This is a genomic window from Citrobacter sp. S39 (assembly GCF_009495675.1).
GTDB classification, from domain to species: Bacteria; Pseudomonadota; Gammaproteobacteria; order Enterobacterales; family Enterobacteriaceae; genus Citrobacter; species Citrobacter freundii.
Genome location: NZ_CP045555.1, coordinates 2,239,849 through 2,470,534, shown reverse-complemented (window position 1 = coordinate 2,470,534; position 230,686 = coordinate 2,239,849). Strand labels below are relative to the sequence as shown.

203 protein-coding genes, 7 tRNA genes and 2 other RNA genes (2 of these 212 running past the window's edge) are annotated in these 230,686 nt (G+C 53.2%); 73 read left to right on the top strand and 139 right to left on the bottom strand.

The window, feature by feature from the left end; genetic code table 11:
• The 3 genes from fadJ to GFB57_RS11645 form a co-directional block, all read right to left on the bottom strand.
• On the bottom strand, nucleotides 1-461 hold the 5' end (the start) of the coding sequence (gene fadJ, locus GFB57_RS11655) for a fatty acid oxidation complex subunit alpha FadJ (RefSeq protein ID WP_003028181.1). 1,687 nt of this gene lie to the left of the window's left edge; only the first 461 of its 2,148 coding nucleotides appear in the window; its start codon is at nucleotides 459-461; its stop codon lies off the left edge, out of view.
• Complete coding sequence (fadI, locus tag GFB57_RS11650) at nucleotides 461-1,771, bottom strand: acetyl-CoA C-acyltransferase FadI (RefSeq protein ID WP_003028183.1); 1,311 nt, start codon at nucleotides 1,769-1,771, stop codon at nucleotides 461-463. Before fadI ends, fadJ begins: the two co-directional genes overlap by 1 nt.
• Nucleotides 1,772-1,949: 178 nt before the next feature.
• On the bottom strand, nucleotides 1,950-2,234 hold the full coding sequence (locus tag GFB57_RS11645) for a YfcZ/YiiS family protein (RefSeq protein ID WP_003028186.1): 285 nt from the start codon (nucleotides 2,232-2,234) through the stop codon (nucleotides 1,950-1,952).
• Nucleotides 2,235-2,605: 371 nt separating this feature from the next.
• Between GFB57_RS11645 and fadL the strand changes: the two genes are divergently transcribed.
• Nucleotides 2,606-3,886, top strand: coding sequence for a long-chain fatty acid transporter FadL (gene fadL / locus GFB57_RS11640; RefSeq protein WP_003028188.1), 1,281 nt, complete (start codon nucleotides 2,606-2,608; stop codon nucleotides 3,884-3,886).
• 59 nt (nucleotides 3,887-3,945) lie between these two features.
• On the opposite strand, the gene mlaA is transcribed toward fadL, so the two are convergent.
• On the bottom strand, nucleotides 3,946-4,701 hold the full coding sequence (mlaA, locus tag GFB57_RS11635; protein WP_003028190.1) for a phospholipid-binding lipoprotein MlaA: 756 nt from the start codon (nucleotides 4,699-4,701) through the stop codon (nucleotides 3,946-3,948).
• 288 nt (nucleotides 4,702-4,989) lie between these two features.
• Between mlaA and GFB57_RS11630 the strand changes: the two genes are divergently transcribed.
• Together GFB57_RS11630 and GFB57_RS11625 are read left to right on the top strand one after the other, a co-directional pair.
• The gene (locus GFB57_RS11630) at nucleotides 4,990-5,931 is read left to right on the top strand and encodes a formate/nitrite transporter family protein (protein ID WP_003028193.1); all 942 of its coding nucleotides are present in this window, start codon (nucleotides 4,990-4,992) and stop codon (nucleotides 5,929-5,931) included.
• A 75-nt stretch (nucleotides 5,932-6,006) separates the two neighbouring features.
• Nucleotides 6,007-6,078 (top strand) — tRNA-Arg (locus GFB57_RS11625).
• 51 nt (nucleotides 6,079-6,129) lie between these two features.
• Here the strand turns inward: GFB57_RS11625 and GFB57_RS11620 are convergent.
• Entirely contained in the window at nucleotides 6,130-6,759 is a 630-nt protein-coding gene (locus GFB57_RS11620) for a DNA-binding protein (RefSeq protein ID WP_003028217.1), read from the bottom strand.
• Between the two features lie 174 nt (nucleotides 6,760-6,933).
• Nucleotides 6,934-8,832 (bottom strand): methyl-accepting chemotaxis protein, encoded by a 1,899-nt coding sequence (locus GFB57_RS11615; RefSeq protein ID WP_003028218.1) that lies wholly within the window; start codon nucleotides 8,830-8,832, stop codon nucleotides 6,934-6,936.
• 373 nt (nucleotides 8,833-9,205) lie between these two features.
• On the opposite strand from GFB57_RS11615, the gene GFB57_RS11610 reads away from it, so the two are divergent.
• On the top strand, nucleotides 9,206-9,745 hold the full coding sequence (locus GFB57_RS11610) for a DUF2058 domain-containing protein (RefSeq protein ID WP_003028220.1): 540 nt from the start codon (nucleotides 9,206-9,208) through the stop codon (nucleotides 9,743-9,745).
• Nucleotides 9,746-9,850: 105 nt separating this feature from the next.
• On the opposite strand, the gene pgtA is transcribed toward GFB57_RS11610, so the two are convergent.
• From pgtA to pgtC, 3 genes are read right to left on the bottom strand one after another with little or no spacing between them, the layout of a single operon-like run.
• Nucleotides 9,851-11,098 carry a two-component system response regulator PgtA gene (pgtA, locus tag GFB57_RS11605; RefSeq protein ID WP_003028223.1) on the bottom strand — a complete coding sequence of 416 codons (1,248 nt, stop codon included), beginning with the start codon at nucleotides 11,096-11,098 and terminating at the stop codon, nucleotides 9,851-9,853.
• Complete coding sequence (gene pgtB / locus GFB57_RS11600; protein ID WP_171847614.1) at nucleotides 11,088-13,082, bottom strand: two-component system sensor histidine kinase PgtB; 1,995 nt, start codon at nucleotides 13,080-13,082, stop codon at nucleotides 11,088-11,090. The genes pgtA and pgtB overlap by 11 nt, the downstream gene beginning before the upstream one ends.
• 11 nt (nucleotides 13,083-13,093) lie before the next feature.
• The gene (gene pgtC, locus GFB57_RS11595) at nucleotides 13,094-14,293 is read right to left on the bottom strand and encodes a phosphoglycerate transport regulator PgtC (RefSeq protein WP_103414868.1); all 1,200 of its coding nucleotides are present in this window, start codon (nucleotides 14,291-14,293) and stop codon (nucleotides 13,094-13,096) included.
• Between the two features lie 415 nt (nucleotides 14,294-14,708).
• Between pgtC and pgtP the strand changes: the two genes are divergently transcribed.
• Nucleotides 14,709-16,100 (top strand): phosphoglycerate transporter PgtP, encoded by a 1,392-nt coding sequence (pgtP, locus tag GFB57_RS11590; protein WP_003028229.1) that lies wholly within the window; start codon nucleotides 14,709-14,711, stop codon nucleotides 16,098-16,100.
• 106 nt (nucleotides 16,101-16,206) lie between these two features.
• Here the strand turns inward: pgtP and GFB57_RS11585 are convergent, their stop codons facing one another.
• Complete coding sequence (locus tag GFB57_RS11585) at nucleotides 16,207-16,449, bottom strand: YfdY family protein (RefSeq protein ID WP_003028231.1); 243 nt, start codon at nucleotides 16,447-16,449, stop codon at nucleotides 16,207-16,209.
• A 440-nt stretch (nucleotides 16,450-16,889) separates the two neighbouring features.
• Between GFB57_RS11585 and lpxP the strand changes: the two genes are divergently transcribed.
• The gene (lpxP, locus tag GFB57_RS11580) at nucleotides 16,890-17,810 is read left to right on the top strand and encodes a kdo(2)-lipid IV(A) palmitoleoyltransferase (RefSeq protein WP_003028232.1); all 921 of its coding nucleotides are present in this window, start codon (nucleotides 16,890-16,892) and stop codon (nucleotides 17,808-17,810) included.
• A gap of 41 nt (nucleotides 17,811-17,851) precedes the next feature.
• On the opposite strand, the gene GFB57_RS11575 is transcribed toward lpxP, so the two are convergent.
• Complete coding sequence (locus tag GFB57_RS11575; protein WP_003028235.1) at nucleotides 17,852-18,469, bottom strand: lysozyme inhibitor LprI family protein; 618 nt, start codon at nucleotides 18,467-18,469, stop codon at nucleotides 17,852-17,854.
• Nucleotides 18,470-18,812: 343 nt separating this feature from the next.
• Between GFB57_RS11575 and ypdK the strand changes: the two genes are divergently transcribed.
• On the top strand, nucleotides 18,813-18,884 hold the full coding sequence (ypdK, locus tag GFB57_RS11570) for a membrane protein YpdK (RefSeq protein ID WP_010723117.1): 72 nt from the start codon (nucleotides 18,813-18,815) through the stop codon (nucleotides 18,882-18,884).
• A gap of 65 nt (nucleotides 18,885-18,949) precedes the next feature.
• On the opposite strand, the gene alaC is transcribed toward ypdK, so the two are convergent.
• Nucleotides 18,950-20,188 carry an alanine transaminase gene (alaC, locus tag GFB57_RS11565; protein WP_003028236.1) on the bottom strand — a complete coding sequence of 413 codons (1,239 nt, stop codon included), beginning with the start codon at nucleotides 20,186-20,188 and terminating at the stop codon, nucleotides 18,950-18,952.
• 387 nt (nucleotides 20,189-20,575) lie between these two features.
• On the opposite strand from alaC, the gene GFB57_RS11560 reads away from it, so the two are divergent.
• From GFB57_RS11560 to GFB57_RS11550, 3 genes are read left to right on the top strand one after another with little or no spacing between them, the layout of a single operon-like run.
• Nucleotides 20,576-22,273, top strand: coding sequence for a sensor histidine kinase (locus tag GFB57_RS11560; protein WP_003028239.1), 1,698 nt, complete (start codon nucleotides 20,576-20,578; stop codon nucleotides 22,271-22,273).
• Between the two features lie 14 nt (nucleotides 22,274-22,287).
• Nucleotides 22,288-23,022, top strand: coding sequence for a two-component system response regulator YpdB (gene ypdB, locus GFB57_RS11555; RefSeq protein WP_003028240.1), 735 nt, complete (start codon nucleotides 22,288-22,290; stop codon nucleotides 23,020-23,022).
• 15 nt (nucleotides 23,023-23,037) lie between these two features.
• Nucleotides 23,038-23,901 (top strand): AraC family transcriptional regulator, encoded by an 864-nt coding sequence (locus GFB57_RS11550; RefSeq protein WP_003028243.1) that lies wholly within the window; start codon nucleotides 23,038-23,040, stop codon nucleotides 23,899-23,901.
• Nucleotides 23,902-23,938: 37 nt separating this feature from the next.
• On the opposite strand, the gene GFB57_RS11545 is transcribed toward GFB57_RS11550, so the two are convergent.
• A complete protein-coding gene (locus tag GFB57_RS11545) occupies nucleotides 23,939-24,322 on the bottom strand; it encodes a cupin domain-containing protein (RefSeq protein WP_003028244.1) in 384 nt (127 codons plus the stop codon).
• Between the two features lie 154 nt (nucleotides 24,323-24,476).
• On the opposite strand from GFB57_RS11545, the gene GFB57_RS11540 reads away from it, so the two are divergent.
• Nucleotides 24,477-24,656 carry a hypothetical protein gene (locus GFB57_RS11540; RefSeq protein WP_071524306.1) on the top strand — a complete coding sequence of 60 codons (180 nt, stop codon included), beginning with the start codon at nucleotides 24,477-24,479 and terminating at the stop codon, nucleotides 24,654-24,656.
• A gap of 43 nt (nucleotides 24,657-24,699) precedes the next feature.
• Here the strand turns inward: GFB57_RS11540 and ptsP are convergent, their stop codons facing one another.
• From ptsP to glk, 6 genes are all read right to left on the bottom strand, one after another.
• The gene (ptsP, locus tag GFB57_RS11535) at nucleotides 24,700-27,195 is read right to left on the bottom strand and encodes a phosphoenolpyruvate--protein phosphotransferase (protein WP_003028246.1); all 2,496 of its coding nucleotides are present in this window, start codon (nucleotides 27,193-27,195) and stop codon (nucleotides 24,700-24,702) included.
• Nucleotides 27,196-27,218: 23 nt separating this feature from the next.
• Complete coding sequence (gene ypdE, locus GFB57_RS11530; RefSeq protein ID WP_003028248.1) at nucleotides 27,219-28,259, bottom strand: aminopeptidase; 1,041 nt, start codon at nucleotides 28,257-28,259, stop codon at nucleotides 27,219-27,221.
• Nucleotides 28,259-29,344, bottom strand: coding sequence for an aminopeptidase (gene ypdF, locus GFB57_RS11525; RefSeq protein WP_003028250.1), 1,086 nt, complete (start codon nucleotides 29,342-29,344; stop codon nucleotides 28,259-28,261). Before ypdF ends, ypdE begins: the two co-directional genes overlap by 1 nt.
• Nucleotides 29,345-29,361: 17 nt before the next feature.
• Nucleotides 29,362-30,609, bottom strand: a complete 1,248-nt coding sequence (locus GFB57_RS11520) for a PTS fructose transporter subunit IIC (RefSeq protein ID WP_003028252.1) — start codon at nucleotides 30,607-30,609, stop codon at nucleotides 29,362-29,364.
• 20 nt (nucleotides 30,610-30,629) lie between these two features.
• Entirely contained in the window at nucleotides 30,630-30,956 is a 327-nt protein-coding gene (locus tag GFB57_RS11515) for a fructose PTS transporter subunit IIB (protein WP_003028254.1), read from the bottom strand.
• A 191-nt stretch (nucleotides 30,957-31,147) separates the two neighbouring features.
• Complete coding sequence (gene glk / locus GFB57_RS11510; RefSeq protein WP_003028256.1) at nucleotides 31,148-32,113, bottom strand: glucokinase; 966 nt, start codon at nucleotides 32,111-32,113, stop codon at nucleotides 31,148-31,150.
• A gap of 204 nt (nucleotides 32,114-32,317) precedes the next feature.
• On the opposite strand from glk, the gene GFB57_RS11505 reads away from it, so the two are divergent.
• Nucleotides 32,318-33,553 (top strand): ion channel protein, encoded by a 1,236-nt coding sequence (locus GFB57_RS11505; protein ID WP_003028258.1) that lies wholly within the window; start codon nucleotides 32,318-32,320, stop codon nucleotides 33,551-33,553.
• Here the strand turns inward: GFB57_RS11505 and GFB57_RS11500 are convergent, their stop codons facing one another.
• Nucleotides 33,554-35,206 carry a thiamine pyrophosphate-binding protein gene (locus GFB57_RS11500; protein ID WP_003028261.1) on the bottom strand — a complete coding sequence of 551 codons (1,653 nt, stop codon included), beginning with the start codon at nucleotides 35,204-35,206 and terminating at the stop codon, nucleotides 33,554-33,556. It lies immediately after the preceding gene.
• A 181-nt stretch (nucleotides 35,207-35,387) separates the two neighbouring features.
• Between GFB57_RS11500 and mgrA the strand changes: the two genes are divergently transcribed.
• Together mgrA and ypeC are read left to right on the top strand one after the other, a co-directional pair.
• Nucleotides 35,388-36,377 carry an L-glyceraldehyde 3-phosphate reductase gene (mgrA, locus tag GFB57_RS11495; protein WP_003028263.1) on the top strand — a complete coding sequence of 330 codons (990 nt, stop codon included), beginning with the start codon at nucleotides 35,388-35,390 and terminating at the stop codon, nucleotides 36,375-36,377.
• Nucleotides 36,378-36,514: 137 nt separating this feature from the next.
• The gene (ypeC, locus tag GFB57_RS11490) at nucleotides 36,515-36,841 is read left to right on the top strand and encodes a DUF2502 domain-containing protein YpeC (RefSeq protein WP_003028268.1); all 327 of its coding nucleotides are present in this window, start codon (nucleotides 36,515-36,517) and stop codon (nucleotides 36,839-36,841) included.
• 32 nt (nucleotides 36,842-36,873) lie between these two features.
• Here the strand turns inward: ypeC and GFB57_RS11485 are convergent, their stop codons facing one another.
• Nucleotides 36,874-38,112 carry an Nramp family divalent metal transporter gene (locus tag GFB57_RS11485; protein WP_003028272.1) on the bottom strand — a complete coding sequence of 413 codons (1,239 nt, stop codon included), beginning with the start codon at nucleotides 38,110-38,112 and terminating at the stop codon, nucleotides 36,874-36,876.
• A 343-nt stretch (nucleotides 38,113-38,455) separates the two neighbouring features.
• Here GFB57_RS11485 and nupC point away from each other — a divergent pair, with 343 nt between their 5' ends.
• On the top strand, nucleotides 38,456-39,658 hold the full coding sequence (gene nupC / locus GFB57_RS11480) for a nucleoside permease NupC (RefSeq protein ID WP_003028275.1): 1,203 nt from the start codon (nucleotides 38,456-38,458) through the stop codon (nucleotides 39,656-39,658).
• 144 nt (nucleotides 39,659-39,802) lie between these two features.
• Here nupC and GFB57_RS11475 read toward each other — a convergent pair.
• Both GFB57_RS11475 and GFB57_RS11470 read right to left on the bottom strand, forming a co-directional pair.
• Nucleotides 39,803-39,878 (bottom strand) — tRNA-Ala (locus GFB57_RS11475).
• A gap of 42 nt (nucleotides 39,879-39,920) precedes the next feature.
• A tRNA-Ala gene (locus tag GFB57_RS11470) sits at nucleotides 39,921-39,996 on the bottom strand.
• Nucleotides 39,997-40,217: 221 nt separating this feature from the next.
• On the opposite strand from GFB57_RS11470, the gene GFB57_RS11465 reads away from it, so the two are divergent.
• Together GFB57_RS11465 and GFB57_RS11460 are read left to right on the top strand one after the other, a co-directional pair.
• Entirely contained in the window at nucleotides 40,218-40,580 is a 363-nt protein-coding gene (locus GFB57_RS11465; RefSeq protein ID WP_003028277.1) for a YfeC-like transcriptional regulator, read from the top strand.
• Between the two features lies 1 nt (nucleotide 40,581).
• Complete coding sequence (locus GFB57_RS11460; RefSeq protein ID WP_003028279.1) at nucleotides 40,582-40,974, top strand: YfeC-like transcriptional regulator; 393 nt, start codon at nucleotides 40,582-40,584, stop codon at nucleotides 40,972-40,974.
• A gap of 56 nt (nucleotides 40,975-41,030) precedes the next feature.
• Here the strand turns inward: GFB57_RS11460 and gltX are convergent, their stop codons facing one another.
• Nucleotides 41,031-42,446, bottom strand: coding sequence for a glutamate--tRNA ligase (gene gltX, locus GFB57_RS11455; protein WP_003028281.1), 1,416 nt, complete (start codon nucleotides 42,444-42,446; stop codon nucleotides 41,031-41,033).
• 258 nt (nucleotides 42,447-42,704) lie between these two features.
• Between gltX and GFB57_RS11450 the strand changes: the two genes are divergently transcribed.
• The 6 genes from GFB57_RS11450 (at nucleotide 42,705) to GFB57_RS11425 (ending at nucleotide 43,417) form a co-directional block, all read left to right on the top strand.
• Nucleotides 42,705-42,780, top strand: a tRNA-Val gene (locus tag GFB57_RS11450).
• Nucleotides 42,781-42,826: 46 nt separating this feature from the next.
• Nucleotides 42,827-42,902, top strand: a tRNA-Val gene (locus GFB57_RS11445).
• Nucleotides 42,903-42,949: 47 nt separating this feature from the next.
• A tRNA-Val gene (locus GFB57_RS11440) sits at nucleotides 42,950-43,025 on the top strand.
• A 4-nt stretch (nucleotides 43,026-43,029) separates the two neighbouring features.
• A tRNA-Lys gene (locus GFB57_RS11435) sits at nucleotides 43,030-43,105 on the top strand.
• 29 nt (nucleotides 43,106-43,134) lie between these two features.
• Nucleotides 43,135-43,261: non-coding RNA, RtT sRNA (locus tag GFB57_RS11430), on the top strand.
• A gap of 29 nt (nucleotides 43,262-43,290) precedes the next feature.
• Nucleotides 43,291-43,417, top strand: a non-coding RNA gene (locus GFB57_RS11425) — RtT sRNA.
• A 136-nt stretch (nucleotides 43,418-43,553) separates the two neighbouring features.
• On the opposite strand, the gene GFB57_RS11420 is transcribed toward GFB57_RS11425, so the two are convergent.
• The 3 genes from GFB57_RS11420 to xapA all read right to left on the bottom strand — a co-directional run bounded on the left by GFB57_RS11420 (nucleotide 43,554) and on the right by xapA (nucleotide 46,683).
• Nucleotides 43,554-44,438: a LysR family transcriptional regulator gene (locus GFB57_RS11420; RefSeq protein ID WP_003038118.1), complete on the bottom strand. Its 885-nt coding sequence runs from the start codon at nucleotides 44,436-44,438 to the stop codon at nucleotides 43,554-43,556.
• A 98-nt stretch (nucleotides 44,439-44,536) separates the two neighbouring features.
• Nucleotides 44,537-45,793, bottom strand: coding sequence for a nucleoside permease (locus tag GFB57_RS11415; RefSeq protein ID WP_003038115.1), 1,257 nt, complete (start codon nucleotides 45,791-45,793; stop codon nucleotides 44,537-44,539).
• A 56-nt stretch (nucleotides 45,794-45,849) separates the two neighbouring features.
• Nucleotides 45,850-46,683 (bottom strand): xanthosine phosphorylase, encoded by an 834-nt coding sequence (gene xapA / locus GFB57_RS11410; RefSeq protein ID WP_003038112.1) that lies wholly within the window; start codon nucleotides 46,681-46,683, stop codon nucleotides 45,850-45,852.
• A 291-nt stretch (nucleotides 46,684-46,974) separates the two neighbouring features.
• Between xapA and GFB57_RS11405 the strand changes: the two genes are divergently transcribed.
• A complete protein-coding gene (locus GFB57_RS11405) occupies nucleotides 46,975-47,316 on the top strand; it encodes a FlxA-like family protein (RefSeq protein WP_003038109.1) in 342 nt (113 codons plus the stop codon).
• Here the strand turns inward: GFB57_RS11405 and GFB57_RS11400 are convergent.
• Complete coding sequence (locus GFB57_RS11400; RefSeq protein ID WP_003038106.1) at nucleotides 47,307-48,233, bottom strand: LysR family transcriptional regulator; 927 nt, start codon at nucleotides 48,231-48,233, stop codon at nucleotides 47,307-47,309. The two genes, GFB57_RS11405 and GFB57_RS11400, sit on opposite strands and share 10 nt — an antisense overlap.
• Nucleotides 48,234-48,322: 89 nt before the next feature.
• On the opposite strand from GFB57_RS11400, the gene GFB57_RS11395 reads away from it, so the two are divergent.
• A complete protein-coding gene (locus tag GFB57_RS11395) occupies nucleotides 48,323-49,321 on the top strand; it encodes a bile acid:sodium symporter family protein (protein ID WP_003038103.1) in 999 nt (332 codons plus the stop codon).
• Here the strand turns inward: GFB57_RS11395 and GFB57_RS11390 are convergent.
• The 3 genes from GFB57_RS11390 to zipA form a co-directional block, all read right to left on the bottom strand.
• A complete protein-coding gene (locus tag GFB57_RS11390; RefSeq protein ID WP_003038102.1) occupies nucleotides 49,318-49,536 on the bottom strand; it encodes a DUF3820 family protein in 219 nt (72 codons plus the stop codon). The two genes, GFB57_RS11395 and GFB57_RS11390, sit on opposite strands and share 4 nt — an antisense overlap.
• A gap of 1 nt (nucleotide 49,537) precedes the next feature.
• The gene (gene ligA, locus GFB57_RS11385) at nucleotides 49,538-51,553 is read right to left on the bottom strand and encodes an NAD-dependent DNA ligase LigA (protein ID WP_003038099.1); all 2,016 of its coding nucleotides are present in this window, start codon (nucleotides 51,551-51,553) and stop codon (nucleotides 49,538-49,540) included.
• 71 nt (nucleotides 51,554-51,624) lie between these two features.
• Nucleotides 51,625-52,632 carry a cell division protein ZipA gene (zipA, locus tag GFB57_RS11380; protein ID WP_003038097.1) on the bottom strand — a complete coding sequence of 336 codons (1,008 nt, stop codon included), beginning with the start codon at nucleotides 52,630-52,632 and terminating at the stop codon, nucleotides 51,625-51,627.
• A 230-nt stretch (nucleotides 52,633-52,862) separates the two neighbouring features.
• Here zipA and cysZ point away from each other — a divergent pair, with 230 nt between their 5' ends.
• From cysZ to crr, 5 genes are all read left to right on the top strand, one after another.
• Nucleotides 52,863-53,624 carry a sulfate transporter CysZ gene (gene cysZ / locus GFB57_RS11375; protein WP_003038094.1) on the top strand — a complete coding sequence of 254 codons (762 nt, stop codon included), beginning with the start codon at nucleotides 52,863-52,865 and terminating at the stop codon, nucleotides 53,622-53,624.
• Between the two features lie 163 nt (nucleotides 53,625-53,787).
• Entirely contained in the window at nucleotides 53,788-54,759 is a 972-nt protein-coding gene (cysK, locus tag GFB57_RS11370; RefSeq protein ID WP_003038091.1) for a cysteine synthase A, read from the top strand.
• A 383-nt stretch (nucleotides 54,760-55,142) separates the two neighbouring features.
• Nucleotides 55,143-55,400, top strand: coding sequence for a phosphocarrier protein Hpr (gene ptsH, locus GFB57_RS11365; RefSeq protein ID WP_003038086.1), 258 nt, complete (start codon nucleotides 55,143-55,145; stop codon nucleotides 55,398-55,400).
• 45 nt (nucleotides 55,401-55,445) lie between these two features.
• Nucleotides 55,446-57,173 (top strand): phosphoenolpyruvate-protein phosphotransferase PtsI, encoded by a 1,728-nt coding sequence (gene ptsI / locus GFB57_RS11360; RefSeq protein ID WP_003038080.1) that lies wholly within the window; start codon nucleotides 55,446-55,448, stop codon nucleotides 57,171-57,173.
• A 40-nt stretch (nucleotides 57,174-57,213) separates the two neighbouring features.
• On the top strand, nucleotides 57,214-57,723 hold the full coding sequence (crr, locus tag GFB57_RS11355) for a PTS glucose transporter subunit IIA (protein ID WP_000522253.1): 510 nt from the start codon (nucleotides 57,214-57,216) through the stop codon (nucleotides 57,721-57,723).
• A 61-nt stretch (nucleotides 57,724-57,784) separates the two neighbouring features.
• Here the strand turns inward: crr and GFB57_RS11350 are convergent, their stop codons facing one another.
• Nucleotides 57,785-58,024: a hypothetical protein gene (locus GFB57_RS11350; RefSeq protein ID WP_003038077.1), complete on the bottom strand. Its 240-nt coding sequence runs from the start codon at nucleotides 58,022-58,024 to the stop codon at nucleotides 57,785-57,787.
• Nucleotides 58,021-58,887: a pyridoxine/pyridoxal/pyridoxamine kinase gene (pdxK, locus tag GFB57_RS11345; protein ID WP_003838557.1), complete on the bottom strand. Its 867-nt coding sequence runs from the start codon at nucleotides 58,885-58,887 to the stop codon at nucleotides 58,021-58,023. Before pdxK ends, GFB57_RS11350 begins: the two co-directional genes overlap by 4 nt.
• A gap of 82 nt (nucleotides 58,888-58,969) precedes the next feature.
• On the opposite strand from pdxK, the gene ptsJ reads away from it, so the two are divergent.
• Together ptsJ and GFB57_RS11335 are read left to right on the top strand one after the other, a co-directional pair.
• Nucleotides 58,970-60,262, top strand: a complete 1,293-nt coding sequence (ptsJ, locus tag GFB57_RS11340; RefSeq protein WP_003038074.1) for a transcriptional regulator PtsJ — start codon at nucleotides 58,970-58,972, stop codon at nucleotides 60,260-60,262.
• A gap of 13 nt (nucleotides 60,263-60,275) precedes the next feature.
• Nucleotides 60,276-60,992, top strand: coding sequence for a GMP synthase (locus tag GFB57_RS11335; protein ID WP_003038070.1), 717 nt, complete (start codon nucleotides 60,276-60,278; stop codon nucleotides 60,990-60,992).
• Nucleotides 60,993-61,083: 91 nt separating this feature from the next.
• Here GFB57_RS11335 and cysM read toward each other — a convergent pair whose 3' ends face one another.
• The 10 genes from cysM to GFB57_RS11285 all read right to left on the bottom strand — a co-directional run bounded on the left by cysM (nucleotide 61,084) and on the right by GFB57_RS11285 (nucleotide 69,486).
• Nucleotides 61,084-61,995, bottom strand: a complete 912-nt coding sequence (gene cysM, locus GFB57_RS11330) for a cysteine synthase CysM (protein WP_003038068.1) — start codon at nucleotides 61,993-61,995, stop codon at nucleotides 61,084-61,086.
• Nucleotides 61,996-62,062: 67 nt separating this feature from the next.
• Nucleotides 62,063-63,160, bottom strand: coding sequence for a sulfate/thiosulfate ABC transporter ATP-binding protein CysA (gene cysA / locus GFB57_RS11325; protein ID WP_003038066.1), 1,098 nt, complete (start codon nucleotides 63,158-63,160; stop codon nucleotides 62,063-62,065).
• Nucleotides 63,150-64,025, bottom strand: a complete 876-nt coding sequence (gene cysW, locus GFB57_RS11320) for a sulfate/thiosulfate ABC transporter permease CysW (protein WP_003038064.1) — start codon at nucleotides 64,023-64,025, stop codon at nucleotides 63,150-63,152. The genes cysA and cysW overlap by 11 nt, the downstream gene beginning before the upstream one ends.
• Nucleotides 64,025-64,858 (bottom strand): sulfate/thiosulfate ABC transporter permease CysT, encoded by an 834-nt coding sequence (cysT, locus tag GFB57_RS11315; RefSeq protein WP_003038061.1) that lies wholly within the window; start codon nucleotides 64,856-64,858, stop codon nucleotides 64,025-64,027. The genes cysW and cysT overlap by 1 nt, the downstream gene beginning before the upstream one ends.
• On the bottom strand, nucleotides 64,859-65,875 hold the full coding sequence (cysP, locus tag GFB57_RS11310; RefSeq protein WP_003038059.1) for a thiosulfate/sulfate ABC transporter substrate-binding protein CysP: 1,017 nt from the start codon (nucleotides 65,873-65,875) through the stop codon (nucleotides 64,859-64,861).
• A 157-nt stretch (nucleotides 65,876-66,032) separates the two neighbouring features.
• Entirely contained in the window at nucleotides 66,033-66,824 is a 792-nt protein-coding gene (gene ucpA, locus GFB57_RS11305) for an SDR family oxidoreductase UcpA (protein ID WP_003038057.1), read from the bottom strand.
• Nucleotides 66,825-66,996: 172 nt separating this feature from the next.
• The gene (gene yfeX, locus GFB57_RS11300; protein ID WP_003038055.1) at nucleotides 66,997-67,896 is read right to left on the bottom strand and encodes a porphyrinogen peroxidase; all 900 of its coding nucleotides are present in this window, start codon (nucleotides 67,894-67,896) and stop codon (nucleotides 66,997-66,999) included.
• Between the two features lie 93 nt (nucleotides 67,897-67,989).
• Nucleotides 67,990-68,565: an RpoE-regulated lipoprotein gene (locus GFB57_RS11295; RefSeq protein ID WP_003038053.1), complete on the bottom strand. Its 576-nt coding sequence runs from the start codon at nucleotides 68,563-68,565 to the stop codon at nucleotides 67,990-67,992.
• Between the two features lie 59 nt (nucleotides 68,566-68,624).
• Nucleotides 68,625-69,074 carry a DUF2919 domain-containing protein gene (locus tag GFB57_RS11290; RefSeq protein ID WP_003038050.1) on the bottom strand — a complete coding sequence of 150 codons (450 nt, stop codon included), beginning with the start codon at nucleotides 69,072-69,074 and terminating at the stop codon, nucleotides 68,625-68,627.
• The gene (locus GFB57_RS11285; RefSeq protein WP_003038048.1) at nucleotides 69,061-69,486 is read right to left on the bottom strand and encodes a GNAT family acetyltransferase; all 426 of its coding nucleotides are present in this window, start codon (nucleotides 69,484-69,486) and stop codon (nucleotides 69,061-69,063) included. The genes GFB57_RS11290 and GFB57_RS11285 overlap by 14 nt, the downstream gene beginning before the upstream one ends.
• Before the next feature lie 212 nt (nucleotides 69,487-69,698).
• Here GFB57_RS11285 and amiA point away from each other — a divergent pair, with 212 nt between their 5' ends.
• Nucleotides 69,699-70,568 (top strand): N-acetylmuramoyl-L-alanine amidase AmiA, encoded by an 870-nt coding sequence (gene amiA, locus GFB57_RS11280; protein ID WP_003038046.1) that lies wholly within the window; start codon nucleotides 69,699-69,701, stop codon nucleotides 70,566-70,568.
• A 2-nt stretch (nucleotides 70,569-70,570) separates the two neighbouring features.
• The gene (hemF, locus tag GFB57_RS11275; RefSeq protein ID WP_003038044.1) at nucleotides 70,571-71,470 is read left to right on the top strand and encodes an oxygen-dependent coproporphyrinogen oxidase; all 900 of its coding nucleotides are present in this window, start codon (nucleotides 70,571-70,573) and stop codon (nucleotides 71,468-71,470) included.
• Between the two features lie 129 nt (nucleotides 71,471-71,599).
• Here hemF and eutR read toward each other — a convergent pair whose 3' ends face one another.
• The 18 genes from eutR to maeB all read right to left on the bottom strand — a co-directional run bounded on the left by eutR (nucleotide 71,600) and on the right by maeB (nucleotide 88,930).
• The gene (eutR, locus tag GFB57_RS11270; RefSeq protein ID WP_003038041.1) at nucleotides 71,600-72,652 is read right to left on the bottom strand and encodes an HTH-type transcriptional regulator EutR; all 1,053 of its coding nucleotides are present in this window, start codon (nucleotides 72,650-72,652) and stop codon (nucleotides 71,600-71,602) included.
• A gap of 48 nt (nucleotides 72,653-72,700) precedes the next feature.
• Nucleotides 72,701-73,261, bottom strand: a complete 561-nt coding sequence (locus GFB57_RS11265; RefSeq protein ID WP_003038039.1) for an ethanolamine utilization microcompartment protein EutK — start codon at nucleotides 73,259-73,261, stop codon at nucleotides 72,701-72,703.
• 11 nt (nucleotides 73,262-73,272) lie between these two features.
• Nucleotides 73,273-73,932, bottom strand: coding sequence for an ethanolamine utilization microcompartment protein EutL (eutL, locus tag GFB57_RS11260; RefSeq protein WP_003038036.1), 660 nt, complete (start codon nucleotides 73,930-73,932; stop codon nucleotides 73,273-73,275).
• 9 nt (nucleotides 73,933-73,941) lie between these two features.
• Nucleotides 73,942-74,832, bottom strand: a complete 891-nt coding sequence (gene eutC / locus GFB57_RS11255) for an ethanolamine ammonia-lyase subunit EutC (protein ID WP_003038033.1) — start codon at nucleotides 74,830-74,832, stop codon at nucleotides 73,942-73,944.
• A gap of 20 nt (nucleotides 74,833-74,852) precedes the next feature.
• Nucleotides 74,853-76,214: an ethanolamine ammonia-lyase subunit alpha gene (gene eutB, locus GFB57_RS11250; protein WP_003038029.1), complete on the bottom strand. Its 1,362-nt coding sequence runs from the start codon at nucleotides 76,212-76,214 to the stop codon at nucleotides 74,853-74,855.
• Nucleotides 76,215-76,225: 11 nt separating this feature from the next.
• Nucleotides 76,226-77,629, bottom strand: coding sequence for an ethanolamine ammonia-lyase reactivating factor EutA (gene eutA, locus GFB57_RS11245; protein ID WP_003038026.1), 1,404 nt, complete (start codon nucleotides 77,627-77,629; stop codon nucleotides 76,226-76,228).
• Nucleotides 77,626-78,858, bottom strand: a complete 1,233-nt coding sequence (eutH, locus tag GFB57_RS11240) for an ethanolamine utilization protein EutH (RefSeq protein WP_003038023.1) — start codon at nucleotides 78,856-78,858, stop codon at nucleotides 77,626-77,628. Before eutH ends, eutA begins: the two co-directional genes overlap by 4 nt.
• A gap of 119 nt (nucleotides 78,859-78,977) precedes the next feature.
• The gene (eutG, locus tag GFB57_RS11235; RefSeq protein WP_003038020.1) at nucleotides 78,978-80,165 is read right to left on the bottom strand and encodes an ethanolamine utilization ethanol dehydrogenase EutG; all 1,188 of its coding nucleotides are present in this window, start codon (nucleotides 80,163-80,165) and stop codon (nucleotides 78,978-78,980) included.
• A complete protein-coding gene (eutJ, locus tag GFB57_RS11230) occupies nucleotides 80,155-80,994 on the bottom strand; it encodes an ethanolamine utilization protein EutJ (RefSeq protein WP_008319796.1) in 840 nt (279 codons plus the stop codon). The genes eutG and eutJ overlap by 11 nt, the downstream gene beginning before the upstream one ends.
• A gap of 12 nt (nucleotides 80,995-81,006) precedes the next feature.
• Nucleotides 81,007-82,410 (bottom strand): aldehyde dehydrogenase family protein, encoded by a 1,404-nt coding sequence (locus GFB57_RS11225; RefSeq protein WP_003038014.1) that lies wholly within the window; start codon nucleotides 82,408-82,410, stop codon nucleotides 81,007-81,009.
• An 11-nt stretch (nucleotides 82,411-82,421) separates the two neighbouring features.
• Nucleotides 82,422-82,709: an ethanolamine utilization microcompartment protein EutN gene (gene eutN / locus GFB57_RS11220; protein WP_003038011.1), complete on the bottom strand. Its 288-nt coding sequence runs from the start codon at nucleotides 82,707-82,709 to the stop codon at nucleotides 82,422-82,424.
• A gap of 114 nt (nucleotides 82,710-82,823) precedes the next feature.
• Nucleotides 82,824-83,117, bottom strand: a complete 294-nt coding sequence (eutM, locus tag GFB57_RS11215; protein WP_003835054.1) for an ethanolamine utilization microcompartment protein EutM — start codon at nucleotides 83,115-83,117, stop codon at nucleotides 82,824-82,826.
• 37 nt (nucleotides 83,118-83,154) lie between these two features.
• A complete protein-coding gene (pta, locus tag GFB57_RS11210) occupies nucleotides 83,155-84,171 on the bottom strand; it encodes a phosphate acetyltransferase (protein ID WP_003038006.1) in 1,017 nt (338 codons plus the stop codon).
• Nucleotides 84,168-84,971, bottom strand: a complete 804-nt coding sequence (gene eutT / locus GFB57_RS11205; protein ID WP_003038004.1) for an ethanolamine utilization cob(I)yrinic acid a,c-diamide adenosyltransferase EutT — start codon at nucleotides 84,969-84,971, stop codon at nucleotides 84,168-84,170. The genes pta and eutT overlap by 4 nt, the downstream gene beginning before the upstream one ends.
• A gap of 9 nt (nucleotides 84,972-84,980) precedes the next feature.
• Entirely contained in the window at nucleotides 84,981-85,685 is a 705-nt protein-coding gene (gene eutQ, locus GFB57_RS11200; protein WP_003038001.1) for an ethanolamine utilization acetate kinase EutQ, read from the bottom strand.
• Nucleotides 85,663-86,142, bottom strand: coding sequence for an ethanolamine utilization acetate kinase EutP (gene eutP / locus GFB57_RS11195; RefSeq protein ID WP_003037998.1), 480 nt, complete (start codon nucleotides 86,140-86,142; stop codon nucleotides 85,663-85,665). The genes eutQ and eutP overlap by 23 nt, the downstream gene beginning before the upstream one ends.
• A gap of 12 nt (nucleotides 86,143-86,154) precedes the next feature.
• Nucleotides 86,155-86,490: an ethanolamine utilization microcompartment protein EutS gene (gene eutS / locus GFB57_RS11190; protein ID WP_003037995.1), complete on the bottom strand. Its 336-nt coding sequence runs from the start codon at nucleotides 86,488-86,490 to the stop codon at nucleotides 86,155-86,157.
• Between the two features lie 160 nt (nucleotides 86,491-86,650).
• Entirely contained in the window at nucleotides 86,651-88,930 is a 2,280-nt protein-coding gene (gene maeB / locus GFB57_RS11185) for an NADP-dependent oxaloacetate-decarboxylating malate dehydrogenase (protein ID WP_003838520.1), read from the bottom strand.
• Between the two features lie 280 nt (nucleotides 88,931-89,210).
• On the opposite strand from maeB, the gene tkt reads away from it, so the two are divergent.
• Nucleotides 89,211-91,205, top strand: coding sequence for a transketolase (gene tkt, locus GFB57_RS11180; protein WP_003037988.1), 1,995 nt, complete (start codon nucleotides 89,211-89,213; stop codon nucleotides 91,203-91,205).
• On the opposite strand, the gene GFB57_RS11175 is transcribed toward tkt, so the two are convergent.
• From GFB57_RS11175 to aegA, 3 genes are all read right to left on the bottom strand, one after another.
• A complete protein-coding gene (locus GFB57_RS11175; protein ID WP_003037987.1) occupies nucleotides 91,195-92,238 on the bottom strand; it encodes a DUF1176 domain-containing protein in 1,044 nt (347 codons plus the stop codon). The genes tkt and GFB57_RS11175 overlap by 11 nt on opposite strands.
• A 123-nt stretch (nucleotides 92,239-92,361) precedes the next feature.
• Nucleotides 92,362-92,937, bottom strand: coding sequence for a GDP-mannose pyrophosphatase NudK (gene nudK, locus GFB57_RS11170; protein ID WP_003037985.1), 576 nt, complete (start codon nucleotides 92,935-92,937; stop codon nucleotides 92,362-92,364).
• Nucleotides 92,938-93,093: 156 nt separating this feature from the next.
• Nucleotides 93,094-95,073, bottom strand: coding sequence for a formate-dependent uric acid utilization protein AegA (gene aegA / locus GFB57_RS11165; RefSeq protein ID WP_003037984.1), 1,980 nt, complete (start codon nucleotides 95,071-95,073; stop codon nucleotides 93,094-93,096).
• Between the two features lie 260 nt (nucleotides 95,074-95,333).
• Here aegA and narQ point away from each other — a divergent pair, with 260 nt between their 5' ends.
• Together narQ and acrD are read left to right on the top strand one after the other, a co-directional pair.
• Nucleotides 95,334-97,031, top strand: a complete 1,698-nt coding sequence (gene narQ / locus GFB57_RS11160) for a nitrate/nitrite two-component system sensor histidine kinase NarQ (protein WP_003037982.1) — start codon at nucleotides 95,334-95,336, stop codon at nucleotides 97,029-97,031.
• A 184-nt stretch (nucleotides 97,032-97,215) separates the two neighbouring features.
• Nucleotides 97,216-100,329 carry a multidrug efflux RND transporter permease AcrD gene (gene acrD, locus GFB57_RS11155; protein WP_003037980.1) on the top strand — a complete coding sequence of 1,038 codons (3,114 nt, stop codon included), beginning with the start codon at nucleotides 97,216-97,218 and terminating at the stop codon, nucleotides 100,327-100,329.
• 75 nt (nucleotides 100,330-100,404) lie between these two features.
• Here acrD and ypfM read toward each other — a convergent pair whose 3' ends face one another.
• Nucleotides 100,405-100,464 carry a protein YpfM gene (gene ypfM / locus GFB57_RS11150; protein ID WP_001386977.1) on the bottom strand — a complete coding sequence of 20 codons (60 nt, stop codon included), beginning with the start codon at nucleotides 100,462-100,464 and terminating at the stop codon, nucleotides 100,405-100,407.
• Between the two features lie 388 nt (nucleotides 100,465-100,852).
• On the opposite strand from ypfM, the gene GFB57_RS11145 reads away from it, so the two are divergent.
• Genes GFB57_RS11145 through GFB57_RS11135 form a run of 3 tightly spaced genes read left to right on the top strand, consistent with a single transcriptional unit; the run spans nucleotide 100,853 to nucleotide 102,568 of the window.
• Entirely contained in the window at nucleotides 100,853-101,209 is a 357-nt protein-coding gene (locus tag GFB57_RS11145) for an ArsC family reductase (protein WP_003037978.1), read from the top strand.
• Between the two features lie 3 nt (nucleotides 101,210-101,212).
• The gene (gene dapE, locus GFB57_RS11140; protein WP_003037976.1) at nucleotides 101,213-102,340 is read left to right on the top strand and encodes a succinyl-diaminopimelate desuccinylase; all 1,128 of its coding nucleotides are present in this window, start codon (nucleotides 101,213-101,215) and stop codon (nucleotides 102,338-102,340) included.
• Nucleotides 102,341-102,367: 27 nt separating this feature from the next.
• The gene (locus tag GFB57_RS11135; RefSeq protein ID WP_003037974.1) at nucleotides 102,368-102,568 is read left to right on the top strand and encodes a membrane protein; all 201 of its coding nucleotides are present in this window, start codon (nucleotides 102,368-102,370) and stop codon (nucleotides 102,566-102,568) included.
• Between the two features lie 103 nt (nucleotides 102,569-102,671).
• Here the strand turns inward: GFB57_RS11135 and ypfH are convergent, their stop codons facing one another.
• The 6 genes from ypfH to dapA all read right to left on the bottom strand — a co-directional run bounded on the left by ypfH (nucleotide 102,672) and on the right by dapA (nucleotide 109,224).
• Entirely contained in the window at nucleotides 102,672-103,370 is a 699-nt protein-coding gene (gene ypfH, locus GFB57_RS11130; protein WP_003037972.1) for an esterase, read from the bottom strand.
• A 73-nt stretch (nucleotides 103,371-103,443) separates the two neighbouring features.
• A complete protein-coding gene (locus GFB57_RS11125) occupies nucleotides 103,444-105,459 on the bottom strand; it encodes a GNAT family N-acetyltransferase (RefSeq protein ID WP_003037970.1) in 2,016 nt (671 codons plus the stop codon).
• A gap of 15 nt (nucleotides 105,460-105,474) precedes the next feature.
• On the bottom strand, nucleotides 105,475-106,341 hold the full coding sequence (locus GFB57_RS11120; protein WP_003037967.1) for a neutral zinc metallopeptidase: 867 nt from the start codon (nucleotides 106,339-106,341) through the stop codon (nucleotides 105,475-105,477).
• A 128-nt stretch (nucleotides 106,342-106,469) separates the two neighbouring features.
• Nucleotides 106,470-107,183, bottom strand: a complete 714-nt coding sequence (gene purC, locus GFB57_RS11115) for a phosphoribosylaminoimidazolesuccinocarboxamide synthase (RefSeq protein WP_003037964.1) — start codon at nucleotides 107,181-107,183, stop codon at nucleotides 106,470-106,472.
• A 111-nt stretch (nucleotides 107,184-107,294) separates the two neighbouring features.
• Complete coding sequence (gene bamC, locus GFB57_RS11110) at nucleotides 107,295-108,329, bottom strand: outer membrane protein assembly factor BamC (protein WP_003037961.1); 1,035 nt, start codon at nucleotides 108,327-108,329, stop codon at nucleotides 107,295-107,297.
• Nucleotides 108,330-108,345: 16 nt separating this feature from the next.
• A complete protein-coding gene (dapA, locus tag GFB57_RS11105) occupies nucleotides 108,346-109,224 on the bottom strand; it encodes a 4-hydroxy-tetrahydrodipicolinate synthase (RefSeq protein WP_003037957.1) in 879 nt (292 codons plus the stop codon).
• Nucleotides 109,225-109,369: 145 nt separating this feature from the next.
• On the opposite strand from dapA, the gene GFB57_RS11100 reads away from it, so the two are divergent.
• Nucleotides 109,370-109,942: a glycine cleavage system transcriptional repressor gene (locus GFB57_RS11100; RefSeq protein WP_003037954.1), complete on the top strand. Its 573-nt coding sequence runs from the start codon at nucleotides 109,370-109,372 to the stop codon at nucleotides 109,940-109,942.
• Nucleotides 109,942-110,412 carry a thioredoxin-dependent thiol peroxidase gene (gene bcp, locus GFB57_RS11095; RefSeq protein ID WP_003037951.1) on the top strand — a complete coding sequence of 157 codons (471 nt, stop codon included), beginning with the start codon at nucleotides 109,942-109,944 and terminating at the stop codon, nucleotides 110,410-110,412. The genes GFB57_RS11100 and bcp overlap by 1 nt, the downstream gene beginning before the upstream one ends.
• Nucleotides 110,413-110,565: 153 nt before the next feature.
• On the opposite strand, the gene iadA is transcribed toward bcp, so the two are convergent.
• The 4 genes from iadA to GFB57_RS11075 form a co-directional block, all read right to left on the bottom strand.
• Nucleotides 110,566-111,729: a beta-aspartyl-peptidase gene (iadA, locus tag GFB57_RS11090; protein WP_003037949.1), complete on the bottom strand. Its 1,164-nt coding sequence runs from the start codon at nucleotides 111,727-111,729 to the stop codon at nucleotides 110,566-110,568.
• 11 nt (nucleotides 111,730-111,740) lie between these two features.
• Entirely contained in the window at nucleotides 111,741-112,202 is a 462-nt protein-coding gene (locus tag GFB57_RS11085; protein WP_003037948.1) for a YjiG family protein, read from the bottom strand.
• Nucleotide 112,203: 1 nt separating this feature from the next.
• Entirely contained in the window at nucleotides 112,204-112,863 is a 660-nt protein-coding gene (locus GFB57_RS11080) for a nucleoside recognition domain-containing protein (RefSeq protein ID WP_003037944.1), read from the bottom strand.
• 166 nt (nucleotides 112,864-113,029) lie between these two features.
• A complete protein-coding gene (locus tag GFB57_RS11075; RefSeq protein WP_003037941.1) occupies nucleotides 113,030-114,094 on the bottom strand; it encodes an AI-2E family transporter in 1,065 nt (354 codons plus the stop codon).
• Nucleotides 114,095-114,320: 226 nt separating this feature from the next.
• Here GFB57_RS11075 and bepA point away from each other — a divergent pair, with 226 nt between their 5' ends.
• A complete protein-coding gene (gene bepA, locus GFB57_RS11070) occupies nucleotides 114,321-115,784 on the top strand; it encodes a beta-barrel assembly-enhancing protease (protein WP_003037939.1) in 1,464 nt (487 codons plus the stop codon).
• Between the two features lie 12 nt (nucleotides 115,785-115,796).
• Nucleotides 115,797-116,156, top strand: coding sequence for an arsenate reductase (glutaredoxin) (gene arsC / locus GFB57_RS11065; protein WP_003037937.1), 360 nt, complete (start codon nucleotides 115,797-115,799; stop codon nucleotides 116,154-116,156).
• 33 nt (nucleotides 116,157-116,189) lie between these two features.
• Here the strand turns inward: arsC and GFB57_RS11060 are convergent, their stop codons facing one another.
• From GFB57_RS11060 to GFB57_RS11045, 4 genes are all read right to left on the bottom strand, one after another.
• The gene (locus GFB57_RS11060) at nucleotides 116,190-116,891 is read right to left on the bottom strand and encodes a DnaA inactivator Hda (protein ID WP_211924219.1); all 702 of its coding nucleotides are present in this window, start codon (nucleotides 116,889-116,891) and stop codon (nucleotides 116,190-116,192) included.
• 95 nt (nucleotides 116,892-116,986) lie between these two features.
• On the bottom strand, nucleotides 116,987-118,276 hold the full coding sequence (gene uraA, locus GFB57_RS11055; protein WP_003037932.1) for a uracil permease: 1,290 nt from the start codon (nucleotides 118,274-118,276) through the stop codon (nucleotides 116,987-116,989).
• Nucleotides 118,277-118,372: 96 nt separating this feature from the next.
• Entirely contained in the window at nucleotides 118,373-118,999 is a 627-nt protein-coding gene (gene upp, locus GFB57_RS11050) for a uracil phosphoribosyltransferase (protein ID WP_003037929.1), read from the bottom strand.
• Nucleotides 119,000-119,182: 183 nt separating this feature from the next.
• A complete protein-coding gene (locus GFB57_RS11045) occupies nucleotides 119,183-120,613 on the bottom strand; it encodes a 6-phospho-beta-glucosidase (RefSeq protein ID WP_003037925.1) in 1,431 nt (476 codons plus the stop codon).
• A gap of 295 nt (nucleotides 120,614-120,908) precedes the next feature.
• On the opposite strand from GFB57_RS11045, the gene purM reads away from it, so the two are divergent.
• The 4 genes from purM to ppx all read left to right on the top strand — a co-directional run bounded on the left by purM (nucleotide 120,909) and on the right by ppx (nucleotide 126,411).
• Nucleotides 120,909-121,946: a phosphoribosylformylglycinamidine cyclo-ligase gene (gene purM, locus GFB57_RS11040; protein WP_003037922.1), complete on the top strand. Its 1,038-nt coding sequence runs from the start codon at nucleotides 120,909-120,911 to the stop codon at nucleotides 121,944-121,946.
• Nucleotides 121,943-122,584: a phosphoribosylglycinamide formyltransferase gene (gene purN / locus GFB57_RS11035; protein WP_003037920.1), complete on the top strand. Its 642-nt coding sequence runs from the start codon at nucleotides 121,943-121,945 to the stop codon at nucleotides 122,582-122,584. The genes purM and purN overlap by 4 nt, the downstream gene beginning before the upstream one ends.
• 214 nt (nucleotides 122,585-122,798) lie before the next feature.
• Nucleotides 122,799-124,865, top strand: a complete 2,067-nt coding sequence (gene ppk1, locus GFB57_RS11030) for a polyphosphate kinase 1 (protein WP_003037917.1) — start codon at nucleotides 122,799-122,801, stop codon at nucleotides 124,863-124,865.
• A 4-nt stretch (nucleotides 124,866-124,869) separates the two neighbouring features.
• The gene (gene ppx, locus GFB57_RS11025) at nucleotides 124,870-126,411 is read left to right on the top strand and encodes an exopolyphosphatase (RefSeq protein WP_003037914.1); all 1,542 of its coding nucleotides are present in this window, start codon (nucleotides 124,870-124,872) and stop codon (nucleotides 126,409-126,411) included.
• On the opposite strand, the gene GFB57_RS11020 is transcribed toward ppx, so the two are convergent.
• A complete protein-coding gene (locus GFB57_RS11020) occupies nucleotides 126,391-128,661 on the bottom strand; it encodes a sensor domain-containing phosphodiesterase (RefSeq protein WP_008319753.1) in 2,271 nt (756 codons plus the stop codon). The two genes, ppx and GFB57_RS11020, sit on opposite strands and share 21 nt — an antisense overlap.
• Before the next feature lie 350 nt (nucleotides 128,662-129,011).
• Between GFB57_RS11020 and GFB57_RS11015 the strand changes: the two genes are divergently transcribed.
• Complete coding sequence (locus tag GFB57_RS11015) at nucleotides 129,012-129,215, top strand: YfgG family protein (protein ID WP_071524479.1); 204 nt, start codon at nucleotides 129,012-129,014, stop codon at nucleotides 129,213-129,215.
• Nucleotides 129,216-129,579: 364 nt separating this feature from the next.
• On the top strand, nucleotides 129,580-130,458 hold the full coding sequence (gene mscS, locus GFB57_RS11010) for a small-conductance mechanosensitive channel MscS (RefSeq protein WP_003037905.1): 879 nt from the start codon (nucleotides 129,580-129,582) through the stop codon (nucleotides 130,456-130,458).
• Nucleotides 130,459-130,555: 97 nt separating this feature from the next.
• Here mscS and guaA read toward each other — a convergent pair whose 3' ends face one another.
• Together guaA and guaB are read right to left on the bottom strand one after the other, a co-directional pair.
• On the bottom strand, nucleotides 130,556-132,133 hold the full coding sequence (gene guaA / locus GFB57_RS11005) for a glutamine-hydrolyzing GMP synthase (protein WP_003037760.1): 1,578 nt from the start codon (nucleotides 132,131-132,133) through the stop codon (nucleotides 130,556-130,558).
• A 63-nt stretch (nucleotides 132,134-132,196) separates the two neighbouring features.
• Nucleotides 132,197-133,663: an IMP dehydrogenase gene (gene guaB, locus GFB57_RS11000; protein ID WP_003037756.1), complete on the bottom strand. Its 1,467-nt coding sequence runs from the start codon at nucleotides 133,661-133,663 to the stop codon at nucleotides 132,197-132,199.
• 160 nt (nucleotides 133,664-133,823) lie between these two features.
• On the opposite strand from guaB, the gene xseA reads away from it, so the two are divergent.
• The gene (gene xseA, locus GFB57_RS10995) at nucleotides 133,824-135,197 is read left to right on the top strand and encodes an exodeoxyribonuclease VII large subunit (RefSeq protein ID WP_003037753.1); all 1,374 of its coding nucleotides are present in this window, start codon (nucleotides 133,824-133,826) and stop codon (nucleotides 135,195-135,197) included.
• Between the two features lie 23 nt (nucleotides 135,198-135,220).
• On the opposite strand, the gene GFB57_RS10990 is transcribed toward xseA, so the two are convergent.
• From GFB57_RS10990 to GFB57_RS10915, 16 genes are all read right to left on the bottom strand, one after another.
• Nucleotides 135,221-141,640, bottom strand: a complete 6,420-nt coding sequence (locus GFB57_RS10990) for a DUF823 domain-containing adhesin (protein ID WP_003037751.1) — start codon at nucleotides 141,638-141,640, stop codon at nucleotides 135,221-135,223.
• Between the two features lie 133 nt (nucleotides 141,641-141,773).
• Complete coding sequence (locus GFB57_RS10985; protein ID WP_290366971.1) at nucleotides 141,774-142,730, bottom strand: SinI family autotransporter-associated protein; 957 nt, start codon at nucleotides 142,728-142,730, stop codon at nucleotides 141,774-141,776.
• A 58-nt stretch (nucleotides 142,731-142,788) separates the two neighbouring features.
• Nucleotides 142,789-144,987, bottom strand: a complete 2,199-nt coding sequence (sinH, locus tag GFB57_RS10980) for an intimin-like inverse autotransporter SinH (RefSeq protein WP_003037745.1) — start codon at nucleotides 144,985-144,987, stop codon at nucleotides 142,789-142,791.
• Between the two features lie 200 nt (nucleotides 144,988-145,187).
• Nucleotides 145,188-145,406: a zinc ribbon domain-containing protein gene (locus tag GFB57_RS10975; RefSeq protein WP_003037742.1), complete on the bottom strand. Its 219-nt coding sequence runs from the start codon at nucleotides 145,404-145,406 to the stop codon at nucleotides 145,188-145,190.
• A 53-nt stretch (nucleotides 145,407-145,459) separates the two neighbouring features.
• Nucleotides 145,460-146,494 carry a Gfo/Idh/MocA family oxidoreductase gene (locus tag GFB57_RS10970; protein WP_003037740.1) on the bottom strand — a complete coding sequence of 345 codons (1,035 nt, stop codon included), beginning with the start codon at nucleotides 146,492-146,494 and terminating at the stop codon, nucleotides 145,460-145,462.
• A gap of 63 nt (nucleotides 146,495-146,557) precedes the next feature.
• Nucleotides 146,558-148,099 (bottom strand): peptide MFS transporter, encoded by a 1,542-nt coding sequence (locus GFB57_RS10965; protein ID WP_003037736.1) that lies wholly within the window; start codon nucleotides 148,097-148,099, stop codon nucleotides 146,558-146,560.
• 300 nt (nucleotides 148,100-148,399) lie between these two features.
• Nucleotides 148,400-149,872, bottom strand: a complete 1,473-nt coding sequence (gene der, locus GFB57_RS10960; RefSeq protein ID WP_003037733.1) for a ribosome biogenesis GTPase Der — start codon at nucleotides 149,870-149,872, stop codon at nucleotides 148,400-148,402.
• A gap of 117 nt (nucleotides 149,873-149,989) precedes the next feature.
• Complete coding sequence (bamB, locus tag GFB57_RS10955) at nucleotides 149,990-151,168, bottom strand: outer membrane protein assembly factor BamB (protein WP_003037730.1); 1,179 nt, start codon at nucleotides 151,166-151,168, stop codon at nucleotides 149,990-149,992.
• Between the two features lie 10 nt (nucleotides 151,169-151,178).
• Nucleotides 151,179-151,799: a YfgM family protein gene (locus GFB57_RS10950; protein WP_003037727.1), complete on the bottom strand. Its 621-nt coding sequence runs from the start codon at nucleotides 151,797-151,799 to the stop codon at nucleotides 151,179-151,181.
• 13 nt (nucleotides 151,800-151,812) lie between these two features.
• Nucleotides 151,813-153,087, bottom strand: coding sequence for a histidine--tRNA ligase (hisS, locus tag GFB57_RS10945; protein WP_003835173.1), 1,275 nt, complete (start codon nucleotides 153,085-153,087; stop codon nucleotides 151,813-151,815).
• Between the two features lie 110 nt (nucleotides 153,088-153,197).
• Nucleotides 153,198-154,316 (bottom strand): flavodoxin-dependent (E)-4-hydroxy-3-methylbut-2-enyl-diphosphate synthase, encoded by a 1,119-nt coding sequence (gene ispG, locus GFB57_RS10940; protein ID WP_003037720.1) that lies wholly within the window; start codon nucleotides 154,314-154,316, stop codon nucleotides 153,198-153,200.
• Nucleotides 154,317-154,342: 26 nt separating this feature from the next.
• Entirely contained in the window at nucleotides 154,343-155,335 is a 993-nt protein-coding gene (rodZ, locus tag GFB57_RS10935; RefSeq protein ID WP_008319729.1) for a cytoskeleton protein RodZ, read from the bottom strand.
• A gap of 284 nt (nucleotides 155,336-155,619) precedes the next feature.
• Nucleotides 155,620-156,786 carry a bifunctional tRNA (adenosine(37)-C2)-methyltransferase TrmG/ribosomal RNA large subunit methyltransferase RlmN gene (locus tag GFB57_RS10930; RefSeq protein WP_003037713.1) on the bottom strand — a complete coding sequence of 389 codons (1,167 nt, stop codon included), beginning with the start codon at nucleotides 156,784-156,786 and terminating at the stop codon, nucleotides 155,620-155,622.
• A 290-nt stretch (nucleotides 156,787-157,076) separates the two neighbouring features.
• Entirely contained in the window at nucleotides 157,077-157,508 is a 432-nt protein-coding gene (ndk, locus tag GFB57_RS10925; RefSeq protein ID WP_003037710.1) for a nucleoside-diphosphate kinase, read from the bottom strand.
• A gap of 148 nt (nucleotides 157,509-157,656) precedes the next feature.
• Nucleotides 157,657-159,969 (bottom strand): peptidoglycan glycosyltransferase PbpC, encoded by a 2,313-nt coding sequence (gene pbpC, locus GFB57_RS10920; RefSeq protein ID WP_003037707.1) that lies wholly within the window; start codon nucleotides 159,967-159,969, stop codon nucleotides 157,657-157,659.
• Nucleotides 159,970-164,904, bottom strand: coding sequence for an alpha-2-macroglobulin (locus GFB57_RS10915; protein WP_003037704.1), 4,935 nt, complete (start codon nucleotides 164,902-164,904; stop codon nucleotides 159,970-159,972).
• Nucleotides 164,905-165,110: 206 nt separating this feature from the next.
• On the opposite strand from GFB57_RS10915, the gene sseA reads away from it, so the two are divergent.
• Nucleotides 165,111-165,962: a 3-mercaptopyruvate sulfurtransferase gene (gene sseA / locus GFB57_RS10910; protein ID WP_003037701.1), complete on the top strand. Its 852-nt coding sequence runs from the start codon at nucleotides 165,111-165,113 to the stop codon at nucleotides 165,960-165,962.
• Between the two features lie 339 nt (nucleotides 165,963-166,301).
• Complete coding sequence (timP, locus tag GFB57_RS10905) at nucleotides 166,302-166,430, top strand: small toxic inner membrane protein TimP (RefSeq protein ID WP_306419305.1); 129 nt, start codon at nucleotides 166,302-166,304, stop codon at nucleotides 166,428-166,430.
• Between the two features lie 36 nt (nucleotides 166,431-166,466).
• Here timP and sseB read toward each other — a convergent pair whose 3' ends face one another.
• The 11 genes from sseB to trmJ form a co-directional block, all read right to left on the bottom strand.
• Complete coding sequence (gene sseB / locus GFB57_RS10900) at nucleotides 166,467-167,243, bottom strand: enhanced serine sensitivity protein SseB (protein ID WP_003037698.1); 777 nt, start codon at nucleotides 167,241-167,243, stop codon at nucleotides 166,467-166,469.
• A gap of 109 nt (nucleotides 167,244-167,352) precedes the next feature.
• A complete protein-coding gene (gene pepB / locus GFB57_RS10895) occupies nucleotides 167,353-168,636 on the bottom strand; it encodes an aminopeptidase PepB (protein WP_003037696.1) in 1,284 nt (427 codons plus the stop codon).
• 61 nt (nucleotides 168,637-168,697) lie between these two features.
• Nucleotides 168,698-168,898 carry a Fe-S cluster assembly protein IscX gene (gene iscX, locus GFB57_RS10890; RefSeq protein ID WP_003037694.1) on the bottom strand — a complete coding sequence of 67 codons (201 nt, stop codon included), beginning with the start codon at nucleotides 168,896-168,898 and terminating at the stop codon, nucleotides 168,698-168,700.
• Between the two features lie 11 nt (nucleotides 168,899-168,909).
• Nucleotides 168,910-169,245: an ISC system 2Fe-2S type ferredoxin gene (gene fdx, locus GFB57_RS10885; RefSeq protein WP_003037690.1), complete on the bottom strand. Its 336-nt coding sequence runs from the start codon at nucleotides 169,243-169,245 to the stop codon at nucleotides 168,910-168,912.
• 1 nt (nucleotide 169,246) lies between these two features.
• A complete protein-coding gene (hscA, locus tag GFB57_RS10880; RefSeq protein WP_003037687.1) occupies nucleotides 169,247-171,097 on the bottom strand; it encodes a Fe-S protein assembly chaperone HscA in 1,851 nt (616 codons plus the stop codon).
• A gap of 15 nt (nucleotides 171,098-171,112) precedes the next feature.
• Complete coding sequence (hscB, locus tag GFB57_RS10875; protein ID WP_003037683.1) at nucleotides 171,113-171,628, bottom strand: co-chaperone HscB; 516 nt, start codon at nucleotides 171,626-171,628, stop codon at nucleotides 171,113-171,115.
• Nucleotides 171,629-171,736: 108 nt separating this feature from the next.
• Complete coding sequence (iscA, locus tag GFB57_RS10870; protein WP_003037681.1) at nucleotides 171,737-172,060, bottom strand: iron-sulfur cluster assembly protein IscA; 324 nt, start codon at nucleotides 172,058-172,060, stop codon at nucleotides 171,737-171,739.
• A gap of 20 nt (nucleotides 172,061-172,080) precedes the next feature.
• Nucleotides 172,081-172,467, bottom strand: coding sequence for a Fe-S cluster assembly scaffold IscU (iscU, locus tag GFB57_RS10865; protein WP_002913991.1), 387 nt, complete (start codon nucleotides 172,465-172,467; stop codon nucleotides 172,081-172,083).
• Nucleotides 172,468-172,492: 25 nt separating this feature from the next.
• Nucleotides 172,493-173,707, bottom strand: a complete 1,215-nt coding sequence (gene iscS, locus GFB57_RS10860) for a cysteine desulfurase (RefSeq protein WP_003037677.1) — start codon at nucleotides 173,705-173,707, stop codon at nucleotides 172,493-172,495.
• A 112-nt stretch (nucleotides 173,708-173,819) separates the two neighbouring features.
• Nucleotides 173,820-174,311 (bottom strand): Fe-S cluster assembly transcriptional regulator IscR, encoded by a 492-nt coding sequence (gene iscR, locus GFB57_RS10855; RefSeq protein ID WP_003037674.1) that lies wholly within the window; start codon nucleotides 174,309-174,311, stop codon nucleotides 173,820-173,822.
• Nucleotides 174,312-174,484: 173 nt separating this feature from the next.
• Nucleotides 174,485-175,216, bottom strand: coding sequence for a tRNA (cytosine(32)/uridine(32)-2'-O)-methyltransferase TrmJ (gene trmJ / locus GFB57_RS10850; RefSeq protein WP_003037672.1), 732 nt, complete (start codon nucleotides 175,214-175,216; stop codon nucleotides 174,485-174,487).
• A 118-nt stretch (nucleotides 175,217-175,334) separates the two neighbouring features.
• Here trmJ and suhB point away from each other — a divergent pair, with 118 nt between their 5' ends.
• Nucleotides 175,335-176,138: an inositol-1-monophosphatase gene (suhB, locus tag GFB57_RS10845; protein ID WP_003037670.1), complete on the top strand. Its 804-nt coding sequence runs from the start codon at nucleotides 175,335-175,337 to the stop codon at nucleotides 176,136-176,138.
• 72 nt (nucleotides 176,139-176,210) lie between these two features.
• Here suhB and GFB57_RS10840 read toward each other — a convergent pair whose 3' ends face one another.
• Nucleotides 176,211-177,191, bottom strand: coding sequence for a nickel/cobalt transporter (locus GFB57_RS10840; protein ID WP_003037668.1), 981 nt, complete (start codon nucleotides 177,189-177,191; stop codon nucleotides 176,211-176,213).
• The gene (locus GFB57_RS10835; protein ID WP_003037667.1) at nucleotides 177,182-177,820 is read right to left on the bottom strand and encodes a DUF1007 family protein; all 639 of its coding nucleotides are present in this window, start codon (nucleotides 177,818-177,820) and stop codon (nucleotides 177,182-177,184) included. The genes GFB57_RS10840 and GFB57_RS10835 overlap by 10 nt, the downstream gene beginning before the upstream one ends.
• A gap of 420 nt (nucleotides 177,821-178,240) precedes the next feature.
• Between GFB57_RS10835 and GFB57_RS10830 the strand changes: the two genes are divergently transcribed.
• The 7 genes from GFB57_RS10830 (at nucleotide 178,241) to csiE (ending at nucleotide 186,626) form a co-directional block, all read left to right on the top strand.
• Nucleotides 178,241-179,224 (top strand): autoinducer 2 ABC transporter substrate-binding protein, encoded by a 984-nt coding sequence (locus tag GFB57_RS10830; RefSeq protein ID WP_003037665.1) that lies wholly within the window; start codon nucleotides 178,241-178,243, stop codon nucleotides 179,222-179,224.
• Between the two features lie 104 nt (nucleotides 179,225-179,328).
• Nucleotides 179,329-180,837 carry a sugar ABC transporter ATP-binding protein gene (locus GFB57_RS10825; protein ID WP_003037663.1) on the top strand — a complete coding sequence of 503 codons (1,509 nt, stop codon included), beginning with the start codon at nucleotides 179,329-179,331 and terminating at the stop codon, nucleotides 180,835-180,837.
• A complete protein-coding gene (locus GFB57_RS10820) occupies nucleotides 180,830-181,819 on the top strand; it encodes an ABC transporter permease (protein WP_003037661.1) in 990 nt (329 codons plus the stop codon). The genes GFB57_RS10825 and GFB57_RS10820 overlap by 8 nt, the downstream gene beginning before the upstream one ends.
• A 1-nt stretch (nucleotide 181,820) precedes the next feature.
• Entirely contained in the window at nucleotides 181,821-182,774 is a 954-nt protein-coding gene (locus GFB57_RS10815; RefSeq protein ID WP_003037658.1) for an ABC transporter permease, read from the top strand.
• A gap of 17 nt (nucleotides 182,775-182,791) precedes the next feature.
• The gene (locus GFB57_RS10810) at nucleotides 182,792-184,429 is read left to right on the top strand and encodes an FGGY-family carbohydrate kinase (RefSeq protein ID WP_003037655.1); all 1,638 of its coding nucleotides are present in this window, start codon (nucleotides 182,792-182,794) and stop codon (nucleotides 184,427-184,429) included.
• A complete protein-coding gene (locus GFB57_RS10805; RefSeq protein WP_003037653.1) occupies nucleotides 184,426-185,025 on the top strand; it encodes an SIS domain-containing protein in 600 nt (199 codons plus the stop codon). Before GFB57_RS10810 ends, GFB57_RS10805 begins: the two co-directional genes overlap by 4 nt.
• Nucleotides 185,026-185,348: 323 nt before the next feature.
• Nucleotides 185,349-186,626, top strand: coding sequence for a stationary phase inducible protein CsiE (gene csiE, locus GFB57_RS10800; protein ID WP_003037652.1), 1,278 nt, complete (start codon nucleotides 185,349-185,351; stop codon nucleotides 186,624-186,626).
• Here the strand turns inward: csiE and GFB57_RS10795 are convergent.
• From GFB57_RS10795 to GFB57_RS10780, 4 genes are all read right to left on the bottom strand, one after another.
• Nucleotides 186,621-187,769 (bottom strand): 3-phenylpropionate MFS transporter, encoded by a 1,149-nt coding sequence (locus GFB57_RS10795; protein WP_003037650.1) that lies wholly within the window; start codon nucleotides 187,767-187,769, stop codon nucleotides 186,621-186,623. The genes csiE and GFB57_RS10795 overlap by 6 nt on opposite strands.
• Before the next feature lie 88 nt (nucleotides 187,770-187,857).
• Complete coding sequence (locus tag GFB57_RS10790; protein WP_003037649.1) at nucleotides 187,858-188,700, bottom strand: aldose 1-epimerase; 843 nt, start codon at nucleotides 188,698-188,700, stop codon at nucleotides 187,858-187,860.
• A complete protein-coding gene (locus GFB57_RS10785) occupies nucleotides 188,700-190,139 on the bottom strand; it encodes a sugar porter family MFS transporter (RefSeq protein ID WP_003037646.1) in 1,440 nt (479 codons plus the stop codon). The genes GFB57_RS10790 and GFB57_RS10785 overlap by 1 nt, the downstream gene beginning before the upstream one ends.
• Before the next feature lie 73 nt (nucleotides 190,140-190,212).
• The gene (locus GFB57_RS10780; protein WP_048231538.1) at nucleotides 190,213-193,479 is read right to left on the bottom strand and encodes a DUF5107 domain-containing protein; all 3,267 of its coding nucleotides are present in this window, start codon (nucleotides 193,477-193,479) and stop codon (nucleotides 190,213-190,215) included.
• 114 nt (nucleotides 193,480-193,593) lie between these two features.
• Here GFB57_RS10780 and GFB57_RS10775 point away from each other — a divergent pair, with 114 nt between their 5' ends.
• Nucleotides 193,594-194,787: an ROK family transcriptional regulator gene (locus tag GFB57_RS10775; RefSeq protein WP_003037640.1), complete on the top strand. Its 1,194-nt coding sequence runs from the start codon at nucleotides 193,594-193,596 to the stop codon at nucleotides 194,785-194,787.
• A gap of 3 nt (nucleotides 194,788-194,790) precedes the next feature.
• Here GFB57_RS10775 and hcaR read toward each other — a convergent pair whose 3' ends face one another.
• A complete protein-coding gene (hcaR, locus tag GFB57_RS10770; protein ID WP_003037638.1) occupies nucleotides 194,791-195,684 on the bottom strand; it encodes a DNA-binding transcriptional regulator HcaR in 894 nt (297 codons plus the stop codon).
• Nucleotides 195,685-195,819: 135 nt separating this feature from the next.
• Between hcaR and hcaE the strand changes: the two genes are divergently transcribed.
• The 5 genes from hcaE to hcaD are packed head-to-tail and all read left to right on the top strand — an operon-like array spanning nucleotide 195,820 to nucleotide 200,037.
• Entirely contained in the window at nucleotides 195,820-197,181 is a 1,362-nt protein-coding gene (hcaE, locus tag GFB57_RS10765; protein ID WP_003037637.1) for a 3-phenylpropionate/cinnamic acid dioxygenase subunit alpha, read from the top strand.
• Nucleotides 197,178-197,696, top strand: a complete 519-nt coding sequence (gene hcaF, locus GFB57_RS10760) for a 3-phenylpropionate/cinnamic acid dioxygenase subunit beta (RefSeq protein ID WP_003037635.1) — start codon at nucleotides 197,178-197,180, stop codon at nucleotides 197,694-197,696. Before hcaE ends, hcaF begins: the two co-directional genes overlap by 4 nt.
• Nucleotides 197,696-198,016: a 3-phenylpropionate/cinnamic acid dioxygenase ferredoxin subunit gene (gene hcaC, locus GFB57_RS10755; protein ID WP_003037633.1), complete on the top strand. Its 321-nt coding sequence runs from the start codon at nucleotides 197,696-197,698 to the stop codon at nucleotides 198,014-198,016. The genes hcaF and hcaC overlap by 1 nt, the downstream gene beginning before the upstream one ends.
• Nucleotides 198,013-198,825 carry a 3-phenylpropionate-dihydrodiol/cinnamic acid-dihydrodiol dehydrogenase gene (gene hcaB / locus GFB57_RS10750; protein WP_003037631.1) on the top strand — a complete coding sequence of 271 codons (813 nt, stop codon included), beginning with the start codon at nucleotides 198,013-198,015 and terminating at the stop codon, nucleotides 198,823-198,825. The genes hcaC and hcaB overlap by 4 nt, the downstream gene beginning before the upstream one ends.
• Before the next feature lie 9 nt (nucleotides 198,826-198,834).
• Nucleotides 198,835-200,037, top strand: coding sequence for a phenylpropionate dioxygenase ferredoxin reductase subunit (gene hcaD, locus GFB57_RS10745; protein WP_003037629.1), 1,203 nt, complete (start codon nucleotides 198,835-198,837; stop codon nucleotides 200,035-200,037).
• Between the two features lie 92 nt (nucleotides 200,038-200,129).
• On the opposite strand, the gene glyA is transcribed toward hcaD, so the two are convergent.
• Nucleotides 200,130-201,383, bottom strand: coding sequence for a serine hydroxymethyltransferase (gene glyA, locus GFB57_RS10740; RefSeq protein ID WP_003037627.1), 1,254 nt, complete (start codon nucleotides 201,381-201,383; stop codon nucleotides 200,130-200,132).
• A 326-nt stretch (nucleotides 201,384-201,709) separates the two neighbouring features.
• Here glyA and hmpA point away from each other — a divergent pair, with 326 nt between their 5' ends.
• Nucleotides 201,710-202,900: an NO-inducible flavohemoprotein gene (gene hmpA / locus GFB57_RS10735; RefSeq protein WP_003037624.1), complete on the top strand. Its 1,191-nt coding sequence runs from the start codon at nucleotides 201,710-201,712 to the stop codon at nucleotides 202,898-202,900.
• Nucleotides 202,901-203,001: 101 nt separating this feature from the next.
• On the opposite strand, the gene glnB is transcribed toward hmpA, so the two are convergent.
• From glnB to purL, 5 genes are all read right to left on the bottom strand, one after another.
• Entirely contained in the window at nucleotides 203,002-203,340 is a 339-nt protein-coding gene (gene glnB, locus GFB57_RS10730) for a nitrogen regulatory protein P-II (protein WP_002914032.1), read from the bottom strand.
• A 60-nt stretch (nucleotides 203,341-203,400) separates the two neighbouring features.
• Nucleotides 203,401-204,735: a two-component system response regulator GlrR gene (glrR, locus tag GFB57_RS10725; RefSeq protein ID WP_304411975.1), complete on the bottom strand. Its 1,335-nt coding sequence runs from the start codon at nucleotides 204,733-204,735 to the stop codon at nucleotides 203,401-203,403.
• Nucleotides 204,735-205,478: a two-component system QseEF-associated lipoprotein QseG gene (qseG, locus tag GFB57_RS10720; RefSeq protein ID WP_003037617.1), complete on the bottom strand. Its 744-nt coding sequence runs from the start codon at nucleotides 205,476-205,478 to the stop codon at nucleotides 204,735-204,737. The genes glrR and qseG overlap by 1 nt, the downstream gene beginning before the upstream one ends.
• Before the next feature lie 22 nt (nucleotides 205,479-205,500).
• The gene (gene qseE, locus GFB57_RS10715; RefSeq protein WP_003037614.1) at nucleotides 205,501-206,931 is read right to left on the bottom strand and encodes a two component system sensor histidine kinase QseE/GlrK; all 1,431 of its coding nucleotides are present in this window, start codon (nucleotides 206,929-206,931) and stop codon (nucleotides 205,501-205,503) included.
• A gap of 636 nt (nucleotides 206,932-207,567) precedes the next feature.
• Nucleotides 207,568-211,455, bottom strand: a complete 3,888-nt coding sequence (gene purL / locus GFB57_RS10710) for a phosphoribosylformylglycinamidine synthase (protein WP_008319631.1) — start codon at nucleotides 211,453-211,455, stop codon at nucleotides 207,568-207,570.
• Nucleotides 211,456-211,711: 256 nt separating this feature from the next.
• Here purL and mltF point away from each other — a divergent pair, with 256 nt between their 5' ends.
• Complete coding sequence (mltF, locus tag GFB57_RS10705) at nucleotides 211,712-213,262, top strand: membrane-bound lytic murein transglycosylase MltF (protein ID WP_003037607.1); 1,551 nt, start codon at nucleotides 211,712-211,714, stop codon at nucleotides 213,260-213,262.
• 12 nt (nucleotides 213,263-213,274) lie between these two features.
• Here the strand turns inward: mltF and tadA are convergent, their stop codons facing one another.
• Genes tadA through murQ form a run of 4 tightly spaced genes read right to left on the bottom strand, consistent with a single transcriptional unit; the run spans nucleotide 213,275 to nucleotide 216,735 of the window.
• Nucleotides 213,275-213,811: a tRNA adenosine(34) deaminase TadA gene (gene tadA, locus GFB57_RS10700; protein ID WP_071524296.1), complete on the bottom strand. Its 537-nt coding sequence runs from the start codon at nucleotides 213,809-213,811 to the stop codon at nucleotides 213,275-213,277.
• 17 nt (nucleotides 213,812-213,828) lie between these two features.
• On the bottom strand, nucleotides 213,829-214,464 hold the full coding sequence (gene yfhb / locus GFB57_RS10695) for a phosphatidylglycerophosphatase C (RefSeq protein ID WP_003037603.1): 636 nt from the start codon (nucleotides 214,462-214,464) through the stop codon (nucleotides 213,829-213,831).
• A 3-nt stretch (nucleotides 214,465-214,467) separates the two neighbouring features.
• Nucleotides 214,468-215,832 carry a PTS transporter subunit EIIC gene (locus GFB57_RS10690; RefSeq protein WP_003037599.1) on the bottom strand — a complete coding sequence of 455 codons (1,365 nt, stop codon included), beginning with the start codon at nucleotides 215,830-215,832 and terminating at the stop codon, nucleotides 214,468-214,470.
• A gap of 9 nt (nucleotides 215,833-215,841) precedes the next feature.
• Nucleotides 215,842-216,735 (bottom strand): N-acetylmuramic acid 6-phosphate etherase, encoded by an 894-nt coding sequence (gene murQ, locus GFB57_RS10685; protein WP_003037596.1) that lies wholly within the window; start codon nucleotides 216,733-216,735, stop codon nucleotides 215,842-215,844.
• Between the two features lie 117 nt (nucleotides 216,736-216,852).
• Here murQ and GFB57_RS10680 point away from each other — a divergent pair, with 117 nt between their 5' ends.
• Together GFB57_RS10680 and GFB57_RS10675 are read left to right on the top strand one after the other, a co-directional pair.
• Complete coding sequence (locus GFB57_RS10680) at nucleotides 216,853-217,701, top strand: MurR/RpiR family transcriptional regulator (RefSeq protein ID WP_003037593.1); 849 nt, start codon at nucleotides 216,853-216,855, stop codon at nucleotides 217,699-217,701.
• A gap of 55 nt (nucleotides 217,702-217,756) precedes the next feature.
• On the top strand, nucleotides 217,757-218,017 hold the full coding sequence (locus GFB57_RS10675; RefSeq protein WP_003037590.1) for a YfhL family 4Fe-4S dicluster ferredoxin: 261 nt from the start codon (nucleotides 217,757-217,759) through the stop codon (nucleotides 218,015-218,017).
• Nucleotides 218,018-218,046: 29 nt separating this feature from the next.
• Here the strand turns inward: GFB57_RS10675 and acpS are convergent, their stop codons facing one another.
• From acpS to rseD, 12 genes are all read right to left on the bottom strand, one after another.
• Complete coding sequence (gene acpS, locus GFB57_RS10670; RefSeq protein WP_003037588.1) at nucleotides 218,047-218,427, bottom strand: holo-ACP synthase; 381 nt, start codon at nucleotides 218,425-218,427, stop codon at nucleotides 218,047-218,049.
• On the bottom strand, nucleotides 218,427-219,158 hold the full coding sequence (pdxJ, locus tag GFB57_RS10665; protein ID WP_003037585.1) for a pyridoxine 5'-phosphate synthase: 732 nt from the start codon (nucleotides 219,156-219,158) through the stop codon (nucleotides 218,427-218,429). The genes acpS and pdxJ overlap by 1 nt, the downstream gene beginning before the upstream one ends.
• A gap of 11 nt (nucleotides 219,159-219,169) precedes the next feature.
• Nucleotides 219,170-219,898 carry a DNA repair protein RecO gene (gene recO, locus GFB57_RS10660; RefSeq protein WP_003037583.1) on the bottom strand — a complete coding sequence of 243 codons (729 nt, stop codon included), beginning with the start codon at nucleotides 219,896-219,898 and terminating at the stop codon, nucleotides 219,170-219,172.
• A gap of 27 nt (nucleotides 219,899-219,925) precedes the next feature.
• Nucleotides 219,926-220,831 (bottom strand): GTPase Era, encoded by a 906-nt coding sequence (gene era / locus GFB57_RS10655; RefSeq protein ID WP_003037581.1) that lies wholly within the window; start codon nucleotides 220,829-220,831, stop codon nucleotides 219,926-219,928.
• Nucleotides 220,828-221,508: a ribonuclease III gene (gene rnc, locus GFB57_RS10650; RefSeq protein ID WP_003037579.1), complete on the bottom strand. Its 681-nt coding sequence runs from the start codon at nucleotides 221,506-221,508 to the stop codon at nucleotides 220,828-220,830. The genes era and rnc overlap by 4 nt, the downstream gene beginning before the upstream one ends.
• 268 nt (nucleotides 221,509-221,776) lie before the next feature.
• Nucleotides 221,777-222,751: a signal peptidase I gene (gene lepB / locus GFB57_RS10645; RefSeq protein ID WP_003037578.1), complete on the bottom strand. Its 975-nt coding sequence runs from the start codon at nucleotides 222,749-222,751 to the stop codon at nucleotides 221,777-221,779.
• A 15-nt stretch (nucleotides 222,752-222,766) separates the two neighbouring features.
• The gene (lepA, locus tag GFB57_RS10640) at nucleotides 222,767-224,566 is read right to left on the bottom strand and encodes a translation elongation factor 4 (RefSeq protein WP_003037577.1); all 1,800 of its coding nucleotides are present in this window, start codon (nucleotides 224,564-224,566) and stop codon (nucleotides 222,767-222,769) included.
• Nucleotides 224,567-224,836: 270 nt separating this feature from the next.
• Entirely contained in the window at nucleotides 224,837-225,301 is a 465-nt protein-coding gene (rseC, locus tag GFB57_RS10635; protein WP_003037576.1) for a SoxR-reducing system protein RseC, read from the bottom strand.
• A complete protein-coding gene (rseB, locus tag GFB57_RS10630; protein WP_003037575.1) occupies nucleotides 225,298-226,254 on the bottom strand; it encodes a sigma-E factor regulatory protein RseB in 957 nt (318 codons plus the stop codon). The genes rseC and rseB overlap by 4 nt, the downstream gene beginning before the upstream one ends.
• A complete protein-coding gene (gene rseA / locus GFB57_RS10625; RefSeq protein WP_003037574.1) occupies nucleotides 226,254-226,904 on the bottom strand; it encodes an anti-sigma-E factor RseA in 651 nt (216 codons plus the stop codon). Before rseA ends, rseB begins: the two co-directional genes overlap by 1 nt.
• 31 nt (nucleotides 226,905-226,935) lie before the next feature.
• Nucleotides 226,936-227,511: an RNA polymerase sigma factor RpoE gene (gene rpoE / locus GFB57_RS10620; protein WP_003037573.1), complete on the bottom strand. Its 576-nt coding sequence runs from the start codon at nucleotides 227,509-227,511 to the stop codon at nucleotides 226,936-226,938.
• The gene (rseD, locus tag GFB57_RS10615) at nucleotides 227,508-227,630 is read right to left on the bottom strand and encodes a rpoE leader peptide RseD (RefSeq protein WP_223306697.1); all 123 of its coding nucleotides are present in this window, start codon (nucleotides 227,628-227,630) and stop codon (nucleotides 227,508-227,510) included. The genes rpoE and rseD overlap by 4 nt, the downstream gene beginning before the upstream one ends.
• A gap of 305 nt (nucleotides 227,631-227,935) precedes the next feature.
• On the opposite strand from rseD, the gene nadB reads away from it, so the two are divergent.
• A complete protein-coding gene (gene nadB, locus GFB57_RS10610; RefSeq protein WP_003037572.1) occupies nucleotides 227,936-229,558 on the top strand; it encodes an L-aspartate oxidase in 1,623 nt (540 codons plus the stop codon).
• Here the strand turns inward: nadB and trmN are convergent.
• On the bottom strand, nucleotides 229,543-230,280 hold the full coding sequence (gene trmN, locus GFB57_RS10605) for a tRNA(1)(Val) (adenine(37)-N(6))-methyltransferase TrmN (RefSeq protein ID WP_003037571.1): 738 nt from the start codon (nucleotides 230,278-230,280) through the stop codon (nucleotides 229,543-229,545). The genes nadB and trmN overlap by 16 nt on opposite strands.
• Before the next feature lie 130 nt (nucleotides 230,281-230,410).
• Between trmN and srmB the strand changes: the two genes are divergently transcribed.
• Nucleotides 230,411-230,686 carry the 5' end (the start) of an ATP-dependent RNA helicase SrmB gene (gene srmB, locus GFB57_RS10600; protein ID WP_003037569.1) on the top strand. It continues 1,053 nt past the right edge of the window, so only the first 276 of its 1,329 coding nucleotides appear in the window; it begins with the start codon at nucleotides 230,411-230,413; its stop codon lies beyond the right edge, outside the window.

The window sequence follows — 230,686 nt, the reverse complement described above, 5'->3', positions numbered from 1 at the left end:
CGCTGCGTACCACCGGAGCCGGGCAACAAGCCAAGTTGTACTTCAGGTAAACCCAGTACGGTTTTAGCATCATCGGTACAAATACGGTTGTGGCACGCCAGCGCCATCTCCAGGCCACCGCCGAGGCATGCACCATGAATCGCGGCGATAACCGGGATCGGTAAAGCATTAATTTCAGCCATCATCTGCTGCCCCTGACGGGCCAGAGTTTCGGCTTCCTGCGCGCTGCGACAGCTACCAATCATGTTGATATCCGCCCCGGCAATGAAGTTATCGGGTTTAGCCGAAATAAACACCACACCACGCAATGCTTTGTTATCGCGGATTTGTTTCAGAATGGCCCGCACCTGAGAAGCAAACTCTGCTTTCAGGGTGTTCATTTTCTCTCCGGGCACATCAATGGTGACAACAGCAACGTTATCCAGACGTACGTTTAGTGTAAAAGCCGATGTCATTTCCATTATTCCGCCTCCAGAACCATTGCCGCACCCAGACCACCAGCTGCACAGGCTGTCACTAAACCAAAACCGCCGCCACGACGACGCAGCTCATGTAGGGTTTGAGTGATCATGCGCGCACCGGTGGCAGCAAAGGGGTGTCCATAGGCAATCGATCCGCCCAGCACGTTAAATTTACTGTCATCAACCTCGCCAGTGGCATGCCCCCTGCCCAGCACGTCGCGGGCAAAACGTTCGCTACCCAACAGCTGAAGATTCGCCAGCGTTTGCGCGGCAAAGGCTTCATGCATATCGATCAGGGTTAAATCTGCCATCGTCAGACCGGCTCTCTCCAGGGCAAGCGGTGTTGACCACGCCGGTCCCAGCAGCATGTCCTGCCAGACATCGATGGCGGTAAAAGCAAAACTACGCAAGTACCCCAGCGGCACCAGCCCCAACTCTTTCGCACGCGACTCTGTCATCATGATCACGGCGGCTGCGCCGTCCGTTAGCGGGGTACTGTTTGCCGCGGTGACGGTGCCGTGCTTGCGGTCAAACGCCGGACGTAGTTTGGCGTAATCGGCCAGCGTAGAGTTACCGCGAATGTTGTTATCTTCTGAAAAAGGATCTTTAAACGGTGGCGCGTAGGTAGTCATTACCTCATCTGCCAGCTTTCCTTCAGCCCATGCCTGAGCGGCACGCTGATGAGAGCGGTGCGCCAGAGCATCCTGCTGCTCTCGGGTAATACCATAGGTTTTGGCCATTTGCTCAGCCGTATCCCCCATACGCAAACCGGTGGAATACTCGGCGACGGCTGGCGGCACAGGCATCAGGTCACGTAAGCGCAATCGGGAAAAGAGTTTAAGACGTTGACCGGTTGTCCGGGCCTTATTGACATCCACCAGCACCCGCGCCAGCTTTTTACTAACGCCAATAGGCAAGACTGACGAGGAGTCCGCACCACCCGCAATTCCAGCACGAATAGACCCCGCCATCAGGCTTTCCGCGACATTCGCCACCGCCTGGAAACTGGTCGCGCAGGCCCTGCTCACGCTGTATGCATCGGTATGTACATTCATGCCGGTTCCCAGCACAATTTCACGAGCAATATTTGGTGCTTCAGGCATTTGCACCACCTGACCAAAAACCAGTTGCTCGATCACATCGGCAGGAATTTCGCTGCGCGCCAGCAGCTCACCGACGACCATTTTTCCTAAATCAACGGCGGGAATGCCATGAAACGCGGTAGCCTGACGAGCAAATGGCGTACGCAATCCACTTACAATGGCAATACGGTCGCCCTGGCGGGTAACCAGCGGTAAAGCCTGACTCATAACACTCCCCTGTAAAAAAATAAAATAAGTGGTCTGACCTGATCATAGTCTTAACCAATTTTTTACATTTAGCCAAGCGGGGAGAAAAGAAAGTGGGAGCTAAGACACAGTGAATAATCACTGACAGTTACGAAAAAGCCCTTGCTATCTGATAGCAAGGGCTTTTGCAGAGGGGGGATTAACGCAGGCCCAGCTGGAAAATCAGCGTTTCAGCTTCACAGGCAAAAACAAAGTCGATATCCAGACGCACACCTTCTGACACTTCAGTAAAGGTCGAAGTGATTTGGCAAGGCTCAGATTCCACGCCACGTGCCTTTTCAGTCAGAGCGGCCAGTGTTTCTTCTGCCTCTGCGCGATTCGCGAACACACGGCTGTAGGACGCGGTGCAATCGGAGTTGTCCATGATGGTGCCAACATCCATACAGCAGCAAACCGGGGTTTCATCAGCACTGCATTTACTCATTGTAGATTTCCTCTGTATTCGCACCTGAGGTGCCAGATAAACGATAGGGATATTTTACGCTCCCATTATTCGCCTCTCCAGTCGTTAATTGTACGAAATGCGATAAGTGACCGAAATCACACTTAAAAATGATCTAAAACAAAAATCGCCCAAACAGGTGAGTGCGCACCTCCGCAATTTTGCCAGCTGGATCGCGTTTCTCTGATCAAATTTGAAAATATTTATAAACATACTTGCAACATTCCAGCTGGTCCGACCTATACTCACGCCACTGGTCTGATTTCTAAGTCGTACCTCAGACCCTACACTTCGCGCTCCTGTTACGGTATGTAACATTGTTTGTATAAAAATAAATCTATGAGGTTATGGTCATGAGCCAGAAAACCCTGTTTACAAAGTCTGCTCTCGCAGTCGCAGTGGCAATTATCTCCACACAGGCCTGGTCTGCAGGCTTTCAGTTAAACGAATTTTCTTCCTCTGGCCTTGGCCGGGCATATTCGGGTGAAGGCGCAATTGCAGATGATGCAGGAAACGCCAGTCGTAACCCGGCACTGATTATGATGTTCGATCGCCCTACTTTCTCAGCAGGTGCGGTGTATATCGATCCAGACGTTAATATTTCCGGTAAATCGCCATACACCGGACGCAGCACTGATGCGGACAACATCGCGCCTACGGCGTGGGTTCCCAATGCTCACTTCGTGATGCCTATCAACGAACAGTTTGGTTGGGGTGCTTCCGTTACCTCAAACTATGGTCTGGCTACCGAATTTAACGACAGCTACATCGTTGGTGAATACGGCGGTAAGACCGACCTTAAAACGGTCAACCTTAACCTGAGCGGTGCCTACCGTCTGAATGATAGCTGGAGCTTCGGTCTCGGTTTTAACGCCGTTTATGCTGATGCAAAAATTGAACGTTATTCTGGTGAGCAAACGGCTGCATTACCGAAGGTCAGCAACAAAATTGCCAGCCTGAAAGGGGACGAATGGGGCTACGGCTGGAACGCCGGGATTTTGTACGAACTGGATAAAAATAACCGTTATGGTTTAACGTACCGTTCTGAAGTTAAAATTGATTTTGATGGCGATTATAAGAGTGGCATCCGTACCCAGGCGAACGCCATACCTGGCGCTGGCACTACATTCCCATGGGGAACGACCAATGCCACCGTCCCGGGTTCTCTGACGCTTAACCTGCCTGAAATGTGGGAATTGTCAGGTTATAACCGTATTGCACCACAGTGGGCTATCCACTACAGCATGGCCTATACCAGCTGGAGTCAGTTCCAGGAGCTGAAAGCAACAGGTTCCAATGGACAGACACTGTTCTATAAAGAAGAAGGCTTCAAAGATTCTTACCGCATTGCATTGGGTACGACTTACTATATGGATAAAAGCTGGACGTTCCGTACCGGTATTGCTTATGACGATAGCCCGGTTCCAGCAAGCAAGCGTTCCATCTCGATTCCGGATCAGGATCGCCTGTGGTTGAGTGCAGGTACAACTTATGCGTTCAATGACGATGCCTCTATCGACGTCGGTGTGTCTTACATGCACGGACAAAAAGTAACAGTGCAAGAAGGCAACTATACTTTCGACTCTGAAGGTAAAGCCTGGCTGTTTGGTACAAACTTCAACTACGCATTCTGATTTTCTTCAGACGTAAAAAAGGTGAGCTTTTTAGCTCACCTTTTTATTTGCCCAATTCCTTACTCAGAATCGATCTCTTTTAAATCGTCCTGAATGTCTTTCGCGTTCGGGTTTTCTTCTGGTTTGAGTTTCCCACCGTTCGCAATAAAGTCATGACGCTGGAAGTAAGCTTCACGCACCATAATGTAAGGATCGGAAGACTGACGCAGCAGACCGTCAGAGTCGAGCAATTGCGCGCGAGTTTCAATCCCTTCAACCGTCCATTTGCCTATCGACAACGGCCAGGTCAGCCAGGACAGTACCGGATACAGGGTATCGACCATATCGCCGCCGTCATCACGCAGTGTGAAACTACCGTAGAACGGAAGCTGCATATACGGCCCGTAACCCACGTCATAGTGGCCTAACGTACTGCCAAAGCGGTGTGGTTCAACGCGCTGCAACTTCGGATTAGCCATACCTGCCACATCGATAAAGCCGCCCATACCTAACAGGGTATTCAGGAAAAAACGGGTAAAGTGCACCATCCCCTGATAAGGATCGCCTTGCAGGAAATAGTTGACCATGACGGCCGGTTCTTCAAGGTTCCCCGTAAAGTTGCTTAAACCATTACGCGCCGGCTGCGGAACATAATCACGCCAGGCCACTGCTACCGGTCGAACAACATAGGGATCCAACACGTTAAAGTTGAAGTTGTACATGGTACGGTTGAACCCTTCAAATGGGTCCGAACGCCCCTGCTGCTCAGTACCGGAGCTCGCACACCCCACCAAAAGTGTGGTTCCCAGCGCAAGCGCCGACAGGCGAAGCTTCATAAGTATCTCCCTGTGTTTTATGGCTATCGCTGATTGCCATCCATGACGGAACGATGACGTATCCGCCTGTTTAGATGTGAGCGATTGTAACAGCACGTCAAATGATGTCTATATACCCTGTCTTACTGATTTGATCATAGCCTGGTAATACGCACTCCGCGGCGGTTCTATTCTAACTAACCCGATAAAAACAAACGTTACCATTTTTGCTATCTCAGACTTTCTCCCGCTGATTTTCAGACAAAAGCCGCTACGCTTTAGCAATACGTGCTTATTCAGGATTCGGCCATGAATGACATCAAGAAAGATAAGATTGATCGACACAGCGACGAACTCGAAGTGGAAAGCGATGAAAAACTAACAGGGAAAAAGATAGAGCTTGATGAGGACAGACTCCCCTCCCGCGCCATGGCGATCCATGAACATATTCGCCAGGATGGGGAGAAAGAGATGGAGCGCGACGCAATGGCCCTGCTGTGGTCAGCCATCGCAGCAGGACTGTCGATGGGCGCCTCGCTACTGGCTAAAGGGATTTTTCACGTACAGCTGGAAGGTGTGCCAGGGGGATTTTTACTCGAGAACCTCGGTTATACCTTCGGCTTTATTATTGTCATTATGGCCCGCCAACAACTCTTTACCGAAAATACCGTCACCGCCGTACTGCCGGTGATGCAAAACCCTACCCTCGGCAATTTTAGCCTGTTGATGCGCCTGTGGAGCGTGGTACTGCTGGGTAATATTATTGGCACCGGGGTTGCAGCATGGGCGTTTGAACATATGCCGATTTTTGATGAAGAGACCCGCGATGCTTTCGTCAAAATTGGCATGGATGTGATGAAAAACACTCCTGTGGAGATGTTTTCCAACGCCATCATTTCTGGCTGGTTAATTGCCACGATGGTGTGGATGTTCCCCGCCGCCGGGGCGGCAAAAATTGTGGTCATTATTCTGATGACCTGGCTGATTGCGTTAGGCGATACCACGCATATCGTCGTTGGCTCGGTGGAAATTCTCTATCTGGTCTTTAATGGCACGCTGCACTGGAGTGATTTTTTCTGGCCCTTTGCGCTACCAACGCTCGCCGGGAATATCTGTGGCGGAACGTTTATTTTCGCGCTGATGAGCCATGCGCAGATCCGCAATGATATGAGCAACAAACGCAAGGAAGAAGCCCGGTTACAAGCAAAGCGTGATGAGCAAACGCAGAAAAACCAGAAAAAACAGGCCTGAATGGTGACTGTTTGAGCAGTCGGGCGGCCTGAGACTTACCGTTGTGAGTAAAAAACGCTATACTCGTGCCGCTTCGTCCCCTTAGTTAAATGGATATAACGAGCCCCTCCTAAGGGCTAGTTGCAGGTTCGATTCCTGCAGGGGACACTCTGAAATTAATGCATCTTGTTTAAATCCAATCAATTACCAGCCAGTTCATCACTGGGCCAGGCGGTAGAACGGCACATTCCTCACTGTTGCAGTAAGATTGTCGGACACCATTGTCTGCTTGGTAGCTATCCGCATCCCTGCTTTTCTCAGCCTCAACACATCAGCGGCAATACGCTGGCTGCCAAACCAGAAAAGCCCATCCAGCGCAGTGACATCAAGGCCCGATTCAAGTGCCAGCTTCAGACGTTCGCGTGGTGCTTTTACTGTTTTAGCAATCTGCTGATATGGCGCTTCGCTTGAACCTGCGGGGCTAATGCGCCGGATTCGATGCGACAGGCGGTACTGAAATTCATCCGGTATCCCACCGAGACTCGCTTTCAGGCTGTAAACACAACCAAAGCGTTTGCCGTTAAAGATGACGTTTTTCTGACTAAGCTGCAGCTCTTCACGCACGCTGGCAATCAGTTGCGGGGTACGGAGTAATAACAGGCGGAAAGGCAACTCAAAACTGGTCACGTAGTCCACATTCAATAAAGCAATACGCAGACGCTCTTGCGGTCCCGCCTTCAATTCGCGACATTCAGTAATAACATCAGCCCACTGGCCGGTAAGGCGGGAACTCTCAGTCGCCTCAGTAAAGCTGTATTTTTCAGTCTCATAATCAATACGTTCAGTCACACGGAATTCCCTTCTGGCCACATCTCGGTATCGGTTGTTCACTTTACCAGCGACAAGATTGCTATGTCAGGAATCTTTGCTTAACCCGCCCAATATTTGCTTCATACCATCACACTAAGATGACGACAACTGACCGATCCGGCGCGTTTACCGGATCGGTACAGCGGCGTCATGTCAGACAACAAAACGATTGACCAGCCCCTTCATGGTGACCGACAGATTGTCCAGCCGCTGGCTGTCGCTCGCGGCCTGAGAAACCAGCGCCGCATTTTGCTGCGTAACCTGCTCCATCGGTCGCAGAGCCTGGTTTATCTGGGTTACCCCTTGCGACTGTTCCGTCGCCACGCGCGCGATATCCGCAATATATTGCTTCATACTGGTGGTATTGTCCGCTGCCGCTTCCAGCGCGGTAGCTGACGCCGTGACCCGCTCAACGCCCTCACTAATTTTAACCATGTTCTGCGCAACCAGCTCGCGGATCTGGTTAGCTTCTTTGGCGCAACGCTGCGAAAGATTCCGCACTTCACTGGCCACAACCGCAAACCCCCTGCCCATCTCTCCTGCCCGCGCAGCTTCCACTGCCGCATTCAGCGCCAGTAAGTTAGTCTGAAACGAGATATCATCAATTGAGGTCACAATATTCGATATTTTCTCACTGGAAGCGCGAATATCCCCCATACTCTGGTTCGCCGCAGAGGCAACGTTACTGGCCTGTCGGACCTCTTTTTCCAGCCTGATTGTCAGATGCTCCGCTTCGCGGGCATTATCCGCTGTTTGCGTAATCGCAGTTGATAGCTGCTCCATACTGGCCACGGCTTGTACTATTGATGCAGCCTGTTCATCTGTACGTTGAGCCAAATCCTGATTTCCCACCGTAATACTGCTGCTGGCATCGGACAAAACCACGGCGCCTTGTTTAATCTCCTGTACGATATGCTGAATACTTTCCAGCATCGTGTTATAGGCACGATTAAGTGAGGAAAGCTCATCTTTACCCGGCGTCGCCAGACGTTGAGTCAGATCGCCATTCATCCCCGCAATCTTGCGCAGCGTGTCGCTGAATTGGCGATGCATATTGATTGCGATGGCTCCAGCGAAGGTCAATGATGCCAGTAGCGCTAACAAGCTGACGACCATATATATTTGCCAGTTTTTTCGTGCATCCTGCGCGAGTTTTTCTGCATTCGCCAACAGAAGATTTGCCGTCACATTTTCTATCTGCCGCATCACTTCAATACGCTGGGTTTGTACTTTGAACCAGGTAGTAGGATCGACACCAAATCCACCGTTCTCGACATGATTAAACGCGGTTTCACGAAATGAGAGGGCTTTTGACGCTTCTGCAGATTGTAAGCGATTTTTCAACATGGCCGCCTGTTCCGGCGAGCTCAGGCGCAACGATTGTGCCAGCCAGACGTTCTGTTTACTGACGACATCACTGAGCTGATGTAACTGTCCGTCGGCGAAATGACCGGAGGAAAAGATATTTGATAACAGTGCCCGTTCAATACCCGCTTGTTCTTTCAAATTCAGCAGATTGTAGTAGGCGGCGAATGCGTTTGCCATTTCGCCAGAATCCGTCAACTGCCCCAACTTGCCGACAAAACTCAGCACATCAGCAATGACGTTGGTGTAAAACTTAACCACATCTGCGGCCGGAAGCCCCAACTGCGTGACATTTTCCCGGATGGTGGCAAGCGAAAGAATGTTTTTCTTAAACGCAGCGACAGAGGTAGCAACATCCCCTTCCGGTAATGCAGTATCGGACAACGAGCGCACGAATACCTCGATCTCGCGATCGGTCAAAGCCCGCTGCGCGTTTAACTCATCTTTGAACGTAGTCCCTGCAGCCCCCAGAAATCCGACACTCATTCCCCGTTCTTTTTGCAGTTCATGCACCACATTTCCGGCACTGTGTGCGAGCGCTGTCAGTTGGGCAATATTCTCCATCTGCCGTTCTGTTTCAATACGCGTCAATATTCCTGAACCTGCAAACCAACACAACGCCAGTAATAGTGGTTGTAGCGCGATTATTAACTTCATTTTCATCGGCATTCGATAAACCCACCACATGCCACTTCCCTCCATTGTCCATATTTTCATTATGGTTATCGGCGTAAAGAAGCGGCTCTTTAAATTTGAGCAATGGGCAACTGTTTGTTTTTTAGATTAAATATTTACCAGAATAACTCTATTTAATTACTTCAATCAGAATAAAACGCTGACTAATGTGAATCTGCAAACCTATGCTCCATTTTATTAACTTATTCGGCATATTATTTTTTATTAAAAAAATCAGGTAATCATCAACTGATTCAGCAAGGGAGAGAGACTCAGGACAGTGATAGCAGTCGAGATAACAACCGTGACTGCGGCCATCATTATGGCGTCCCGCCGAACGTTAAGGTTATAATCCTTACAACTATTTTTTGGATTAGAAGCGACAATGACAAAACTTACCCTACAAGAACAGATGCTTAAAGCGGGTCTGGTCAGCAGCAAAAAAATGGCGAAAGTGCAGAGAACGGCGAAAAAATCGCGCGTTCAGGCTCGTGAAGCCAGAGAAGCGGTTGAAGAGAATAAAAAAGCGCAGATCGAGCGTGATAAGCAACTCAGCGAACAACAGAAGCAGGCCACGTTGTCTAAAGAGTATAAAGCGCAGATCAAGCAACTAATTGAAATGAATAAAATCACCATTACCCGTGGCGATATTGGTTACAACTTTACTGACAATAATCTGATCAAAAAAGTCTATGTTGATAAGGTGACTCAGTCTCAGTTGATCAAGGGCCGCCTGGCTATTGCCCGTCTGACGGCTGAAAGTGGTAGCGAGAGCGAATACGCCATCATTCCGGCAGTCGTCGCCTACAAGATTGCCCAGCGCGATGCAAGCTATATCGTGTTTAATTGCGAACTGAGCCAGGAAGCTAAGGATGAAGACGATCCGTATGCTGATTTTGTCATTCCTGATGATCTGATGTGGTAAGCAAAACCCCTCAATAATCACCCGGAATTTCGTCACATATTTCGGTGAACGCTCACGCCGCCACCGAAATACTGTCAACGCCTCTTCATCCCCACATTCCGCCTGCTAAAACTTATAGTGTTCTTTGCTCAGTCCGTATTTTCTCATGCGTAAATAGAGTTTTTTACGCGGGATTTGTAAATACTCTGCGACTTCATTAATACGCCCCTGATGGATATTTAGCGCTTCAGTAATGATCTGCCGCTCGTACTCGTCGACCCGACGATCGAGCGGTGTCGGTTGAGGCAAATGCAGTTGCGGATTCGCGGTTTCAGCCAGTGGCAATAGCCCAACGGCAAAAAGCTCGGCGGCATTGGCCAGTTCCCGAACATTGCTTAACCACACGCGACGCCGCATACCTTTTAGTAATTCCCCGTCAACCTCAGGCACAGGATGGTTCAGACGCAGACAGGCTTTCTGCAGATAATGGCGAAACAGCGGTTCAATATCATCCGGGCGCTGAGACAACGGCTGGCAACCAATTTGCGTCATCGCAAAACAGTAATAGAGTTCGGCCACAATCTGGTTGGTTGCCGCCAGTTCCACCAACGAAGTGGCGCCAATGCCAATTAAGCGAAACGGACGTCGCTCCTGACTTTGCAAATGCACCAACTGGTGTTGCTGTTCACGCGTCAGGCACTCAATATGGCTCAGAACCAGCGTTCCCCCTTGCGCCTGGGCAATAAGGTCATTGAGTTGTTCCGAGTTCCCGGGCGTCAGTTCACCGCGAATAAACGCGCCTTCAGCGCTGCGCCCAAGTTGATGTAAATAACGGGCCCCGGTCATACGCCCGGTTCCCGGCTCGCCATAAAACCAGACGGCAATATCCGTTTCCGCCAGTTGCCGTAAACGCTGGCGATACTGATTAACCCAGTCACTGTAGCCGACCAGTTCAACTTGTAGCTTTTGCTGGCAATAGTGACGACGTGCAATCACAGATTTTCTCTGACGCAACGCATCCTCTACCAACACCAGCAGTTTGCCAGGATCAACCGGTTTTTGCAGAAAGTCCCACGCCCCTTTCTTCACCGCGTCCACCGCCATCGGAACATCTCCATGCCCGGTGATCAACAGGATCGGAAGCTGATTGTCATCCTGATGAAACAACGTCATCAGGTCGATTCCATTACAGCCAGGCATACACACATCGCTCAGGACAATCCCTGGCCAGTCGGCCTGCAACCAATTTCGGGCATCAAAAGGGTTACTGCATGCGAATACATGATATCCCTCCTGTTCAAGCAACAGGGTGTAAGCGTCGAGAACATCGGCATCATCATCAATAAGCAGAACAGAATATTCATCACTCAACATCGTTTACATCCGTCAGATTAAATTGCAGAACGACACAGGCATTGCGCCCCGGGGTTGACGCCAGGCGCAGTTCGCCGTTCATTTGCATCATTAACGATACACAAATCGATAAGCCAATACCGAGGCCAACATCCTTACTGGTGGTAAACGGTTTTAACAGTGATGGCAATAATGCCCCTGGCCAGCCGGGGCCGTTATCGCTGATAAATACGCACAACCGGCTGCCTTCGGCCTGCCAGTGAACATCTATTTTCGCCGCTACCGGACAGGCATCCAGCGCATTTGCCAGGACGTTTACCAGTACCTGCTGAATACGCACTTCATCACCAGCCACCCACACGCTCCGGTCTGGGAGCGTCAGCGTACCCTGCTGTGGCTTATGCCGCATGGACAACAGTTCCCAGGCAGCGTTGAACGTTTGTCGGAGATCGACCGGATGCAGAGGCGTATCTGGCTCGGCCCGGCGCGCAAACTGACGCAGCGAACGGATAATGGCATCAATGCGAGTAATCAGTCCCTCCGCTTTGGTTAATGTGCTTCTGGCCTGAGCGGATTGCCCCTGTTCAATTGCCCTCCCCGCCGTAAACAGGTACATCGACAGCGCATTCAGCGGTTGATTAATCTCGTGCGCCAGCGTGGTCATAGTCTGGCCGACCACCGCCAGTTTTGCGGTTTGGATCAGCTCATCCTGCGTTGCGCGAAGATCGGATTCAATCTCTTTGCGCTCGGTCACTTCCTGCTCCAGCTGATTTTTTTGCGCGCTCAACTGGCCCAGAGTATGGCGCAGCAAGCCTGCGATACGCCCCAGTTCATCGCGTCCATATACCGGGATAGTGGCATCCGTTCTGCCAAGACCAATTTGCACCACGGCCTGGTTGAGCGCAGTAAAACGTTTCACCAGACGCGAACGAATGAAGTAGTGATTAAGCCCCCAGGCGAGAAGTAGCGCCAGCAGCGTCGCCAGCAGGATAAGTCCACCGCTGACACGAACAATTTGTTCCAGCCGTTGGTTAAACGTCTGCATTTGCTGATGGCTACTCCCCAGTTGTGCTTCAAGCAGTGTTCGAAAGCGCCCAAGTGTGGCCTCTCGGGCATGGCTGGCATCAACGAGCGCTTTTTGCGCGGCGACATAATCGCGCATGGTATCGGGCATTTTATTTTTCATCATCCCGATTTCCAGCAGCTCATCGATAGTTTGTCGCAGTGTGATAGTGCTGGGCCAGTCATCAAGGGTACGGATATTTTCATCCGCCGTTTTCTTCAGATTTTCCAGGTAGCGGATGTGATTCTCCACCAGCATTCCGTCGTCGCTACCCGATTTCAGTTCATTAAGCCTGTCGCGTAAATCATCAACGATCTGGTTTTCAATTCTTGCCAGGGTGTAAACCTGCTGCTGCTCGTTTTGCACCTCTCGGGCACGTTTGAGATACAGCGCCGCATCACCATTTTTGGCCTCGATTTGATCCAGCAACGTCCCCTGCTGCCAGGTAAAATCCTGCACCAGTGAATTCAGCTCAGTAGTAAAATCATCATGTAGCCAATCAATGCGCGCGGAAAGTTCGCTCACTTTTTCGCGTACAAGGAACATGTTGTAGAGCACCCGGTCCAGTTCTGCCATCAGCGCCCGGCTGTCTTGCAAAATCACCGCCAGCTGCTGCTGTTCTGCTGGTTGCAACCCCCTGCTCAGCACTTCGATTTTATCCAGATGCGAGATTATCTGATTGCGCAGTTGCAGCCTTACCGTCGTATTGGGAGCCAGCAGGAATTCATTAAGCTGGTCCACAACCAGGTTGAGATTCCCTTCAATCAAAAAAGCGGAATGCACGCGCGGGAAGTAATCATCAAGCGAATAGCGTATCTGCGAGCTCTGCTCATGCCAGGAGTACAAACTGACGCAGCTTACGCTCAACGTCAGTAATGCGCCCGTCAGAAAGGCTCCTCGCAGACTGCTGCTGATGCTGAGCTGACGCAGACGGTGCAGTATCGATCCACCTTTCATTTTAATTCTTCCAGTTTTGATATCGCCTGACGCTGATTTTTAAGAAACCAGAGCTGCCACTCCATCATCTGCTGTTCGGCAACGCTTTTATTATCAAACTGCGCAAGCCAGGCTTCATCTTCGCTACTTTTGGCATCTATCGGAACGCTGGTCAGTAAGGCTCTGATTTCGGGTAGCGGGCGTTTCAGGCGAGCTTCCGCACTGTATAGCGCCCGCCATGCATCCTTTAGTTGCGCAAGACGAAAACTGATTGCGGTATCAAACATCCGCTGCACCAACTGTTGCCGCTTAAGGATCAGCCGATAATTAAGCGCAGGCTGGTTCATTAAAATAGCCTGCTGAGCAGCGCGGGGATTATCAGATGCGAGCTGCGTTACCGGGTATTTCCCCGTATTAGCATCCGCAAGGATCCGCTGTCCCTCCGGGCTTAACAAATAGCGGATAAAACGACGCGCTTCATTGGGGTGCTGGCTGTTATTGAGAACAGCAACATAGGTTGGCGATACTGCCGAGCGTGGAAAATAAGTAAACGCCAGGTGAGGATCGTTAAGCAACAAGTTGGCATAATTATCAATGACCGGCCCCGCAACGCCAAGGCCGCTCTTAATTTTGTCGGCTACGCCAAAACTGCGTGATGAAATCGTCACCAGATTTCCAGCACTCGCCAGTAATGTCGCCCAGCCCTCTTCCCACCCTTTTTGCTGTAGCAACGACTCAACCATCAGATGGTTGGTATCGGAACGCGAAGGGCTACTCATTAACAAAGCGTTCTGATATTTAGGATGCGTTAAATCCCCCCAGTCAGCAGGAGGCGACAAATGACGCGCCGCCAGCGCAGAACGGTTAATCAACAGGCCAAAACCAGATATCGCAACAGCCACGGAGGTAGAACGAATCGAGTCCGGCACCAGCCGCTGGCTTTCCGGCAGCACATTATCGAAGGGCGCCAGCTTCTGATGCTCCTGAAGATGCTGCAACAGCATGGGCGACGAGGTCAAAATCAAATCGACGTTCTCCGCATTGGCAGTATCAAGCAGTTGTTCCAGTGAACTGCTGGTCCGGTTTAATGTGCGAATCATCACCGACCCCGGTTCCGTCTGCCAACGCTGAATAATCCAGGCCGTTGCCCCCGGTGAAAAGGTTGTTGCCATTACCAGCTCTTTACCCTGCGCCAGATAACTCACCGACAGCGACATAAAACAGAGCAAGATCGCCCAACAACGCCCCCGGCCCAAAAGTCTGTTTGTGATCCCGTTCATAAATACCAACATGTGCAAAAAATAATATTGAGACAAAACTTACCCGTTTATCACTGCCAGAGGGAAGAATAAGGTTATTCGTAGAATAACCAAACGGAAAGTGACGGCATCGGTAAAGAATACCCGAAAACGCAGCCTGAATTTGTTAATATCCGCACACGCCGATGATAAAAACGTCCGTAAAAGAATAGAATTGAAAATCCATTATTTAAAAAGAGTCAAAATCAGCCACGCAATCCACAAATTGTGTCAATAGTGACTCATTTCATCAACTTGAGTTTCTCTGCCGTCTATTTCACTCTTCACTGCGAAAAATCCTGATATTCACATCAATATAAATTTAGGTGATGATATGTTATCAATATTTAAAGCAGGGCCAGCGGCAAATAAAGTCCCGGCGGAGAAAGTCCAGGAAACTTATGGCCGATACCGCATTCAGGCATTACTCAGCGTATTTCTTGGCTATCTTGCGTACTATATTGTGCGCAATAACTTCACGCTCTCAACACCGTACCTGAAGGAACATCTGGATCTCAGTGCCACACAAATTGGTCTACTCAGCAGCTGCATGCTTATTGCTTATGGGATCAGTAAAGGCATTATGAGCAGCCTGGCAGACAAGGCCAGCCCTAAGGTCTTTATGGCATGCGGCCTGATTCTGTGCGCCATTGTAAACGTCGGTTTAGGATTCAGTACTGGATTCTGGATTTTTGCCGCTCTGGTCGTTTTCAACGGTTTATTCCAGGGTATGGGCGTTGGCCCTTCATTTATTACCATTGCCAACTGGTTTCCACGTAAAGAACGTGGGCGCGTTGGCGCATTCTGGAATATCTCTCACAATGTTGGCGGTGGTATTGTTGCCCCGATCGTGGGTGCCGCCTTTGCCATTTTGGGGAGCGAGCACTGGCAAAGTGCCAGCTATATTGTTCCGGCCGGTGTGGCCGTCCTGTTCGCTTTTATTGTGCTAATGCTGGGGAAAGGTTCACCCCGCCAGGAAGGCTTACCGGCTCTGGAACAAATGATGCCGGAAGAAAAAGTCGTATTAAATTCCCGACACGCTGTCCAGGCGCCAGAAAATATGAGTGCCTTCCAGATCTTCTGCACTTATGTGCTGCGTAATAAGAATGCCTGGTATGTTTCACTGGTAGATGTCTTCGTCTATATGGTGCGTTTTGGCATGATTAGCTGGTTGCCTATTTATCTGTTAACCGAAAAACATTTTTCGAAAGAGCAAATGAGCATCGCTTTTCTGTTTTTTGAATGGGCGGCAATCCCTTCCACATTACTGGCGGGTTGGCTTACCGATAAACTGTTTAAAGGCCGTCGCATGCCGCTGGCCATGATTTGTATGGCGCTGATTTTCGTCTGTTTGATCGGCTACTGGAAAAGTGAATCCCTGCTGATGGTCACTATTTTTGCCGCCATTGTGGGTTGCCTGATCTATGTTCCACAGTTCCTCGCTTCTGTTCAGACGATGGAAATCGTCCCCAGCTTCGCAGTGGGGTCTGCGGTAGGTTTACGCGGATTTATGAGCTACATTTTTGGCGCGTCGCTGGGAACCAGCCTGTTTGGCGTAATGGTCGACAAAATGGGATGGCATGGCGGATTCTATCTGTTGATGGGTGGGATTGTCTGCTGCATCCTGTTTTGCTACCTCTCTCATCGTGGCGCGCTGGAGCTCGAACAACAGCGAAAAAATGCTCAGCAAGAGGAAGCCTCACTCCAGTTGGCGGATGCCCGGTAATTCATTTCGCTCTCACAAAAAAGTGCCAGCGATGCTGGCACTTCAATAACTCAGATAAATAAAAAAGCTCAACGTGATAATTTATTGCTAAACGTAACATTCCAAATTATTGCTTACCGTAACCCACCATAAAGCGAATAATCAAACCGCAAGCAGGAGCAAGAAACAGGAATAACCCGGTTACCATTTCGTTACCGTTGGTCAATCGCATAGTAAAAAAGTAAATTAATGCCGTAAGAATGGCCATGCCGAGAAAAGCGCTGATTGACGCCGCAGCGCCCATAACCTGCCAGATATAGCAACTGACGCACAAAATGCTCAGAGCGAGAAAGATCCAGAAATAGAGCATAGCGATACCTCCTGTTTGCCGTAAACTTAACGTAAGTCCTTACACTCCCTTAACTTTATATTCTAAGACAATTCCTATCCTCGTGCAATTTCAGCAACATCTTAGTTACAAAAATCCTTCACCTGCATACTATTACTCTTTCGGGCAGACATTTATTTAATCTGCATAAAAACAACGGATTATATATAGGTTAATTTTTGTTCTTAATCGCCTTAAAAACATTTACGAATCTTGAGTAATTATTTCTGGCTGACATTAATTTTCGGGTGTACATTGTGCGTCCGATCATTCATGCCCCCTCGTGGTTTTGTCCTGACTCAGTTTTACACTCTTTACAGGAACCAATGTCGTTCATGGCGGCCTAACGATCAGTACAGAGTGTAAAGCGAAAGACAAAGAATCTTCGCGATACATCTATTTCGTATCAACAACAGGTGCTTATGTTCCCCCAATGTAAATTTTCACGCGCGTTTTTGCATCCGCGCTACTGGCTCACGTGGTTTGGTGTTGGAGTGCTCTGGTTACTGGTACAGCTTCCCTATCCCGTATTGTGTTTTCTTGGTACCCGTACAGGAACGCTGGCTCGTACATTTTTAAAACGCCGTGAATCTATTGCACGTAAAAATCTCGAACTCTGTTTCCCAAATTTGTCGCAGGAAGAAAGAGAGAAACTGGTCGATGAGAATTTCCGTTCACTCGGCATGGGGCTACTTGAAACAGGTATGGCCTGGTTCTGGCCGGACCGTCGAGTGCGTAAATGGTTTGATGTAGAAGGACTGGACAACCTGAAGCGCGCCCAGTTGCAAAATCGTGGCGTGATGGTTGTCGGCGTACACTTTATGTCGCTTGAGTTGGGTGGCCGCGTAATGGGGCTTTGTCAGCCAATGATGGCGACCTATCGCCCGCACAACAATAAGTTGATGGAGTGGATCCAAACCCGTGGTCGTATGCGCTCCAACAAGGCGATGATCGGCAGAAATAATCTGCGTGGTATTGTCGGTGCTCTGAAAAAAGGAGAAGCCGTATGGTTTGCCCCCGATCAGGACTACGGTCGTAAAGGAAGCTCGTTTGCCCCCTTCTTTGCCGTCAAAGATGTGGCAACCACCAACGGTACCTACGTGCTGTCGCGTTTGTCTGGTGCAGCGATGCTGACCGTAACCATGGTGAGAAAAGCAGATAACTCTGGTTATCGCCTGTTCATCACGCCTGAAATGGAAGGTTACCCGTCTGATGAGTGCCAGGCAGCGGCCTATATGAATAAAATTATCGAAAAAGAGATCATGCGCGCCCCCGAGCAGTATCTCTGGATCCACCGTCGCTTCAAAACGCGCCCGATGGGTGAAGCCTCGTTGTATATCTGAAAAGAAAGGCCGCAAGGCCTTTCTTTTTTTCTACGGCTGAATTACTTCACGCCCCATTTATTGTGGAGTTCAGTCATTCGTTCGCTATAGCTTCGGGCAATGCAGGCTGGCTCATCATCCTTCTCCTTCCAGCACTCGTTGCGTCCTTTGATCCAACCGCGCTGCTCTGCTTTTAACATCGGATCATTCTTCGATTTAGCCAGTGCCTGTTTAAAAATTTCGTTCAATTTCAGATCCATTGCAGAGAGCGATGGGCTCTGGCAAATAATATCTTCCGCACTTCCCTTTTGAACAGCAGAGCAGGAGTAAGACGGACCTGCGTTGGTCGATTTTTTCGCTGGAGAATAATCAATATTATCCTCCGGCAGGCAAACCCCGTGCTTACGATTAGGTCCAGTCCAGGATACGTCCGGATTTCCGTCATCTTTGCGGGAGATAGAAACGGTATTTTTACCACTTGTCGCCTCCCAATAGTTTTCATTGAAAGCCTTCACCGTCGCCTTCCCGCCATCAATCCAGACATTGCCTTTACCATCACTATTCACACCACCAATACTTGCGCAGTTGAAATTGAACGCCAGCGGCGAGGCCGCCATCGACGTCAACGGCGTAAGAGCGAGTGCTAACATCATTAACCTGGTCATTTTTAACCTTTTCATTATTAAATTCCGCGAAAAATTAACCGCATTAACATCATGGCGATATGAGAACTATCCGAGTAAGCATTCCGTCGCTCAATAGCAATTTATTACCGAAAGAAATTAAACTGTCGCCGAATCACGACACTTGTAAGTTATTAAAATTAAATAAAAAAATGCCTCTTGTCTCACCTCATTTTTAGGCGTACATTAGCGCCGTCTGGAGCATTAAAGCTCAGAATTCTGAGGTGATGCAGCCAAGTAAACGAGGGGAATTCTCCATTTCGTTTATGCGTGCATCAGCTCTCTGTCAGGTAAGCATATGTTCATTTAGACATACCCAAGGTATGCGGAGAGATGAAAAGTGAAATATTTCTTTATGGGCATTTCTTTTATGGTCATCGTTTGGGCCGGTACTTTCGCCCTGATGATCTAAATTAAAAGACGCAGCAAAAAACAGGAGCCATCAGGCTCCTGTTTGCATTTTGGGGGAACATTCGGTCAGTCGGTACTTTCAGAAGTCGATTTTGCACTGGTCGGTAACAGGCCATCTGCACGGAACATTGCTTTGATACCGCGAATAGCCTGACGGGTACGGTCACGGTTTTCAATTAACGCAAAACGCACATGCGTATCACCATAATCACCAAACCCAATCCCCGGTGAAACGCATACCTTCGCTTCATTCAGCAGTTTCTTGGCAAACTCAAGTGACCCCATCCCGGCGTATTGCTCTGGAATTTTCGCCCAAACGTACATCGAGGCTTTTGGCACCTCGACCATCCAGCCAGCTTCATGCAGCCCTTTGACCAGCACATCACGACGACGTTTATATTGCTCTGCAATATCTCGCACGCACTGCTGATCGCCTTCCAGCGCGGCGATAGCCGCAACCTGTAACGGTGTAAAGGTCCCGTAATCGTGATAGCTCTTAATTCGCGCCAGCGCGTTCACCAGCGTTTTATTGCCCACCATAAAACCGATACGCCAGCCCGCCATGTTGTAGCTTTTCGACAGAGTGAAAAATTCAACTGCGACATCGCGAGCGCCCGGTACCTGCATAATCGATGGCGCTTTCCAGCCGTCATAAACAATATCAGCGTAGGCCAGGTCATGAACCACCAGCACGTCATAGCGTTTAGCCAGAGCCACAACTTTTTCGAAGAATTCCAGCTCGACGCATTGCGCAGTCGGGTTCGACGGGAAACCTAAGATCATCATCTTCGGTTTCGGATAGCTTTCGCGAATCGCGCGCTCCAGCTCATTAAAGAAATCGACGCCTTCGACCAGCGGCACAGATCGTACCTGCGCGCCGGCAATCACCGCGCCATAAATATGGATGGGATAACTTGGGTTGGGTACGAGGACCGTATCACCGTGATCGAGCGTTGCCAGCATCAGGTGCGCAAGTCCCTCTTTGGAACCGATGGTCACAATGGCTTCGGATTCAGGATCGATCTCAACGTCATAGCGCTCCTGGTACCAGCGGGAAATCGCCCGACGCAGACGCGGAATACCGCGAGAGGTGGAATAACCGTGCGTATCCGGGCGCTGCGCCACGGTACACAGTTTTTCAACAATGTGAGGAGGCGTGGCCCCATCCGGGTTCCCCATGCTGAAGTCGATAATATCTTCGCCGCGCCGACGCGCAGCCATCTTCAGTTCAGCCGTGATGTTAAAAACGTACGGGGGAAGGCGATCAATACGCGTAAAGCGACGTTCAGGGCGGGAGTCAGCCATAATATCCTCAGATTAACGTTAGCGCCCGGACCGTCCGAGCGACGCTGCCACGATGGTGGCACGTTTAGAAAATAGCCTGAATAATTTCCTTCTGTCGAGAGGCAAAACAAAATATTTTTTCCTGACAAAAAAGAGGAACAACATAGTAAAATGAGGAAATATTCATTTTCACAACCCGCTTAAAATTACCATCATTTAACATTTTGTTGTTAAATACATTACCTTGAATGCAGCGCTGACAGGACAGGTATTGTAAATACAACAATCATGCAACAATCCCCTTTTAATGTTATGGTTTTTCCTCATTAGGCACAGGCTGCGTGGGTGCTGGTCATCCTGGCCCAGGTTACCTATCATAGAGGTTTAACCCTTGCGCAAGAGTCACCCGTGCACGAAATATTCAATATGCTGCTGGCGGTATTTGACCGGGCAGCACTGATGCTGTTCTGTCTGTTTTTCCTGATTCGTATCCGCCTGTTCCGCGAACTGTTGCACAAATCAGCCCACTCCCCAAAAGAGCTGCTCGCCGTTACCGCGATTTTCTCAATGTTTGCCCTGTTCAGTACCTGGTCCGGCGTACCGGTTGAAGGCTCACTGGTTAACGTGCGTATTATCGCGGTCATGTCAGGGGGGATTCTGTTTGGTCCGTGGGTCGGTATCATTACGGGCCTCATCGCAGGTACCCACCGCTATCTTATCGACATCGGCGGCGTCACCGCCCTGCCCTGTTTTATCACCAGTATTCTGGCAGGCTGTATTGCCGGGTGGATCAACCGTAAGATCCCTAAAGCACAGCACTGGCGAGCGGGCATTTTAGGCGGAATGCTATGCGAATCCCTGACGATGATCCTCGTCGTCGTCTGGGCCCCCTCTACCGCACTGGGGCTGGATATTGTCTCAAAAATCGGTATCCCAATGATCCTGGGCAGCGTCTGCATTGGCTTTATCGTCATGCTGGTGCAAAGCGTGGAAGGCGAGAAAGAGGCCAGCGCCGCGAAGCAGGCCAAGCTGGCGCTGGATATTGCCAACAAAACCTTGCCGCTTTTTCGGCAGGTTAACAGCGAGTCGCTCCGCCAGGTATGCGAAATTATTCGCCATGACATCCATGCGGACGCCGTCGCAATTACCAATACCCAGCACGTTCTGGCCTACGTTGGCGTGGGGGAACTTAACTACCGTGATAACGATGATTTCGTCAGTCCTACCACGCAGCAGGCGATCAATTACGGAAAAATCATCATTAAAAACAATGATGAAGCGCATCGCACACCGGAAATACACTCCATGCTGGTGATCCCGCTGTGGGAGAAAGGTGTTGTCACCGGTACGCTAAAAATCTACTACTGTCACGCCCACCAGATAACCTCCTCGCTGCAGGAAATGGCTATTGGTCTGTCGCAAATTATCTCGACTCAGCTTGAAGTTTCCCGGGCGGAACAGCTACGCGAAATGGCAAATAAGGCAGAGCTACGCGCACTACAAAGTAAAATAAATCCTCATTTCCTGTTTAACGCCCTGAACGCGATTTCATCCTCGGTACGACTTAACCCGGACACCGCACGCCAGCTCATTTTTAATTTGTCGCGTTATCTTCGCTACAATATCGAATTAAAAGACGATGAGCAGATCGATATCAAAAAAGAGCTGTATCAAATCAAGGATTACATCGCCATCGAACAAGCGCGTTTTGGCGACAAACTAACGGTTATTTATGATATCGATGAAGAGGTAAGCTGTTATATTCCCAGCCTGCTGATTCAGCCGCTGGTAGAAAACGCTATCGTCCATGGGATTCAGCCCTGCAAAGGGAAAGGTGTGGTCACCATCAGCGTGGCGGAGTGTGGTAACCGGGTACGGATAGCCGTGCGAGATACGGGCCACGGTATCGATCCAAAAGTGATTGAACGGGTCGAATCCAATGAAATGCCGGGCAATAAAATTGGTCTATTGAATGTGCACCATCGCGTTAAGCTGCTCTACGGTGAGGGGTTACATATCCGCCGTCTGGAGCCCGGCACTGAGATTGCCTTTTATGTACCGAATCAGCATTCGCCCGCAGCCGCACCGGCCACATTGTTGCTTTAACCAGGAGTGAAGTCGTGAAAGTCATCATTGTTGAAGATGAATTCCTGGCCCAACAGGAACTGAGCTGGCTGATAAAAGAGCACAGCCAGATGGAGATTGTCGGCACGTTTGACGATGGTCTGGACGTGCTGAAATATCTCCAGCACAACCGCGTTGACGCCATTTTTCTGGATATTAATATTCCCTCGCTGGACGGCGTATTGCTGGCACAAAATATCAGCCAGTTCGCGCATAAACCCTTTATTGTGTTTATTACCGCGTGGAAAGAACACGCCGTTGAAGCCTTCGAACTGGAAGCTTTTGACTACATTCTGAAGCCGTACCAGGAATCACGCATTGTCAGCATGCTGCAAAAGCTGGAAGCCGCCTGGCAACAGCAGCAAACTGGAACTTCGCTCGCCAGTCCGGTGGCCCGCGAAAACGATACGATCAACCTGATCAAAGATGAGCGGATCATCGTGACCCCGATCAACGACATCTACTACGCAGAAGCCCATGAAAAGATGACGTTTGTCTACACCCGGCGCGAATCGTACGTGATGCCGATGAACATCACCGAATTTTGCAGCAAACTGCCGGCTTCGCATTTCTTCCGCTGCCACCGCTCGTTCTGCGTGAATCTGAATAAAATCCGCGAGATCGAACCCTGGTTTAACAATACCTATATTTTGCGCTTAAAAGATCTGGAATTTGAAATCCCGGTTAGTCGGAGTAAAGTGAAAGAGTTCAGACAGTTAATGCACTTATAGCGCAGAGAAAGAGCGATGAAAGAGCCAGGCCTTCCCGCAGACCAACAGTTTTTCGCCGATCTGTTCAGTGGCCTGGTGTTAAACCCACAGCGTCTGGGGCACGTGTGGTTCGCAACCCAGCCCGCCACGTTACCGACCGGCAGTTTATGTATTGATCTTCCGCGCCTTGATATCGTGCTACGTGGGGAATACAGCAACCAACTGCAAAAACAGCAGCATAACCTGGCAGAAGGCGACATGCTGTTTATCCCGGCGAAAGCGGCCAATCTGCCCGGCGGCGACAAACCCGTGATGCTGCTGAGCCTGGTTTTTTCTCCGGCATGGTTGGGACTCTCTTTTTACGATAATCGAAGCGCATCGCTGCTTCGTCCGGTACGCCGTATTGAGTTACCCCATCCACAGCGCGGCGAAGGCGAGGCAATGCTCACCGCATTAACGCATTTAAGCCGCTCTCCTCAGGCCCAGGATATCATTCAGCCGTTGGTGCTTAGTCTGCTGCATCTGTGTCGTAGCGTGGTGAATACCCGCCCAGACACAGAGCGCCCACGCGCTGAATTTCTCTATCATAGTATGTGTAATTGGATACAAGATAACTATGCCCAGCCGCTGACTCGCGAAAGCGTGGCGCAGTTTTTTAATATCACACCCAATCACCTGTCAAAAGTGTTTGCCCAGCACGGCACTATGGGGTTCGTCGAGTATCTGCGGTGGGTAAGAATGGCGAAGGCGCGCATTATCTTGCAGAAATACCATCTGTCGATTAGCGAAGTCGCACAGCGGTGTGGATACCATGACAGTGATTATTTCTGCCGCCTGTTCCGGCGTCAGTTTGGCCTGACGCCGGGAGAGTACGGCGCGCGTTTTCAGTCAGCGCGTTGATTATGTCAACACCTGCCAAGGCCGCCGCATCTTTGCTTTATGGTGAGTCGTTACAGCCGATGTCTGTGTGTTTAGCCCAATTGACCATTCCCTGGAAATCAACAATCACCACGGATTCATCGCCAACCACCCAGGCATCATGGCCTGGAGGAATGCGCGACAGCTCACCGGGCTTACAATCAAATTCGCTGCCATCATCCATTTTTACCCGCAGCACACCGGAAACGTGGTACTGAAAATGAGGGGCTTCGCAACTCTTCGTTCCAGCGATAGGTTGAACTGACGTAGACCACCGCCAGCCTGGTTCCAGGACCGCACGGCCGACAATTGCACCTCCCACATCGAGAAGCTCCAGTCGCCCGTGAGGGAACTCACGAACTTCGTCTGGAAGACCAAATGACTTCACTTCTGCTTTGTCCATTGCGCACCTCCTTAGGTTGATTACGCGCATGGCCGCTCTTAAATTATATCAGCAGCGGTCATTTATTGTACGATTCGTAATCTCAGCCAGGATCGTTGTAAAATAACGGCCTTTAGCTAAACCCTGCAGGCTTACTCAATAAAGTGAATATACGATGAAGAACAGACGTGCACTCTCCCTGATGTGTTTTCAGATGCTGGAATCAGGTGCGGATCGTCGGACCGTGAAAAGAGCCCTGACCTCCCGCCGTGTTAAAGGTCGCCAGGCGGTAGTGCTGCTCTGCAAACAAGAGATGACGTTGTTGAGGGCCGGGAAACTACCGTTCTCTGATTGATAATTTCCCTTTCTGACCCTCTTATCCACTCTTGCTGTCAAACTTAAAACGTCAGTTCTGCCTCCAGCAGCGCAAGAATGCTCTCAGCATTTTCAGCGGCAAACAACGACTGGCGGAACTGCTTGTTCACCAGCTTGCGCGCCAGCTGCGAAAAGACCTTCACGTGGTTTATGCCTTCATCGGCACCCAGCGTCAGCATGATCACCAGTTCCACATCACCCATCTCAGACTGCCAGTCAACGGGCTGCAGAAGCCGGGCAATGCTGATGCTGGAATGGCGGATCCACTGGGATTTCGTGTGCGGAATAGCCACGCCGAAGCCGACGGCGGTGGTGACGATCTCTTCACGCTGCCAGACATCCTCTTCCAGTTCAAACGGATGTTCAGTCCGTCCATTAACGCCAAGATTGCCGCACAGGAACTGGATCACCTGCTCTTTGTTTCTCAGAGATTCGCCGACAAAGATGTTCTCCAGCGCCAGCAGCGGACGCACATCTTTCTGCGGTGCAAACTGGTTTAGCAGATCTTCTATCTCCTGAGCGCTACGGCATTCGCAGGCCTGCATGGCGAGCTCACGACATGCCCGGCCGTCCAGTTGACGAAGCTGGCTTTTTACCGCCGGAATACGTGGGCTGCTCATGCTCAGCTCATCCAGCCCGAGGCCCAGAAGCAGCGGTAAATAACGTCCTTCACCGCCCAGTTCGCCGCAAATACCCACCCATTTACCGCGTTCGTGCGCCACGCGAACAATCTGCTGTAACATACGCAGGAACGACGGCGTAATCGGGTTGTACAGCGGCGAAACGCGCGGGTTATTGCGATCAACGGCGTACAAATACTGGGTCATGTCATTTGAGCCAATACTGAAGAAATCCACCTCATCACAGAAATGGTCGATGATGTAACACACCGAAGGGACTTCAACCATAATCCCCAATGAGATTGTCGGAGCATGACGTAAGCCATCCGCTTTCAGTGCCACCAACGCTTTTTTCAGTTCGCTTTTTACCCATAAAATCTGGTCGAGGCTGTGCACCATCGGGATCATCAGTTGCGCATTGCCGAAGGTCGCCGCCCGTAAAATCGCGCGCAATTGAGTGCGAAAAAGCCCGGCAAACTCCGGATAAATCCGCACCGCGCGATAGCCCAGGAACGGATTCTCTTCCTGCGGAATATTAAGATAGCGGATGTTCTTATCGCCGCCGATATCCATGGTGCGAAAGATAACCGGCTTGTCGCCCGCGGCCAGTAAGACCTGCTGGTAGGCTTCAAACTGTTCTTGCTCATCAGGTGCGCTGTCGCGGTCCATAAACAGCATTTCAGTACGAAACAGCCCAATCCCTTCCGCACCATTGGCAAACGCTCCCGGCGCTTCCAGCGCGGTACCGATATTCGCTGCAACGTCAATACGCTGATGATCTTTGGTCAACGCAGGCTGGGCGGCATCAAGCGCCTGCCGCCGCTGGCATTCATCGGCCAGCTTTTGCGCAATCGCGTAATAGCCGCGAACGGCATCGTCTGGATTGATGGCTAATACCCCACATCGGGCATCCAGTACCGCATGCTGCCCGGAATACCGGTTAATGGCCGCCAGCGGCAAGCCGCTAAGTACCGGAATAGCTGACGCACGGGCAAGGATCAAGGTATGCGAAGTGCGCCCCGTTTTCTCCAGGATCATGCCAGACAGATGCTGCAAATCGAGGCTTAAAAACTGGCTGGGCGTCAAATCCTCAGCAACCAGAATCGTCGGTTTATTCAGCACCAGCGCATTACGCGGTCGTCTTTCAGGCCAGGTGATGTGCAGCAACTGTTCGCTGATATCACGGATATCACTGACGCGTTCGCGCAGGTAATCACTACCGGAGGCCGACAGCTTGTCGCACACCAGCTCCATATTGGCAATGATTGCCGCCCCTAGCCCCAGATGTTGCTCCAGCATTAAGCGGCGAATATTCCCGGCAAACTCGTCATCCTGAATCAGAGACAGATGCGCGCTAAGGATGGTTTTACTCTCGCCGTCGCGCTCGCGCAGCTGCTGATTGAGCTGTTCGGCAAGCGTCGCCAGACTATGCTCCAGCCGGGTATTGTCTTCCGCACTCGCCGCAATCGCACGATAACTTTCCAGGTTATCACTCTGCCAAAGCGTGAGCGTACCTGCTCCTACGCCCCCTGCCAGCACGCTGCCGTACAGCAGGTCCGGGTTGAGGCGAATCAGCGAACGCGGCAACGGGTGCGCCGCCAGTTCCGCCGGGGTCGGCTGAACGCTATCGCTGTCAATAAACCGGTGCTGTAGGTACTCCTCCAGCGCTCGCCGGGCCTGTTCTTCATCGCGACCAGTAATGGACAGGCTGCAACTGTCGTTAAACAGCGTTCCGGTACCTATCAGCGCCAGCGAGCTTTTCGCATCCGCCCGCGCATTCTGGCGATGATTAATAAATATCACCTCACTTTGCCACTGGCAGCACTGTTCTTTCAGCTCCCACGCCGGACGTGCATGCAGACCATTGGGTAACGGGCAAAGAAATTGAATCGTTAGCATAACAACTCCTGATTAGCGCGAAATCAGCACCTGAAATCCGTCAGATGAGCCACGGTTTCGCACGTAAGATGTGAAATAAGAGCCGACAACAGCTGCTGCGTCTGGATGATGTCCCGGCAGTCGGCAATCGACGCCGCGCAATGTCCATACCGTGTGGCGGGTCCCATGACAACAGTTGGGATCCCTGTACCGCTTACGTGCACCGCCCCGCCGTCGGTGCCACCGTTACTGAACATATCGAGCTGCAGGGAAATACCCGCGTCAGCGGCCACGCTTTCAACCCACGCCGTCAGCTTTGGTGGTGCAATCAGCGATTTATCGCTTAACACCAGCATCGGGCCTTTACCGAGCTGTCGGTGATTGGCCGCACTGTAATCAAAGTTTTTGGCCCAGCAGGCAGTATCCAGCACAAACGCCACATCCGGTGCGACAACGCGTGCAGCCGTTTGTCCTCCGCGCAGTCCCACTTCTTCACTGGAACTGGCCACCAGCCAGACCTCGCAAGGAAGTATGGCGTTATGCCATTCACGCAGTAGCGCCACCAGCAAATAACATCCAAGACGGTCATCAAAGGCTTTGCCCATGATTCGCTGGTGCGGCAAGACCTGAAAGGTTGTGTCGAATGTGACGCGATCGCCGGGGCGTACGCCGGCCTGGAGTACCTCATCATAAGATCGCGCGCCAATATCTACCCGCAGCGTATTGACCTCATTACCGCAGCGCTCTCCGTCGAGCAGACCGGGAATTTTACTCTCTTCACGGGTGGTGATCCGCACCGGCTGCAGTTGTCTGGCCGCCATACGCACATTTCCCACCGGCAATACATCGATCGCCCCTTCGCTGGAAATACTACGCACGATAAATCCCACTTCATCCATATGCGCGCAGATCATCACCTTCGGACCGGTTGATTCATTGAGACGGATCAGCACCGATCCCAGACCATCGAAGCGCACCTCTTTATTAAGACGATCCGCCTCCTCAAGCAGGCTCTGCCGCACTTCCTGTTCTGACGAGGCGATCGCGTCCGCCTCGCTCAGCGCCTTTAGTAACGATAAATCCATTACGCCTCTCCCGTGTGTAGCAATGTTTTCGCCATGGTATAGAGCACCTCGCCGCCGTCAGGCGTAACCAGCACAACATCTTCAATACGCACACCCCCCTGCCCCGGCAGATAAATACCCGGCTCAACGGTGAGCAGCATGCCAGCGACCAGAGGTGTTGTGTCGTCGGAGGAAAAACGTGGATTTTCATGCACTTCAATGCCGATAGCATGTCCGGTGTTGTGACCAAATGCATCGCCATAGCCCGCCTGGGTAATGACCCGCCTGGCTGCGGCGTCTACCTCATTGCATCGCGCACCTGGTCGAATTGCCGCCACCGCGGCACGCTGCGCCGCAAGGACAATCTGGTACACGGCAAACAGCGCGCTTTCTTCCGCTGGCTGGTTCGCATCGGGGATGCGAAAGGTTCGCGTCATATCCGAGCAATAACCCTGATACAGCGCGCCAAAATCCAGCGTGATGAACTCACCCACCTCAACACGTTTGTCGCTGGCTTTGCCGTGTGGCAGCGCACCGCGCCAGCCGCTGGCGACAATGGTGTCAAAAGAAGCTTTATCTGCGCCGAGCGTGCGCATAAACCACTCCAGTTCAGCGGCAATTTCGCGCTCACTGAGACCGGGTTGAATAAAGCGTCGTATATGTTCCGCGCTGAGGTCAGCTATCCGGCAGGCTTCGCGGATGCAGGCTATTTCCTGCGCCGTTTTCACCTGCCGGAGCACATCCGGTACGGCGCTCACCAGTCGGGCGCGCAGTTTGTCCGACCACGCGTTCGCCGTTTCCCAGCTTACTTGCTCACCTTCGAATCCCACCGTCTGCAGCTTTTCGTGCGCAATAATGTGATTCACCTGCGAAAATAGCGTCTGCGCTCCATCGAGCCGATGGATCTGATAGCCCTGAGTACGCGTGGCAATATCGGTGTAGTAACGGGCATCAACCAGGATATGCGCACTTTCATGGCTGATAAACACAAACCCTGAACTGCTGGAGATCCCCATATGCGGCTGTTTGTTCTGCCGTGATGACAACAGCATCGCGTCGAGTTGTTGCGCCGTTAACCAGTCGCGCAGTGAAGCAAGTAAGCTCATAGTTACAATCCTTTTAATCAGAGGCTTTCAATCAGCAACTTGCCTTTGCGATACATCAGATGGCGAAGGAACACCACCATCAGCGCCGTAATCACCGCACCTAACAGGATCCCCGCCATATAGACGCCGAGGTTAGTCACCAGCGGCCACGCCCAGATAGCGGATTCCGGGAACCACTGCACGGCCCCCAGCCAGACGGCAGCCGTCGACCCAACAATGGCGCCAACCATATAAGAAGGAATTGCGGTGATGGGGCTTTCCAGTGCAAACGGGATCGCCCCTTCGCTGATTCCCATAAATGCGAGGAACATTGCCGTTTTCCCCTGCGGGTAAAGCTGTGCGCTGAACAGGCGTTTGCCGGTTAAGCGACGGTCAATAAGCGTGGCCAGTCCGAGGCCAATCGGCGGAATGACAATCGCAATAGAGCGCGCGGTGACCGGCAGAACGTGATCGGTAGTAAAGCTGAAGGCGACAAAACCTGCGGCTTTATTAATCGGGCCGCCGAGGTCAATCGCCGTTGCCGCGGAAATCCCCATCGCGTACATCAGCGTGCCTTTCTCGCCAGCCGCCGTCAGCAAAGTACGGATCCCGCCGTTAATCCAGCCGCCAAACGGCGTTATCACGTAATACATCGCCAGCATGACGAAAATGGCGGAGAGAATGGGCAGTAAAAAGGTGGTTTTGAATGCCAGCAGGAAATCAGGCAGCTGGATTTTTTGGTTCATCCACTTCACCAGATACCCGGCGACAATCGAGATAATCAGCGCACCAATAAAGGTTGACGGAACCGGAGCACTGGTTACCCATTGCAGCGTTGATGGGTCAAAATTCAGTATTTGTGTCGGCTGAGTAGACATCAGCCCGCCAATGAACCCCGCCGGAAACGCCAGCTTGCCGCCGATGGAGTTGGCGACAAACGCGGCAAACATCGGAATAGCAAAACCAAACAGCACGCCGCCAAAAGATTGCGACAGCCAGGCAAACTTCAGTAATGAGAGATTAAAACCGGTAAATTTTCCGCTGTTCAGCGCATCCATGATGCCAGTGTCAGCAGGAATATCGAGCCAGCTATAGGCGATCAGTTGCGAGAAGGCGAGAATCACCCCGCCCATAATTAACGTCGGCACCATGCGTGAAATACCCGACATCACATGTTGCGGAAGTTCGCCCCAGAAGCTATTGCGGGAGGCCGGTGGATTTTTTATTGCCGCTGCCGCACCAGATGCGCCAGGCACAACGGTTGCACTGCGTTTTTTAATGGCCATATGTAATTCCCTGTCGATGATTATTGTTGTTCAGCGGCAACCATCTCTTCGATCTCTTTAATGATGCCGGCAGCATTTTTTATCGCGTCCTGTAGCGTAATTTCGTAGACATCACGCGACTCAAAACGCTCGTTATCTTCTGGAGTTACGGCAACTGAATGGATGATTAACGTCGCCTCAGCAATATCCTGCGCCGTCAGGCGATTTTGTATTCCGTCAGCACCCTGGGTTTCGATTTTCACTTCATAACCGGCTTCAACCGCGGCTTCTTCCAGCGCCTGAGCTGCCATAAAGGTGTGGGCCAGCCCCATTGGGCACGCGCAGACGGCAATTAATTTTTTACTCATAATCATTTCCTCGTAATAGTTAACGAGTGAAATTATGGTCCGAGGAAAGTAACAACCGTTATCAGACAAATAATGCTTTTACTGGACAAATAATCCAGCAATCAAGAAGTGTGACGAAGGTCGGAAAGGTGGGCGGCAGGCATAAAAAAACCGCGTGATTTACGCGGTTTTGCAGATTTCTGATTGAAGAATTAAAGAATATGGCCCAGCGTCTGACGCAAATGCGCACCTGCGCCAAGTAGTCCAGGATTATCGTGCACAATCAGGTACACCGGAATATCCTGCACGTAGGCTTTAAAACGGCCTTTATCTTCAAAACCACCGCGGAAGCCTGAAGCCTTAAAGAAGTCGAGGAAGCGCGGTACGATACCACCGGCGATGTACACACCGCCAAACGTCCCAAGGGTTAACGCCAGATCGCCACCAAAACGCCCCATAATGACGCAGAACAGCGACAGCGCCCGACGACAGTCAATGCAGGAATCTTCCAGCGCCCGTGCGGTGATATCCTTCGGCTGCAGATTTTCCGGCAACCGCCCGTCTGATTTGACGATGGCGCGATACAGATTCACCAGCCCCGGACCAGACAGCACACGTTCTGCGGAAACATGACCAATTTCGGCGCGCAGGACTTCAAGGATAATTCCTTCTTCTTCGCTGTTAGGCGCAAAATCTACATGACCGCCTTCACCGGGCAGGCTTACCCAGCGTTTGTCCACATGCACCAGATGCGCCACACCGAGCCCGGTTCCTGCGCCATAGACGGCTATCGGTTTACCTTCAACAGGTTCCGCGCCACCAAACTGGATCAAATGCTCTTTTTTCAGCATCGGGATCGCCATCGACACGGCGGTGAAATCATTGATGATTTCCAGATGGCTAAAGCCCAGATTTTTTTTCATCTCAGCAATAGAGAATGCCCAGGTATGGTTGGTCATTGCCACCCAGTCGCCAGTAATCGGACAGGCAATGGCAATGCAGCCATCTTCGACGCTGACGCTATGCTCATCCAGGTACACGCGCACCACGGCTTCCAGACTGGGGTAATCAAGCCCGGAATAGGTTTTTGCCTGCGAAATCTCGCCGCTGGCAATATCGCACAGAGCAAGACGCGCGTTGGTGCCGCCAACATCCCCTACTAAAGCATATTTTGTCATTCTTCCACTGCTCCGCTAAAGTCAGATTAAATCTTTGCCACACTGTAAATTCATGGGGACATAACAACAACGGTCTGAAGGCTGATGCCCGTGGAAAATCGATCCAGATCACACAATTACTTTATCGTTTCAGCACCATTTGCAGCGATGCCGTCAGGCATGCTGTGCAAACTATGTCTATGACTCTGTTTTAAGGAATAGAAAATGCTCCATCCGCGAGCCAGAACGATGCTCTTGCTATCAACCCCAGCGCTAATCATTGGCATAGCGTCCAGCCTGGTGTTGATCGTTGTGATGAAAGTGGCTTCCGTTTTACAGCAGTTTTTGTGGGAACGTCTGCCTGTTAGCATCGGTATAGCCCAAGACTCTCCGGTCTGGATTATCGGTATGCTGACGCTCACGGGGATCATGGTCGGGTTAGTTATCCGTTACAGCCATGGTCACGCAGGTCCGGATCCGGCCTGTGAACCGTTAATTGGTATGCCGGTGCCAACGTCAGCACTACCGGGCCTGCTGGCAGCGCTAATCCTTGGCCTCGCGGGTGGCGTCAGTCTGGGTCCGGAACACCCCATCATGACCGTAAATATCGCTCTGGCAGTGGCACTTGGTAGCCGCATGTTTCCCCGCATTGCGAAACTGGACTGGACCATTCTCGCCTCTGCCGGCACCATCGGCGCGCTATTTGGCACCCCCGTTGCCGCTGCGCTGATATTTTCGCAAACGCTGAATAGCTCAAACGATGTGCCCTTGTGGGATCGCCTGTTCGCGCCGTTAATGGCCGCGGCCGCGGGTTCGCTAACCACCAGCCTGTTTTTTCACCCCCATTTTTCACTGCCCATCGCGCACTACACGCAGATGCACTTGATCGATATCCTCAGCGGCGCGGTTGTTGCCGCAATCGCTATTGCTGCCGGAATGGTAGCCGTCTGGTGTCTGCCACGTTTGCACCATTTAATGCATCGATTAAAACACCCGGTACTGATCCTCGGGGCAGGCGGTTTTATCCTTGGAATTTTGGGTGTTATCGGCGGGCCGCTTACCTTGTTTAAGGGACTGGACGAAATGCAGCAGATGGCGTTTAGCCAAACGCTGGGGACATCGGATTATTTCATGCTCGCCGTAATTAAGCTGGCGGCGTTAGTAGTTGCGGCAGCGAGTGGTTTTCGCGGAGGACGAATCTTCCCGGCGGTATTCGTTGGTGTCGCCTTGGGTCTGATGCTGCACGCCCATGTTGAAGCGGTGCCGGCTGCCATCACGGTTTCTTGCTCTATCCTCGGGCTGGTGCTGGTCGTCACCCGCGACGCCTGGCTGAGCCTGTTTATGGCAGCAGTAGTGGTACCAGATTCCACCCTGCTGCCGCTGCTGTGCATCGTCATGCTGCCCGCCTGGCTGCTGCTGGCAGGCAAGCCGTTGATGGTCGCTGAACGCCCTGATAAATAGCTATCCGCCGTTGCGAGATTCCAGCGCACGGGTCACTGTGCGCAATAATTCAGGAAGATCAGCTTTCGGTAGCACCACCTCAATTAACGACAATCGTTGCGGATGGGACAGCCTGGCCAAAACTTCCTCCAGCTGTACCGCCTGCGTCACCCGCCAGCATTCCGCCTGACATTCACGACTAAACGCCTGCGGCACCAACGTCCAGCTCCAGGCGGCGATATCGTTATAGCGCTGATTTGCCCCGTGTATAGCCCGCTCCACGGTATAGCCGTCATTGTTGAGGAGTAAAATAACGGGTGATTGCCCGTCTCTGAGCATGGAGCCCAGCTCCTGAATGGTGAGCTGCGCCGCGCCATCGCCAATAATCAGGATCACCCGACGGTCCGGACAGGCCGTTTGCGCGCCGAATGCCGCCGGTAGCGCGTAGCCAATAGATCCCCACAACGGTTGAACCAGTACTTCCGCCCCGCAAGGTAATGAGAGCGCAGCCGCGCCAAAGGCGGCGGTTCCCTGATCGACGAGGATAATATCATTAGGCGCCAGATACTGCTGCACCGTATGCCAGAAGTTTTCCTGCGTCAGAGGCCCCTTCTCAACCTGAATGCGCGCAACTGGCGGACGTTCTGGCGGCAGTGAAAACGACATTTCCAGACACAGCTCCCGCAATGTGGTGACCGCCTGCTCCATCGGGATGTTAAACCAGCTGGTTCCAATCCGTGAGGCATGTGGCTGAACATCAATGGTGCGCTCCTGCGGTAGCTGTTGCGTAAACCCGGCGGTCAGGGTGTCGACAAATTGTGTGCCGACACAAAATATCGTGTCAGCATCTTCGATAGCCAGACGAACATAATCGCTACTGGCTCCGGCACTGTACGTGCCAACAAACGCCGGATGACGTTCATCGAACAGCCCTTTGCCCATCAACAACGTAGCGTGGGCCATCGGCGTTTCCGCCATCCAGCGCTGTAAAACCGGCTGCAGACCAAAACGTAGCGCGAGAAAGTCCGCGAGCAGCGCGACGCGCGGGCTGTCCAACAATCGTTCACGGGCATGGTAGCGAAACGCTTCTGCCACACTGCTCTCCGGCTCGCTCAGAGGAACAATCAGGATGTCATTCGGTGGTGTGGCGGGCTGTTTTGCCACATCAGCAGGTAACATCAGATAGCCCGGCCTGCGTTCGATGAGCATTGCTCGCAACACGCGGTCAATTTCATAACAGGCGTTTTGTTCATCCAGTACCGCGCTCGCCGTCGTCACCGCCTGCTGCATACGGTAAAAATGTTGAAAGTCACCATCACCCAGCGTGTGATGCATCAACTCCCCACGACGCTGTGCACCGCGACAGGGCGCGCCAACAATATGCAAAACAGGAACATATTCCGCATAACTTCCTGCAATACCGTTAATCGCACTTAACTCGCCCACACCAAACGTGGTGAGCAGCGCCCCTACCCCGGAGACCCGTGCATAGCCATCTGCCGCATAAGCCGCATTCAACTCGTTCGCACACCCGACCCAACATACGTTGGGATGTTCAATCACGTGGTCAAGAAACTGCAAATTATAATCGCCAGGCACACCAAATAGATGGCCGACGCCACAGCCTGCCAGCCTGTCCAGCAGATAATCAGCAACGGAATACGGGGTTTGCATGACAGCTATCCTTCTGACGGTAACCTCATGTTGAGTATCGAAGAACTGTGATGACTGTCCAGGAAAGTCGCTGTGAAGGGGTGGAAAGCAGGATTTACAGTTTTGGCGGTAAAAATTCATTGAAGAATAGACGGTGTAACCGTATACACTGAAAGACACATGCATTGTGGAAGGGGGTGACATGGTTTATCACGCAGATGAAAATCGTTATCAGACAATGGAGTACCGCCGCTGCGGTCAGAGCGGCCTTAAACTGCCGATTGTCTCGCTGGGTTTGTGGCACAATTTTGGCGATACCACACAGGTCGAAAACAGTCGGGCATTATTACAGCGCGCATTCGATCTGGGGATCAACCATTTTGATCTGGCAAATAACTATGGTCCACCGCCGGGTTCGGCAGAACGGAATTTTGGTCGGATCCTGCAGGAAGATTTTTTACCGTGGCGAGATGAGCTTATTATTTCCACTAAAGCGGGCTACACCATGTGGGAAGGTCCCTACGGTGACTGGGGTTCACGCAAATATCTGATTGCCAGTCTCGATCAAAGCCTGAAGCGCCTGGGACTGGAGTATGTCGATATTTTCTACCACCATCGCCCCGACCCTGAAACACCGCTCAAAGAAACCATGCGCGCACTGGATCACATCGTCCGTCAGGGCAAAGCCCTGTACGTCGGGTTGTCTAACTATCCAGCAGATCTTGCCAGACAGGCGATTGAAATACTCGACGATTTAGGTACGCCATGCCTTATTCACCAGCCCAAATATTCCATGTTTGAACGTTGGGTCGAAGGCGGTCTGCTGTCGTTGTTACAGGAAAAAGGCGTCGGCAGTATCGCCTTTTCACCGCTGGCAGGCGGGCAGTTAACCGACCGCTACCTGAACGGCATTCCTGCGGATTCTCGTGCGGCAAGCGGCAGCCGTTTCCTGAACCCGGATCAAATTACGCCAGAGAAACTGGAGAAGGTGCGGGCGCTGAATGCGCTGGCAGATCGACGCGGGCAAAAGCTTTCCCAGATGGCGCTGGCATGGGTGTTACGGGATGACAAAGTCACGTCAGTGCTGATTGGCGCGAGTAAAACGGCGCAGATTGAAGACGCTGTCGGCATGCTGGCAAACCGTCACTTTACGTCTGAAGAGTGCGCGGAGATTGATGCTATCCTGAGTTGATTGAAATAAAGACACATTTATTAACAAAAAGTGCTCTCACTTACGATTTAAGAGTTAAGGCGATGAAACGGGGCTTTACTGCCCCGTAATATTACGTTAACAGGCCGGCTACGGCTCGATCGTGAAGGAGAGAAAACATGTTCAGGTCACTGATTCTGGCGGCAGTCTTATTGGCTTTTACACCGCTGGCCGCGAACGCTGGCGAAATCACCCTGCTGCCATCAATAAAATTGCAAATTGGCGATCGCGATAACTACGGTAACTACTGGGATGGCGGTCGCTGGCGCGACCGGGATTACTGGCACAATAACTATGAGTGGCGTAAAAATCGCTGGTGGCGTCATGACAATGGCTATCATCGGGGCTGGGATAAACGCAAAGCTTATGAGCGCGGCTACCGTGAAGGCTGGAATGACCGTGACGACCACCGCGGTCGCGGGCGTGGTCACGGACACCACCATTAATGTAACAAAAGGGCCTGTGGGCCCTTTTGTTTTTACAAACCGAGTGCAGTTCCTACCAACAGCCAGATATTGAGCGTCACCACCAGCACAACAATCACCCAGCCTACCTGTTTTACCCATCGGGTATTCACCAAATCGCCCATCAGCTGACTGTTGCTGGTGAAAATCAACAGCGGCACCAGCGCCAGTGCAATACCAAAACTGAGCAACACCTGGCTCATCACCAGAATACGCGTTGGATCTAATCCCATCAGAATCACAATAAAGGATGGCATCATGGTGACCGTACGGCGAACCCAAAGCGGAATGTGAAAACGGATAAACCCTTGCATCACCACCTGCCCCGCCAGCGTACCGACCACGGTAGAGGAAAGTCCCGCAGCCACCAGGCTTAAACCGAACACTGTCGCCGCAGCGTGACTCAACAGCGGTTCAAGTGTCAGATACGCTTGATCGAGATCGGCAATACCGGTATGCCCGCTAAAATGAAATGCAGCGGCAGCCGTCGCCATCATCGCCAGATTGACAAATCCGGCAATCGTCATGGCGATAGCCACATCCCATTTCGTGGCCGCATAGCGCTGTTGACGTGTTCCGCCGTGCAGATGCTGGGTTAAGGAAGAGTGCAGATAAATGACATGCGGCATGATAGTCGCACCGAGCACGCCAGCGGCGAGGAACACCGCTTCGGAATTAGGTAGGCTCGGGATAACCATCCCCTTGCTAAGTTGCGCGAAGTTCGGCTGGGAAAAGATCAATTCCACAATGTAAGCCGCAGCCACAAACAGCAGCAAGCCGCCAATCACTTTTTCCAGCGGTTTTTGCCCGCGGCGCTGCAACATCAGAATCAAAAAAGTCGCGATACCGGTGAGCACGGCACCCTGCAATAACGACACGCCGAGGATCAACTTAAAGCCAATCGCGGCACCAATGAATTCAGCAAGGTCTGTCGCCATGGCGATAATTTCGGCCTGCACCCAGTAGAACCACACCACCGGACGAGGATAGTGATCGCGAATTTGCTCCGCCAGATTTTTACCCGTGGCAATGCCAAGCTTTGCCGATAGCACCTGGATCAGCATCGCCATCAGATTTGCCCAGACCACCACCCACAACAGTTTATAGCCAAAGCTGGCCCCTGCCTGGATGTTGGTGGCGAAGTTGCCCGGATCGATATAGCCGATCGCCGCGATGAACGCAGGTCCCATTAATGCGAGCTTCAACTTGCGCGCTGCCCGTCCACTGCTACTCTCAACGCGATCGTTAGTCATTTTAGTGCCTCAGAAACATAGCCTTTGCTATGTTTCAAGCTACGCCTATTGAGAATGATTATCAAATTCATTTTGATGGGTGAAGTTGATTTCTCTGATAGTGTTTGTCTATGGATCGATAAGGATTCTGGGAAAAACGGTAAGATGTTTAATTATTGTTATAGATTAGCACAATGACATAACTTTTCACTTCGATACTAAGCATAACGGAAGTGTATCACCGATCACTAATTTTGAATCTCGTCACAGGTCCTTATTATAGTGTGTGTTTGATCTCGTTTTCTTTATGGTTGTTACATAGAATGTGCACGAAAACTAAACCTGCCTCATATTTGGAGCAAATATGGACCGCGTCCTTCATTTTGTATTGGCATTGGCCGTTGTTGCGATCCTTGCGCTGCTGGTAAGCAGTGACCGTAAAAAGATTCGCATTCGTTATGTTATTCAACTGCTTGTTATTGAAGTGTTACTGGCGTGGTTCTTCCTGAACTCCAACGTCGGCCTGGGCTTCGTAAAAGGCTTCTCCGAAATGTTCGAAAAACTGCTCGGTTTTGCCAACGAGGGGACGAACTTCGTCTTCGGCAGCATGAATGATCAAGGCCTGGCATTTTTCTTCCTGAAAGTGCTGTGCCCTATCGTCTTTATCTCCGCCCTAATCGGTATCCTTCAGCATATCCGTGTGCTGCCGGTTATCATCCGCGCAATTGGTTACCTGCTTTCCAAAGTGAACGGTATGGGCAAGCTGGAATCCTTCAACGCCGTCAGCTCTCTGATCCTGGGTCAGTCCGAGAACTTTATCGCCTATAAAGATATTCTCGGCAAAATGTCTCGCAACCGTATGTACACCATGGCTGCAACGGCGATGTCTACCGTTTCCATGTCTATCGTCGGCGCGTACATGACCATGCTGGAGCCGAAGTACGTTGTTGCGGCGTTGGTACTGAACATGTTCAGCACCTTTATCGTGCTGTCGCTGATCAACCCTTACCGCGTTGATGCCAGCGAAGAAAATATCCAGATGTCTAACCTGCATGAAGGTCAGAGCTTCTTCGAAATGCTGGGTGAATACATCCTGGCGGGTTTCAAAGTGGCAATTATCGTTGCGGCGATGCTGATTGGTTTCATCGCGTTAATCGCTGCCCTGAACGCCCTGTTTGCCACCGTGACCGGCTGGTTTGGTTACAGCATCTCCTTCCAGGGCATCCTGGGTTACATCTTCTACCCGGTTGCATGGGTAATGGGTGTACCGTCCAGCGAAGCGCTGCAGGTGGGCAGTATCATGGCGACAAAACTGGTTTCCAACGAATTCGTTGCGATGATGGACCTGCAGAAAATCGCCTCTACGCTCTCTCCGCGCGCTGAAGGCATCATCTCTGTGTTCCTGGTCTCCTTCGCTAACTTCTCTTCTATCGGTATTATCGCCGGTGCGATTAAAGGTCTGAACGAAGAGCAAGGTAACGTAGTTTCCCGCTTTGGTCTGAAGCTGGTGTACGGCTCTACGCTGGTGAGCGTACTGTCTGCATCTATCGCGGCACTGGTGCTGTAAGCGTAAGACAACATCGTAGTGATGAGGCCGGGGAATTTCCCCGGCTTTTTTATGCCTGCTATTTAGCAGAGCAGAGAGATATCGGTAAGAATCGACAGGATGCAGAAACAAAAAACCCCCGCTTTTCAGCGAGGGTTTAAATTTTGGTGGAGCTAAGCGGGATCGAACCGCTGACCTCTTGCATGCCATGCAAGCGCTCTCCCAGCTGAGCTATAGCCCCACGATGCTTTTACGTATATACCAAATTTGTTGGGATAAAATTTGGTGGAGCTAAGCGGGATCGAACCGCTGACCTCTTGCATGCCATGCAAGCGCTCTCCCAGCTGAGCTATAGCCCCATTACGTAAAGCTTGTCGAGTTGACGGGCGGCATCATATGAATTCCCTTCGCGTGTGTCAACGGCAAAATTAACTCATAGAATTCAATCGCTGAAAAAGCAATCAAATGAAGAACATTGCGTAACAACTCGCATTCAGTAGTTAAACGCGTCACGGTTTCTACTAAAATGGTGCTATAAAATGAGCCACTAATTAACCCCAAGACTATTCAGGGAATCGTTATGTTCAAGGAACGGATGACGCCAGAAGAACTTGCTAATCTGACCGGATACAGCCGACAGACCATCAATAAATGGGTGCGCAAGGAGGGTTGGGCTACATCACCAAAACCAGGCGTACAGGGCGGTAAAGCGCGTCTGGTTCACGTCACCGAACAAGTTCGTGAATACATTCGCAGTGCTGAGCGTTCAGCCGAAGGTTTATCAGATAATTTATCGTTATCAGGCGATACCTCTATCGAAGCTCTACTGATTAGGCTCGCCAAAGAGATGACTCCGTCAGAACAGAAAATGTTTACGTCACTGATCCTGCGTGAAGGCATTACGGGTTTATTACAACGCTTAGGGATCCGCGACAACAAATAATATGAAAAAATTACGCAGCAAAATGACGACCGAAGAACTGGCGGACTGTCTCGGAGTTGCCAAACAAACCGTCAATCGTTGGATCAGAGAACAAAACTGGACCACCGAAAAGTTTCCCGGCGTTAAAGGGGGTCGTGCAAGGCTGATTCATATCGACTCCAGCGTCCGCACGTTTCTGCTCAATATTCCGGCTTTTCGCAAAGTACCTGAAATTTATCAGGCAGAGGAACCGTTGGCAGAATACAACCACGTGGTGCGTAGCCACGCCTGTCGCCAAATAATTAGCGCACTGGACAACATGTCCCCAACGGAACAAGAAAAGCTGGCAATGTATATTTCTCGCGAAGGTATTCGCACTTTCCTTACCCGTCTGGGTATTGATGAGTCTGAATAACAGGCAAAAAAAACGGCAGGATGCGCTCCTGCCGTTGTTTCATCGCTCAACCGATCTTACTGCTGGCTTTCACGCTCAGCAATAAACGCCAGCGCTTTATTAATACGCTCAATGCTGCGGGATTTACCAATCGCATGCACTGTGACGTCTAACGCCGGAGACTGACCCGCACCGGTTACGGCTACGCGCAGCGGCATCCCAACTTTACCCATACCTACTTCCAGCTCATCAGCGGTCGCCTGAATCGCGTGGTGCACGTTTTCTGCCGTCCACTCGCTGATAGCAGCCAGTTTATCGCGAACCACTTCCAGCGGCTGACGTGCTACCGGACGCAGGTGTTTCTTCGCGGCGTCCGCGTCGAACTCAGCAAAATCTTCGTAGAAGTAACGGCAGCTCTGCGCCATCTCTTTCAGCGTTTTGCAGCGCTCACCCAGCAGTTTAACCAGCTCCGACAGCTGCGGGCCGACGCGAGTATCGATATTTTCCTGCTCAATGTGCCATTGCAGATGCGTTGCCACATATTCCGGTGCCAGCGCATTAATGTAGTGATGGTTCAGCCACTGCAGTTTTTCGGTGTTGAACGCACTGGCAGACTTGCTCACCGCACCAAGGGAGAACAATTTGATCATCTCTTCACGGGTGAAGATTTCCTGATCGCCGCTGGACCAGCCCAGACGCACCAGATAGTTCAGCAGCGCTTCCGGAAGGTAACCGTCGTCGCGATACTGCATAACGCTGACCGCACCGTGACGTTTAGAAAGTTTTTTACCATCGTCGCCGTTGATCATCGACACGTGTGCATAAACCGGTACCGGCGCATTCAGCGCTTTCAGGATGTTTATCTGACGCGGAGTGTTGTTGATATGGTCTTCACCACGAATAACGTGAGTGATTTCCATATCCCAGTCGTCGACCACCACACAGAAGTTGTAGGTCGGGGAACCGTCGGTACGGCGGATGATCAGATCGTCCAACTCCTGGTTGCTGAATTCGATCGGCCCACGGATCTGGTCATCAAAAATAACGGATCCATCCTGCGGGTTGGCAAAACGCACCACACATGGTTCATCAGCAGCATGATGTTCATGACCGTGGCGGCAGCGACCGTCGTAACGAGGTTTCTCACCGTTTGCCATCTGCTCTTCACGCAGCGCGTCCAGACGCTCTTTGGAGCAGTAGCATTTATACGCGGTACCGGCTTCCAGCATCTCATCAATCACGGCGTTGTAGCGATCAAAACGTTTGGTCTGGAAGTACGGGCCTTCATCCCATTCCAGATTCAGCCAGTTCATGCCATCCATAATGGCTTCAATAGCTTCCGGAGTGGAGCGTTCGAGATCGGTGTCTTCAATACGCAGCACAAACTCACCGTCATGGTTACGTGCAAAAAGCCAGGAATATAGAGCAGTACGCGCACCACCGACGTGCAGGTAACCTGTCGGGCTTGGCGCGAAGCGAGTTTTGATTTTCATGAAATGGCCTTACGTTTATAAAGATGCCGACAACCGGCAAATCCTGGGAAGATTATCAGGCTCGTATTCTATCACTGTGGTCTGATTCCTCAATGTTGTTCAGGTTGGAACATCACGCTTTGCCATTTTCGTATACAAATCATGCTGCATGGATTGATTTGCGATCGTTTTGTTTAAATTTACGACGAACGAACAAATTCTTTAGAAAATGCGTTGACTCATTTTCAACTCTCCCTATAATGCGACTCCACACAGCGGGGGTGATTAGCTCAGCTGGGAGAGCACCTCCCTTACAAGGAGGGGGTCGGCGGTTCGAACCCGTCATCACCCACCAACTACTTTATGTAGTCTCCGCCGTGTAGAGTAAGAAATTGAGAAGTGGGTGATTAGCTCAGCTGGGAGAGCACCTCCCTTACAAGGAGGGGGTCGGCGGTTCGATCCCGTCATCACCCACCACTTTCTCGCCAGCTGGATTTCTTACAATAAAATTGAAGTACCGAAGTGGGTGATTAGCTCAGCTGGGAGAGCACCTCCCTTACAAGGAGGGGGTCGGCGGTTCGATCCCGTCATCACCCACCACTTCGGGTCGTTAGCTCAGTTGGTAGAGCAGTTGACTTTTAATCAATTGGTCGCAGGTTCGAATCCTGCACGACCCACCAATGTAAAAAGGCGCCCTAAAGGCGCCTTTTTGCTATCTGCGATTTGTAAGATTCGAACCTGCGGCAGGTTCGGTGTTGAGCGCAGCGAAACAACGGAGCCGGTTACGGCGACGGCCCGAAGGGCGAGCGAAGCGAGTCATCCTGCACGACCCACCAATGTAAAAAAGCGCCCTAAAGGCGCCTTTTTGCTATCTGCGATTTGTAAAATTCGAACCTGCGGCAGGTTCGGTGTTGAGCGCAGCGAAACAACGGAGCCGGTTACGGCGACGGCCCGAAGGGCGAGCGAAGCGAGTCATCCTGCACGACCCACCAATGCAAAAAGGGCGCTGGCGGCGCCTTTTTGCTATCTGCGATTTATACACTTGCCTGATGCGTACGCTTATCAGGCCTACAGACGATACCGCACACGTAGGCCGGATAAGACATTAGTCGCCATCCGGCACAGACGTCATACTGTCAATGCCGCTACCAGTTTCTCCAGCGCGGGTGTCGCCTGCTGTTGGTCATACACAATATACAAATCCGCCGGAATACGTTCCTCTAACGGTCGAAATACCACTCCAGGCCAGTTCATCTGGGCGTAGCTATCGGCAATCAGTGTAATCCCAATCCCCATGCTGATCATCGCCAGCACCGTTTGCGGCTCCCTCACCTCACGGATAATCATCGGGGAAAATCCAGCGCTCAGGCAAACTCGCTGCAAAAATGCCCAGTCGGTATGAATGGAGGGCATCGTGACAAAATATTCATTTCTCAACGCTTCCAGCGGTACGGATTCACAGGCGGTAAGAGCATGTTCTTCTGGTATGGCCACTAAAAATGAGGACTCATGTAAGCGCAGGCTGGTAAATCCGGGAGAGGGTTCAGTAGCCATGCGCCAAATCCCCGCATCCAGTTCACGTCTTTCCAGCATCGTCATCTGCATTGCGGGCATGTTCTCGCGAAACTGCACCTCGACGTTGGGATTTTCCTTCAGAAAACGCCGCATCACCGGACGCATTTTTCCCCACATTGCGGTACCAATGACGCCTAGCTCAATTCGCCCTGCCTCACCGCGACCAATCTGTTCCACTCGTGCCAGCGCCTGATTAGCACTGGATAACAGTCTGCGCGATTCTTCCATCAAAATTTTTCCGGCGTGGGTTAACGCCACGCTGCGGGAATGACGGATAAATAGCAACGTGCCGAGCTGTTGTTCCAGCTCTTTAATATGTGTACTGAGGGGCGGTTGCGACATATTCAGGCGAGCAGCAGCGCGTCCAAAATGCAGTTCTTCTGCGACGGCAAGAAAATAACGCAGTAACTTCAGATCGATGCGGTGCGTGCGTTCCATGGATAATGCGCTCCTGAGTGAAGATTAATGCGCAAAGTTACCACATTGCATCGCAGAAAATGAAACGGCGGGTATCAGAACCCGCCGCTAAAGGAGCATTAATGTGCCAGTGATTTCTGCGCCAGTCGTTCAGGCTCATGCTTATATTTAAAGAACAATGCAAAGATAACCGCCAGGACCAGCGCGTAAGCGGCAAACACCAGCCAGATAGTTTGCCAATCCTTGACGCCATCGACAGAAAAATAGTCCACCGCCATCCCGCTCAGGATTGAACCCACCCACGCGCCAATGCCATTTACCATCGTCATAAACAACCCTTGGGCGCTGGCGCGAATGCTTGAGTCAACTTCCTGCTCGACAAATACCGATCCGGAGATGTTGAAGAAATCAAACGCGCAGCCGTAAACGATCATCGACATCAGCAGTAGCACAAAGCCAAACGGAGACGGATCGCCAAAGGCAAAGAAGCCAAAGCGCAGCGTCCACGCCAGCATACTCATCAGCATCACTGTTTTAATGCCAAAGCGTTTAAGGAAGAATGGAATAGTGAGGATAAAACCCACTTCCGCCATCTGCGAAACTGACAACAAAATGGAGGGATATTTCACCACAAAGCTGTTGGCAAACTCAGGGTTACGGGCAAAATCATGCAGGAACGGATTGCCAAAGACGTTGGTGATTTGCAGCACCGCCCCCAGCATCATGGCAAACAAAAAGAAAATTGCCATACGCGGATTTTTAAACAAAACAAACGCATCCAGCCCCAGTTTACTGGCCAACGTGGCGGACTCTTTTTTCTCCGCAACCGGTATTTTTGGTAACGTCAGCGCATACAGAGCCAGCAGCAGCGATGCGCCTGAAGCGATATAAAGCTGTGCGCTGCTCAGTTCCAGTCCCATTAAGCTGACCGTCCACATCGCCACAATAAAACCTATCGTGCCAAATACACGAATTGGCGGGAACGCGGTGGTCGGATCCTGACCCGATTGTGCAAGGCATGAATATGAGACGCTGTTCGATAACGCAATCGTCGGCATATACGCCATCGCGTTAACCAACATTACCCAGAACATGGTCTGTGGATCGGTAACGGTTGTGGCGTACAGCAACACGCCAGCACACACCAGATGGCACAGCATATAAGCGCGCTCGGCACGCAGCCACTTATCGGCGATGATCCCCATAATGCCCGGCATAATAATCGCTGCCAGCCCTTTCGAGCTGTAGACCATACCCACATTCGCGCCGGTAAAATCCAGGGTGTTAATCATGTAAGAACCCAGGGTTACCAGCCAGCTTCCCCAGATGAAATATTGCAAAAACGACATGAGCTTTAAGCGAGATGCGATACCCATTTTTCCGTTCCTTGCCATAAAGTAAGACCCCGCAAGCGGGGTCATGTTTTAATTATTCAGGCCAGTTTGCGCAAGAAGCCACAGATCAGATTGATGAAGTTCTGCCGGGAGAGTTCCGCTGCAGCCAACGTCTGTGCGTGAGATAACTTCACATCCCCCAAACCTTCAGCCAGGTTGGTGATGGCAGCCACCGCAACCACTTTCAGACCGCAGTGGCGCGCGGAGATAACTTCAGGCACTACCGACATCCCCACCACGTCGCCGCCAATAATTTGCATCATGCGGATTTCTGCCGCCGTTTCAAAGTTCGGTCCCGGATAAGAAACAAACACCCCTTCGCTCAGCGGAAACCCTTCTTCTGCGGCGACGGTTTGCAGGATCGCACGATAGTCAGCATCATAGGCATTCGCCAGCGAAAAGAATCGCTCACCAAAACGCTCATCGTTTAGTCCGACCAGTGGTGTACCTGGCATCGTATTAATGTGATCGCTAAGCGCAACGAGACTACCTGGTCCGACTTCGGGGCGCAAAGAACCTGCGGCATTAGTACAAAATAACAGTTCGCAGCCCAGCAGCTTCAGGGTGCGAATGGCGTCGGTCATCACCGTCATGCCGCGACCTTCATAAAAATGCCCACGCCCTTTCATACAAGCCACCGGAATACCCGCCAGATTTCCCAGCACCAGCTCACCGGCATGACCATGTACAGTACTGACAGGGAATCCCGGCAATTTTTCGTAAGAGATGGCCACTGCATCCTCGATTTGATCCGCCAGAGCACCGAGGCCAGAGCCAAGAATAAAGGCTACGCGCGGGGTGAAATCGGGTTTGTAACTACGAATGATGTCGGCGCTATACCAGGGATTTTGCGAGAAAAGAGAGTGACTCATGAGATATCCTTAATACTGAGTAGTCGAAAATAATGTCGCGTACCGCACTGTTATAGCGAGACTACGCAATCGATTACCAATACCGTTTATCCCGACAACCGATAGTAAATCGGTATCGATGAGTCGCCCTAAACCAGCCTGAAATCACATTTTTTTCGGGCCAGAAATGGCACAGGAATAGAGATACATGAAGATTTGGAACTTTTATTATTAAACTCCGCTCCGCCATATTGTAACTGAAGTTCTGTTCACTAATGCCGATACTCATGTTTTATGGCGTGAGGAATCCGTATGACAACGATTAACGTTTCCACCCCAACTGTTCAAAGCAGTAGTGGTGGTGGAAAAGCCCCAGCCGGGAATGACATCTCCGCTCAGATTGCACAAGTCACCCAAAAGATAACCAAGCTAACTCAGCAGCTCAAAGATATTCCCAATAGTAGTGGCAGTGTTGAGCAGAAGCGCGAACAGCAGGAGCTTATTCAGACACAAATCAAGATGTTACAAGCACAGCTGGCTCAACTGTTGCGACGGCAGGCCGAGGAGTCACAGCAAAAGCAAAGCGCCGATCAGAGAAAAGCTGAGGGCATCAACACGGCTTCCGACCAACATCAGGTCGATATTTATATCTGATACAACGGATCACGGGCACGACCAGCGGTTAATTCACTGGCCTGCATACGCACCACGTCCCACAGCGCCTGAGCCGCGGTTGATAAAGAGCGGTTTTTACGTCGAGCCAGCATCAGTTGCCGTTCAACTACCGGCGTCAGGCGCTTAACCTGCAAGTGACTGCCCTGTGGTAAGGGGAGCGCCAGTGCGGGCAGTACGCTGATGCCAATCCCCGCCTCCACCATCGGGAACAGCGTGGCGGGATGACCAATCTCCTGAACGATGTTGGCATCAATGGAAAAATGGGCCAACGCCGCATCGATCAGCGGTCGACTACCGGAAGCGTAATCCTGTAACACCAAACGTTCGTGATACAAATCCTGCCAGTTCACCCACTCACGTTGGGCTAACGGATGATCCTGGCGACACAGCAGCAGGAACGGTTCGGACAGTACGGCTTCACACTGCAGATCGGTCACGGCACCAGGATCTATCACAATGCCAAAATCGACTTCTCCCTGGCGAATACTTTCCAGCACCCACTGCTGGGGCCTGTCGTGCAGCACAAAATCGATCGCAGGATAAAGCTCATTACTCTGGGCAATACACTGTGGAATAAGGTGAGCAGAGATTGTCTGGCTGGCGGCAACACGCACCGTTCCGGTTAACTGTGTCCCCACCTGGCCTGCTTCACGCAGCGTGCTGTGCAGTTCATCCAGAATACGTTCCAGGCGCGCCGCCAACTGGTGCCCCGCTTCCGTCAGCACCACTTCCCGCGTTGTTCTATCTAACAACCGCACACCCGTCTGCCCTTCAAGCTCTTTAACGCTGTGGCTGACCGCAGACTGGCTTAAGCCAATGATATCCCCCGCCCGGCTAAAACTTTTGGCCTGGGCGACGGTAACAAAGATACGCAACTGACGCAGAGAGTAATTCATCTATTCGATTCATATATGGATGCAATAAATCAATTTTATTTCTCAAATGGAAAAACGCAAAATGTTGCTACTGAATTTCAGGAGCTTTTATGAAACTTTTTCGTATCCTTGATCCGTTCACGATTACGTTGATTACGGTCGTATTACTGGCGTCCTTTTTCCCGGCCGAAGGTGGCTTTGTGCCTTTCTTTGAAGGCTTAACTACCGCTGCCATTGCCCTGCTGTTTTTTATGCACGGGGCCAAGCTCTCTCGTGAGGCAATTATTGCCGGCGGTAGTCACTGGCGTTTGCATCTGTGGGTGATGTGCAGCACGTTTGTTGTTTTCCCGGTGCTGGGCGTTCTGTTCGCCTGGTGGGCACCAGTTAATGTTGATCCGATGCTGTACACCGGTTTTCTGTACCTGTGTATTTTGCCAGCCACGGTGCAGTCGGCAATCGCCTTTACGTCGCTGGCGGGGGGTAATGTTGCCGCCGCCGTGTGTTCCGCTTCGGCCTCCAGCCTGCTGGGTATTTTTCTCTCACCGTTGCTGGTTGGCCTGGTAATGAATATGCATGGCGCAGAAGGCAGCCTGGAGCAGGTGGGGAAAATCATGCTGCAGCTGCTGCTGCCGTTCGTACTGGGACATCTTTCGCGTCCGTGGATTGGTAACTGGGTGTCCCGACATAAAAAATGGATTGCAAAAACGGATCAATCATCCATTTTACTGGTGGTTTACTCCGCCTTCAGTGAAGCCGTGGTTAATGGGATCTGGCACAAAGTGGGGATTGGCTCACTGCTGTTTATCGTAGTGGTCAGCATCGTATTGCTGGCAATTGTGATTGGCATCAACGTCTTTGTTGCGCGTAAATGCGGCTTCAACAAAGCCGATGAGATCACCATTGTCTTTTGCGGATCGAAAAAGAGCCTGGCGAATGGGATCCCAATGGCAAATATTCTGTTCCCGACGTCAGTGATAGGAATGATGGTGCTGCCGCTGATGATCTTCCATCAAATTCAACTGATGGTTTGTGCGGTGCTGGCACGTCGCTACAAGCAACAGACGGACGCATTGCAGGCGCAGCAGAAAAGCCGCGCCGCAAAGGCTTAAAGCGGGCGTTTCAGGGGCTGCACCAGTTGCGTCAGCCCTTCAGTTTTAATCAGCAGCGTGATTTGCATCAGTTCGCCGAGCTTGCCCGGCGGGAATTCATCCTTACGGGCAAACCACAGCAGATACTCTTCCGGTACATCAATCAGCCGACGCCCTTTATATTTGCCAAAGGGCATCACGGTATTGGCGATTTCAACCAGCTGCTCTTTTTCCATCTCAGGCACCCAGTAAGCGGATCATTTCAGCTTCGTCGATCACTTCAATGCCCAACTCCTGCGCTTTTGCCAGTTTAGAGCCCGCCGCTTCCCCCGCAATCACTAGATCGGTTTTCTTCGACACGCTACCGGCCACTTTTGCCCCCAGCTCGGTCAGTCGTGCTTTGGCATCATCACGCGACATCAGGCTCAGGCTCCCGGTCAGCACCACCGTCTTACCCGCGAAGGGGCTGTCGATTTCTTCAGCGTTGATAACCACCGGCGCTGGCCAGTGAATCCCCTGCTCCAAAAGCTGGACGATCACCTCGCGGTTACTCTCTTCGGCAAAGAAATTAAACACGTGGGTCGCCACCACGATGCCGACATCCGGCACTTTTTGCAGCTCTTCAACAGAGGCGGCTTCCAGCGCCTCGAGCGTGCCGAAATATGCCGCCAGACCTGCAGCCGTCGCTTCGCCGACTTCACGAATACCCAGCGCATAGAGGAAACGGGCAAACGTGGTCTCTTTCGCTTTTTCCAGCGCATTTACTACGTTTTGCGCCGACTTCGGCCCCATGCGATCAAGACCGGTCAGCTTACCTGCGGTCAGCGTGAAGAGATCCGCTGGCGTATGGACATACTCTTTCTCGACCAGTTGATCGATAATTTTGTCGCCCATGCCGTCGACGTCCAGCGCACGGCGGGAAACGAAGTGTTTCAATGATTCCTTCCGCTGTGCCCCGCAGATTAAACCTCCGGTACAACGAGTGACCGCTTCGCCTTCCACACGCTCAACGTCAGAGTTGCATACCGGACAGTGGGTGGGAAACTCGATTTCGCGGGTATTGTCCGGGCGCTCGGAAAGCACGACGTTCACTACCTGCGGGATGACATCGCCCGCACGGCGAATGACGACTTTATCGCCAATACGCAAACCAAGACGCTCAATTTCATCCGCATTGTGCAAGGTGGCGTTACTGACCAACACCCCGGCAACCTGAACTGGCTCAAGGCGGGCGACAGGCGTAATCGCCCCTGTACGTCCAACCTGAAACTCAACATCGCGGACAAAGGTCATCTGCTCCTGCGCCGGGAACTTAAAGGCCACCGCCCAACGCGGCGCGCGGGCAACAAAACCCAGTTGTTCCTGCAAGGCCATAGAGTTGACTTTGATCACCACACCATCGATATCGAATCCCAGCGTCGGTCGGTCTTCTTCAACCTTATGATAGTAAGCAAGTACTTCCTCCGGAGAGTCGCAAAGCGCCACTCTGTCGCTCACCGGCAATCCCCACTCTTTAAATTGCAGCAGACGGCCCAGATGGGTATCGGGCAACACACCACCTTCCAGCACACCAACGCCATAGCAGAAGAAAGTAAGCGGTCGCTTCGCAGTGATACGCGGATCGAGCTGGCGTAATGACCCAGCCGCCGCATTACGCGGGTTAGCAAACACTTTGTTGCCAGTACGGCGGGCCTCTTCGTTGATTTTTTCAAACCCGGCCTGCGGCAGGAACACCTCGCCGCGCACTTCCAGACGCGTCGGAATGTTATCGCCGCGCAGTTTTAACGGGATCGCACGAATGGTGCGCACGTTCGAGGTAATGTCTTCCCCGGTGGTGCCATCGCCGCGCGTTGCGGCGCTAACCAGCACGCCGTTTTCATAGAGAATACTCACCGCCAGCCCGTCAAGCTTCAGCTCACAGCACCAGGTTAGTTTGTCCGTACTCTTCAGCCGGTCCTGTACGCGCTTGTTAAAGGCGAGAAAACTCTCTTCATCAAACACGTTATCCAGCGACAGCATCGGCACTTCATGGCGAATCTGACTGAACGCCGTTAACGGGGCGGCGCCAACGCGTTGGGTTGGCGAGTCAGGGGTAATAAGGTCCGGATGCTGCGCTTCCAGCTCGCGGAGTTCGCGCAGCAGACGATCGTATTCCGCATCGGGAATTTCCGGCGCGTCCATCACATGGTAGAGATACTCATGATGGCGAAGCGTGGTTCGCAGTTCTGTCAGTTGTTGTTCGATTGATTCCATATCGCACCATCAATGATAAAAAACCCCCGACAGGCGGGGGTTTAGCAAGGAGATGTCACGCCAAAGGAGAATCAGGCGCGAGATTCTTTAACTTCGCGGATGCGGTCCTGATACTCGCGCAGTTTCTGCGGCGTCATCATGCGACGTTGATCGTCAAGCACCACACCACCCACTTCATCGGCGATGTGCTGTGCGGACTGCAGCATCAGCTTAAAGTTTTGCAGCTCGTCCCCATAGGACGGAACCTGCATAAAAATAGTTACGCCAGGGGTGCTGAAATCACCCGTCATTTCGGGGTCAAACGTTCCTGGGTTAACCATATTGGCAAGGCTGAACAGCGACGGACCGCTGCCATCCGGGCTCAAATGACGATGGAAAATATTCATATCGCCAAATTTAAAGCCGGCTTGCTGAATGCTATTGAGCAGCACTTCACCGTTGAGCTCGCTACCGTGATGCGCCGCAACGTTCATAATAATGACCGCTTCTTTACGCTGCGGTTTTTCAGCAGCTGGCGCTTCTTCAACTACCGGCTCAGGCTGCGGTTGATGTTCAACGGCAGGCTCTGCGGGCTGGAAAGTCTGCGGCGCAGGTTGCGGTGCTTGCTGCACGGGCTGCTGAACCTGCGGAGCAACGGGCTGATGCTGCATCGGCTGCTGTACAGGTTGTTGCTGAACAGGCTGATGTTGCACCGGCTGCTGCGGTTGTACAGGCTGCGGCTGAGCATGCGGCGGCGGTACCGGCGCTTGTGCAGGCTGCTGCGCGGGTTGACGCGGCTGAGCCGACGCATAAGGCGGCTGGTACTGGTGTTGCGGCGACTGAGGAGGAACACCATGTTCCTGCGCGTTACCGGGAGCATGATTCACACGATGAACGCGAACTTCGCCCACGCCTTCGTCTTCCTCGACGTTGTCGTCGAACGAATCCTCGTCTTCACGTTTAGACTTCATGCGTTTCAGTGGGCGATCGCGGAATATAGAAGACCGCTCTTTACGGCTAGTCCAAAAACCATGTACCAGTAAAGCGATTATGGCGATCGCGCCAACAATGATTAATATCAGACGCAAATCCTGCATCATTATATTCTCTGTTGTTCTAACACCTTGCCACCACGGCAAACATTTACTCACTAAGAGTATTTGTCGATTACGCCAAGTGCAAGTGCACTCTTGGCTTTCACGGCATAAAGATGAACAAAATTGTGCTTTTTGCTGTTTTTTCGAACATTTCTGAACAGCTTAACGCTCAACAACCCGGTAAGATACGCAAAGTTTACCAGAGCTTATATAACAAGGAGTATGTCCTGACCATGGTTTCATCATCTGCAGTCGTACCTCGCAGCGGCCTTTATTACTTTTCACAGGGATGGAAGCTCATCACCCAACCGGGCATTCGTCGCTTTGTCATCCTGCCTTTGCTGGTGAATATCCTGCTGATGGGCGGCGCATTCTGGTGGCTATTCACACAACTCGATAGCTGGATCCCCTCGCTGATGAGTCACGTCCCTGACTGGCTTCAGTGGCTCAGCTACTTGCTGTGGCCGATTGTCACTATCTCCGTACTACTGGTGTTCGGCTACCTGTTTTCCACCATAGCCAACTGGATTGCCGCGCCGTTTAACGGTCTGCTGGCTGAACAACTGGAAGCGCGCTTAACGGGCGCAACACCGCCTGACACCGGCGTTCTCGGCATCATGAAAGATGTTCCCCGTATTATGAAACGTGAATGGCAAAAGCTGGCGTGGTATCTCCCGCGCGCCATCGTGTTGCTGATCCTCTATTTCATTCCGGGTATTGGGCAGACCGTCGCCCCGGTGCTGTGGTTCCTGTTCAGCGCATGGATGCTGGCCATTCAGTACTGCGATTATCCGTTTGATAACCATAAGGTGCCTTTTAAGGAGATGCGCGTCGCGCTGCGTACACGCAAGGTCACCAATATGCAATTTGGCGCATTAACCAGTTTGTTCACCATGATTCCGGTGCTCAATCTGTTCATCATGCCGGTCGCGGTTTGTGGTGCCACGGCGATGTGGGTAGACTGCTATCGTGCTAAGCACGCGTTATGGAAGTAATGCAAAAATGTGTAAAAGCGGGCTGGCTTATGCCCGCTCTTATTCCATACTGCAAGGCATTATTTCCCATCAGCATATAGATATGCGATTTCCTTACTTCCCCATACTTTCTCAACAGGTATGCTGAAGCGGTATCCCAATTTCATACAGTTAAGGACAGGCCATGAGTAAGATTTTTGAAGACAACTCGCTGACTATCGGTCATACGCCGCTGGTTCGACTGAACCGTATCGGTAACGGACGCATTCTGGCGAAGGTGGAATCTCGTAACCCGAGCTTTAGCGTCAAATGCCGTATCGGTGCCAATATGATTTGGGATGCCGAAAAACGTGGTGTACTGAAACCGGGTGTTGAGCTGGTAGAACCGACCAGCGGCAACACGGGGATTGCGCTAGCCTACGTTGCCGCAGCCCGCGGTTACAAACTGACTCTGACCATGCCGGAAACGATGAGCATTGAGCGCCGCAAGCTGTTGAAAGCTCTGGGTGCGAACCTGGTGCTGACCGAAGGCGCAAAAGGGATGAAGGGTGCAATCCAGAAAGCGGAAGAAATTGTCGCCAGCGATCCGGAGAAGTTCCTGCTGCTGCAGCAGTTCAGCAACCCGGCGAACCCGGAAATTCACGAAAAAACCACCGGCCCGGAAATCTGGGAAGATACCGATGGCCAGGTTGATGTCTTTATTTCCGGCGTAGGTACCGGCGGTACATTGACTGGTGTGACCCGTTATATCAAAGGCACTAAAGGCAAAACCGATCTGATCACCGTCGCGGTTGAACCTACCGACTCCCCGGTTATCGCCCAGGCGCTGGCGGGTGAAGAACTTAAACCGGGCCCACATAAAATTCAGGGGATTGGCGCGGGTTTCATTCCAGGCAACCTTGATCTGAAACTTATCGATAAAGTCGTCGCCATCACCAATGATGAAGCAATCTCTACTGCGCGTCGCCTGATGGAAGAAGAAGGTATTCTGGCGGGCATTTCTTCCGGCGCTGCTGTTGCTGCCGCGCTTAAGCTGCAGGAAGATGAAACCTTTACCAATAAGAATATAGTGGTTATTCTACCGTCATCGGGTGAGCGTTATCTGAGCACTGCACTGTTTGCCGATCTCTTCACAGAGAAAGAACTGCAACAGTAATGCCAGCATGTTAAAAACGCGTAAAAAAGCACCCATTTGGGTGCTTTTTTGTGGCCTGCTTCAAAGTTTCAACTCGCCTGGCATTGATTCAACCCACCAGAACTGGTATTTAACCAAGCTAATTATTTTGATGCGCGAAATTAATCGTTACAGGAAAAGCGCTAGCTGAATCGATTTTATGATTTGGTTCAACTCTTCCTTTCGCGGCATAATGTTTAATGACGAACGAAACGTCAGCGGCAAGAAGTTGCCAGCAACGGATTGCACCGAACTCCTTTTGTGTCGCGTCCAGTTTACGCCGATGCTAACAATACAGGCTAAAGTTGAACCGCCAGGCTAGACTTTAGTTCCACAACACTAAACCTATAAGTTGGGGAAATATAATGTTCCAGCAAGAAGTTACCATTACCGCTCCGAACGGTCTGCATACTCGCCCTGCTGCTCAGTTTGTTAAAGAAGCAAAAGGCTTTACTTCTGATATTACTGTGACTTCCAACGGCAAAAGCGCTAGCGCCAAAAGCCTGTTTAAACTGCAGACTCTGGGCCTGACTCAGGGTACCGTTGTTACCCTGTCCGCAGAAGGTGAAGACGAGCAGAAAGCAGTTGAGCATCTGGTTAAACTGATGGCTGAACTCGAGTAAGTTCAACGAGTTCTTTTAAATATCAGTCACAAGTAAGGTAGGGTTATGATTTCAGGCATTTTAGCATCCCCGGGTATCGCTTTCGGTAAAGCATTGCTACTGAAAGAAGACGAAATCGTCATTGACCGGAAAAAAATTTCTGCCGACAAGGTTGATCAGGAAGTTGAACGTTTTCTGAGCGGTCGTGCCAAGGCATCTGCGCAACTGGAAGCGATCAAAACCAAAGCTGGTGAAACGTTCGGTGAAGAAAAAGAAGCCATCTTTGAAGGGCATATCATGCTGCTCGAAGATGAGGAGCTGGAGCAGGAAATCATAGCCCTGATTAAAGATAAGCACATGACGGCTGATGCAGCCGCGCATGAAGTTATCGAAGGTCAGGCCACAGCCCTGGAAGAGCTGGATGATGAATACCTGAAAGAACGTGCGGCTGACGTACGTGACATCGGTAAACGCCTGCTGCGTAACATCCTGGGTCTGGCAATTATCGACCTGAGCGCTATTCAGGAAGAAGTTATCCTGGTAGCCGCAGACCTGACCCCGTCAGAAACCGCACAGCTGAACCTGAACAAGGTGCTGGGTTTCATTACTGACGCGGGCGGACGTACTTCCCATACCTCTATCATGGCGCGTTCTCTGGAACTGCCTGCCATCGTCGGTACGGGTAGCGTCACCTCTCAGGTTAAAAACGACGACTATCTGATTCTGGATGCCGTAAACAATCAGGTTTACGTCAATCCGACCAACGACGTTATCGAGCAACTGCGTGCCGTTCAGGAGCAGGTTGCAACCGAGAAAGCGGAACTCGCTAAGCTGAAAGATCTGCCGGCTATCACGCTGGACGGACATCAGGTTGAAGTTTGCGCTAATATCGGTACCGTTCGTGACGTTGAAGGCGCTGAACGTAACGGCGCTGAAGGTGTGGGTCTGTACCGCACCGAATTCCTGTTCATGGACCGTGAATCGCTGCCAACTGAAGAAGAACAGTTTGCTGCGTATAAAGCCGTTGCTGAAGCCTGTGGCTCTCAGGCGGTCATCGTTCGCACCATGGACATCGGCGGCGATAAAGAACTGCCGTACATGAATTTCCCGAAAGAAGAGAACCCGTTCCTGGGCTGGCGTGCCGTGCGTATCGCCATGGATCGTAAAGAGATCCTGCGTGACCAGGTTCGCGCGATTCTGCGCGCCTCTGCTTTCGGTAAACTGCGCATTATGTTCCCAATGATCATCTCTGTTGAAGAAGTGCGTGCACTGCGCAAAGAGATTGAAATCTACAAACAGGAACTGCGCGACGAAGGTAAAGCATTTGACGAGAGCATTGAGATTGGCGTGATGGTGGAAACACCGGCTGCGGCAACAATTGCGCGTCATTTAGCCAAAGAAGTTGATTTCTTTAGTATCGGCACCAATGATTTAACGCAGTACACCCTGGCAGTTGACCGTGGTAATGATATGATTTCACACCTTTACCAACCGATGTCGCCATCTGTGCTGACGCTGATCAAGCAAGTTATTGATGCTTCTCATGCTGAAGGCAAATGGACTGGCATGTGTGGTGAGCTTGCAGGCGACGAACGTGCTACACTTCTGTTGCTGGGGATGGGTCTGGACGAATTCTCTATGAGCGCCATTTCTATCCCGCGCATTAAGAAGATTATCCGTAACACGAACTTCGAAGATGCGAAGGTGTTAGCAGAGCAGGCTCTTGCTCAACCGACAACGGACGAGTTAATGACGCTGGTTAACAAGTTCATTGAAGAAAAAACAATCTGCTAATCCACGAGATGCGGCCCAATTTACTGCTTAGGAGAAGATCATGGGTTTGTTCGATAAACTGAAATCTCTGGTTTCTGATGATAAGAAAGACACCGGAACTATTGAGATTGTTGCTCCGCTCTCTGGCGAGATCGTCAACATCGAAGACGTGCCGGATGTAGTTTTTGCTGAAAAAATCGTTGGTGATGGCATCGCTATCAAACCAACCGGTAACAAAATGGTTGCTCCTGTTGACGGCACCATCGGCAAAATCTTTGAAACCAACCACGCTTTCTCTATCGAATCCGACAGCGGCATTGAGCTGTTTGTTCACTTCGGTATTGATACCGTTGAACTGAAAGGCGAAGGCTTCAAACGCATCGCTGAAGAAGGTCAGCGCGTGAAAGTGGGCGACCCGGTTATTGAATTCGATCTGCCGCTGCTGGAAGAAAAAGCCAAGTCTACCCTGACTCCGGTTGTTATCTCCAACATGGACGAAATCAAAGAACTGATCAAACTGTCCGGTAGCGTGACCGTGGGTGAAACCCCGGTTATCCGCATCAAGAAGTAATTCTTGCCGCAGAGAAAAATGGCGCCGATTGGCGCCATTTTTTTATACACTTCATCCGCCATTAAATGTGTGCAGTCACCGGGCGATAACACGCCTCGCGCATCAGGATTTTCATGCCCTCCGGCCCGCTCTCCAGCATCCGTCGTTCCGAATCCGCCACTAACAACTCACAGTCGTAACCACCCGCAATGCCGAACATAGCCCGCGCCACGCAGATATCTTCCAGCGCCGCTGTCCCGCAGGTATCAAAGTGTCCAACCATACGCCCATTCTGGCGAACTACCAGCCGGTAACTCTTCATCGCGCCTCCCCTGCCGGTGGCAGAATTAATTCATCACAACCGCACTGGTGCGTCCACGTCATCACGTCCAGCACCCGCTGTGCAGCATCGTGCGTCGCGGTCGTCAGCGCTTTCCCCATCACAAGGCCGCTCACCAGCTCGGCACAGAACAGATCGCCAGTCCCCTTCAGATCCGTTTTCACTCGCGGATGAGCTAACACCTCAACCGTTTCAGCCGTCACCACCGCAACATGAATAATCTCTTCCGTATCCCCCGGCGCACTGGTGATCACCACCCATTTCAGGGTGTCGGTGAGCAGTGATTGTGCCGCCGTAATGGCTTCATCAAGCGTACGACACGGCTTTCCGCTCAGCATTTGCAGCTCGAACACATTTGGAGTCAGCCCCTGAGCCAGCGGTAGCAGGTGCTGACGATAAGCCTCCGGAATTTCGGCTTTAACATACATACCGCTATCCGTATCGCCAATCACGGGGTCGACCAAAATGCACAGGTCCGGATGCGTGGTCAGAACAGTTTTCAGCCACTGTGCCAGCAAGGCGATTTGTTCCGCGCTGCCCATGTACCCTGTAGTCACCGCCTTTAGCTCGCGCAAGGCATCACGCTCGTTTAAGGCGCGGAGATAACCGCTAAACCAGTCTGCTGGAATAACGCCGCCGTAGAAGGTTTCATAATGCGGGGTATTACTGAACAGCACCGTAGGTACTGCTGTCACGCGTAACCCCTGCGCTTTAATGGCCGGGACGGCGATGCTGTTACCTACGCTGCCATAAACCACCTGTGACTGAACGGCGACGATATCGGTCTGTAACGCCCGATGCGTGTCGTCGAAGAGCACTGACTGGATATCACTCTCCTGCTCCATAAATTTCTCCTCTCGCTGGACAGCGGGTCTACGCCTCACTATTATCGTCATATGCTAAAATTCATTTTGTCATAGGTCAATAATGATCGACGGAAAAACCGCTAACGAAATTTTTGACAGTATCCGTCAACATGTCACTACAGGCACGCTGGCAGTGGGAGAAACGTTACCGCCAGTGCGGGAACTGGCAACGGAATTAAACGTGAACCGCAATACTGTCGCGGCGGCTTACAAACGCCTGGTCTCCTCCGGGTTGGCACAGAGCCTGGGACGCAACGGTACGGTGATTAAGGGGATTACTGCCCCCGTAGCACTGGAAGGTGGTAATCCGGATACCCCGCTTATCGATCTTTCCGGCGGTAATCCAGCGCCCTCGCGACTTCCTGAGCTGAGTAATTATTTTGCGAAGATAAATAAGAGTCCGCGCTTGTACGGCGATGCCGCTGTGTCACCTGGACTTAAGGTGTGGGCATCACAATGGATGCAAAATGCAATCCCCGGCAAAGGGGAAATTGATATTACCAGCGGTGCCATTGATGCTATCGAACGGCTACTGTGCGCCCATTTGCTGCCTGGTGATAGCGTTGTCGTAGAAGATCCATGCTTTTTAAGCAGCATCAACATGCTGCGCTATGCCGGATTCTCAGCAAACCCGGCCAGCGTTGACCGCGAAGGCATGCTGCCGGACCAGCTGGAACTCGCGTTACAGAAAGGCGCGCGGGCAGTAATTCTGACACCGCGCGCGCATAACCCGACAGGATGCAGCCTGAGCGCCTCACGCGCGGCGCAATTGCAGGAAATTCTGGCCCGCTATCCGCAGACGCTGGTGATTGTCGACGACCACTTTGCGCTGCTATCTGCTTGCCACTGGTATCCGGTGATTGCGAAGGAAACCACGCACTGGGCGGTTGTCCGCTCGATGTCAAAAACGTTAGGACCAGATTTACGCCTGGCCATTGTGGCCAGCGATCCGCTCACTTCAGGGAAGCTACGTTTAAGGCTTAACTCCGGCAGCCAGTGGGTCAGCCATCTGCTGCAGGATTTGGCCTGCGCCTGCCTGAATGACGAGACTTACCAACACACGCTGGCGCAAACTCAGCAATTTTACGCTGCCCAGCAGCAAAAGTTGACGGCAGCTCTGCGGCGACATGGCATTGAGTTGCCCGTTGGTGACGGTCTGAATATGTGGCTACCGCTGGAAGATAACAGCCAGGCGATCGCTTTTGCGCTGGCAAAGTCCGGCTGGCTGGTACGCGAAGGCGAAGTGTTTGGCGTCAATACGCCAGCCCACGGCCTGCGCATTACGCTGTCAACATTATCAGACAGCGACATTGATAAGCTGGCGACTGATATCCATCAGGCGCTAAAGCGCTAACAGGAGAGAAAAAGTGCGAGTTCATTTTGTTATTCATGAGTCTTTTGAATCTGCTGGCGCGTATCTGCCGTGGGCTGAATCACGCGGCTATACCATCACCTGGTCGCACGTTTACGCCGGGGAAGCGGTCCCTGCGAACGCGGATGGCTTCGATATGTTGGTGGTGTTTGGCGGTCCGCAGTCACCACGAACCACGCTGGCAGAGTGTCCGTACTTTGATTCTCATGCCGAGCAGCATCTGATCAATCAGGCGATTGCGGCACGTAAAATTGTGGTGGGGATCTGCCTGGGTTCACAGTTAATCGGCGAAGCGCTGGGTGCGAAGGTGTGCCAGAGTCCGGAAAAAGAGATTGGTCACTACCCGATCACCCTGACCGAAGCAGGCCAACAGCATCCGTTGTTCAGCCATTTTGGTTCACCGCTTACCGTCGGTCACTGGCACAACGATATGCCTGGATTAACCGACCAGGCGACAATTCTCGCCACAAGCGAGGGCTGCCCGCGACAAATCGTACAATACGGTAATTTCGTCTATGGTTTTCAGTGCCATATGGAATTTACGGCTGATGCTATAGAAGGGCTTATTCAACACTCCGAACAAGAACTGGCGGAAGCTAAAGGCAAGCGCTTCATCCGCTCCGTTGAAGAGATGCGCGCATGGGATTATCAGCAGATGAATGAGAAGCTGTGGCAATTCCTTGATAAGCTTGTGGAAAAACGTAACGATTGATTATGGCAGGCCGGATAAGACGCTTTACGTCGTCATCCGGCGATCGTGCCGTACGTTTGCCTGATGGCGCTATGCTTATCAGGCCTACAAACTAAATCCCTGATCCCTGGTTAAAGTGCTCTTCGCCAAACACGCCGGTTGAAAGGTAGCGATCGCCGCGATCGCAGATGATAGCCACCACCACCGCTCCCGGATTTTGTTCGGCCACGCGAATCGCTCCGGCTACCGCGCCGCCGGAACTAACGCCGCAGAATACACCCTCTTTCACCGCCAGCGCGCGCATGGTGTTTTCCGCATCGCTCTGATGAATATCCAATACCTCATCCACCAGCGAGGCGTTAAAAATGCCCGGCATATATTCCGCAGGCCAGCGGCGAATTCCCGGAATACTACTGCCCTCTTCCGGCTGCAGGCCAACGATGGTAACCGCTTTTTCTTGCTCACGCAGAAAACGCGACACACCGGTAATAGTGCCTGTTGTTCCCATACTGGAGACAAAGTGGGTAATACGACCTGACGTCTGCTGCCAGATTTCCGGTCCGGTGGTGGTGTAATGCGCGTACGGGTTATCCGGATTATTAAATTGGTCGAGAAGTTTACCTTCTCCGCGCTGCGCCATTTCAAGAGCTAAGTCACGCGCGCCTTCCATCCCCTGCTCTTTGGTCACCAGAACCAGTTCAGCCCCGTAAGCACGCATCGCCGCTCGGCGCTCCTGGCTCATGTTGTCTGGCATCAGCAGCTTCATGCGGTAGCCCTTCAGCGCGGCGATCATTGCCAGAGCAATTCCGGTATTACCGCTGGTCGCCTCGATCAGCACATCACCAGGCTTAATTTCTCCACGTTTTTCCGCTTCGACAATCATCGACAGCGCAGCCCGGTCTTTCACCGAACCCGCGGGATTATTGCCTTCCAGCTTGACCCAAATTTCACTGCCGTTATCCGGCGCCAGACGTTGTAGTTTCACCAGAGGCGTATTGCCAATTGTTTGTTCTAATGTGTTCACGTTTTGAGCTCGTAAAAAAGCCCGGGGGCGCAGCGCTTACCGGGCGATAAACATACTTTTTAACCTATCAGGCACTTTGCGCCAGAGCAAGTTCCTCTTCACGCGTTTCAATGCGCTGGTCGCCGTTATACAGACGCGCATTTTGCAGCCCGACAAACAGCCGCTCGCCGCGGCTTGGGGAATCATCGCCCTGCATGATGACCGTCAGCGGTTCGTTATACCACCCCAGCGGTTGCACAACTAATTGGGTGTAGTGTCCTTTCGGGCTGGCTTCCAGTACCTGTACCGGCAACGGCGAATCCAGGCTGGTACGACGGCTGACGTCCACTTCCCACGGACGCAGAAACAGATCCACCGGTCCCTGATAACCAGGCGTATAACCCAGCGGCCAGCGGTGTGCGCCCACGTGGAATTGTCCACCGCGAATCGTTCCTTGTAGGCGGTTAACCTCGCCCATAAATTCCAGCACAAAACGGGTAGCTGGTTCGCGCCATACCTGATCGGGCGCATCGGCCTGCTCGATATGACCCTGACTCATCACTACCACGCGATCGGCAACTTCCGTCGCTTCTTCCTGGTCGTGGGTAACAAACACGCTGGTGAACTTCAGCTCTTCATGCAGCTGACGCAGCCAACGACGCAGTTCTTTACGTACCTGCGCATCGAGCGCGCCAAACGGCTCGTCGAGCAGCAGGATCTGCGGCTCTACCGCCAGCGCACGCGCCAACGCCACACGCTGCTTTTGCCCACCAGAAAGCTGCGCTGGGAAGCGGTCCGCCAGATGAGCCAATTGAACCATCTCCAGCAGTTTGGTGACTTTTGCTTTGATGGCCGCCGCATTCGGGCGCTCACGCCGTGGCAGGACCGTCAGACCAAACGCGATATTGTCGAAAACGGTCATATGACGAAACAGCGCATAGTGCTGGAATACGAATCCCACTTTACGGTCGCGAGCATGCAAACGACTAACGTCGGTGCCGTGAAAACGGATATGCCCGCTGGACTGATGTTCCAGCCCGGCAATAATGCGCAGCAGCGTGGTTTTGCCCGAGCCGGATGGCCCCAACAGCGCGACCATCTGACCTGAAGGAATATCCAGCGAGATATCGTTCAGCACCTGGGTGCGACCAAAAGACTTCTTAATATTGGCAATCTCAATGCTCATGATTTTCCTCCTGCTGCGCGCGTTTCTCCTGGTTCTCCAGACGCCATTGCAACATGCTCTTCAAAAACAGGGTAATAATCGCCATCAGCGTTAATAGCGCCGCGGCGGTAAAAGAGCCGACCGTGTTGTAGTCCTGCTCCAGTAATTCAATTTGTAGCGGTAGCGATAGGGTTTCGCCGCGAATCGAGCCGGAAACCACCGACACCGCGCCAAACTCGCCAATCGCACGGGCGTTGGTCAGCACCACGCCGTACAGCAATGCCCAACGGATATTTGGCAGCGTAACGCGCCGGAACATCTGCCAGCCGGACGCGCCCAGCAACACAGCCGCTTCATCTTCATTGCTGCCCTGGCTTAACATCACCGGCACCAACTCTCGCACCACAAACGGACAGGTCACGAATACCGTCACCAGCACCATCCCCGGCCAGGCAAACATAATTTGCAGGTTATGCTCATCCAGCCATCCACCCAGCGGACCGTTAGAGCCGTAAAACAGCAGATACACCAGGCCGGCAACCACCGGCGAGACGGCAAACGGAATATCCAGTAAGGTCAGCAACAACTGGCGTCCTGGGAAGTTAAAACGGGTCACCAGCCAGGCCAGCAACACACCAAACACCAGGTTCACCGGCACCGCAATCAGCGCAATCAGCACCGTCAGCCAGATGGCATGCAGCATGTCCGGATCCGCCAGGTTCTGTAATACCGGCATTAATCCCTTGCTGAACGCCTGCACGAAGATGTAAATCATCGGCACCAGCAAAATAAACGCGGAGACCAGCATGCCAGTGCCGATCAGAAACCATTTCCCCCAGTTGATGCGGGGCGCGCCATAGCGTTTCAATTGGGTAATGTCTGCCATTAGTGACCTACCACACGTCGACCAAAGCGACTTTGCAGGGTGTTAATTGAAAACAGCAGCAACAACGAAGCCCCGAGGATCACAGAAGCAATCGCGCTGGCGGCCGGGTAGTCAAACTCCTGCAAGCGAACAAAAATCATCAGCGAGGTCACTTCCGTTTTCCATGCGATGTTCCCAGCGATAAAGATAACCGCGCCAAACTCACCGAGGCTGCGGGTAAAAGAAAGCGCAACGCCCGCCACCAGCGCGGGGGACAGCTCCGGCAGCACCACTTTACGGAAACTCTGCCAGCGCGTAGCACCGAGCGTTTCCGCCGCTTCTTCATATTCGGGACCTAATTCTTCCAGCACCGGCTGGACGGTACGCACCACAAATGGAATGCTGGTAAACGCCATCGCCACCGCGATACCAAGCCAGGTGTAGGTCACCTTGATATCCAGCTTCGCCAGCCACTCGCCGTAGAAGCCATTAACCGAAAACAGCGACGCCAGCGTCAGACCCGCCACCGCTGTAGGCAGCGCAAACGGCAGATCCATCAGTGCATCCAACAGCGTACGGCCCGGAAAGCGATAGCGGGTTAAGATCCACGCCATCAGCAAACCGAACACGCCGTTAAAAATCGACGCCACAAACGCCGACAGCAGCGTCACTTTATAAGCCGCCACCACCTGCGGATTGGTAATCACATCCCAGTATTGCGCCCAGCTCATTTGCGCCAGTTGCATCACCAGCGCGCTCAGCGGCAGCAGCAATATCAGGCAGACAAACAGTAAGCTTGTACCCAGGCTCAAAGTGAAGCCGGGCAGCACGCGTCGGGAAGAAACAGCAAACATTTACTTACGCCCCGCCGCCAGCAGTTTGTCCAGCTCTCCACCGCTGACAAAGTGTGTTTTCATCACTTCAGGCCACGAACCAAACTTATCTTCCACACGGAACAATTCGGTCTGCGGGAATTTATCTTGCTGTTTGTCCATCACCTGCGGGTTATTCACGCGGTAGTAGAAATCGGTAATAATGGTTTGCGCCTGCGGGCTGTACAGCCAGGTCAGGTACGCTTTAGCTGCTTTTTCAGTACCGTTGGCTTGCACATTTTTATCTACCCAGGCCACCGGGAATTCGGCGAGGATATTGGTTTTCGGGATAACCACTTCAAAACCCTGCGCTTCATACTGTTTACGAATGTTGTTCACTTCTGATTCGAAGCTGATCAGCACATCGCCCAGACCGCGCTCTGCAAAGGTGGTGGTAGCACCGCGACCGCCGGTATCAAACACTTCGACGTTTTTCAGAAACTGGGTCATGAACTGTTCGGTTTTGGTTTTATCACCACCGTCAGCTTTATCCGCAGCACCCCACGCCGCCAGATAGGTATAGCGCGCGTTACCGGAGGTTTTTGGGTTCGGGAAAATCAGTTTCACATCAGAACGCACAAGGTCATTCCAGTCATGAATGTTTTTCGGGTTCCCCTTACGCACCAGGAAACCCATGGTGGAATAGAACGGCGAGCTGTTATTCGGCAGGCGGCTTTGCCAGTCGGCGGGGATCAGTTTGCCTTTGTCATGCAGGATCTGCACGTCGGTGACCTGGTTATAGGTCACCACATCGGCTTTCAGCCCCTGCAGAATCGCCAGCGCCTGTTTTGATGACCCGGCATGAGATTGTTTAATCGTCAGTTTGTCACCGCCGTTATCCTTCGCCCATTGCTGTTCAAACGGCGGATTAAGGGCGGCAAAAAGCTCACGGGAAACATCGTATGAACTGTTCAGCAGTTCCGTTGCCTGCGCCTGCCCCACCAGCAACAGCATGGCTGCCAGCGTCAGTGTTCTTTTTTTCAGTAAGTTAACGGCCATTGCGCACCCTTATAAATTTAATGACTTTCTTATGGTCATCATATTTATAACCAGTGCTAAAGGAGTAACGGTTTTATATACCGTTTGATGATTTGAAAGTTGAAAAGAGAATAAGAGAATCCCTCCCCACACCGAGTGAGGAGGAGACCGGCATCAATCAGACGCCGACGCTAACGCTTTCAGGCAGGGTGCTACCGCCATCAATCACGTTTTGCGTGCCAGTTAAGTAACTGGACTCATCCGACGCCAGGAACGCCGCCAGTTCACCGACCTCAAGCGGACAGGCCAGACGACGCATCGGGATCGCTTTCGCCATTTCGACTAAAACGGATTCAGGATCTTCCGGGTTAGATTGACGCGCAATGCTTTCCGCCATCGGCGTACGAACGTAGCCTGGGCAAATGGCATTAACGCGAATGCCTGACTGCGCATATTCTACCGCCAGGGATTTGGTCAAACCGATGATTGCGGCTTTCGACAGTGCGTAGGCCGTTTCGCCCGGGTCGGCAACCATATCGCCGGTCACTGATGACATCATCACGATGCGCCCGTCTTTGCGCGCAATCATCTCCGGCAGAACGGCTTTCGTCACATTCCAGACGCCTTTAATGTTGATATCAATGTGGAAATCGCGATCTTCATCGCTCATATCAAGGAAGTTGCCGAGGCGGCATACGCCGGCATTGTTCACCAGAATATCGATTTTGCCTTCAATCTGCTTCGCGCGCATCACCGCTTCCTTGACCGACGCAAAATCTCTGACGTCAGCGTGAACGGCTGTGCAACGGTGCCCTCGCCCAGCCAACTCATCCGCCAGTTTTTCAATCTCATCGGAGATATCCAGCAGAATTAAGTTCGCACCATGGCGGGCAAACGTTCTGGCGATACCCTCGCCAATACCCTGAGATGCGCCCGTAATCAATGCTGTTTTGCCCGTGAGTTTTCCCATTTCAATATTCTCCTTTTGAATATGAAGCCTTCGCTTCATTCACGCAGAAGATACAGCAATAACAAATTAGTGCTGAGGAATAGCTCACTAAATCAGGTTAATCTCAGGTAAAAAAAATCCCCGACGATGCGGGGATGTCTATTTCGTGGCCGATAACAGGATCAGCTCGCCATTACAGCGCCATTAAACGGTCCAGTGACGGTGCAAAGTAATAGCCGCCGGTTACCGGTTTGGTGAAGCGCAGCATTGCATCACGCTTACCGTCGGTGTCACCAAACATGCTCAGCAACTGTTGTTCAATGTTGTGCAGACGGGCGCAGTAGGCGCAGAAATAGAGACCATGCGTGCCGCTGGCAGTGCCGTATGGCAGGCTCTGGCGCACAATTTTCAGCCCTTTACCTTCTTCTTTGAGGTCAACACGGCTCAGGTGAGAGGTGACCGGACGATCATCACCGTCGATCTCTTCGTTGGCTTCCTTGGTGCGGCCAATCATCATTTCCTGGTCATGGATGCTCATGCGATTAAGCTGCTTCAGGTTATGTTCCCAACGCTGCACAAACACATAGCTGCCACCGGCATCCACACCATCTTTGATAACGGCGACTTCACGGCGCGTTTCTTCGCCTGCCGGGTTTTCCGTACCGTCAACAAAGCCGCTGAGATCGCGCTCTTCGACCCAACGGAAACCGTGGATTTCTTCTTTGACTTCAATACAGTCGCCAAATGCTTCCATTGCCGCCTGCGCAACGGAGAAATTCACGTCATGACGCAAAGAGAGAATATGGATCAACACGTCATATTGGGTTGCTGGTGCCAGACCTTTACCGTAAGGGATAAAGTCTTTTAACTCTTCCGCACCGACGCCGCCGCTCAATGCACGCCAGGTGTTGTTGCCAAAAGCGACAACCGCGCCCAGATGCGCATCCGGGAACTTAGCTTCAAAGGTCGCCAGCTTATCGGCGAAGGTTTTGCTGGCCGCACGCAGGGCCTCAACGTCGCCTTTAACATTGGCTTCAATCCAAATCGCCGCACGGCAATGTTCTGGCAAAATGCCACTCTGAACCTGAGACATTGTTCCTCCTGAAAAAAAGATGCCACGACATCGTGGCATTGATTGGCGCTATTCTACCTGTTTTTTTAACAAGCCGATTTGTTCAGACGCAAATTAACGCCGCCAGATAATTTTGCTTACTTTCCACGCTTTCAGCGTGTCGTCAGACGGCATTATATCCTCAGGCCCGCTCCATTCACCGGAAAAAATATAGCTAATATGTTGACTTCCTTCAGCTTTACACTCAACGCCCGCGCTGTCATCGCCGGTTGCCTTTTGGCAATTACCGAAAGCTTTAGTGTAAAGGTCGCTAAACGGTGTACCGATTTCGACACCCGCGACTGACGAAATATCGTGGTCTAACACATCAATACGACTAATGGTTCCCTGGCTGCCATTGATGACTATCGCCAGCTTGTCGTCTTTCATCGCTTCATAGAAGCGCACCACATTTCCGTTATCAGTCTTCATCCCGCTACGCAGGCGGTAATCACCGTCCAGCGCATCAGCAATAGCTTTTTCATCCAGCGGTGTCGCGCCCGTTAACGCTCCGACGCCCTGCTCTGTGACCTGCGTTGAAGAACCAAACCAGTTCCACGGATTAGCGGCAGACCAGTTCACCGAGGACAACGTTGAACACCCGGCCAGTAGCAGCGGCATCACGCATAAAGTCAAACGCAGTGATTTCATTTCACTTCCTTCCTTATTTATCAACGTTGCTTGGAGTCCGGTTTCCCCAAAAAGTGCCGTTATTCTTTCTCAAGGGAAAAACAGGCGCGCAGACGTTGATTGGTTAACAGCCAGATCAGTGCGACGATATCCGCCACCAGCAGCGCCAGCCCGACACCGTTGAGCGGATCGCCTGTCAGCCACATCACCGGCTGCCAGCACAGCAGCACCAGTTGAGCGAGAATCAATAATCCGCGCAGCCAGCGCCAGATTACCGGAAACGCAAAGCGTCGCCCGCTGAGTAAAAACGCCAACACGGCGGGAACTCCGGGGAGCAAACCCAGCCAGAATGCGTCATGATCGGGATAAAACAGATTCAGCAACGTGTTTCCCTGCTCACGGGAAGAACCGGCAATCACAAACAAAACCCAGGTGCGTGCCTGCAACAACAGTACGCACCAGAAGAGAAAAGGCAGGCGCAGACGCCCATGACCGTCATAGTCGGCCGGATGAAACTCAGTACTCTTCATCTTCAATCAAACGTTTGCCCAGATTGAGTACATCCGCATGTTCATAGCCCAGACGTTCATACATGCCCTGTACGACGTCGTTATCGTCACGCACCATGATTTGAATCTTCGGGCAACCGCGGGCAATGAGCTTTTTCTCCAACCGGTTGAGTAGCGCATTAGCGATACCGCGACCGCGAAACTCAGGATGCACGCCCAGGTAATAGGCGGAACCGCGATGCCCGTCGTATCCGCCCATCACCGTACCGACCACCTCACCGTTCACTTCAGCGACGAGGAACAAGCTGACGTCATGATTGACTTTACGTTCGATGTCCATTTCAGGGTCGTTCCATGGACGCAGCAAATCACAACGCTCCCAGAGGGTGATCACCTCTTCGAAATCTTCCTGGCGAAAAACGCGTATTTCCATGGTATTGGTTACCTTTTCAGGACGTTAAAAAGCGATTATGGCGCGAACGGCTGATTTAGCCAATATCTGACGCGAAGCGGCGGAAAAAATGGCATAATACGGAATTGTCACGTATTGAAATGAAAAGTAAAACAATTCTTATCTCGATCCGTCGCAACGGACTACGCGATACGATATAACGTTTAGAACCTTTTTTTTACAACTCAGGCCGTATGAGCACTTTTAAACCACTAAAAACACTCACATCGCGCCGCCAGGTGCTGAAAGCCGGGCTGGCCGCCCTGACGCTGTCAGGCATGTCGCAAGCCATCGCTAAAGAAGAAGCGCTAAAGACCAGTAATGGACACAGCAAACCGAAAGCGAAAAAATCAGGCGCTAAGCGTGTTGTTGTTCTTGATCCGGGGCACGGCGGGATTGATACCGGCGCAATTGGTCGCAACGGATCGAAAGAAAAGCACGTGGTGCTGGCGATTGCCAAAAACGTGCGCTCAATCCTACGCAACCAGGGGATTGATGCACGCCTGACCCGCTCCGGCGATACGTTTATTCCGCTCTACGATCGCGTCGAGATCGCCCACAAACATGGCGCAGATCTTTTCATGTCGATCCACGCCGACGGTTTTACCAATCCGAGCGCTGCGGGTGCTTCGGTCTTTGCCTTATCCAATCGCGGTGCCAGTAGCGCCATGGCGAAATATCTGTCCGATCGTGAAAACCGGGCCGATGAAGTCGCCGGGAAGAAGGCCACCGACAAAGATCATTTGTTGCAGCAGGTGCTGTTCGATCTGGTGCAAACTGACACCATTAAAAACAGCCTGACGTTAGGCTCGCATATTCTTAAGAAGATCAAGCCGGTACACCGTCTGCACAGTCGCAGCACGGAACAAGCCGCCTTCGTGGTGCTAAAATCACCTTCGATTCCGTCGGTCCTGGTCGAAACCTCGTTCATCACCAACCCGGAAGAAGAACGATTACTGGGGACGGCTGCATTTCGTCAGAAAATCGCCACCGCTATCGCCAATGGCATCATCAGCTATTTCCACTGGTTTGATAACCAGAAAGCACACTCGAAGAAACGTTAACCATGAAGCCCGATGTACAACGCGTAAAACAGTTCCTGCTCAATCTGCAGGATGAGATTTGTCAGCAGTTATCCACCATAGACGGCACCGAATTTGTTGAGGATAACTGGCAACGCGCAGCGGGCGGTGGCGGGCGCAGTCGAGTGTTGCGTAACGGCGGTATTTTCGAGCAAGCAGGCGTCAACTTCTCTCATGTCCATGGCGATGCAATGCCGGCCTCGGCTACTGCACATCGCCCGGAGCTTGCCGGGCGTAGCTTTGAAGCGATGGGCGTCTCGCTGGTGGTGCATCCGCAGAATCCTTACATTCCGACCAGCCATGCCAACGTACGTTTTTTTATCGCGGAGAAACCGGGCGCCGACCCGGTGTGGTGGTTTGGCGGCGGCTTTGACTTAACGCCCTACTACGGCTTTGATGAGGATGCAGTTCACTGGCACCGCACGGCGCGGGATCTATGCCAGCCGTTCGGCGAAGATGTTTATCCCCGTTACAAAAAGTGGTGCGATGACTACTTCTTCCTCAAGCACCGCAACGAGCAGCGCGGCATTGGCGGGCTGTTCTTCGATGATTTGAATACGCCAGATTTCGAGCACTGCTTCGCCTTTATGCAGGCTGTTGGAAAGGGTTATACCGAGGCGTATTTGCCCATCGTTGAGCGCCGCAAAGCAATGAGCTGGGGCGAGCGTGAACGCAATTTTCAGCTTTATCGTCGCGGACGCTATGTGGAATTTAACCTGGTGTGGGATCGCGGCACATTATTCGGTTTGCAAACCGGCGGGCGCACGGAATCGATTCTGATGTCGATGCCGCCGCTGGTACGCTGGGAGTATGACTGGCAGCCAGAAGCGAACAGCCCGGAAGCCGCCCTTAGCGAGTTTATTCAGGTCCGCGACTGGGTGTAATGGCCTGATAGCGACACAATTCGTAGGTCGTAGGCCGGATAAGACGCAAGGCGTCGCCATCCGGCAGCGCAGCAAGCACAATTGCCTGATGGCGGCTAACGCCTTATCAGGCCTACTCAAGCTATACCATCACGCCCACTGGCGCATACGCTGATGCAGCGTCAACGACGGTTTCTCCGCAAACAGTTGCTGGTAGTCGGTAGCAAACTGCCCTAAATGCCAGAATCCCCACTGCATGGCGGCGTCTTTCACCGTCGCACTCTGCGACCACGGGCTTATCAACTCACGGCGCACGGCGTTCAGGCGAATACGTTTCAACCAGGCATTCGGGCCAATACCGAGGATGGCGTGAAAGGCATTTTGCAACGTCCGGCGGCTAACGTGCAGTTGATTGCATAAGTCGAGCACGGTCAGCGGCTCTGACATATTTTCCAGCACATATTCGCGCGCACGCGACAGCAAGCGACGATAGCTCTGATGGCTGATGCTCTCCGCAGTCATAATCGGCTGCGCTTCTTCCAGCATAGTCCCCATCGCCAGCAGCAGGTTATCGCCCAACACTTTGCGTACCGCAGGTTGGCGAAGGTTTTCCGGGTTTTCGCTAAACGTCGCCAGCGCCTGCTGCACAAAGCCCCATAGCGCGGCTTTGTGTTGTTCTTTCACTTCCAGCGCCGACTGGTTGCGCAGCATATGCAACACCCTTTCCGGGTTATGCAGGAAGTTGGCCTGACGGGCAATGGCCTCTTCAGAAATGACGACCCCCAAAATGGTGTAGTCATCCGGCGTACTTAGTTCAAACTCCGTCCCGCCTGGGCGGGTGGCAATTTCAGCGTTACCCAAACACTGGGTACCAATAAATCCCTGCTCGCCACGCGTGGCCGGAATGCCAAACCAAAATGAGTTTGGCCAGACAAGGCATGACTGACGCAGCGCCAGTCCGGTGTATTCACGGAACACCTGAATATCATCGAGCAGGATTTCCGTGAACTCGCCATGAAATTTTCCCGGATGCAGCTGGTCGTAGATCTGCTGCCAGGCTGTAATCGTCAGCGCGTGCTCATACACATCCGTTGTTCGCCGTTGATGAACGTTGTCCACTTCCACTTTCGGCGTCAATTTAACGTCTTCGGGTAATACTTCATGATAAAGATGGTGCAAGTTTGCAGTACGGTTCTTTTTCATGATCTTTTAAGCCGGAAGCTTCAACGAAGCCCCCGGCCCTCCGACAGGTTAATTTTTTAAGCGATAGCGACTACTGCGTTTACGCAACGCTCCGTCAGAAAAGAGCTGTTCCAGCGCATTTCTGGCTTCATCAAGTGACCAGCCAAAGTGGGCGGCCACTTCCCCTGCCGTCATTCCTTGACGGACCGATGTTAACAGCGCCAGCAATTCATCAGAGGATTCAGATGACACAGGTGCTTCCTGCGTCTTCTCTGGGGCCACATCTGACTTCACTTCAGGCTTCTGCTCTGGTTTCTTCGGTTCTGGTTTCTTCGGTTCTGGTTTCTTCGGCTGGCGTTTAAAACCGCCGATCAGCCACTGGGTGTCATCGTCCGGCCGGCCTATTTCCTTACGGCTGATAACACGGCCTGTACGCGCTGCAGCTGCACTGCCAGCATCCAGCGCTGCTCGGCATGCCGCCAGATCGCCTTCCACCACCAGCGTCAGCCGACCAGGATCGAGCACTTCGTGGCTAAGCAGGCGCACATTCGCGGCTTTCAGCATGGCATCGGCCGCGTCCACGGCAGCCACCATGCCATCCACTTCCAGTAATCCCAGTGCATTGATCATCACTACCTCTCTTACGCGCGCTGGATTGGATTACGGGCAATATCCAGAACGGCATCGGCAAAGGCGTTACATGCGGCTTTACAAGCGGCCTGGCTACCGGTCAAAAACGCTGCTGAATAGTTGGTTTCTGACGGCGGTGGTACATAGGTTACCAGTTGTACATCGGCAGATTTCAGCGCGGCATCAATACCAAATGTCGCTTCCAGCGGCGGTGCTACCAGATACGCCATCGGATCGCCCAGTCGGCATCCCGCGGTCGCGGAAAGATACGAACCGGTACGCGAAACCACATGCGCCAGGAAGGCGGTATCTTCTGCGTCATTCGCCCACTGGAATGCCGCACCGCTTTCAATATTGGCCACCATCGCGTCCAGACCCGCGCGAACTTCGGCCGGGTTTGGTCCACCGAGCATAATCAGCACTTCGCCCGAGGTTGGAGAGGGACTGTGCGCCGCACCGGCATACAGCGAGCGGCCATAAACCACTTCCACCATCGCCTGTTTTGTCGCTTCATCTGCGGCAATATACGCCACGTCATCAGAGTCTGCTGTGATGAGTCCGAGGCTACGTATATGTGGCGGTAATTTAAGTTCGCGGGCAAAACCGTCATTTGCCGAGGCAATCACACGCATCGCGGTGACTGAAGGTCTAATCAAATCTAATGCTGGCATGATGCCTCCTTAACGGGTCATATTGATGCCGGATGCTTTTTGCTCCAGCATGCGCTTGGCCAAATCCACAATCACCGCCGCCGCTTCAACCGGTGGCGTACCGCCCTGGTGAATGTTCGAGATGCAGGTACGGTCAGCCTCAACGGTGGTTGCCACACGCGGCGAATAGACGGCGTAGCAAGAAAGACTTTCCGACTGGCCGAGGCCCGGACGCTCACCAACCAGCAGGATCACCGCTTTTGCACCCAGCAGTTCGCCGATCTGATCTTCAATTTTCACGCGCCCATAGCGAACAAAGAACGGCGTCCCGACCTTCAATCCGGCCTGTTTTAAGCCCGACAACAACGGCGGCAGGATCTCTTCGTAGTTGGCGGTGATGGCGTCAGTAGACAGGCCATCAGAAATAATCACCTGCACATCCGGATTCATTACACACTGTGATTTCAGTGCTTCAATGGCTTCCGCACTCAGACGACGTCCCATGTCCGGGCGCGTCAGATACAGGTTTTTGTCGCTGATTTCCGAGCGCACTTCCAGTAGTCCCTGGGCTTTTACCCACTCTTCCGGCACTTCTTTCAATACCGTATCTTTCGAACGCGAGTGGTCAGCCAGGAAGCGCAGCAGCGCCTGGGTACGCGGACGTGGACCGGCACGGCCGGTACATACACGCGCAGCGGTGCTACGGCGCAGTTCGGTCAATACCTCTGCGCGATGCGGATTCTCAACGCCAATCCACGCTTTCGCTTCGGCTGAACCTAAGTCCATCGCACAGCTTTCACCGGTCGGCGCAGCGCACTGCGTAGTGCTGCATTTCACTTCCGCTGATGGCGCTTGAACCTGCGGCTCTCCCATTGACGCCATTACGCTGCGTACAATTTCTTCAATCTGTTTTTGATCCATCGTGTGTCATCCCCGCGTCATCAGAAGAACAGTGACGGATCGCCCGCCCGTTTGGTCAGGCGACCGTTTGCCATAATGCCCATGGTTTCCAGCCAGCGTTCAAACTCCGGCGACGGGCGCAGGTTCAGCAACTGGCGCACGGTCGCGGTGTCGTGGAAGGCGGTGGTCTGGTAGTTGAGCATGATGTCGTCACCGAGCGGCATGCCCATGATGTAGTTGCAGCCAGCGGTGGCGAGCAGAATCATCAGGTTTTCATTGAGGTTCTGGTCAGCATCAGCATGGTTGGTGTAACAGCAGTCGCAGCCCATTGAGATGCCGCTCAGTTTGCCCATGAAGTGATCTTCTAAGCCCGCGCGAATAATCTGACGGTCGTTGTAGAGATATTCCGGCCCGATAAAGCCCACCACGGTGTTCACCAGGAACGGATCGTAGTGACGCGCCAGCCCGTAGTTACGCGCTTCCATCGTCACCTGATCGGCACCAAAGTTAGCGCCAGCGGAGAGCGCAGACCCTTGCCCGGTTTCAAAGTACAGGCAGTTTTCCCCGGCGATACGGTTGAATTCAGCACCCACTGCACGCGCTTCATCCAGCATGGCCAGCTCAACGCCAAACTCTTTTAAGCCTTTTTCGCTACCACAGATACTCTGGAAAATCAGCCCACCCGGCGCACCGCGACGAATCGCTTCAATCTGGGTGGTGACGTGCGCCAGTACGCAGCCCTGGGTCGGAATATTGAACTTGTCGATAACGCCATACACGGTATCGAGCACGCGGCTTAAGTTTTCCACGTCATCTGTGACCGGGTTGACACCGATCACCGCATCGCCCGCACCGAAAGACAGTCCTTCATAGATTTGCGCCGCAATACTCTGTACATCGTCACGGGTATCGTTCGGCTGCAAACGGCAGCTAAAGGTGCCCGGTAGACCGATGGTGGTGTTAGCCTTTTTGATCACCGGCATTTTCTTACCGCCGTAGATCAGGTCCGCGTTAGAGCAGATTTTTGCTACCGCAGCGACCACTTCCGACGTTAACCCTTTACGCGTAAACGCAATGTCATCAACAGAGGTTTCATCGCTCAGCACGTACTCGCGCAGCTCGCTGATACTCCAGTTTTTGATGCGGTTATAGGCCGTTTCGTTGACGTCATCCTGAATCAGACGCGTCACGCAGTCCTCTTCATAGGAAATCACCGGGTTATTACGGATATCCGCTACCGTCATTTCCGACAATACCTGCTTAGCCGCCACGCGCTCTTGCGAACTGGTTGCAGCGACACCTGCCAGCACATCCCCCGAACGCAGTTCGTTGGCTTTTGCCAGCACCTCTTTAACATCCTTAAACTGATAAACATTGCCGAACAATGTGGTCTTTAGTTTCATAAGTCGTTCCCTCAGGAAGGAAATGCGAGTGATTTCACCGTCACCGGCACAACCGATCCGCCAAAAAGAGGCGTACCAATGTCGATATAGTCCCCCGCCCGGACAACCACCTCATCGATGACCGCCAGCGGGTGTTGCTGTAACTGTGGGCGTAACAGCATGCCCAGGGCTTTACCAAAATCCTGCTCGGCTACCACCAGCAGGGGATGCGGATTCGGATAGCGCGCGACAAAGGCCAGCAACGCATCAATCACCGTTAACAGCGCGGCGTAGCGCACCGGCAGAGAAGCGGGCAGCGCCAGCACGTAGGCGTCCGTTTGCGGGTCCAGATCGAGCTGCATTAGTGCCTGTTGCCAGGCGGCCACCAGATCAGCCTCATCAACCGGAATCGCCACCGGCAGATTGCGCAGCGGAAGCGCCACACCTTCCAGCCAGATAGTGCTGCCCGAAAGCGACAGCGTATGCGCACCGGCGCCAATCACTGTGGCGCGCACGGTTTGCGCCGGGAACTGCACGTTCATCTCACGCAGGCGCGGATGTTCATGCAGCGCCGTCGCTAACAGCGGCCCAATGTCGGAAAAACAGAACGGATCGGCAGGTTGGTTGCGGTAGCACTCGCCCACCCCGCCGGACAACGTAATCACTTCCGGCTTCACGCCCGCCGGTAACAGAGCGGTTTGCATCAGCGCCTGTGCCAGCGGTGATAACGTGCCGTCAATCACCTCCACAATCAGCGCCGCCATCCGTCGGGCCACCTGAACAAGCTGCGCCGCATTGAGGGTTCGGGCATCAGTGCCTGGACCAAATACGTCATCCACAATCATTTGTCCCGGCTGATGCGCATGCACCACGCGCCCCTGACCGTCCGTTTCCAGTAGCCGTCCGCCGACGTTCAGACAAGCCGATCCGCTGACTTTTCCGGCATCGAACAGAACGTAGTTCGACGTACCGCCGCCGATGTCGATATTCAGTACGCGGCACAACTTCTGCTCGGACAGGGTTTGTGCCCCCGCACCGTGACCAGCAATCACCGATTCCAGATGCGGACCGGCGCTGGCAACCACGAAATCCCCCAGCGACTGGGAGAGCGCCATCACCGCCGGGCGCGCGTTGCGCGTTTTGGCACTTTCCCCGGTAATGATGATCGCGCCGGAATCAACCGTTTCCGGCGCAATGCCCGCCGCCTGATACTGGGCGAGGATCAGTGCTTTCAGTTCGGCCTCTTTCAACCCGCCCTGCTTATCAACGGGGGTAAAGAACACCGGGCTTTGCCAGCTAATTTCGCGTTTGATGAATTCGTAGCGCGGCACCTGCGACACTGCCGCACGGTTAACCAGCTCAAGGCGCGAGAAGATCACCTGAGTGGTGGTGGTGCCGATATCGATACCGACGCTGAGTAGCTGGCGAGTATTCACGATTGCGCCTCCGGATTGGTTTCTGCTGGTGCCGGAACATCTTCGTCTTTCGGTACTAACAGCATAGCCACGCCAATCGCCGTCACGCCGCCGATCAGCTTGCCGACAATCATCGGGAAGATCATGGCGTTCATGTTGGCAGCGGCGAAACCTAAGTGGTCACCCAGAGCGAAGGCCGCGGAAACCGCAAAGGCGCAGTTGATCACTTTGCCGCGGGTATCCATGTTTTTCATCATGCCGAACATTGGGATGTTATTGGCAAGCGTTGCCACCATACCCGCAGCCGCAATGTTATTGACTTTTAACAGGTTGCCGACGCTCATCAGCGGTTTTTCAAACCAGCGGGTCAGCAGCAGCACCATCGGGTAGGCACCCAGCAGCACACAGGAGATAGAACCGATAACTTCGATGGCGCGCATCACTTCACCCGGCTTGTCGCCTGGCGCCATGAAAATAGGATCAAGACCTGGGATCAGCTCCCAGCCGAGCAGGAACTTGATGACTGCCGCAGCCAGACCGAGGGTGATCAGCGCTACCAGGAACTTGGCGAAGATCTGGAAGCCGTTGATCATTTTTTCCGGGATGAATTTCAGTCCCAGCGCCACCAGCACGGCTACGATCAGCACCGGGATCATGTTCATCAGGATCAACGCAAAGGTGAACTCCACCGGCTGACCGTTGATTTCCACACCGGAGTACATCGCGACCAGGCCACCCGCAATACAGCCAATCGGAATGGTGACAATACCGGCCAGCACGCCCAGCGCCAGATAACGACGGTCAGACGGTTCAATAATTCCCAGCGCAACCGGAATGGAGAACACCAGCGTCGGCCCCATCATCGCGCCGAGAATCAGGCCAGAGTACAACCATGCCGCCACGTCGCCGCCCGCCAGTTCTTTCGCCAGGAAGAAGCCGCCCATATCGCACGCCAGCAGCGTTCCGGCAAACATCGACGGGTTCGCGCCCAGCATTTCATACAGCGGAATAATTACCGGCCCGAGCACATGCGCCAGTACTGGCGCCAGCGCGGTCATACCGACCATCGCCAGACCCAGCGCGCCCATTGCCATAAAGCCTTCTTCAAACTGACCGCCCGATCCCTCAATACTCTTACCGAACTTACCGAGGAAGCGCGCCGAACCGCCGAACTGCGACAGGATCCTGTCCACGGCGGCAATCAGCATAAAGAACATCATGATGTACATGATGATTTCGTTAATTCCCATAGCCCCTACTCCCTGTCATTTGTGATTTGTAGGCCGGATAAGACGTTTACGTCGCCTCCGGCATTAACGCCGTGTTATTGCCGGATGGCGGTGCGAGCACCTTATCCGGCCTACAGGCATTACCCGGCAGCCGCGTACAGGTCGATAATCTGTTCCTGCGTGGCGGTGCGTGGGTTACTGCGAATACAAATATCCTCCAGCGCGGCGTGTGCCCATGCGCTGTAATGTTCGGGTTTTGCTCCAACGTCTGAGAGCCGTTTGGTCTGGCCCACTTCGCTAATCAACTCGCTGACCGCGTTGATAGCATCACGATCGTCCGATTTCTTGTTGGTTAACGCGCGTCCGATATGGCTGAAGCGCTCACGACACACCATGCGGTTGAACCCCATTACCGTAGGAAGCAGCATGGCGTTAGCCTGTCCGTGTGGGATATGCAACGTCGCTCCCGGCTGGTGCGCCATCGCATGGCACAGGCCCAGCCCTGCGCTGGAAAACGCCATCCCGGCCATACAGGAAGCCAGCAGCATGCTTTCGCGCGCCGCCAGATCCTGACCGTAGCCGACGGCCTTCGGCAGCGATTTACCTATCATCGCAATCGCGCCAATCGCCAGACTGTCGGTAAACGGCGTCGCGTTCAGCGCGCTATACGCTTCAACGGCGTGCGTCAGTGCATCAATCCCGGTCATTGCCGTTACATGTGCAGGCACGCCTTCCGTCAATGCAGCGTCCAGGATCGCCACATCCGGCATCAGGGTTGCGTGGGCCAGCACTTTTTTGAGTCCAGTCGCGGCGTCGATTATTACCGTGACGTTGGTGGTTTCTGAGCCCGTTCCGGCGGTAGTCGGTACGGCAATCAGCGGCAGACGTGGGCGTAACGCGCTGCGCTCGTCCATGTCTGCCAGCGTCTGAGTGGGGTTGGTCACCAGCAACGCCACTGCCTTGGCGGCATCCAGTACGGAGCCACCACCAAAGGCCACAACGCCATCGCACTTCGATTCACGCAATTGCGCGACCGCCGCGCAGACGTCTGTAATGCACGGTTCGCCCACCGGACATGGCCACAGCGTCATCGCCACGCCTTTCATCGCCAGACTGCGCTCCAGTGCGGCGGTCATCCCCGCCTGATGCAGGAAGCTGTCCACCATGACGAACATATGCGTCAATCCGCGCGTTTGTGCTTCCTGTCCGCAGGTACTGAGCGCTCCCAGCCCACAAAGGGTGACCGGTGGAACGCTAAACGTTTTTACGCGTTGCAGATTCAGGGTATCGAATGCCTGAAAGAGCGCGGTCTGCAATTCAGCTTGCATAGATTCCTTCCGCTTTTTCTTTTCCGCTGTTGGCAATCGCCAGCGGGGTCATAAACAGGCTGTGCTGGGGTAAATGCACCTGCAGTTCCGGGAAACGCTTACGGAACAGCTCATCAACGCCCGGCTGCATGCAGGAACCACCGGCCAGCCATAAATCGGTAACGCCCTGACCCGCAATATGATGAGCCACGATTTCCGCCATTTTTTCGTAGACAGGCTTCACCACCGGCCAGATTTCTTTGCCGTTGCTACGCTTGTACTGCTCGGCTTCTTCTAACTGGATACGACGGTTCCCGGCCAGCGTCAGAGAGATATGATGCCCACCGGTTGCTTCATCAGCGGAGTAGGTCACCTTGCCTTGTTTAACGATCGCAATCCCGGTAGTGCCACCACCAATATCCACCACGCCGGCGTTATCGAGCTGCAACAGATCCGCCACCGCTGTCGGTTCGTCGAACACATGGCTCACTTCAAGCCCGGCAGACTCCAGCACGTTAATAGAGATGCGAGGATCAGTTCCCGGTGGAAATGAGGTTGCCGCATGGGTAAAGCGGCAACCCAGCTGTTGTTCGAGCGTATCGAGATGGCGACGAACGATGGTCACCGCACCAAAGAAATCCCAGACGATGCCATCGCGCACGACATCGGCCCAGTCCAGGCAAACCGCGACCGGCTGTCCGTCACTGTCCACAACCATCGACACCACATCACACGTTCCCAAATCAATGCCCAACCACAGCGGTGAATCGCTCTTTGTGGGCGTCTGGTTACATAGCGTTGCCGCTTTTAGCAGTCTGGGTGTCAACCAACGTTGTTCGTCGTGCGCCATCTCATTTACTCCTTATACAATTCTGAAGGCGTCTACCAACACACAGCGACGCAGACGCACAAACGTACGCGCACTGGTCACCCCTTCCCCGGTTGGTGTGGTAATGGTCATCGTGGTCCAGCCTTCACCGCCCAGTCCAAGACCGGCAATGCACGGTCCGTTCTTAACGAAGATGCTGGTATCAATGGCGTTTGCCATACGGTTCATGTTGTCGATATTGCGCGAGTGCATCGCCGCCGTATGGTGGCAACCGCCTTCAAGCTTGACCGCCAGTTCAATGGCTTCATCGACGTTAGCGACCCGCACGACCGGTAGAACCGGCATCATCAGTTCGGTGACGGCAAACGGATGCGTCGCGGAGGTTTCGACGAATAACAGACGGGTTTGCTCCGGTACGTTCAGACCAATCGCCGCAGCGATTTTGCCTGCGTCACGACCTACCCAGTCACGACTGACCGTGCCTTTACCGCGCTCATCGATATTTTTCAGCAGCACCGGCTGCAGCTGTTCGGCCTGGGCCGTGGTGAGTTTCACCGCATGCTGGCTTTCCATCAGACGCATCAGTTCATCAGCGACGCTATCGACCACGATCAGCACTTTTTCGTCAGCGCAGATGATGTTGTTGTCAAACGATGCACCTTTAACTACCGACTGCGCCGCGCGTGCCAGGTCAGCCGTTTCATCAACCACCACCGGCGGATTACCTGCGCCAGCGGCAATCAAACGTTTGTTGGTGTGCTTACGCGCGGCATCTACTACGGCTTCACCACCGGTCACCACCAGCAGGCCGATACCTGGGTACTTGAACAGACGTTGGGCAGTCTCGATATCTGGGTTGGCAACTGTCACCAACAGGTTTGCCGGACCGCCTGCGGCAACTACCGCCTGGTTAAGCAGAGTGATAGCGCGCTGAGAGACTTTTTTCGCCGCCGGATGCGGTGCGAAAACCACGCTGTTTCCAGCGGCAATCAGGCTGATGGCGTTGTTAATGACGGTCGCGGCCGGGTTGGTAGATGGGGTTACCGAGGCCACCACGCCCCACGGCGCGTTTTCAATCAGCGTCAGACCGTTATCGCCGGTCAGAACCTGTGGAGACAAGCATTCCACACCCGGCGTGCCGCGCGCCTGCGCCACGTTTTTGGCAAATTTATCTTCGACGCGTCCCATGCCGGTTTCAGTGACGGCAAGTTCCGCTAATTCTCTGGCGTGCTTTTCGCCCGCCTCACGTAGCGCCGTGATAGCCAGTTGGCGCATGGCGACGCTTTTCAGCCCCTGCTGGGCCAGTTTTGCTGCCGCCACTGCGTCATCCAGGGAGGCAAAAACGCCCATTTCTTGAACGGCACTGACGGGTTGGCTGCTGTCTTTCATTTTCAGCAGTACCGCTTTCACGACCTGTTCAATATCCTGTTGATTCATGATTTTCTGCCTTATTTATGGAAGATCACCTGACCACCTGCCACCACTTCATCGACAATGCCAATCACGCACAGATCGACAGGCGATGATTCATTCCGGTGCGCCTGACGGGCGGAGCTTCCGCTGACCAGCAGCACCCACTCTCCGGTTCCCGCCCCGATGCTGTCGATAGCAACAGCACATTGCCCGTCGGGATTTCCCTGGGCGTCAATCATTTCCACCATCAGCAACTTGTCGTGCGCGAGCCCCTGATGGCGTACGGTACAAACAATTTGTCCTGTAACGATTGCCAGTTTCATACGCGCCTCCGTGGCATATTTCAGGTAAAACCTCCCCCTACCCTCCGCAGAAGGTAATGTGAAAAGGAGAGAGGGTGACGCCAGCAATGAAGTCTGTGGCGTCACATGGACGACTTACATGTCGTTGCTGTCGCCTTTAAAGCTGATCGGGAACACTTCTTCCAGATCGCCGTGCGGACGCGGGATCACGTGCACTGAAACCAGCTCGCCAATACGCTGTGCTGCCGCAGCACCTGCGTCCGTTGCAGCTTTACATGCCGCTACGTCGCCACGGACCATGGCAGTGACCAGACCGCCACCGATCTGCTTCACGCCAACCAGTTTCACGCGTGCCGCTTTAACCATTGCGTCAGAAGCCTCAATCAGTGCAACCAGGCCCCGGGTTTCAATCATTCCTAATGCTTCCATTGTGTTTTCCTCTCATTAAGGGGTCCTGAACGGGACCTTATACAACCAGTGTGTGCGAGGCGTTTTCACGACTCATGTCAGTCTGGCGCGGCACTGCTGCCACCAACGCCAGTTCGATAATTTCCTGTACGCTACAGCCACGAGAGAGATCATGAAGCGGTGCGGCAAGCCCCTGAATCAATGGCCCTACTGCGCGATACCCTCCCAGACGCTGAGCGATTTTGTAGCCAATATTGCCTGCCTCAAGCGATGGGAAGACCATCACATTGGCATTGCCCTTTAACGGACTGGCGGGCGCTTTTTGCGCAGCGACATCCGGAACAAAGGCGGCATCAAATTGCAGTTCACCGTCCACGGTAAGCTGCGGGGCACGCTCACGAACGATCTCGGTCGCCTGCTGCACGTTAGCGACGTTAGGATGGCGAGCACTGCCATTACTTGAAAACGACAGCATAGCCACGCGCGGCTCTTCACCTGTGATCGCTTTCCAGGTTTCAGCGCTGGCGATGGCGATATCCGCCAGCTGTGCAGCGGTGGGCTGCGGCACAACGCTACAGTCTGCAAATCCTAATGACGGCCCGAGATACTGCGGCAGCATCAGAAAAATTGACGACAGCGTTTTGCAACCAGGCTGTAATCCAATAATGCGCAATCCTGCACGAAGCACGTTTGCCGTTGATGACAAGTTGCCCGCAATACACACATCGGCTGTACCGGCACTGACCATCGCGGCGGCGAACATCAGCGGATCGTTGAGCTTCTCCCGCGCATCCGGCGGCGTTTTTTCGCCCGCCGTTGCCCGCCAGCGCAGGGCAAACTCTTCACGCATCTGTACATTGCTTTGTGGATCAATAACCTGAATACCGTCCATGGCTACGCGATGGCTGAGCGCAAACTGGCGTAGCGCAAACGGGCTGGCGACGAGAATGGGGCGTGCCAGACTGTGCTGATGCAGGTAATTGGCCGCCTTCAGCACCCGGACATCCAGCGCATCCGGAAACACTACTCGTGCAGGTGAGCGTTGGGCGAGTTGACGAGCACGTTCAATGATCATTGCTTCTCCCCCAGTCTCTGTTGAATTTGACTAACCGTCAGCGGATGCTTTGCAACACTCAGAATCATCATCACGTAGACCGTACTGGAAAGGCGGTTGAGCGCCTGCATAATGTCCGGTCGCATAACCTCAAAACTGCGAGTGATGAATACCTGGGCCGCCACCGTCTCCGTTTCACGGACTTTGGTACGCAGCAGATTAAGTAACGCGCAATCACGTCCATGGCTGGCTTCAGGCACCAGATGGTCGTGGTCCAGATAGCGCAGCGGTTGATGCGAAAGACGGTGTAAATCTTCGTCACTTAAACCCACGACAGCTTGTGCTGCCAGCGGCTCATCCATGGCGTCTGCGCGCATAATATTGCCCAGGCGCGAGCGGATATCCGCCAGCCACGGCTGCCATGGTTCTGCCATCTCAATCTGCAACCACACGGCCAGGGCGATGGTGCTGTCCAGCGCGGCGCGAAATCCCAGCCGAGGGTCACTTTTGGCGACCATCTTGTCCGCCGTCAGATGCGTCAGGGTGTCCGGTTTCTTCGCCACCGGTTGATGGCACAGTTCGCAGCTGGCCTGTGGATGCGTATCACTGCTGGTTAATCCATGAACCGGCTGCGGCTGCTGTTCTTCGTCATCAATAAACAGGCTGCCCTGCTCGTCAATAAACTTAATGCGCAGATGTCGGCTTTCCAGTAATTCCCGGGCAGACGGCGTCAGGCGAGCGTCAGCGGGGAGATGAATTTCAGCCCCTTCGCTGAGCGTATGATTCGCTCTGAGCCATGCTTCGGTAATGAAATCCTTCATACATCCGCCTTAGCAGGACTGCCAGTTCGCAGGCCAGGCCACATACAGAAACTTCACCGTCGATGGCGTACCAAATTCGATGCTGGAGCCTTTCGGGATAAACATCACGTCCCCGGCTTTTGCAATCATGGTTTCGCCTTCGTGGCGAACATGCAGCTCTCCTTCCAGAATCATGTCGATTTCGTCGTAGTTCAGCGTCCATGGGAAAAAGGCGTTATCCCACTGCATAAACCCGGCGGCCATGCTGCTACCGTCCTGGTCGGTCACCAGATCGGTTAAGCCCACGCAGTGCGGCTGCGCGCCGTCAAAACGACCAAACTTCACGCTGCTGCCGTCGATGACTTTCACACCGCCTTTGCCGGTCACCGAGTTAAAGCTCGGCTGCATTCCGCCCTGCTCCAGCGACTGCTTTTCCTTCATGACTTTGTCCATCAGCTGCGCGACCAGGCTTTCGGTAAACTGCCCTTCCGGTAACTGCGCAATGATGGTTTCGCGAATACGCTGGCTTTCCGTTTTGCCATCAATCACCGCAGCCGGAGCAGCAGCGACGGCGCCTGGCGCGGATTCATCGCATTCACTGATGGTAACGCCCAGCAGCTCCGCAACTTCGCGCGCCTCCGGGGTGATGATGCTGGCGCGCAGAACAACCGACATTTCCTGTTCGCCGCGTGCGTGGGCCGCACGAATATCGTTAGCTGTGATGAGTTTTTTCACCTGCCCTTTCCTCCTTTTGGCTGAGCTCAGTCAGATAATCCACCAGGTGCTGCACACTGCGCGGGTCATGGCTATTGAGCTCAAAAATCGGCTCCTGAAACCCCATCCCGCGAAGTAGTTGTCGCGTTGCGGCGACGTCGGCATCCGGCATGTCCGTTTTACTGATAACGGCGATTTGTCGTTTACTGGCACCGATATCCAACAGCCCGGCAGGTAAGCGACTTTCTTTATCATTTGCCGCGTGTATATAAATCAACGTATCAACATCCTGCAGCGTGGTAATTAAGGCGTGATACCAGCGCGGATGGCTAAAATATTCCCCTGGCGTATCGATATCGCCATTTTCATTAAACTCCACGGCCTGTGTTTTTCTGGCGAGGGAGTAATTCCCCTGTAGCGCATTAAAGAGCGTTGTTTTCCCCGCCCCCACCGTACCGACAAACGCAATACGTTTCATCGCCGCCTCTGATTAACTTTTTGTCAGGTTGCACAAAGTGAAATTTAATAATCGACCCAGACCGCTTACCGTCTGTAATAACGCTTCTTCTACTGCGCCTACCGAGCCGTAGATCACCAGTGCGCCGCTGAATCTATCAAGAAAACCGATATGTACATCCGCCGCCTTCATGGCTAAGTCACCGGCAATCATCGCGGTTTCGCCTGGCGTCAGCGTCATGATGCCGATAGCGCCCGCTTCGGGAACGCCGATCTTTTTCGCTAATTCCTCGCCGGGGTGCGCAATGAGATGCGCCAGCGTGACCTGTTTCCCCGGCACAAATTCCTGAATAATGCGTTCTTTTTCCATTGCTCACCGCCTCCGCTAAAACTGCCCTTATCGTGGCAATTTTTTGTCAGAGTAAATAACAAAATTCGGCAACCAGGTTTAAAAGGTGAAGTAGATCACTAAGAAAAGGAAAATAAAAAGGCGCGAGAGAAACCCGCGCCGGAAATTAATTAAAGTGAAATTACAGCGGCTGCGTTTGGGCTTCTACAACCGCCAGCGCCACCATATTAACGATACGACGAACAGAGGCGATCGGCGTTAATACATGAACAGGTTTCGCAACTCCCATCAGCACCGGGCCAACCGTTACGCCTTCAGAACTGGAAACGCGTAGTAAGTTGTAACTAATACGGGCCGCTTCCATATTCGGCATCACCAGAATATTCGCTGAGCCTTTCAGCGGACTGTCCGGCATGCGGTCATTACGGATACTTTCCACCAGCGCGGCGTCGCCGTGCATTTCGCCGTCAATCATCAACTCTGGCGCGCGCGCCTTAATCAGCTCCAGCGCTTCGCGCATTTTGCTGGCCGACGGGCAGTCAGAGGAACCAAAGTTGGAGTGCGACAGCAACGCCACCTTCGGTTCAATACCAAAGCGACGCACAGTCTCTGCCGCCATCACAGCGATTTCCGCCAGTTGCTCAGGCGTAGGATCGTCGTTGACGTAAGTATCGGCGATAAAAGTGTTACCACTTGGCAGCAGCAAGGCGTTCATCGCCCCAGCAGTATGCACGCCGTCACGATGACCAAACACCTCTTTCACCACGCTGAAGTGCTCATGGTAGTCACCAATCGTACCGCAGATCATCGCATCCGCTTCGCCACGCTGCACCATGATTGCACCGATCACCGTAGTGTTGGCAATCACCGCACGCTGCGCCTGCTCCTGGGTGATCCCACGGCGCTTCATAATCTGGTAGTACTCGCTCCAGTACTCTTTAAAGCGTGGATCGGATTCGTTGTTGACGATCTCAAAATCGACGCCCGCTTTGATCTGCAGCCCCAGTTTCTGGATACGCATTTCAATAACGCTCGGACGACCGATCAGGATTGGTTTTGCCAGTCCTAAAGTAATCAGCTCCTGAGTAGCATGCAGTACACGCGCTTCTTCCCCTTCCGTCAGCACCACACGCTTCGGCGCTTTGCGTGCCAGGGAGAAAATTGGCTTCATGAACAGGTTGGTTTTGTAGACGAATTCAGTCAGCTTATCGATGTAAGCGTCAAAGTCGGCAATCGGACGCGTGGCCACACCAGAGTCCATCGCTGCTTTCGCCACAGCAGGGGCGATTTTGACGATCAGACGCGGGTCGAACGGTTTCGGAATGATGTATTCCGGGCCGAAGCTCAGGTCCTGATCGCCATAAGCAGAGGCCACCACTTCACTCTGCTCGGCATGCGCCAGCTCAGCAATGGCGTGCACCGCCGCCAGTTTCATCTCTTCGTTGATGGCCGTTGCACCGACATCCAGCGCACCGCGGAAGATGAACGGGAAGCACAGGACGTTATTAACCTGGTTCGGGTAGTCTGAACGGCCAGTACAAATGATTGCGTCGGAACGCACCTCTTTTGCCAACGGCGGCAGGATTTCCGGTTCCGGGTTAGCGAGTGCCAGAATCATTGGCGCACGCGCCATCTTCTTAACCATTTCCTGCGTCAGCACTTTCGGACCGGAGCAACCGAGGAAAATATCTGCGCCGTCAATGACATCATCCAGCGTACGCTTACCGTCATCCACCACCGCATAAGCCGCTTTGGTTTCCGCCATGTTCGGTTCGCGGTCTTTGTAAATCACGCCTTTGGAGTCACAGACCACAATATTGTGTTTCTGCATACCCAGCGCTACCAGCAGGTTCATACAGGCAATCGCCGCTGCGCCTGCGCCAGACACCACCATGCGCACGTCGGAGATATTTTTCTCAACCACCCGCAGACCGTTCAGAATTGCGGCAGTACTGATGATTGCCGTACCGTGCTGGTCATCGTGGAAGACCGGAATATTCATGCGTTCGCGCAGCTTTTGCTCAATGTAGAAACACTCCGGCGCTTTGATATCTTCGAGGTTGATACCGCCAAACGTGGGTTCCAGGGCCGCAACCACATTGATAAATTTATCCGGATCGAGTTCATCGACTTCAATGTCGAACACGTCGATCCCGGCGAATTTCTTAAACAGAACGCCTTTACCTTCCATCACCGGTTTGCCGGCCAGTGCGCCAATATTGCCCAGGCCCAGCACCGCCGTACCGTTGGAAATAACCGCAACCAGGTTGCCGCGCGCGGTGTATTTGTAGGCTGCCAGCGGGTCCTTTTCAATTTCAAGACACGGTGCAGCCACGCCCGGCGAGTAGGCCAGCGCCAGATCGCGCTGCGTTGCCAGAGGCTTGGTCGGAGAAACCTGGATTTTACCGGGTACCGGAAATTCGTGGAAATCGAGGGCGCTTTGTTTTAACTGGTCATCCATCTTGTTGTTCCTTTCACGTATCTATCAAAAAAGTGGCGCGGGTAACCATTCTACTGAGCCGCACATTATCACCTCAGTCAACGGCACAAACTTTGAAGGTCCCCAAACTCTCACCATTCAAAGAAAGAATTTGTTATCAATTTATAACAGCCATGTTACCTGCTTAATCCAGCAATACCATGCTTGTCTGCTATGCTTTTTGCTGACAACGCCCGCAATTTTCCCAAAAGTGTGAATCACAACACGCATCTAACACTTTACTTTTCAAGGAGTATTTCCTATGACCCGTAAAGAGCTTGCCAATTCCATTCGTGCGCTGAGTATGGATGCCGTCCAAAAAGCTAACTCCGGCCACCCAGGAGCACCAATGGGGATGGCCGATATCGCCGAAGTGCTGTGGAACGATTTTCTACGCCATAACCCGACCGATCCCACCTGGTACGATCGTGACCGGTTTATTCTGTCCAACGGCCACGCCTCAATGCTGCTTTACAGCCTATTGCATCTTTCCGGTTACGACCTGCCGATCGAAGAATTAAAGAACTTCCGTCAGCTCCATTCAAAGACGCCAGGTCACCCGGAAATTGGCTACACGCCGGGCGTGGAAACCACCACCGGACCGCTGGGCCAGGGTTTAGCCAACGCTGTCGGCATGGCCATTGCCGAACGCACGCTGGCAGCGCAGTTTAACCAGCCGGACCATGAGATTGTTAACCACTTTACCTGGGTCTTTATGGGCGACGGCTGTCTGATGGAGGGTATTTCACACGAGGCTTGTTCGCTGGCGGGCACGCTGGGGCTTGGCAAACTCATCGGCTTCTACGATCACAACGGCATCTCAATTGATGGCGAAACCGACGGCTGGTTTACCGACGATACTGCAAAACGCTTTGAGGCTTACCACTGGCATGTAGTGCACGATATTGACGGTCATGACCCTGAGGCGGTGAAAAAAGCCATTCAGGAAGCGCAGGCTGTTACCGATAAACCGTCGCTGATTATCTGCCGCACGGTGATTGGTTTTGGCTCACCGAATAAAGCCGGGAAAGAGGAAGCGCACGGCGCTGCGTTGGGCGAAGAAGAGGTGGCGCTGACCCGGCAGAAACTGGGGTGGCATCATCCTGCTTTTGAAATCCCCAAAGAGATTTACCGGGCGTGGGACGCACGCGAGAAAGGCGAAAAAGCGCAACAGAGCTGGAAGGAGAAATTCGCAGCTTACGAACAAGCCTACCCGGAACTGGCGGCAGAGTTTACTCGCCGGATGAGCGGCGGACTGCCTAAGGAGTGGGAAGCAACAACCCAGAAATATATTACCGACCTGCAAGCCAACCCAGCCAAAATAGCCACCCGTAAAGCTTCGCAAAATATCCTGAATGCCTATGGGCCGATACTGCCAGAACTGCTCGGCGGCTCGGCGGATCTGGCACCCAGCAACCTGACCATCTGGAAAGGCTCCTCCTCTCTTAAAGAGGATCATGCAGGAAACTACATCCACTACGGCGTGCGGGAATTTGGCATGACCGCCATTGCTAATGGTATCGCGCACCACGGGGGCTTCGTACCTTACACTGCCACGTTCCTGATGTTTGTCGAATATGCCCGCAATGCCGCGCGCATGGCGGCGCTGATGAAAGCCCGACAAATCATGGTTTATACCCACGACTCGATTGGCCTGGGGGAAGATGGTCCCACGCACCAGGCCGTCGAACAACTCGCCAGCCTGCGCCTGACGCCTAATTTCAGTACCTGGCGACCATGCGATCAGGTTGAGGCGGCAGTAGGCTGGAAGCTGGCGGTCGAACGCCATGACGGGCCAACGGCGCTGATCCTCTCGCGGCAGAATCTGGCGCAGGTTGAGCGCACGCCTGAGCAAGTGCAGCAAATTGCCCGTGGCGGCTATGTGCTGAAGGACGGCGGCGGTAAGCCGGATGTTATCCTGATTGCTACCGGTTCAGAAATGGAAATCACGCTGCTGGCGGCGGAAAAACTGACCGGCGAAGGCCGTAACGTGCGGGTAGTTTCTCTGCCTTCAACCGATATCTTCGACGCCCAGGATGAGACGTACCGGGAGTCGGTTCTGCCGGCAAACGTCAGCGCGCGCGTGGCGGTAGAAGCCGGTATTGCCGACTACTGGTTCAAGTATGTTGGGCTGAAAGGGGCGATTGTTGGGATGACGGGCTATGGGGAGTCGGCTCCGGCGGACAAGCTGTTCCCGTTCTTCGGCTTTACGGTAGATAACATCGTCGACAAAGCACACAAGGTGCTTAACGTGTGATCCACAGTGTGGGCCAGGCATCTGGCCCATGCCAGTTATCACAACTTGGCTCCTGGGCATAGCGCACCAGGCGAAAACGCTGACCATCGTAGCGCCAGCGGGTCTGGATACCGCAATCTGCCAACCCTCGTCCTTTAGCGAGGGTAACCAGCTCCCGCGACTTTTCGTCAAACGCAGCGTTGGTCAGCTCCATATCGCGACTTTCCGCATCCGTTTTAAAAGGCAGACTTAACCGTACCGCGCGTGAAGTCAGCGGGGTTGTACGTGAAACCACCCACGCCAGATCGATAGTGTTATACGCTCCGGCCTCACAGCCAATCATCAGCAGCGCTTTATCATCCGTTAGGGCCGTGACGCGCATCTCGCGACGCAGCGGATCGATAGAGCAACGAATACCGTTGATTCGCCAGTTACCATAGTCCAGCAGTTCACTGCGCTCTTGCTGTGTGAGAGGCGTTGGCGTTGGGTTAATGACCGCTACGCCTTTCAGCGCGGGGGCAGGAGGTACACTGAGCGGAGGCTCGTCACCTTTTTCGATCCATGCGGTTTCGCTGCCAACCCGTTTTTGCTGGGCATCGATAAACAACAATGCGGCTTTTAGCCCGACCAGCGAAAGATTTTGCGCACCTTTTTGCAGGGTAATCGCCTTCGCGTCCTGTACGGTTTGTAAAAATGCGCTAATGGTGGCCGGATCATCGGTCATCAGTTGCCATGGGGTAACACGCCAGTGCTCGCCGCTCAGCGAGAGCGGCGCACCATCCAACAACAGACGCGGCGCAATATCGCTCTCTTTGACGTTGGACGATTCCAGCCCGCCCAGTTCAATACGCAACACGGCGTCAGTATGTGCCCCGGCGCTGCGGCTCAAGGTCATGACCAGGCCGTGGTGCTCTCCGGTATTGCGCGCCACGCAAAAATTTTGGTTATTACACGTCACCTGCCAGTCAGAAAACGCCTGTTGCGCGGGCGCAGCCCAGAGCAATCGGGCTGGTAGCAACCCGAGCAGGAAAAGGAGAATAACGCGATAGCGCATGGACGGTACAACCCCGAAGTCAAAACACACAGCCTAAGCGGTATCTTCCTTGCGCGACTGATGTGGCTCAATAAGAATTGTCGGATTGGCCGTAAATTTGTAAAGAAATATAAATCCCGCGCATTAGTCCATGAGATGCGACGACTGCAAATAGTTCAACAATAGCACCGTTTTACCGTCACGGATCTCACCCGTTTTGATCATTTCCAGCGCCTGTGTGAACGGCAGTTCCAGAACTTCAATATCTTCATCTTCCACACCGCCACCCCCGTTTGCTCGCTGGCTGTCACTGTATTGTGCAATGAAGAAGTGGATTATTTCCGTCACGCCGCCCGGCGACATGTATAACTCAAACAGTTTGCGCACTTCGCCCACTTCAAAGCCGGTCTCTTCAATGGCCTCTTTGCGAATGCACGCTTCCGGTTCGTCGTTATCCAACAGCCCGGCGCAGGTTTCAATCAGTTGACCATCTTCATTACCGTTGACCCAGGTGGCGACGCGGAACTGGCGAATTAAGACCACCGTTTTCTTCTCCGGGTTATACAGCAGGATTGTGGCACCGTTACCGCGATCGTAAACCTCGCGTTTATGACGAATCACCTCTCCAGTGCTACGGGTCAGGTCATAAGTGATATTGCGCAGGATGAAGTAGTTATCGGAGAGGACTTTATCTTTGATGAGGGTAATTTTTTGCGACATACCGGCTCCACAGCAAGAAGTGAGAAATAATACTACGCCGTGAAACCGGGTTTGTCTTGGAACAATGTAGGCCTGATAAGCAAAGCGCCATCAGGCATTCATGCGGCACATTGCCGGATGACAACGCTAACGCGTTTTATCCGGCCTGGACGCCGATTAGTGAGATTTGACTGATTTTACGCCCAGCCAGTCGACGATCCCCTGGGCGGCGTGCCGCCCCTCCGCCATGGCCGTCACCACCAGATCCGCACCGCGTACCGCGTCGCCACCGGCAAAGATTTTCGGGTTACTGGTTTGGTAACGGTATGCGCTTTCAACATCGGCGGCAATGCGCCCCCAGTTATCGACCTTAACGCCATGCGACTCCAGCCACGGCATGCCGTGTGGGTGAAAACCAAACGCCATGATCACCGCATCTGCGGGCATCACAAACTCACTCCCGGCGATGGGAACCGGGCGACGACGCCCCTGCGCATCAGGTTCGCCAAGTTGGGTACGTAAGAAACGCACGCCGCTGACTCGCCCATCGGCATGCAACACCAGCTCAACCGGCTGGACGTTAAACTCGAAGTTTGCCCCCTCTTCCCGGGCGTTCTTCACCTCTTTTTTCGAACCCGGCATGTTGGCTTCATCACGACGATAGGCGCAGGTCACCTGGCTTGCACCGTGGCGCAGCGCGGTACGTACACAGTCCATGGCCGTATCGCCTCCGCCCAGAACCACCACGTTCAGTCCGGCGGTATCGATAAACGGTTCTTCAGGCAACTCATCCAGCCCCATCACCTGCTTGGTGTTGGCAATCAGGAACGGCAGCGCATCATATACGCCTGGCGCGTCTTCATTTGGCAGGTCCGCCTTCATGGAACGATAGGTTCCCACCCCCACGAACACGGCATCGTAATCCTCCAGCAACTTTTCAAGTGCGACGTCCTTACCCACTTCACAGTTAAGTTCGAAATGAATCCCCATAGCGCTGAAGATTTCACGGCGACGCGTCAGCAGCGATTTATCCAGTTTGAAGGCCGGAATACCGAACGTCAACAAACCGCCAATTTCAGGATGGCGATCGTACACGGTGGCACTGATACCGCTACGCGCCAGCACATCCGCGCAGGCCAGACCCGCCGGACCCGCGCCAATAATGGCAACACGCTTGTCCACTTTCTGCACATGGCTTAAGTCCGGCCGCCATCCTTTACTCAGCGCCCGATCGGAGATGTAACGCTCAATATTACCGATGGTGACTGCGCCATGCTCACTACGCACCGTGCATGCCCCTTCGCAGAGTCGATCCTGCGGGCATACACGCCCGGTCACCTCCGGCAAGCAGTTGGTTTGATGTGAAAGCTCAACCGCGGCATCGATGTTTCCGGCTTTGACCAGCTCAATCCACTGCGGAATGTGGTTATGCAACGGACAGGTCCATTCGCAAATACTGTGGTCGCCGCATTTCAGGCAGCGAGAGGCTTCCCGCTCCGCCTGCGCCGTACGAAACGGCAGATAGATCTCTTCAAAGCTGGTTTTCCGGGCATCAATCGCCAGTTTATCCGGTTCACCACGCGCAGGCGTCGCCTGCATTTGCTCACGTTTGGTGATGACATGTGGAACAAGATCGGTAGTGCTGGCGTGCCATGGCTGGCTTTCCAGACTTGCGGTACGCAGCCTGCGCGCTTTTGACAGACCGGTAAGCGAATTTTCCGTCACCAACTGTAACGCCTGCGCCGGGCAGTTCTCTACGCAGGCGGGCCCCTGTTCACGCCCCTGGCACAGATCGCATTTGTGCGCGGTGGCTTTCACCTTCCCTTTGGCGACAGGAGTGAGTACGATCTGCATCGTGCCGAAAGGACAGGCAACGACGCACGATTTACAGCCAATGCACTTTTGCGGGTTCACCTGAACGCTGTCGTTATCATGGCTAATTGCCCCATTTGGGCAACTTCTGGCGCAGGGTGCATCTTCGCAGTGGTGACAGGTCACCGCGCTGCGCTGCTGCTGATGTTTAATGACGGTAATTCGGGGCTGAAAATGCCGTTGGCTCAGGACATGCTGTTCGCCATTGTGAGCCATGACGCAGGCGACCTCACAGGCATGGCATCCCAGGCACTGCTGGCTATTGACCATAATAAAACGATTCATGGCTTCCTTCTTTTTTGGTTGCAAAAACCTTATTCTTTATAAGAGTGTTATTAACCGACACGGAAGGAAGCGGCAATGTTCATTTGCCCAGGAAGCACAACTATTTATGCAGAACCTGTGGCAGATCAATTTATTTCATCGCATATGAAATTGTGTTTCAGTTACCATCCAGTTTCATGGCGTTTTATTAACCTTTATCAAATACACCGCATCGTTCACGCTGTTTTCAGGCGCGACGTGTATTGTGTGAGGATGCACAAGTGACGGTAAAGCGTCCGGTCTCGGCCAGTCTGGCTAAAGCTTTTTTCTACATAGTGCTGCTGTCAATTCTCTCAACAGGTATTGCGCTGCTCACGCTGACCAGCAGCTTGCGAGATGCCGAAGCCATCAACGTTGCTGGCTCATTGCGCATGCAAAGCTACCGTCTGGGTTACGATCTGCAAAGCCAGAGCCCGCAGCTTAACGCCCACCGCCAGCTTTTCCAGCAGGCGCTAAACGCACCAGCATTACAGAATCTGAATGCGTGGTATGTGCCACAAGCGGTAAAAAGCCGCTATGGACGTCTGCATGCTAACTGGCTGGAAATGAATGCCCGCCTGATCGACGGCGATTTAAAATGGTACCAGGCCAATATCAACAACTACGTCGATCAAATCGATCTCTTCGTGCTGGCGTTGCAACATTATGCCGAGCGTAAAGTCATGCTGGTATTTGGCATCTCGCTGGCGGGCGGGATCGGCATATTCACCCTCGTCTTCTTTACCCTGCGGCGCATTCGCCAGCAGGTGGTGCGTCCGCTGAATAAACTGGTGATGGCCAGTCAGCAAATTGAACACGGTCAGTTTAATATCCCACCGCTGGATACCGGTTTGCCCAATGAACTGGGGTTGCTGGGCAAAACGTTTAGCCAGATGTCGAGTGAATTACACAAGCTGTATCGCTCGCTGGAAGCGTCTGTTGCCGAGAAAACTCACGATCTCCATGAAGCCAATCGCCGTCTGGAGGTGTTGTATCAGTGCTCCCAGGCGTTAAATACCAGCCAGATTGACGTGCACTGCTTCCGCCATATTTTACAGATCGTCCGCGAACATGACGCCGCGTATTTCCTTGAGCTCACCGTCGGTGATAACTGGCGGATTAGCGAAGGGACTAAAAGCCTGGAGCTGCCGATGCAGATCCTGCCGGTCACTATGCAGGAAACCGTCTACGGCGAACTGCACTGGCAAAGTCCAAACGTCAATGCTTCTACTCCGCTGCTTAACAGCGTTTCCTCAATGCTGGGACGCGGGTTGTACTTCAACCAGGCACAAAAACATTTTCAGCAACTGTTGTTAATGGAGGAGCGAGCGACGATTGCACGCGAACTGCACGACTCGCTGGCACAGGTGCTCTCTTATTTACGCATTCAGTTGACGCTGCTGAAGCGTTCAATTCCGGAAGATAATGCCCCAGCGCAAAGCATCATGGCGGATTTCTCCCAGGCGCTGAACGATGCCTACCGTCAGTTACGCGAACTGCTCACAACCTTCCGTCTGACCTTACAACAGGCAGACTTACCCTCCGCCCTGCATGAAATGCTGGAAACGCTGCAAAATCAAACCTCAGCTAAACTCACACTCGACTGTCGGTTACCCACGCTGGCGTTGGATGCGCAAATGCAAGTGCACCTGTTGCAGATCATCCGCGAAGCGGTGCTGAACGCCATTAAGCATGCCAGTGCGAGCGAAATTGCCGTCAGTTGCGTAACGGCTCCGGACGGCAACCACACGGTTTATATCCGCGATAACGGCATCGGCATTGGCGAGCCGCATGAGCCTACAGGGCACTACGGACTAAATATTATGCGTGAGCGGGCGGAAAGACTAAGCGGCACGTTGACCTTCTCTCAACCTTCCGGAGGAGGAACGTTGGTAAGCATCAGTTTCCGTTCGGCTGAATCAGACAGTGATCTAACGTAAAGAACCGCAAAGCGCCGTCGGGTCTGGATCCAGGCCTGACGGCGTTGGCACGAAAGGTATGCTGTAAACGGGCATGATAATTTACATTATCTTCTTTTTTTCTCCACGTTTGACCCGTACCTTGCCGCTAAAGTGAAGCAAGCCATACCCATAACGATACGCAGAAACACGAGGTCCTCTTTTAATGGCGAATTTTTTCATCGATCGCCCCATTTTTGCCTGGGTGTTAGCTATCCTGTTGTGCCTGACAGGAGCCCTGGCTATTTTTTCACTGCCCGTTGAGCAATATCCCGATCTGGCGCCGCCAAATGTACGGGTCACCGCCAACTATCCTGGCGCCTCGGCTCAGACTCTGGAAAACACCGTCACCCAGGTGATCGAGCAGAACATGACTGGTCTCGATAACCTGATGTACATGTCGTCGCAGAGCAGCGGGACAGGCCAGGCATCAGTTACACTGAGCTTTGTCGCCGGAACCGATCCTGATGAGGCCGTCCAGCAGGTGCAAAACCAGCTGCAATCGGCAATGCGTAAACTGCCGCAGGCGGTACAGGATCAGGGGGTCACGGTGCGTAAGACCGGGGACACCAATATTCTGACAATCGCCTTTGTCTCCACCGATGGCTCAATGGATAAGCAGGACATCGCCGACTATGTCGCCAGTAACATTCAGGATCCGCTCAGCCGTATTAACGGCGTGGGGGATATTGACGCTTACGGCTCACAGTACTCCATGCGTATCTGGCTTGACCCAGCCAAACTGAACAGTTTCCAGATGACCGCTAAAGATGTGACCGACGCTATCGAGTCACAGAATGCGCAGATTGCGGTCGGACAACTTGGCGGTACACCTTCGGTGGACAAGCAGGCGCTGAACGCGACGATCAACGCCCAGTCGCTACTGCAGACTCCGGATGAATTCCGCGCCATTACTCTACGTGTCAACCAGGATGGCTCAGAAGTTAAACTGGGCGATGTGGCGACGGTCGAAATGGGTGCTGAAAAGTATGATTACCTCAGCCGCTTTAATGGAAATCCTGCCTCCGGTCTGGGCGTGAAGCTGGCTTCAGGCGCCAATGAAATGGCGACGGCGGAACTGGTCATTAACCGTCTGAACGAGCTGTCGCAATATTTTCCACATGGGCTGGAATATAAGGTGGCATATGAAACCACCTCCTTTGTCAAAGCCTCAATCATTGACGTGGTAAAAACCCTGCTGGAAGCGATCGCGCTGGTATTCCTCGTGATGTACCTGTTCCTGCAAAACTTCCGCGCCACGCTGATTCCCACCATCGCCGTTCCCGTCGTCCTGATGGGTACCTTCTCCGTGCTTTACGCCTTTGGCTATAGCGTTAACACCTTGACGATGTTTGCGATGGTGCTGGCGATCGGCCTGCTGGTCGATGACGCCATTGTGGTAGTGGAAAACGTCGAGCGTATTATGAGTGAGGAAGGGCTCACACCGCGGGAAGCGACACGGAAATCGATGGGGCAAATCCAGGGCGCGCTGGTTGGTATTGCCATGGTGCTGTCGGCGGTGTTTATCCCGATGGCCTTCTTCGGCGGCACTACCGGAGCTATTTACCGCCAGTTCTCGATTACTATCGTCTCCGCAATGGTGCTGTCTGTTCTGGTGGCGATGATCCTCACTCCTGCTCTGTGCGCCACCCTGCTCAAACCGCTGCATAAGGGCGAGCATCACGGACAAACCGGTTTCTTCGGCTGGTTTAACCGAATGTTTAATCGCAACGCCGAGCGCTACGAAAAAGGCGTTGCCAGGATCCTGCACCGCAGCCTGCGCTGGATACTGATCTACGGCCTGCTGCTCGGCGGAATGGTTTTCCTGTTCCTGCGCCTGCCAACCTCCTTCCTGCCGCTGGAAGACCGCGGCATGTTTACCACCTCGGTACAGCTGCCCAGCGGCTCCACACAGCAGCAAACATTGAAAGTGGTTGAGGAAGTAGAGAAGTATTACTTCACCCATGAGAAAGACAACATTATGTCGGTCTTTTCCACGGTCGGTTCAGGCCCTGGCGGGAACGGTCAAAACGTGGCGCGTATGTTTGTCCGTTTAAAAGACTGGGATGAGCGCGACACCACTACCGGAACCTCTTTCGCCATCATTGAACGTGCGACCAAGACCTTTAATAAGATTAAAGAAGCCCGCGTCTTCGCCAGTAGCCCTCCGGCTATCAGTGGCCTCGGAAGCTCTGCCGGTTTCGATATGGAGCTGCAGGATCACGCTGGTGCGGGGCATGACGCGTTAATGGCCGCGCGCGACAAGCTGATTGAGCTGGCCGGGAAGGATTCTTCCCTGACCCGCGTTCGTCATAACGGTCTGGACGACAGCCCGCAGTTGCAAATTGATATCGATCAGCGCAAAGCCCAGGCACTGGGCGTTTCCATCGATGACATCAACGATACATTGCAAACGGCCTGGGGTTCCAGCTACGTCAATGACTTTATGGACCGCGGTCGCGTGAAGAAGGTTTACGTGCAGGCGGCAGCAAAATATCGCATGCTCCCTGACGACATCAATTTGTGGTACGTCCGTAATAACAACGGTGGCATGGTGCCTTTCTCGGCCTTTGCCACGTCGCGCTGGGAAACCGGTTCACCGCGTCTGGAACGCTACAACGGCTACTCCGCGGTCGAGATTGTCGGAGAAGCCGCGCCCGGCGTCAGTACCGGTACAGCGATGGACATAATGGAATCGCTGGTGCGCCAGTTGCCGACCGGATTCGGCCTCGAATGGACTGCGATGTCTTATCAGGAACGGCTATCGGGTTCTCAGGCCCCCGCCCTGTACGCCATTTCTCTGCTGGTGGTATTCCTGTGTCTGGCGGCCCTGTATGAAAGCTGGTCAGTTCCCTTCTCCGTCATGCTGGTTGTGCCGCTGGGGGTCATTGGTGCTCTGCTGGCGACCTGGATGCGCGGTCTGGAAAACGACGTTTACTTCCAGGTCGGGTTACTTACCGTTATCGGGCTATCGGCGAAGAACGCAATCTTGATTGTTGAATTCGCCAATGAGATGAACGAGAAAGGACACGATCTGCTCGATGCCACGCTCCACGCCTGTCGCCAGCGCTTGCGTCCGATTCTGATGACCTCGCTGGCGTTTATCTTTGGGGTGCTGCCGATGACCATCAGCAGTGGCGCAGGTTCTGGCGGTCAACATGCGGTGGGGACAGGCGTAATGGGTGGAATGATTTCAGCCACTATCCTGGCGATTTACTTCGTGCCCCTGTTCTTTGTGCTGGTACGCAGACGCTTCCCGTTGAAACCGCGCCCGGAATAATCGGGCACAAAAAAGGCGACTTACGTTGAGTCGCCTTTTTTTATCCTTTACAGGATATGAATTTCTTCCAGAAAATTATTTACGAAGCATCACTTCGATAAAGTCTTTCCAGTTCCCCAGTTCACGTTCAATCATAACAACCTCTCTTATTATTATGAGCATTCTACAAAATCATCATCATCAAAAGAAGAACATTTAACCGATGGTTGTGATTACATCCTCCCGTGTTTGGGGTTTATGTGATCACTATGCGCCATACCCATAAATTTTATGTGACTTACTGCAATATTTTGAAATATTCATACATCATCTACTACTTTTGCAATTCTGATGGAAAAACAGGCTGATGCAAACAGGCAGATTCTGATTTTTAGTTATACGGTATTTTTGGAGCTTTCAGGAATCATTATTCACTGTTGTTCAACAATGTTATATTTTTCTATAACGATTGAATGACAATATGTATTATTCATTGCCACATAATAAAAGAATAAATATTCAAATTACGTCAATAAGGATTCAAATGATCACCCTCTACGGCATTAAGAATTGCGACACGATTAAAAAAGCCAGACGCTGGTTGGAAGCACAAGGTATTGACTATCGCTTTCATGATTATCGCGTCGACGGTCTTGACAATACGCTATTACAGTCCTTTATCAGCGAATTAGGTTGGGAAGCGCTGATCAATACACGTGGAACCACCTGGCGTAAACTCGATGAATCCACGCGCAGTCAAATCACCGATGCGGCTTCCGCCGCCGCATTGATGATTGAAATGCCAGCAATTATCAAACGCCCATTGCTCTGCGCGCCGGGTAAGCCTATGCTGCTTGGTTTCAGTGAATCCAGTTATACTCTGTTTTTTAATGAGGTGTAGTCTATGTCGTGCCCGGTTATTGAGCTGACACAGCAGCTTATTCGCCGTCCTTCCCTGAGCCCGGATGATGCCGGGTGCCAGGCGTTAATGATTGAACGCCTGCGCGCGGTAGGTTTTACCGTTGAGCGTATGGATTTTGGTGACACACAGAATTTTTGGGCATGGCGCGGTAAAGGTGAGACCCTGGCATTTGCCGGTCACACCGACGTAGTGCCCGCCGGCGATGTCGATCGTTGGATCAATCCGCCGTTCGAACCGACCATTCGCGATGGCATGCTGTTCGGGCGTGGCGCTGCCGATATGAAAGGCTCACTGGCAGCGATGGTCGTGGCCGCAGAGCGTTTTGTCGCCCAGCATCCAAACCATCAGGGTCGTCTGGCATTTTTGATAACGTCCGACGAAGAAGCCAGCGCCAAAAACGGCACCGTAAAGGTGGTTGAAGCACTGATGGCGCGTAATGAGCGACTGGATTATTGTCTGGTTGGCGAACCGTCCAGCACGGAAATCGTTGGCGACGTGGTCAAGAATGGACGTCGTGGTTCACTGACCTGCAACCTGACCATTCATGGCGTGCAGGGGCACGTAGCCTATCCGCATCTGGCCGATAATCCGGTACACCGCGCGGCGCCAATGCTCAACGAACTGGTGGCGATTGAGTGGGACCAGGGTAACGAGTTCTTCCCGGCGACCAGCATGCAGATTGCCAATATTCAGGCAGGTACCGGCAGCAACAACGTTATCCCCGGAGAACTGTTTATCCAGTTCAACTTCCGTTTCAGCACTGAGCTGACCGATGAGATGATTAAAGCACGGGTTCACGCGCTGCTGGAGAAACATCAGTTGCGCTATACCGTCGACTGGTGGCTTTCCGGTCAGCCGTTCCTGACTGAACGCGGTAAACTGGTGGATGCAGTAGTGAACGCCATTGAGCACTATAATGAAATTAAACCGCAGTTACTGACTACAGGCGGGACGTCCGACGGGCGCTTTATTGCCCGCATGGGGGCACAGGTAGTCGAACTTGGGCCGGTCAACGCCACTATTCATAAAATAAATGAATGTGTTAATGCCGCCGACCTGCAGCTGCTTGCCCGTATGTATCAACGTATCATGGAGCAACTCGTCGCCTGATGAGTGTTCCTGCAAGAGGAAAAATACATGGACTGGCTAGCAAAATATTGGTGGATTCTGGTGTTGGTGTTTCTGGTAGGCGTGCTGCTTAACGTTATCAAAGATCTCAAGCGCGTCGATCCAAAGAAATATCTGGCCAACAAACCGGAGCTTCCCCCGCATCGTGACTTTAACGATAAATGGGATGACGACGACGATTGGCCGAACAAGGATCAACCGAAGAAATAATTTCCAGGCCAATAAGTCACGTAGGCCCGGTAAGCGTTAGCGCCACCGGGCGTTAAGTGCCGGATGGCAACGCTCCGCGTTTTATCCGGCCTACGGTTATCAATCAGATCATCTCAATCACATCATCATCGTGAGGCTTACCGCCGCTCAGCGCTTCATCAAAATAGTGCTTCGGTACGGTAAAACGCAGATGATCGAGCGCAAACTGCATGCTGCGTTCATCAATGGCGTGTCCCAGGTTTTCGACGATATCCAGCGTCACATCCCCACCCGCAGCAATTAATGCCTCCTGCGCGGCAACGGCATGGGAGAGCTCTATCACCCGGTCTTCACCACCGTGAATCAAATGCACCGTCGTTGCGGTAGTTGCAACCTCCGGTAAGGTGGCATAGCGACCATTGAAGGCAATGACCCGCGACGCCAGCCCCGGCTCGGCTTTGATGCTCTCAAGCGACATAATCGACCCCTGAGAAAAACCAATCAGCGCGGTTGCCTGCGGTGAAACGCCGCTTTGTTTCTGCCAGTAGCGCACGGTTTCGATAAACACCGGCATAATCGCGTCGATACGCGCCTGGCGGTTCTCTTCCGTTACGCCCTGTACCGAAAACCACTGACGTCCGGAAGTCGTACCGTAAGGCTCTGCCCCGCCAATGCTGACGATTAACGCATCCGGAAACAGCGGCGCAAACCAGGAGCCAATTTCACCCATGGCAACCGGGTTATCGCCGACGCCATGAAACAGCAGCAGTAGCTGTTGAGCGGGTTTATCGGGACTTTGAACAACAAAATGGTCATGTTTCATGGCGATCTCCTTAACTGATGAGAATCATTCTACGCCGCTTAACCGCAATGACCATGCCAGGAAATTGAAGATGTTAGTGAAAAAATTGCCATTGCATAATGCGATTATGTAGCCGCTGTTCACGTTCAGCATCCAGCTGATTTAACGCTTGTGCCGCTTCGGCGCGCTGAACGACCAGCAGCGCTTTACGACCTGAGATCTTCAGCTGTTGGCACAATTCGGCGTCGCTGCGTTTAGCCTGTATACGTCCGCGCAATGCCGGAAGAGGTAATTCACTGTGCTCAAGCAGACGACTCAGACAGCCTAGCGACGTCAATAATGGCCGATGCGCGAAGGCAAACCCAGCCAGCTCAGCCCAGTCATCCTCATTAAGCGTAGTCTCTTTCAGCGGGACCAGCGGAATGCTCTCACCATTCCATCGCGCAAGGATTTCCGCATCACGCCGCAAATGCTGGTGCTCCCGCTCAGCAAGGCGCTTTCCCGCTTCGCTGATGGGCAGCAACGCCATGGCGGTATAACAGCCGCTGCTGGCTTCCCGGTGATTTCCCATTCGCACCAGCACAAAACCGCAGCGCTGCCAGAAACGCCATAGTTCAGCCGTATACCCAAAACTGACCGAGAGATAGTCACACGATGTGGAATAGTGGTGGGCCAGCACAATCAGCTGTTGCCCAATACCTTCTCTTTGGCGCGCAGGATGAACCGCAATTCGACTGACTCGTCTCCCGACGAGCGTCGCCGCCAACGGGTCACCACCGTGCGCCGCCAGCGACTGTGCAACCAGATTCCCCCTCGGTCGACGATATCCGGCCCAGACGGCCTGGCTTAATTCTGCGGATAGTCCCCCTTCATCGACCAGCCAGACAGCACCCGCCACTGAGTCAGCGGTTGATGCCTGAAGAAAATGCTGACCAGGCGCGTCCATCATTCGCCGCAGGTCTAATGGCGAGGTGCGATAATGCGCTCCGGAGAGCAACTGGTATACCGCTAACGGCAGCTCCGGGCTAGCATCCCAGGACTGTTGCTCAAATGCCGAGAAGTGAAGCTCCCCCAATGGGGCATGCGTGAACGTTTCATCATCAAACACCAGCGCATCGCTGACAATTTGCTCCAGCGGACATCCCTGCGCCCAGCGCACGGGTTGTTGCAACTCATAGCGTCGAAGATGGGGGAAGCGGGCGCAGAATTTCAGCAAGAAGCCTCTACCCGTTCCCTCGTAGCCTTGTACTGTAGTGGTTAACAGCGTACGAGGAAAACGCGCCACCAGTTGGTGAAGCAGCGGCGCGGGGATCGCGGCGGCTTCATCCACAATCAGCCAGTCTGCGGTTTCAGAACTGCTTAATAGTGCATCCGGCGCCATAAAGCGGTAACGCTCTGCGGCAAATTGTGCCAGCACATCCGTTGCAGCTTTGGCAGGTGCGGTCACAATCGCAGTGCCGTTAATCCGCGCTATGAGTTGCCCTGCCAGAGCGGATTTGCCCCGACCCCGTGCGGCCGTCACCGCAACCACACCGGGAGGCATAGCCAGCAAATGATTTAATATCATCGCCTGTTCTGGTTGGGGTTCGCCGGTTGCCGCAAGCCAAGCTGCGCGAGCAGGAAAGTGCGGACAGGAAATCGGCTGATGCTGCTGCCAGTGCAGAGCCTGTCTATCGAGGGAAATCACCCGTTTGACGTGCTCAACAAAATGCGGTGTGGGAATGGGCTCAGCACAATCGCTCCAGCGTAGTGAATCCACGTCTGGATGCGTGTGCCAGGAATGCCAGGGTGGGGTCAGCAAAACCAGCCAACTGCTGGCAAGCAGTGTACCGCTTAAGGCGGCAAACGCCGCAGCGTCAAATCCCTGCCCGGCGTCGAAAACTGCATGACGAAACTCGCGCCCCAGTAACGTTTGCAGCGCCTGTGGCGTACAGTTCGGTTCAGCAGGGGCATTCGCCCCTACCCACAACCAGTCGCCGGGTAATATGTCGCGTAGCGCTAACGCCTGCCCCTGACACCAGTTCTCCTCGCCGCTGATAATCAGCAAACGACGGATCCCCTCACGAGCCATCTGTTCGGTTAACGCCCTCAGCGCCGTGTTATCGGACATCCCTGCCTCTGTATCTTAAATACCTTTACCAAAAGTATTACATTGTCCCGGATCGCCGCTATCAAAACCGCGTTTGAACCAGGTAAAACGCTGTTCAGAGGTTCCGTGAGTAAAGCTGTCCGGTACGACGCGTCCTTGTCCCTGCTGTTGCAGACGATCGTCACCAATGGCCTGTGCGGCGTTTAGTGCCTCTTCCAGGTCACCAGACTCCAGCACGCCCTGCTGCTGCATGCTATGGCCCCAGACACCGGCAAAGCAGTCCGCCTGCAGTTCCATACGAACGGAAAGACGGTTCACCTCAGCTTGTGAGGCGTTTTGTTGCATCTGGCGAACTTTCGGTTCAATACCCAGCAGTTTCTGCACGTGGTGACCCACTTCATGGGCGATAACATAGCCCTGCGCAAAATCACCATCAGCGCCCAGCTTGTTTTTCATGTCATCATAGAATGAAAGGTCGATATATACCGTACCATCTGCCGGACAATAAAACGGCCCCATCACGGACTGGCCCGCGCCGCAGCCGGTGCGCGTCGCGCCCCGGTACATCACCAGCTTCGGCTGTTGGTAGGTGCGGCCCATTTTTTCAAACTGCTGTCCCCAGGTATCTTCTGTTGTAGCCAGAATCACCGAGGTAAATTTTGCCGCTTCATCATCGTTTGGGCTGATGGAGCGTGATGATTGTTGTTGGGAGACCGGCTGGCCGGTCATTAATCCGGTGAGATCCACGCCATAATAACCCGCCACCAGCACCACAATCAGCAGGATGATACCGCCTTTACCACTGGGCAGACGAAAACCAGGCCCACCCATAGAGGGGCCGCCGCCAGAGCTGTTTCGTCTGTCTTCCACGTTGTCACTTTCACGACGCCCTTGCCAGCGCATAATCACCTCAACTTTTTATTCATTATGATGATGATCGTAGGCGGTTCGGAACAGGATTACCATAAGAAATAGTAATCAAATCAGGTGGGGTTAATGAGCCGGAGAGCGATCGCCGGCTCAGGGGAAGATTAGTCTAACTTCACACCCAGGCGATGCGCGACGGCTTCATAGGCTTCGATCAGGCCGCCCAGACTCTGGCGGAAGCGATCTTTGTCCATTTTATCCAGCGTTTCTTTGTCCCACAGGCGGCTACCGTCCGGTGAGAATTCATCACCCAGGACGACTTCACCTTTATACAAACCAAACTCAAGTTTGAAGTCGACCAGAATCAGACCAGCATCATCAAACATCTTTTTCAGCACGTCGTTAGCTTTGTAGGTCAGCTCTTTCATACGTGCCAGATTCTCTTTGCTCACCCAACCAAAAGTTTCGCAATAGGAATCGTTAATCATTGGATCGTGCATAGCATCGTTTTTCAGGAACAGATCAAACAGCGGCGGATTCAGTTCAATACCTTCCTCAACGCCTAAACGCTTAACCAAAGAGCCTGCTGCGCGGTTACGTACCACACATTCAACCGGTACCATATCCAGCTTTTTCACCAGACATTCGGTATCAGAAAGCAGTCGCTCCATCTGGGTAGGAATACCCGCTTCTTGCAGTTTAGTCATAATGAAATGGTTGAATTTGTTGTTCACCATACCTTTACGGTCAAACTGTTCAATGCGCGCGCCATCCCCTGCTGACGTATCATTGCGGAATTCGAGCACCAACAGGTCCGGGTTTTCCGTGCTGTATACGGTCTTCGCTTTACCACGATACAACTCAGCTTGCTTTTGCATCTTTATTACTCCTGGGTGTGAATTAACGATAAATATTGCGTTTTTCTGCCGACGCACACGTTTGCGTATCATATCAGAAAAAAAGGGCTGGAGTTATCCAGCCCTTTATTTTTACTTACTGAACGCTGCCTGGAAGACGGCGACCAGCGCGTCGTTCTGGCTTTGCGTCAGGGTATGCCCCTTCGGATCGATAAACTGCAAGCTACTGCGGTTGTCTAAATCACCGACCTGCAGTTTATAGTCGCCGGATACCAGACCTGGGTCACTTGCGCCCAGCTCCTGCCAGCTGCTATCAGACAGAGGTTTGTAGGTCACCGCGATGCTACCCTGAGAACGGGTGCTGTCGGTTACCTTCATCCCCACTTTCTCAAGCGCTGCTGGCAAACGCTGCCACACCACGTTGAACGGCCCGCGTACCACCAGCATTGGTAAACCGGTGTCATCGGCTGCGCTCTGAACATCCATGGTGGCTGCAGAGCGGTTCTGCGCGGCATTCGCGGCGTCGGTGGCGTTCTTATCCAGACCAGCAGAGATAACGTTCATCATCTCAGCGCTGTAACGCTGCATTGATGCCGCATCGGCTACGGGTTTACCCGCCTGCTCGAGGTTAATCAGTTTCACCGTTACCGCTTGCTGATAGCCCTGCGGTTTAACCGAGATTTGATAACGTCCACGGTACTGCTCGTCTTCATCCAGACGGTTCCAGTCAACCCAGTCGGTGGTCAGCGTCTGGCTGGCATCATCACGTTTGGTGATCGTGTAGTTTTTAGACTGAATGACGCTCACGACCTGCGGCCACAGCGTGTTGCCACGACCATTTTCCACCAGCAACGTTGAGGTATCGCCTGCGATTTGCGTGCGAGCGCCAGTGACTAACGCTAACGGCTGAGCCGGTGGACGAATATCCAGCGCTTTACCCACGGCACCACTGCCGTTGGTTACCGGGATATTATAGTCGCCCGACATAACCGGCAAAATCATCCCAGCTGGAGCATGAAGCTCAGCAAGCGGTGCGGCCTCCAGATAGGATTCATCACCGCTCACCTGGCGCTTATAGCGCGAGTCAGAGCTACAGGCCGCGAGCAACATAACAAGCGAAACACCCGCAACCTTGGCCAGGCGCGACTTTTGTACTGAGTAAGCCATCAAATCTCCCTAAACTTTACAGCAAACCGGCATGCTTAAGCGCCGCTTTGACGATTTCACGAGCATTGTCCGTGATTGGCGTCATCGGCAGACGTAGCGTATCGGTCGCCACAAGTCCCAACTCCTTACACGCCCATTTCACGGGAATAGGATTGGGTTCGACAAATAGTTTGTTGTGTAACGGCATCAGACGCTGGTTAATCACCCGCGCCTCGGCAAATTGCCCGGCTGCCGCCAGTTTGCACATTTCAGCCATATCACGTGCCGCAACGTTAGACGTTACGGAAATCACGCCATGACCACCGAGCTGCATAAAATCCAGTCCGGTCGCGTCATCACCGCTGAGCAGAATAAAGTCGTCCGAAACCAGCTCTTTGATCTGGTGAACGCGACTTAAGTTCCCCGTGGCCTCTTTAATAGCGATAATATTTTTAACTTTCGCCAGACGACCAACGGTTTCCGGCAGCATATCGCAGCCAGTACGGGACGGCACATTATACAGAATTTGCGGCAGGTCAGTATGCTCAGCGATGGCTTTGAAATGCTGGAACAAACCTTCCTGGGTTGGGCGGTTGTAGTAAGGCGTCACCGTCAGGCAGCCAACAACACCGCTGTCGTTGAAACGCTGCGTCAGACTAATGGCTTCCGCGGTCGCATTGGCGCCGGTTCCGGCAATAACCGGAATACGCCCGTCAGCCAGCTCCAGCGTCATCATCACCACATCGCCATGTTCATCATGACTCAGGGTGGCGGACTCACCGGTGGTGCCAACAGAAACGATCGCCGAGGTGCCGCTGGCGACATGATAATCAATCAGTTTTTTCAGGCTCGACCGGCAGACTTTACCTTTCTCATCCATCGGCGTAACAAGCGCGACAATACTTCCCGTGAACATGGGCCATCCTCTGTGCAAACAAGTGTCTCAATGGTACGTTTGGTACGACAATAAAAGCAAGCGACCAGAGCCGTTCTGATTGTTGTATGCATGTTTTTTTTATGCTTTCCTTATGATTACCTCACCGCTCAAAGGAAGAACAGGTTTGACATCGTCATCGCAACACTATCTGGTCATTACTGCGCTGGGTGCCGACCGCCCAGGAATTGTGAACACCATCACACGTCATGTCAGCAGTTGCGGCTGTAATATCGAAGACAGCCGACTGGCCATGCTGGGTGATGAGTTCACGTTTATCATGTTGCTGTCGGGCACCTGGAATGCCATCACCCTGATTGAATCAACCTTGCCATTAAAAGGCGCAGAGCTGGATTTACTCATTGTGATGAAGCGCACGACCGCGCGCCCTCGTCCGGCGATGCCTGCTACGGTATGGGTGCAGGTCGATGTCCCTGATTCTCCCCATTTGATTGAACGCTTCACCGCACTGTTTGACAGCCACCAAATGAATATTGCGGAACTGGTTTCACGCACGCAACCGGCTGAGAATGGAAAGGCGGCGCAGTTGTTTATTCAAATTACCGCACATAGTCCTGCGTCACATGATTCGGCAAATATTGAAGATGCGTTTAAAGCACTCTGTACAGAACTCAATGCGCAAGGCAGTATTAACGTCGTCAATTACTCACAGCATGATGAACAGGATGGAGTTAAGTAATGAACCCACTGAAAGCCGGTGATATCGCACCGAAATTTAGCTTGCCGGATCAAGACGGAGAACAAGTAAATTTAACCGACTTCCAGGGACAGCGTGTTCTGGTTTATTTTTACCCGAAAGCCATGACACCCGGCTGTACCGTACAGGCCTGCGGCTTGCGCGATAACATGGATGAGTTAAAAAAAGCTGGTGTTGAAGTGCTGGGGATCAGCACCGACAAACCAGAGAAGCTTTCCCGATTCGCGGAGAAAGAAGTCCTGAATTTCACGCTCCTGTCCGATGAAGATCATCAGGTTTGCGAGCAGTTCGGCGTCTGGGGTGAGAAGTCATTTATGGGCAAAACCTACGATGGCATCCACCGCATCAGCTTCCTGATTGATGCCGAAGGCAAAATTGAGCACGTGTTCGATGACTTCAAAACCAGCAATCACCACGACGTGGTACTGAACTGGCTGAAAGAGAACGCCTGATTTACGTTTTGCTGGAAAAAGCCTGATGGCGCTTCGCTTATCAGGCCTGCGCAGCTTATTAATATTGCGAAACTTGTAGGCCGGGTGAGGCGTAGCCGCCACCCGGCATAAACGTGAATCTGTACTTTTTCAGGCTGACATCCGCATAAACGTTTATTCAAACGTCCCTTTTACGCAGGCCTTCTTCTCTCTGACCACGGTTTTTCCCTTCGCCCAAAGGTGATTAACCTCCAACGCATCGTTAAGCACCAGAATGTCCGCATCGCATCCCACCGCCAGGCGCCCCTTATGTTCGAGCCCTAAAAATTCTGCGACCGTACGCGTCAGCGGACAGAGCGCCTGTTCCAGCGGTATGGCATGAACTTTCACCAACTGGCGCACCGTTTCAGCCAGTGATTCAAACCCCGCGACACCGATACCGATGAGATTACCTAACTCATCAAATTCCGGCTGGCTGCCGTTGCCATCCGAGCTAAGGGTAATGCGCGACAGTGGCACGTTCTGCCGCAGCGCCGTGGCGATAGCCGTGGCGGGGTCGACGGGCTCATCAATGCTGCTGGTAATGTCGATATAACCACCTTTACGAGCATACTCCAGCGCCGCCTGGAACAACGGTTCCGCACGGTTAACGTGTGTCGGCAACAGTTTAGTAATCGGCACATCGCAGCAGTTGAGGATCTGGTACAACGGTTCCAGCATGCGCGGGCTATCGCCCATATGGAATACACTGATCCCCGGTTTGCGTCCTAACAATCCACCGACGCGTGACTGCGCTGCCATGTTTGCCAGCACCGAGGTATCTGGGGCTGAGGAACGATGGTCCGAAATCGCACATTTTACGCCAATGATTTTATCGATCAGCGCCACGTCACGATCGATGCTGCCGGTGATCGTCGGGGAAGGCAGAGAATACGCCCCAGTAAGCATCCATGCACTGATGCCTTCAAACTCCAGCGCGCGGGTTTTTGCCAGCAGCGATTCCGGGTGACGGGTAATACCATCGGTACCCAGCAAACCGACTACCGAAGTTACACCAGCTTCAACCAGGCGTGACAAGCGTACTTCCGGCGTGCGGGTATGCGGCCCTGCTTCCCCGCCGCCGCCAATCAGATGGACGTGTTGATCGATAAATCCTGGGCACACAATCGCGCCGTCAAGATTGATACACTCGCAACCGGGAAAGTCTTCAGGAGAAATTGACGGGGCGATGGCAACAATTTTACTGCCGGAGACCAGTATATCCTGTCGCCCTAAATCTTCCGGTGCGTACACGTGTCCCTGCTGGAACAACGTCAAATTAAGAATTGAACAGTTCATAACCTTCCTTGTCAGGCAATTACCTGCATAACCCAAATAGAGAGCAGCGCATTAATGACGCATACCGCAATAATCAGCGGGTAGTAACGGGGATGGACCCCCGCAGTTCCCAGGCAGCGTCCCACATTTTGCACCGGATTGCCCATCAGGTAGATTGCCGGTAGCAATACAGTCGCATCATGTCCCGAAAGCGTACCAGCAACAACCAGACTCGCACAAACGCCGACGCCGCCTCCCATACTCATCACCGCCGCCAGCAGCACGGTGGCAGATTCCCCTGGTAGCCCCCACAACGCCATCACCGGTTCGCACACCCGCCCGACAATCTCGAGCAATCCCGTCACCTTCAGCGCCTGAATAATCACAAACGCCATCACCACGTTAGGTAACAGGCTGGTTGTAGCAATTGTAAACCCGCGCCGCGCGCCATCGATAAACATATCCATGACGTTTTTACGTACCTGCGTTGTCATCTCAGACCTCCTGCTGCAGACGGCGATTTTCCAGCTGCGCAATCCACAAACGCAGCAGGTTCGCTCCCACAAATTTGAAGACAAGGATCACCGCCAGCGGCGTAATCACCGGAACGGTAACCACCGTAAACAGCGCAGCGCCAGAGGAAAAATAGTTGGTAATACACGCGCTGCCGCTAGTTTGCCAGCAGGCAAAAATGGCTCGCTCCTGTTCAGTAATAATGCCCTCTTCCGCCATCTCTTTGGTCATCCCGGCCGCGGCATCGGTATTTTGCAAATTCGCAATTAGCGCCAGCGAACAAACTCCCGGAATACCGAGTAACGGGCGCAGGACCGGCGTCATCAGCTGTTGTGCCGCACGTAACCCCCCCAATCCTTCGGTGACGGAAATAATCCCGAGTGAAAGAATGACGGAAGGTGCCAGCTCAAGCGCGAATAAGAAGCCGTCTTTGGCTCCCATCCCTCCAGAGCCGCGAAAAGAGACCGCCGTATCGCCTGTGGCATTAATCTGCCCAAACGCGCCGTTGAGGACGGTGAAGTCAAAGACCCGCCACCATTCGGTACTTTTCGCAAACATGCCGGAAAAAAGGATAATCGTAATAAAAAAAGCGAGATAACCGCCCCATCCCACCTTTTGCTGCGTGTGTGTGTTGTGACCCATTTTGTTCTCCTGTTGGTCTTATTCCTTGCGTGACAGAAAGACATCACGCAGGTCAAGTTAAAGACAAATGCGGAGAAAAACGACAGCAGAAGAGATTATTCAGAAAGTGTGGATAGAGGTCAGACAAGTTCGGATCCGGCGACATGATATCGCCGGATCTTGCAGATTAGGGTTCGTCAACGACCTGACCATCCGGCCAGGCGTGCATTACCGCTTTGATTAACGTCGCCAGAGGGATCGCAAAGAATACGCCCCAGAATCCCCACAGACCGCCGAAAATCACCACGGAGAGAATAATCACCAGTGGATGCAGATTGACCGCCTCGGAGAACAGCACGGGAACCAACAGATTGCCGTCCAGCGCCTGGATAATCAGGTACACGGCAAAACAGCTCCAGAACTCGGTGCCAAGCCCGAACTGAAACAGCGCCACGCCAACTACCGGAATCGTCACCACAAAAGCGCCGATATACGGGATCAGCACAGAGAACCCTACCAGCACCGCCAGCAGCAGCGAATAGTTGAGACCAAACAGCAGGAAGCCGAGCCAGGTCGCCACGCCGACCACCACCATTTCCAGCACCTTTCCGCGGATATAGTTGGTGATTTGCTGGTTCATCTCTTTCCACACCTGCCCCGCCAGCCCACGATTACGCGGCAGCACCCGGCGCACGGCGTTCAGCATCTGTCCTTTATCTTTGATCAGGAAGAACACCATCAATGGGACGAGAACCAGATAGACCGCCAGGGTCAGCAATCCAACCAGTGAGGCTAACGAATATTTCACCACCGAATCGCCCATGGTGAGCATTCGCGAGCGCATATTTTCCGCCATCGCATCAATGATGCCCGCATCCATCAGCGCCGGATAACGCCGCGGCAAGGTGGCAGCAAAATCAGACAATTTATTAAGCATGCCAGGCATGTCGCGGATCAGATAGATCCCCTGCTGCCATGCAACGGGCATCACCACAAACGCCATCAGCAGCAAAATACCGACAAACACCACCAGCACAATCGATGTCGCCCAACGCCGTGAACACCCAATATGTTCCAGCCGCACAGTCGGCCATTCAAGCAGGTACGCCAGCACTATGGCGACCAGTAGCGGCGCCAGAAGACCGCTAAAAAAGAACAGGATGCCAAAACCGGCAACCAGAATAATCAGCAGGGCGATGGCTTCGGGGTCGCTAAAGCGGCGACGATACCATTGCATCAACATTTCGAGCATAAAACCCTTCCATGAACCCAATAGCGGGATTGCGATCCCGAATTGTATCGAAATGTCACAAAAAAGACTTCGCTTTTTATGGCTGATTACGCAAAGTGAAAAGACATTTTTCCTGGGTGTTCATCGTCAGGTTTCGCAGTTACACTCCGTAAGCTTGCGGAGTGTGAACGATACTTCACAGCATTGGTCAAATGGCTATCTCAAAAAAGAATACAGGACAGAGGTTATGTTCAGGCAGTTGAAAAAAAACCTGGTTGCTACCCTCATTGCCGCACTGACTATCGGTCAGGTTGCGCCCGCATTTGCTGATACTGCGGACACCCTGCCTGATATGGGAACGTCGGCAGGCAGTACGCTTTCCATAGGACAGGAAATGCAGATGGGCGATTATTACGTACGCCAACTGCGCGGCAGTGCGCCATTAATTAATGATCCATTGCTCACCCAATACATTAATGCGCTGGGGATGCGTCTGGTCTCGCACGCCGACTCGGTAAAAACACCCTTCACATTCTTTTTGATTAACAACGATGAAATCAACGCCTTTGCTTTCTTTGGCGGCAACGTTGTCTTGCACTCCGCACTGTTCCGCTATTCCGACAACGAAAGCCAGTTAGCATCGGTCATGGCGCACGAAATCTCCCACGTCACTCAGCGCCACCTGGCGCGTGCAATGGAAGATCAGAAACGCAGTGCGCCGCTAACGTGGGTAGGTGCGCTAGGTTCAATTTTATTAGCGATGGCTAGCCCGCAAGCGGGTATGGCGGCGCTGACCGGTACGCTGGCGGGAACGCGTCAGGGGATGATTAGCTTTACGCAACAAAACGAACAGGAAGCAGATCGCATCGGTATTCAGGTGCTACAACGCTCGGGATTCGATCCCCAGGCCATGCCGACGTTCCTCGAAAAACTGCTCGATCAGGCCCGTTACTCTTCGCGTCCGCCGGAAATTTTGCTGACTCACCCCCTGCCTGAAAGCCGCCTGTCGGATGCCCGTAACCGCGCCAACCAGATGCGTCCGGTGGTCGTCCAGTCGTCAGAAGATTTTTATCTGGCTAAGGCACGAACCTTGGGCATGTACAACTCTGGTCGTAACCAGTTGACCGATGACCTGCTGAGTAACTGGTCGAAAGGCAACGTACGTGAGCAACGTGCGGCGCAATATGGTCGGGCATTGCAGGCGATGGAAGCCAGCAAATATGACGAGGCGCGTAAAGCGCTGCAACCGCTGCTGGCAGCAGACGCGAACAATGCCTGGTATCTCGACCTGGCAACGGATATCGATCTCGGCCAGAAGAAAACCAGTGATGCCATTAACCGCCTGAAAAACGCCCGCGACCTGCGCACTAACCCGGTACTGCAGCTCAACCTGGCGAATGCGTATCTACAGGGCGGACAAGCTAAAGAGGCGGCAACCATCCTGAATCGCTATACGTTTAACCATAAGGACGACCCTAACGGCTGGGATCTGTTAGCGCAAACGGAAGCCAACCTGAACAACCGCGATCAGGAGCTGGCGGCGCGGGCGGAGGGGTATGCCCTCGCTGGACGTCTGGATCAGGCGATTTCGATGCTCAGCAGCGCAAGCTCTCAGGTGAAATTGGGTAGCCAGCAACAGGCCAGATACGATGCTCGTATCGACCAGCTACGCCAGCTGCAAGAGCGCTTTAAACCGTACACCAAGATGTAACAGGAAAGAAAAATGTCAGACGCGATTAAAATCTACCATAACCCACGCTGCTCCAAGAGCCGTGAAACGCTGGAATTACTGAAGTCCAATGGCGTGGACCCGGAAGTGGTGCTGTATCTGGAAACCCCGGCTGACGCCGCGACCCTGCGTGAACTTCTGCAGATGCTGGGTATGTCCAGCGCGCGTGAGCTGATGCGCCAGAAAGAGGATCTCTATAAATCGCTTAACCTGGCGGACAAAAATCTGAGTGAAGATGCGCTGATTCAGGCAATGGTGGAAAACCCAAAACTGATGGAGCGCCCGATCGTAGTTGCCAAAGGTCAGGCTCGAATTGGACGCCCGCCGGAGCAGGTACTGGAAATCGTCGGTTAACCGAAACCTGCCGCAGTCATTTGGCTGCGGCGCTTACAGCTTCAGAATTTCTTTTACGAACGGAATGGTCAGCTTACGCTGGGCGGTGATCGATGCGTGATCAAGCTGATCCAACGTCATAAACAGCGTACGCATTTCCCGATCCAGACGCTTAAGCAGAAAGCGGCCCACATCTTCCGGCAGTTCAAATCCGCGAAGTCTGGCGCGTAATTGCAACGCCTGCAGCTTATCTTCATCGGAAAGTGGTTGCAGCTTGTAGATTTGCCCCCAGTCCAGACGCGAAGCGAGATCCGGCAATCCCAGATTCAGCTGTCTTGGTGGACGATCGCCGGTGATCAGCAGGCGTGTTTTCCCCGACTCCAGGATACGGTTGTAGAGATCAAAGATCGCCATTTCCCACAGCGAATCACCGGCCACACATTCGATGTTGTCGATGCATACCAGCGATAAATGCTCCATCCCGTCGAGCACCTCGGGGACGAACCAGGTGCGTTTGTCGAGCGGCACGTAGCCTACCGCATCGCCGCGCGCGGACAGTTCCGCACAGGCAGCATGCAGCAAATGACTACGGCCTGCGCCTTCACGCGACCAAAGATAAATATACCCGCTATGTTCCTGACGCAGCACGTTTTGCAGTGCAGCCAGTAAAGAGGAGTTATCCCCCGGCCAGAAACTTGCGAAAGTTTCGTCGTCAGGAAGATAAAGTGGCAAAGAGAGCTGTGCCGGTGTGTTCAGAGATACCTCAACCCAGGATTTCATAAAATCGCGTTGAGTTTAACACAGAAATGCGTCGCGATAGAACCGGGCAGCATCGCCACCCGGTCAAAGGTTTACTGTTGCTCAGTGTCGGCATCTTTGGCGTCGAGCACCACTTCTTCTGGACGCAGCAGGCTGATAACTTTGAAAATCAGGCTCAGACAGACACCCACAATGGTCGCCAGCGCCATGCCTTTCAGCTCAGCAGCACCGATGTGAACTTTCGCGCCGCTGACGCCGATGATCAAAATGACCGAGGTCAGGATCAGGTTCTGTGCTTTGTTGTAGTCAACTTTTGACTCGATCAGCACGCGAATACCGGAAGCGCCAATCACGCCGTATAACAGCAGAGATACACCGCCCATGACCGGCAGCGGAATGATTTGGATCGCCGCAGCCAGTTTACCCACGCAGGAGAGCAGAATGGCGAAAATCGCCGCACCGCCAATAACCCAGGTACTGTAAACGCGGGTAATCGCCATGACGCCGATGTTCTCGCCGTACGTGGTGTTCGGCGTAGAACCGAAGAAGCCGGAGATCACCGTCGACAGGCCGTTAGCAAACATAGAACGATGCAGGCCAGGATCGCGAATCAAATCTTTTTTCACGATATTCGCCGTTACCACCAGGTGGCCGACGTGTTCAGCAATAACCACCAGCGCCGCAGGCAGAATAGTCAGAATAGCGACCCATTCAAAGCGCGGTGTGTAGAACGTCGGCAGAGCAAACCAGTGAGCCTGCGCTATCGGCGTGGTGTCCACGACCCCCATCACGAAGGAGAGCGCGTACCCGGCCAGCACCCCAATCAAAATCGGGATAATCGCCATAAAGCCACGGAACAGCACGGAACCAAATACCGTCACCGCCAGCGTCACCATTGAGATGATGATGGTTGTTGAGTCTGGCGCTTGTCCTTCCGCAGGCAGCAATCCCGCCATACCCGCAGCGACCCCCGCCAACTCCAGACCGATAACGGCAACGATTGCGCCCATCGCCGCAGGCGGGAACATTACATCCAGCCAGCCAGTACCGGCTTTCTTAACGATGAACGAAACCAGGCAGAACAGGATGCCACACATAATGAAACCGCCCAGCGCCACTTCATACCCTAGCGGCAGCAGCAGCAGAACTGGGGAAATGAACGCAAAGCTTGAACCGAGGTAAGCCGGAATTTTACCTTTACAAATAAAGAGATACAGTAAAGTACCAATACCGTTAAACAGCAGAACGGTAGCTGGGTTGATATGAAACAGGACTGGCACCAGTACCGTTGCGCCAAACATGGCGAACAGGTGCTGTAAACTAAGCGGGATTGTCTGTAAAAGCGGCGGTCTTTCACTCACCCCGATAGCACGGCGCGTCATAGTGTTTTCCTCTGAGTGTTGTTTGTTATTAGCGATTGGGTTGTTTTATTCAAAAAAAAGCCGACTCTTAAAGTCGGCTTCTTTTCACTTATTCGTTTACTTGGTACCAAAAATCTTATCGCCGGCATCGCCGAGCCCCGGAATAATGTATCCGTGCTCGTTCAGTCCCTGATCGATGGAGGCAGTGTACAGCTCAACATCCGGGTGCGCTTTTTCCAGCGCCGCGATACCTTCCGGCGCTGCAACCAGCACCAGGACTTTAATGCTGCTGCAGCCTGCTTTTTTCAGCAGGTCGATGGTAGCGATAACGGAACCGCCGGTTGCCAGCATCGGGTCAACGATCAGCGCCATACGCTCATCAATGTTAGAAACCAGCTTCTGGAAGTACGGAACCGGCTCCAGCGTCTCTTCATTACGGTACATACCGACCACGCTGATACGCGCGCTCGGAACGTTTTCCAGAACGCCTTCCATCATGCCCAGGCCCGCACGCAGGATTGGCACAACGGTGATTTTTTTACCTTTGATTTGGTCAACTTCAACCGGGCCGTTCCAGCCTTCGATGGTCACCTTTTCGGTTTCCAGACCGGCGGTTGCTTCATAAGTCAGCAGGCTGCCAACTTCCGAGGCGAGTTCACGAAAGCGTTTAGTGCTGATGTCGTTTTCACGCATCAGTCCCAGCTTGTGTTTGACGAGTGGGTGTTTGACTTCCACGATCTTCATACTCTTCTCCTTTCCTCAGACGAGTGGCAACCACAAAAAAAATCGCCGGATTATACCGCTTTTCGTCTCTGGCGCAACACTGCATACGCTTGATATGGATCAACCAAAATCGTTTGCGTCTGGATGATGAGTATAAAACAACCCCCACAATAAGTGCGGGGGTTGTTATCAATGCTATGAATTTTATAGATTTTCAGCATTACTCTGGATGACGTTTTGATACCATGAAAAAGATTTCTTCGGCGAGCGTGCTAATGTCCCACTCCCGTCATTATTTTTATCAACATAGATAAAGCCGTAGCGTTTTTTCATCTCCCCCGTCCCGGCCGAGACTAAATCAATACAGCCCCACGGGGTATAACCCATCAGATCCACGCCATCTTCCACCACCGCTTTTTTCATTTCGCGGATATGCGCGGCCATATAGTCAATACGATAGGAATCATCCACCGAGCCATCGGCCTGCTGCACGTCAATCGCCCCAAAGCCGTTTTCAACAATAAACAGCGGCAACTGATAATGATCCCAGAACCAGTTCAGCGAATAGCGCAGACCGACGGGATCAATCTGCCAGCCCCAGTCCGACTTCTGCACGTACGGGTTAGAAACCAGGCTTTTCGACTCGTCGTAATCCAGTTGTGGGTTGTCCGCCGTTGCCTGGGTCGCGAAAGACATATAATAGCTAAAGCCGATGTAATCAACGCAGCCCTCGGTCAGCGCCTGACGGTCTTCCTCGGTGATATCCAGTTCAAAGCCACGACGGGTAAAGTAATTGAGAAGATGCTGCGGGTATTTGCCGCGCACATGGACGTCAGTAAACCAGTAACGCCGGTGCATAGCATTCATCGCCATCATCATGTCGTTCGGCGCACAGGTCAGCGGATAAATTGGGCACATCGCAATCATGCAGCCAATTTGCAGCGCCGGGTTAATTTCACGCGCGAGCTTCACCGCCAGCGCGCTTGCCACCAGCTCGTAGTGCGCCGCCTGGTACATGACCGGCTCGCGGTCTTCACCAGGCAGATATTTCAGGCCAGAGTTAGTAAAGGGCGCGAAGTCTTCGTGATAATTTGCCTGATTGTTAATCTCATTAAACGTCATCCAGTACTTCACTTTGTGCTGGTAACGAGTGAAAACCACCCGGGCAAAACGGACAAAAAAGTCGATAAGCTTACGGTTGCGCCAGCCGCCGTACTCCGTCACCAGATGGTAGGGCATCTCGAAGTGCGACAACGTAATCACCGGTTCAATGCCATATCTCAGACATTCGTCGAACAGATCATCATAGAACTGCAGGCCAGCTTCATTGGGTTGCGCTTCGTCACCTAAAGGGAAAATCCGCGTCCAGGCAATAGAAGTGCGAAAACATTTAAACCCCATTTCGGCAAACAGCTTGATGTCGTCTTTATAGCGATGATAAAAATCGATGGCATCGTGGTTAGGGTAGTTTTTACCGGCAATCACACCGTCAGTAATTTCACGCGCCACGCCATGCGCCCCCGCCGTCATGACATCGGCAACGCTAATTCCTTTACCGCCCTCCTGCCAGCCACCTTCCAGTTGATGAGCGGCGACAGCGCCACCCCACATGAAATCTGCTTTAAATCCTGACATCCCCTTCCCCTATCGTGATGACTCTGCGCAAAACGCTCCAAATGAGGCCCGCAACAGAAAACAGAAACCGGTTTCAGTACGATACTGTGCATTCGGCTGGCAGGTTTCAAGCACAAGGCTATACCCGGTTTCATTTTCGTGGCGCAGTTCAAACAAATAGATAAATGATTGTAAAATGCTGAAAAAACCAGCAGATAAAACTTGATGCAGAGCAGGCTCGCAAACGTTTGCTTTCCCTGTTAGAATTGCGCCGAATTTAACTTTTACTGCAAGTAAACATGTGGGGAAGCAGGCAGTGACCGATAAAACCTCTCTTAGCTACAAAGATGCCGGTGTTGATATTGATGCAGGTAATGCTCTGGTTGATCGAATCAAAGGCGTAGTAAAGAAAACGCGTCGTCCGGAAGTTATGGGTGGTCTGGGTGGCTTCGGTGCGCTGTGCGCATTGCCGCAAAAATATCGTGAACCGGTACTGGTTTCCGGCACTGATGGCGTTGGTACAAAACTGCGTCTGGCGATGGATCTGAAACGCCACGACACTATCGGCATTGACCTCGTCGCAATGTGCGTCAACGACCTCGTGGTTCAGGGCGCTGAGCCGCTGTTCTTCCTCGACTACTATGCAACCGGCAAACTGGATGTGGACACCGCAGCCAGCGTCATTAACGGGATTGCCGAAGGCTGCCTGCAGTCTGGCTGTGCGCTGGTCGGTGGGGAAACAGCTGAAATGCCGGGGATGTACCACGGCGAAGATTACGACGTGGCAGGTTTCTGTGTTGGCGTCGTCGAGAAATCAGAGATTATCGACGGTTCTAAAGTGGCTGACGGCGACGTACTGATTGCGCTCGGCTCCAGCGGTCCACACTCTAACGGTTACTCTCTGGTGCGTAAAATCGTTGAAGTCAGCGGTTGTGACCCGGAAACCACCGAGCTTGAAGGCAAGTCGCTGGCCGACCACTTGCTGGCTCCGACCCGCATTTACGTAAAATCCATTCTGGAACTGATCGAGAAGGTTGATGTGCACGCCATTGCCCACCTGACCGGCGGCGGCTTCTGGGAAAATATTCCACGCGTTCTGCCAGACAACACGCAGGTCGTGATCGACGAGTCTTCCTGGCAGTGGCCAGCCGTCTTCAACTGGCTGCAAACGGCGGGTAACGTCAGCCAGCATGAGATGTATCGCACCTTTAACTGCGGCGTAGGTATGGTTATCGCCCTGCCAGCTCCGGAAGTGGATAAAGCCCTGGCTTTGCTCAATGAGAAAGGTGAAAACGCATGGAAAATCGGTATCATCAAAGCTTCTGATTCCGAACAGCGTGTGGTCATTGAATGAAAAACATTGTGGTGCTCATTTCCGGTAACGGAAGCAATTTGCAGGCGATAATAGACGCCTGCGAACAGAAAAAAATCAATGGCACCATACGTGCAGTATTCAGTAACAAGGCCGATGCGTTCGGCCTTGAACGCGCACGCGAAGCGAATATTCCAGCGTACTCGCTGGAAGCCGCCCAGTTTGCCAGTCGCGAAGCCTTCGACCGCCAACTGATACAAGAAATTGACGCCTGGGCGCCGGATGTCGTGGTGCTGGCCGGTTATATGCGCATTCTCAGCCCGGCGTTTGTCGCGCACTATTCTGAACGATTGCTGAATATCCACCCGTCTTTATTGCCAAAGTATCCCGGCCTGCATACGCACCGCCAGGTACTGGAAAACGGCGATGAAGAGCATGGTACCTCAGTCCACTTCGTCACTGATGAACTGGACGGCGGACCGGTTATTCTTCAGGCCAAAGTTCCGGTATTTGAAGGCGACAGCGAAGATGATGTCACGGCACGGGTTCAGGCTCAGGAACATACCATTTACCCACTGGTGGTAAGCTGGTTTATTGATGGTCGCCTGAAGATGCGTGATAACGCTGCATGGCTGGATGGCGTTCGTCTGCCGCCGCAAGGCTACGCCGCCGACGAATAATAAAATTCAACCTGTAAGCCGCATGTCACCATCCGGCTTACAGGCATAACTACCTTTTCCGGTTAATACCACCGGTATTCATCTACGCTCCCCCTTTCTCTTTGCTATCAGACGGTTTATTGTCATATTTTTCTGGCACAGTTGGACATCTGAGAGCAATGCTCGCCATAATAAATCGGTAGTGTCCCGTGAATGAAACGGAGTAAAAGTGGTAATGGGTCAGGAAAAGCTATACATCGAGAAAGAACTCAGTTGGTTAGCGTTCAACGAACGCGTACTCCAGGAAGCTGCTGATAAGTCAAACCCGTTGATCGAACGGATGCGTTTCTTAGGCATCTATTCCAATAACCTCGACGAGTTTTATAAGGTTCGTTTTGCCGAACTGAAGCGCCGAATCATTATTAGCGAAGAACAGGGTTCAAACTCTCACTCCCGCCATCTGTTAGGCAAAATCCAGGCCCGCGTATTAAAAGCCGATCAGGAATTTGACGGTCTGTACAACGAGTTGCTGCTGGAGATGGCGCGCAATCAGATTTTCTTAATCAACGAACGTCAGCTATCGGCCAATCAGCAGAGCTGGTTGCGTCATTACTTCAAGCAATATCTTCGCCAGCACATCACGCCGATCCTGATTAACCGCGAGACGGATTTAGTCCAGTTTTTGAAAGATGACTACACCTATCTGGCGGTAGAGATTATCCGCGGCGATACAATCCGCTACGCGCTGCTGGAAATCCCTTCCGACAAGGTTCCCCGTTTTGTGAATTTGCCGCCGGAAACCCCGCGGCGTCGCAAACCGATGATCCTGCTGGACAACATCTTACGCTACTGCCTGGACGATATTTTCAAAGGGTTCTTTGATTACGACGCACTTAACGCCTATTCGATGAAAATGACCCGTGACGCCGAATACGATTTGGTGCACGAGATGGAATCGAGCCTGATGGAGCTGATGTCCTCCAGCCTGAAACAGCGTCTGACCGCAGAGCCTGTACGCTTTGTCTATCAGCGCGACATGCCCAATGCGTTGGTCGAGGTGCTACGTGAAAAACTGACGATTTCTCGCTACGACTCAATTGTTCCCGGCGGGCGTTACCATAACTTCAAAGACTTTATTAACTTCCCCAACGTTGGCAAAGCCAACCTGGTGAATAAACCGCTGCCGCGTCTGCGCCACATCTGGTTCGACAATGAGAAATTCCGTAACGGATTTGATGCAATCCGCGAGCGCGATGTGCTGCTATATTACCCGTATCACACCTTTGAGCACGTTCTTGAACTGTTGCGCCAGGCGTCTTTCGACCCGAGCGTGCTGGCGATAAAGATCAACATCTACCGTGTGGCAAAAGACTCGCGCATCATCGACGCGATGATCCATGCCGCGCATAACAGTAAAAAAGTCACCGTGGTAGTGGAATTGCAGGCGCGCTTTGATGAAGAAGCCAACATTCATTGGGCCAAGCGTCTGACCGAAGCGGGCGTTCACGTCATCTTCTCCGCGCCGGGTCTGAAAATTCACGCCAAACTGTTCCTTATCTCGCGTAAAGAAGGTGATGAAGTCGTGCGCTATGCGCATATCGGGACGGGCAACTTCAACGAAAAAACGGCGCGGCTGTACACCGACTACTCGTTGCTGACCGCTGATTCACGCATCACCAACGAAGTGCGTCGGGTGTTCAACTTCATCGAAAACCCGTATCGTCCGGTGACGTTCGATTATCTGCTGGTTTCTCCGCAGAACTCACGCCGTCTGCTGTACGCGATGATCGACAAAGAGATCGCCAATGCGCAGCAAGGCCAGCCTTCCGGTATCACGCTAAAACTGAACAACCTGGTCGATAAAGGCCTGGTTGATCGTCTCTATGCGGCCTCAAGCTCAGGCGTACCGGTTAATTTGTTGATTCGCGGAATGTGCTCACTGATTCCAAACCTGGAAGGCATTAGCGACAATATTCGTGTTATCAGCATCGTTGATCGCTATCTTGAACATGACCGGGTCTACATCTTCGAGAACGGGGGCGACAAGCAGGTGTATCTCTCCTCCGCAGACTGGATGACAAGAAACATCGATTATCGTATCGAAGTTGCTACACCGCTTCTTGACCCGCGCCTTAAGCAGCGCGTGCTGGATATTATCGATATCCTGTTCAGCGACACGGTGAAGGCCCGCTTCATCGATAAAGAACTCAGTAATCGCTACGTACCGCGCGGAAACCGCCGTAAGGTTCAGTCACAATTGGCGATTTACGACTACATCAAATCACTCGAGCAACCTGACTAAAGATATGCCAATACACGACAAGACTCCACGACCGCAGGAATTTGCTGCGGTCGACCTTGGTTCAAACAGTTTCCATATGGTCATTGCCCGCGTGGTTGATGGCGCAATGCAGATTATCGGGCGGCTGAAACAGCGCGTTCATCTGGCGGATGGTCTCGGCGAAGATAACAAGCTGAGCGAAGAGGCAATGGAACGCGGATTAAGCTGCCTGTCGCTGTTCGCCGAACGCCTGCAGGGCTTTCCCCCGTCAAGCGTATGCATCGTGGGAACCCATACTTTGCGTCAGGCGCTGAATGCGACCGATTTTCTCAAGCGAGCGGAAAAAGTCATCCCCTACCCGATTGAGATTATCTCCGGTAACGAAGAAGCCCGACTGATTTTTATGGGCGTGGAGCATACTCAGCCGGAAAAAGGCCGCAAGCTGGTTATCGATATCGGCGGTGGCTCAACAGAACTGGTGATCGGCGAAGATTTCGAACCCAAGCTGGTCGAAAGCCGCCGTATGGGCTGCGTCAGTTTTGCCCAGATGTATTTCCCGGGCGGTGTTATCAGCCGGGAAAACTTCCAGCGTGCCCGCATGGCGGCAGCGCAAAAGCTTGAAACTTTAACGTGGCAGTTTCGCATTCAGGGCTGGAACGTCGCAATGGGCGCGTCAGGCACGATTAAAGCGGCACACGAAGTGCTGCTGGAGATGGGTGAAAAAGACGGTTTTATCACCCCCGAACGCCTGGACAAACTGACATCTGAAGTGCTGAAGCATGCGTCATTTGATGCGCTCAGCCTGCCGGGGCTGTCAGAGGAGCGAAAAGCGGTATTTGTTCCTGGGCTCGCGATTCTGTGCGGCGTTTTTGACGCGCTGGCTATCCGCGAACTTCGCCTTTCTGATGGCGCGCTACGCGAAGGCGTACTGTACGAGATGGAAGGACGTTTTCGCCACCAGGACGTTCGTAGTCGTACTGCCAGTAGTCTGGCGAACCAGTACAACATTGACAGTGAACAGGCCCGGCGCGTGCTGGAAACAACGATGCAAATGTACGACCAGTGGCATACGCAACAGCCCAAACTGGCCAATCCTCAACTGGAAGCATTACTGCGCTGGGCAGCGATGCTGCATGAGGTTGGGCTGAACATCAACCACAGCGGCTTACATCGCCACTCTGCTTATATCTTACAAAACAGCGATTTACCGGGGTTTAATCAGGAACAACAACTGATGATGGCAACATTAGTTCGTTATCATCGCAAAGCGGTGAAACTGGATGACTTGCCCCGCTTTACACTGTTCAAGAAAAAACAGTTTCTGCCGTTAATTCAACTGTTACGCCTGGGCGTGCTGCTGAATAATCAGCGTCAGGCGACCACCACGCCGCCAACCCTGACTCTGATAACCGACGACAACCACTGGACCTTACGTTTCCCGCATGACTGGTTTAGCCAAAATGCGCTGGTGCTGCTCGATCTGGAAAAAGAGCAGCAATACTGGGAGGGCGTAACCGGCTGGCGTCTCAAAATTGAAGAAGAAACCTCACCCGATATCGCCGCATAAACTCAGAACAGGTGCCAGCGCGTCTGGCGCCTGTTCTTCCAGCGTTTCATGCAATGGCTGTGGTTTACCAATCAAGTACCCCTGCATGTAGTCAATCCCCAGCGAAATTACCGCACTGCGTATTTCTTCACTTTCGACGTACTCCGCAACCACCAGCATTCTTTTCATCCGAGCCAGATGGCAAATAGAGGCCACGATTTGGTAGTCGAGGCTATTCGAAACGATACTGCGAATAAAGCTGCCATCAATTTTCAGGATATCGGCACTCACATTCTTCAGCCGCGCATAGCTGGCGTAACCCGTACCAAAATCATCAATCGCAATCTGACAGCCCAGTGATTGCAGCTGCAGTAACGTTGCCTGTGCCTGTTCCGCATTGGTTAAGGCGTTGCTTTCCGTGACTTCAAAAATCAACTGCCACGCTTCAACCTTGTACTTAACCAGTAGCTGGTTGATGTCATGCGGAAGTCGGGCGCGACATATCGACGTGGGTGACAAGTTAATGGCAAACCGACGGGCGGGCATTTTTTCCCGATTCTGTGCCATAAACTTCAGCGTATTTTCAATCACCCACATATCGATGCTGGACGACAAGCCAAACTCATGCGCGATCGGCAAGAAGCAATCAGGCGGGATGGTTTCACCGTCATCTCCCTCAAGGCGCAGCAGGATTTCATGATAAACGTCGCCGCGTACGCCAAAAATCGGCTGCGCCATCAGGAAAAAACGATTGTGCTCCAGCGCCAGCTGTAGACGATTCATCATCGCAACCTTATCTTTCAGGTCACGTTGCAAGTGCATGACGCCTCGGCGCTGCAAGTTCTCTGGTGAATTGGTCGCCAGAGAAAGCTCGGCAATGGTGCTTAACTCTCCCAGTAACAGATAGATATGGTTAACAGGAGAACGGACACAGCAAAAACTGATCCCCACCTGCGGCTGTAAAAGCATGCCATCCCAAATAAAACGGAACTGCTTGATATGCCTGTCCAGGGCTTCAATGCGCTCCTGATACGACTCAGTGTTAAAACGCAAAACTAAGTCATTACCCGATAACTGATAGACATGCTCATCCTGTGCCAACAGTGGCGTTATCCACTGTGAGAGTTTTTGCTTGTACTGGATACGCAGCATAATGCCGTAATTTTTTACCAGTAGCTCCATGCCCGGAACACGCAAAAAGCAGAGCACTGACCATGGCGTTTTTTTCAAATCCCGGTTCAATGCGCGCAAATTTGGCAGATGCACCATCGGATCAAAGAATGCCAGACGATGGTTGCGCCGGGTAACAAAGCGTTGGCGCGTTGCCAGTACGGCAATGAAGTTCACGATGAAGGAGAAAACAAGATAACTCGATGAGGTAATGGCAAGCTGGGTATCGTAGCCAGAATACCAGGGCATATAGCGCTGGTAATAATGAATTGCGGTAATAAGTACGACAGACCATATCAGCGAAATAAATCTGTAACCGTAACGCATTGCTCCCCAGAGCATGACAGGTAGCAACAACGACAGAGTATAATTTGTGCTGAATATTGAGCTTTGTTCATTTAACGGCATACACAGCAATGCCATAAGTACAGCCAATATAATCAGCCAGACCGCAAACTCAGTTTTGGTAACTTTGGTATCAAACTGCTGCTTTAATTGAGAAAAATAGCCTCTGACATGCAAAGGGTTGCGGATCGTGCGAATAATAAAGTAGCACAAAGGAACCCCAATCAGATTCCCGACCAGCATAGCCTGATAGTTGATCAACGTGCCAGTATTAAAGGGCATAACCCCCACCATGCCGGATTTACTCTCATAAACGCCCACAAATGCGGCAAACTGGAAGAGGATCAGAAACAGCGTCGCCGGGCAGAAGACCTGCCAAAACATGCGCTGAAACATCAGGTGGGAGTTACCGTGAGATACGTTGTTCCGCCGGGGTGCAAATACTTTATACCCTCCCCAACTCAGCACTATCGTTACAATAAAGTGCGAAATTATTGAGAGCGTTTCAAATAACCCAACCTGCGGATATTTGTAGCAGATAATGGAAATGATAATTCCCGGCAATGCCGCCCAGCCAAAAAATAGCATCAGGCTAATCATCAACGCCAAAGGCATGTAGAAAAGAATTACGGTCCCAGTACTAATATGGGCATAGGTATTGGCAGTGCTCAATATAGGCAACAGCAAAGATGGTATGATGAGAGGTAACGCCCACCATCTATCTCTCATACAAATATAATTTTTATTGAGTTTCATAGATGCTCAGTAGAATCCCGCACATCCTGCAGGGGGTATTCAGACAGGCATCCCACCTGACTCTAAAACGATGAAGTTAAATACATTACTATGTCTCATCGATTTTAGTTATCAGTAAAGGGTGACGTTTGATATATATCAAAAAAAAAGCCCCTCATTAATCAATTATTACTATTTTCATCGTTTCTTATCGTTAATTCATTATTAATGCAAATAATAATATTAATTTTCATAACATATGAGGATAAAACAACTGAAGCAATTTTACATAACGAAAAATTGACCATTGCCTCACAGTATGCCTTAATGTGAGTATCGCCCTCAGTTGGGTACACTACAAGGAACCTTTTGTGAGCCAGGTTACCAGCCTACGCAAACGACACCGATTTAATAGTCGCATGATCCGGATCGTACTGCTTATCAGCTTTCTCTTCTTCTTCGGACGCTTCGTCTACTCCGCTATAGGTGCGTGGCACCACCACCAGAACAAAAAAGACTCTCAGCAGATCACCCAGCCGCAACAGGCATCTCCTGCTCAAACCGACGTGCGCTGATCGCTCGCGCCTGTAATATCTCAGCATTAAGATTCCTTACCGGATGGCTAATCGCCTGACATTTAACCATCCGGTAAGGGATTTGAGTGATGAAACAATACGCAGCCTTACCCACCACACGCACGGAGTTATCGGATAATAGACCGTGTTTTTCGCACAAATTCACAATCTTTTAATCCCACTTCACTGCACCATTCGCGCTCATTTTTACGTTCCGATTTACTGGGTATAAAAAGACACACTGTGTTCAAATAGACGTCAATTAATATCACCAGAAAATATCACAGGTGAAAGCATTAATATTATGTATGAAATTAAATGCTTATTTGAATCATTACCATTTTAAATTCTACAGGGTAATACCATGAGTGGTTTTTCATTATTTCCGAAAATAAGCAGCGGTCTTGAATGGATCGCTGGACACAGCGATGCGGTTATTCAATTCGGCTGGAATATCGTTGCCGCCGTAATTTTACTGTTTGTCGGTAAATTTGTCTCTCGCCTGATCTCCAGTGGTCTGGAAAAATTACTGTTAAAACGTAAAGTTGACCGAACCATTATCCAGTTCTTCACCGCGCTGGTACGTTACATTACCCTAGCCTTTGCCGTTGTTGCCGCATTGGGTCGCGTCGGTATCGAAACATCCTCCATTATTGCCGTCATTGGTGCCGCCGGGTTGGCCATTGGACTCGCGCTACAAGGATCGCTTTCCAACTTTGCCGCTGGCGTATTATTGGTCTCCCTGCGTCCATTCCGCGCCGGAGAAGTGGTACAAATTGGGGCAGTTACCGGAACGGTGGAAAAGGTGCATATTTTCTCCACTACCTTGCTCACCGCCGACAGCAAAGAAGTGGTCATTCCAAACGGTAAGATCATCGCTGACAATATCATTAACTATTCCCGCCACCCTTTCCGCCGAATCGATCTGGTGATTGGCGTCGGCTATCAGAGCCGGATAGCCGACGTTAAGCGCGTGATTAACCATATTATCGAGCAAGATACCCGCATCGATAAGCAACGTGGGGTAACCGTTCGTCTGGGCGAACTGGGCCCTTCAGCATTGAATTTTTACGTCCGCGTATGGGTGCCCAACATCGAATACTGGAATACCTATTACGATCTGCTGGAAAACATTAAAGAAGCCCTGGACGCCAACCATATCTCCCTGCCGTATCCGCAGATGGATATTCGCGTTGAGAACGTAGCCCCCCAATCTCAACCCCAGCTACAATTGGTTGATTAATTCACAGCGCTTCAGTATGAGCGCAATAAAAAACCCTCTATAAAAAGAGGGTTTTTTTACATATTACCGGTTCAGAAACCGCTAACAGAAAGGGCTATTATTCCCACTCAATGGTAGCCGGTGGCTTACCGCTGATATCATAAACGACGCGGGAAATGCCGTTCACTTCGTTAATGATGCGGTTAGAGACACGGCCTAAGAAATCATACGGCAGGTGTGCCCAGTGCGCGGTCATAAAGTCGATGGTTTCTACTGCACGCAGGGAAACAACCCAGTCGTACTTACGGCCATCGCCCATGACGCCAACGGAACGTACCGGCAGGAACACGGTGAACGCCTGGCTGACTTTGTTGTACAGGTCAGCTTTGTGCAGTTCTTCAATGAAGATAGCATCCGCGCGACGCAGCAGGTCGCAGTACTCTTTCTTCACTTCGCCAAGCACACGTACACCCAGCCCCGGTCCCGGGAACGGGTGACGGTACAGCATGTCGTACGGCAGGCCCAGCTCCAGACCAATCTTACGCACTTCGTCTTTGAACAGCTCACGCAGCGGCTCAACCAGACCCATCTTCATCTCTTTCGGCAAACCGCCCACGTTGTGGTGAGATTTGATAACGTGCGCTTTACCGGTGGCAGATGCCGCGGATTCGATCACGTCCGGATAGATAGTTCCCTGTGCCAGCCACTTAACGTCTTCCAGCTTCAGCGCTTCTTCGTCGAACACTTCAACGAATACGCGGCCGATGATCTTACGTTTCGCTTCAGGATCGTTCTCGCCTTTCAGCGCGTCGAGGAAACGCTGTTCGCCTTCAACGTGAACGATGTTCAGGCCGAAATGGTCACCAAACATATCCATTACCTGCTGGGCTTCGTTCAGGCGCAGCAGACCGTTGTCGACGAACACGCAGGTCAGGTTTTTTCCGATTGCACGGTGCAGCAGCATCGCAGTCACAGAGGAGTCAACGCCACCGGACAGACCGAGGATAACTTTGTCATTGCCAACCTGCTCACGAATGCGGGCAACGGCGTCATCGATAATTTTTGCCGGCGTCCACAGCGCTTCACACTGGCAGATATCGCGCACAAAACGCTCCAGCATGCGCATGCCCTGACGGGTGTGGGTAACTTCCGGGTGGAACTGCACGCCGTAGAAGCGTTTTTCTTCGTGCGCCATGATAGCAAACGGGCAGCTGTCGGTGCTGGCAACAGTCACGAAACCTTCCGGAATGGCAGTCACTTTGTCGCCGTGGCTCATCCACACATCCAGCAACGGTTTGCCGTCTGCGGTCAGGGAGTCTTCAATACCGCGGACAAGCGCGCTGTCGGTCTGCACTTCAACCTGCGCATAGCCGAATTCACGTTCGTTAGAACCTTCAACATGACCACCGAGCTGCATTGCCATGGTCTGCATGCCGTAGCACACGCCGAACACCGGCACGCCCGCATTGAAAACGTATTCCGGCGCACGCGGGCTGTTTTCTTCGGTGGTACTTTCCGGGCCACCGGAAAGGATAATGCCGCTTGGGTTGAATTCGCGAATTTGTGCTTCCGTAACATCCCATGCCCACAGTTCACAGTAGACGCCCAGTTCACGTACGCGACGTGCAACCAACTGAGTGTACTGCGAGCCGAAATCGAGGATGAGAATGCGATGTTTATGAATATTGTCTGTCATTGACGCTAATTCCGAGGCAAGTGAAACAAATTCGCCCGGCATATAGCCGGGCGCGGAAACTTATCAGGAGCCCATGCGGTAGTTAGGGGACTCTTTGGTGATGGTCACATCGTGAACGTGACTTTCCTGAATACCCGCACCGCTGATGCGTACAAACTCTGCTTTCGTTCGCAGCGCGTCGATAGTACCACAGCCGGTCAGCCCCATACAGGAGCGCAGGCCGCCCATCTGCTGGTGAATGATCTCTTTCAAGCGGCCTTTATAGGCTACGCGGCCTTCGATACCTTCCGGGACCAGTTTGTCAGCGGCGTTATCGCTCTGGAAGTAACGGTCAGAAGACCCTTTGGACATCGCGCCCAGAGAACCCATACCGCGGTAAGATTTGTAAGAACGGCCCTGGTACAGTTCGATTTCGCCCGGGGATTCTTCAGTACCCGCCAGCATGGAACCAACCATCACTGCGGCAGCACCAGCGGCAATCGCTTTAGCGATGTCGCCGGAGAAACGAATACCGCCATCGGCGATAACCGGAATACCGGTGCCTTCCAGCGCTTCAACGGCATCAGAAACGGCGGTGATCTGCGGAACACCGACGCCGGTCACGATACGGGTAGTACAGATGGAGCCAGGGCCGATACCCACTTTAACAGCGCTGCAGCCAGCTTCAGCCAAAGCGCGAGCACCTGCGCCCGTAGCAACGTTACCGCCGATAATCTGCAGATCAGGATATTTAGCGCGAGTTTCACGAATACGCTGCAGTACGCCTTCAGAGTGGCCGTGAGAGGAGTCAATCAGCAGTACGTCAACGCCCGCGGCAACCAGCGCGTCAACACGCTCTTCGTTACCAGCACCTGCGCCTACAGCTGCACCAACGCGCAGACGACCATGCTCGTCTTTACAGGCGTTAGGTTTACGTTCAGCTTTCTGGAAATCTTTAACGGTGATCATACCGAGCAGATGGAAGCTGTCATCAACAACCAGCGCTTTCTCAACGCGTTTTTCGTGCATTTTGGCAAAAACGACATCGCGCGCTTCGCCTTCACGAACGGTCACCAGACGCTCTTTTGGCGTCATATATACGCTAACCGGCTGGTTCAGGTCAGTCACAAAACGCACGTCACGGCCGGTGATGATACCGACCAGTTCGTTATCTTCAGTCACCACCGGGTAGCCTGCAAAGCCGTTACGCTCGGTCAGTTCTTTCACTTCGCGCAGAGTAGTGGTTGGCAGTACGGTCTGTGGGTCAGTTACCACGCCAGATTCGTGTTTTTTCACGCGGCGAACTTCTTCAGCCTGGCGCTCGATGGACATGTTTTTGTGGATAAAACCGATGCCGCCTTCCTGGGCCAGGGCAATTGCCAGGCGCGCTTCCGTCACGGTGTCCATTGCTGCGGAGAGCATAGGAATGTTCAGGCGAATGGTTTTCGTCAACTGGGTGCTGAGGTCAGCAGTATTCGGCAGAACGGTAGAATGAGCGGGAACGAGGAGGACGTCGTCAAACGTCAGGGCTTCTTTTGCGATACGTAGCATGGGCAATATCTCACCTGGGAGGTTATTAAATATTGCCGCGGCATTATACAGAGCGTAACCGATTGCATCCACACTTTTTTGCAAAAAAACCTTGCGCTCCTCTGTGAGCATGTTACTTTCGACTGAATAACCTGCTGATTTAGAATTTGATCCCGCTCACATGTTATCCTCTCAGACCACCTCAATTTTTACCGTAAGCCGCCTGAATCAGACGGTTCGTCTGCTGCTTGAGCAGGAAATGGGGCAAGTGTGGATCAGCGGTGAAATCTCCAATTTCACTCAGCCGTCTTCGGGTCACTGGTATTTCACGCTCAAAGATGACACCGCTCAGGTTCGCTGCGCGATGTTCCGCAACAGCAACCGCCGGGTAACGTTCCGTCCACAGCACGGACAACAGGTACTGGTCCGCGCCAACATTACATTGTACGAACCGCGTGGGGACTACCAGATAATTGTTGAGAGTATGCAGCCTGCGGGTGAAGGTCTGTTGCAACAGAAGTATGAGCAACTGAAGGCCAAACTGCAGGCTGAAGGGCTGTTCGACCAGCAGCACAAAAAACCGCTGCCCTCACCGGCCCACTGCGTCGGGGTGATCACCTCGAAAACCGGGGCAGCGCTACACGATATTCTCCATGTATTGAAACGCCGCGACCCTTCCCTGCCCGTTATTATCTATCCAACCGCTGTCCAGGGCGACGATGCACCGGGGCAGATCGTTCGCGCAATTGAGCTGGCAAACGCCCGTGGCGAGTGTGACGTATTAATCGTCGGGCGCGGCGGCGGCTCGCTGGAAGATTTGTGGAGCTTTAACGACGAGCGCGTAGCACGGGCGATATTTGCGAGCAGAATTCCGGTGGTGAGTGCCGTCGGCCATGAAACCGATGTGACCATTGCCGATTTTGTCGGCGACCTGCGCGCGCCAACGCCGTCGGCGGCCGCAGAAATTGTCAGCCGCAATCAGCTTGAACTGCTGCGTCAAATTCAGCATGGTCAGCAACGTCTGGAAATGGCGATGGATTACTATCTCGCCAACCGAACTCGCCGATTTACCCAGCTTAATCACCGCTTGCAACAGCAGCATCCGCAGCTGCGTCTGGCCCGCCAGCAGACCGTGCTGGAACGACTGCGTCAGAGAATGAACTTCGCACTTGAGAATAAAATTAAACAGGCCAATCAGCGTCAGCAGCGCATGCTGCAGCGGCTGAACCAGCAGAACCCACAGCCGCGCATTCATCGCGCGCAGTCACGGGTGCAGCAACTGGAATATCGACTGGCGGAAAATATCCGCGCGCGGCTAAGCGAGCAGCGCGAGCGTTTCGGCAACGCGGTCACCCATCTGGAAGCCGTCAGCCCGCTGGCAACATTAGCGCGCGGCTATAGCGTCTCCACCGCACAGAATGGAGAGGTGCTGAAGAAAGTAAAACAGGTGAAAAAGGGTCAACAAATAACGACCCGACTCGAAGACGGCTGGGTGGAGAGTGAAGTGATGGCAGTCACTCCCCAGAAAAAAACGCGCGCACTGAAAACCCGCTAGTACGCGCGTTCTTTTACTCTCTCTTATTGCCGCTTATGCTTATCACGTAAAGTTGAGACACTCTGAGCGTGTGGATTCATCAGGCAAACCAGTGCCTGATTATCGTTTGCCGTTTTCGTTGCATTCACATAGCCGCTGGTAAGATCGATGGTCTGGTAGTTCTGGCCCACTCTGTCGAATACCCACCAGGCAATATTTGAGCGATCGATCGGCCAGCCAAAACGTTCACCTAATTGACCGCCCGGGTAATCACTGTAAAGTCTTTGCATTTCTTTCAGCGTCGGCTGATGATCATCGGAACAGCCTGATTTACTTGCCAACCCTGCGCCACCATGGTTAAACAATGACCAAGTTTCATTGCCAATGCTGTAAGAACCAAAGGTGTTATCATGCGACGGCGCTTCATTCATCAATAGTGGTCGCTTAAAGACTACGCCATCGCTGCTGGTCACCGTTTCCGGCATATGCCCCCAGTATTGAGCCTTGTCACTATCGGGGCTGGAAATTACGGTAAAGATCACGTTAAGCGAAGAGGTCAAATTAGGATAATCGTCCATCTTCGCCGAAATCGCCGTTTTCAGCCCCATCGCAGTGTCCTGACGCAGGCTAAACGTCGCCTTACCGCCCGCCCCCGTCACGCCGTGATAGACATCAATATGATCATCCAGTAGCACCGTTGTCGCCACTGGCGTCAGTTCCTGCAGAAAAAGATCGTCCGTCACGCCGCCGTTCCCGGTAGTTTTCGCTTCCCCCCGGCGAGACAGACCTTGACTACGCGAAATCGTAAATGCCGCATTCGCAGACGGATTGCCGCTGCTGTCTTTCATGGTGACGGTGAGCGGGATCTCTTCTCCTTTTTTGACTTTCACCGCATCGCTTACCGTATCGAGGGCAATACTGGAAGTCAGTTCAATCGTCGCAGGTACCGGTGAATGCGGGTCGACCAGGCAAACCTGCGCCCCTGTTACACTCCCTGAACTACTTGATGACGATACGTTCCCCACATCCAGCCGCATAGACTGATAGTTCCCGGTATTCGCCGCGCGATCTACCGCAAACCAGAACCATTTTTCATTCACCGGCCAACCATAACGTTCAAACAATGCGCCGCTGGGATTATCTGCATACAATGTTTGCAGATCGCTTAATAAAGGCTGATACGCCTCATCACAGTCGGACTTCCCGGCCGTCAGCGTGGTGGATTGCAACCTCAACGGCCAGCGTTCATTGCCGCTGTTGACGCTGGAAGCGTAGCCCGACGTCTCCGCAGCAAGATAAGGGCGATGGAATGTAACGCCAGCGCTGTTAGTCACCGTTTCCGGCATATGGCCCCACATGGCGGCCTTATCGCTGTCCGGGCTGGTGAGAACGGAAAAGATTACGTTTTTACTCACCGTGGCTAAACTGTCTCCCTCCACCGTGGCGGTTACCGTCGTTTTCAGGCCGCTCGAATTGTCCTGCGCTAACGCCAATTGCGCTTTACCATCAGCATCCGTCATTCCATACCATTTCGACGAACCGGAATTGAAACTCGTCGCACTCCCCTCTGGCGTAACGGGCGTCAAGGTCATGTAAGCCTGGTTGTTTGATATCACCGTACTGGCTCGCGTGGTCGATGAAGAACGCCCCAGCACCACCACGGTATTGGCCTGTGGGATGCCGGCAGCATTTTTTACGCTAACCGTTAGCGGTAACGTTTCGCCTTTCTTACCCATGAAGCTTGCGTACGTCTCATTCCATGGCATGGAAGAGTCAAGCGTAATAGCATACTCACGTTGTGCCGTCAGACACAGCTGCGTTACGTTGGTCGGGGACGAAGATGCCGTTGTGTTCATGACACCATTACGAAAATTAATGTATTGATATAATGACGTTTGCCCGCTTAGCGTCTTATCACCTGCCCACCATCCATACGAGGCGATCATCGGAAGACCGTAATCAGCGGTTAATGCACTATCCGGGTGATCGTTATACAGCGACGTTAAATCGGCCGCCGTCGGCATTTGGCTCATAGTGCAGGCCCCGCGCCCGCTATTTACATTTTTCACCGTATACCACATTTCATTGTTTTGTATGACCCCCTCCGTATCCGTGGTTGAATTCAGCTCATACCTCAGCCTTGGGCGCATAAATTCCGCGCCGTTGCTGGCGGTGAAGGTCTCCGGCATATGCCCCCACATCTGGGCTTTACTGCTGTCTGGACTGGTAAGTACGGTAAACACTGTCGACAGCGACGAGGTTGCCGCTGGGGTTTTATACAAGCTGGCGTTCAACACCGTTTTCAACCCCGGCCCAGTATCTTCACCTACATCAAGAGACAGCGTGCCGTCCGGGCCGGTGACCCCATAATAGGTGCCGTTATAAAGCCAGGTCTGCGGCGCCTGTCCGGTCAGCACCAGCTCCATGGTTGGTATGGTCCAGGAAGTAAGCGCACTGTTGCCGCGTATCGAACCTCGGTCACGCGTCAGGGTAAACGCAGCGTTCCCTACCGGGTTACCGACAGCATCCGTGGTGGTGATCGTTAACGGCACTCTTTCACCCGTCTTCACTTTCACCGCTTGCGCGGTTTCGTCTATTGCCACCGTCGAGGTCAGCGCGATCGTCGTGGCCTGTGTAGCCCCCGTACTCGTACAAATCTGGTACTGCATGGCGCTGGTATCCGTCGCCGACACCGAATGATGACTGCCATCATCCAGATCAACGACATAAAAATCGATGGGCGCTTCAGAAGAAAACTTACTCACATAGCTACCACTCCAGTAGGAGTAGTCTATCGGCCAGCCCTGTGCCGTCTTGATGCTTCTGTCCGGGTATTGGCGATAAAGCGCATCCAGAGCGTCGATGGTAGGGTAATACCCGGCCGCGCACATCTCCGCATTGTTCTTGCGGCCATCAGGGCCGTAAAAACGGGACCACGCCTCGTTATCTTCCGTATAGCTCATCACATTGAGAGTATTACTCAGCTCCGCGTACAGCAGCGGCCGGTGGTAGCTCGTACCGTCTGCCGCCGTCAGCGTGTCCGTCATATGCCCCCACAGCGTCGCCTTGTCCGAGTCGGGGCTGGTGACCACCGTAAAGATGGTGTCGAGACTGGCACTCACGCTGGCATTGCCGTACAGCGCCGCCGTTATCGCCACTTTAGTGCCGTGCGTATCCGGGCGGGTCACATTGACGATTTTGCTGCCGTCCACGCCCGTCAGGCCGCCGATTTTCGTCGCCGTGTCGTTAACAGATTCGCCGTCAATGACCACCGGCGATACAATACTGTCACCGCTGCCAGCGGCATGTTTAACATTCTGTCGGGTAAAACCATCACCACGGCTCATGACAAAAGGTGCTTGCGGCACAGGGTTTCCATTGGCGTCTTTCACCGTGACCTTCAGTTGTAGCGTCTCGCCTTTCTTCACTCTTACCGCATGTACGCTATTAACGTTGTTGTCATACCACTGCGATGCATCCACCGGTTCAATGGTGATGGACGCCGCCGCTGGGTTATCGCTGGTCAGGCAACTGACGTAATCCGAAACATCGCCCCCCGCCGTCACCTCACCACCCGACAACGATATCTGCTGCCAGCTGGACTGGCTGGCGTACGTGACGGACCAGTAGTCAAGCCCCACAGGCCATCCGGCAACCGTATGTATCTCTCCGTCATTGTTGGCATTGTACAAAGTGGTAAGCTGGTCGATACGCGGCAGACGATTAAGTGCACATCCCCCGGCTGCGGTATTTCCCAGCGCATCGGCATGTGTGAGGCGAGCCCAGGTTTCATTCGCTTCATCCTGGGTTCGGGTTGCCCCTGACTCTGCCGCCAGTTTCGGGCGTTCAAACGTGAGATTATCCACTGTTACGGCGTCCGCCATATGCCCCCACATATGGGCTTTTGGCGTATCCGGGCTTGTCGGAACGGTAAACTTCACGCTACGCGAGATAGGCGAGTTCAGCAGTGAATCAATCGGTACTACGCTTAGCGGTGTGATTACCCCCACGCCGCGTGGCTGCTCAAGAATAATTTGCGCGTCACCGTTAGCATCCGTAGTCCCCTCATACGTCATTGAAGATGTACCCGCGCCATAGGCAACGCTGTCAAATAGCAGTTCCCCCTGACTTGGGTCAGTAAAGCCGGTGGTCATCCCGTTGCGATTTTTGCCGAGCCCCATGGTGACTGAAAACTTCACATTCGCTATCGTTGCTCCATTCAGCGCATTTTGTGAATGGACGTTCATTTTGATTTGCTCGCCAACTTTGGCGACGGGCAGGCGTAACGAGACATCGTCATTGAAATAGACGCTCAGTTGAGCCACCATTTCATTGGCTGAACAGGTCAGATAATGGGCCACTCCGCCGATACCTTTACTGCCATCGCCCAGATTGAAATACGCCATCTGCGCGGCATCATCGGCAATATAGGTCCCCGATGCCGTCGGCCAGCCGTATTCGGTCAGGAGCTTATTATCAGGGTGCTCGCCGTAGAGCGTTGCAAGCGACCCCGTATCAGGTACCTGCCCTGCGCCGCACTGATTCGTGGCAGAGATCAGAGAATCGAAGGTGGCCCATTCTTCGCTATTTTCACTTTGCTGACCGGTTTTATGACTTGTTTCGGACGCCAATAGCGGACGCTTGTAGAGATTACCCTTCTCCACAATACCCCGTTGCATATGGCCATACATATTCGCCCCGTCAACGTCCGGGCTGGTTATCACCGTAAAAATCACATTAAAGGGGAACGAGATGCTTGCGCCTTCATCATCCGCCATCATAATGCGGATCGGCGTTTCTACCCCCACCCCACTGTCATGACTTAACGACAAATGTACCTGACCGTTCGCGTCCGTTACCCCAGTATAGTGTTCCGGGGACGATGCACGCATATCATCACTACGGACAACGACCCGCAGATTATCCCACTCATCTTTATGCTCCCCTTTACGGTTAGAGGCGGGGTCGACAAACAGTTCAAGATAACGATAAGGCAACGGTTTATTGGTATTCCGGTCAACCACGCTGGCTATCACATCAATCATCTCGCCGACTTCCGCCTTGTATGGCGCATCGGGAGAAAGCGTGATTTGTGGATACGCTAAAGGCAGCGCTTTATCCACGCAACTCACCAGTAAAGCCGTACTGTTGCTTTCTCGTATCACCGCCCCGCTCCCCATACTGGTGGCGTAGTGATAAATATCGAGCTGATCTTTCGTGGACGACCAGTAGGTATCAATTGGCCAACCGGGATAGGCCGCCGCGGTGCTGTGGGCGGCCCGCAGCGCCACCAGCTGTTCGGCATCCGGCAAAATAGCACAGTGGTTATCCGCGCTATCCCAGGTAAACTGCGCCCAGATTTCATTGTTGGCAGCAAAAGTAGCACTAGTGCCACTGGTTTCCGCCGCCAGTTTTGGACGCGTGAAGGTATAGGTGACGCCATCGACGTTTGCCGTAGCGCTTTCGTCCATATGCCCCCACATCGCCGCTTTGTCGCTGTCCGGGCTGGTCAGGGTGGTGAAAATGACATCGACGCTGTCTTTTAGCACCGTATTGTTTGCCGGCATCACCGTCAGGGTAGTTTTTACGCCGGGGCCGTTTGCCTGGGTGACGGTCACTGTCGCTTTGCCGTCAGCGCCCGTAACACCGTGATATTCCGTCGCCGTGGTGGTCAGTTCCGTATCACCAACGTGTACCGGTGCATTATTGTTGACGATGTTCTGGCGGTTAAGCGCATCGCTGCGGGTAATAATAAATGCGGTATTGCCCACCACGTTACCGGCGCACTCGCGGGTGGTAACGGTCAGCGTGATACTTTCCCCTGCTTTGACCTTGGCTGCTTTTAACGTGTCGTCCATCGGTACGGCGCTGAGTGACAGTGGCTCGCCCACGGCGGTAGCTACGTCAATCGCCACTTTTTGTTCGGTTAAAGCAACCGTATTGCTGTTCGGTGTTCCCGTCGACGTAATGAGGTAAAGCGCGGGTAGCGCACTGCTATCTTCCAGCTGCGGCCAGACCACGTAATGCCCGCCGGCCATATTCTGCGCACAGAACGTTTTATTGGCGACCGGCTGCGGGTTAAGCGGTTCATCCGGTGTGGCGGCATCTGCCCAAACTAAACTGATAACGGGCGCCTGTTCGCTTTCCCAGCGCAGCGGCGGTATGGCGAACAGATCGCCCTCGGTATCGAGCGGATTAGCCAACTGCAGTGCGCTGGCTGAATCGTCAACGCTGAAGTCGCGGGGCATCGCGCTGAAGGCCACAGCGTGCGCTTCACCGGGAGAGAGCACAACGCTGCCCTGATAAACCGGAACGAACGCGCTGTCCGCCGTCGGCGGGGTGCCGTTTATCGCATCCGTAGCTGTGCGCAACTCCTGCCATGCCCCACTTTTTAGTGCAGAAAGTACCGGCACTGCACCCATTAACAGAGCTAACGCCAGTAAAGAGCGATAAACTTTATTCACCTGCCAGATCCCCCATCCTTGAGCAGTCACTACCCATTTATTTTGTGTTCGCGTTTCAACACACTTTGCTTAACCCCAAGCTAAACAAAGGGCGCGGAAAAACCGCTCCCCAAGGAAGCGGTCCTGCACGGTTTTATTTACGTTGATAGTCGATAGACAAGCCATAGCCCTGGACGCCATCGTTGCCGAGGGTAACGCCATCGGCATTATCGAAGGCAGCCTTCGCTTCGGCGTTGGTAAGCGGAATAACCAGATCGCTATTGTTGTAGGTAGCGTTGACAATCCCACCCACAGTGCCCAACTGCAGACTGTTACCGGTGAATTTCCAGCGGTAGTTGTAATCACTGGTAACTTCTTCACCTGCATCGTAAGAGCGACTGGCGTTTTTATCTTTCCACAGCAGCACTTTATAGGTGGTGTTGGTTTTAAGTTTGGTGCTCGTGCCCAACAGATTGGTTGTTGTACCCGCCTCGTAGATGACGACGTGGACATTTTCATCGACCACCGGACCTTCCGGAATGTCATCATCGTCAGAACCACCGCCAGCGTTGGTCGACAGATCGTTTAGCAGCAATTCTGCGGCAACATTCGGATCGCCGGTAGTTGTGGTAGGCGTAATTTTAATACCGATGTAGCGATCGGCATCCGAAGCCTGAATTTCATAGGTGCCGCTGCCTTTTGTACCTATCTCTTGTGCATCGCCGCCATTCTGATCGCTATAGCTCATCCACTGCACAGTCGCTTTGGTCGCCGTGTTATCCGCATCCAGGTCACCTTCCGCATCGCCGATAGCCCAGTTGACCGTCACTTTGTCGCCCGCGTGAAACTGCCGGTCACCTTCAGTTGCCACGGTTCGACTACCACGGTCAATCGTCACCGTGACATGTGCTTTATCCGTTTCCGCCGTTTTATCTGCAGCCCGTGTAATCCACGGGATAGTCCCTTGAATAGTACCGGTACTTTCTGTCGCGCTTTGCCACTGACCGGCTTTCAGACTCCCATTAGCCGCGACTGCAGGCACAGCACAATACCCTGCCACAGCCAACGCCAGTGCGACCTTCGTCAGCCGCCGTTTTAATACTAATTGCATCAAGACTCTCCTTTTTCTTCAACATTCAGCGACTGGCTGGTCAGCCACTACGCTGACACTATTTCTGGCTATACACCACGCGTATGCCATAGCCCTGAATACCATCCTGCTCATGAGCAGCGAATTTTTGCGCAGCCTCTCTATTTGTTGCTGGCAACACCAGATCTTCATTGCGGGTATTGGCTTGTGCTCCGGTATTTCCCGTCGCGCTTTGCCCGGTAAATTCCCATTGATAGTCATAAAGCGACATTTCATCTTCTGTCAGTTGTTCTGACATCTGGAAAACGCCGTCTTTATTGGCATCACGCCACAGTACAAATCGATAGGTATTATTGACGACAGGATGTCTATCTTGTTTGCCGCTCAAATTAACGGGAGAAGATGTGTTCATTTGATAAATGAGCGCATTCAACGCATCAAGCGCATCACCGGTAAACGTCACGTCAACATAATTACTGTCGCCGTAGGCGTCTTCCTTCGCTTTCCAGCGAAACGTACCAGGAAGCGTACTGGAGAGCGTGACGGTTCCCGCCTTTTTGTCACGGCTGGCAATGAAGACGCAGGGCAATTCGGCGGTACAAGCGCTGGAGGAAAGCGACACCTTTTTGTCATTGCTGTCATAGAGTTCAGGCGCCATAGCCTCATCCACCAGCGCTTTGCCGTTACGATCGGTCGTATCCCCAAATGAATCGGTCAGCACCAGGTCCATCACAACACCATCGACGCCATCCGCCAAAGCGCTGGCCTCATGGCTATGATCGGTACGATCGGCGTCAGCGACGTTATCGACAATCAATTCGATTTTACGATCCTGCTGGACGGTAATTTCCACAGCACCCGAGTTTTGCTTATTCCCCTTTTCATCTTCCAGGGTCATGCGCACTTTCCAGGTATTTAACTCTGTACGCTGTGCTTCTGTATCCGCATTGACCCACGCAGGGAGGATCAGATTCCAGCGATTATTATTCCCTTCAGTGAGGGCATCAGCTTTTACCACTGGCATCACTAATGTGCGATTGGCATTATTTTTTGCCTGCCAGGAGGCGGAGATGATTTTGTAGTGATGAGAGACAAGCGCATTGATCGTCCACTTACATTTCTCCAGTCCCACCGCAGACTCAGGCGTGTCTTCAATTACGCATTCAGGATGGACATTGGTCGCATCGGCTTTGAGCCATAACGCAACATCAAGGGGATCCTTTTCACGGTATTCAAGAACGATAAAATTATTACGCTCGACAAAATCGGTACGACTGCCCATTAAAGAGCGCTGAATTTTTACGTTTTCCGGATCAAGCTGAGCCGCCAGGGGCGTACCTAACTGATAAGTGACGGTTGCGTTGATGCTAAGGTCGGCATTATCTCCAGTGCCGGCTTTGTAATCTGTACCCAACGTGACCATCGGCACAGGCATGTAATTGAGACCAACGGTTACCGCATGGGGATTTTTTTGTAAATTGTCGGTACCAAATAATGCCACTTCATCGCCATAGTACTGCTCGTAGACTAATTTCCCACCGAGCTGTGGATAAAATGACAGCCAGCTTTCAGCCCGAATATCCCATCCCCGGGCGGGGCGCTCTTCATAAAACTCGAAATCCTCAGACTCTTTCCAGTCAGAAAGTGGATGGTAATAGTTGCCAGAGAGCTTCAGATAATCTGTCCATGCCTCAGTGCCCAAACCTAAGCGACGGTGCCCACGGGTAAAATCGTAGTCATAAAAAGCGTTGCCGCCGAGTAACCAATCCCCCACATTTTGACGCAAGCCAAAACCGATATTTCCAATGGTCCGATCCTCTTTACGCTGCGCGGAGATTTGGCTAAAAATCAATGTATATTGGTTGTCGTATAAGGGAACAAAATAGTCGAGAGAGCTACCATCAAGATCGCCCCCTTCGCCAACAGATAAACTGGTCCGTACTTTTCCGTACGGTGACATTAACCCTTCTATATACGATTGCGTGGAGGAGGTAATTTGATTTTGCAAATAGCTTTGCGCCTGTGATTTCAACGCGTCAGGCGTCAGGTTTTCAAAGCCTTGTGTCGCAGAATTAATAAAATAGTCGGCACCTTTCTCTTTAATAGATTGATCTTCGTTATTATGCTGTTCTTTTTGTACCGATTCACTGCCGAGATCGGGCAACGTAGACTCGCTTATGTCATTTGCTGCTGCAGGCGCAACAATATTGTCCCCGGCAATAACTGCGCCAGAAACGGATAGCACGAGCAAGATAACAAAGCGCACCCTTCGGGCCATAACATGTTCCTGTATTAACAAAGTTGCTGTACAACAGGAACATTATATTTATGATTCACCCTAATGAATGCCTTTACAACCTAAATATAATCCTAAAAATCAGCCGAATTATCAAAGCAAGATAAAACATTTGTAATAATAGTTAAAGCTGATTAGTATTCATAAAAATATTAATCAGCAAAAATTATTCATAATATAATTTATATTACGGCATTATATTCCACGCGTTTCTTCGAAATCAGTCCATGACCATTCTGACAGAAATAATCCACCGCTCCGCAGGCTTTTAATACTTGCAGTGGCAGATGGCATTCCGGACAACGCGCTTCCAGTTGAATATCTTTGTGACAATGCTCGCAGTGCGCCACACCATTTTGTGGCTCCAGCTCTGCATGACAATCCGGGCAGGTAATCGACATATCGTGTCCTTATACAGAAAATGTATTGCTGATTTTATTTTAACACCATGCGCTTAATGTGGCCCACGTAACTGCTGCTGCAATGTTAACAGGCACTCCACTTCTTCCAGCCTGCGCAGTGTCGTTTGGCTCACCTCCTGCGGACAACGTTCAAACAAACTTTGCGCTCCCAGAATTTGCTCAGCGAGACAATGGGCGTAAATCGTACCGGTAATACTCCAGCGTTGTACCGCCTCGCCGTCAATCACTTCCAGTACATCTTCTGTACCGCGTCGGTCATGGCTGATAATACGTCCGTCACGCAGATAAAGCCGCAGACCTTTTTGCCCACCAGCTGGCCCCGCATATTTGTTGAGCCAGATATCCAGTGGAATGCCGCTAATCTGCCCCTGAAGATGCGCCTCGCCTTCTGCCGTGGTCAGGTCACTCCGGGGGATCTCACGTCCCAGACGGTCTTTAGCACTCACTAACCGCAGCACCATCTCATTATTCCCTCCCAGATACCGTACCGTTTCCCGCAGCATTGCTAACACGTGCGTACCGATATCCAGAATCACGCCATCCGGGTGGCGAAGTTCACGCGTGTCCGGTTCACCGGTGGCAAAGTTAAGCGCTATCGGCTCCCCTGCGACGTTAAATCCACTTGGCTCCTGCAAAAAACCTTCGATTTTCACAATCTCGGCAAAAGTGCTGACCACCCCTCGTTTCACCATTTCGATGCGCGCCATCCAGTGGTCGAGTGCCAGTACACGGTCGGCGGCTCCTGGTTGAGCCAGCAGCATTTTCAGTTTTTCAATTTGGGAGAGCGTGGCGACAATAGGTTTTTCAACCACGATACGAGCGATGGGAGAGGCCAGGGCTTGTTCAAGCACCTCAAGGTGATGCAAGGATGCGGTCGTGATGAACAGGGTATCAAGAGGCTGAGTAAACAGCTCTTCGAGCGACGTACAACGCGTCACGCCTGCTGGCTGTTTTGTGGGTTGAACATCAAACCCCACACAGCGTAATGAATCACCGAAGCGGCTACGTAATGCGGGCAAGTATGCCGTTTCAACGACTGCGCCCAGCCCAACAAACCCTAACAGCATGTTCTCACCTCAAAAGTTGAATTACCGGGGCATAACGTCTGCCCCGGCATCATCGAGGTGCTATCAGGCGCTAGTTGCCGGTTTAGTCTGTGTATTCTCCAGCATGCGACGAATCGGAACAATGAGAACGATCAGTACCGCGGCGCAGATAAGCAGCGCAATCGAGCAGCGCGCGAAGAGATCTGGCAGCATATCAAGCTGGTCGGCCTTCACATGACCACCAATCAGACCCGCGGCCAGGTTACCCAGCGCACTGGCGCAGAACCACAGACCCATCATCTGTCCACGCATTCTTTCCGGTGCCAACAGCGTCATGGTCGCCAGACCAATTGGGCTCAGACACAGCTCGCCGAGCGTAAGCATCAGGATACTGCCAACCAGCCAGAATGGAGAAACACCCGCGCCGCCATTTGCCAGCACGTCTTGCGCCGCGAGCATCATCACACCAAAGCCCGCCGCTGCGCAGAGAATGCCGATGACAAACTTGGTGATACTGCTTGGGCGAATATTCATGCTCGCCAGTTTTGGCCACGCCCAGCTGAATACCGGGGCCAGCAGAATGATGAACAAAGCGTTAATCGACTGGAACCATACTGCCGGGATTTCAAAATCGCCGATCATACGGTTAGTGTAGTCGTTGGCGAACAGGTTGAACGAGGTAGGTTTCTGCTCAAAGGCAGACCAGAAGAACGCAGCGGAAACCAGCAGGATAAAGCAAACCAGCAGCCTGGCGCGTTCTTTACGGTTCAGCCCCGCAAAGACGAACAGATAGATAAAGTAAAGCGCAACTGACGCGGCAATCACGTACACCAGCATGCTGGCAACCGCGACCGGGTTAATCACAATCACTCCCTGCGCAATCAGGGTAACAACAATTGCTACACCAACTGCCAGCGCCAGCAGCCACGCGCCCACACCATTACGTTTCACAACCGGGCTGTTCCAGGTCGAGTCCAGGCCCACTTCGCTATCGTAGCGTTTCATCGCCGGAACGGCAAAGATACGGAAGATGAGCAACGCCACCAACATTCCGATACCACCGATACCAAAACCCCAGTGCCATCCGTGAGTTTTAATCAGCCAACCGGAGATCAATGGCGCGATGAAGGAACCCAGGTTGATACCCATGTAGAACAGCGAGAAACCGCCGTCACGGCGCGCATCGCCTTTTTTATACAGCGTACCCACCATCACCGAGATACAGGTTTTGAACAGGCCAGAACCGAGCACAATGAACATCAGGCCAATAAAAAACAGGTTGTCACCCATGATGGCCGAGAGTGCAATCGACAGGTGACCAAGTGCTATCAGGATGGAGCCATACCATACCGCTTTTTGTTGACCAAGCCAGTTATCCGCCAGCCAGCCACCTGGCAGCGCAGCAAGATACATGGTACCGGCAAAGATACCGACAATCGCCGAGGCATTTTCACGCGCCAGTCCCATGCCGCCGTCATAAACGGTAGCCGCCATAAACAGGATCAGTAACGGACGAATGCCATAAAACGAAAAACGCTCCCACATCTCAGTAAAGAACAATGAGCCGAGCGGATAAGGATGACCGAAGAAAGTTCGGCTTTCTTTTTGATTAACAGAGGATTGCATAATTCTCCCGAAAGTTATGTCGTCGTGCGTGTAAACACCGCGATGTACGCCGACCAGTTACGTAGCTGGTCGATTTTTTACATGCGGCGAAGATTTATTTAACCATTTGATAACCTGGCAGTAGTTTTGTCTAGTACCAACCGGGGGACTTTAAGATGAAAACTCGACAATTGTCTACTTTCTTAGATTTAAACTTGGTAAAAAACGAATAGTGATTGACATTGCGCGGGCTGAGGTTGACGTTGGAATAACGAAAAAAAACCCGCGACAAGCGCGGGTTTTCATCTGCATCAGCAACGATTACTTGCTTTTTTTAATGTGTTTAATCAAACGCTTACGTTTACGCATCTGAGTCGGAGTCAGCGTATTGCGTTTGTTGGCAAACGGGTTTTCCCCTTCTTTGAACTGAATACGGATCGGCGTCCCCATTACGTCCAGAGATTTGCGGAAATAGTTCATCAGATAACGTTTGTAGGAATCCGGCAGGTCTTTGACCTGGTTGCCGTGAATCACCACGATTGGCGGGTTATAACCGCCCGCGTGGGCGTATTTCAGCTTCACACGACGACCACGCACCAGTGGCGGCTGATGATCTTCTACTGCCATGGTCATAATGCGCGTCAGCATCGCGGTGCTCACGCGACGGGTGGAGCTGTCATAAGCTTCACGGACCGATTCAAACAGATTACCCACACCGCTGCCGTGCAGCGCAGAGATAAAGTGTACGCGTGCAAAATCAATAAAGCCCAGACGGAAGTCCAGCGTCTCTTTGACCTGCTCTTTTACTTCCTGCGTCAGACCATCCCACTTGTTCACAACGATAACAAGTGAGCGCCCACTGTTGAGGATAAAGCCCAGCAGCGACAGGTCCTGATCGGAAATCCCTTCGCGTGCGTCAATCACCAACATCACCACGTTGGCATCTTCAATCGCCTGCAGCGTTTTGATAACTGAGAATTTTTCTACCGCTTCGGTAATTTTGCCGCGCTTACGCACGCCCGCGGTATCGATAAGCACATATTCGCGCTCATCGCGCTGCATCGGAATATAAATACTGTCACGCGTGGTCCCCGGCATGTCGTAAACCACCACACGATCTTCGCCAAGAATACGGTTAGTAAGTGTGGACTTACCTACGTTCGGGCGACCCACGATCGCCAGTTTGATCGGCAAATCCTGCGGATTGAAATCATCTTCAGGCTCTTCTTCGCCATTTTCTTTGGCTTCCAGCTGCGCCCAGTATTCCGCGTCTTCGTCGACTTCTTCCTGCGGAGCAACGTCGTCCATCCACGGCAGCAGTACATGCTCCAGCAGGCTGAGAACGCCACGACCATGGGACGCCGCGATCGGATAAATTTCACCCAGACCCAGAGAGTAGAAATCAACAACCGCCTGGTCAGGATCGAGTCCGTCAGTTTTGTTGGCTACCAGGAACGTCGGTTTCTGGCGCGAGCGCAGATGTTTCGCAATAGCTGCATCCGCTGGCATCAGGCCAGCACGCGCGTCCACCATGAACAGCACAACGTCCGCTTCTTCGATAGCCAACAGCGACTGTTCCGCCATACGGGTTTCAACACCGTCTTCGGTGCCATCAATACCGCCGGTATCAATACAGATAAACTCGCGGCCTTCAATTTCCGCACGACCGTACTTACGGTCACGAGTCAGACCCGGGAAATCCGCAACCAGCGCATCTCGGGTGCGAGTTAGACGGTTAAATAACGTGGATTTGCCAACGTTAGGGCGCCCGACAAGCGCGACCACAGGTACCATGTTTAAAGCCTCATTTAAAAAATCATCAGACAACGGGCACATTTTTGCTCCGTTGTTAAAAACAGTAAAACGGCCCCTGCACCAGGAGCCGTTTTTCAAAGCGAGCGGCCGCGACGATTAACGCGTAATAGAGTACAGCGTACCGTCTTTCGCCTGGATCAGCAGTTTACCATCAGCAGAGACCGGCTCGGTCAGGAAACCTGAGCTGTCAACTTTCTGCTGGGCAACAAAACGGCCATCGTCAACGTTAATCCAGTGCAGGTAGCCTTCGCTATCACCGACGACCAGATTGCCGTTATACAATACCGGGGACGTCAGCAGACGGTGCAGCAGATCGCTTTGCGTCCACAGCGTCACGCCGCCATCGGTGGTCAGTGCCAGCACGCGGTCGTTCTGATCAACCAGGTAGATACGGTTACCGTCGACGATGAAATCATTCACCGAGCCCAGTTCGCGTTTCCACATGATCTGACCACTGCGCAGATCCAACGCCGTCAGGTTACCATTATAAGCCAGCGCGTAAACAACGCCATTGACGATAACCGGCGTGGTATCAACGTCGCTAAGACGATCGATTTCCGTTGGGCCTGTCGCCTGAGAGATACGCTGCTGCCAAATCATCTGGCCCTGCTGCATAAGCACGGCGCTTACGCGACCGTTATCACCGCCAACAATAGCTGCGCCAAAGGCGGTTGCCGGAGCGGATTCGCCACGCAGAGACAGAGAAGGCATGTCGAGGTTAACGGTCCATTTGATGGCGCCGTCGGCTTCGTTTAAGGCCTGCAACTGACCGTTGCTGGTGTGGATCAATACCACGCCATCGCTCACAACAGGACGAGACAGCGCTTCACCAGCGACTTTCGTCTGCCATGCGGTAGTACCGTCACTGGTGTTCAGCGCATAAACCTGTGCTTTTTCACTGCCGATATAAACATGACCGCCGGACACGGTTACACCGCCAGAAAGCTGTGCAGATGCACGGGAGAACCAGCCATCTTTCTCACCCAGATTCACAGACCAGACTTCTTTGCCGTCGCCTGCGTTCAACGCTTTAACTACACCAGCGCGAGAGGCAGCATAGACAACGTTATCCGCCAGCGCAGGATGAAGATTGGAATAGAAATCACCAATACCGTTTCCTACAGAGGTGCTCCATTCCGTAGACGGAGTAAACTGGTTTTCAACCACCGGTAATGGGGACATCTTAACGACATCTTCTTCGCCACTAAACAGTGAACAGCCGCTCAATAGGGTAACGGAAAGCAGCCCTGGCAGAAGTAATTTACGCAATTGCATCGGGTCCCTCTCAGATGGACAAATTATTGATTTTCATCTGCATCATTTCGCTCAGAGCAGGAGAGGCATCGCTTTTCACACCCGCTTCCCATGCGCTACGCGCACCTTGTTTGTCGCCTTTACTCAGCAACGCTTCACCACGCAGATCGGCAACAATGGCCGCCCACCCTTCACCTTTAATGGTTTCGAGTGTTTTCAGCGCGGTATCAGCCTGTTTAAGCTGAACCTGAACACGAGCCAGACGCAGGTTTATCACTGCTTTGAGATTTTCATCGCTGGTCGCAGCCAAGCCTTGTTGCAGCTGGCTTGCGGCTTTCTCAAGTTCATTTTGGTCAACAAACTGCTGCGCCAGTTCCAGTGAAGCCAGCGCGCCATAGGTATTTTTATTCTCTGCAGCAAATTTCTCAGCGGCAGGAATGCTGTCCGGTTTACCCGCGCTAACCGCAGTCACCGTATTTTGATACGCCAGAGAAGCAGAGCGTGCGGACTCCGTCTGATGGCTGGTCCAGTAACGCCAACCAACCAGCGCGCCAACCCCTAAAATGATCCCAACAGCCAGCGCCTTGCCGTTTTCAGCAAAGAAGCGTTTTACCGCATCAACCTGGTCGTGTTCGTTCTCGTAAATTTCCACGCTGTCCTTCTCCTTAGCCCAGTAAAGTGCGCAAATGCGCGGCAACGCTATCCTGCGCTACTGCCGTTTGCTCACCAGAGCGCAAATCCTTCACTACAACAGTACCGTCAGCCACTTCGGACTCGCCCAGTACCAGTGCAACGCGGGCGCCCCACTTATCGGCACGGGCAAACTGTTTCTTAAAGTTGCCGCCACCGTGGTTTGTCATCAGTTTCACACCAGGAACTTCATCGCGCAGACGTTCTGCAAGCGTCATTGCTGCCGACTGCGTGTCCGCCCCTGAAGCGACCAGGTATATATCGACAACAGGATCTGCGTTAAATTCCGGATTAACTGCCTGAACTAACAAAACAAGTCGTTCCAGACCCATAGCAAAGCCCACGGCAGGCGTTGCACGACCGCCAAGTTGCTCTACCAGACCGTCGTAACGACCACCGGCACACACGGTACCCTGAGAGCCCAGGCTGCTGGTGACCCACTCAAATACGGTGCGGTTGTAGTAATCAAGACCACGAACCAGACGCTGATTGACGGTGTAGGCAATGCCTGCGGACTCCAGCAGTTTGCACAAACCCGCGAAGTGCTCGCGCGAGTCGTCATCCAGATAGTCGCCCAGTGCAGGCGCGTCGTTGAGCAGCGCCTGTACTTCCGGGTTTTTGGAGTCGAGAACGCGCAGCGGGTTGGTGTACATACGGCGCTTGCAGTCTTCGTCCAGTTTCTCTTTGTGCAGTTCCAGGTAGGCAACCAGCGCATCACGGTAGTTAGCGCGGGCTTCAAGCGAACCGATTGAGTTCAGCTCCAGGCTGACATGCTGAGAAATACCCAGCGCGCGCCACCAGCGAGCGGTCAGCATAATCAGTTCCGCATCGATGTCCGGGCCTTGCAGGCCAAACACTTCGACACCCAGCTGATGGAATTGACGATAGCGTCCTTTCTGCGGACGTTCGTGGCGGAACATCGGCCCGATATACCACAGACGCTGTTCCTGATTGTACAGGAGACCATGTTCGATGCCGGCGCGTACGCAGCCCGCAGTCCCTTCAGGACGCAACGTCAGGCTGTCGCCATTACGGTCCTCAAAGGTATACATCTCTTTTTCAACCACGTCGGTGACTTCACCGATCGCGCGTTTGAATAACGGGGTCTGCTCTACAATCGGCAAGCGGATTTCACTGTAACCGTAGCTGCCGAGCACGTTTTTAAGAGTGCCTTCAATGCGCTGCCAGATGGCGGTTTCGCCAGGCAGATAATCGTTCATGCCGCGAATGGCTTGAATGTTTTTTGCCACGTTTATTCTCTTTATGAATATAAAAATGAACCCTCAGCGCTAACCCGAACAATGCGGGCGCCATGCGGGTTCAATCATACACGGGAAGCATGCCGCTTCCCATCACGTTGTTATTTTTCAAGCTGCTGCACGTCGATACGACGCGCTTCGTCCAGAATACTTGCTTTGGCACGAATGCGGGCTTCAAGCTGCGTAATCATGTCGTCGTTATCGAGTCTGTCCTTACGCACGCCGTCTTCATACAGGCCGCTTTTCTTGTTACCGCCCGTCACGCCCAGCGTAGAAACCAGCGCTTCACCAGGGCCGTTTACTACGCAGCCGATGATCGAAACGTCCATTGGCGTAATGATATCCTCCAGGCGTTGCTCCAGCGCGTTAACCGTACCGATAACGTCAAACTCCTGACGTGAACAGGTTGGGCAAGCGATGAAGTTGATCCCGCGCGCGCGAATGCGCAGCGATTTCAGGATATCGAAACCAACTTTGATCTCTTCCACCGGATCGGCCGCCAGAGAAACACGCAGCGTATCGCCGATCCCTTCAGATAACAGCAGGCCAAGGCCGATCGCGGACTTCACCGAACCACTACGCAGGCCACCAGCTTCGGTGATCCCCAGATGCAGCGGTTGATCGATCTGTTTCGCCAGCAGGCGATAGGATTCTACGGCGAGGAAAACGTCAGACGCTTTAACACTAACTTTGAATTGATCGAAGTTCAGACGATCGAGGTGATCCACGTGGCGCATAGCGGATTCCAGCAGCGCCTGAGGCGTCGGTTCACCGTATTTTTCCTGCAGATCTTTTTCCAGCGATCCGGCATTGACGCCGATACGGATAGGAATATTTTTATCACGAGCGCAATCCACCACCATGCGAATACGCTCTTCACTGCCGATATTACCTGGGTTAATACGCAGGCAATCAACGCCGTATTCCGCCACCTTCAGTGCGATACGATAGTCGAAGTGTATATCGGCAACCAGCGGGACGTTAACCTGCTGTTTGATAAGCTTGAACGCTTCTGCGGCATCCATTGTCGGTACAGAGACACGAACAATGTCTGCGCCTACGCGTTCCAGTGCTTTAATCTGATTAACCGTCGCTTCCACGTCCGTGGTACGCGTATTAGTCATAGACTGTACGGCGATGGGCGCACCATCGCCGATCGGCACGTTCCCAACGTAAATGCGTGTCGATTTTCTACGTTGAATTGGAGCCTGGTTATGCATTAAAAAATCTCCCGCATTGCCGTCTGTTACTGAGCCGGTGATTGTTCGGCATTAACGGTCAGACGCGCAACCTGGTTAGTTCTGATAAAACGACTCAGATCGACAGGTTTACCCTGGAACTGAATCTGCACTGCCGCCGGAGCACCAATCTTCAGTTTGTATGGTGCCTGACCGGTCAAATTCAGATTGCCGTCTTTACGCTGCATCCCGCTGAACAGTTTTTTACCGGTCGCATCGGTGACTTCCAGCCAGCAATCGGCGGTAAAGTTCATCACCAGCGCGTTAGGATCGGCTGCAGGTGTAGTCACACCTGCCTGATCGGTCGGCAGCGGTGCCGCGGTAGCTGGCGCTGTAGTTGCAGTATCGACGTTAGCCTGAGAAGGGGCAACGACGGCGTTTTGTTGCGCATCAGCAGCCGGGGCCTGAGCCGCTGCGGTATCTTGTTGCGCTGGCGCTGAATCCGTTACCGCGCCATTTTCAGCAGCCGACGTGGTATCCGGGCTTGCTGCAGCGCTGGTATCTAACGGTACATTCTGCGCACCCTCTTTACCGGCATTCAACTCAGCGGAGGATTGATCGGCCATGGTGGTGATCTCTTCCTGCTGCGCTTTATGGTTCTGCCACCACCAGGCGCCAGTCAGTCCGACAACGACAAACAGTACCAGCCAGGTAAAGGTCATTAACCAGCCGTCGCGTTTCTTACGACGCTTACCGAGCGAGAAGCTCTGCATCGGTGCGACTTTGGCAGGACGAATCGGAGCCTGTTTTTCCAGCCCTGGCAACAGTTCTTCTTCAGGAATATGCACCAGACGCGCATAAGAACGGATATACCCGCGCAGGAATGTTGAAGCGAGATCGGCTGGCGCCTTATCTTCTTCAATATCGCGTACCGTGGAGACCTTCAGGCAAAGTCGCTCCGCGACTGCCTGCTGGCTGAATCCGAGTTGTTCACGGGCATTGCGCAGACGAATGCCGGTGGATAGTGTTTCATTTTTGTCGTGCGTGGCTTCAGTATTCATTCGCTACAGCTGCGTAATATTTGGGTTCTGATGCCGGCGAGCCACAATGCTCACCCACACCGCGAAACATCTGGTCAGTTAACCTTCGTCAGACAGTATAAAACGGTCAGACTATCAATGACAAAACGGCGTAAACCTGAGGGCTAAACACTTGTTACGCCGTTACATACTGCCTTAAAGTCGACAAAAACGCACCGTTATTATTGACCTGACGACGACAACAAAAAACCTCATATGGCTTACGTTGCACTACGGTACAGGAATTATACCGTAGTGCGCCAACATCAAACGGTCTTAATGTCGATAGCGTCGCCCTGCATACGCTTACGCAAAGTACGCTTGGTACGGTCGATAACGTCGCCCGCCAACTGACCACAGGCTGCATCGATGTCATCGCCACGTGTTTTACGCACAATGGTGGTGAAACCATAGCTCATCAACACTTTGGAGAAACGATCGATACGGCTGTTAGAACTACGACCATACGGTGCGCCCGGGAACGGGTTCCACGGGATCAGGTTGATCTTACACGGCGTATCTTTCAGCAGTTCTGCCAGCTGATGCGCGTGTTCAGTGCCATCATTGATGTGATCTAACATCACATACTCAATGGTCACACGGCCCTGGTTAGCGTTGGATTTCTCCAGATAACGACGAACCGCGCCAAGGAATGTTTCGATATTGTACTTTTTGTTGATCGGTACAATTTCGTCACGAATTTCATCGTTCGGCGCATGCAGAGAAATCGCCAGCGCGACGTCAATCATATCACCCAGCTTATCCAGCGCAGGGACAACGCCCGAGGTGGAGAGCGTGACGCGACGCTTGGACAACCCAAAACCGAAGTCATCCAGCATGATTTCCATCGCCGGCACTACGTTGGTCAGGTTGAGCAGCGGCTCACCCATCCCCATCATCACCACGTTGGTGATAGGACGCACGCCCGTTGCTTTGACCGCGCCGACGATTTTCGCCGCGCGCCAGACCTGACCAATGATCTCCGATACCCGCAGGTTACGGTTAAAGCCCTGTTGCGCCGTAGAGCAGAATTTACACTCTAATGCGCAACCGACCTGTGAAGAAACACACAGGGTCGCACGATCGTCTTCCGGGATATACACCGTTTCAACGCGCTGATCGCCAACAGCGATAGCCCATTTGATCGTACCGTCAGAAGAACGCTGCTCTTCCACCACTTCCGGGGCGCGAATTTCAGCCACTTCTTTCAGCTTGTTACGCAGCACCTTATTGATGTCAGTCATGTCATCAAAGTTGTCGCTGCAATAGTGGTACATCCACTTCATGACCTGATCGGCACGAAACGGTTTTTCGCCCATCTCTTTGAAGAATTCGCGCATTTGCTGACGGTTCAGATCCAGCAGGTTAATTTTTCCATTTTTATTTGGAACCGCAGGAATGACGACTTCAGAGGTGTTAACTAATTCAGACATAATTTTTTCCGGCCTCGTTGTTACACGTTGTGGCCCGTGGAGGGTTAAAAAGAAACGCCCCGGCAAGCGATCTGCTCTTCCGGGGCGTTGCATTGTACAAAGTCTGGCGCAGGGATGCCACGTTTGCACGAAGCATTAGCGAAAATAATATGTAAATCGCTAATTCATCTCCAAAGGATTTCGCGTCGCAGGAAGGCGGCAAGTTCAAGCATCCCCGGGAGCATAGAAAACTATGTGACCGGGGTAAACGAATGCAGCCAACGCATCTGCGACGTGAAAGACGCGGGAGATTAGCGAGTGCGCGGGCAAACCTCACCTTCACCAAAGAAATAGGCGATTTCGCGCGCCGCTGACTCAACGGAGTCGGAACCGTGAGTACCGTTCTCGGTGAAGCTGTCAGCATAGTCTGCACGCAGAGTACCGGCCAGCGCATTCGCCGGGTTGGTTGCGCCCAGCAGATCGCGATGACGCTGTACGGCATTTTCGCTTTCCAGAACAGAAACAACGATCGGACCGGAGGTCATGAATTCAACCAGACCGTCAAAGAACGGTTTGCCATCGTGCTCAGCATAGAAACCACGCGCCTGCTCAACGGTCAGGTGCAGCATTTTAGTCCCGACGATTTTGAACCCTGCTGCTTCAAAGCGCGCAAAGATGCTCCCAATAACGTTTTTTGCCACCGCGTTTGGTTTGATGATGGAAAAAGTACGTTCAATAGCCATGATAACCTCTGTAATGTGTTCTGTTGTTGTCTATATAGATGTACGACCTGGCGCGGATTATAAAGAGCATCCCGGCAATTGACTATTGATGAAGGTAACATTTCTTTAAAATAAGATGAATTTTAGCAACAAACAGTCACCAACTGGTCTACTGCATCGAAAATCTCACCGTCGCTACCTGGCCTGCATCATCCATCACCAGCAGTTGATAATCCCCTTTAGTCGCCAGCAGTAGCGTAAGACGACGTCCGCGTTCATCCAGCCTTTCACCGTTAAGAAACCACCAGCGTTCACCGCTCCCACCGCTGGTTTGCACTGGCAATGAGGCTTGAGCAGAACCGGGTAAACGCTTCACAATCGCGCCATCACGAATGCCTGTCAACTGCAACGGCTGCGAAGCGTCTTGTCCCAGCGGCGGACATGTGGCAGAAACTGGCGGTAATCTCGCCCCACGACGTTCTGATTCCGGTAGCCATGGCTCCAGCGGCAACGGCCAAACGATTAACGTTTGCTCGTGCGCCTGCGGGCAATCCGCCGCCACACGTTTGCCTTCATCATCCAGCCAGACAGGAAAACGAATGCCATTAACCCCTTCCTGCTCGGGCAATAATAACGTTGGCGGCTGACTGCCATCCAGTAACCAGGTTGCCAGACGGCGACGGCAGTTGCTGTCACCGGGGGCTAGAGATTGCCCGCCCGGCCAGCACACCACACCGCGACTCACGGATTCAGGGCGTGGATCTTCCGGCTGATTTGTCCCGCGAGAGAGCAAAAGATTGTTGACCTGATTGAGCAACGGCACGGCACTGGCGAAACCAAACTGACCCACCACCGGCGTACCGTCGGGCCTGCCGGTCCAGATACCGATCACATAACGCGCATTAACGCCAATCGCCCAGGCATCGCGATAGCCATAGCTGGTGCCCGTTTTCCACGCCAGAGGAACCACTCTGCTCAGCGCGTTATCCGGCAGCGGTTGCGCTTCGTCAGCCATAATGCGGCGAATAATCCACGCCGCGCCCGCCGACATCAACGGACGTTCCAGTAGTGGGTCACCCGGCTGCAGACGCAGTTTTCCCGCTTTTCCCTGGCGGGCAAAGGCGCTGTACGCTGCGGCCATATCTTCCAGCCTTGCCCCCGCGCCACCTAAAATCAGCGACAGATTCGGCGCAGCTCCTGCGGGCAGATACAGCGGTAAGCCGACGTTACGTAACGATGCGGCAAAACGCTTCGGGCCATAGGCTTCGAGTACCTGCACGGCGGGTAAATTCAGCGAGCGCACCAGCGCTTCGCTCATGCTCACCGGGCCATGAAAACCGCTGTCAAAATTCCCCGGTCGATAGTCCCCGGTTCGCCGCGGGACATCCTGCAATAACGAAGCGGGATGAATGAGTCCGTCATCCAGCGCCAGGCCATAAACAAACGGCTTCAGCACCGAGCCAGGCGAACGGATCGCATTCACCATATCCACATGACCAAAACGGGAGTCGTCATTCATATCTACCGACCCCACCCAGCCACGCACGCTCATATCGGTGTGATCGACCACGATCATCGCCAGCGAACTGCGCGCAGGTAAGCGCCCCTTCCAGTTTTGCGCCAGCTCTTCCAGTTGACGCTGCAATCCGGCATCAAGGGTAGTCACGATTTTATCGCTTCGGCTTTTTCCCAGCATCATGCGCGAGAATAACGGTGCTAACTGCGGCATTTGCCGGGGCGCCAGCCAGACCGGTTCTTCACGCGACTCCTGTACCTGTCTGGCAGGCCAAATGCCCTGGGTCGCCATACGTTCGAGCACTTTATTACGCGCCGCTTCAGCACGGTCCGGCCAGCGATCCGGACGCAGACGGCTCGGTGCCTGTGGCAAAACAGCCAGCAGCGCGGCATCGGAGTAACTCAATTGCGCGGGTGATTTACCAAGATAAGCCCAGCTTGCCGCCCCCACGCCCTGCAGCGTACCGCCAAACGGCGCGCGGTTGAGATACAGTGTCAGTATGTCGCGTTTGGAGAGATGCCATTCCAGCTGCAATGCGCGCCAGAGTTGGCGAAACTTGCCGCCAAAGGTTCGCGGATGGGGATCGAGTAATCGTGCGACCTGCATGGTGAGCGTACTACCGCCAGAAACCACACGCCCAGAGGAAAGGTCTTGCCATGCCGCGCGCAGTACTGAAAACGGATTGACGCCGGGATGCTTCCAGAACCAACGGTCTTCGTAGTTAATTAACGCCTCAAGGTAGCGGGGCGACACCTCATCAATCGTTACCGGATACCGCCAGATACCATCCGCATCGGCGAAGCGCCACAGCGGCGTACCATCATGAGCCACCACGACCCGCGCCGGATCGACTTCGTGCAGCGGCAGCGGCCAGATTTTATCTGCCGCCCAAACCGCCGCCACAAACAATAGTGCAACGGCTGCCAGCCAGAGCCAGCAGCCGCGTTTACCCAACCCGCGTATCATTTACGGCCTGACAATCAAAAGTCCCTCTGTCGCACCGGTCGCGCGCCACTGCGGAATATACATTGATTCCACCTGCGGGACAGGAACCCGGTAGGTCCCCGGCGTTACAGCCCGCGCCAGATACACCAGCGTAACTGGCTGTCCTTCGTTGACCGCCACCGCGGCGACAAAGCGATCGTCACGGAACTCAACGTGCTGGATATCTGCCTGCTGCATCTGATTGAGCAGATTCGCCACTTCGCTGCCGCTATCCTGCAGGCTGGCGCTGCCGTTGGCCAGATTCTGGTTTTCCAGTTCCAGTCCTGCTGGCAGTAAATCGACCACCAGCGCATCCGGCACGTTCTGGCTGGCTTTTACCTCCAGCCAGACCAGCACCAGTTCGCCGCTACGCAGCGAATCCAGCGATTTGCTATTTCCGTCAATTCCCAGAATTTGCCGCTCAATATGCAGAACGTTGCTGGCAGGCGTCGGTGCGGTTTGTGGATAACCACTCACATCCAGACGCAACCACAGCGGTAGATTACCGGTATTGGTGACGCTCAGCGTAGACAGCGCATCGGCATCCAGATTGCGGGTTAGCGATTTATCCCCTGCTAATGGTTGTTCCGAGAGTGACGTTTGCGCCTGCCACGTACCAGGCAAATCCTGTAACGTACGCGCGGCAAGGAACAACGCATTATTTTCCTGAGTCGAGAGCCAGCGCTGTCCAAAGGCCTGTTCTGACAACGTGTTCAGCAGCGTATTCTGCACGTCAGGTTTGATCTTGTTCTCTTCGAGCAAGGCCAGCATCAACGCGTTATCCCGTAAGGCACTGCCGTAATCCGCCATCCACTGTTGCGTATCGCGGCGCGGTGTATTCAGGGCCAGCGTCAACGCCTGTTCACTGCGATTGGCATCGCCCATATTTTTCAGCGCGATCCCCAGTTGTAACAGCGGTAAACCAGAGGCTGCTTGCGCACGACGCTCCCAGATCTCACGCAATGCGCCGAGCGGAGCTTTTTGCTGATGTGCCAGAACCAACGCGGCGTAGGCTTGTACGGCAAACCGGCTTGCTGAAGAGTCGTCGGTATAGCGAATCGACATCATGCCCGGATCCTGCAAATAGCGCAGTAGCCGCTCGTTGCCCCGGTTAATCACCTCTACCGGGACACTGTAGCCCTGTTCATTTGCCCGGACGAGGAAATCCATGACATACGCGGTCAGCCAGTACTCTTCCGACCCGTTTTTATCCCACAGCGCAAAACCGCCGTTATCACGCTGCATCTGCACTAAACGGGAAATCCCAATATCAACTGCCGCGCGACGTTTTTCATCGCTGTCGCCCACAATACCTAACGCCTTCAATTGCGCAGCGTTGGTGTATAAGGATGGGAACAACCCGCTCGCCGTTTGCTCCAGACAACCGTAAGGGTACGCTTTCAGTTCGCGGATATAGCGCGCCAGATTTAGCGGCGGCTTACCGCTGAACAGCAGTTGCCCCTGCATCGTCTCAGGGGAGAAATTGGTCAGTTCTTCGCCCGAAAGCTGCCAGGTCGCGCCCGGCTGAAGTGCGACACCGTTATTAACGGTTTGCGCCGGGAACGCCGGACGCACGCCAATCTTCCACTGTTTATGCTGAACAGGCAGCGTTTCACCCGGTAAAGTCAGACCGCTAATTTCTGCCTGAATTTCGCCATCGCCAAAACCCTCCCGCGCGCGCACCGGAATAAACAGCGTAGTCCTTACGCCTGGCGCCAGATTTACCGGCGCGGGATCTTGCCCCATCAGCTCCAGTAAACCATTGGCCGCGAGCTTAATATTCAGCGTTTGCGGTTTGTCAGTCAGGTTAGTCACGTCCAGCGTCAGGCGCGAGGTATCGCCTCCCGCCAGAAAACGCGGCATATTCAGTTCAGCAATCACCGGCGCCGCAACAATCACTTTGCTTTCGCTGCTGCCAAAGTCATCCGTCGTCCAGGCCTGCGCCATTACCCGCAGCTCGCCGTTGAAATCACCAATAGGTAACGTCACCGTACCTTCGCCCTGCTCGTTAAGCGTGACCGGCAGCGCCTGTTGCGCCACGATATTGACGTGATTAACCGGTGGCTTACCGCCGCGTTTTAATTCATCGCCATCACCACCAAAGCGCAGCGCCGCCAGGCGTCCTTGCCCTTCGATCACCTGGCCGTAAATATCATAAATATCTGCGCCATAGCGTTTTTGCCCGAAAAACGCCTGCCACGGATCCGGCGTGGCGTAATCGGTAATGTTCAGCACCCCGCTATCAACGGCAGAGACCAGCACGTTAACCTGTTTTGGTACGTCGCCATTTTTGACGCTGGCTTTAATCTTGACGGTCAACGGCTGGTTTGGACGTATTTTCGCCGGGTTTTCCAGCGCCAGCGCCAGACGACGGTTTTCGTCACCTAACGGCAAATGCAGTAAACCGACCGCCCGTTTTGGCGTTGCCGAACGGGACTTGTCGCCAGGACGAACCACCAGCGCACTAAGATACAAATCGTGGCGATTCCAGGTTTTATCGATTGGGATGGAGATATCAAGACCATCCGCCGGTACGTCTATTTCTTGCCACCACAGCGGGCCTTCGCTGGATTCCACCATCGCATAACCTTTGCCAGCAGCGGGAGCGGCAACGTGCAGCTTCATGGTATCACCGGGACGATAGCTGGGTTTGTCCAGTTTCAGCGTCACGCGATCGGGACGCACAGCCCCACTGCCGTCGCTGTTATCCTGCCAGCTATAACCGGCCCAGAAGCGTACGCTGCTCACCGCATCATTCGGAGCTTTCACTTCCAGACGATAGGCGCCCCACTCAACCGGGAAGCTGACTTTACCGGTTTCATCGGCCTTAAGATCCAGGGTCTGCTCACCTTCAACCAGATCCTTTTGATCGAACTGTGATTGCCAGCCCTCGCCTTCAGACCAGTTCCAGTAATAATCTCGTCGCTCGCGGATCAAACGCACCTGCAAACCGGACACCGCTTTTTTCTCGCCTTGCGCATCGGCATACACAATGTCGAAAGCGGCGTTGCTGTTTTCATCAACGATAGGCTGATTCACGGTGGTATCGGTGCGGTAGTCATAGACGGCTTTCGCTGCAAACTGCGGACGAATGCCCGGCAGCATATCCGCAGGCCAGATGGCTTGCTCAACCCGACGCGTCACCGGGCGCCCCCCCGACTCCAGCAGACTGGCTTGCAAAACCACCTGTAACGGGGAATGCGTCTCCTGCCACTGGCTGCTGGTGGTCACTTCGCCGCGTCCGTGGTCATCCAGCGTGAGCTGAACTTCATCGAGGCTGCGGGAAAGGTTTTCTTCGGCGATATTCCCAAACTGGAAGCCCGGCAATGCCTGAACGGCATCTCGTAATGGACGCAGATAAAGCTGCCCTTGCAGAGCATTACCGCTAGCGGGCGCGCCGTACAGGTAGTAGCCCACCACCGAGAACTTCACTTCATCAGTTGGTGCCACCGGGATCTTATTGGCGGAGAGATTGAGCGCCATCCGCTCAGGCATAAAATCTTCGACGTGGAAATCCCACATCCGCGACTGGTTATCACCGGTATTAGCCCGAATATGCCACATACCCGTTGGCGCGTTGGTGTCCAGCGGCCAGCTAAAGCGGTACAGACCGTTCTCCGGCTGGCTAACCACCGAGCGTAACACTTGTCCGTCGGGCTTCACGACCTCCAGCTTCACCGGCTGGTCGGGCAACGTTTTGCCATCGCTGTCACGCAGTAATCCGTTGAGGATCACCGTTTCGCCGGGACGATAGAGATCGCGTGGGCCGAACATAAAGAACTGCTTGCTGTATCCCGGCGCACCGGCAATATCAAATTCAGCCAGATCCAACGCTGGGAGCTTCAGATCCAGCAGCGTGGTTTGCCCGTCTTTGCGGGCCAGCAATAAAGCCGCGTCTTTATCAGTCTCCAGTTTTACATGACCCTGAGCGTCGCTGGTAGCCTGCGCCAAAGTCTGTCCTTTTTCATTGAGTAACGTGACCTCAATCCCCTGCTGCGCGGCGCCGTTTTCCAGACTCTGCGTAAAGACATCCAGTTGATTATGGTAACGGTGTGCAGACACACCAATATCGCTGAGCGTGAACAGCGTAGCGGCATTACTGTAGTTGTATTGTCCAGCCTGATTCATCACCGCGATGTAAACACCTGCTTGCTGCAACGGCTTGATATCGCTCAGCGGCAACAGCAGCTTCTCACGGGTGTTGCGCGCAGGATTGAGGTCAAAGCGTCCGGTATACACCAGTTCCGCCATTTTCAGCAGATTGTCAGATTCCCAGTTAGTCAACGAATTGCGGTATTCCCACTGGCTGACAAACGCACCGAGTGACTCAGGCTTCACGCGAAAGAAGTTCACATCTACGCTATTAACGTTAAGGGCCATCACCGGCAGCCCTTCAATCACTTTTCCCGGCAGCAGCGAGCCGCGACTGGCAAACCCTACGCTTGGCTGGACGTCGCGAGTGGTAATGTTTTTTTCATAATCAATAGCGAACGTCGCTTTATTCAGCGCCAGCAAATCACGCTCAATGGTAACGACCAGTTCCCGGTTAGGTTCCAGATGGCGTAAGCGTAGCTCTTTCAGATTTGGCGCCAGCTCCCAGGCACCATCCACTTTGCCGCTTTTTTTATCAACAACGTGCACGACGCGGGAAAAATCTTGTTCCGGATCGAGGGGAATGGAGAAGGTCAACACGAGCGTTGCCGCACCGTCGAGCTGGACCTCTGAGGCATCCAGCAGCGTCAGCGACTTGCCCTGGCTTTGCTGCATCAGTTTTTGTAATTGAGCCTTATCTTTTGCTGGCGCTGTCTGTGGCGCAGGCGCATCAGGCTTCGCAGCCGTCGGTGATTTTTCGTTATTATTATCGCACCCGACCAGTGCCAGCATCAGCATGCAGGCCGCTACGCGTAAATGTTTCATTTTTCATCCCTGGCCGTAGTGGCCCGTTAGCTACGTAGAACAACTATTATGCGTCAGATTTCCGGCGGTGGAAGTCAGTAACTGAACAACGTTGTCTTAATTTTAGTGATTAATGTGGATTCACCTGACAAATCAGCCTGTTTTACTTGTCGCTTTACGGTAAACATCCGACAATTTGCCAAAACCTGGTAAAAATGGAGATGCCTATGACCACCGCCTTCTTTGTCGCTGCCGACTGGCTTGCCGAACACATTGACGACCCGGAAATACAAATTCTTGATGCCCGAATGGCACCTCCAGGACAGGAAGATCGCGACGTTGGCGAGGAGTATCGTGCGGGCCATATTCCTGGCGCAGTCTTTTTTGATATTGAAGCGCTTTCCGATCATACCTCACCGCTACCGCATATGATGCCGCGCCCGGAAGCTTTTGCCGTTGCGATGCGCGAACTGGGCGTTGATCAAGATAAGCATCTGGTTATCTACGATGACGGTAATCTGTTTTCCGCGCCACGCGCATGGTGGATGCTGCGGACATTTGGCGTCGAAAATGTCTCCATTCTGGCGGGCGGTCTGGCAGGCTGGAAGCGCGATGATCTAATGCTCAAGGAAGGCGATGAGGATTTACCTGAAGGTGAATTTAACGTGGCCTTTACGCCTGGCGCTGTTGTGCGTGTTACCGATGTACTGCTGGCCAGTCATGAAAAAACCGCACAGATTGTCGATGCGCGACCGGCTGCGCGTTTTAACGCAGAAGTTGACGAACCTCGCCCTGGCCTGAAGCGTGGTCATGTGCCCGGTGCGCTTAATGTACCGTGGACAGAATTGGTTCGTGACGGCGAGCTGAAAACTACCGACGAACTGGATGCTATTTTCTTCAGTCACGGCGTGAGCTTTGACCGCCCGATTATCGCCAGCTGTGGCTCCGGCGTAACGGCTGCCGTGGTGGTGCTGGCACTTGCCACGCTGGGCGTTTCTAACGTCGCATTGTATGACGGCGCATGGAGCGAGTGGGGTGCTCGCAACGATTTACCGGTAGAACCATCTGAGGCTAAATAAAATCTGATTTATTCATCTTTTTCGTCCACAAAAAAACCGCTCAAATGAGCGGTTTTTTTGTGCTGGTCCGGTTCGCGGCCTTTCCAGCAGGCTATGTCACCATAGCAATGCAAGCGTACATCAGTGGGCAAATAGTCCCTTTTAAGGGAGTGAATGTCAAGTTAATTAGCTGCGAAACTATTCACTATTTGAGGTATTATCTTTTCCGGCCCTTTTCGCCGCCTCGCAAGCGGGCACTGGTTTCAGGAAAGGATGTCCCATGGCCGTATATGCAAGCGTACATCAGTGCTTGCTATCACGGCATTATCGCCAGTGGTGCTGTCGTGATGCGGTCTTCGCATGGACCGCGCAATGAAGATACGATACTTCTGTATCGTGCTTGTTGTATCTGGTGCATTGTGTCTTCACGGTGATCGGAGTTACTCAGGTAATTCTGCACGCGTGATGTTCAGCGCCCAGAGCAAGTAAGCCAGGTAGCCGCCTTTCGGGGCGGCTTTCCTTCACTCAGATAATCCGATTCTGTTTAAAGTCGCGCAGGAAACCGCCCCAGCGACGTTCATAGAACGGTGCGATGTGCTCAGTGATAAAGTGGCTCACGCCCTTCTCACCTTTCCTCACCTGGCAGATGTCAATGGGTTCATCACCCGGCAGTGTATCGGTCGCGACGCTGCCCGCAGCGTGGATGATCTCTTCAATATCCCCTTCCGCTTCAATACCAATCAGCAGATTCGGCTGGGCTTCCGCGCTTTCTTTGATTGAGCAGAGAAACGCGCGTTTTACCGGCTTAATGGTTTTAAACAGCGTAGTCAGCGAGTCAATCATCTGCGCCGGAGGTTCAGCGACTTCAGAGAGGATCAGCGATTCACCGCCTTCCAGTACTTCCTGGGTGCTGAGCGGATTCCCCTCTTCCCCCATCAGCAGGCTGATTTCACGCGGCATAAATTCTTTGCCGGTCGGCAATTTCGCGTTGAGAAACAGCGTTTCGCCGAGCGTCATTTCAAACAATGTACGCACCGGCATGACGACAAATGCCTGCTCATCTTCAACCGCCTGCTGCAGAGCTTCCAGGGAGGTGAAGAACGGGATCACGGTTGTGCCGTCTTCTTTTTCCCAGTGCTGAAGGTCGAGGGCGCTGTCTTCAACCACCGCCTCGCCTTCTGCGGCTGTACCCGGCACCCAGACGGTAGACTCCAGTAAAGTACGGAAAAATGCCGGACGATGCGCAGGCTCTGTCGCCGCTTGCTCCAGCAGGGTTTCTAATTCGTTTTTCGTTTCGGACATAGAGATCACAAATTATGTATATGGGTTGTAGGCCTGATAAGACGCACGGCGTCGCCATCAGGCAAAATGCCGGGTGGCACTTCGCTTACCCGGCCTACAAAAACACCGTTCAGGCAATCAGCAGATTTGCAATCGTGCGCACACCCAGACCAGTTGCGCCCGCAGACCACTGCTCAACTGGCGCTTTGCGATAGGTTGCAGAGCAGTCGATGTGCAGCCAGCCTTGCTGATAGTTTTCCACGAAATGGGACAGGAAACCCGCCGCGGTGCTAGCACCCGCCGGATAGGCCGCACTGCCGGTATTATTCAGCTCGGCAAAGTTAGACGGCAGCTGGCTACGGTGGAACTCTGCCAACGGCAGACGCCAGAACGGCTCGTTTTCTTGCGCCGCGCTTGCCAGCAGACGGGCAGCCAGTTGATCGTCAAAGCTAAACAGCGCATGGTAATCGTTGCCCAGCGCAGTTTTCGCCGCGCCGGTCAGCGTGGCGGCATCAATGATCAATTCTGGTTTTTGCGCGCTGGCGTCGATCAGGCCATCGGCCAGTACCAGACGCCCTTCGGCATCGGTATTCATCACTTCAACTTTTTTACCGTTGCGATAGTGAATAATATCGCCGAGTTTAAAGGCGTTGCCGCTAATCAGGTTATCCGCGCAGCACAGATACAGCTTCACGCGCTTGTTCAGACCACGGGTGATGGCGAACGCCAGCGCGCCGGTCACCGTTGCCGCGCCGCCCATATCAGACTTCATCGAGTCCATAAATGCGCTTTGCTTGATGCTGTAACCGCCGGAGTCAAAAGTAATTCCCTTACCCACCAGGCAGGCATAAACCGGGGCTTCTTTATCGCCAGTTGGATTGTAATCCAGCGCCAGCAGTACCGGAGGACGTTCGGAGCCACGACCTACGGTATGCAATCCCATGTAGTTCTGCTCGCGCAGATCTTCGCCTTTAGTGATGCGGTAAGAGACGTTATCGCAGGCAACAGAGCACAGCAGGTCTACTGCGCGTTGCGCCAGCTGTTCCGGGCCCAGCTCTTCTGCCGGGGCGTTAATGGTATCGCGCACCCAGTCAATAATTTTCAGGCGGTTATCCAGCTCTTTGCGCTGCGCCTCATCCAGAGCGGCCCACTCAACTTTGCGGGTGCCTTTTGGTCCTTTGTAGCCCTGCCAGAACGCCCAGCTACGTTCGGTATCCCAGCCTTCACCATCCAGTTGGACATGTTTAATACCCAGGCCGTCAATTTTACGGGCGGCGCGCTGGATAAGGCCGAGGTCATCTTTTCCGTTCAGGTGCAGGGTAATGCCATCATTATTAATGCTGTATGTCGCCTTTTCACCCCAGCGGGCATCAGCGGGTTGCGTGGAAAGCGTAATTTTCATGGCTTCTGTCATTTTATTTATCCTTATTTTCGCGCATACAGGAAAACGGGCCACCCGTGGGCAGCCCGTTGACTTATTCGGCTTCGTCCAGCCAGACCAGCAAAATGGCCTCAAGGATTTTTTCGTTCGATGCCTGTGGATCATCATCGAACTCTTCCAGGTCACAGATCCACTGGTGCAGATCGGTGAAACGAACGGTCTTGGGGTCGAGATCGGGGAACGCGTCGTACAGCGCCTCGCCGATTTCACGGCTATCGGTCCATTTCAGTCCCATACTACCCTCTGTTAATGCTCACGTGCATGATTGATTGTGTAACGTGGGATTTCGACCACTAAATCGTCCTCGGTGACACGTGCCTGACAGCTTAAACGGCTCTCCGGCTCCAGTCCCCAGGCTTTATCCAGCATGTCGTCTTCTTCTTCTGTGCTTTCCGGCAAAGAATCAAAACCTTCACGTACGATGCAGTGGCAGGTTGTGCAGGCACAGGATTTTTCACAGGCGTGTTCAATCTCGATACCGTTACGCAGGGCAACGTCAAGAATGGTTTCGCCGGTCTCAGCTTCCAGAACTGCGCCATCGGGACAGAGATCCTGATGAGGCAAAATAACAATCTTTGGCATATTAAACCTCGTCCACGGAATGGCCTTTCAGCGCGCTACGGACGGATTTGTCCATGCGGCGAGCGGCGAATTCCTGGGTTTGTTTGTCTACGTTTTTAATGGCTTGTTCTATCGCGTCAACATCGTCACCCAGTGCAACCTCGCTCAAATGCGCGGCGGCGGTGTCGATAGCCTGACGTTCTGCGGCGCTTAACAGCGCGGCATCAGCGTTCAACGCACCGGATAAACTTTCCAGTACGCGTGCCGCTTCGACTTTCTGTTCTGCCAGCATACGGGCTTTAACGTCCTGCTCGGCAAAACTCATCGAATCCTGAATCATGGAGGCGATTTCACTGTCGGTCAGACCGTAGGACGGTTTAACCTGAATTGAGGACTCAACGCCGGTGGATTTTTCCATGGCGGTGACGCTCAGCAGGCCATCGGCGTCCACCTGGAAGGTCACGCGGATGTGTGCGCCGCCAGCTGGCAATGCCGGGATGCCGCGCAGCGCAAAACGCGCCAGTGAACGGCAGTCCTGCACCAGCTCACGCTCGCCTTGCATTACGTGAATGGACATCGCGGTTTGGCCATCTTTAAAGGTGGTAAAGTCCTGCGCGCGCGCCACCGGAATCGTGGTGTTACGTGGGATCACTTTCTCCACCAGACCGCCCATGGTTTCCAGTCCCAGGGACAGCGGGATAACGTCCAACAGCAGCATTTCGCTGTCCGGTTTATTTCCGACCAGAATATCTGCCTGGATTGCCGCACCAATAGCGACCACTTTGTCCGGGTCGATAGAAGTCAGCGGCGTACGGCCAAAAAATTCACCGACGCGTTCACGCACCAATGGCACGCGAGTTGAACCACCGACCATCACCACTTCCAGCACATCCTGCGGCTCCACGCCCGCATCTTTCAGCGCGCGACGGCAGGCCAGCAGCGTACGCTTGACCAGTGCGGAAATGAGTTCATTAAAGGTTTCACGGGTGATTTCACCCTGCCATCCCGCCACGTTAACCGTTACAGAATCAGCGTCGCTAAGCGCGATTTTCGCGGCAATCGCGGCATCCAGCAGTTCACGCTGTACGCGGTTATCGCTACGATCGGCCACGCCAGCCTGCTCACGAATATAATCGGCCAGCAGATGGTCAAAATCGTCGCCGCCGAGCGCGGAATCACCGCCGGTCGCCAGCACTTCAAACACGCCGCGGCTCAGGCGCAGAATAGAAATATCAAAAGTACCGCCGCCAAGATCGTAGACCGCAATCACGCCTTCCTGACCGGAGTCCAGACCATAGGCAATCGCAGCTGCGGTCGGTTCGTTCAACAGACGCAATACGTGCAGGCCCGCCAGACGCGCGGCGTCTTTGGTCCCCTGACGCTGTGCATCGTCAAAGTAAGCCGGAACGGTGATTACCACGCCGTCCAGTTCGCCGGACAGTGATTCGGTTGCCCGCGCGGCCAGCGCTTTCAGAATATCCGCGGAGACACGCACCGGATTAAGCAATCCGGCAGCAGTTTCAATCATCGGCAAGCCGTTTTCGCTTGCCTGGAACGTATATGGCAGATGCGGGTAACGCGCCTGGATATCCGCCAGAGAGCGGCCCATCATGCGTTTTACCGAACTGACGGTGTTTGCCGTATCCAGCGCAGCATTGGCGCGGGCATCGTAACCGACAGAATAACCCTGCTGCTGATAGTGAACCACTGACGGCAACAGGTGGCGACCTTCATGGTCTGCCAACGTTTCGGCCTGGCCGCTGCGTACGGTCGCAACCAGGGAGTTGGTGGTGCCTAAATCGATACCTACCGCCAGACGACGCTGGTGCGGCGCGGCGCTCAGACCAGGCTCACTAATTTGTAATAAGGCCATTTTCGCTTCCGGAAATTAAAAATCGAGCAGTTTTTCTTCGAGTTGTTCTGCACTGCTTCGCAGTTTATCGAGAAAACGCAGCTTACGCACGGTATCTGCCGCTGCGTCCCACGTCTCGCTATCCAGCTGTTCCACCATCAGTTGATGACGAACGTTATACATTTCGCTGACGCGTTGCATAAACGCATCTAAACGTTGACTGTCTTTTGCCTGTTCAATTTCGTCCAGCTCTTCCCGCAGCTCCAGTTGTTCCATCAGAAACGCGGTATCGCGCACCGTGTGCTGCTCGCTACGGATGTCAAAGCCGTGTAAAGACAATAAGTATTCGGCGCGCATCAAAGGATGACGCAGCGTTTGCCAGGCCTGGTTGATAGTGGCGGACTGCGAAACCGCAGCAAGTTGTTCCGCCTGGGAACTGCTGGCAAATTTATCAGGATGATACTGACGTTGTAGATCCTGAAAACGTAGGCTCAGCGCCTGAGTATCGAGCTGATAACGGGCCGGTAAGCCAAAGAGGGTGAAGTAGTCCATAACATTCTCAGGGCATCGATTCTCTGTTGTTCACGGGAGCAAAACCAGAGAGTCAGGTAAAACAAACCCCACGCGCAGGCGACCACGGTGGGGTTATCGGTAAGCGCGTTACACGTGGAAGCTTTCGCCGCATCCACATTCGTCTTTCACGTTCGGGTTAGTAAACTTAAACCCTTCGTTCAGACCTTCTTTGACGAAGTCTAACTGCGTACCGTCGAGGAATTGCAGGCTCTTACCGTCGACCACAACTTTAACGCCTTTGTCTTCAAACACGGTATCTTCAGCCGCCGGCTCGTCAACAAATTCCAGTACATAGGCCATACCTGAGCAGCCGGAGGTTCTCACGCCCAGACGCAGACCAAACCCTTTACCGCGGTTTGCCAGGAAGGTATTTACACGCGCTGCTGCACTGTCGCTTAAGGTAATCGACATAATAAAACCTCAACTCTTAATTATTTTGCTTCACGTTTGCTTTTGTAATCCGCAATCGCGGCTTTAATCGCGTCTTCAGCCAGAATAGAGCAGTGAATTTTCACCGGTGGCAGTTCAAGCTCGTCGGCGATATCGGTGTTTTTAATCGCCTGTGCTTCGTCCAGAGATTTCCCTTTTACCCATTCGGTAACCAGAGAGCTGGAAGCAATAGCGGAACCGCAGCCGTAAGTCTTGAAACGCGCGTCTTCAATGATACCCTCATTGTTGACTTTGATCTGCAACTTCATCACGTCGCCACAGGCTGGTGCACCCACCATGCCGCTGCCCACGTTCTCGTCGCTGTTGTCAAAAGAACCCACGTTACGTGGATTCTCGTAATGATCGATTACTTTTTCGCTGTAAGCCATGCTGAATTCTCCTTATCGGTACCGATTAGTGATGTGACCATTCAATGCTGTTCAGATCCACGCCCTGTTTGAACATTTCCCACAGCGGAGAAAGGTCACGCAGGCGGCCGATGGAGTTGCGAACCAGATTAATGGCGTAGTCAATCTCTTCTTCGGTAGTGAAACGACCTAAAGAGAAACGAATTGAGCTATGTGCCAGCTCGTCGGTCATCCCCAGCGCGCGCAGCACGTAGGATGGCTCCAGGCTTGCAGAAGTACATGCAGAACCGGAGGATACAGCCAGATCTTTCAGCGCCATAATCAGCGATTCGCCTTCAACATAGTTGAAGCTAACGTTGAGAATGTTCGGTGCACCCTGCTCGAGATCGCCGTTAAGATACACTTCTTCCATATCTTTCACGCCGTCCCACAGACGGTTACGCAGACTGCGCAGGCGCGCCATCTCGGTTTCCATCTCTTCTTTGGCAATGCGGTAGGCTTCACCCATGCCGACGATCTGGTGCACAGGCAGCGTACCGGAACGCATACCGCGCTCGTGACCGCCACCATGCATCTGCGCTTCAATACGAATACGCGGTTTACGACGCACGTACAGCGCACCGATACCTTTCGGACCATAGATTTTGTGGCCGGAGAAGGACATCAGATCAACTTTCAGTTGGCTCAGATCGATAGGCAGTTTGCCCACGCTCTGGGTCGCATCAACGTGATAGATGATGCCGCGCGCACGGCACATTTCGCCGATAGTCGCGATATCCTGCACCACGCCGATTTCGTTATTCACGTGCATGATGGACACGAGGATGGTGTCGTCACGCATTGCCGCTTCAAGTTCTTTCAGGTCGATAATGCCGTTACGCTGCGGGGCGAGGTAGGTGACTTCAAACCCTTCGCGCTCCAGCTGACGACAGGTGTCCAGCACGGCTTTGTGTTCGGTTTTGCTGGTGATGATGTGCTTGCCTTTTTTCTGATAAAAGTTGGCTGCACCTTTAATCGCCAGGTTATCGGATTCAGTCGCACCGGAAGTAAAGACGATTTCACGCGGGTCAGCGCCCACGAGGTCAGCAATCTGGTTACGGGCGATATCTACCGCCTCTTCAGCCTGCCAGCCGAAACGGTGTGAACGAGACGCTGGGTTACCAAAGTTTCCGTCCAGGGTCAGACACTGCATCATTTTCTCGGCAACACGCGGGTCCACCGGCGTGGTTGCGGAGTAGTCGAGATAGATCGGTAATTTCATTGCTCTATAAACTCCGTACATCGCTTCAATGCAAGGAATCAGGCAACCGGCTGGATGTACGACCGAGTTAACGGGGTGTGTAGCACCCCGGCCTGATTCTAAAATACTTTTATTATGCGCGTAACTTAACGTCGATCGCGTCTTGTGCACGATTAGTGCGTGGAGCGTCATGCGTGTGCTGGCGACCAGACACATCCAGGACTTCCTGATTATTCACCAGTTCGCCCAACGTAATGTTGTTGAGGAAACCGGTCAGACGATCGCTCAGATCGCGCCACAGCGCGTGGGTCAGGCATTTATCGCCGCCCTGACAACCGCCCTTGCCCTGGCAACGGGTCGCATCTACAGACTCGTCCACAGCGCTGATTACTTCACCTACTGCGATGCTGCCGGCATCTTTACCCAGCAGATACCCGCCGCCTGGTCCACGTACGCTGGAAACCAGACCGTTTTTACGCAAACGGGAAAACAGCTGCTCCAGATATGACAGGGAGATTCCCTGACGTTCAGAAATATCAGCCAACGGTACCGGGCCCGTTTCGGAGTTGAGCGCAACGTCCAACATTGCGGTCACGGCATAACGCCCTTTTGATGTCAGTCTCATGTCTTACTTAGCCTCAAACTCGCCCCTGCCCGGGGTTTTTTATTGTAAAATGGGGGTATTGCATAGCAGGGGCAAGTCTGACATTCCCGACTAAATCAGTCAACTATTTACTTGACTAATTTAGTCAGGTATTTAACCTTCAGTGCCATTTTTACTTGCCGGAGGCGTTACGTTTACTTGCCTTTATTCTGTTGCTCAATTGAAGCTAAAATTCCGCGCAAAATGTTCAGCTCCTGGCTCTCAGGACGCGCACGCGTAAACAGACGGCGCAGCTTATTCATCACCTGTCCCGGATGCCCTTCGCGGATAAACCCGGTCGACAGCAGCGTTTGTTCCAGATGACCGTAAAAACGCTCTAAATCATCGACCAGCGGATACTCAGCTTCTTCGTATTCTGCGGTCTTCTCGCTTTCCTGCGTTGCCAGCCAGGCCATGCGCACTTCATAAGAGATGACCTGCACCGCCATCGCCAGGTTCAGCGAACTGTAATCCGGGTTCGCGGCAATAGCGACGTGGTAATGGCACTTCTGCAGTTCTTCATTCGTCAGGCCAACACGTTCACGACCAAACACCAGCGCTACGGGCGAATTCGTCGCTTCAGAGACGCTTTTTAAACCGCATTCACGCGGATCCAGCATCGGCCACGGTAGTGTACGGGAGCGCGCACTGGTGCCTACTACCAGGCTGCAACCTGCCAGCGCTTCATCAAGAGTATCGACGATCTGCGCGCTGCCGATTACATCACTGGCACCTGCCGCCAGAGCGATGGCCTGAGAGTCCGGTTTAACCAGTGGATTTACCAGCCACAGATTGGTTAAACCCATGGTTTTCATTGCGCGGGCTACAGAGCCCATGTTGCCAGTGTGAGAGGTTTCCACCAGCACGATTCGAATATTTTGCAGCATTGTATTTCTTCGGCTAAAGATTATTCGGGCATATTATCATAAAACGAAGACATATTCCGAACTCGCTGCTATACTCTGCGCCGTTTTCCCGTTCTTTAACATCCAGTGAGAGAGACCGATGCATCCGATGCTGACCATCGCCGTGCGCGCAGCGCGCAAGGCGGGTAATGTAATTGCCAAACACTACGAAACCCCAGACTCTGTAGAAACCAGCCAGAAAGGCAGCAATGATTTCGTGACTAACGTCGATAAAGCCGCCGAAGCGATTATTATCGAAACTATTCGCAAATCTTACCCACAGCACACCATCATCACCGAAGAAAGCGGTGAGCACGCAGGTGAAGATCAGGATGTTCAATGGGTTATCGATCCACTGGATGGTACTACCAACTTCGTAAAACGTCTGCCGCACTTCGCGGTATCTATCGCAGTACGCATTAAAGGCCGTACTGAAGTCGCCGTTGTTTACGATCCAATGCGTAACGAACTGTTCACCGCCACTCGCGGCCAGGGCGCACAGCTGAACGGCTATCGTCTGCGTGGCAGCACCGCCCGCGATCTGGACGGCACCATCATCGCCACCGGTTTCCCGTTCAAAGCGAAGCAGCACGCCGCTTCTTACATGAAAATTCTTGGCAAAATGTTTACCGAGTGCGCTGACTTCCGCCGCACAGGTTCTGCTGCGCTGGATCTGGCTTACGTTGCCGCTGCGCGCGTTGACGGTTACTTCGAAATCGGTCTGAAACCATGGGATTTCGCAGCAGGTGAGCTGATTGCGCGTGAAGCTGGCGCACTGGTTTGCGACTTCACCGGTGGTCATAACTACCTGGCAACCGGCAACATCGTTGCAGGTAACCCGCGCGTTGTTAAAGCCATGCTGGCTAACATGCGTGACGAACTGAGTGATGCGCTGAAGCGTTAATCTGCTGTGGTGCCGGATGCGACGCTTTCGCGTCTTATCCGGCCTACAAGTCATACCATTCCGCTCACTAACCTAAAATGGTCTTATCCCTCGCCCTACCGGCACCGCGCTCATCCACATCACTACCGCAGCAACAATAAGCACCGCACCACCGGCTAACGCCAGCGTCGTCCAGCCAATCTGTCGCCACAGCACCGGCGCTTTATGCCCGCTAATTTTCACCGCCAATGAGCGAAAGCTATGTACCAGCAAAGCCAGTGACGTAATCGTCAAAGAGGTTCCTGCCGCCATCGCCAACGCCGACGCCATACCCCAGCTAAAGACGCCAACCACTTTACTGAACAGCAGCACCATAATTGCGCCAGAGCAGGGACGCATGCCCATAGAGAGAATAATCATCAACCGGGCGCGCCAGTCATCGCCGCTTTGCAGTTGTTCCGGCTTGGGCAAATGCTGATGCCCGCAGCCGCAGCCCTCGTGATGCACATGGTGCGGCGTAAAGGCGGTGAATTTCGGGCGCATCAGCAGCTGGCGCAATTTCTTTAGTGCACGGACACACAATAAAACGCCCAACACGCCAACCAGCGCATAACTTCCTTTCTCCAGCCAGAAACTGCTCATATGCAGCTGTCGGGCAGGCAGTTGCAGCACCGTGAGCACTACAACCACCAGTCCTATTGCCACCAGCCCCTGCAATAGGGAAGACGCCAGCGTCAGCCCAATGCTCGACTTGAGCTTCGACGGATGCGTCGCAAGCCAGGTCGTGATGACGATTTTGCCGTGCCCCGGCCCCAATGCGTGCAATACCCCATATATAAAGCTAAACAACAGCAGAGATCCGCCCGCACGTGTGGGGTTCGCGGCAACCGCTTTCAGCAACCCGCTCATCTGCTGGTTAACGTCACGCTGCCAGACGACACTTTGCATCATTACCTGAGGCCAGGCCTGCCACAACCACAGCACCCCGCCTGTCGCCAGCAACAAAAAGACCGCCAGTGGCCATAGCGTGAGCCAACGGCGTCTGGCTGCGCGTTGTTGATAAACTACTGACATTGCAGCGTCACCGTCTGTGCAAACTGTTTACCCAACTCCATATCCTCCGGCGGTGCGTCTTCTTTATCCAGCGACTGCGCAAAACTCAACATGTGTTCATTCGGCGTCGGCGTATGCATTGAAATATGGCATTGCTGGCTTATGGTCTGCGAAAGCCGGGCGTCGCTGTCTTTGTCATAGCTCATATCGACGTAGTAGGTCGGATCGAAGGTTGAAATAGTATATTTTTGACCGCTCAGTGGTTGAGCTTCAGCCAGCGGCAGAACGAACGTCAGCACCGCCTGGTGTTCTTCACGCTCCATGCCATATTCCGTCGGTCTGTTTTTAAACTTTACCTTTTTCCCATCGTGCCACACTTCGGTGAAATAGTGCTGCCCGAGAACATTGGCCATCACTTCCGCCGCCAGTTTTTTCCAAATTTCATCACCAGGTTTAGCATCCCCCGCGTCGTAAAGCAGATCCGCCGACGTGATTTCATCCATCGTCCAGCGCATTTTTAGCGCGACGAACCGATCATTTTCGCTCACAACTTCGGTTTTCAGATGAATAAAGCTGTGGGGATGCGCACCTGCGCCAAAAGACAGGACAGCGAGAAACAACGTCATAATGATACGTTTAACGCCTTGCATGAGTTCTCCACGATAAAAATCAACACCGCCACAAATAATGATGCCGTATTTGGCGCAAGTGTGCCGAGGATACCATTGAACGAAAAAATGTTGAGCCCCCTTTTCCGGTATCGATTCAGTTCTCAGTTTCGATAATTTCTTCTTCGGAAAATTCCACCCAAACACCTTTTCGGCGTCAAAGCCTAAGTCAAATGATAATAAAATGTTAATTAAAAGTTTCATTTTAATGTTTAGTTAACACTTAATTTGAATGCCTGAATCTAAAATCATGTAAATTTAACCAGTTATTAACTACTTTATTTCTATAAATTAACAATAATGGGCATATATCACATTCTCCAAACTTATGATTCATTCCCTCTTCCATTCGTTGTTAACTTCACGCCGTGACATGTCCTGCCCCCTACGAAAGGTACAACTATGAAATTCAAACTCGCATTACTCAGTGCAACCCTGGTTTCTGCATGCATGTTGTCCGGCACGTCCTTTGCGGCGGAAAAATATGAAATTGCTGTGGTTGCCAAAGTCACTGGTATTCCCTGGTTTAACCGCATGGAAACCGGTGTTAACGAAGCAGCAAAAAAACTGGATGTGAACGCTTACCAGACCGGTCCGTCTACGCCGGACCCGGCACAGCAGGTCAAAGTGATTGAGGATCTGATCGCCAAAAACGTCAACGCGATCATCGTGGTACCAAACGATGCCAAGGTTCTTGAGCCAGTACTGAAAAAAGCGCGCGATAAAGGCATTGTGGTCCTGACGCACGAATCCCCGGACGAGCAAATCGGTCAGTGGGATATCGAAACCATCGATAGTGAAAAATACGCACAAGCCAACGTCGATGAGTTAGCGAAAAATATGGGCGGCAAAGGCGGGTATGCAATCTATGTTGGTTCGCTGACGGTCCCACTGCATAACGCGTGGGCTGATTATGCAATTAAGTACCAGAAAGAAAAATATCCGGAAATGTTCGAGGTCACTTCACGCCTGCCGGTCGCGGAAAGCATTGATAAATCCTACGCCACAACGCTGGATCTGATGAAAACCTATCCGCAGATGAAGGGCATTATCGGCTTCGGCTCACTGGGTCCAATTGGTGCTGGTCAGGCTGTGCAGAAAAAACGCGCCAAAGATAAAATTGCCGTTGTCGGGATCGCCATGCCAGCGCAGGCTGCGCCTTACCTGATGCGTGGAGATATCAAAAAAGCGCTGCTGTGGGATCCAAAAGATGCGGGCTATGCGCTGGTAACGGTTGCCGATCAGCTGTTGCAGGGCAAAGAAGTCAATGCAGATCTGAGTATCGACGGTTTAGGGAAAGCCGATATCGACACGGAGAAGAAAGTGATCCGCTTTAACAAGATCCTCGAAGTTACCAAAGACAACGCACAATCACTTGGTTTCTAAGGCTTTTGCCAACACCAGGGAAACCATAACGCCGACCGTCTGGTCGGCGCTATCAACCAAACTAACACTCAGCGTCCGTCAGGGCGCTCGCAGGGGTATTGTCCATGACAGACACCACCGCATTTATCACTCTTGAGAATATCAGCAAACAATTCCCGGGCGTGCTGGCGCTGGATAACGTGAATCTGACGCTGAGAAAAGGCGAAGTTCACTGTCTGGCGGGTCAAAACGGCTGTGGTAAAAGTACCATTATTAAAGTGATCTCCGGGGTTTATCATCCGGAAAAAGGCGCGCAGATTTTACTCGACGGAAAATTGTTCCATCACCTGACGCCGCAGCTCTCCTCCCATTATGGCATTCAAGTTATTTATCAGGACCTGTCGTTGTTCCCCAACTTTAGCGTCGCAGAAAATATCGCGGTCAACCGCTATCTGCCGGGCGGTGATATCTGGGTGCGTCGTGGTGCTATGAAACAGCAGGCGCTGGCAGCCATGAAACGTATCGGAGTGAATATCGATCCCGATAAAAAAGTAGAAAAACTCTCGATTGCCGACCGACAACTGGTCGCTATTTGCCGGGCAATTGCCGCAGATGCGCGTCTGGTTATTATGGACGAGCCCACCGCCTCGCTAACCCGCCAGGAGGTCAATGGACTGCTGAAGGTGGTTAACGAACTTAAAGCGGCCGGCATTTGCGTGGTGTTTGTCAGCCATCGTCTGGATGAAGTAATGGAAGTGGCAGACCGTATCAGCGTCATGCGCGACGGCAAACTGGTGGGCACATATCCTGCCAGCGAACTCGACAGCCACGAGCTGGCTTTCCTGATGACCGGACAACGCTTCCACTACAGCCCGCTGCCGGAGAAATCATTCGACGATCGAGACCCCCTGCTGGAGCTGCGCAACCTCAGCCGCAGAGGCAAATACCAGAACATTAATCTGTCGCTGCATGGCGGCGAGATTGTCTCGATTGTCGGCCTGTTGGGCGCCGGGCGTACCGAGCTTTGTTTGAGCCTGTTTGGCATGACGCACCCGGAAAGCGGCGAGATGCGTATTAACGGTCAGCCGGTCACGCTTCGTAATAACCACGACGCCATTAAGCACGGGATCGGCTACGTCTCAGAAGATCGCCTGACGCAGGGGCTGATCATGGAGCAGTCGATTTACGACAACACCATCGTCACGGTGTTTGATCAACTGCACACCGGTAGCGGCTTGCTCGATCATCGTAAAGCGCAAAAGCTGGTCGCCGATTTAATCCGCGAACTGAATATCAAAGTGTCCGATCCGCACCTGCCGGTCAAAACCCTTTCCGGCGGCAATGCCCAGCGTATCGCCATTGCCAAATGGGTGGCGACCAATCCCCGCATCCTGATCCTCGACTCGCCTACCGTCGGCGTGGATATCGCCAACAAAGAGGGCATTTACCAGATAGCCCGCGATTTGGCGGAACAAGGTATGGCGGTGCTGATGATTTGCGATGAAATTCCGGAAGCATATTACAACAGCCACCGCGTGCTGGTGATGCGTCGCGGCAGACTGGTGGCGGAATTTAATCCTCATCACTGCCGTGAAGAGGAGATTGCTGAAGTGGTCGAGGTAATCAATGAATAAGATGCATCTGTCCCGTTTAATCGGACAACATGAATTCTGGCTGGGCCTGCTGGTCGTAGCGCTCGCGGTTGGGCTAAGTGTCAGCACCGATGAGTTCCTCTCGCTCGGCAATCTGACAGATGTGGCCACCAGCTACGCGATTCTCGGCATTCTCGCCTGCGGGTTGTTTGTGGTGCTGATTTCCGGTGGGATCGATATCTCATTTCCGGCGATGACCGCGATTGCCCAGTATGCGATGGCCAGTTGGGTGATCGGCCACGGCGGCAACTTCGCTCTGGCGTTAACCATTGCGATTGCGGTGGGCCTGCTGCTTGGGCTGATTAATGGCTTCCTGGTCTACTGGCTGCGCGTTCCGGCAATCATCATTACCATCGCCACGCTGAACGTCTACTACGGCCTTCTGGTTTACGCCACCAAAGGCACCTGGCTGTACGGTTTCCCTGACTGGTTTATGAACGGCATTAACTGGTTCTCCTTCACCGCGGCAGATGGCTACGACTACGGCCTGACCCTGCCCCTGCTGTGCCTGGCGGCGGTGATCGTCTTTACCGCAGTGCTGATGAACTATACCCGTCTTGGCCGTCAGGTTTACGCCATGGGCGGCAACCGCGACGCGGCCTCACGCCTGGGGCTGAATCTGCTGAAGCTGCATTTCTACGTCTATGGCTATATGGGCATTCTGGCAGGTGTTGCCGCCGTGGTTCAGGCGCAAATCACCCAGTCAGTTGCACCCAATTCGCTGCTCGGCTTTGAGCTGACGGTGCTGGCGGCGGTCGTACTCGGCGGAACCAGCATGAGCGGCGGGCGCGGTACGTTGACCGGAACCCTGCTCGGCGTTGTCTTGCTCGCCTTCTTACAAAATGGTCTGACGCTACTCAGCGTCTCCTCTTACTGGCACACCGTATTCAGCGGCGCCATTATCCTGGTCAGCATCAGTGCCACGGCCTGGAACGAAAAACGCAAACTGGCAAGGGAGCTTTGAGATGAAAACAATCGCCAGATTTTTACCCGGTGATGCCATCATTCGTCTGCAATGCGTCATTATTGTGGTCGTCGCCCTGGTTTTCTCAGCCCTGCTCGGCAGCCGTTTTTTTAGCGTCGCTAACTTCCAGTCGATAGGCTCACAGTTACCGATCCTCGGCATGCTGGCCCTCGGGATGGGTATGACCATGCTGACCGGCGGCATTAACCTGTCAATTATTGCCGGGGCGAACGCCTGCTCGCTGGTAATGGCAGCGATTATCGTTACCCATCCGGATAACCCGCTGTTTCTGGTGCTGGCGCTGCTGGCAGGCGCAGCCGTGGCGGTGGCTATCGGTACGCTCAACGGCGCACTGATTGCCTGGGTCGGCGTCTCACCGATTCTCGCCACCCTCGGCACGATGACACTTATCTCCGGGCTGAATATTCTGCTCTCCAACGGGACGGTGATTTCGGGTTTCCCGACCGCCATTCAGTACCTTGGCAACGCCACGATTGCGGGTATTCCGGTGGCGCTGTTGCTCTTTTTCCTGGTGGCAATCCTGCTATGGGTACTGCTGGAGCACACCACGCTGGGGCGCAGTCTTTATCTCGTCGGCTCCAATGAACAGGCTACCCGCTACAGTGGTGTGAATACCGTACGGGTACAAATTTCCGTGTACGTGATTTCAGCCCTGCTCGGCTGGGTCGCCGCCATTCTGATGATGGCGAAATTCAACTCGGCAAAAGCCGGATACGGTGAGTCCTACCTGCTGGTCACCATCCTTGCCTCCGTACTCGGTGGCATCAATCCGGATGGCGGCTTCGGACGCATTATCGGCCTGGTACTGGCGCTGATTGTGCTGCAAATGCTGGAAAGCGGCCTTAACTTGCTGGGGGTCAGCAGCTATCTGACGATGGCGCTGTGGGGCGCGGTGCTGATCCTCTTTATCGCATTACAGAATCGTAAAGCCTGATTTCAGGAGAAAAAATTATGGCAAGTTACTTTATTGGTGTGGATGTCGGAACCGGAAGCGCCCGTGCTGGCGTGTTTGATCTCAACGGCAGAATGGTCGGCCAGGCCAGTCGGGCCATCGAGATTTACCGCCCGCAGGCCGATTTTGTTGAGCAGTCTTCCGATAACATCTGGCAGGCGGTGTGTAACGCGGTTCGCGATGCGATTAACCAGTCGGATATCAACCCTATCCAGGTGAAAGGTCTGGGCTTTGACGCGACCTGTTCACTGGTGGTGTTGGACAAAGAAGGTAAACCGCTGACCATTAGTCCGTCCGGGCGCAGCGAACAGAATATCATTGTGTGGATGGATCACCGCGCCATTACTCAGGCTGAGCGCATTAACGCCCTGCATCATCGGGTGCTGGACTACGTTGGCGGTATTATCTCCCCGGAAATGCAAACGCCCAAATTGCTGTGGTTGAAGCAACATATGCCCAACACCTGGGCCAATGCGGGATACTACTTTGACCTGCCCGATTTCCTGACCTGGCGCGCAACGGGCGATGACACGCGCTCACTGTGCTCGACGGTGTGTAAATGGACCTATATGGGCCATGAAGACAAATGGGATGCCAGCTATTTCCGCCAGATTGGGCTGGAAGACTTGCTGGAACATGATGCCGCCAAAATTGGTCGCTACGTGAAAACCATGGGTGAACCGCTCGGTCATGGTCTTTCTGCGCGCGCCGCCAGCGAAATGGGGCTGATTCCGGGGACCGCTGTCAGCGTCTCGATCATCGATGCCCACGCCGGTACGCTCGGCACGCTCGGCGCGAGCGGTGTTTCCGGCGAGGTAGCGGATTTCGATCGCCGCGTCGCGCTGATTGGCGGCACCTCTACCGGACACATGGCGATTTCCAAAGAGCCGCGTTTTATCGGCGGTGTTTGGGGGCCTTACTACTCAGCAGTGCTGCCAGAATACTGGCTTAACGAAGGTGGACAGTCGGCAACCGGGGCGTTAATCGACCACGTTATTCAGTCGCATCCTTGTTACGAAACCTTGTTGACCCAGGCGAAATCACAAGGGCAGACCATTTATGAAGTGCTGAATACGCTGCTGCGTAAAATGGCCGGTGAGCCGGAAGATATCGCATTTTTAACCCGCGATATGCACATCCTGCCCTATTTCCACGGCAACCGTTCACCGCGCGCCAACCCAACGCTCACAGGCGCTATCACTGGACTGAAGCTGTCGCGCACGCCGGAAGATATGGCGTTACAGTACCTCGCGACCATTCAGGCCATTGCGCTGGGAACCCGTCATATCATTGAAACGATGAATCAAAGCGGCTACACGATCGATACCATTATGGCCAGCGGCGGCGGGACGAAAAACCCGATCTTCGTTCAGGAGCATGCCAACGCCACCGGCTGTGCGATGCTGCTGCCTGAAGAGAGCGAAGCCATGCTGCTGGGTGGCGCCATGATGGGAACTATCGCCGCGGGCGTGTTCGATACCTTCCCGGAAGCAATGTCAGCGATGAGCCGGATTGGTAAAACGGTTACCCCGCAGACTAATCGCATTAAGCAGTACTACGATCGCAAATATCGGGTATTCCACGAGATGTATCAGGATCATATGAAATACCGCCAGTTGATGCAGGAGGACGCATGAGTAACTCCTGGTCTCAGGCCAGCGGCGTATTCCAGCTCTATAGCGATGCCCTGGCGGGTCTGGGGCAGCATCTGACTGAACCTGTCTGGCAGTTGCTGATGGCGGAGCTGCGCGGTTGTCAGGGCAAAATCGTCGTCACCGGCGTCGGTACCTCCGGCATTGCAGCACGTAAAGTCGCACATATGCTGGCTTGCGTGGAACGTCCAGCGATTTACCTCAACGCGACGGATGCAGCGCATGGCGATCTCGGTTTTTTACGCGCCGACGACCTGGTGATTATGCTGTCACGCGGGGGGAATTCGGACGAGCTCACCCGGCTGCTGCCCGGGTTGGCTGCGAGGAATGTGCCCATCCTGAGCGTGACTGAAAACGCCGATTCGGCCATTGCTAAAGCCTCGAGGCTAGTGATTTCCACCGGTGTACAGCGCGAGGCCGATCCGCTGAACATGTTGGCTACCACCTCTATTTTACTGGTGCTGGCTATCTTTGACGCCGCCTGTGCCTGTCTGATGAGCGAGAGCGGATACTCAAAGGAAACGCTGCTGGCGGTACATCCGGGCGGCGATGTGGGATTAACGCTGAGTCGTGAGAAGTAACGCCAGACAGCTGTTACGGAGGTAATGAATGTGTTGCCTCCGTCGTATTGCTACGTTCACTTTAGGTTTTTCACTTCTCTGAGATAGCATTTTCATACCTCCCTCCGCCAGCATTCCCCCCTCTGGCATTTTTTATATCTCAACAAAAAGATAAAACAGTGAAAAAACGGATTAACGCGCTGCGTTCCACTCCCGCTATCTGTTCCGCACGTTAAAAATTCTGTGACGCTCTCCAGCATTCCTGGTGGAAAGCATTCCATTCCTCAAATCTATGAGCAAACTTTAGCTATTCTTATCAAACATACTTACGGGAGACCCTACAGATGATGTCAACGCTTGCTCCGCCATCTGTACTTTCCGCTCCCCAGCGCCGTTGCCAGGTTCTGCTGACGCTTTTCCTGCCGGGGCAAATCGCGACTACACAAACCTTCAGCAGCCTCAACGGTGTCGATGATGCCACGGTTCAGGAAGATATTATTGGCGCAGGGCTCGAAATCCAGCGCTATCACCGGCTCACGATAGCCACCGCGCAGAATGGTGGCTATGCGATCGAAGGAACCCCGCTAAATCAGCGTCTGTGTCTGTTGCAGTGGCTGCGCCGTGGCCTGCGGATTTGCCCTACTTTTATCGCTCAGCATTTCACGCCCACTTTAAAAATTGCTCTTAAACAACAAGGTATCGCACGTACTCTGTATGACGACACCAATCTGCATGCGCTCATCAATCTGTGCTCCCGGCGCTTACAGAAGCCGTTTGAGTGTCGTGACATCCAGTTCCTGCGCTTGTATTTACAATATTGTCTGCTACAGCACCACGCGGGGATCACCCCGGAGTTTAATCCACTCCAGCAACGGTGGGCGCAATCCTGCGCGGAGTATCCGCTCGCCGAGGAAATTGGCCGCCACTGGCAGCGCCACGTCATGCAAAGTGCGCCGCTGGGCGAATCGCTGTTTATGGCGTTGTTATTCTCAATGATCCGCATCCCCGACCCGATCCGCGATAATCACCAGCAGGATCGCCGCTTGCGCCTTGCTATTGCGCGGCTGGTGTTGCGTTTTCGCGAGTATGGCAACGTGCGCTTCAGCGACGAGCAAGGGCTGAATGACCAGTTGTATATCCACCTGGCCCAGGCACTGAACCGCAGCGTATTTGCCATCGGCATTGATAACACGCTACCGGAGGAGTTCAGCCGACTTTATCCCCGGCTGGTTCGAACTACCCGCGAGGCGATTCACGGCTTTGAAGCGGAATACGATGTCCAGTTTTCAGAAGAAGAGATCGGCCTGGTCGCCGTTATTTTCGGCGCCTGGCTGATGCAGGAGAAGGATTTGCACGAAAAGCAGATTATCCTGCTGACCGGTAGTAACGAACAACTTGAAGCGCATATAGAGCAACAGCTGCGCGAACTGACGCTGCTGCCGCTCAACGTAAAGCATATGCCGATGCAGGACTTTCAAAAAGAGGGAGCGCCGCGTGGCGTAACGCTGATTATTACACCGTACACCACGCCGCTACCGCTGTTTTCTCCCCCGCTGATTCATGCGGATCTGGCGCTAACGTCTCACCAGCAGCAGCAAATCCGCAAAATCCTTGAATCATAACGTCGCAGGCTGCGCCACCACTTTCGGGCGCAGAACGATAGCTGGTAGCGCCACCAGCGCCATCACCCAGAATACGCCGCTGCCCAGGTTCTGGTACAGATAGCCGGCGAAAACGGTCATGATGGCGATACTGCCGCCCATCGCCACCGCAGAATATACCGCCTGGAGACGAATCACTTCACTGCCCTGTCGCGCAGCAATGTAACGCATCGCCGCCAGGTGGCAGACGGTAAACGTTCCGCAATGCAGGATTTGCACCACAATCAGCCATGGCAGCTCTGTGCTCCAGCCCATCAGCCCCCAACGCGCCACGCCGCAAACGGCGGAAAGCAGCAGAAGATCGCGAGCGCTAAAACGGCGGAACAGCTTGTGGCTGAGCGCAAAAATAATCACTTCCGCCACCACGCCTAATGACCATAAATAGCCCACCGCCGAAGCGGAATACCCGGCAGACTGCCAGTAAATGGCGCTGAAACCGTAATAAGCTGCATGTGCGCCCTGCAGCAGACTCACGCAGGCCAGAAAACGCCAGCTTTGGGTTATTAGCGCGCGCCAGGCGGGCCATCCTGCGCTCTCCTGCTGACGGTTTTCACCCGCTGGTTGCACGCTCGGGCGAATCATCATGCCCAGCAGCATTGAGGCGGCGCCAAGCGATAACAGGACCAGGATCACCCGATAGTCGAACAGGCTCACCAGTTTGCCGGTCAACGCAGAGCCGATCACAAAGGCCACGGATCCCCACAGTCGCACCCGACCGTAATCCATGGTTATCTGTTTTTGCCAGGTGTTGGCCAGTGCGTCGGTCAGCGGCACCAGCGGCGAGAAAAACAGGTTAAAGCCGACCATCACCACCATCAGCCACGCCACGTTGGTCCCCGCCCAGAAGGCCAGCGCAAACACCAACGTCAATAAGGCCAGAATACGTAACGCTGAGATCAGCCGAGAGGGATCGCTCACACGCGGTGCAATCAGCAAGCTACCGAGAAAACGGGCAATCAGCCCCGCGCCCAGCAGTAAACCGATGGTTTCCGGCGTCAGCCCTAACCCTTCGAGCCAGACGCTCCAGAAAGGCAGAAAGATACCGTAGCTAAAGAAGTAGGTGAAATAACCGAGCGCCAGCCAGCGCGTGGAATGCAAAGCCATGAATCCCTCCCGTTTGGAGGCGATAGTCTGGCGACAAACGCAGGCTGGCGCAAGAGAGCATTAACAGGCAGATAACATGATTTTTGCCCTATTCGACGCTAATTTGCATCGCAAAATGGCAGCGTTCTCCCTGCGCTAAAACCTGCAATCCCGGCTGCCCCTGCATGTTGTGGGCATTCACCGGATGCGTTTGCGGCTCCAGGCACAGGAACTCCTCACCCGACATTCTGAACAGCATCAACCACGGAGTTTGCGCTAAAATCGTGACTTTCATCACATCCCGCTGAATAACGGCCCGCCCGCTCCAGCCAGAATATCCGACATTCAGCCAGCTATCCTCACCGTATTGCGCATGCATGAAATCCGCCGCTGAAGGGATATCGCATTGCCATTCCAGCGGCAGATGCTGTTCCCCCTCCGGCCAGTAACCGCTGGCAGTGAACTGCGCCGTGCTGCGCTTATCAAAGGCGAAAAACGGATGGAACCCACAGCCGTAAATCATTGGCTGTTCACCGCAATGAGTGAGCGTCAACGAGGCGTGCAGGCTTGAGGTTTCCAGTTGATAGCAAAGCCGCGCCGTATAGTCGTAGCCGCAGGGGTGCCAACTGCGCAACTGCAGCAAACAGCCGCTTTGGGTAGCGGTAATAATCTGCCAGCGTTGCAGCCAGCCGTCACCGTGCAGGAAGAAAGTGTCGTCTGCGCCATGCTGAGGTAAAACCACCTCTTCACCGCGCAGCATAAAACGATTCCCCGCCACCCGATTCGCGACCGGCAGCATCGGGAACAGGCCGCAATCACCAGGCCGCTGACCATGACCTTCGCGTAAAATGGCCTGTTGATGTTGTAACGAAACCAGGCTTAATAGAGAACCGCCCTGCGGATCGACGCACATCCGCAGATGTGCGTTTTGTAGCGTCAGCAGACCATCCATTAGCGGGCGCTTCGCGGTTGGGTTGATGCACAAACTTTTGTATGCTGCGCCGCCAGCTGTTCTTCCAGCGCTTCCAGCGTCACGCCTTTGGTTTCCGGTACATTACGCAGAACATAGATGAAGCCCATCGCGCAAATCACACCGTACAGCAGGAAGCTTCCCGACGCGCCCAGACTCGCATTGAGCAGCGGGAAGGTATAGGTCAGCAGGAAACAAGCAATCCACAGCGCCAGCGTCCCCAGCGACATTGCCAGCCCGCGCACGCGGTTGGGAAAAATTTCTGATAGCAGCACCCAGGTCACCGGCGCCAGCGTCAGAGCATAAATCGCGATTGCCGCCAGCACCAGAACCAGAACCGGCCAGCCCATAATGCCCAACCCGTACGCCCCGGCAATCAGTACGTAGATAACCGTCAATCCTGACGCGCCGAACAGCATCAATTTACGACGGCCAATTTTGTCCACTAACGGCAGAGCAGCAAGGGTAAAGACCAGATTGATGATCCCTGTCGCCACGATCGATTTTAACGTACCGTTGATGTCGAATCCGGCAGAGGCGAAGATCTCCTGCGCATAGTTGAAAATAACGTTGATCCCACACCACTGCTGGAACACTGCCAGCACCATGCCAATAATCACGATCGGTTTGATCTGCGGTTGTAACAGCGTTGACCACGCGACCTTGTGATTATCTTTTTGCAGCGTATGTTCAATCTCTTTCAGCGTTTGCCCGGCATATTCCGCCGAACCAATGCGCTGCAGCATGGCACGCGCACGATCGGCTTTGCCCGCTTTCACCAGCCAGCGCGGCGATTCAGGTACAAAGAACATCAGCACCAGGAAAATTACCGCAGGCACTAATTCAGCACCAAACATCCAGCGCCAGCCTGTCTGACCGTTCCAGCTTTCAACAATTGCCTGCTGCGTAGCGCCTGTGGCAACAGGTTCGGCAATCATCAGGTTGATAAGCTGCGCCGCCAGCACGCCAATGACGATGGTGAGCTGGTTAACGGCAACAAAGCGACCACGCTTTTCAGCAGGGCTGACCTCGGCGATATACAGCGGACTTAGCGCAGACGCCAGACCAATCCCCACGCCACCCACAATGCGATAGACAATAAACATGTCGAAATTGCTGGCGACGGCAGTTCCCCAGGCAGAAGCGCTAAAGAGGATCGCTGAAAGAATCAGCGGCATTTTTCGGCCAAATTTATCGGCGCACCAGCCGGAAATCAGTGCGCCAAAGATACAACCAACCAGCGCGGAACTCATCGCCCAGCCGGATTGCGCCGGATCGGTAATCGAGAAATATGCTTCATAGAAGGGTTTTGCCCCGCCGATCACCACCCAGTCATAGCCAAACAGTAAACCTCCGCAGGCCGCAACCAGGCAGATAGTCCAGACGTAACCAATCTTTAAATGTGTCTGCGCGTTATTCATTATGATTCCTCTTTCAGGGAAACGCAGGGTACAGTAGGTTTCGGGTGAGGTTATCCCCCACCCGTTTCGAGTGTTACTGGAAAAGCCTTACGTTAATGGCGTGACGCAGCAGTAATGCCTTGTCATGTGCCGGATTGAGTTGCAGGAGTTCATCAAGTTCACGCTGACAGGCGGCGCTATTTCCTAGCCCCAGATGCCCGAGCGCATTGATAAACAGGCAGTGTTGCTGGTGTTTTGCTTCTGCTGAGGTATCCAGCACCACCAGGTCGGGTAGCGATACGGCAAAGAAATCGACATCCGGCACGTTGTCGTGATGCGACTCAACCCATTGCAGGAAGCTATTGAACAGAGCGTCCGCCTCTGCATCATCGCCAAGTTTTCTCTGCGCCATACCCTGCCAGAAGAGATAGTCCACTGGCTGGTCGTTGTAGTAACGTCCGGCATCCAGTGAGCTTCCGCCTCGCGTCGCACGGGAGAAGTAGCGCTGAGACTCTTCGAAATGGCCTTGCAGCTGCGCGCAATACCCCAGCAAATACCAGATGTCGTTATCCGTTTGCCCTGGCAAACGGCCTTCCCCGAGGTTTTGCGGATAGTGCAGCGCCTGTTGCAGTTGCGTAATAGCAGTTTGCGGGTCGCCGGACTGCACGGCAGCCAGCGCACGATGTAATTGATTAAGCAGATATTGCCCGGTGGCTTTACCTTCACCGCCTTCCCACGGATGGAACACCCGCTCACGTAATACTGCGGCGGCATCGTCATAGCGCCCCAACCCATTCCACAAGCTGAGCAGTTCCACCGTCAGATCATCACGCTGGAAGACAATCTCTTTGCTGGCTTCCAGCCGCTGCAGACGCTGTTCAGCCGGTTGTGCAATCAGCTTGTTGAGATAGTCGAGTTCAAACAGGAAGCGGGCATTTTGCGGCTCCAGCGCCACGGCTTGCGACAGATACTGTTTCGCCTGCTGCGCATCGTGCAGTTTGTTCCAGGCGTAAATCCCCAGTAAACGATGCGCCGGAGCGAAATCCGCTTCCTGCGCAAGCGTGAACTGCCAGCAGGAAACCGCCTCGGCATAACGCCGTTTGCTGTACCAGAAACAGCCGAGTAAATAGCGGGCAAAAGCGCTTTGCTCAAGAGTTTGCAGCATCTGCACTTCATCCAGCGTATTGGGGAAACGCACGCGGTTTTGCAGACACTCACGAGCACGTTCAATGAAGGGTTGTGGATTATCGCTCAGCGAGGCGCGCCACAGCATCGGCAGCGTTTCCTGGCTGTCGAGCAGTTCCAGCACGCCACGGGCAGCATCCTTTTGCCCCAAAGAGGTCAGCCAGCCTGCCAGTTCACACGCGTTGGTCCCGCGACGCCCGGTAATCGAGATCAGCGCAAGCGCTGTCGCCTCGTCCTGGCAGATAGCCCAGCGCGCATAGTGCAGGGTATAGCTCAGCGGATAATCCACCAGCTGTTGGCGAATGTAGTCCAGCGCTTGCGCATTGCGATCAAGCTTTGCCAGCGCCAGCGCTTTCAATCCCATCGCCAGGTTATTACTGCCGTTAAAGCGCAGGCTCTGCTCCACCTTTTCCAATGCGCCAGCGTAGTCCTGACGCTTCATCGCCAGACGCGCTAACGACCAGAAAGCCGCATCCCGGCAGTTGCCGCTCCAGCTGGCCTTATAATAATTATCCCACGCGCTGTCATCATCGCCCTGACGTTCCTGTGCGGCGGCCAGCAGCATACTCGCCTCGCCATCACGCGGATTTTTATTGAGCTTATGCGCCCGCTCCAGCGCCTTGCCGGCACATTGTGCCGCCAGCGCCCAGTCGGCGCGGTTTAGCGCCAGCGTCCCCAGGGCCACATTATTGCGGTAGTCCAGCGGATCAACGTCCAGCGCGCGGCGATAATAATCTTCGGCATAGCGGCTGGCATGGTTGTACTGCTCCAGATGCTGACCAATAAAATAGAGTTCATCGGTATTAGAAAGCGCTTCTGGCAGCGCTGGCGCGACGGCCGCCGATGGCAGTGGTAACTCTTGCGCGATGTGCTCTTCGTACTGCAAAAGCGTAGTGCCATCGGCGCCAGTGACAGTCATCGTTACCCGCGCATGGTTATCGTCAGACACATCAGCCAGCCAGCTTTGTCCGGGCTCCAGGGTCAGCGTATGCTCATAGAACGGTTGTCCATCGGCAGAAAGCGTAATCTGCACGTCGTGCAGCGGCGCAATCGCATAAACGCCCACAGAAAGCTGGTTACTCTCACGTACCAGACGAAGCGCCAACTGCGTACTGGCGTTTTGCACCATGCCCAGTTCGCTGTAGGGCAGGAAGTTTTGTACGAAGACTTTCTCTTCGTACGGCGCAAGCCAGGTGAAATCCGGCTGGTTGTCGGTAAAGACCCCGGTCATCAGTTCAATATAAGGACCGTTGTCATCGGTAAGGTTACGATCCCAGGCAACGCCAAAGTCGCCATAGCCCCAGGTCCACTGTTTTTTCCCTGGCGAAACGTGGTGGTCAGCCACATGTAGCAGCCCGCCTCGCTCACCGTGATGCCATGTACCAACAAAATCATAATCTGATTTTTCAGCCATGTAGGAGGTCGGTACCGGCACGTTTTTGTAGCGCGAGATATCCACGCCAGCCGAGTAGTCCACTTTATAGTATGTGCCGGTGGCGATAGGAAACGCAGAAACATCACGCTTACCGTGGTCAAATACTGCGGTCACATCCGGCGGAAACACGCTCTGGTGATCGTCGCCGCCCTTCACCGCTGGATTCGCCCACCATAAAAAATGGCGCGGCGTAGCGTTACCGTTAAACACCTTCCCGGTTATCTCGATCAGGGCGCGATCCGGATACAGCGTAAATCCGGTCATCACCTGTAAACCGCGCATAGGTTCTACCTCACCCATCCATACGGTATATTCGCCATGCTCACCCTGCTGCTGCGTAAAATCGACTGGCATAAAAGTGGTTGGGCGATGATGCTGCGGCCAGTTAAATTCAATGCCACCAGAGATCCACGGCCCAAGCAAACCAACCAGAGCGGGCTTCACCACTTCGTTGTAGTAGACAAAATCGCGCTGCTGTACTTTGTCATACGCACGATGAATACGCCCACCTAACTCCGGCAACAGCATGACGCGAATGAAGTCATTCTCCATCCACACCGCCTGATAGTCGCGCATTTCACGTTTGCCGGTCAGCGTATCAATCACGCCATACGGATACACCGCGCCAGAAGATCCCTGGTAAACCCGCTTTTCCAGAAACATTGGGTTGGCATCTTCTTCACCCGCCGTCCACGTTGGGAGGGTTATCGTTTCTTGCCAGACTTTAACTGAACCGTACATGCCGCTCTCCACTCAATAAGCAAAAGTAAAAATTCAACTTGATGCTATTCTGCGGCAGTTAAGTGGCGCTAAAATGCGCAATGCTCACGCAATATAGTTAAGGGAGTTAAGTGAATGCAGCGTTCGGGGTTCAACAACGCCAGGGTTCGTCAGGCGAATAAGCAGATCTTTTTGTCGCACCTGTGGCGGGAAAAGCAGCTCAGCAAGTCACAGCTGGCGCAGCTCACCAGCCTGTCGATCCCGGCGGTCAGCAATATCCTCGAAGAGCTAATGGATGAGGGGAGGATCAGTCATTCGCGAAAAACCTTAAGCCAGCGCGGTTTGAGCAGCGGCAGCTATCATTTGCCAGAAAAAGGCGCATGGACGCTATGTATCAACGTCACCCCTACCAGTATCACCAGCCAACTGGCGGACGCACGGCTGGTTGCCATCGGCGACTGGCGTCATGAAGTCATTAAGCCGGAAACCCCCAAAGCGCTGCTGTCAGCCCTGGCTGCACACTGGCGGGAATACCGTCGACAATTTCCCGAGGTCACGATTAATCTGGCGCTCGGCGTTCACGGCCAGGTTGATCCGATCACCGGCGCATCAAAAACCATGCCCCAGGCCCCGTGGAAAACACCGGTGGAAATAAAATATCTGCTGGAAGAGATGCTTGGCGTACAGGTCCGCCTGGACAATGACTGTGTGATGCTGGCGCTGGCCGAAAAATGGCAAAACCCAGCGGCTAACGGTGATTTTTGCGTGATTAACGTTGATTACGGTATCGGCTCATCGTTTGTGATTAACGACAATATCTGGCGCGGTAGTCTGTATGGCAGCGGCCAGATTGGACACACCATCGTTCATCCCGATGGAATTGCCTGTGACTGCGGTCGCTATGGCTGTCTGGAAACGGTGGCATCATTGAGCGCGTTGAAAAAACAGGCCCGCGTGTGGATGAAATCGCAGCCGACGTCCCTTTACGATCCGGAAACACTCACCACCGACCAGCTTATTACTGCCTGGCAGAACGGTGATGTTCGTATTCAGGCCTGGGCCGAGCATGCCGCCAGCGCCATTGGGCTTAGTTTATATAACTTTCTGAATATACTGAATATTAATCAGATATGGTTGTACGGTCGTAGCTGTGCTTTTGGCGATAGCTGGCTCAATACCTTGGTGCAGCAAACTGGGTTTAACCCGTTTGATCACGGTGATAACCCGCGCGCCAGAGCGACTCAGATAAGCTTCGGCCAGCTCAATCGTGCCCAGCAACTCATGGGAATTGGCTATCTGTATGTCGAGTCACAGCTCAGCGAGTTGTAACCATTACACCGTCAGACTCACGGCCAAACGTTCATGTACCGTGGCGATAAAATCGGTCAGTGCCGGTTTGAGCGATCCTTTTTTCCACGCCATCAGCAACGCGATGGTTGGGACATCACCAATAATTGGCCGAAAAACCACCTGTCCGGTATTAAAATTATTCATATAACCGGGTATCAAAGTCACCCCCAACCCCATGCCGACCAGGTTCATGGTCACCAGAATGTTGGTTGCCACTTGCACAATGTTAGGCTGGCTTTTTTGCTGCTGAAACCAGTTTTTGACAATCATCGCTAACGCGCCGGAATAGGCCGGATCGGTGCTGACAAAATTCACGCCGTGTAGTTGTTCTGCGGAGATTGCCTGCTCATCAGCTAACGGATGATTCACCGGTAACACAACTACCAACGGCTCATGAATCAGCTCCAGATAATCGAGATCCGGGCTGTACACCGGGTGGCGCATTAAGCCAACGTCCAGCTCTCCGCTGAGGATCTTCTCTTCCTGCTCGGTGGTGATCAGACTCACCAGTTCAATGTGCGTATCAGGTTGTTTTAAACGAAACAAAGGCAGCACCTTCGGTAACAGATTGACCTCTGCGGAAGGGACAAAGCCAATGGAGAAATGATTATCTTCCTGCACCGTTCTACGGGCACGAACTTTGGCGTTTTCCGCCTGTTCGAGGATCGCCAGCGCATCCTGTAAAAAGCACTCACCGGCCGCCGTCAGCGCAACTTTTCGTTTATCCCGCACCAGCAACGGAACGCCCACGCAGGTTTCAAGATCGCGGATCTGGCTGCTTAATGACGGCTGAGAGGTATGCAGCTTTTCTGCCGCTCGGGTGAAATTCAGCGCCTGCGCCACTGCTACGAAATAGCGTAAGTGCCTCAGTTCCATGCCCTTCTCCTTGTTATCGAAAAAATGTCTCAACTGGTAGAAATTTACTATTTCACAGATTGATAACTAACCAGCAACATCCTTAGGGTACAAAAAAAGAAGGTCAATACATCTTAGCTTTCAGGATTAAAAAATATGACCACACCCTCAAATTTAGACATCTACCAACTGATCGACACGCAAAACGGTCGCGTAACCCCACGAATTTATACCGACCCTGAAATTTACCAACTGGAGCTGGAACGCATCTTCGGACGCTGCTGGCTATTTCTCGCCCACGAAAGCCAAATCCCTAAACCCGGTGATTTTTTTAACACCTACATGGGCGAGGATGCGGTGGTGGTGGTTCGCCAGAAAGACGGCAGCATCAAAGCGTTTCTCAACCAGTGTCGCCACCGTGCGATGCGCGTCAGCTACGCCGACTGCGGCAATACCCGCGCCTTTACCTGCCCGTATCATGGCTGGTCTTACGGTATTAACGGCGAGCTGATCGACGTCCCGCTGGAGCCGCGCGCTTATCCGCAAGGTTTATGCAAATCGCACTGGGGGCTGAACGAAGTGCCTGGCGTAGAGAGCTACAAGGGACTGATTTTCGGTAACTGGGATACCTCCGCGCCTGCGCTTGGCGATTATCTCGGCGACATCGCCTGGTATCTCGACGGCGTACTCGATCGTCGTGAAGGCGGCACCGAAATCGTCGGTGGCGTACAAAAGTGGACCATCGATTGTAACTGGAAATTCCCCGCCGAACAGTTTGCCAGCGACCAGTATCACGCGCTGTTCAGTCATGCCTCTGCGGTGCAGGTGCTGGGAGCGAAAGACGACGGTAGCGATAAGCGCCTCGGCGATGGTCAGACCGCCCGCCCGGTGTGGGAAACCGCCAAAGACGCGCTACAGTTCGGTCAGGACGGGCACGGCAGCGGATTTTTCTTTACTGAGAATCCCGATGCCAACGTCTGGGTCGATGGTGAGGTCTCCAGCTACTACCGCGACACCTACGCGGAAGCCGAACAACGCTTGGGCAAGGTTCGCGCCCTGCGTCTGGCCGGTCACAACAACATTTTCCCAACGCTTTCCTGGCTCAACGGTACCGCCACGCTGCGCGTCTGGCACCCGCGTGGGCCGGACCAGGTTGAGGTGTGGGCGTTCTGTATTACCGATAAAGCCGCCTCTGATGAAGTGAAAGCCGCGTTTGAAAACAGCGCCACGCGGGCTTTTGGCCCCGCCGGGTTCCTGGAGCAGGACGACTCGGAAAACTGGTGTGAAATTCAAAAACTGCTGAAAGGTCATCGCGCACGCAATACGAAATTGTGTCTGGAAATGGGGCTTGGCCAGGAGAAACGCCGTGAAGACGGCATTCCGGGGATCACCAACTACATCTTTTCGGAAACCGCCGCGCGTGGCATGTACCAACGCTGGGCCGATTTGCTCAGCAGCGAAAGCTGGCAGGAAGTGCACAAGAAAACCGCCGCCTACCAGCAGGAGGTGATGAAATGAGCGCTTTAGTTTCTCTTGAACTGCATCATCGCATCAGCCAGTTTCTGTATGAAGAAGCGCGTATGCTCGACGACTGGCAGTTTCGCGACTGGCTGGCGCAACTGGATGACGACATTCGCTACACCATGCGTACCACGGTCAACGCCCAGACGCGCGACCGCCGCAAAGGCGTGCAGCCACCAACCACCTGGATTTTCAACGACAACAAAGACCAGCTTGAGCGCCGCATCGCGCGGCTGGAAACCGGCATGGCCTGGGCGGAAGAGCCGCCGTCGCGTACTCGTCATCTGATTAGCAACTTACAAATCAGCGAAACCGACGTGCCCGACGTGTTCGCCGTGCGCCTCAACTATCTGCTGTATCGCGCGCAAAAAGAGCGCGATGAAACCTTTTACGTCGGCATGCGCGTGGACAAAGTCCGTCGTTTGCCCGGCGATGAGTGGCGCTTACTGTCGCGTGAGATCGTGCTGGATCAAGCGGTGATCACCTCCCATAACCTGAGTGTACTGTTCTGATGAGTCGTGTTTATGCCTGCCCTGTAGGGGATTTACCGGAGGGTGAAGCGCTCCGGCTTGATACCTCGCCCGTCATCGCGCTGTTCAACGTTGGCGGCGAGTTCTATGCCATTAACGATCGCTGTAGCCACGGTAACGCCTCGATGTCGGAAGGCTATCTGGAAGACGACGCTACGGTGGAATGCCCACTGCATGCCGCCAGCTTCTGCCTGAAAACCGGCAAGGCGTTGTGTTTACCCGCCACCGATCCGCTAACCACCTACGCAGTATATGTGGACGGTAGCGATGTGTTTGTTGATATTCCGGAGGACGCCAGATGAGCGATTTACGCGATAACGTGGTCTTTATCACTGGCGGCGGCTCCGGCCTTGGCCTGGCGCTGGTCGAGCGTTTCATCGAAGAAGGTGCGCGGGTCGCCACGCTGGAACTGTCGCCAGCTAAAGTTGCCAGTCTGCGTCAGCGCTTTGGCGAACATGTACTGGCAATCGAAGGCAACGTCACCTGCTACGCCGACTATCAGCGCGCGGTGGATCAAATCCTGATGAATTACGGTACGTTGGACTGTTTTATCGGTAATGCGGGCATATGGGATCACAACGCCTCGCTGGTCAATACGCCTGCAGACGCACTGGAGAGCGGCTTTCATGAGCTGTTTAACGTCAACGTGCTGGGTTATCTGCTGGGGGCGAAAGCCTGTGCCCCCGCACTTATCGCCAGCGAAGGCAGCATCATCTTTACCCTGTCCAATGCGTCGTGGTATCCCGGCGGCGGCGGGCCGTTGTATACCGCCTCTAAACATGCAGCTACCGGGCTGATTCGCCAGTTGGCCTACGAGCTGGCGCCAAAGGTACGTGTTAACGGTGTCGGTCCGTGCGGTATGGCGACAGATCTACGCGGCCCGCAGGCGTTGGGACAAAACGATACATCGATTATGCAGTCGCTGACGCCAGAAAAAATCGCCGCTATTTTGCCGCTACAGTTCTTCCCTGAACCTGCGGATTTTACCGGTCCGTATGTGATGCTGGCGTCAAAACGCAACAACCGCACATTAAGTGGCGTAATGATCAATGCCGACGCCGGTCTGGGTATTCGCGGTATTCGTCACGTTGCCGCCGGACTGGATCTCTGAGGAGGCGTTATGAACAAAAAAACTATCGCTATCGTCGGCGGCGGTCAGGCTGCTGCTATGGCTGCCGCCGCACTGCGCCAGCAGGGATTTGACGGCGAATTACACCTGTTTTCCGATGAGCAGCATCAGCCCTATGAACGTCCACCGCTCTCCAAAGCGATGCTGCTGGACGACAATCCGCAACTTCAGCCGATACTCCCCGCTGGCTGGTGGCGGGAACACAACGTACAGCTGCATCTGGGTGTTACTGTACAGACGCTCGGCCGCCAAACGCATCAGTTGGTGCTGGCTGATGGGCAGAGTTATCCGTGGGATCGGCTACTGATTGCGACGGGCGCTGCGGCACGCCCCCTTCCGCTGTTGGATAAGCTGGGCGATCGATGCTTTACTCTGCGTCATGCCGCTGATGCTGAGCGCCTGCGCGACACTTTGTTGCCGGGTAAGTCGATTGTCATTGTCGGTGCGGGCACCATTGGTCTGGAACTGGCGGCCAGCGCGACTCAACGAGGCTGTCAGGTGACAGTGGTGGAGCTGGCACCAACGGTCATGGGCCGTAACGCGCCTGCTCCGGTGCGCGACTACCTGCTTGCCCGCCACCAGCAGGCGGGCGTGCGGGTGTTACTCAACAGCGCCATTGAACACGCCGAAGCGAGAGAGTGTCTCTCGCTCACCCTGCAAAACGGCGAGACGCTGCTGGCCGATGTAATGGTTTACGGCATCGGTATCGTGGCGAATGATGCGCTGGCCCGCGAAGCGGGGCTGGAGACGGCGAACGGCATTATCGTTGATAGCGCCTGCACCACCTCCGATCCGGACATTTTCGCCGCCGGTGACGTAGCGATAACGCGCAAGCCCGACGGTTCGTTAGTACGCATGGAAAGCTGGGAAAACGCCAATTTTCAGGCACAGATTGCCGCCGCCGCAATGCTAAATCTGCCGTTGCCGGAGAAGACACCTGGCTGGTTCTGGACCGACCAATTTAATGACAACCTACAATTTGTTGGCGATATGCAGGGAGAAAGCTGGTTCATACGCGGCAATTCAGATGCGCATAAAGCAATATGGTTTAACCTGCAGGATGGCGTGATTGTCGGCGCAGTAACGTTGAATCAGGGCCGAGAAATACGTTTATTGAGAAAATGGATTCAGGCAAAGAAAAAGCCACCAATGGCGGCTTTAGTCGATGAAACAATCTTGCTTAAGTCAATATAACTGCCGGATGGCACTTCGTTTATCCGGCCTACATGTGAGTTACCTGTAGGCCGGATAAGGTGTTTACACCGCCATCCAGCAATCAGTATGGCTTACGCGTAAACCGGGAAGCGTGCGCAGATATCCAGAACTTTACCTTTGACGCGCTCGATTACGGCTTCGTCATTGATGTTGTCCAGCACATCACACATCCAGCCAGCCAGCTCTTTCGCTTCCGCTTCTTTGAAGCCACGGCGAGTGATTGCCGGAGAACCGATACGGATACCGGAAGTCACAAACGGGCTCTTCGGATCGTTCGGTACGCTGTTTTTGTTAACGGTGATGTTAGCGCGGCCCAGCGCGGCATCAGCTTCTTTACCGGTCAGGTTTTTATCAACCAGATCCAGCAGGAACAGGTGGTTTTCAGTACCGCCAGAAACCACTTTGTAGCCACGGTTCAGGAACACTTCCACCATCGCTTTGGCGTTTTTAGCAACCTGCTGCTGGTAAACCTTGAACTCAGGCTCCATCGCTTCTTTCAGCGCCACGGCTTTCGCTGCGATCACGTGCATCAGCGGGCCGCCCTGCGCGCTTGGGAACACAGCAGAGTTCAGTTTTTTGTACAGCTCTTCGTCACCGCCTTTCGCCAGGATCAGGCCACCGCGTGGACCCGCCAGGGTTTTGTGGGTGGTGGTGGTCACAACGTGTGCGTGTGGAACCGGGTTCGGATAAACGCCTGCGGCAATCAGCCCCGCAACGTGCGCCATATCGACGAACAGGTATGCACCGATGCTGTCGGCGATTTCGCGCATTTTTGCCCAGTCAACAACGCCGGAGTAAGCAGAGAAGCCACCGATGATCATCTTCGGTTTGTGCTCTTTGGCCTGCTTCGCCATGTCTTCGTAGTCAATTTTGCCGGACTCATCAATACCGTAAGGGATGATGTTGTACAGTTTGCCGGAGAAGTTAACCGGGGAGCCGTGAGTCAGGTGGCCGCCTTGTGCCAGGTTCATACCCAGAACGGTATCGCCCGGTTGCAGCAGAGCGGTGTAAACAGCGAAGTTAGCCTGAGAACCAGAGTGCGGCTGTACGTTAGCGTAGTCAGCGCCAAACAGCTCTTTTGCACGATCGATAGCCAGTTGCTCAACGATATCAACGTACTCGCAACCGCCGTAGTAGCGTTTGCCCGGATAACCTTCAGCATATTTGTTGGTCAGCTGAGAACCCTGCGCCTGCATAACACGCGGGCTGGTGTAGTTTTCGGAGGCGATCAGTTCGATGTGCTCTTCCTGACGTACTTTTTCCTGCTCCATAGCCTGCCACAGTTCGGCATCATAATCGGCAATGTTCATTTCACGCTTTAACATCCGCATCTCCTGACTCAGCTAACAATAGAATTTCGGCCTAAAAAGGCAGTCCCGTTGGACGACGGCCAACAGTATAACCGAATCATTCTTCGATAACAGGTCTTGACAAAGGATTTTACGCAAACGATTACCTTCACGGCACGCAAGGCTTTGGAGAACAAAGGTCTGCTGAATTTCAACGGATTTCTTTTCAGGTTTGTGATGCAGATTTTTCACGATGTAACCTTTACAACGCAAAGTTACAAAGAACCATTTACAATGCAGGGGTATTTTTTATAAGATGTATTTGACATACATCATTAAAGTCTCAGATAAAGGAAGACCGTATGCTTGACGCACAAACCATCGCTACAGTGAAAGCCACCATTCCCCTGCTGGTTGAAACAGGTCCGAAGCTGACCGCACATTTCTATGATCGCATGTTTACGCATAACCCAGAGCTGAAAGAAATTTTCAACATGAGTAACCAGCGTAATGGCGATCAGCGCGAGGCGCTGTTTAACGCGATTGCCGCGTATGCCAGCAATATCGAAAACCTGGCGGCGCTGTTGCCAGCGGTTGAGAAAATCGCGCAAAAGCATACCAGTTTCCAGATTAAACCAGAGCAGTACAACATCGTGGGTGGTCATTTGCTGGCAACGCTGGACGAAATGTTCAGCCCAGGCCAAGAAGTTCTGGATGCGTGGGGTAAAGCGTATGGCGTACTGGCGAACGTTTTCATCAACCGTGAAGCGCAAATCTATAGCGAAAATGCCAATAAAAATGGCGGCTGGGAAGGTACCCGTCCTTTCCGCATCGTGGCAAAAACCCCACGCAGTGCACTGATCACCAGCTTTGAGTTTGAACCTGTCGATGGTGGCGCAGTAGCTGAATATCATCCGGGACAATACCTGGGCGTCTGGCTGAAGCCGGAAGGTTTCCCGCATCAGGAAATTCGTCAGTACTCACTGACCCGTAAGCCTGATGGCAAAGGCTATCGTATTGCCGTTAAGCGTGAAGACGGTGGTCAGGTTTCCACCTGGCTGCACAACCATGCGAATGTTGGCGACGTTGTTCACCTGGCCGCACCTGCGGGCGATTTCTTTATGGACGTCGCGACCGACACCCCGGTATCTCTGATCTCCGCGGGCGTGGGACAAACCCCAATGCTGGCGATGCTGGACACGTTGGCAAAAGCGAAGCATACGGCGCAGGTTAACTGGTTCCACGCGGCAGAAAATGGCGATGTACATGCCTTCGCTGATGAAGTAAATGAACTCGGCAAAACGCTGCCACGCTTTAGTGCGCACACCTGGTATCGTGAGCCAACCGAAGCCGATCGCGCGAAAGGTGCGTTTGATAGCGTAGGTCTGATGGATTTGAACAAGCTGGAAAGCGCAATCAGCGATCCGGCGATGCAGTTTTATCTGTGCGGTCCGGTTGGTTTCATGCAGTTCGCCGCGAAGCAGCTGGTCGGCCTGGGCGTGAAAAACGAGAACATTCATTACGAATGCTTCGGTCCGCATAAAGTCTTGTAATGTATTACGCGAGTAGGCCGGATAAGGCGTTTACGCCGCCATCCGGCAATCACTCGGCCTGATGCGCTACGCTTGTCAGGCCGACAAATTAACGGCGCGGCTTAGATTGCCGCGTCGTCTTCTTCACCGGTACGAATACGAATAACGCGAGCCACGTCGAAGACAAAAATCTTACCGTCGCCAATCTTGCCGGTCTGGGCAGTACGGATAATGGTGTCGACGCAGGTATCGACGATGTCGTCGGTAACCACAATTTCAATTTTTACCTTCGGCAGAAAATCCACCATATATTCCGCGCCACGGTACAGCTCGGTATGGCCTTTCTGACGGCCAAAGCCTTTCACTTCCGTTACCGTCATCCCGGTGATACCGACTTCTGCCAGCGCTTCGCGGACGTCGTCCAGCTTGAAGGGTTTAATAATCGCATCAATCTTTTTCATGCTATTCCTTGAAAAGGTCGCCTGTCTTTTGATCGAATAAAGCTAACATAATCCGCAGATTTATTCTTTGAAATCGTTTGCATCCAGCTCGTGTCGAGAAAGCAACTTATAGAATTCGGTGCGGTTGCGCCCCGCCATTCTTGCCGCGTGAGTCACATTGCCCTTGGTGATTTGCAGCAGCTTACGCAGATAGTTAAGCTCAAACTGGTTACGCGCCTCAACAAATGTCGGCAGCGCGGTGTTTTCCCCTTCCAGCGCCTGCTCCACCAGCGCATCGCTGATCACCGGCGAAGAGGTCAACGCCACGCACTGCTCAATTACGTTGACCAGTTGACGCACGTTGCCCGGCCAGCTGGCGGTCATTAACCGCTTCATGGCATCGGTTGAAAAGGCGCGTACGAACGGTTTGTGCCGTTCAGCAGACTGGCGCAGCAGATGGTTCGCCAGCAGCGGAATATCTTCCGTACGCTCGGCCAGCGCAGGGATCTTCAGGCTCACCACGTTGAGGCGATAGTACAAATCCTCGCGAAATTCGCCCCGAGCCATCGCTTTGGGTAAATCGCGGTGGGTCGCAGAAACGATCCGCACATCAATGTCGATATCGCGGTTACTGCCCAACGGTCTGACTTTTCGTTCCTGCAATACGCGCAGCAGTTTCACCTGTAACGGTGCAGGCATATCGCCAATCTCATCGAGAAAAAGCGTGCCGCCTTCCGCGGCCTGAAACAACCCTTCACGATTACTCACCGCGCCGGTAAAAGCGCCGCGCGCATGACCAAACAGTTCAGACTCCAGCAGTTGTTCCGGCAACGCGCCACAGTTAATGGCAATAAAGGGCTTGTGGCTGCGCGGGCTGGCGTTGTGAATAGCCTGGGCGAAAACTTCTTTCCCGGTTCCGCTTTGGCCGTTGATCAAGACACTAACATCCGATTGCGCCACCATTCGCGCCTGTTCCAGCAGACGTAGCATCAGCGGGCTGCGGGTGACAATGGACTCACGCCAACTGTCATCAGTAGCAGGCGCAAACTGTTCCAGCGCCCCGTCAATCGCGTGATATAACGCATCCTTGTCGACTGGCTTAGTGAGAAAACTGAACACCCCTTGCTGGGTCGCCGCAACGGCGTCCGGGATGGAGCCGTGAGCGGTCAGGATAATCACTGGCATGCCCGGCTGCACTTTCTGGATTTCAGTAAACAGCTGCATGCCGTCCATTTCATCCATGCGCAGATCGCTGATAACCAGATCCACTTTTTCACGGTTCAGTACCCGTAACCCTTCCTGCCCACTTTCCGCGGTCACGACGCTGTAGCCTTCGCTGGTCAGTCGCATTCCAAGTAATTTCAACAGGCCCGGATCGTCATCCACCAACAGCAGATGCGCGGGCTTACGGCTTATCATGGCGTAACCTCATCGGCAGACGGCGCTGCGCCTTCTTCGTTATCAGGCATAGTGAGTTTATCGTTCCCGTGCGGCGCATCAGGATTGTAGTTACCGGCGGGTTTGCGCGTTGAAAGCTGGCGCTCAATATCGGTCAGATTCTCCAGCTTGCGGGTCGTGAGATCGAGCTGGGACTGCAAATGCTGTTGCTGTTGACGCAGCGTATCGAGATCGCTGTCTGACGACTGCTGGAGCTTACTGTAGCGCAGGCGCTCTTCGGCAAGCTGTAACTGCAACATTTGATTACGGAACCAGGCCTGATAAAGCGGTCGAACCTGACTCGGAATTTGTGGGCTTAACGCGTCGAGACGCGTAACTGCCTCTCGCCGTTCAGGCGGGGTAATGCGGGCGTTATCAAGCAGGATCCCGCGTTTGAAAGCGCCCTGCCAGGTATCCGTGAGCTGAGCACTGGCTTCACTGCGCGCCTGTACCGGCATCATGCGATCGGCACAGTCCATCGCCCGCAGCCAGTACAACGGGTTGGTTTCTGTGGACTGGCCAGACAGCGACCAGATATCCGTACAGTCGGTTGCAAGGTAGTCCGCCAGTTGATTAGGCGGAATTTTCTCCTGCGAAGGATCGCCGATAATATGATTCACCGCGTTCGGGACGCAACCAACCAGTGCCAGGCACGGCAGGCTTGCAAGGATGACGCGATGAAGAAAATGTCGTTTAAGCATTCGGGCAACAACGTATGGCATACTCACCAGACTTAGATTTATTTTAGTGATTTTTCGCAGCAGCTAGCGGCAGTTCTATGCGAAAACAAACGTTTTGCGCATGGTCATCAACCAGATACAGTTTGCCCCGCATACGGCGAATGCAATCTCTGGCAATGCTTAGCCCCAACCCGCTTCCTTTTACCGCCCCTTTTCGCTGATGGCTACCCTGGAAAAAAGGCTCGAAGATCATGGTCTGTTCTGCTTCTGGGATCGGTGTGCCGGTATTCATTACATCGATGTATACCATTGATCCATGCAAACTGCTGCGGATCCAAATGTTACCGGATTCAGCGCCGTAGTGCACCGCATTGGAATAAAGATTGTCCAGCACGCTCATCAACAGCATCGGTTCTGCCAGGCAGGCGTTCACCGCAAGCGCAACATCAGTATGTATCATTTTGGCGCGAGCGGGCAGGCTATGCGCAGAAACAACGCTTTCCACCAGCGGCGCGATTTCCACACTTTCAAGCTCAGCCTCGTCATCCGCCAGCTTGCGGTTGTAATCGAGAAGCTGCTCAATCAGTTTTTGCAAGTTGCGGCTGCTGTCATCGAGGATGCCGACCACCTCTTTTTGCTCCGGTGTTAACGGGCCCACTACCTGATCGGCCAGCAATTCAGTACCTTCACGCATACTCGCCAGCGGTGTTTTCAGCTCATGAGAAAGATGGCGTAAAAACTGATGCCGCTGCGACTCAAGCCAGGAGAGGCGTTCGCTTAACCAAATAATACGCTGCCCCACGGATCGCAGCTCACGGGGCCCAGTTAATAATACGCTATCGCCCAGCGAGCGCCCTTCTCCCAGACGATTGATCATCCGTTCGATGCCCTTCACCGGACCGATAATCATACGGGTAAACAACAGCACCATCGCCAGGCTAAGGAGAAACAGCACCAGTGCCTGCCAGCCAAAAAACTGCCCGCGTTCGGCTATTTCCTGCTGTAACTGCTGGCCACGAGAAAAGACGACGGTACGCGTCGCTTGCACCATCTCGGTATTGGCATTAGCGAACGCTTCCAGCCGTGCAGCCGACACACTGTCAGGGCCGCTGTTTTTACACTGCAACTGCGCGAGATCGTTAAGATCCTGACGCAACGCCTGGTAGAGCTTGGTATCTGGCAACACCCCCGCATGCGCATCCAGCATATCACTGTAGCGTTTACGCTGACTTTGGTAGACCTTGGCCAACGTTGAGTCATCAAGCACACAGTATTGCCGATAGCTGCGCTCCATCTCCAGCGCAGCATTGGTCATCGCTTCACTGCGTCTGGCGTCAATCAGCGTGGTGCGGTTCGTCAGCGCAGCCTGCGCGCTCAGGGCATTCAGACTTTGCCATGCCTGCCAGGCCAAAACTAACAACGGCAACAGGATCAGCAAAAATGCCAACATCACCAATTGACGTAAAGATCGGGGGAAAACTGACCAGCGCTTCAAGGCGTTACTCTCAATGGACAGGAATAGGTTGATGCTAACTGAGGGGAACGCCAGATACAACAAAGCCGGGATTAACCCGGCTTTGTTGTGGAATAAGGCGGTGCCTAACTCGACGTTTCGCCCGGAGGTTGATATGAGCTTCGCTAATATCAGATGTTGGACGGCAGGCACCTTGTTGTGCGTCATTCGAAGTTTATGTAGCACGTCCCGAAGGGGCTGACATAAGAAGGTGAATGAGCCACTGGTTAATATTATGCAGCATCTGTGCCAATATTCAAAACACTTTGTTAACACAATGATAAATATAGAAAATATGATTATTTATATGAGAAATGATATTGTCTATTTTTCACCCACACCGTCGCCAATCAGCAACACCCGTAACACTTAAAAATAAATTCGTTTTAAATCAAATAATTAAATGTCTCTTTTTGGCGACAATGTAACCTTACCTATGTCGGCATTTCCCGACACTTTACTTTTAGGTGCAAGCGCTGAGTTTATTGCCGGATAGCGGCGTGAACGCCTTATCCGGCCTACAACCGCATTTCCCCGAAAGCCTGATAAGCGTAGCGTCATCAGGCGGCAGACAAAAAAAAGCCCCTCACGAAGAGGGGCTTGATGATCATAGACTAATTATCCAAGCTGTTTACGCGCGTTGCGGAAGATACGCATCCACGGGCTGTCCTCGCCCCAATTTTCCGGGTGCCAGGAGTTGCTCACGGTACGGAACACGCGTTCCGGGTGCGGCATCATAATGGTGACGCGACCATTTTCAGTGGTCACAGCAGTAATACCGTTCGGCGAACCGTTCGGGTTAGCCGGGTAAGCCTCGGTCACCTTACCGAAGTTATCGACGTAGCGCAGTGCCACCAGACCTTTGCTCTCAAGCTGAGCCAGATGCGCACCGTCACGCACTTCCACACGACCTTCACCGTGAGAAACGGCAATCGGCATCATCGACCCCACCATATCGGCAAGCAGTAAGGACGGGCTTTGCGTCACTTCGACCAGGCTGAAGCGGGCTTCAAAGCGGTCGGAGTGGTTACGCACAAAGCGCGGCCACAGGTCGCTTCCTGGGATTAGCTCACGCAGGTTAGACATCATCTGGCAACCGTTACACACTCCGAGCGCCAAGGTTTGCGGGCGATGGAAGAAGGTTTCGAACTCATCACGCACGCGGTTGTTGAACAAAATTGACTTCGCCCAACCTTCCCCTGCGCCGAGTACATCGCCGTAAGAGAAGCCGCCGCAGGCTACCAGCGCCTGGAAGTTACCCAGGCCGATGCGTCCCCCCAGCAGATCGCTCATGTGTACATCGATGGCGTCAAAGCCCGCACGGTGGAAAGCTGCCGCCATTTCGACGTGGGAGTTAACGCCCTGCTCGCGCAGCACGGCCACTTTCGGACGCGCACCGGTGGCGATATACGGCGCGGCAACATCGTCGTTAATATCGAACGTCAGTTTGACGTTGAGACCCGGATCGGTATCGTTGGTTTTAGCGTCGTGTTCCTGATCGGCGCATTCCGGGTTATCGCGCAGACGCTGCATCTGCCAGGTGGTTTCCGCCCACCACATACGCATCGTGGTGCGACTTTCGCTGAACACCGCATGACCATCTGCTTCGACCACGAAGCGGTCGCCCTGCACGGCTTTCCCCAGATAGTGCACGCAATCGGCCAGGCCATGTTGAGCCAGCAACGCCTCAACCGCTTCACGATCACCTGCGCGAACCTGAATCACCGCGCCCAGCTCTTCGTTAAACAGCGCCGCCAGACGATCTTCACCCAGAGAGTGGATATCAGCTTCAATACCGCAGTGACCAGTGAAGGCCATTTCCGCCAGCGTCACCAGCAAGCCACCGTCGGAGCGATCGTGGTAGGCCAGCAGCTTACGCTGTGCGACCAGTGCCTGAATGGCGTCGTAGAAGCCTTTCAGTTGCTCTACGTTACGCACATCGGCAGGCTTATCCCCCAGTTGACGGTAAACCTGCGCCAGCGCCGTCGCACCAAGCGCGTTGTGACCCAGACCAAGGTCAATCAGCAACAGGGCGTTGTCTTCAGTAGAAAGCTGCGGGGTAATGGTGTGGCGCACATCTTCCACGCGGGCAAAGGCGGTGATCACCAGCGACAGCGGCGAGGTCATTTCACGCTGTTCGTTGCCTTCCTGCCAGCGGGTTTTCATCGACATAGAGTCTTTGCCCACCGGAATGGTCAGGCCAAGCGCCGGACATAATTCTTCCCCAACGGCTTTTACCGCTTCGTACAGTCCGGCGTCTTCGCCAGGGTGACCCGCAGCCGCCATCCAGTTGGCCGACAGTTTAATGCGTTTGATATCGCCAATCTGCGTTGCCGCAATGTTGGTCAGCGCCTCACCGACAGCCAGACGCGCAGAGGCTGAGAAGTCGAGCAATGCGACTGGCGCGCGCTCGCCGAGAGACATCGCTTCGCCGTAGTAGCTATCGAGGCTTGCGGTAGTGACCGCGCAGTTGGCGACCGGGATCTGCCATGGACCAACCATCTGGTCACGCGCCACCATACCGGTAACGGTACGGTCACCGATAGTCACGAGGAACGTTTTCTCCGCGACAGTCGGCAGATGCAGCACGCGGTTAACCGCATCTGCAATCGAGATTTCACTACGATTCAGTGCATCGCCTTTGGCTTTCAGCGTCTGCACATCGCGGGTCATTTTCGGTGTTTTACCCAGCAGCACATCGAGTGGCATGTCGATCGGCTGGTTGTCGAAGTGGCTGTCGCTCAAGGTCAGATGCTGTTCTTCGGTTGCTTCACCGATGACCGCGTACGGCGCGCGCTCGCGCTTACACAGTTCGTCAAACAGCGGCAATTGATCGGCAGCAACCGCCAGCACGTAGCGCTCCTGGGACTCGTTACACCAGATTTCCAGCGGGCTCATACCCGGCTCATCGCTGAGGATATCGCGCAGCTGGAACTTACCACCGCGACCGCCATCGCTTACCAGCTCCGGCATGGCGTTAGACAGACCTCCCGCGCCAACGTCATGGATAAACAGAATTGGGTTCGCATCACCCATCTGCCAGCAACGGTCGATAACTTCCTGGCAACGACGTTCCATTTCCGGGTTATCACGCTGTACAGAAGCGAAATCAAGATCGGCATCAGACTGACCGGAAGCCATAGAGGAGGCTGCCCCGCCGCCAAGGCCAATGTTCATCGCCGGGCCGCCGAGGACGATCAGCTTGGCGCCAACGACGATCTCGCCTTTCTGCACGTGATCGGCACGGATGTTACCGATCCCGCCTGCCAGCATGATCGGTTTATGGTAACCGCGCAGCTCTTCGCCGTTATGGCTGTTGACCTTTTCTTCATAGGTACGGAAGTAGCCGGTCAGCGCCGGGCGACCAAATTCGTTGTTAAACGCCGCGCCGCCCAGCGGGCCTTCGGTCATGATGTCGAGCGCGGTGACAATACGATCCGGCTTACCAAAGTCCTCTTCCCAAGGCTGTTCAAAGCCAGGAATACGCAGGTTGGAGACGGAGAAGCCTACCAGCCCGGCTTTCGGTTTTGCACCACGACCGGTTGCACCCTCATCGCGGATTTCTCCGCCGGAGCCGGTTGCCGCACCTGGCCACGGAGAGATAGCCGTCGGGTGGTTATGAGTTTCTACCTTCATCAGGATGTGGGCTGGTTCCTGATGGAAATCGTAGCGGCCGGTTTTGTGATCGGCAAAATAGCGGCCCACTTCAGAACCTTCCATTACCGCGGCGTTGTCTTTATAGGCAGACAGCACGTGGTCCGGCGTGGTTTCGAAGGTATTCTTGATCATCTTGAACAGCGACTTAGGCTGTTGTTTACCGTCGATAACCCAGTCGGCGTTAAAAATCTTGTGGCGGCAGTGCTCGGAGTTGGCCTGCGCAAACATGTACAGTTCAATGTCGTTCGGGTTGCGCCCCAGTTTGGTGAACGCATCCTGCAGATAGTCAATTTCGTCTTCCGCCAGCGCCAGACCCAGACGCAGGTTAGCGTCGATCAGCGCCTGACGTCCCTCACCCAGTAGATCAACGCTGGAGACCGGCGCCGGTTGGTGATGGACAAACAGTTTTTCGGCATCGTTCAGCGCAGAGAAAACCGTTTCCATCATGCGGTCGTGCAGTTCATCGGCCACCATCTGCCATTGCTCAGCGGTCAGTGTAGAGGCTTCTACATACCAGGCAATGCCACGTTCCAGGCGGCTAATCTGATGCAGACCGCAGTTGTGGGCAATATCAGTCGCTTTAGAAGACCACGGGGAGATGGTGCCAGGGCGAGGCGTAACCAGCAGCAGTTTTCCTTCCGGGGCGTGGCTTTGCAGAGCAGGACCATATTTCAGCAGGCGTGCAAGCTGCGCGTGCTCATCTTCATTTAACGGTGCATTCAGATCGGCAAAATGGACGTACTCGGCGTAAATATTGTGGACCTGGAGGTTGGCAGCCTGAAAACGTGCCAGCAGTTTGTTAATACGGAATGCAGACAGTGCAGGTGAACCACGCAGAATTTCCATCATAAGTCTCTCGTCTTCTAAGCTTTCGGTGTGCCCAAGTGGGGAAACGGGCGTCATTATAAAGAATCTACCGCGCCGACGAAACCGTTTGCGTCGAAATAAAATCACGACAGTCACTTATCATCAAATGCGGTCAGATTTCTGAATAAGTTGCCAACTGACGCAAGTTTAAGCAAAATGCCGTTCATTAATGACGACTTCACTTCTTAATCAGCACCACAGCAGGCAGAGAAAACGTACGGTTCAGAGAATTAACTAATTGAAAAAATTAAAGATTAATTATCTGTTCATCGGCATATTGACGCTGTTGTTGGCAGCGGCCCTTTGGCCATCTATTCCCTGGTTCGGTAAAGCCGAAAATCGTATCGCCGCCATTCAGTCGCGGGGAGAGCTGCGCGTCAGTACCATCGACTCGCCGTTAACTTACGCGACCCTCAACGGCAAAAAATTCGGCCTGGATTATGAACTGGCCCAGGAATTTGCCGACTACTTAGGCGTGAAGTTAAAAGTTACCGTACGCCAGAACATCAGCCAGCTTTTTGACGACCTGGATAACGGCAATGCCGACCTGTTAGCCGCAGGCCTGGTCTATAACAGCGAGCGGGTGAAAAATTACCAGCCAGGCCCGACCTATTATTCGGTTTCACAACAGCTGGTGTACCGGGTTGGGCAATATCGCCCGCGCACGCTTGCCACCGTGAACGAAAGCCAACTGACTATCGCCCCGGGGCACGTGGTGGTTAACGACCTCCAGCAGCTAAAAGAGAAAAAATTTCCCGATCTGAGCTGGAAAGTTGATGACAAAAAGGGCACCACCGAATTGCTCGATGATGTAATCGCCGGAAAGCTGGATTACACCATTGCAGATTCTGTCGCCATCAGCTTATATCAACGCGTGCATCCTGAGCTGGCCGTGGCGCTGGACGTCTCTGACGAACAGCCGGTGACCTGGTTTAGTCGTCTGGACGATGACAACACGCTGTCTGCCGCCTTGTTGGATTTCTTTAACACCATGAATGAAGACGGTTCTCTGGCACGGCTGGAAGAGAAATATCTCGGGCATGGCGATGATTTTGACTATGTCGATACCCGCACCTTTTTGCGCGCCGTAGACAGCGTGTTGCCGGACCTTAAGCCGCTGTTTGAGAAGTATGCGCAGGAGATAGACTGGCGACTGCTGGCTGCTATCTCATATCAGGAATCACACTGGGACGCGCAGGCCACCTCTCCAACCGGCGTACGCGGGCTGATGATGTTGACCAAAAATACTGCTCAAAGTCTCGGGCTGACCGACCGTACCGATGCCGAACAGAGTATCAGCGGCGGCGCGCGATACTTGCAGGATATGATGAGTAAAGTACCGGATACCGTCCCCGAAGGAGAACGCATCTGGTTTGCCCTTGCAGCCTATAACATGGGTTATGCGCACATGCTTGATGCGCGGGCGCTAACGGTGAAAACCAAAGGCAATCCAAACAGTTGGTCCGACGTAAAACAGCGGCTACCGCTGCTCAGCCAAAAGCCGTATTACAACAAGCTGACCTATGGCTATGCGCGTGGCCACGAAGCTTACGCCTATGTGGAAAATATCCGTAAGTACCAGATTAGCCTGGTGGGGTATCTGCAGGAGAAAGAAAAACAGGCGCAGGAAACGCAGCAACTGGCTCAGGATTACCCGGCGGTGTCGCCGGCTGAGCTGTTGGGTAAAGATAAATTTCCGCTTTCAGCCTTTCTGACTCAGACGTCGTCAAACTACCTGTCGCACTCCCCTTCCCTGCTATTTTCGGCACAGAAGAAAGAAGGCCAGTAGTCTGATTGGTATTTACTGATTAGCGGATTTTTTCAGGGCCTTGATTTCCTGCCGACGCATGCGAAAGAAATCACTGAGCAACGTGGCACATTCATCCCGCAGTACCCCCTCTGTCACTTCAACCCGATGATTCATCCCTGGGTGATGCAGCACATCCATTAATGACCCGGCAGCGCCCGTTTTCGCATCGCGTGCACCAAAAACGACCCGACCGATACGGCTGTGCACCATCGCGCCTGCGCACATCACGCACGGCTCCAGAGTGACGTACAGCGTGGCATCTAACAGACGGTAGTTTTGCAGCACCAGGCCGCCCTGGCGCAGCGCCATAATCTCAGCGTGGGCAGTCGGATCATGATGACCTATCGGGCGGTTCCAGCCTTCGCCAATCACTCGATTGTTATGTACCAATACCGCACCCACCGGGACCTCACGCTCATCCCAGGCGCGCTTAGCCAGCGTTAAAGCATGACGCATCCAGTATTCGTGGCTAAATTCAACATCTGACAAAGGGGTTACTCCACCAATAAAAGCGGGCGCATTATACACAGACGCTATCGTTTACTCTATTCGAGTTGTTGCAGCTCTCCGCGCGGCGTGACGCGCCAGCGATGCTGGCAAAAAGAGAGTAACGGATTATCCTGCTTACTGTCGCTGTAGCCGCTGTAGAGAGACAACGGTGCGCCAATCTGCCGCTCCAGTTGAGTGACTTTCTCATGACCCAGGCAGCGCAGAGTCAACACCCAGCCGCCGTATCCCCGCGCCATTTTGCTGGCGATCAGATTGACTCGCGGTAGCCACGGCGTGTCGAAGTAAACCTGCTCGACCAGCGACTGCGGAGAGCCAGTGATAAGCCAGATGTCAGCGTCAGAGCTTAACAGGTAGGTTGTCAGACGCTGCTGAACGAGCGGAAACGCCGTCACGTTACTGCGAAACCAGCGCACAAAGTCGGCCTGATGCGCTTTCAGACGCGCCTCGCTGCGACCAAAAGTGCATCCCCATAACAGCAGGCTCATTGGCCAGCGGGCGGCACGCCCTTGTATCAGCAATGCCAGCGCAATCACCGGTAGCAGAGGCAGCACCAGCAACGCGTTCAGCGGCTGACGACGTAGCAGATAACGTATAAAACTACCGAACATATCCTGCTGGTGTAACGTGCCATCCAAATCAAAAAAGACAACGCGGCGCTGGTGATTGGTCAAACCTTATTCCTCTGGATCAGTGAATCCCAATAGCCAAGTAAACAGGAACCCGGCGATAACTGCTACCAGATAGCCTAACAGATAGAACATCACTTTTCCGGCAACAATCGTCAGTGCCAGCGGTAATCCGGAGATGCCAAACGTGATGACCGTCGCCACCTTCCAGTAGCTAATCAGCGCTCCACCTACCGCGCCGCCAAGACATGCACCGATAAACGGCTTACCCAACGGCAGCGTTACGCCAAAAATCAGCGGCTCGCCTATACCCAGCAGTCCGACAGGCAGTGCACCTTTGATTACTTTTTTTAACCGCGCATTTCGGGTTTTCATCAGAACCGCGATCGCAGCACCTATTTGCCCAACGCCCGCCATCGCCAGGATCGGAAAGAGCGCGTTATAACCGTGTGCCTGAACCAGCTCAACATGGATGGGCACCAATCCCTGATGAAGTCCAGTGAGCACCAACGGCAGGAAGGTTCCTGCCAGCACGGCTCCCACCAGGAAACCGCCGCGATCGATAGCCCAGGATGCACCGTGAGCAATAGACTCAGAAATCCAGCCGCCAAGCGGTTGCAGCGCCACAATAGCGATAGCCCCGGTAATAATGGTGGTCAGCAATGGGTTGAGAATTAGCTCCAGCGATTCCGGCAACAGCTCGCGGAATTTGCGTTCGATCCAGCACATCAACGCCACCACCAGCAGCACCGCGATTACCCCGCCGCGCCCCGGCTGCAACGCTTCGCCAAACAAGGTAATTTGCGCCAGTTGCGGGCTGGAGAGAATACCGGCCATCACGCCCCCCATCGCCAGCGAACCGCCGAAGACTTTGGCAGTATTCACCCCGACAAGGATGTTCATAATGGCAAACACGGCGCTGCCAAATATTCCCATCAGTCCAAGCATATTTGGATAGTGGGTCGCAAAATCCCCCACGATATCCGGTCGCTTAAGGATGTTAATAATGCCGGTAATCAAACCGGAGGCGATAAACGCCGGAATAAGCGGGATAAAGACGTTCGCCAGCTTACGCAGCGCATCGCTCATGGGCGCTTTGTACTTCGCTTTGGCCTCTGACTTCGTGCGCTCGATATCATTCTTATCAGCGCCTTCGCCACCATCGGCAATCAGAGAGCGCATAGCATCCACCACCTTGGCCGCCTTACCGGGGCCGACAATGATCTGGTGCTGCGCGCCCTGTTTCACATAGCCGCTGACACCGGGCAGTTGCCTGAGACGAGGGATATCGAGCTGTCCATCATCCTGAACTTCAACCCTGACGCGGGTCATACAGTTTTCCAGGCGCAGAATATTTTTCTCTCCGCCAACGCCCAGTAGAATATCGCTGGCCAGCACCACCGTCTTATCCATATACACCTCTTAGTGTTCTAACGCCGCGCGTAAAAAACCCTGGTGAGCGGCAAGCTTTTCGCGGGCGGCAGCGGCGTCAAGGCCGGTGAGCGCCATTAAAATAGCTGGCTTAACGTCAAAATCAGTCTGCTTTAGCAGCGCTTGCGCCTGTTCACGCGCAATTCCCGTGGCTTCAACCACCATACGGCACGCCCGATCGACCAGTTTGACGTTGGTTGCCTGCATGTCCACCATCAGGTTCTGATAAACCTTACCGAACTTCACCATCGCTCCGGTGGAGATCATATTGAGCACCAGCTTTTGCGCGGTGCCGGATTTCAGTCGTGTTGACCCGGTCAGCGCCTCTGGCCCCACTACAGGAGAAATGGCAATATCCGCTTCATGCGCGATAGGGGAATCCGGATTGCAAGAAATAGCCACCGTCGTACAGCCCACCGAACGCGCATATTTCAGCCCACCAATTACATACGGCGTGCGACCAGATGCTGCCAGCCCCACCACCAGATCCTGCGCGGTAAGATTGAGCGCACACAGATCGTCTTCACCTAACTGTGGGTTATCTTCCGCACCCTCAACCGCCTTCAGCAGCGCGCCCGGCCCCCCGGCAATCAATCCAACCACCAGACCGTGTGGAACGCCGAAGGTCGGTGGGCATTCAGACGCATCCAGTACCCCGAGACGCCCGCTGGTCCCCGCTCCCATGTAAATAATGCGACCACCTGCTTTTAGTGCGTTAGCTGCCGCATCAACCGCACACGCAACTTGAGGCAGAGTTGCTTTTACTGCTTCGGCTACCAGCGTATCCTGTTGATTAAAACGATGAACCAACTCCAGCGTGGAGAGCGCATCCAGGTCCATGGTCTGTGGATTGCGGGTTTCTGAAACTAATGCACCGAGATTCATTTTTTGTTCCTTAGGAATTTTTAATTCATAATAATCTGCCATAATGGAATATTATATTCATCCAGGCGAATGAAATTTTGTTTTGTAATCGCCATCACGTTTTCGCCAGGAGACAGCATGAACTGTTTAATTCGCATTCGTCAGCGTTACCCGGACCTCGCGCAAAGCGATAAAAAATTGGCAGATTATCTCCTTTCCCAGCCGGATACTGCGCGTCATCTCAGTTCGCAGCAGTTGGCCGCGGAGGCGGGCGTCAGCCAGTCCAGCGTGGTGAAGTTCGCGCAAAAGATGGGTTTTAAAGGATTTCCTGCACTCAAACTGGCGATCAGCGAAGCGCTGGCCAGCAATCCCAACCCCCATTCCATTCCGGTACATAATCAGATTCGCGGTGACGATCCTATGCGTCTGGTGGGGGAAAAGTTGATTCAGGAGAACGTGGCGGCGATGCATGCGACGCTGGACGTCAACAGCGAAGAGAAACTGATGGAGAGCGTCACAATGCTGCGTTCAGCCCGACGCATTATCGTGACCGGGATTGGCGCATCGGGTCTGGTGGCACAGAATTTTGCCTGGAAGTTGCTGAAGATTGGTTTTAACGCGGTGGTGGAACGCGATATGCACGCCCTGCTGGCGACGGTGCAAGCCCTTTCGCCCAACGATCTGCTGCTGGCCATTTCGTATACCGGAGAGCGCCGCGAGCTCAACCTGGCTGCAGATGAAACGTTGCGCACCGGCGCGAAAATCCTCGCCATCACTGGATTTACACCGAACGCCCTGCAGCAACGGGCAAGTCATTGTCTGTACACGATTGCCGAGGAGCAGGCCACCCGCAGCGCAGCGATTTCCTCCACTCATGCGCAAATGATGCTCACTGATTTACTGTTTATGGCGCTGGTGCAGCAGGATCTGGAGCATGCTCCGGAACGCATTCGTCACAGCGAAGCTCTGGTAAAAAAACTGGTCTGAGCAAAGAATGCGCGTATAATGCCCGCCCGGTTTGTGATGTTTTGAGAGTTTCCTGATGGCCCTGTTAATCACTAAAAAGTGTATCAATTGCGATATGTGCGAGCCCGAATGCCCGAATGAGGCGATTTCGATGGGTGATAGCATTTACGAGATTAACAGCGACAAGTGTACGGAATGCGTAGGCCATTACGACACGCCAACCTGCCAGAAGGTGTGCCCGATCCCCAATACTATTTTGAAAGATCCGGCACATGTCGAAACAGAAGAGCAGTTGTGGGATAAGTTTGTGCTGATGCACCACGCCGATAAACTTTAACCGCGTCGCCATCCGGCAACGTGCAGAATCTAACTCTCGATAATCACCGTGGCGCAGGCGTAGTGACGCTCATCGGCCAGCGTCACATGCATATGCGCGACGCCGAGTTTTTCCGCCAGTTTTAACGCCTCTCCCCATAATCGCAGACGCGGCTTACCGAGTTCGTCATTAAAGACTTCAAACTGATTAAACGCCAGCCCATTGCGAATACCCGTGCCAAAGGCTTTTGCTGCCGCCTCTTTGACTGCAAAACGCTTCGCCAGAAAACGCACCGGCTGCTGATGCGTTTCCCAGATTGCCCATTCGTTGTCGCTGAGCACACGTCTTGCCAGGCGGTCGCCGGAACGGGAAATTACCGCTTCGATGCGGGCAATCTCCACGATATCCGTACCTAATCCCAAAATCGCCATTAGCCACGCGCTTCCAGCATCAGGCGCTTCATTTCGACTACGGCATCTTTCAGACCGCTCATCACCGCGCGCCCGATAATGGCATGGCCAATGTTCAGCTCATGCATTTCCGGGATCCGTGCGATAGCTTTAACATTGTGATACGTCAGACCGTGACCCGCATTCACCTTCAGGCCAAGGCTTACAGCATAGGTCGCCGCTTTGGCGATACGCGCCAGTTCGCTGGCCTGCTCTGCGTCGGTTTTCGCATCGGCGTAACAGCCGGTGTGAATTTCAATAAACGGCGCGCCAACTTCCGCAGCGGCCTTAATCTGTTCTTCGTCGGCATCGATAAACAGCGAAACCAGAATGCCTGCGTCCGCCAGGCGTTTGCAGGCATCGCGCATCTTGTCACGCTGACCGGCGACGTCCAGACCACCTTCAGTGGTAACTTCCTGACGTTTTTCCGGCACCAGGCAGCAAAAATGCGGCTTAGTCTCAACGGCAATCGCCAGCATCTCTTCGGTGACTGCCATTTCCAGATTCATGCGCGTATCCAGCGTCTGGCGCAAAATACGCACGTCACGGTCGGTGATATGGCGACGGTCTTCACGCAGATGTACGGTAATACCGTCCGCGCCCGCCTGTTCAACGATAAACGCAGCCTGAACCGGGTCCGGATATGCGGTACCGCGTGCATTACGTAACGTGGCAATGTGGTCAATATTGACGCCTAACAGTAATTCAGCCATGACAATCCTCGTTAATCATTATTTGTTTTTACTGCGCGTTTTGGCATAAATTGCCGGAACAGTTCCCGGCTTTTTAACGGCTTACCACCAAGATACGGCTTTAACGCCATGCGGGTAAAGCGTTTAGCGGCGCGTAACGTATCGACATCAGGAAATTCACGCGACTCAAGTGCTTTGAGATGGCGTCCGGTAAAGGTGTTGTTATCAATAACGACGCTGGCAATAAACCCTTTTTCTTCCCGGTAACGATAGGTCATGGTGTCGTCTACCGGCTCGCCGCTGCCCGCACAGTGGGTAAAATCGACGCCGTACCCCAGATGTCCAAGTAAGGCCAGCTCAAAGCGACGCAATGCAGGTTCTGGCGAACCCGTAGCACCAGCCAGCGCCTGAATACAGTTCAGGTAATCGAAAAAGAGTTCAGAAAAGCGGGTTTCGTACTCGAGTACGCGCGAGACAAGCTCGTTGATATACAAGCCGCTGTACAGCGTGATACCGCTAAGAGGGAGTGCCAGAGAAACGGCTTCAGCACTACGTAGGGTTTTGACCTCTCCACGCCCACCAAAGCGAAGCAACAACGGGGTAAAAGGCTGGAGCGCGCCTTTGAGATTAGAACGTTTGGAACGTGCGCCTTTAGCCACCAGGCGCACGCGACCCGACTCTTCCGTGAAGACGTCCAGCACGAGACTGGTTTCGCTCCAGGGGCGACTATGCAAGACAAAGGCTCGTTGCCATCCTTCCATATACTCGCCGTTTTTCAGAAGATGGGTTTAGACGTCGTCGCCGTAACCGAGGCTACGCAGCGCGCGTTCGTCATCGGCCCAGCCGGATTTCACCTTCACCCACAGTTCGAGGTGAACCGGCGCTTCGAACATCTCCTGCATGTCTTTACGCGCTTCGATGCCGATGGTTTTGATCTTGGCCCCTTTGTTGCCAATAACCATCTTCTTCTGCCCTTCACGTTCAACGAGGATCAGACCGTTAATATCGTAACCACCGCGCTCATTGGAGATAAAACGCTCAATTTCCACAGTAACGGAGTACGGCAGTTCAGCCCCCAGAAAACGCATCAGCTTTTCACGGATGATTTCAGAGGCCATAAAGCGCTGAGAACGGTCGGTGATGTAATCTTCCGGGAAGTGATGAATAGCTTCCGGCAAATGCTTACGCACGATGCCCGCAACGGTATCGACATTCAAGCCGGTTTCGGCAGAAATCGGCACGATATCAAGGAAGTTCATCTGGCTTGCCAGGAACTGCAGGTGCGGCAGCAGATCGGCTTTTTCCTGAACGTTGTCTACTTTGTTCACAGCCAGAATAACCGGGGCTTTGCCATCACGCAGCTTGTTGAGCACCATTTCGTCGTCCGGCGTCCAGCGGGTGCCTTCCACAACGAAAATAACCAGTTCAACATCACCGATCGAGCTGCTCGCCGCTTTGTTCATCAGGCGGTTGATCGCTCGTTTTTCTTCCATATGCAGGCCCGGGGTATCAACATAAATCGCCTGATACGCGCCTTCAGTATGGATGCCAACAATACGGTGACGTGTTGTCTGAGCCTTACGTGAGGTAATAGAAATCTTCTGCCCAAGCAGATTATTCAACAGGGTGGATTTGCCGACGTTCGGGCGACCGACGATGGCAATAAATCCGCAGTAAGTTTTCTCTTCGCTCATTCCAGCTCCAGTTTTTTTAACGCCTGTTCGGCGGCAGCCTGCTCAGCCTTACGACGGCTCGAACCTGTGCCAACCACCGGTTCACTCAGGCCGCTGACCTGGCAGTGGATAGTAAATTCTTGATCGTGTGCTTCACCACGGACCTGTACCACCAAATAAGACGGCAGAGGCAGGTGGCGACCCTGCAAATATTCCTGCAGGCGCGTTTTCGGATCTTTTTGTTTGTCGCCTGGGCTAATTTCATCCAGACGAGTTTGATACCAGTTCAGGATTAATTGCTCAACGGTTTGAATATCGCTGTCGAGGAAGACGCCACCGATCAAGGCTTCAACGGTATCGGCCAGGATCGATTCACGACGGAAGCCGCCGCTTTTCAGCTCACCAGGCCCCAAACGTAAACATTCACCGAGGTCAAACTCACGGGCTAATTCAGCCAGCGTATTGCCGCGAACCAGCGTTGCGCGCATGCGGCTCATGTCACCTTCGTCCACTCGTGGGAAACGGTGATACAGCGCATTAGCGATAACAAAGCTCAAAATAGAGTCGCCCAGAAATTCTAAACGCTCGTTATGTTTGCTGCTGGCGCTCCGGTGAGTTAATGCCTGCTGCAACAGCTCCTGATGATTAAAAGTGTAGCCCAGCTTCCGTTGAAGCCGATTAATTACGATGGGGTTCATGCGATACCAATAAATGAATGCGTCAACAATTCAGCACACGAAACAGACCTGATATACGCACTTTGCGGAGCATCTGGCTTCGCCTGCATGCTTTTATATACAAACCAACGCTGTTTCGTGTGCCGTGGCAACCTGTCGGTGCCAACCTAAAACTTCGGGGGAATATTCTATACACAACGACAAGGGATGTCGTTAGTCTGCGGGAATTTATCCGAGAAATAATTCACGCTGCCGCCGTAATGACGACAACGTGAACGATTATCGGCGATTAGTGAATGCCACCAATACGGCTTAAACGCACACCGGTCGGCCATTCACCTTCTTGCTTATCGAAACTCATCCAGATAGCGGTCGCTTTACCCACCAGATTCGCTTCCGGCACAAATCCCCAGTAACGGCTGTCCGCACTGTTGTCACGGTTATCACCCATCATGAAGTAGTGCCCTGGCGGGACGATCCAGGTTGCCAGTTGCTGACCAGGCTGGCGGTAATACATTCCCACCTGATCCTGCGCGATTGGCACGGTCAGAATGCGGTGCGTGACCTCACCCAGCGTTTCTTTACGCTCAGAGAGACGAATACCGTTCTCTTTCGTTTCGTTCAGCGGAACTTCAAAGAAGCCACTGGTCGCTTCCCCACCGTTACGGCGCGCAAAGGTCTGTACGAAATCACTTGGCTGAACATCCGAATACGTTACCGGCAGCGCGTTTTCACACGCCTGACCGGAACGGCATCCTGGCTGAATGGTCACTTCTTTCGCCACTGGATCGTACGTTACTTTGTCTCCCGGTAAACCGACAGCACGTTTAATGTAGTCCAGGCGCGGATCTTCCGGGTATTTAAACACCACGATATCACCGCGTTTCGGATGGCCGGTTTCGATCAGCGTTTTCTGGTAAATCGGATCTTTAATCCCGTAGGCGAATTTCTCCACCAGGATAAAGTCACCGATAAGCAGCGTCGGCATCATCGAACCTGACGGGATCTGGAACGGCTCATAAATAAATGAACGTACCACCAGCACAATCGCCAGTACCGGGAAAACAGATGCCCCGGTTTCCAGCCAGCCCGGCTTAGGGGATACTTTTTTCAGCGTTGCTTTATCCAGTGAATCACCTGCAGCAGCTTGCGCTGCTGCCTGACGCTCCCGGCGTTTTGGTGCGAAGATGAATTTATCTACGCACCATAAAATGCCCGTCACCAGTGTGGCAATCACCAGAATCAGGGCAAACATGTTCGCCATGCCAACTCCTTAAGATTATTTGCTGTCTTTACCGACATGCAGAATGGCGAGGAACGCTTCCTGCGGCAGTTCGACGTTACCGATCTGCTTCATGCGCTTTTTACCCTCTTTCTGTTTTTGCAGCAGCTTTTTCTTACGGCTGATATCACCGCCGTAGCATTTCGCCAGAACGTTTTTACGCAGCTGCTTCACGGTTGAACGCGCGATGATGTGCGTACCAATGGCCGCCTGGATCGCGATATCAAACTGCTGGCGAGGGATTAGATCTTTCATCTTCTCAACCAGTTCGCGGCCACGGCTCTGGGAGTTGTCGCGGTGAGTAATCAGCGCCAGCGCATCGACACGTTCGTTGTTGATAAGGACATCAACACGCACCATGTCAGACGCCTGGAAGCGTTTGAAGTTATAGTCCAGCGACGCATAGCCGCGAGAGGTCGACTTCAGACGGTCGAAGAAATCGAGTACTACTTCCGCCATCGGGATTTCATAGGTCAGCGCCACCTGGTTACCGTGGTAAACCATGTTCGTCTGGACGCCACGCTTCTCGATACACAGGGTGATGACGTTGCCAAGGTAAGCCTGCGGCAGCAGCATGTGACACTCAGCGATCGGCTCACGCAGTTCGTAGATGTTGTTCAGCGGCGGCAGCTTGGACGGACTATCGACGTAGATAGTCTCTTTCGCCGTGGTTTCGACTTCGTAGACTACGGTCGGCGCGGTAGTGATCAGATCCAGATCGTATTCACGCTCCAGACGTTCCTGGATGATCTCCATGTGCAGCAGACCAAGGAAGCCACAACGGAAGCCGAAGCCCAGCGCGGTAGAGCTTTCCGGTTCGTAGAACAGGGAGGCGTCGTTCAGGCTCAGCTTGCCAAGCGCGTCACGGAAGTTTTCATAGTCGTCAGAGCTCACCGGGAACAGACCGGCGTAAACCTGTGGCTTCACTTTTTTAAAGCCTGGCAGCGGTTTGTCTGCCGGGTTACGCGCCTGCGTCAGGGTATCGCCAACCGGCGCGCCGAGGATGTCTTTAATCGCACAAACCAACCAACCTACCTCGCCGCATTTCAGCTCGGTACGGTCAACCTGTTTTGGCGTGAAGATCCCCAGGCGGTCGGCGTTATAGACCTGACCGGTGCTCATTACTTTAATTTTGTCGCCTTTACGCATGGTGCCGTTTTTAATACGCACCAGCGACACCACGCCAAGGTAGTTGTCGAACCAGGAGTCGATGATCAGCGCCTGTAATGGGCCTTCCGGATCACCTTCCGGCGGCGGAATGTCGCGTACCAGACGTTCAAGAACGTCAGTGACGCCAACGCCGGTTTTCGCCGAGCAGCGAACGGCATCTGTCGCATCGATACCGACGATATCTTCGATCTCTTCCGCTACGCGTTCAGGATCGGCGGCCGGTAGGTCGATTTTGTTCAGAACCGGCACCACTTCCAGATCCATTTCCATGGCGGTATAGCAGTTAGCCAGGGTCTGCGCTTCTACGCCCTGCCCGGCATCAACCACCAGCAGTGCACCTTCACAGGCGGCAAGCGAACGGGAAACTTCATACGAGAAGTCAACGTGGCCCGGGGTGTCGATAAAGTTAAGCTGATAGGTTTCACCATCAGATGCTTTGAAATCGAGCGTCACGCTCTGCGCTTTGATAGTAATACCGCGCTCACGCTCAAGATCCATCGAGTCGAGAACCTGCGCTTCCATTTCACGGTCAGACAGGCCACCGCAGATCTGGATAATACGGTCAGACAGCGTCGATTTACCGTGGTCGATGTGAGCTATGATTGAAAAGTTACGTATGTTCTTCATATAGTGTAATTATTGTGCCTTACGCCCGCCTGAGCAGGCTCTGAGAAGTCGCTGTTCTGAGCTTAACGTCTGTTTAAGTGAAACGCCGCATTCTACACTACAACGCTGAGGCGAGGAAATGTTCATAGAGCAAGGATAGCGGGAACTGGAAACAACTTTGCAAAGTCGATGAAACTTTTGTCGGATGGCGACATAAACGCCTTATCCGGCCTACGCCTGCATCTGAGGACGCTGTAGGCCTGATAAGCGCAGTGCCATCAGGCAAAGATATCACTGCTGGGTTTCGACGCGAATAAGATCGGGTGGGAGAGCAACGTTCAGAATGACCGGCTGCCAGGCTTCGCGTTCAGCAAGCTTACGAGAGTATCCACGAGCAATCAGGAATCCGCCCACGCCCCCCAGCACTGCTCCGCTTAATGCCGCAAGATCGGAACCAAACAGCACCTGGAATAGCGCCGCGAAAAGAAACAGTCCCGCCAACGGAGACATGTAGACCAGCATCGCCGAACCGAGCAGGCTACCTTCGGCAATGCCCAGTTCAACTTTTTGACCAGGGGTCAAGGGTTCGTCGCAGGGCACCACGATGGTGTGTGTGGTCTGTGGTCCCAGTTTGTTCAGCACGCGGCTCCCGCATCCGGCCCGGGAAGCACAGCTGCTACATGATGCTTTAACATCACAGCTGACCGTCGCCAGACCATTTTGCCAGGAGACGACCGTCGCCCACTCTTTAATCATTGTGCTGCCCTGAACTTAATATTGTCCGCGATACGCTTCGCCGTTTGCGGCGGAAGCTCACCGACAATAGTGATTTCGGCATTATCTCGCACGCTGGTGCTAACCGTGCGGCGTCCAGTGCGCAGCAGCTGATCGGCGCTGTTTTGCGTCGCGCGGTTTACGTTCACGGAGAAACTGAACAGACCATCGGAATAAAGCCGTGATTCGATCGGCATGTTATCCATCGTCGGCAGCGGACGTCGACTGCTGGACACCTCGCTGAAGCCTTGCGGCAACCACGACGGACTCCAGTTGAAGTTGGTTTTCTCACCCGCAGGAACTGACAGCAACGGCGGCAGATTGGCTTTCGCCAGCGTCTGCATGCTGTCGCTGACACCGTTGTTAACAGTAAACGCGATGACGCGGAACTGTTCCAGCGTTTCGCCATCACGGTCAAGAAGATCAACACGCATTGGCAGCTTGGTCTCAGTGTCCATCCAAACGATATAGCTGTAACGGGTGCCGTCACGCGCCACAACGCGGATCACTTCACAGAGCCTGTCGGCAATACGGGTGCGGCCTACTGAGATAAAATCATAGTAGGGAGCAAGACGTTTGAAGTCGGTGTAAATCAGGGAGGGCAGTGAGTCAACGATATAGTCGCCGTTCAGCGTGAACGGTTCGAGACCTGGCTCAAAATAGCTGATTTCGTTGCCACGTTGCACCACTTCCCGGCGCGGACCATCCATTTGCAACAGTTGCGCGAGCGGACGGTTATCCTGGCGGGCATGGCGATAACGTAGGGATTCAACACCCTGCTTATTGATGCTGACAAATGACAGCTCATAGGTGAGCGACTGGCTGGCCAGATTCATCTGCTGCAACAACGCCCCGGACGCAGGATTGGCCGAGGCGTTGACAGAGAAGAACAGGCTACCAGCCACAAGTGACATGGCAAACCAAAGTTGCTTCATTACTGCGATTGCGTTCCTAAAGTTTGAATTCCTGGCACCTGCACAGCGGCTTGCTGTGTCTGGGCCTGCTCAAACTGAAGCTGTTCAGAGTGCAGTCGACGTTGCAGTTCGTAATCCTGCAACATGGCATTAATACGACGACGCTGCTCCTGTACCTGCTGTTGTTGACCGCCGCTGGCCGTCGCATCAGAAGGTACACCCAGGCTTACCGGACTGGCTTTACCCATCATCGGTAATGTATTAAATACCGGCGTTTCGGGCTGCTGGGACGTTTCAGATTGCCCATTATAGTGCTGGACGCCAACAATAACTGCAAGTGATACACACGCGGCCACACCCATTTGAGTAAGCTGCGCGGCCCACGGACGCATTTTCTTCCAGAACGGCATTTTCTGCCACTGGTGCGGTGCTGGCTGGGCCTCAGGAATCAATGGCGCCGTCTGACGTACCGGCTCATCCTGGATGGCGGCCATTACGCGGGCGGAAATATCGAAATGGAGAACGTCGGCAGTATCACCTCGCATGGAATCGCGAATCAGGTGATAACTCTCCCAGGTTTTTTGCATTTCCGGGTCGTGAGCCAGCTCTTTGAGCAACTCAGTATCCAGCGTTTCGCCATCCATTAAAGCGGAAAGTTTTTCTTTCTGCATGCCTAATACCTTTTCCAGTATCCCGCTATCGTCAACGCCTGATAAGCGGTTGAACTTTATTATCAATAGCTTCCCTCGCTCGGAAGATACGTGAACGCACCGTACCCACCGGACAATCCATGATAGCGGCTATCTCTTCATAGCTCAGGCCATCCAGCTCCCGCAAGGTTATTGCCATGCGTAAATCTTCCGGGAGGGACTCAATAGTTCGGAAAACTATCTGTCTCAGTTCTTCTGACAACATTAAGTTCTCAGGGTTCGAAATTTCTTTCAGCGCACCGCCACTTTCGTAATTTTCTGCTTCAATCGCATCTATATCACTGGAAGGTGGACGACGCCCCTGAGCGACCAGGTAATTCTTCGCTGTATTGACCGCAATACGATACAGCCAGGTATAAAAAGCACTATCCCCCCGGAACGAGTCCAGCGCACGATAGGCTTTGATAAATGCTTCTTGTACTACATCGGGTACATCACCCGACGGTACATAGCGAGAAACCAGACTCGCCACCTTATGCTGATAGCGCACTACCAGTAGGTTAAAGGCTTTCTGATCTCCCTTCTGGACCCGTTCTACCAGGACCTGGTCCGTTAACTGCTCGCTCATCCGAGGTAAAGTCTCCCCAAACCAAATTTCCACGCGCCTTCGAAACGCCACTCCATCAGCTTCACTATGAGCAAGCAAATGCTTAGAGTGCTCAAGTTTCGTAAAGTTCCGTTACGCATTGTTTTTTGTTTGTCATGTTGTAGACAGGTCTTATCTCTCATTATAAGTCTACATAACCCGATCAACGCACTATCTGTACAGAAATGCCCATTTCACCGCTTGCAGAGTAACCCAACGGGCACTTTATTTCATCACATAATCTGATGCTAACGGCCTGCTTCACAAAATATTTTTGCCTATTTCACCCTCATCATGTTTTTCTTTCATGTTTAGTCATTGCAACACGTTTAAAAATAAAACGTGCAGTATCGCGCAATGTGGTGCTATGGTGACCAAACACTGTTTAGTAAATTAAACAAAAATCATGAATACGACTCCTGAATTATCCTGTGACGTGCTGATCATTGGCAGCGGGGCTGCCGGACTCTCACTGGCGCTGCGCCTGGCTGAAAAACATCAGGTTATTGTCCTGAGCAAAGGGCCGGTCAGCGAAGGCTCGACATTTTATGCCCAGGGCGGTATTGCCGCGGTTTTCGATGAAACCGACAGTATCGACTCCCACGTTGAAGATACGCTGATTGCCGGGGCCGGGTTGTGCGATCGCCATGCGGTTGAATTTGTCGCCAGCAATGCCCGTACCTGCGTTCAATGGCTAATCGATCAGGGCGTCTTATTTGATACGCAGGTTCAGCCTAACGGTGAAGAGAGCTATCACCTGACCCGTGAAGGCGGTCACAGCCATCGACGCATCCTGCACGCTGCGGATGCTACCGGCAAAGAAGTCGAAACCACCCTCGTCAGCCAGGCACAAAATCATCCCAACATCCGGGTTCTCGAGCGCAGTAATGCTGTCGACCTGATTGTCTCCGATAAAATCGGTCTGCCGGGAACGCGTCGGGTTGTCGGTGCCTGGATCTGGAATCGTAATAAAGAAGCCGTAGAAACCTGCCATGCGAAGTCGGTAGTGCTGGCCACTGGCGGCGCGTCAAAGGTGTATCAATACACCACCAATCCGGATATTTCCTCGGGTGACGGAATTGCAATGGCCTGGCGTGCGGGATGCCGCGTCGCCAACCTGGAGTTTAACCAGTTTCACCCAACAGCGCTGTATCATCCGCAGGCGCGCAATTTTCTGCTGACCGAAGCGCTGCGCGGCGAAGGCGCGCACCTGAAACGCCCGGACGGTTCACGCTTTATGCCCGATTTTGACGAGCGTGGCGAACTGGCTCCCCGCGATATTGTCGCCCGCGCCATTGATCATGAAATGAAGCGCCTGGGTGCAGATTGCATGTTCCTCGATATCAGTCATAAACCGGAAGAATTTGTTCGTCAGCATTTCCCGATGATTTATGAAAAGTTGCTGGGACTGGGCATTGATCTAACCAAAGAGCCTGTTCCCATCGTGCCTGCCGCGCACTATACCTGCGGCGGCGTGATGGTTGATGACTTTGGCCGTACCGATGTCGATGGGCTGTATGCGATCGGCGAAGTGAGTTACACCGGCCTGCATGGCGCCAACCGGATGGCATCGAACTCATTGCTGGAGTGTCTGGTTTACGGTTGGTCCGCGGCTGAAGATATCGACAGGCGTATGCCTTATGCACGCGGCGTCAGCACGCTCCCGGGATGGGATGAAAGCCGGGTAGAAAATCCAGATGAATTGGTTGTTATCCAGCATAACTGGCATGAGCTGCGGCTGTTCATGTGGGATTACGTCGGTATTGTGCGCACCACTAAACGTCTGGAACGCGCCCTGCGTCGTATCACCATGCTGCAACAGGAAATCGACGAGTATTACGCCCATTTCCGTGTGTCGAACAACCTACTGGAGCTGCGCAATCTGGTGCAGGTTGCCGAGCTGATTGTCCGCTGCGCGATGATGCGCAAAGAGAGTCGGGGCCTGCACTACACGCTGGATTATCCAGAACAGCTTCCAGAGGCGGGCCCGTCAATTCTCTCGCCGCTCAGTCATCACATAAACAGATAGAACGCCTGGGTCAGCGCCGTATAACCTTCAGAGTAACGTTGGTCTGGCCCACGGATCACCAGCCTGTCGCTAAAGCACTCCCCGGCCTGCGGGGAGAATGCCAGCAATACCCGATGCGGTAGACGGGCCTCGGTTTCTGCTACATCCGTGCGCAATCGCAGATGCCAGCCCATGCTAAGCGCCTGCTGAGTAAATGCGTTACCAATCTGCTCCGGTAGCACCACACAAAAAAAACCGTCTTCCGTAATGCAGTCCGCCGCCAACGTAAGCAACGCCTGGTGATCGAGCGAGGTGGTATAGCGGGCCTGCTCGCGCTGCGGTGTAGCGCATTCCACGCCCTGTTCATAATAGGGAGGATTGCTGATTATCAAATCAAAACGCACGGTCTGACGCGGTATCCACTGTTGTGCATCTTCTGTATGAACACTCACGCGATGCATCCACGGAGATTGCGCGATGTTCTCCTGCGCCTGCTGCGCGGCGTCGACATCAAGCTCCACGGCGTCAATGATGACGTTTTCATCAGTGCGCTGGGCCAGCATCAGCGCCAACAGGCCGCTCCCGGTACCAATATCCAGGATCCGCTTTACGCCCGCAACGGGGGCCCAGGCCCCCAATAAAATACCGTCCGTTCCGACTTTCATTGCACAGCGATCGTGTGCCACAAAAAACTGCTTAAAAGTAAATCCATTACGTTTCAGTACGGATGTAGACTGGGGCATGAAGAACAACCTTCCTGGAAAAAAAACGATAACATAGGATAAAAACAATACCTGAGAAGGTATATCCATACAAACAGATGAAGATTGCAGCCGTAACGTCTATAATCAGCGCCCCACTCAGAGGTAGAACATGACTGTAACGACTTTTTCCGAACTTGAACTCGATGAAAGCCTTCTGGATGCCCTCCAGGAAAAAGGTTTCACTCGCCCGACTGCCATTCAGGCTGCCGCCATTCCGCCTGCGCTCGATGGCCGTGATGTACTCGGTTCTGCGCCGACAGGCACCGGTAAAACGGCGGCATATTTGCTGCCAGCGTTGCAGCACCTGCTCGACTTCCCACGCAAGAAATCTGGTCCGCCGCGCATTTTAATCCTGACGCCAACGCGCGAACTGGCGATGCAGGTT

Excerpts from the sequence above, each read along its gene's own strand:
- GFB57_RS10985 (WP_290366971.1), bottom strand. The coding sequence starts at position 142,730 with ATGCAATTAGTATTAAAACGGCGGCTGACGAAGGTCGCACTGGCGTTG.
- glk (WP_003028256.1), bottom strand. The coding sequence starts at position 32,113 with ATGACAAAATATGCTTTAGTAGGGGATGTTGGCGGCACCAACGCGCGT.
- nupC (WP_003028275.1), top strand. The coding sequence starts at position 38,456 with ATGGACCGCGTCCTTCATTTTGTATTGGCATTGGCCGTTGTTGCGATC.
- hcaD (WP_003037629.1), top strand. The coding sequence starts at position 198,835 with ATGAACAAAAAAACTATCGCTATCGTCGGCGGCGGTCAGGCTGCTGCT.
- hscB (WP_003037683.1), bottom strand. The coding sequence starts at position 171,628 with ATGGACTACTTCACCCTCTTTGGCTTACCGGCCCGTTATCAGCTCGAT.
- lepA (WP_003037577.1), bottom strand. The coding sequence starts at position 224,566 with ATGAAGAACATACGTAACTTTTCAATCATAGCTCACATCGACCACGGT.
- GFB57_RS10830 (WP_003037665.1), top strand. The coding sequence starts at position 178,241 with ATGAAATTCAAACTCGCATTACTCAGTGCAACCCTGGTTTCTGCATGC.
- GFB57_RS11085 (WP_003037948.1), bottom strand. The coding sequence starts at position 112,202 with ATGACAACGCAGGTACGTAAAAACGTCATGGATATGTTTATCGATGGC.
- xseA (WP_003037753.1), top strand. The coding sequence starts at position 133,824 with ATGTTATCCTCTCAGACCACCTCAATTTTTACCGTAAGCCGCCTGAAT.
- iadA (WP_003037949.1), bottom strand. The coding sequence starts at position 111,729 with ATGAACTGTTCAATTCTTAATTTGACGTTGTTCCAGCAGGGACACGTG.
- GFB57_RS11225 (WP_003038014.1), bottom strand. The coding sequence starts at position 82,410 with ATGAATCAACAGGATATTGAACAGGTCGTGAAAGCGGTACTGCTGAAA.
- hcaC (WP_003037633.1), top strand. The coding sequence starts at position 197,696 with ATGAGTCGTGTTTATGCCTGCCCTGTAGGGGATTTACCGGAGGGTGAA.
- hcaR (WP_003037638.1), bottom strand. The coding sequence starts at position 195,684 with ATGGAACTGAGGCACTTACGCTATTTCGTAGCAGTGGCGCAGGCGCTG.
- ptsJ (WP_003038074.1), top strand. The coding sequence starts at position 58,970 with ATGATCGACGGAAAAACCGCTAACGAAATTTTTGACAGTATCCGTCAA.
- upp (WP_003037929.1), bottom strand. The coding sequence starts at position 118,999 with ATGAAGATCGTGGAAGTCAAACACCCACTCGTCAAACACAAGCTGGGA.
- pbpC (WP_003037707.1), bottom strand. The coding sequence starts at position 159,969 with ATGATACGCGGGTTGGGTAAACGCGGCTGCTGGCTCTGGCTGGCAGCC.
- ypeC (WP_003028268.1), top strand. The coding sequence starts at position 36,515 with ATGTTCAGGTCACTGATTCTGGCGGCAGTCTTATTGGCTTTTACACCG.
- iscR (WP_003037674.1), bottom strand. The coding sequence starts at position 174,311 with ATGAGACTGACATCAAAAGGGCGTTATGCCGTGACCGCAATGTTGGAC.
- murQ (WP_003037596.1), bottom strand. The coding sequence starts at position 216,735 with ATGAATCTCGGTGCATTAGTTTCAGAAACCCGCAATCCACAGACCATG.
- GFB57_RS11405 (WP_003038109.1), top strand. The coding sequence starts at position 46,975 with ATGACAACGATTAACGTTTCCACCCCAACTGTTCAAAGCAGTAGTGGT.
- GFB57_RS11145 (WP_003037978.1), top strand. The coding sequence starts at position 100,853 with ATGATCACCCTCTACGGCATTAAGAATTGCGACACGATTAAAAAAGCC.
- eutJ (WP_008319796.1), bottom strand. The coding sequence starts at position 80,994 with ATGGCGCACGACGAACAACGTTGGTTGACACCCAGACTGCTAAAAGCG.
- eutC (WP_003038033.1), bottom strand. The coding sequence starts at position 74,832 with ATGGATCAAAAACAGATTGAAGAAATTGTACGCAGCGTAATGGCGTCA.
- zipA (WP_003038097.1), bottom strand. The coding sequence starts at position 52,632 with ATGATGCAGGATTTGCGTCTGATATTAATCATTGTTGGCGCGATCGCC.
- GFB57_RS11505 (WP_003028258.1), top strand. The coding sequence starts at position 32,318 with ATGCTCCATCCGCGAGCCAGAACGATGCTCTTGCTATCAACCCCAGCG.
- GFB57_RS10930 (WP_003037713.1), bottom strand. The coding sequence starts at position 156,786 with ATGTCTGAATTAGTTAACACCTCTGAAGTCGTCATTCCTGCGGTTCCA.
- GFB57_RS11285 (WP_003038048.1), bottom strand. The coding sequence starts at position 69,486 with ATGGAAATACGCGTTTTTCGCCAGGAAGATTTCGAAGAGGTGATCACC.
- nadB (WP_003037572.1), top strand. The coding sequence starts at position 227,936 with ATGAATACGACTCCTGAATTATCCTGTGACGTGCTGATCATTGGCAGC.
- purL (WP_008319631.1), bottom strand. The coding sequence starts at position 211,455 with ATGATGGAAATTCTGCGTGGTTCACCTGCACTGTCTGCATTCCGTATT.
- GFB57_RS10970 (WP_003037740.1), bottom strand. The coding sequence starts at position 146,494 with ATGCTGTTAGGGTTTGTTGGGCTGGGCGCAGTCGTTGAAACGGCATAC.
- recO (WP_003037583.1), bottom strand. The coding sequence starts at position 219,898 with ATGGAAGGATGGCAACGAGCCTTTGTCTTGCATAGTCGCCCCTGGAGC.
- GFB57_RS11585 (WP_003028231.1), bottom strand. The coding sequence starts at position 16,449 with ATGCTCTATTTCTGGATCTTTCTCGCTCTGAGCATTTTGTGCGTCAGT.
- GFB57_RS11645 (WP_003028186.1), bottom strand. The coding sequence starts at position 2,234 with ATGAGTAAATGCAGTGCTGATGAAACCCCGGTTTGCTGCTGTATGGAT.
- trmJ (WP_003037672.1), bottom strand. The coding sequence starts at position 175,216 with ATGCTGCAAAATATTCGAATCGTGCTGGTGGAAACCTCTCACACTGGC.
- lepB (WP_003037578.1), bottom strand. The coding sequence starts at position 222,751 with ATGGCGAACATGTTTGCCCTGATTCTGGTGATTGCCACACTGGTGACG.
- iscU (WP_002913991.1), bottom strand. The coding sequence starts at position 172,467 with ATGGCTTACAGCGAAAAAGTAATCGATCATTACGAGAATCCACGTAAC.
- eutL (WP_003038036.1), bottom strand. The coding sequence starts at position 73,932 with ATGCCAGCATTAGATTTGATTAGACCTTCAGTCACCGCGATGCGTGTG.
- ptsH (WP_003038086.1), top strand. The coding sequence starts at position 55,143 with ATGTTCCAGCAAGAAGTTACCATTACCGCTCCGAACGGTCTGCATACT.
- fadL (WP_003028188.1), top strand. The coding sequence starts at position 2,606 with ATGAGCCAGAAAACCCTGTTTACAAAGTCTGCTCTCGCAGTCGCAGTG.
- GFB57_RS11265 (WP_003038039.1), bottom strand. The coding sequence starts at position 73,261 with ATGATCAATGCACTGGGATTACTGGAAGTGGATGGCATGGTGGCTGCC.
- mgrA (WP_003028263.1), top strand. The coding sequence starts at position 35,388 with ATGGTTTATCACGCAGATGAAAATCGTTATCAGACAATGGAGTACCGC.
- purN (WP_003037920.1), top strand. The coding sequence starts at position 121,943 with ATGAAAAACATTGTGGTGCTCATTTCCGGTAACGGAAGCAATTTGCAG.
- alaC (WP_003028236.1), bottom strand. The coding sequence starts at position 20,188 with ATGGCTGACTCCCGCCCTGAACGTCGCTTTACGCGTATTGATCGCCTT.
- ligA (WP_003038099.1), bottom strand. The coding sequence starts at position 51,553 with ATGGAATCAATCGAACAACAACTGACAGAACTGCGAACCACGCTTCGC.
- GFB57_RS11575 (WP_003028235.1), bottom strand. The coding sequence starts at position 18,469 with ATGAAAAGGTTAAAAATGACCAGGTTAATGATGTTAGCACTCGCTCTT.
- rodZ (WP_008319729.1), bottom strand. The coding sequence starts at position 155,335 with ATGAATACTGAAGCCACGCACGACAAAAATGAAACACTATCCACCGGC.
- hemF (WP_003038044.1), top strand. The coding sequence starts at position 70,571 with ATGAAGCCCGATGTACAACGCGTAAAACAGTTCCTGCTCAATCTGCAG.
- GFB57_RS11500 (WP_003028261.1), bottom strand. The coding sequence starts at position 35,206 with ATGCAAACCCCGTATTCCGTTGCTGATTATCTGCTGGACAGGCTGGCA.
- maeB (WP_003838520.1), bottom strand. The coding sequence starts at position 88,930 with ATGGATGACCAGTTAAAACAAAGCGCCCTCGATTTCCACGAATTTCCG.
- ppk1 (WP_003037917.1), top strand. The coding sequence starts at position 122,799 with ATGGGTCAGGAAAAGCTATACATCGAGAAAGAACTCAGTTGGTTAGCG.
- eutM (WP_003835054.1), bottom strand. The coding sequence starts at position 83,117 with ATGGAAGCATTAGGAATGATTGAAACCCGGGGCCTGGTTGCACTGATT.
- pgtA (WP_003028223.1), bottom strand. The coding sequence starts at position 11,098 with ATGTTGAGTGATGAATATTCTGTTCTGCTTATTGATGATGATGCCGAT.
- GFB57_RS10780 (WP_048231538.1), bottom strand. The coding sequence starts at position 193,479 with ATGTACGGTTCAGTTAAAGTCTGGCAAGAAACGATAACCCTCCCAACG.
- rpoE (WP_003037573.1), bottom strand. The coding sequence starts at position 227,511 with ATGAGCGAGCAGTTAACGGACCAGGTCCTGGTAGAACGGGTCCAGAAG.
- pgtP (WP_003028229.1), top strand. The coding sequence starts at position 14,709 with ATGTTATCAATATTTAAAGCAGGGCCAGCGGCAAATAAAGTCCCGGCG.
- GFB57_RS11540 (WP_071524306.1), top strand. The coding sequence starts at position 24,477 with ATGAAGAACAGACGTGCACTCTCCCTGATGTGTTTTCAGATGCTGGAA.
- GFB57_RS11135 (WP_003037974.1), top strand. The coding sequence starts at position 102,368 with ATGGACTGGCTAGCAAAATATTGGTGGATTCTGGTGTTGGTGTTTCTG.
- cysP (WP_003038059.1), bottom strand. The coding sequence starts at position 65,875 with ATGGCCGTTAACTTACTGAAAAAAAGAACACTGACGCTGGCAGCCATG.
- xapA (WP_003038112.1), bottom strand. The coding sequence starts at position 46,683 with ATGAGTCACTCTCTTTTCTCGCAAAATCCCTGGTATAGCGCCGACATC.
- pdxJ (WP_003037585.1), bottom strand. The coding sequence starts at position 219,158 with ATGGCTGAATTACTGTTAGGCGTCAATATTGACCACATTGCCACGTTA.
- pepB (WP_003037696.1), bottom strand. The coding sequence starts at position 168,636 with ATGACAGAAGCCATGAAAATTACGCTTTCCACGCAACCCGCTGATGCC.
- eutB (WP_003038029.1), bottom strand. The coding sequence starts at position 76,214 with ATGAAACTAAAGACCACATTGTTCGGCAATGTTTATCAGTTTAAGGAT.
- GFB57_RS11460 (WP_003028279.1), top strand. The coding sequence starts at position 40,582 with ATGAAAAAATTACGCAGCAAAATGACGACCGAAGAACTGGCGGACTGT.
- hcaB (WP_003037631.1), top strand. The coding sequence starts at position 198,013 with ATGAGCGATTTACGCGATAACGTGGTCTTTATCACTGGCGGCGGCTCC.
- GFB57_RS11045 (WP_003037925.1), bottom strand. The coding sequence starts at position 120,613 with ATGTCAGGATTTAAAGCAGATTTCATGTGGGGTGGCGCTGTCGCCGCT.
- eutP (WP_003037998.1), bottom strand. The coding sequence starts at position 86,142 with ATGAAACGTATTGCGTTTGTCGGTACGGTGGGGGCGGGGAAAACAACG.
- crr (WP_000522253.1), top strand. The coding sequence starts at position 57,214 with ATGGGTTTGTTCGATAAACTGAAATCTCTGGTTTCTGATGATAAGAAA.
- GFB57_RS11485 (WP_003028272.1), bottom strand. The coding sequence starts at position 38,112 with ATGACTAACGATCGCGTTGAGAGTAGCAGTGGACGGGCAGCGCGCAAG.
- eutT (WP_003038004.1), bottom strand. The coding sequence starts at position 84,971 with ATGAAGGATTTCATTACCGAAGCATGGCTCAGAGCGAATCATACGCTC.
- GFB57_RS11080 (WP_003037944.1), bottom strand. The coding sequence starts at position 112,863 with ATGGGTCACAACACACACACGCAGCAAAAGGTGGGATGGGGCGGTTAT.
- GFB57_RS11400 (WP_003038106.1), bottom strand. The coding sequence starts at position 48,233 with ATGAATTACTCTCTGCGTCAGTTGCGTATCTTTGTTACCGTCGCCCAG.
- lpxP (WP_003028232.1), top strand. The coding sequence starts at position 16,890 with ATGTTCCCCCAATGTAAATTTTCACGCGCGTTTTTGCATCCGCGCTAC.
- bamC (WP_003037961.1), bottom strand. The coding sequence starts at position 108,329 with ATGGCTTACTCAGTACAAAAGTCGCGCCTGGCCAAGGTTGCGGGTGTT.
- dapA (WP_003037957.1), bottom strand. The coding sequence starts at position 109,224 with ATGTTCACGGGAAGTATTGTCGCGCTTGTTACGCCGATGGATGAGAAA.
- aegA (WP_003037984.1), bottom strand. The coding sequence starts at position 95,073 with ATGAATCGTTTTATTATGGTCAATAGCCAGCAGTGCCTGGGATGCCAT.
- suhB (WP_003037670.1), top strand. The coding sequence starts at position 175,335 with ATGCATCCGATGCTGACCATCGCCGTGCGCGCAGCGCGCAAGGCGGGT.
- ispG (WP_003037720.1), bottom strand. The coding sequence starts at position 154,316 with ATGCATAACCAGGCTCCAATTCAACGTAGAAAATCGACACGCATTTAC.
- ptsI (WP_003038080.1), top strand. The coding sequence starts at position 55,446 with ATGATTTCAGGCATTTTAGCATCCCCGGGTATCGCTTTCGGTAAAGCA.
- ypfH (WP_003037972.1), bottom strand. The coding sequence starts at position 103,370 with ATGAAACATGACCATTTTGTTGTTCAAAGTCCCGATAAACCCGCTCAA.
- timP (WP_306419305.1), top strand. The coding sequence starts at position 166,302 with ATGGACCGCGCAATGAAGATACGATACTTCTGTATCGTGCTTGTTGTA.
- eutN (WP_003038011.1), bottom strand. The coding sequence starts at position 82,709 with ATGAAACTGGCAATCGTTACAGGACAAATTGTTTGTACCGTACGCCAT.
- GFB57_RS11465 (WP_003028277.1), top strand. The coding sequence starts at position 40,218 with ATGTTCAAGGAACGGATGACGCCAGAAGAACTTGCTAATCTGACCGGA.
- yfeX (WP_003038055.1), bottom strand. The coding sequence starts at position 67,896 with ATGTCTCAGGTTCAGAGTGGCATTTTGCCAGAACATTGCCGTGCGGCG.
- ucpA (WP_003038057.1), bottom strand. The coding sequence starts at position 66,824 with ATGGGAAAACTCACGGGCAAAACAGCATTGATTACGGGCGCATCTCAG.
- GFB57_RS11615 (WP_003028218.1), bottom strand. The coding sequence starts at position 8,832 with ATGTGGTGGGTTTATCGAATGCCGATGAAAATGAAGTTAATAATCGCG.
- GFB57_RS11515 (WP_003028254.1), bottom strand. The coding sequence starts at position 30,956 with ATGAGTAAAAAATTAATTGCCGTCTGCGCGTGCCCAATGGGGCTGGCC.
- hscA (WP_003037687.1), bottom strand. The coding sequence starts at position 171,097 with ATGGCCTTATTACAAATTAGTGAGCCTGGTCTGAGCGCCGCGCCGCAC.
- cysK (WP_003038091.1), top strand. The coding sequence starts at position 53,788 with ATGAGTAAGATTTTTGAAGACAACTCGCTGACTATCGGTCATACGCCG.
- bamB (WP_003037730.1), bottom strand. The coding sequence starts at position 151,168 with ATGCAATTGCGTAAATTACTTCTGCCAGGGCTGCTTTCCGTTACCCTA.
- GFB57_RS11120 (WP_003037967.1), bottom strand. The coding sequence starts at position 106,341 with ATGCGCTGGCAAGGGCGTCGTGAAAGTGACAACGTGGAAGACAGACGA.
- GFB57_RS10915 (WP_003037704.1), bottom strand. The coding sequence starts at position 164,904 with ATGAAACATTTACGCGTAGCGGCCTGCATGCTGATGCTGGCACTGGTC.
- pta (WP_003038006.1), bottom strand. The coding sequence starts at position 84,171 with ATGATCATTGAACGTGCTCGTCAACTCGCCCAACGCTCACCTGCACGA.
- fadI (WP_003028183.1), bottom strand. The coding sequence starts at position 1,771 with ATGAGTCAGGCTTTACCGCTGGTTACCCGCCAGGGCGACCGTATTGCC.
- guaA (WP_003037760.1), bottom strand. The coding sequence starts at position 132,133 with ATGACAGACAATATTCATAAACATCGCATTCTCATCCTCGATTTCGGC.
- iscS (WP_003037677.1), bottom strand. The coding sequence starts at position 173,707 with ATGAAATTACCGATCTATCTCGACTACTCCGCAACCACGCCGGTGGAC.
- amiA (WP_003038046.1), top strand. The coding sequence starts at position 69,699 with ATGAGCACTTTTAAACCACTAAAAACACTCACATCGCGCCGCCAGGTG.
- sseB (WP_003037698.1), bottom strand. The coding sequence starts at position 167,243 with ATGTCCGAAACGAAAAACGAATTAGAAACCCTGCTGGAGCAAGCGGCG.
- mlaA (WP_003028190.1), bottom strand. The coding sequence starts at position 4,701 with ATGAAGCTTCGCCTGTCGGCGCTTGCGCTGGGAACCACACTTTTGGTG.
- acpS (WP_003037588.1), bottom strand. The coding sequence starts at position 218,427 with ATGGCGATTTTGGGATTAGGTACGGATATCGTGGAGATTGCCCGCATC.
- GFB57_RS11610 (WP_003028220.1), top strand. The coding sequence starts at position 9,206 with ATGACAAAACTTACCCTACAAGAACAGATGCTTAAAGCGGGTCTGGTC.
- uraA (WP_003037932.1), bottom strand. The coding sequence starts at position 118,276 with ATGACGCGCCGTGCTATCGGGGTGAGTGAAAGACCGCCGCTTTTACAG.
- tkt (WP_003037988.1), top strand. The coding sequence starts at position 89,211 with ATGACCCGTAAAGAGCTTGCCAATTCCATTCGTGCGCTGAGTATGGAT.
- GFB57_RS10815 (WP_003037658.1), top strand. The coding sequence starts at position 181,821 with ATGAAAACAATCGCCAGATTTTTACCCGGTGATGCCATCATTCGTCTG.
- eutS (WP_003037995.1), bottom strand. The coding sequence starts at position 86,490 with ATGGAAAAAGAACGCATTATTCAGGAATTTGTGCCGGGGAAACAGGTC.
- qseG (WP_003037617.1), bottom strand. The coding sequence starts at position 205,478 with ATGCCATACGTTGTTGCCCGAATGCTTAAACGACATTTTCTTCATCGC.
- guaB (WP_003037756.1), bottom strand. The coding sequence starts at position 133,663 with ATGCTACGTATCGCAAAAGAAGCCCTGACGTTTGACGACGTCCTCCTC.
- nudK (WP_003037985.1), bottom strand. The coding sequence starts at position 92,937 with ATGTCGCAAAAAATTACCCTCATCAAAGATAAAGTCCTCTCCGATAAC.
- sinH (WP_003037745.1), bottom strand. The coding sequence starts at position 144,987 with ATGGCCCGAAGGGTGCGCTTTGTTATCTTGCTCGTGCTATCCGTTTCT.
- cysA (WP_003038066.1), bottom strand. The coding sequence starts at position 63,160 with ATGAGCATTGAGATTGCCAATATTAAGAAGTCTTTTGGTCGCACCCAG.
- rseA (WP_003037574.1), bottom strand. The coding sequence starts at position 226,904 with ATGCAGAAAGAAAAACTTTCCGCTTTAATGGATGGCGAAACGCTGGAT.
- trmN (WP_003037571.1), bottom strand. The coding sequence starts at position 230,280 with ATGCCCCAGTCTACATCCGTACTGAAACGTAATGGATTTACTTTTAAG.
- GFB57_RS10965 (WP_003037736.1), bottom strand. The coding sequence starts at position 148,099 with ATGCAATCCTCTGTTAATCAAAAAGAAAGCCGAACTTTCTTCGGTCAT.
- glyA (WP_003037627.1), bottom strand. The coding sequence starts at position 201,383 with ATGTTAAAGCGTGAAATGAACATTGCCGATTATGATGCCGAACTGTGG.
- gltX (WP_003028281.1), bottom strand. The coding sequence starts at position 42,446 with ATGAAAATCAAAACTCGCTTCGCGCCAAGCCCGACAGGTTACCTGCAC.
- der (WP_003037733.1), bottom strand. The coding sequence starts at position 149,872 with ATGGTACCTGTGGTCGCGCTTGTCGGGCGCCCTAACGTTGGCAAATCC.
- GFB57_RS11390 (WP_003038102.1), bottom strand. The coding sequence starts at position 49,536 with ATGGAAAAAGAGCAGCTGGTTGAAATCGCCAATACCGTGATGCCCTTT.
- GFB57_RS10690 (WP_003037599.1), bottom strand. The coding sequence starts at position 215,832 with ATGGATAAGACGGTGGTGCTGGCCAGCGATATTCTACTGGGCGTTGGC.
- GFB57_RS11295 (WP_003038053.1), bottom strand. The coding sequence starts at position 68,565 with ATGAAATCACTGCGTTTGACTTTATGCGTGATGCCGCTGCTACTGGCC.
- era (WP_003037581.1), bottom strand. The coding sequence starts at position 220,831 with ATGAGCGAAGAGAAAACTTACTGCGGATTTATTGCCATCGTCGGTCGC.
- eutH (WP_003038023.1), bottom strand. The coding sequence starts at position 78,858 with ATGGGAATTAACGAAATCATCATGTACATCATGATGTTCTTTATGCTG.
- GFB57_RS10805 (WP_003037653.1), top strand. The coding sequence starts at position 184,426 with ATGAGTAACTCCTGGTCTCAGGCCAGCGGCGTATTCCAGCTCTATAGC.
- GFB57_RS11395 (WP_003038103.1), top strand. The coding sequence starts at position 48,323 with ATGAAACTTTTTCGTATCCTTGATCCGTTCACGATTACGTTGATTACG.
- GFB57_RS10795 (WP_003037650.1), bottom strand. The coding sequence starts at position 187,769 with ATGGCTTTGCATTCCACGCGCTGGCTGGCGCTCGGTTATTTCACCTAC.
- iscA (WP_003037681.1), bottom strand. The coding sequence starts at position 172,060 with ATGTCGATTACCTTAAGCGACAGTGCAGCAGCGCGTGTAAATACCTTC.
- GFB57_RS10825 (WP_003037663.1), top strand. The coding sequence starts at position 179,329 with ATGACAGACACCACCGCATTTATCACTCTTGAGAATATCAGCAAACAA.
- GFB57_RS11630 (WP_003028193.1), top strand. The coding sequence starts at position 4,990 with ATGAATGACATCAAGAAAGATAAGATTGATCGACACAGCGACGAACTC.
- GFB57_RS10785 (WP_003037646.1), bottom strand. The coding sequence starts at position 190,139 with ATGAATAACGCGCAGACACATTTAAAGATTGGTTACGTCTGGACTATC.
- cysW (WP_003038064.1), bottom strand. The coding sequence starts at position 64,025 with ATGGCAGACATTACCCAATTGAAACGCTATGGCGCGCCCCGCATCAAC.
- hcaF (WP_003037635.1), top strand. The coding sequence starts at position 197,178 with ATGAGCGCTTTAGTTTCTCTTGAACTGCATCATCGCATCAGCCAGTTT.
- GFB57_RS11550 (WP_003028243.1), top strand. The coding sequence starts at position 23,038 with ATGAAAGAGCCAGGCCTTCCCGCAGACCAACAGTTTTTCGCCGATCTG.
- rnc (WP_003037579.1), bottom strand. The coding sequence starts at position 221,508 with ATGAACCCCATCGTAATTAATCGGCTTCAACGGAAGCTGGGCTACACT.
- fdx (WP_003037690.1), bottom strand. The coding sequence starts at position 169,245 with ATGCCAAAGATTGTTATTTTGCCTCATCAGGATCTCTGTCCCGATGGC.
- eutG (WP_003038020.1), bottom strand. The coding sequence starts at position 80,165 with ATGCAAGCTGAATTGCAGACCGCGCTCTTTCAGGCATTCGATACCCTG.
- ndk (WP_003037710.1), bottom strand. The coding sequence starts at position 157,508 with ATGGCTATTGAACGTACTTTTTCCATCATCAAACCAAACGCGGTGGCA.
- ypdF (WP_003028250.1), bottom strand. The coding sequence starts at position 29,344 with ATGAGCTTACTTGCTTCACTGCGCGACTGGTTAACGGCGCAACAACTC.
- ptsP (WP_003028246.1), bottom strand. The coding sequence starts at position 27,195 with ATGCTAACGATTCAATTTCTTTGCCCGTTACCCAATGGTCTGCATGCA.
- GFB57_RS10840 (WP_003037668.1), bottom strand. The coding sequence starts at position 177,191 with ATGTCAGTAGTTTATCAACAACGCGCAGCCAGACGCCGTTGGCTCACG.
- rseD (WP_223306697.1), bottom strand. The coding sequence starts at position 227,630 with ATGCGTAACGGAACTTTACGAAACTTGAGCACTCTAAGCATTTGCTTG.
- GFB57_RS11290 (WP_003038050.1), bottom strand. The coding sequence starts at position 69,074 with ATGAAGAGTACTGAGTTTCATCCGGCCGACTATGACGGTCATGGGCGT.
- GFB57_RS11545 (WP_003028244.1), bottom strand. The coding sequence starts at position 24,322 with ATGGACAAAGCAGAAGTGAAGTCATTTGGTCTTCCAGACGAAGTTCGT.
- purC (WP_003037964.1), bottom strand. The coding sequence starts at position 107,183 with ATGCAAAAGCAAGCTGAGTTGTATCGTGGTAAAGCGAAGACCGTATAC.
- arsC (WP_003037937.1), top strand. The coding sequence starts at position 115,797 with ATGTCAGACGCGATTAAAATCTACCATAACCCACGCTGCTCCAAGAGC.
- bepA (WP_003037939.1), top strand. The coding sequence starts at position 114,321 with ATGTTCAGGCAGTTGAAAAAAAACCTGGTTGCTACCCTCATTGCCGCA.
- ypdE (WP_003028248.1), bottom strand. The coding sequence starts at position 28,259 with ATGGATTTATCGTTACTAAAGGCGCTGAGCGAGGCGGACGCGATCGCC.
- bcp (WP_003037951.1), top strand. The coding sequence starts at position 109,942 with ATGAACCCACTGAAAGCCGGTGATATCGCACCGAAATTTAGCTTGCCG.
- cysT (WP_003038061.1), bottom strand. The coding sequence starts at position 64,858 with ATGTTTGCTGTTTCTTCCCGACGCGTGCTGCCCGGCTTCACTTTGAGC.
- GFB57_RS10835 (WP_003037667.1), bottom strand. The coding sequence starts at position 177,820 with ATGCAAGGCGTTAAACGTATCATTATGACGTTGTTTCTCGCTGTCCTG.
- rseC (WP_003037576.1), bottom strand. The coding sequence starts at position 225,301 with ATGATTAAAGAGTGGGCGACGGTCGTCTCCTGGCAAAATGGTCTGGCG.
- acrD (WP_003037980.1), top strand. The coding sequence starts at position 97,216 with ATGGCGAATTTTTTCATCGATCGCCCCATTTTTGCCTGGGTGTTAGCT.
- hmpA (WP_003037624.1), top strand. The coding sequence starts at position 201,710 with ATGCTTGACGCACAAACCATCGCTACAGTGAAAGCCACCATTCCCCTG.
- GFB57_RS11175 (WP_003037987.1), bottom strand. The coding sequence starts at position 92,238 with ATGCGCTATCGCGTTATTCTCCTTTTCCTGCTCGGGTTGCTACCAGCC.
- GFB57_RS10675 (WP_003037590.1), top strand. The coding sequence starts at position 217,757 with ATGGCCCTGTTAATCACTAAAAAGTGTATCAATTGCGATATGTGCGAG.
- eutR (WP_003038041.1), bottom strand. The coding sequence starts at position 72,652 with ATGAAAAAGAACCGTACTGCAAACTTGCACCATCTTTATCATGAAGTA.
- csiE (WP_003037652.1), top strand. The coding sequence starts at position 185,349 with ATGATGTCAACGCTTGCTCCGCCATCTGTACTTTCCGCTCCCCAGCGC.
- GFB57_RS11520 (WP_003028252.1), bottom strand. The coding sequence starts at position 30,609 with ATGGCCATTAAAAAACGCAGTGCAACCGTTGTGCCTGGCGCATCTGGT.
- glnB (WP_002914032.1), bottom strand. The coding sequence starts at position 203,340 with ATGAAAAAGATTGATGCGATTATTAAACCCTTCAAGCTGGACGACGTC.
- GFB57_RS10775 (WP_003037640.1), top strand. The coding sequence starts at position 193,594 with ATGCAGCGTTCGGGGTTCAACAACGCCAGGGTTCGTCAGGCGAATAAG.
- sseA (WP_003037701.1), top strand. The coding sequence starts at position 165,111 with ATGACCACCGCCTTCTTTGTCGCTGCCGACTGGCTTGCCGAACACATT.
- GFB57_RS10810 (WP_003037655.1), top strand. The coding sequence starts at position 182,792 with ATGGCAAGTTACTTTATTGGTGTGGATGTCGGAACCGGAAGCGCCCGT.
- GFB57_RS11350 (WP_003038077.1), bottom strand. The coding sequence starts at position 58,024 with ATGAAGAGTTACCGGCTGGTAGTTCGCCAGAATGGGCGTATGGTTGGA.
- GFB57_RS11420 (WP_003038118.1), bottom strand. The coding sequence starts at position 44,438 with ATGGAACGCACGCACCGCATCGATCTGAAGTTACTGCGTTATTTTCTT.
- GFB57_RS11415 (WP_003038115.1), bottom strand. The coding sequence starts at position 45,793 with ATGGGTATCGCATCTCGCTTAAAGCTCATGTCGTTTTTGCAATATTTC.
- pdxK (WP_003838557.1), bottom strand. The coding sequence starts at position 58,887 with ATGGAGCAGGAGAGTGATATCCAGTCAGTGCTCTTCGACGACACGCAT.
- GFB57_RS11125 (WP_003037970.1), bottom strand. The coding sequence starts at position 105,459 with ATGTCCGATAACACGGCGCTGAGGGCGTTAACCGAACAGATGGCTCGT.
- GFB57_RS11075 (WP_003037941.1), bottom strand. The coding sequence starts at position 114,094 with ATGCTCGAAATGTTGATGCAATGGTATCGTCGCCGCTTTAGCGACCCC.
- pgtC (WP_103414868.1), bottom strand. The coding sequence starts at position 14,293 with ATGTCGCTGTCGGTGAGTTATCTGGCGCAGGGTAAAGAGCTGGTAATG.
- dapE (WP_003037976.1), top strand. The coding sequence starts at position 101,213 with ATGTCGTGCCCGGTTATTGAGCTGACACAGCAGCTTATTCGCCGTCCT.
- GFB57_RS10790 (WP_003037649.1), bottom strand. The coding sequence starts at position 188,700 with ATGGATGGTCTGCTGACGCTACAAAACGCACATCTGCGGATGTGCGTC.
- rseB (WP_003037575.1), bottom strand. The coding sequence starts at position 226,254 with ATGAAGCAACTTTGGTTTGCCATGTCACTTGTGGCTGGTAGCCTGTTC.
- hcaE (WP_003037637.1), top strand. The coding sequence starts at position 195,820 with ATGACCACACCCTCAAATTTAGACATCTACCAACTGATCGACACGCAA.
- mscS (WP_003037905.1), top strand. The coding sequence starts at position 129,580 with ATGAGTGGTTTTTCATTATTTCCGAAAATAAGCAGCGGTCTTGAATGG.
- GFB57_RS10680 (WP_003037593.1), top strand. The coding sequence starts at position 216,853 with ATGAACTGTTTAATTCGCATTCGTCAGCGTTACCCGGACCTCGCGCAA.
- cysZ (WP_003038094.1), top strand. The coding sequence starts at position 52,863 with ATGGTTTCATCATCTGCAGTCGTACCTCGCAGCGGCCTTTATTACTTT.
- iscX (WP_003037694.1), bottom strand. The coding sequence starts at position 168,898 with ATGGGACTGAAATGGACCGATAGCCGTGAAATCGGCGAGGCGCTGTAC.
- GFB57_RS11020 (WP_008319753.1), bottom strand. The coding sequence starts at position 128,661 with ATGAAACTCAATAAAAATTATATTTGTATGAGAGATAGATGGTGGGCG.
- GFB57_RS10820 (WP_003037661.1), top strand. The coding sequence starts at position 180,830 with ATGAATAAGATGCATCTGTCCCGTTTAATCGGACAACATGAATTCTGG.
- GFB57_RS10975 (WP_003037742.1), bottom strand. The coding sequence starts at position 145,406 with ATGTCGATTACCTGCCCGGATTGTCATGCAGAGCTGGAGCCACAAAAT.
- ppx (WP_003037914.1), top strand. The coding sequence starts at position 124,870 with ATGCCAATACACGACAAGACTCCACGACCGCAGGAATTTGCTGCGGTC.